Source organism: Microtetraspora sp. NBRC 13810 (genome assembly GCF_030268685.1).
Lineage (GTDB): Bacteria > Actinomycetota > Actinomycetes > Streptosporangiales > Streptosporangiaceae > BSRQ01.
In genome coordinates, this window is record NZ_BSRQ01000006.1 from 57672 (window position 1) to 288357 (window position 230686).

The following is a 230686-nucleotide window of genomic DNA, read 5'->3' on the forward strand; positions in this document are numbered from 1 at the left end:
ACCGAGGACGTGACCCAGGCCGTCGCCGACGTGGAGAGCAGGGTGAAGTCGGCGCAGTCCGCGCTGGACTCGCTGCGCGCGGTGCTGAAGAGGGCCAACACCATCGGCGAGGTGCTGGAGGTCGAGCGGGAGATCGGCAACAGGGAGAGCGAGCTCGAATCCCTGCAGGCGCGGCAGCGGGCGCTGGCCGAGCAGACCGCCATGGCCACGGTCACCCTGCGGCTGATCGGCCCGCTCGCGGCACCGGTGGAGCCCGAGCCCGAGGAGTCGCCCGGCTTCTTCGACGCGATGGCGGCCGGCTGGAACGCGCTGGTGGCCACGGTGCGGGTGGTCCTCGTGGTGGTCGGCGCCCTGCTCCCGTGGCTGGCGGTCATCGTGCCGCTCACGCTGCTCGTGACGGTGCTGGTGCGCCGCCGCCGCGCGAAGCGGCCCGCCGTACCGGCCGGGGCGGCGGGAACCCCGGCGTGGTCGCCGCGCGAGTGGGGGCCGGTCACGGCCGCACCGCCCGAGACGGAGAGGCCCGCGCCCTCCGAGGCGGAGAAGGCCACCCCGCCTCCGCCGCCTCCCGGTTGAGAGACCCAGGTGAAAGACCCGGGTGAGAGACCAGGTGAAGGACCCAGGTGAGGACCTAGCGGGACTCGGCGGCCACCACGCGGGACTCGTGCACGAGGTCGGTGAGGCGGGCGAGCTGGTCGGGGTCGGTGGAGGGCAGGACGCCGTGGCCGAGGTTGAACACGTGTCCCTCGGCCATCCGGCCACGGGCCAGCACGTCACGCGCCCGGGTCTCGACGACCTCCCACGGAGCGAGCAGCACGGCCGGGTCGAGGTTGCCCTGCAGCGCCTTGCCCGGCCCGACCCGCTGGGCCGCCCGGTCGAGGGGGACCCGCCAGTCCACCCCGACCACGTCGGCGCCGACTTCGCCGAGCTGCCCGAGCAGCTCGCCGGTGCCGACGCCGAAGTGGATGCGCGGCACGCCGAGGTCGGCGAGGCCCGCGAAGATCCGGGACGTGTACGGCTGGACGAAGGTGCGGTAGTCGTCCGGGGCCACCGCGCCCACCCAGGAGTCGAAGAGCTGGAGCGCGGACGCGCCCGCCTCGGCCTGGATGCGCAGATAGGCGATGGTGATGTCGGTGAGCCGCTCCATCAGGCCGTGCCACAGGTCGGGCCTGCCGTACATCATGGCCTTGGTGTGGTCGTGGTTCTTGGACGGGCCGCCCTCGATCAGGTAGGAGGCGAGGGTGAACGGCGCGCCGGCGAAGCCGATCAGCGGCACGTCGCCGAGCTCCTTGACGAGGCTCTCGATCGCCTCGGTGACGTAGGACACGTCGCCGGGCTCGATGGGGCGCAGCGCGCGGAGCGCCTCGGCGGACCTGATCGGGTCCTCCACGACGGGTCCCACGCCCGGCTTGATGTCCAGGTCGATGCCGATCGCCTTCAGCGGGACGACGATGTCGCTGAAGAAGATCGCCGCGTCCACGCCGTAACGGCGCACCGGCTGCATCGTGATCTCCACGATGAGGTCGGGCGTCGCGCACGCGGTGAGCATCGGCGTGCCCTCGCGCAGGGCGCGGTATTCCGGCAGCGAACGGCCCGCCATGCGCATGAACCAGACCGGGGTGTGCTCGACGGGCTGGCGCCGGCAGGCGCGGAGGAAGACGGAGTCGGCGGGAGTCACCCTTCCAGGGTCCCATGCCGGGGCACCGGTCCGTTCCTCGACGATGCCTTATCACCTGGCGTCGGAAATGTGGGTATGGGGTAGTCCAAGTGATGCGCAGGGAGTCGGGTCGAGGTTTAACCGGTTCATCCGCTTCGTCCGTCGTTGGCGATGGCCTCCGGGATCGTCCCTGTCGTCCAAACGGGACCCTCGCTCCTGGAAAGGGGTACAGTGCGGCTCACAGGTTCCTCGTGACCGTCACACGACTGGGCCAAATGTTCACCAAGTCACCGCGCGGCATCGATTCCGGCACCACTTTCGGGACACGCCGAGCGCGTTGCACGGAATTGTCGGCACGGCGTGCCAACGTTCGGAGCACGACCCGACGAAAGGCCCGTGAGATGACCGCGATGTGGAGTTCCCCCGAGCGCCGCAGTGAGCGTTGTGCTTCTTGTGCCGACGACCGGGTGTTCGAGCAGCCGCCCTGCCTAGAAGGGCACGAACCGGGCGAATGCCCTGACTGGATCTGTGTCAAGTGTGGTCACGCGTTGTTCATAGAGCCCCCTCCCGGCATGGCCATACCCGCCCCTCGCCTGGTGCTGGCCGCGGCTTGATCAACGCCTATGTCACCTACACCCACCCCCGTGGTCCCCATGCGCCCGCCCTCGACCTACTCTTCCGATATGACCATCGGTGACGCGACTCCTGTCCCGGCCGCCTTCAGGCGGGCGGCGGAGAGCCTGCGCCGGACGACGGTCAGGCCGGAGATCGAGCTGGAGGACATCCCGGCGCCGCAACGCCTCGCCCCCTTCTCCGCCGCGATCGGCGCCTCCGTCTACCGGGAGGACGACGAGCTCGCGGTCGGCCGGCTCATCCTGCTCTTCGACCCGGACGGCCAGCGCGGCTGGGAAGGCCCTTTCCGCCTGGTCGCCTACGTGCGGGCGGACATGGAGCCGGAGATCACCTCCGACCCCCTGCTCGGCCCGGTGGCCTGGAGCTGGCTCACCGACGCGCTGGACGCGCACGCCGCCGGATACTCCGCGGCGGGCGGCACGGTGACCCGCGCCGTGTCCGAGGGCTTCGGCAACAAGGCCGAGGACCCGGTGACCACCGAGCTGGAACTGCGTGCCTCATGGTCGCCGCGCGAAGAGGACATGTCCGGCCATGTCGCCGCGTGGTGCGATCTGATGTGCCTCGCTGCGGGTATCCCACCGCTACCACCTGACGTGGCGTCTCTGCCGCCACGGCGACGCGAAGATCCGGAGTCCTTCAGGCAGTGACCGACGAGACAACCATTCCGGCCGAGGAGGTCGTCCCTCTGCTGGAGCCGCGGGAGGGGATCCCGCCGGTCATCAACGACGCCGTCGACCTGGCCACGACCGTGCGCGCCTTCGCCAAGGGGAGGGGTCCGGTCGCCGTCGACGCCGAGCGCGCCTCCGGTTACCGCTACAGCGGCAGGGCCTACCTCGTGCAGCTCCGCCGGGCGGAGGCGGGCAGCGCGCTGATCGACCCCACCGCCTGCCCCGACCTGTCGGCGCTGGACACCGCCCTCGCCGACACCGAGATCGTGCTGCACGCGGCCTCCCAGGACCTGCCCTGCCTGGCCGAGCTGGGTTTCCGCCCGCGCAAGCTCTTCGACACCGAGCTGGCCGGGCGGCTGCTCGGGTACGAGCGGGTCGGGCTCGGCACCATGGTCGAGACCGTGCTCGGCCTGCGGCTGGAGAAGGGCCACTCGGCGGCCGACTGGTCCACCCGGCCGCTGCCGGTCGACTGGCTGCGCTACGCCGCGCTCGACGTCGAGGTCCTCGTCGAGCTGCGTGACGTGCTGCACGAGGAGCTGGCCGACAGCGGCAAGCTGGAGTGGGCGCAGGAGGAGTTCGCCGCGGTGCTGGCCACCCCGACGCCCGCGCCGCGCAGCGATCCCTGGCGGCGTACCTCGGGCATCCACAAGGTCCGCTCGCTGCGCGGCCTCGCGGTGGTGCGCGAGCTGTGGACCCTGCGCGACGAGCTGGCCAGGGACAACGACCTGGCGCCCGGCCGGGTGCTGCCCGACTCGGCGATCGTGACCGCCGCGCTGGAGATCCCGCGCACCACCAAGGCCCTCACCGACATCGCCCCCTTCACCGGCCGCAGTGCCCGCCGGCACCTGCGGGAGTGGCTCGCGGCGATCTCCCGGGCCCGGGTGCTGCCCGAGTCACAGCTGCCCCAGCCCAGCACCCCGGGCGACGGCCCGCCGCCCGCCAACCGCTGGGCCGACCGCGATCCCGCCGCCGCCAAGCGCCTCGGCGCGGCCCGCGCCGTGGTGGCCGCGCTGGCCGACGAGCACCGCATGCCGACGGAAAACCTCCTCCAGCCCGACGCGGTGCGCCGGCTGACCTGGGAGCCGCCCGAGGAGATCGACGACGACCACATCGGCGAGCGGCTGCGCGAGCTCGGCGCCCGCCGCTGGCAGATCGGCCTGACCGCCCACCCGTTGGCCAAGGCCCTCGCCCGCCTGGAGACCAAGGGCGAGCTCTGACCGCTCCCCGCGCCGCCGCACGTGCGGCGCGGGAGGGCGGTGCGGGGGAGGCGGCCGGAAGGCATCAGCGTGCGGGAGGGCGGTGCCGAGGGGCATCAGCGTGCGGGCGGTGCGGTTGGGCGATGTGCCGCAGGGGGCGGCGGTGGGTGTACAGGGGGCGTTCATCCGGTGGTCATCCGTGCCCAACCGGAGTGGGCCGGGTGAAACCGCTTCCGAATGGGGTCGGCTTTCGCCGGGGAATACGGTGTAACGCATTCCGGAGATCGGATGAGCGGCGACCTTGCGGGAAAGGACCTGTGGTCCCGGTCCGTGACGGCATGATTGCATCGTGTTCGTCCACGACCCCGTGAGTGGCGCGCTTCCCGGCGCGCTCCCGCTGACGAGACTGCGCACCCGGGCCAGGGCCGCCCGGCGCGCGGCCCTGATCGTGCTCATCGGCGCGGTCGCGCTCCTCGCGACCGCCCAGACGTTCGCCGAGCGGTCGCCCACCGGGCAGGAGGCCGGGTGCGTGGCCGCGCTGGCCGTCTTCTTCACCGCGCTGCCGGCCCTCGCGGCGACGCAGGTCCTGTGGTGGTCGCGGGCGCGGGCGGCGCGGGAGTGCGCGCGTGGCATGTTCGCCCCGGAGACGCCCGCCCCGGCCCCGCTGCGGCTCCTGGTGCGCCTCGGCGTCGCGGCCGGCTGGGCGGTGACCGTGCTGCTCGGGCTGGCCCTGCCCCGGCTGTTCGCCGAGTCCGGGCTGTACGGCACGGCCGGCCTGCTGGACCGGGCCGCCGGCCCGCTCGGCCTGGCCGGTTACGCGGCGGGGGTGTTCTTCGCCCTGTGGTGGGCACGGGACGTGGCGGGGATGCTGGCGTGTGCCGTCCACCGGCGGGGATCACCTGGAGATCCCTGGGATCCGGAGCGCGGCCCGCGCCCCCGGCGAGGCACGGCGCTCTGGGCGGGCGCGGTGGCAGGGACCGCCGCGCTGCTCGGAGCCCGTGCCCACCTGTGGGAGCCGGGCCTGCCCGCCCTGTCCGCCGTCTTCTTCGGAGTGGCGCTGGCCCTGGTGGCGCGGATGCTTGTTACCGATGAGTAGCATAGGCGGTGGGAACCATCCACCAACGAGGAGCGAACCGTGCCTTCCTCTCGTGACGTCGTATTCGTCGACGGTGTGCGCACGCCCTTCGGCCGGTCCGGCCCCAAGGGGATGTACGCCGAGACACGCGCGGACGACCTGGTGGTCCGCGTCATCCGTGAACTGCTGCGACGCAACCCCGGCCTGCCGCCGGAGCGCGTGGACGAGGTCGCCGTCGCGGCCACGACGCAGATCGGCGACCAGGGCCTGACCATCGGCCGATCGGCCGCCGTCCTCGCCGGGCTGCCCAAGAGCGTCCCCGGCTACGCGATCGACCGCATGTGCGCGGGCGCGATGACCGCGGTCACCACCGTGGCCGGCGGCATCGCCTTCGGCGCCTACGACGTGGCCATCGCGGGCGGCGTCGAGCACATGGGCCGCCACCCCATGGGCGAGGGCGTCGACCCCAATCCGAGATTCCTCGCCGAACGGCTCGTCGACGGCTCCGCGCTGGTGATGGGCATGACGGCCGAGAACCTGCACGACCGCTACCCCGGCGTCTCCAGGGAGCGCGCCGACGCCTACGCGGTCATCTCCCAGGAGCGGGCCGCCAAAGCCTACGCCGACGGGAAGATCCAGCCCGACCTGGTCGAGATGGCCACCCGCTCGGCCGACAGGGGCTGGGGCCTGGCCACCGCCGACGAGGCCCCGCGGCCGGGCACCACGCTCGCCGCGCTGGGCGCGCTGAAGACGCCGTTCCGGCCGCACGGCCGGGTCACGGCGGGCAACGCCTCCGGCATCAACGACGGCGCCACCGGCTGCCTCGTGGCCGCCGCCGACGTGGCCGCCGAGCTGGGCCTGAGCGCCCGGATGCGGCTGGTCTCCTACGCCTTCGCCGGGGTGGACCCCGAGGTGATGGGCGTGGGCCCGATCCCCTCGACCGAGCGGGCCCTGCGGCTGGCCGGGCTGGGCATCGGCGACATCGGGCTGTTCGAGATAAACGAGGCGTTCGCCGTACAGGTCCTGGTGTTCCTCGACCACTTCGGGATCGCCGACGACGATCCCCGGGTCAACCCCTACGGCGGCGCGATCGCCTACGGGCATCCGCTGGCCTCCTCGGGGGTGCGGCTGATGACCCAGCTCGCCCGCGAGTTCGGCGAGCATCCGGAGGTCCGGTACGGCCTGACCACCATGTGCGTCGGCATGGGCATGGGCGGGACCGTCGTGTGGGAGAACCTCGGTTGGGAGGGCAAGTGAGTCTGGACACCTGGCGTTCGGTGCTGCTGGGCCGGGCCGCGGACGAGGTCGTCACCAGGGCACTGGTGCGCGACGTGGAGCTGCCGGGCGGGGCGGGCACCCTGGCCCTGATCACCCTGGACAACGGCTTCGACCACACCCGGCCGAACACGTTCGGCCCGCACGGCCTGCTCGCGCTGAACGGCGCGCTGGACGGCATCGCCACCCGCACCGACGTGGCCGCCGTCGCGGTGACCGGCAAGCCGTTCATCTTCGGCGTCGGCGCCGACCTCGACGGCGCGGCGGCGCTGGCCACCCGCGAGGAGGCGGAGGCCGTCGCGGCGCTCGGCCACCACGTCCTGCGGCGTCTCGGCGAGCTGGGCGTCCCGTCGTTCGCGTTCGTGAACGGCGCGGCGATGGGCGGCGGCCTGGAGGTGGCGCTGCACTGCGACTACCGGACGATCTCCTCCGGGGTGACCGCGGTCGCGCTGCCCGAGTGCTTCCTCGGGCTGGTGCCCGGCTGGGGCGGCACGCAACTCCTCCCCCGGCTGATCGGCCCCGAGCGCGCGATCAAGCTGATCATCGAGAATCCGCTCTCCCAGAACCGCATGACCGACGGGGCGGGCGCCCACGCGCTGGGCGTCGCCGACGCGCTGTTCGAGCCGGCCGACTTCCTGGAGGAGTCGCTGCGCTGGGCGGCCCGGGTGCTGCGCGGCGAGGTCACCGTGACCCGCGAGGACCACACCGCCGCCGACTGGTCGCCGGTCCTGGAGCAGGCCCGCGCGCTGGTGGACCTCAAGCTGCGCGGCGCCTCGCCGGCGCCGTACCGGGCGCTCGACCTGATCGCCCTGGCCCGTACGGCGGGCCGCGACGAGGGCTTCGCCGCCGAGGACGCCGCGCTCGCCGACCTGCTCATGGGCGACGAGCTGCGCGCCGGGATCTACTCCTTCAACCTGGTGCAGCGCCGGGCCAAGCGGCCGGCCGGAGCGCCGGACGCCGCCCTGGCCAGGAAGGTCTCCAAGGTCGGCGTGGTGGGCGCGGGCCTGATGGCCTCGCAGCTCGCCCTGCTGTTCGCGCGGCGACTGGAGGTGCCCGTCGTGCTGACCGACCTGGACGAGGCGCGTCTCGCCAAGGGCGTCGGCTACGTGCATGACGAGGTGGACCGGCTGCTGGCCAAGGGCCGGATCTCCGGTGACCAGGCGAGCCGGCTCAAGGGCCTGGTGACGGGCTCGCTGAGCAAGGACGCCTTCGCCGACGCCGACTTCGTCATCGAGGCGGTGTTCGAGGACCTGGGCGTCAAGCAGAAGGTGTTCGCCGAGGTCGAGGCGGTCGTCTCGGCCGAGTGCGTGCTCGCCACGAACACGTCGTCGCTGCCGGTGACCGCGATGGCCGCCGGGCTGCGCCATCCGGGCCGGGTGGTGGGTTTCCACTTCTTCAACCCGGTCGCGGTGCTGCCGCTGCTGGAGATCGTCAAGGGTGCGGCGACCGACGACGCGACGCTCGCCACGGCCTTCGCCGTGGGCAAGGCGCTGAAGAAGTCGAGCGTGCTGGTGAAGGACGCGCCGGCGTTCGTGGTCAACCGGCTGCTGACGAGGTTCATGGGCGAGGTGATCGCGGCGGTGGACGAGGGCACCCCGCTGGCGGTCGCCGACCACGCGCTGGACGGGCTCGGCCTGCCGATGACCCCGTTCACACTGCTCCAGCTCGTCGGGCCGGCGGTCTCGCTGCACGTGGCCGAGACCCTGCACACGGCCTTCCCCGACCGTTACGGCGTCTCGGCCAACCTCGCCGCGCTGGTGGCGGCCGGTAAGCCGGGTGTCTACGGCGCCGACTTCGGCATCGACCCCGAGGCGGAGGCGATCTTCGGCGGCGGCGGGTCGCCGTCGAGCGCCGAGAAGGTCCGCGACCGCGCCCTGAGCGCCCTCGCCGCGGAGATCAAGATCATGCTGGACGAGGGCGTGGTCTCGGCGGCGCAGGACATCGACCTGTGCATGATCCTCGGCGCCGGCTGGCCGTTCCACCTGGGCGGCGTGACCCCCTACCTGGACCGCACCGGCGTCGCCGAGCGGGTCAACGGGGCGCGTTTCCTGCCCAGGGGGACGGCCTCCGTCCCCGCCTAGCCGACGGGCCGCCTGGCGTCCCCCTGAGCGGGCTCGGGGGGACGCGCCAGGTGGCTGTGCCTGCGGCCGTAGAGGAAGTAGACGACGACGCCGACGGCCATCCAGGCGAGGAACCGCAGCCAGGTCTCCACCGGCAGGTTGACCATGAGGTAGGCCGAGGCCAGCACGGACAGGATCGGCACCAGCGGCACCAGCGGGGTCCGGAAGGGGCGCGGCAGTTCCGGACGCGTCCTGCGCAGCAGCACCACGGCGATCGAGACGATCACGAACGCGAAGAGCGTGCCGATGTTGACCAGCTCGGCCAGCGCCGACAGCGGGATGAACCCGGCGAGCACGGCGGTGACCAGGCCGATGATGACGGTGATCCTGGCGGGCGTGCCGTACTTGGGATGCACGGCGGCCAGGCTGCGCGGCAGCAGGCTGTCCCGGCTCATCGCGAAGAAGACCCGGCTCTGCCCGAGCATCATGATGAGCACGACCGTGGTGAGCCCCGCGATCGCGCCGATGCTGATCACGGTGGCCAGCCACGGCTGCCCCACCGCGCGGAACGCGTCGGCGAGCGGCGCCGCGGAGCTGAGCCGCTGGTACGGCTGCATGCCGACCACGACCAGCGAGACCCCCACGTAGAGCGCGGTGCACACGGCCAGCGAGCCTAGGATGCCGATCGGCATGTCGCGCTGCGGGTTCTTGGTCTCCTCGGCGGCGGTGGCGACGATGTCGAACCCGATGAAGGCGAAGAACACCACGGCGGCGGCGGAGAAGACGCCCGCGATGCCGTACGCGGTGGGGGTGAGGCCGAAGAGCACCTGGATGAGCGGGGCGCCCAGGCCCTCGACGCTCTGGGTGGCCTCGGCCGGCGGGATGAACGGGGTGTAGTTCCGCGAGTCGATGAAGAACAGCCCTGCGAAGATCACCAGCAGCACCACGGCGACCTTGACCGTCACGAGCACGAGGTTGGTCCGCGAGGAGAGCTTGATGCCGGCGACCAGGACGACGGTCAGCAGCAGCACGATGAGCATCGCGGGCAGGTTGAACACCGCCCCCTCCCCCGCTAGCCCGGGTGGCAGGTGCACCCCCAGCGTGGCCATCAGCGAGGCGAAGTACCCCGACCAGCCGACGGACACCACCGCCGCGCCCAGGGCCAGCTCCAGGATGAGGTCCCAGCCGATGATCCAGGCGGGGAACTCGCCCAGCGTCGCGTAGGCGAAGGTGTAGGCGGAGCCGGCGACCGGCACGGTGGACGCGAACTCCGCGTAGCAGAGGGCGGCGAGCCCGCACGCGACCGCCGCGACCACGAAGGACAGCGCCACGGCCGGGCCCGCGGTGTCCCGGGCGACCCGGCCGGTCAGCACGAAGATGCCGGTGCCCACGATGACACCGACGCCGAACACGGTGAGATCGAGGGCGCTCAGCCGGCGCCGCAGCCGATGTTCCGGCGCCTCCGTGTCCTTGATGGTCTGTTCGATGCTTTTGGTGCGGAACATTCCCACCGTGTGCCCTCCGATCCCCCTGCTACTCCTCCTCTGCTTTCCCCTTCACAAGGACTCTTACTGCTGGATCGGCCGAACTGTCAGTGCGCGGTGGGATGTTCCAGGACGGGGCTGCGCCTGGCGACCGCCTCGGTGATCTCCCGGGCGAGGTCCTGGCCGGTGAGACCCGCCTCGGAGAGGATCTTGGGCCGCTTGGCGTGGTCCAGGAAGCGCTGCGGGATGCCGTAGGTGCGCACCGGGACGTCCACGTCGGCGTCGCGGAGCATCCGGGCCACCGCGTCGCCCACGCCGCCGACCCTGCCGTTGTCCTCGACCACCACGACCAGCTTGTGCGCCTGCGCGGCGAGCACCAGGGCCTCGTCCAGCGGCTTGACCCAGCGGGGGTCCACCACGGTGGCGGAGATGCCCTGCGCGTCGAGCAGGTCGGCGGCCTCCAGGCAGGTCTCGGCCATCGGCCCCACGGCCACCACGAGCACGTCGGGGTCGCCGGCCCGCAGCACGTCGGCCTCGCCCAGCTTGCCGACGGCCTCCAGCTCGGTCGCGACCGCGCCCTTGGGGAAGCGGACGACGGTGGGCGCGTCGTCGACCTCGACCGCCTCGGCCAGCAGCTCGCCGAGCCGCGTGGCGTCGCGCGGGACGGCGATGCGCAGGCCCGGCACGACCTGGAGGATCGACAGGTCCCACATGCCGTTGTGGCTGGCCCCGTCGTCGCCGGTGACGCCCGCGCGGTCGAGCACGACGGTGACGGGCAGGCGGTGCAGCGCGACGTCCATCAGGAGCTGGTCGAAGGCGCGGTTGAGGAAGGTGGCGTAGACCGCGACCACCGGGTGCAGGCCGCCGAGGGCCAGGCCGGCGGCGGAGGTCAGCGCGTGCTGCTCGGCGATGCCGACGTCGTAGATGCGGTCGGGGAAGGTCTCGGCGAAGGGCGCCAGGCCGGTCGGGTGCAGCATCGCGGCGGTGATCGCCACGATGTCCTGGCGGCGGTGGCCGAGCCGGACGAGCTCCTCGCCGAAGACGTTGGTCCAGCCGTGCGGCGTGGCCCGCTCCTCACCGGTCAGCGGGTCGAAGGCGCGCGGCGAGTGGAACCGGTCCTCGTCGTGGTTCTCGGCCGGGGAGTAGCCGTGCCCCTTGCGGGTGATCGCGTGCACGATGACCGGGCCGCGGTAGTCGCGCGCCTTGCGCAGCGCCGCCTCCAGGGCCGCCTCGTCGTGGCCGTCGATCGGGCCCACGTACTTCAGGCCGAGGTCCTCGAACATCACCTGCGGGGCGACGATGTCCTTCAGCCCCTTCTTGATGCCGTGCAGCGCCTCGTAGAACGGCGGCCCGACGACGGGGACCTTCGGCACGTTGCCCTTGACGAACTCCAGCGCCCCCTCGTACTTCTTGGTCACCCGCAGGGCCGACAGGTGGCTGGCCAGCCCGCCGATCGTCGGGGAGTAGGAGCGGCCGTTGTCGTTGACCACGATGACCAGCGGCAGGTCCTTGTTGGCGGCGATGTTGTTCAGCGCCTCCCAGGCCATGCCGCCGGTGAGCGCGCCGTCGCCGATCACCGCCACGACCGTGCGGCCGGTCTCGCCGCGCAGCTTGTAAGCCTTGGCCATGCCGTCCGCGTAGGACAGCGCGGTGGAGGCGTGCGAGTTCTCGACGAAATCGTGCTCGGACTCGGCCTGGCTGGGGTAGCCGGACAGGCCGCCCTCCTGCTTCAGGGCCTTGAAGCCCTCGACGCGGCCGGTGAGCATCTTGTGCACGTAAGCCTGGTGGCCGGTGTCCCAGATGATCGGGTCGCCCGGCGAGTCGAAGACGCGGTGCACGGCGATCGTCAGCTCCACGACCCCCAGGTTGGGACCGAGGTGGCCGCCGTTCCTGGCGCAGGAGGCGACGAGCAGGTCCCGGATCTCGGCCGCGAGCCTGGGCAGGTCACCCGCCTCCAGCAGCTTGAGATCGTGAGGCCCCCTGACCGACTCCAGAAGCCCAGGCCGTTCGCCCACGGGATCACCCTCTCTGTTCGACTTTGCACACCTCACCACCGCCCCGAGTGTAGTTGGCCGGAAGCCGCCCACCCTCGGCATCCCTGAAACGATGATGAAGCTGACCCGTTTTGTTGGCTCTTGTTCTACTCTTTACGCCACTATGATCAGCCGCCTCGTGAGAAGACTGTGGTCACTGCTCGCCGTGGTGACCGTCTTCTCACTGCTCTGCACGGGCACCGCCGAGGCGCCGGCGTCCACCGCGCCGCCCGCCCCTCCCGCCGCCCAGCGGGAGGCCGGTCAGGACGCCGGAACCGAGACGGGAACCGGCGTGGACACCGCGCCCGAGCAGGGCCGGCGTCCGGCGCGGGGCAAAGCCTCCGCGACCGCCAACGCCCTCTACAGGACCGGGCGGCTGCCGCGGCTCCGCTGCGCCCCCGGAGAGATCCTTCCCGGAAGCGCGGCGTCCTACCGGGGGTTCATGAGCCGGGTCACCGCCTGCCTCAACAGGTCGTGGGGCCGGCAGTTCGCGAAGGCGCGGCTGCCGTTCACCAAACCGCGGCTGCGGTTCGTCACCGGGCAGGTGAGCAGCCCGTGCGGCAAGTGGCCGACCGGCGCGGGCGGCTACTACTGCTCCGCCAACCGCACCATCTACATCGGGATCACCAAGCGGGTCCTGCGCGAGGGGTTCGAGCTGGGATCGGCGCAGTTCATGGCGCACGAGTACGCCCACCACGTGCAGACGCTCAGCGGGATCGGGCCCGACTACTACTTCCCCCGGCACGCCTGGGCCGGCCGCGCCGAGGCGCTCGCCCTGTCCCGGCGCTTCGAGGTGCAGGCCGACTGCATGGGCTCGGCGTTCCTGGGCAGCGTGGCCGGGACCCTGCCGGTGCGGGACACCGACTGGCGGGGGATGATCGAGTGGACCACGCGGTACGGCGACGAGGCGTGGCCGGCCAACGACCACGGCAAGGGTTCCACCCAGGCATATTGGATGGGACGCGGCTTCGAGGCGTGCGCCCCGGGCGCCTGCAACACCTGGACGGCCTCGAAGGCCCGGGTGGCCTGAAAGGGCGGAAGGGTCAGATGCTGACCCGGGCGAGGGCCTCCAGGGGGTCGGCCAGGACGTGTGAGAAGGCCAGCTCGGCGGCGCCCATGAGGGTGGCGTCGTCGCCGAGCAGGGACGTGCGCAGCCGCAGGTGCTCGCGGGAGGCGGGCAGGGCGTCGGTGGCGAGGCGGCTGCGCACCTGGGCCGCGGAGCCGAGGTAGACCTCGCGCAGCATCCCGCCGAAGACGACGATCTCCGGGTTGAAGATGTTCACCAGGTTGGCGACGCCGACGCCGAGCCAGTCGCCCACCCTCATGAGCGCCTCCTGGGCGGTGATGTCGCCCATGTCGGCGGCCTCGACCACGGCGCGCACGGCCTCCTTGCCGACCCGCGTGCCGTACCTCCCGGTCGGCTCCAGCAGGGCCCGCTCCCCCACCTCGGCCTCCAGGCACCCCCGGGCGCCGCAGCCGCAGGGCCGCCCGCCGGGGTTGACCACCATGTGGCCGACCTCGCCGCCGTAGCCCTGGTGGCCGCCCAGGAGCCTGCCTTCCGCGATCACCCCGCCGCCGACGCCCACGTCGCCGTGCAGGAAGATCAGGTCGTGGCAGCCGACGCCCAGGCCGCGCGACTGCTCGGCGAGCGCGGCGAGGTTGGCGTCGTTGCCCACGGCCACCGGCAGGCCGAGGGCGAGCCGGCGGCTCAGCTCCTCCCCGAAGGGGACGACCTCGTGCCCCAGGTTGGGATCGAGCCGGACCATGCCGTCGCCCTTGGACACCCTGCCCGAGATCGCCGCGCCGGCTCCGACGCACGTGGTGTCGGGGCGGGTCTTGCGGTGCATCTGCCGGGCGAAGCCGGCCAGCGCGCCGGTGATCTCGTCCAGCGAGAACTCGCCGCGCCGCCGTACGGCCTCGCGACGGTCGAGGATGACGCCGCCCAGGCCCACCCGGGCGGCCACCAGCCGGTCGACCCCCACGTCGAAGGCGAACACGTAGACCTTCGCCGACTCGGGCCGGACGACCAGCGAGGGCCGTCCCGCCCTCCTGGTCTGCCTGGGCAGCTCCTCGCGGACCAGGCCGGCGGCGGTGAGGTCCGCGGTGAGCGCCATGATCGTGCTGCGGTTGAGCCCCATCCGGCTGGTCAGCTCGGCCCGCGAGGTCGGCCCGCTCAGGTGGACGTGGCGCAGCAGGGCGCCGAGGTTATGCCGCCGGATCTCCTCTTGGGAGGGGCCTGCGCGCATGACCGAGATTTCCTGCCGTTCTGTCGGGGGGGACGAACCCTCGATCACCTTAGACCAGAGGCCGCGGCCCGTTTGCGCAGGAGGGCGTCCACCCCCGCCGCCAGCAGCAGAACCGATCCGGTGACGATGTACTTCACGCCGGCGCTGTATCCGAGCAGGCCCATGCCGTTCTCGATCACGGCGACCACGGCGCCGCCCAGCACCGCGTCCAGCACCCGGCCCTTGCCGCCGAAGAGGCTGGTGCCGCCGATGACCGCGGCGCCGACGGCGTAGAGCAGGACGGTGCTGCCGCCGGTGTTGGGGTCCACGGACGCGGCCCGCGACGCGGCGATGATGCCGCCCACCGCCGCCATGCCGGAGCAGATGACGAACGCGCTGATCCGGATCCGGTCCACCGCGATGCCCGCGCGCCGCGCGGCCTCGGCGTTCCCGCCGACCGCGTACAGGTGCCGGCCGAAGGCGGTACGGCGGAGCACGAACGTCCACACGAGCAGCAGCACGATCACGATCGGCACCACGACCGGCATGCCCTGGAGCGAGGTGAGCGCCGGGTTGCGGCTGCGCTCCAGGTTGAGCGCGTAGACGGCCAGCCCGCTGATGACGGCGAGGCCGCCGACGCGCAGGGCGATCAGTGAGAGCGGGTCGGCGAGCAGGCCGCGGGCGACGCGCTTGCGGGCCCGCAGCAGTTGCAGGATCGCGTAGCCGCCGACGCCGACGGCGAAGACCGCCCAGCCGATGACCGGCGGCAAATTGTTGTTGCTGATCGCGAGGATCACCTGGTCGCGCACCGGGACGTTGGTGCCCTGGTCGACCAGGAGCAGGAGGAGTCCCTGGAACCCGAGGAAGGCGGCCAGGGTGACCACGAAGGACGGTATGCCCACCTTGGCGACGAGCGTGCCGAGGGCGGTGCCGATCAGGACGCCGGTGACGATCGCGGCGACGACGGCGACGTACCAGGGCAGGCCGTGGTCGGCCAGGGTCACGGCCAGCACGGCCGCGCAGACGCCGCTGGCGAACCCGGCGGACAGGTCGATCTCGCCGATCAGCAGCACGAAGACCAGGCCCATCGCGATGACGATGATGCCGGCGCCCTGCGTGAACAGGTTGGCGAAGTTGATCGGGGTGAAGAAGGAGGGCCGCAGGGCGGTGAAGACCGTGCAGAGCACGACCAGCCCGATCACGGCGGGCAGCGCGCCCATGTCCCCGCCGCGTACCCGCTCGATGTAGCCGCGGGCGTTCTTGCCGATGGACGGCGCGGAGGTCGTCCGATCGGGGGTCATGGTTGCGCTCATGACGCGACTCCGCTGCCGTTGTGAAGGCCGAGTTCCCCGCTGCGGCCGCTGGTGATGAGTTCGACGACCTGGGCGTGCGTGACGTCGGCGGTCTTGACCTGTGCGGCCATCCTGCCCAGGTAGAGTGCCGCGATCCGGTCCGAGACCGCGAACACGTCGTTCATGTTGTGCGAGATCAGCACGACCGCCAGGCCGTTGTCGGCGAGCCGGCGGACCAGTTCGAGCACCTGGCTGGTCTGCGCCACGCCGAGCGCGGCGGTCGGCTCGTCCAGGATCACGACCTTGCTGTTCCACAGCACGGCCTTGGCGATGGCGACGGTCTGCCGCTGCCCGCCGGACAGGCTGGAGACGAGCTGGCGGATCGACTTGACGGTCCGCACGGACAGGGAGGCGAGGGTCTCCTCGGCCAGCTTCTCCATCGAGTCCTCGTCCAGGACGAGACCGCGCTTGCGCTCCCTGCCGAGGAACATGTTCTGCACGATGTCCAGGTTGTCGCAGAGCGCGAGGTCCTGGTAAACGATCTCGATTCCGAGTTCGGCGGCGTCGCGGGGTCCGTTCACCTGGACGGGCTTGCCGTCGAAGTAGAACTGGCCGGCGTCGATCGGGTAGATCCCGCCGGCGCACTTGACGAGCGTCGACTTGCCCGCGCCGTTGTCGCCCACCAGGGCGGTCACCTCGCCCGCCTGCGCGGAGAAGTTGACGTCGTGGAGGACCTGTACAGGGCCGAAACTCTTGTCGATCCCGCGTAGCTCAAGTACGGGGGCCATTGTGGGTGCTGCTCCTCTTCCGGGGGGCGCTTGGAAGGCGGGGGAACGGAAACGGGCCGGCATGCCGTGCAGGCATGCCGGCCGCGCGCGGGTCAGGAGATTCCGGCCTCGGTGCACTTGGCGGCGAAGTCACCGGTGCACAGCTCGTCCTTGGTGACGAAGCCGTCGGTGACGACGTCCTTGACGTTGTCGAAGTAGATCGCCTGGGGGTCGAGCAGGACGGCGGGGACGTCCCGGTTGCCCTCGGGGTCCTTCACCGTGGTGCTGGCGGTGGGCTTCTCACCCTTGGCGAGCGCGATCGCGAGCGCGGCGGCCGCGTCGGCCTCCTTCTTGATCGCCTTGTAGACGGTCATGCACTGGTCGCCGGCGAGGATGTTCTGCAGGCCCTGCACGGTGGCGTCCTGGCCGGTGACCGGTACCTTGCCGTTGAGCTTCTGCTTCTTCAGCACGGTGATGGCGGCGTTGCCGAGGCCGTCGTTGGCGGCCAGGACGCCGGCGATCTTCGGCTGCTCGGTGAGCATCTGCTCGAAGATCGTGCCCGCCTGGGCGTTGTCCCAGTCCGGCACCGACTGGTCCGGGCCCTTCACGTACTCGCCGGAGTCGTACTTCGGCTGGAGCACGCCGTCGTAGCCGTTCTTGAACAGGGTGGCGTTGTTGTCGGTCGGCGAGCCGTTGAGCTCGGCGACGATGGGCTTGTCCGCCTTCATGTCGGTCAGGCACTTCGCCAGGCCCTCGCCCTGGAGCTGGCCGACCTTGGTGTTGTCGAAGCTGACGTAGTAGGAGGCGCTGCCGCCGAGCGTCAGGCGGTCGTAGTCGATGGTGGCCACACCCTGCGCCTGGGCCTTGTCCAGGACGGCCTTGCCGGTGCCGCTGTCCAGGTTGACGATCATCAGCACGTTGGCGCCGCTGGTGATCATCTGGTCGGCGATGGTCTGGAAAGCGTTCTTGTCGTTCTGGGCGTTCTGGATGTCGTACTGGACGCCGGCGGCCTTGAAGGCCTCCTCCAGGTACTTGCGGTCGGCCGTCTCCCAGCGGTCGGAGGACTTGCTGTCGGGCAGGATGACCCCGACCTTGCCGGGCGCGGCGGCCTGGGTGGAGGAGCCGTCCCCCGGCGCGGCCGTGGTGTCGCCGCTCTCACCCCCGCAGGCGGCGAGACCGAGGGTCATGGCCGCAGCCGCGGCCGTCAAGCTGAGGATCCCCTTGCGCATCGCAGGGTCCTTTCTGGGCTGAGATGGGGTGATTTGAATGTTGTTTGAGGCAACGTAAACCCGCACCGCCTGCTTGGGAAGACCCTTGTTGAGGTGAGTTTGTTGTACCGGGTAACAATCCAGAAACGCCGCCTTAACGGACGAGGCTCTGCGCGATCAGCACGAATGCGGACCCCGCGGCCACCACGAGGATCGCCGTCCGGGTCAGCCCGGCGTCCAGCCGGCGCCGCAGCGGCCGGGACAGCGCGAACCCCGCGACCAGGAAGGGGATCATCAGCGCGCCGAAACGCAGTTGCCGGTCGGTCAGCTCGCCCACCCCGTGCAGGAGCAGCAGGGACTGCACCGCGCTGAGGAAGAAGAACACCGCGAGCGTGGCCCGGACCCGCGGTCCCTCGACCCCCTGGAAGACGAGCGCGATGGGCGGCCCGCCTATACCTGTCGCGGTGCCCGTGATGCCGGAGACGAAGCCGGCCCCGCCGATCGTCGCGCCGTTACGCGGCACCCGTACCGCCCGCCCGGTCAGCGCGACCGCCACGAGCACCATGACGCCGACGAAGAGGGCGAGCGACCGTGCGGACAGCTGGAGCACGATGTACGCCCCCACGACGCTTCCCGGCAGCCTGCCCAGCACCGCCCAGCCGAGGTCCCGCCAGTCCACCCGCCGCCACTCGGCCGCCAGCGTGAAGAGCGGCAGGATCGCGTTGACCACCATGATCGAGGCCGGCATGAGCTCCGGGTCGAGCAGCGTGATGACCGGCGCGGCGGCGACGCCCACCCCGAACCCCACGGCCCCCTGGACCAGCGAGCCCACAAAAACCGACAAACCAGCTATAAATAGAATGAAAATCTCAGGCGTCACAATCGGCGACGCTAGCCCCGTGAGCCGGGACGCCCGCAACCCCTTTGTGTCGCGGACATGCCGAAGAGCCGCACGGCGAAGGTGGCTCGCCGGACGGCTCTTCGTCGTCTCGGGTGGTTCCCCCGAAAGGGGGCGCGGACTCGTGGCGCCCCGCCGTGCCGCTCAGACGAGCGGCACGGCTCCCGCGGATCCGCCGCTCAGCTCTTGGCCAGCAGGGAACGCAGGACGTACTGCATGATGCCGCCGTGGCGGTAGTAGTCGGCCTCGCCCGGCGTGTCGATGCGCACGACCGCCTCGAACGTCTTGTCCCCGGCCCTGACCGTCACGGTACCCGGGATGGAACCCTGGTTGAGCTCCTCGACGCCGGTGATGTCGAACGTCTCCTCACCGGTGAGGCCGAGGGACGACGCCGAGGCGCCCTCCGGGAACTGCAGCGGCAGCACGCCCATGCCGATCAGGTTGGACCGGTGGATGCGCTCGTAGGACTCGGCGATGACGGCGCGGACGCCGAGCAGCGCGGTGCCCTTGGCCGCCCAGTCGCGCGAGGAGCCCGAACCGTACTCCTTACCGGCCAGCACCACCAGCGGCGTCCCCGCGGCCTGGTAGTTGACCGAGGCGTCGTAGATGGTGGAGACCGGCCCGCCCTCGGCGGTGAAGTCGCGGGTCAGGCCGCCCTCGGTGCCCGGCGCGAGCAGGTTGCGCAGGCGGATGTTGGCGAAGGTGCCGCGGATCATCACCTCGTGGTTGCCGCGGCGCGAGCCGTAGGAGTTGAAGTCCTTGACCGCGACGCCGTTGTCCCGCAGGTAGGCGCCGGCCGGGGAGTCGGCCTTGATCGAACCGGCGGGCGAGATGTGGTCGGTGGTGACCGAGTCGCCGAGCAGCGCCAGCACCCGCGCGCCGGCGATGTCGCTCACCGGGGTGGGCTTCTCCGGCATGCCCTCGAAGTACGGAGGCTTGCGCACGTAGGTCGAGGACGGGTCCCACTCGAAGGTGTCGCCGGTCGGGATGGGCAGCGAGCGCCACATGTCGTCGCCCTTGAACACGTCGGCGTAGTCGCGCCGGAACATGTCCTGGCCGATCGAGGACGCGACCACGTCGGCCACCTCCTCCGGCGTGGGCCAGATGTCGGCCAGGTGGACCGGCCGGCCGTCCGCGCCGATGCCGAGGGGCTCGGTGTTCAGGTCGAGGTCCATCGTGCCGGCCAGCGCGTAGGCGACCACCAGCGGCGGCGAGGCCAGGTAGTTCATCTTCACGTCCGGGTTGATCCGGCCCTCGAAGTTGCGGTTGCCCGACAGCACGGCGGTGACGGCCAGGTCGCTCGCCTGGACCGCGGCGGAGATCTCCTCCGGCAGCGGGCCGGAGTTGCCGATGCAGGTGGTGCAGCCGTAGCCGACCAGGTTGAAGCCCAGCTTGTCGAGGTAGGGCTGGAGGCCGGAACGCTCGAAGTAGCCGGTCACGACCTGGGATCCGGGCGCGAGGGAGGTCTTCACCCACGGCTTGCGGGACAGCCCGGCCTCCACGGCCTTCTTGGCCAGCAGGGCCGCGCCGAGCATGACGTAGGGGTTGGAGGTGTTGGTGCACGACGTGATCGCCGCGATCACCACCGCGCCGTGGTCCACCTCGAAGGAGGTGCCGTCGGCCAGCGTCACCGGGGTCGGGCTGTGCGGCCGGACGCCGTCGATCCCGGCGTTGGAGGCGGGCGAGTCGGAGGCGGGGAAGGACTCCTCGACCGCCTCGTCCACGCCGTCGTCGGTCACGAAGACGCGCACGTCACGACGCCAGGTCTCCTTGGCGGCCGACAGCGCGATGCGGTCCTGCGGGCGCTTCGGCCCGGCGATGGACGGCACGACGGTGCCGAGGTCCAGCTCGATGTACTCCGAGTAGACCGGCTCGTGGGACGGGTCGTGCCACAGCCCCTGCTCCTTGGCGTACGCCTCGACCAGCGCGATCTGCTCGTCGGTGCGGCCGGTGAGCGTCAGGTAGTCGACGGTCTGCCGGTCGATCGGGAAGATCGCGCAGGTGGAGCCGAACTCGGGGCTCATGTTGCCGATCGTGGCCCGGTTGGCCAGCGGCACGCTGGTCACGCCCTCGCCGTAGAACTCCACGAACTTGCCGACCACGCCGTGCTTGCGCAGCATCTCGGTGATCGTCAGCACCAGGTCGGTGGCGGTGGCCCCGGCGGGCAGCCGGCCGGTCAGCTTGAAGCCGACCACGCGCGGGATGAGCATGGAGATCGGCTGGCCGAGCATCGCGGCCTCCGCCTCGATGCCGCCGACGCCCCAGCCGAGGACGCCGATGCCGTTCTCCATCGTGGTGTGCGAGTCGGTGCCCACGCAGGTGTCGGGGTATGCCTTGCCGTCCCTGGTCATGACGACCCTGGCGAGGTGCTCGATGTTCACCTGGTGCACGATGCCGGTGCCGGGCGGCACCACCTTGAACTCGTCGAAGGCGGTCTGCCCCCAGCGCAGGAACTGGTAACGCTCGCGGTTACGCTCGTACTCCCGGTCCACGTTGCGCTGGAAGGAGTCGGCGCCGCCGAAGAAGTCGACGATGACCGAGTGGTCGATGACCAGTTCGGCGGGCGCCAGCGGGTTGATCCTCGACGCGTCGCCGCCGAGGTCCCGTACGGCTTCGCGCATCGTGGCCAGGTCGACCACGCACGGCACGCCGGTGAAGTCCTGCATGATCACCCGGCCGGGGGTGAACTGGATCTCCACGCTCGGCGCCGCGGCCGGATCCCAGCCACCCAGCGCGCGGATGTGGTCGGCCGTGATGTTCGCGCCGTCCTCGGTGCGCAGCAGGTTCTCCAGCAGGATCTTCAGGCTGTACGGGAGGCGTGCCGATCCCTCGACGGCGTCCAGCCGATAGATCTCGTATGCCGCGTCACCGACGCGGAGCGTGTCACGGCTGCCGAAGCTGTTCGCGGACACGTGGGTCGCCTCCTCCATTGCTGTCTGTCTCCACACGAATCCTGCCGCAACGGCGGAGCACTCTGAGCAGTTAGGTCCGCCTAACTGGCTCTTCCGGCTGAGGCAACGGTGGATGTCTCGATATCAAGATATCTCTCAGGATATCTCGACATCAAGTTACCCTCCGGTAGGGTCAGAGCGGCGCGAGCCTCAGATAGAGCAGGCCGACGATGGCGACGGACAGCACCGGCGCCAGGAACTTCTGCTCGAACGCCCGCCCGGTCTTGATACCGATCTTGTACGGCAGGACCCACCGCTGCCGGAGCGGCCACAGCACCGGGCACCCCTTCTCGGTGCAGCAGTCGCCGACCACGTGGATGAACGAGCCGATCCCGATCGCGAGCCCCAGCCACGCGTACCCCACCTCGTAGGATCGGAACACCGCGAACAGGCCCACCGTGAGCGCGATGTTCACCATCGCCGAGGCGAACTTCTTCCCCGGGATGCCGATGCCTATGGCCCGCAACGCCAGCCCGACCATCAGCACGACCAGGATGTCCCGGCCCAGCGGATAGCGGTTGGCGAGCAGATGGGCTCCGATGCCGACGGCCACGGCGAAGACCAGCGAATGGGTCGCCCCGCGGTGGCCGCCGGTGATCCAGGCCACCACCTTGCTGAGCGCCCAGGTGAGCGGCCCGAAGGTCTGCGCGATGGTGGCGCTCGGATGGTCCAGGTCGGGCAGCATCGCGGCGCCCGCGCAGATCAGCGCCCCGGCGATCAGCTCGGCCGGGGTGAGCGCGTCGGCCATGACGCCCATCTCGATCAGCCGCGTGGACTCGCTCAGGTAGGGCAGGGATGCCAGTGCGGGGGCCAGCGCCAGCCAGGCCACCGCGCCCGTGAGGGCATGCGTGTGCCCCATCATGTCAAGATCACGGTAAGTAAGCCTACGGTAATGGGCGGGCAATACCCAGCGTCCACGGCGGTGTCGCGTTCGTGTCGCGTTCGTATCGCGGATGCCGCGTCCGCGTCGCCGTCCGCGTCTGCGTCGCCGCCCGGCCCCCGAAAGCCGCGGGGCCGCCACCCGGAAGCCGCCACCCGGGGCCGCTCCGCCGCACGGGCACGCCGTACAGGGGCGGGACGGACCGTGGGACAGGGTCGTGGGACGGGGCCGCAGGACGGGGCCGTCACCTGGGCGGACTCACAGGGGGCGAATGTCAGACGGGACCGTTCCCGGCTTCGAGAGCACCCCCCAGCCCTCCCGAATCGAGAACGATCCCGTCTATGTCTCGGATAACGCCCGGGTCTCGGAGCTTGTTCCCGCCCCTTCTCCAGAAATCCAGTGATGTGGCTCACTCAACCCAGCAGACCCGAAATGCACCGAAAAATCGGGATTGCAGGCGGTATGTTCTCGATATATCGTAGAAGCATCGAGAGCGATCGTCGGACGATCGTGGAAGAGGAGAAGATCGATGACCTCCGCACAAGCCATGCCGGGCCCGTGGTCCGGTCGGGAGTGGTCCGGCCGGGAGTGGTCCCGGCGAGAAGGGGCCGGCCGCGAGTGGGCCGGCCGGGAGGCGGCCGAGCTGCGCAGGGAGATGCGCCGCGCCGCCAAGGGAGCCGCGAAGGGGGCCTTCCGGATGATGCACGCCGCCTGGCAGGGGATGCCGCCGCAGGGCGAGCACCCCGGGCACCGCGAGGGCGGGCCGCACGAGCACCGGCACCGGGGCCACCACGGCCAGCGTCCCTTCCCCTGGGACCTCGCCCGCGGCTTCTTCGGCCCGGGCTTCCCGCACGGCGGCCGGGGCGGCCCCGGCCGGGCGCGCAAGGCCAAGCGCGGCGACGTCCGCGCGGCGATCCTCGCCCTCGTGGCGGAGGAGCCGCGCAACGGCTACCAGGTCATCCAGGAGATCGCCGAGCGCAGCCAGGGCGGCTGGAAGCCGAGCCCCGGGGCGGTCTACCCCGCGCTCCAGCAGCTCACCGACGAGGGCCTGGTGCACGCCGACGAGAGCGAGGGGCGCAAGACCTTCCGGCTCACCGACGCGGGACGGGCCTACGTGGCCGCGCACCCGGAGGAGGTGCGCGCGCCCTGGGAGGACATGACCCCCGACGTGGACGACAGCACGTGGGAGTTGATGGACCTCGCCAGACAGACAGGGTTCGCTATGATCCAGATTCTGCAGACGGGCAACGATGCGCAAATCCGTCAGGCGAGGCAGACTCTAGTGGAGACGCGGCGCAAGCTGTACCAGATCCTTGCCGATGGCGATCCCGCCGAGGAGTGACCGCATGACCGCCCATGACGACCTCCGTGTTGGTGACGCGGAACGAGACGCGATGATGGAGGCGCTGCGCGAGCACTACGCGCAGGGCCGCCTCGACCGCCAAGAGCTCGACGAGCGGCTGGACCAGACGCTCGCCTCCCGCACGTTCCGCGATCTCGCGAAGGTCGCCGAGGACCTCCCCGCACTGCGCGACCCCGCCCTCCCGGACGACCCGCCGCGCTCCGAGCGGGGCTGGGGGCCTCCGGGCTGGGGACCGCCTCCGGGCTGGGGGCCGCACCACCGGGGCTGGGCCGGTCCGCGGCGCGGACCCGGCCGCGACCGGCGGCACGGGCTTCCCATGCGGGCCGACCACCGGATGCCGGCCGGGCGGCATCCGGTGGTGCCGGGGGTGCTCGTGATGATCGCCGTGGTCGCCCTGGTGGCCGGGGCCGGCGGCATCCATCTGCTGTTCCTCGTCTGGCTGGCGCTGGCGTTCATGGGCATGGCCCACCGCCACCACCACCATCGCCACCGCGGCCACGGCTGAGTCCCCGCTCAGCCCATCTCCTCCAGCCTGCGCCCCTTGGTCTCCGGCACCAGGCGCAGCACCAGCACGAACGACAGGGCCGCGAAGCACGCGTAGCCGACGTAGGCGCCGGCCAGGTTCCACTCCGCCAGCCCGGGGAACGTCACGGTGATCAGCCAGTTGGCGATCCACTGGGCCGCGGCGGCCACCGACAGCGCCACGGCACGGATGCGGTTGGGGAACATCTCCCCCAGCAGCACCCAGACCACCACCCCCCACGACAGGGCGAAGAACAGCACGAAGACGTGCGCGGCCAGCAGCGCCATCGTGGCCTGCGCCTGCGGGATGCTGACCGCGTCCCCCCGCGCCGCCCCCGCCCCGAACGCCCAGGCCGCCGTGGCGAGGGCCACGGTCATGCCCGCCGACCCGATCAGCAGCAGCGGCCTGCGGCCCACCCGGTCCACCAGGGCGATCGCGACGAACGTGCCGACGATGTTGACGATCGACGTGGAGAGGCTGATCAGCAGGGAGTCGCTCTGGGCGATCCCGACGGACTGCCACAGCGACGCCGAGTAGTAGAAGATCACGTTGATGCCGACGAACTGCTGGAAGACCGACAGCGCGATCCCCAGCCAGACGACGCCGAGCAGCCCGGCCACCGGGCCGCGCAGGTCGCGCAGCGAGGCGCGGCCCTCGGTCCGCAGCACCGCCCTGATCTCCGCGACCCGCTCGTCCGGGTCCGCCCCCTCGCCCTCGACCTCGCGCAGCACCTCGCGCGCCTCGCCGACTCTGCCCGCCGAGACGAGATGCCTCGGCGACTCGGGGATCTTCGCGGCGAGCACGAGGTAGAGGACGGCGGGCACCAGGCAGGCGCCGAGCATCCACTGCCACGCCTGGAGGCCGAGCAGCGTGTTGTTGACGTCCCCGCCCGCGATCCGCACGATCACGTAGTTGGCCAGCTGCGACACCGCGATGCCGAGCACGATCGCGAGCTGCTGGAAGGAGGCGAGCCGTCCCCGGTAGGCGGGCGGCGCGACCTCGGCGATGTACGCGGGGACGATCACCGACGCCATCCCGATGGCCACGCCCGCCAGCACCCGCCACATGGCGAGGTCCCAGATGGCGAACGGCAGCGCCTGGCCGATCGAGCTGACCGCGAACAGCGCGGCGGCCAGCCGCATGGCTCTGGGACGCCCGAGGCGGTCGGCGATCCCGCCGGCGATCCAGGCGCCCGCCGCCGACCCGAGCAGCGCCGCCGCGACCGTCGCCCCGGTCGCGACCGCGCCCACCTGGAAATGCTTCTGGATCCCGGTGACCGCACCGTTGATCACCGCGCTGTCATACCCGAACAGGAATCCTCCGACGGCCGCCGCTGCGGCGACGAAGACGACCCTGCCGAGGCGTACCCGACCTGGTTCCGTCACTGTGGCGCTCATGCGGTTCTTTACCCGGAAAGCCGCGGGCGCAACGGCCCACCGGGTTCAGGATCTACCTGACCGGGGAGACGGCCGGGTCACAGCCTCGGGTCGACCGGCTCGGACTCCAGCGCGAGCACCGCGAAGACCGCCTCGTGGACCCGCCACAGCGGCTCCGCCGCGGCCAGCCGGGTCAGCGCCTCCACGCCGAGGGCGTGCTCGCGCAGCGCCAGCGAGCGCTTCTTGCCGAGGAAGCGCCGCCGCAGCTCGCCGAGGCTCTCGGTGTAGTCCGGGCCGTAGACGATGCGCAGGTACTCCCGCCCGCGCACCTTGATCCCCGGCTGCACCCGTCCCGTCCCGTACGCGGCCGGCTTGACCACCATGCCCTCGCCGCCCGCCTCGGTCAGCGCGGTCCACCACTCCACGGCGGCGGCGCGCGAGGCGCCGGACTCCAGGTCCACGAGCACGCTCCGGGTCGGCGCGATGATCTCGTGGTCCAGCCGGGACAGCAGGGACAGGTGCCAGGGGTGCGGCTCGTCGGTGATCAGCGCCCGGCCCTCGCAGGCGAGGATCTGGAACGGCGCGAGCCGTACGCCGTCGAGGCCGGAGACCGGGGCGACGTAGCGGGCGTAGGCGTCGCGGAACAGCGCGGCGTTCTCCGCGCGGCGCCGGGTGCGGCCGAGCAGCCCGGCCACGTCCAGCCCGCGCCCGGCCGCCGCCTCCAGCGCCGCGACCGCCTCGGGCAGCGCGCCCCTCGCCGCGGCGCCCACCGACGCGTACTGCTCGCGGATCAGCCCGCCCGCCTTGGCCGACCAGGGCAGCAGCTCGCAGTCGAGCACCACCCAGTCCGAGCGCAGCTCCGGCCACAGCGGCTCCATCGCCTCCGTCAGCAGGGCGACCAGCCCGGCGGTCCGCGCCGGGTCGGCGAAGAACGGCCGCCCGGTCCGCGTGTAGACCGTCCCCGACGTGCCGTCCTGCACGCCGAAGCGGGCCGCCGCCGCCTCGGGGGTGCGCGCCAGCACGGCCACCGCCCGCGAGCCCATGTGCTTCTCCTCGCACACCACCTCCGGCACGCCCGCCGCGCGGAACTCGGCGAACGCCTCCAGCGGGTGCTCCAGGTGGCCGTCGAGGCCGGAGGTCTCCGCGGGGGCCATCGTGGGCGGCAGGTAGACGAGCCAGCGCGGGTCCACCGCGAACCTGCTCATGATCTCCAGCGCGGCGGCCGACTGCTCCTCCAGGATCTTGACCCGTCCGGCGAGCCGGGTCTCCACGTACCGGGTGCCCGCCACGTCGCCGTGCGCGAGCGCCGACGGGTCGCTGCGGCCGGGCGCGGCCAGCGGCTTGACCGGCTCGTACCAGACCCGCTCGGCCGGCACCGAGACGACCTCCTTGGCCGGGTAGCGCAGGGCGGTGAGACTGCCGCCGAAGACGCATCCGGTGTCCAGGCAGATCGTGTTGTTGATCCACTCGGCCCTGGGCACCGGCGTGTGACCGTAGACGACGGCCGCCCTGCCGCGGTAGTCGGTCGCCCACGGGTGGCGGACCGGCAGGCCGTACTCGTCGGTCTCGCCGGTGGTGTCGCCGTACAGCGCGAAGGCGCGGACCCGGCCGGAGGCGCGGCCGTGGTAGGACTCCTTGAGCCCGGCGTGCGCGACCACCAGCTTGCCGCCGTCGAGCCGGTAGTGGCTGATCAGGCCGTCCATGAACCGCCTGGCCTCCTCGACGAAGCCGGGCGGCTCCTGGGCGAGCTGTGCCAGCGAGGTCTCCAGGCCGTGCGCCACCTTGACCTTGCGGCCGTCCAGCGCGCGGACCAGCTTCTGCTCGTGGTTGCCCGCGACGCACAGCGCGGTGCCCGCGGCGACCATGCCCATCACGAGGCGCAGCACGCCCGGCGAGTCGGGGCCGCGGTCCACGAGGTCGCCGACGAAGACGGCGGTCCTGCCCTCGGGGTGGGCGGCGCCGACCGCCCTGCCGTCCACCCGCTCGATCCGCCAGCCGAGCGTCTCCAGCAGGGTCTCCAGCTCGGAGCGGCAGCCGTGCACGTCGCCGATCAGGTCGAACGGGCCGGTCAGGTGCCGCAGGTCGCTCCACGCCTTCTCGTAGGAGATCGCCGCCGCGTCGATCTCCCCGACGCCGCGCAGCACGTGCACCCGCCGGAAGCCCTCCTTGGCCATCCTGGGCAGCGACCTGCGCAGTTCCCTGCGCTGGCGGGCGACGACGTGCGACCCGAAGTCGCGGTCCGGGCGGGTCGCGTTGCGCTCGACCGCGAGCTGTTCGGGCACGTCGAGCACGATCGCGTCCACCAGCACGTCGTGCGCCCTGGCGACGTCCACGAGCGCCCGGCGGGCCGCCTGCTGGACGTTGGTGGCGTCGACGACGGTGAGCAGGCCGCGGCGCAGCCGGGTGCCGACGATGTAGTGCAGCACGTCGAAGGCGTCGGCGCTGGCGCTCTGGTCGTTCTCGTCGTCGGCCACCAGGCCGCGGCAGAAGTCGGAGGACACGACCTGGGTCGGCGCGAAGTGCCGCGCGGCGAACGACGACTTGCCGCTCCCCGACACCCCGACCAGCACCACCAGGCCGAGTTCCGGCACGCTCAGCCGGGTCTCCCGCCCGTCCGCGGGCCCCTCCTCGGACACGGTCGTCTCAGACACGGGTGAACACTCCCATCTGGGTCGGCGGTCCAAGCTCGGGGTCGTCGTCGCCGACCGGGCGGTGGCCGACGGTGTAGCCGTACCGGTCGCAGACCGCGTCCGCCCAGGCGGCGAACTCGGCGCGGGTCCACTCGAAGCGGTGGTCGGGGTGACGGAGGCCGGTGAGCGTCTCGTAGCGGACGTTGTACTCGACGTTCGGCGTGGTCACGATGACGTGCCCGGGGCGGGCGGCGCCGAAGACGACGCGTTCCAGCGCGGCCAGCCGGGACGCATCCACGTGCTCGATCACCTCCATGAGCACGGCGGCGTCGAATCCGGCGTACCGGTCGTCGGTGTAGGTGAGCGCGCCCTGGAAGAGCTCCAGCCTGGACCGCCGGGACTCCGCCATCCGGTCCAGGCCGAGCCGCCCGGCGGCCATCGTGAGCGCCCGGGTGGAGACGTCCGTCCCGGCGATCCTGGTGAGGGCCGGGCGCTTGAGGAGGTCGGCGAGCAGCCGCCCGGAGCCGCAGCCGAGGTCGATCACGCTGTGCGCGCCGATCTCGTCGAGCACGCCGAGCACCGCCTCCCTGCGCAGGGTGTTCAGCGGCACCCTGCTCTCCGCGGCGCCCTCCGGCTCCTCCTCCACCGGCGGTTCGAGTGCCTCTTCGACGTCGTCGCCCACCTCCGCCAGCCGGGCGAGGGCGGCGCGGGCCAGGGACCAGCGGCGGCCGAGGTACCGGCGGGTGATCAGGTCGCGTTCCGGGTGCTCGGCCAGCCAGCCCTCGCCGGCCCGGATCAGCTTGTCCACCTCGTCGTGCGCGATCCAGTAGTGCTTGGCGTCGTCGAGGACGGGGAGCAGGACGTAGAGGTGGTTGAGCGCGTCGGCCAGCCGTACCTCGCCGTGCAGCGTGAGCCGTACATATCGCGACTCGCCCCATTCCGGGAACGCCGGGTCCAGCGGCAGCGCCTCGGCCCGCGCCCGCCAGCCGAGCGGCTCGAACAGCGCCCGCGCCAGGCCGGGCCCGCCGCGGCAGGGCAGCGCGGGCAGGGTGATCGACAGCGGCAGCGGCACGGCGGGCAGGCCGGGACGGGCGGCGCAGCGGCCCGCCCGCGCGGTGCGGAAGACGTCGGCCAGCGCCACGGCGAGCAGCGACGACGCGGCGTAGGGCCGGTCGTTGACATATTGCCCGAGCGAGAAGTCCGGGGAGGACTTGCCCCGCGTGCGGACCAGCCGGATCGGGTCGATCTCCAGCATCAGCGCGGCCGTGCACCGATCCTCGCCCGCCTCCGGGTAGAAGACGTGCGCCGTGCCGAACGACTGGCCGAACTCCTGCACTCTGCCTGGATGCTTGTGCAGCAGATAGCCGAGGTCGGTGGCGGGGCGGGCGGTCGTGGAGATCGTCAGCAGCACGCACGCCAGTCTTCCCCACCTGTTCACCCGTGCGCGACCCCATAAGTCCCCTATGGCCGGTACGGCGGCCCGTACCGGCCACGGAGATCACACGTGCGGCAGCACCTCGGCGGCGAGCAGCTCCAGGTGGTCCAGGTCGGACAGGTCGAGCACCTGGAGGTAGAGACGCTCGGCACCGGCCTCGGCGTAGGCGCCGATCTTCTCCAGCACCTCGGCGGGCGTGCCGGTCAGGCCGTTGACACGCAGTTCGGCCTCCTCTCGGCCGATCGCGGCGGCCCGCCTGGCGATCTCCTTCTCGTCGGAGCCGCAGACGACCACGTGCGCGGCGGAGTAGGTCATGGACTCGCGTCCCACCGCCTCGCACGCCACGCGGACCCGCTCGTAGGCGGCCCTGGTGTCCTCCACGTGGTGGAAGGGCACGTTGAACTCGTCCGCGAAGGCGGCGGCCAGCCGCGGAGTGCGCTTGGCGCCGCCGCCGCCGATGATGATCGGCGGATGCGGGCGCTGCTCCGGCTTGGGCAGCGCGGGCGAGTCGGAGAGCCGGTAGTGCGCCCCCTCGAAGTGGAACTTCTCGCCGACGGGCGTCTTCCAGAGGCCGGTGATGATCTCCAGTTGCTCCTCGAACCGGGCGAACCGCTCGCCCAGCGGCGGGAACGGGATGCCGTAGGCGGTGTGCTCGGCGTCGAACCAGCCGGTGCCGAGGCCCAGCTCCACCCGGCCGCCGCTCATCTGGTCCACCTGGGCGGCGCTGATGGCGAGCACTCCGGGGAGCCGGAAGGTGGCGGCGCTGACCAGGGTGCCCAGCCGGATCGTGGACGTGTCCCTGGCGAGCCCGGCCAGCGTGACCCAGGCGTCGGTGGGACCGGGTGCCGGGTCGACGTCACCCATGTGCAAATAGTGGTCAGAACGGAAGAACGCGTCGAATCCAAGACGCTCGGCCGCCCGCGCTACGGTGAGCAGCTCCTCGTAGGTGGCGCCCTGCTGCGGCTCGGTGAAGATCCTCAACTTCATGCCACCAATTATCCGGGCACTTGGGACACCCTTCAGGTTTGCCCCCCGCCCGGCCCGGATTCCTTGGTACCGTTCTTGCTCTACGTATCCGTTCGACCACGTGCCGCGATCGACTCCCGTCCCGGTTCGCGGCGGGCCGCCGAGGGGTGCCACCTCCCGCGGCGCGGGGAAAGGGACACGAAGGGAGACCAGATGCCGGTGCCGCCCGAGTCGTCCGCAGCCCGCCCCGAGCGGCTTCCCGGCACACCTCCCGCTCCGGTCACCGCCCTGGCCGCGGTGACGCTCGCCGCCGTCACCGGCACCGCCGTGTGGGCGCTGCCCGCCGCCGCGCCGGAGGACGCCGCGCCGCGGGCGCGGGCGGCGCCGCACTCGGCCGCGGCCGAGCGGACCGGCCTGGACCACCGGCTCGTCATGATGTCACCGGGCCGGCGGCCCAGCGGCTACGTCACCTTCGTCGACACCGCCCGCCGCCCGATGACCGACCTCGGCGAGTCGGTGCGCCGCACCGGCGTCTGGTGGTACGCGCTGGGCCACATCGTCCCCGCCGCCGACGGCTGCTCGCCCGCCTGGAACGGGCCGCCGCTCACCCCGTCGATGGCGGGCCGCATCGCCCGGCTGCGGGCCGCGGGCGGCGACGCGTCGCTGACCCTGGGCGGCGCCGCCGGCGACCTCGCCGCCAGTTGCCTCTCCCGGGAGCGGCTGACCGCCGCCTACCGGCGGGCGGCCGCCGCCTACGACGTCTCCCACCTCGACTTCGAGGTCCCCCGCGACGAGACCACCGGCCCCGCGCAACGCAGGGCCGCCGCCATCACCGCACTCCAGCGCCACCCCGTACGGCACGGCGTCCCGCTCGACATCGGCTTCACCCTGCCCGCCGGCCCGTCCGGCCTGACCGCGGGTCACCGGCGGATGCTGCACGCCACCCGCGAGGCCGGCGCCACCATCGGCACCGTCAACCTGCTCGTGCCGCTGCGCCGCACCGCCGGCTCCTCACAGCTACGCCGGCTGGCCGCGTCCTTCCACGCGGCCCGCGCACAGGTCGCCTCGGCGCTGGAGCTGCCCCCGGCCGAGGCCGCCCGGCGGATCGGGCTCACCCCGGTGCTGGGCGCCGCCACCGACCTCAGCCCGATGGAGGCGCGCAAGCTCGCCGACTTCGCCGAGCGCAACCGGCTCGCCTGGCTCTCGCTGCGCGGCACGCCGCCCGGCGAGAGCGTGACCGAGATCCTCAGCGGCTCGGGCGTGTGAGCAGCGCGACGCACTCCACGTGCGCCGTCATCGGGAAGGCATCGAAGGCGCGCAGCTCCGACAGCTCGTACCCGTGCCCGGCGAACCAGGCGATGTCCCTGGCCAGGGTGGCGGGGTCGCAGGACACGTAGACGATCCGGGTGGCTTCGAGCCTGGCGACCCGGTCCACCACCTCGCGGCCCAGACCGCTGCGCGGCGGGTCCACCACCACCAGGTCGGCCCGCTCGATGCCGTGCCGGTCCAGCGCGTTCTCCACCCGGCCGCGCTCCACCTCGGCCCACGGCAGGTCGCGCAGGTTACGCCGGGCGTCCTCCACCGTGGCGGCCTCGGACTCCACGCCGAGGACCCCGCCCTCGGGGCCGACCGCCTGGGCCAGCTCCGCGGCGAACAGCCCGACGCCGCAGTAGAGGTCGAGCGCCCACTCCCCCGGCCTCGGCCGGGCGAAGTCCATGACGGCCTCGACCAGCGTCGCCGGGGCCCCGGGATGCACCTGCCAGAACCCGCTCCCGGTCACCTCGAAGGTGCGCTCGCCGACGCGCTCGCGCAGCACCTCCGAGCCGCGCACCGCCTCGGTGCGGCCCCGCCCGTGCGCCACCAGCACGGCGGCCGGCGCGTCCAGGGCGGGCATGACGACCTCCCTGCGGCCCTCCGGCGCGACCACCACGGCCCGGTCGCCGCCGGAGGAGGCGATCACCTCGACGCTCGCGGCCCCCCGCCAGTTCTGGCTCTCCGCGCCCACGGCCTCGACCTCGGGGTGGGCGATCAGGCACGCGTCGATCGGCTCGACCTCGTGCGAGCGGTGCCTGCGCAGCCCGATCACGCCGTTGCGCCGCGCCGCGAACTGCACCCGGGTGCGCCAGCCGAGCCCGTCGGGCGCGCCCGGCACCTCCTCGACCGTGACCTCCCTGTCGATTCCGGCGAGCCTGCTGAGCTGCTCGGCCACCACCTGGGCCTTGAGCCGCCGCTGCGCCTCCAGCGAGGCGTGCTGCCAGTCGCAGCCGCCGCACGCGCCCGGCCCCGCGTAGGGGCAGGGAGGGGCGACCCGGTCCGGGGACGGCTGGAGGATCTCGACCGCGTCGGCGCGCAGGAACTTCGCGGTCTCCTCGGTCACCTTGACCCGGACGCGCTCGCCGGGCAGCGCGTGCCGGACGAAGACCACCCGGCCCTCGTGCCGGCCGACGCACCAGCCGCCGTTGGCGACCCGCTCAACCGTGATCTCCACTTCTCCCCCATGCCGTCGACGTTGTGGGCGACGTGTCAGGGTACCGTCACCTCACGCCTTGGCGTGGTCGTCCTTGCGCGGAGCCGCGTCCCAGGGCCGGCGCACGGCCCCCGGCGCCCAGGGCTCGGGACGCCCTCTGAGCCGGTCGGAGGAGTGCAACTGCCAGGGCACACTGGTCACCATGACCCCCGGCACGAAGAGCAGCCTGCCCTTGAGACGCAGCGCGCTCTGGTTGTGCAGGATGTGCTCCCACCAGTGGCCGACGACGTATTCGGGGATGTAGACGGTCACCACGTCCCTGGGGGATCGGCGGCGCAGCGTCTTGACATACTCCAGGATCGGCCGGGTGATCTCCCGGTAGGGCGAGTCGAGGATCTTCAGCGGCACCGGGATGCCGTACTTCTCCCAGTCGTCCTGCAACGCCCGCGACTCGGGGCCCTCCACGCCCACGGTGACCGCCTCCAGCGTGGAGGGACGGGTGGCCCTGGCGTAGGCGAGCGCGCGCAGGGTGGGCTTGTGGATCTTCGAGACGAGCACGATCGCGTGGTTGCGCGCGGGCAGCATCGACTCGTCGTGCTCGGCCTCCTCCGGCACGGCCAGCTCGGCGGCGACGTTGTCGTAGTGGCGCCTGATGGCCTTCATCATGAGGAAGAGCACCGGCATCGCGATGCACACGATCCACGCGCCCGCCGCGAACTTCGTGAACAGCACCACGACGAGCACGACGGCGGTCATCAGGCCGCCGAAGCCGTTGATCACCCGCGACCGGATCATCTGCATGCGGACCCTGCGGTCCCGCTCCGTCCTCAGCAGCCGGGTCCAGTGCCGGACCATGCCCGTCTGGCTGAGCGTGAAGGACACGAACACGCCGACGATGTAGAGGTTGAGCAGCCGGCTCACGTCGGCGTTGAACCCCCACAGCAGCAGGCAGGCGCCCCCGGCCAGCAGGATGATGCCGTTGGAGAACGCCAGCCGGTCGCCGCGGGTGTGCAACTGCCTGGGCAGGTAGCGGTCCTGGGCGAGGATGGAGCCGAGCACCGGGAAGCCGTTGAACGCGGTGTTGGCGGCCAGGAAGAGGATGAGCGCCGTCACCGCCGAGATGGCGAAGAACAGGATCGAGCCGTTGCCGAAGACCGCGTCGGCGAGCTGGGCGATGATCGGCTGCTGGTAGTAGCCGGGGCCGGCGGGCTGCCCGTTGATCAGCACGTCGTGCGCGGCCACCGAAGGCTCGGCCACCTTGACCCCCGAGGCGAGGCCCAGGGCGATGATGCCGCCGAACATGCTCACCGCGACCAGGCCCATCATCAGCAGCGTGGTGGCCGCGTTGGTGCTCTTGGGCTTGCGGAACGCGGGCACGCCGTTGCTGATCGCCTCGACACCGGTCAGGGCGGCGCAGCCGGAGGAGAACGCGCGCAGCACCAGGAAGGCCAGCGCGTAGGAGGCGAGGTTCGTCTGCTCGGCCACGATCTGGTAGTCCGCCGTGGGGGCGCGCAGCTCGTCGCCGAGCACGAGCAGCCGGAATCCGCCCCACAGGATCATCCCGAGAACGGCGATCATGAACGCGTACGTCGGGATGGCGAAGGCCGCGCCGGACTCGCGGATGCCGCGCAGGTTGATCAGCGTGAGGAAGGCGACGATGACGATGGCGACCAGCGGCTTGTGCTGGGCCACGAAGGGGATCGTCGCGCCCACGTAGTCGACGCCGTTGGCCACCGAGACCGCGACGGTCAGCACGTAGTCGACCATCAGGGCGCTGGCCACCGTGAGGCCCGCGTTGCCGCCGAGGTTGACCGTGGCCACCTCGTAGTCGCCGCCGCCGCTCGGGTAGGCGTGCACGTTCTGCCGGTAGGAGGCGACCACGACGAGCATGACCACCACGACCGCGATCGCGATCCAGGGGCTGAAGTGGTAGAAGGAAACGCCTGCGAGTGAAAGGATGACGAGGATCTCCTGCGGCGCGTAGGCCACCGAGGAGAGCGCGTCACTCGCGAACACCGGTAGCGCGATCCGCTTGGGCAGCAACTGCTCGTGCAGTTGCGTGCTTCGCAGCGCCCGCCCTACCAGCAGGCGCTTGGTTAGATCCGTCACTTTCGACACGACTGCCGATGGTAGTCGGCGACTTCCGGGTCCGCTTCTTCGGCACTCCCCGATCGGGCCATACTGACTAGGTACAGACATCGGACCGCCTCAGGGCGAGCGGCGGGGGAGAATGCACATCGTGATCATGGGATGTGGCCGGGTCGGTTCGACCCTGGCGCACATCCTCGAGGACAACGGCCATTCCGTCGCGATCATCGATCGCGACCCGCAGGCCTTCCGCCGGCTGCGGGCGGGGTTCCGGGGGCGGCGGGTCACCGGGATGGGGTTCGACCGGGACGTCCTGGAGGAGGCGGGCATCGGGACCGCCGGAGCCTACGTCGCGGTGAGCAGCGGCGACAACTCCAACATCATCTCCGCCCGGGTGGCCCGCGAGACCTTCGGCGTCGACAACGTGGTGGCCCGCATCTACGACTCGCGCAGGGCCGAGGTCTACCAGCGGCTCGGCATCCCCACCGTGGCCACCGTGCGGTGGACGGCCGACCAGATCCTGCGGCGCATCCTCCCCGAGGGCGCGGAGCCGCTGTGGCGCGACCCCACCGGCACCATCGTGCTGGCCGAGGTCACCTGCAACCCCGGCTGGGTCGGCACCCGCACCGCCGACCTGGAAGCCGCGATCGGCGCCCGCCTGGCCTTCATCAACCGGATGGGCGAGGCGGTGCTGCCCAAGGAGGACACCATGGTGCAGGAGGCGGACATCCTGCACGTCCTCGCGGCCGAGAACGACATGGACCGGATCAACAAGGCGCTGTCCGGCGCTCCGGAGGGAGACGACTGATGCGGGTCGCAATCGCCGGAGCCGGGGCCGTCGGCCGTTCGATCGCCGCCGAGCTCCTGGAGAACGGGCACGAGGTCCTGCTGATCGACATCGATCCCAAGGCCATCAAGATCGACAGCGTCCCGCGCGCCGAGTGGCTGCTCGCCGACGCCTGCGAGATCTCCTCGCTGGACGAGGCGGGGCTGAACAACTGCCACGTCGTGGTCGCGGCGAGCGGCGACGACAAGGTGAACCTCGTCGTCTCCCTGCTGGCCAAGACCGAGTACGGCGTGCCGCGCGTGGTCGCCCGGACCAACCACCCGAAGAACGAGTGGCTGTTCAACGAGTCCTGGGGCGTCGACGTCGCGGTGTCCACGCCGCGCCTGCTGTCGGCGCTCGTCGAGGAGGCGGTCAGCGTCGGCGACCTGGTCCGGCTCATGACCTTCCGGCAGGGCCAGGCCAACCTGGTCGAGCTCACCCTGCCCGAGGACGCCCCGGTGGTCGGGCAGCGGTCCGGCTCGGTGGCGTGGCCGGTCGACTCGGCCCTGGTCGCGATCCTGCGCGAGGGGCGGGTCCTGGTGCCCAGCGCCGACGACCCGCTGGAGGCCGGCGACGAGCTCCTCTTCGTGGCCTCCCAGGAGGTCGAGGAAGAGCTCGCCCAGTTGCTCGCCCCCCACTAGGAGGGGCGGCGGGTCAGGCCGGTGAGGTGGGCTGGATCGGGGTTCGCCCGCGAGCCAGGATCCAGGCCATCGCACCGAGCGCGGCGACCTGGAGCGGCCAGCCCAGCACCACCTTGGAGATGCCCAGCGCCGCCACCTGGTCGGCCCAGTAGAGCGGCAGCTGCACCACGACCCGGAGCAGGCAGGGCAGCATGAGCAGCCAGGTGAGGCGGGAGCACAGCCGAACGATGCCCCGGTCCGCCCGCCAGCCCGTCGGGTCACCGGTGATCGAGCCGATGAGGAAGCCGACCAGCGGCCACCGGGTGACGATGGACAGCAGCATGGCCACCGCGTAGGCGCCGTTGTAGAGGATGCCGGGCAGGAACACGTCCTTGGCCTCGCCGGTGCGGGAGGCGAAGAACGCGCCGACGGCGATGCCCACCAGGCTGTTGATCACGAACTGCGGGCTGGACCGCTGCACCAGCCTGACCACCAGCAGGACGACCGCGGTCGCGATGCTGGTGATGAGCGAGAACCGCAGGTCCTGCGAGCTGATCCAGGAGAGCGTGAAGACGATCGTCGGCACCGCCGCCTCGACGATGCCGCGCTTGCCGCCGAGTGCCTTGGAGAGCTGGGCCCGGACGGCGGCCTCCACCGTGTCGTGCGCGGTCACGGCCGATCCCTTCGCCGGCTTCGAGTCCGGCTCCTGGACGCGGTCCGCGCCCGCGGGGTCCTGCCCGGTCGTGCCGGAGTCGCGCGACGCGCTTCCCCCTGAGGCCACATCGGCCGTGCTCATCGCGTCGCCCACACCTTCTCGATCACGCTCCGCCCGCCGGGCGCAGCTCGTATCTCGGGTTGAACATCACCTTGCGGCCGTCCTGCAGGCTGACCAGGCCCTCGGCCCGGACCACCCGGCCGGGCTCGATCCCGGCGATCTTCCTACGGCCCAGCCAGACCAGGTCGATCACGTCGGAACCGTCGTAGAGCTCGGCTTCGAGGGCGGGAGCACCGCCACGAGGCCGCAGAGTCACGGTACGTAGCGTACCGGCTACGCAGAATTTGCGCCGCGAGGCGCACGAGGCGATAGGGGTGGCCCCATGCCGGTCGAGGTCTTCCTGAAGCTCTTCGGCCTCCAACTCGGCCTGACTTGTGGTCAGCTTCCTGAAGAACCCGCGAAATCCCGCCCGTTTGTGGGGGTCTGACGCACTCACGACCCTCTGCCTTCCCACCATGTAGACGTGCCTGCCCGCGGCCGGAACCGGCGAACCCCACCGGCCCCGTCCCCGTCGAAAGAGTCAACGAAGGAAGGGGAAGAGAGGTTTCACAGCCCTCGCCCGGGTCGGAGGGCTGCCCGCGTCACCGCTCCCACGCGGAGCGGCCGGCGCGGCGTGGTCCGGTTCCACCGCCACCGACGCGACTCTACCCGCCCTCCGCCGCAATACAAGCAGGGGAGGACTCCGCCTCCCCTGTCCGCCCTTTTCTGCCGGTATCCGGCCAGGTCAGCGGGTCTCGGTGATCTCCGGGCCGCGCTTGAACGGGTTGAGGTCGGGCGTCTGGTCCTCGGCGTGCTGGTCCACCGCCTGTTTGGCCTCGCTGGGCAGTTGCAGCGCGATGGGCTCCTTGGGCGGCATCGGGGTGTCGCCGCGGACGACGACGATGTCGCGGATCACGGCCTCCAGCGGCTCGGCGGCCACGGCGTCCGCGGCGGCCTTGCCGCTCAGCACGCCGCGCAGGAACCAGCGCGGGCCGTCGACGCCGATGTAGCGCACCGGCTGGACGCCCTGGTCCTCCACGGGCACCTGGCCGATGAGCTCGACGCCGAGCGCTCCCTCGCGCTCCTCGACGGTGCCGCCCGCGCTCTCGACGCCGGCGGCCAGCTCGGCCCGCACCTCGTCCCAGATGCCCGAGCGCTTCGGCGCGGCGAACGCGTGCACCTGCAACGCGCTGTCGTCCACCAGGATGAGCGCGCCGACGATCTGGTCGCCCGCGACGTTGAGCTGCACCTCGAATCCCTCGCCGACCGGCAGCAGGAGCCCGCCGAGATCGACCCTCTCCCGCTCCGGATACGGCTCGTCGGAGTCCCAGGGGCCCTGTTCCCTCGCGGGCTGCTGCGGCGTCCGCTCAGATACGGCTTCCGCCGCGGCTTCCGGCTCCGCACGGCGGCGGCGTCCGAACACTTTCCTCACGCTCCTTGAAAAAACAGATCAGCGACCGGTTGACCCGAACCCACCGGCGCCGCGCGCCGATCCCGGCAACCGCTCGACTTCATAGAAGGCCGCCCGCTCGACACGCTGGATCACCAGCTGGGCTACCCGGTCGCCGCGCCTGAAACGGACGGCGCTTTTGCTGTCGGTGTTGAGCAACGTCACCCTGATCTCGCCGCGGTAGCCCGCGTCGACGGTGCCGGGCGCGTTGACCAGGGTGACGCCGTGCTCCGCGGCGAGCCCCGAACGGGGGTGCACGAAGGCGGCGAACCCGTCGGGCAGCGCGATCGCCACCCCGGTGCCCACCACGGCCCGCTCTCCCGGCAGCAGCTCGACGTCCTCCGCGCAGTACAGGTCCGCTCCCGCGTCGCCCGGGTGGGCGTACGACGGCAGGGGCAGGCCGGAGTCCAGCCGCCGGATCAGTACCTCGACAGCGCTCACCAGTGGCTCACCGCTCCTCGTCCGATGTCCCGTCGGGACCGCCGCGCGCGCCACGCGACGCCCTCTCCCTCAAAGTACGCCCTCACGGGCCCGCTCCTCACCGGTCGCCGGCACGGACCGGGCGCCCGTGAACGGGGAGGCCGGTGTGGCCGGGATCGTCGGTGTGGAACGGGTCACGGACCGGAACACTATCGCTACCGGGGCGCGGGTCCGCCCGTGTCCCCGCGCATGTCTCCAACCTCGCCGCCCGAGTCGTCCCGATCGCCCGGCTCATCCCTGCGTGCGTCCGGGGTGGGCGGCTCGCCCTTGGGCGCGTCCCGACTGGGCGGCTCGGCCTTGGGCGCGTCCGGGGTGGGCGGCTCGGCCGCCGCTCGTCCCTCGGGCGTCTCCCGCGCGGTGGTCCGGTCCTTGGCCGGAGCGGGCGCGGCGTCCCACGGGACCGCGCCGCCGGCGGCGGACCCGGGGGGTGGCGGGGGATGCGCGCCGGGGGCGGGGGGCGCCGGGCCCGGTGGGCCGGTGGCCGGTGAGTCCCGGCGCAGCTCGGGCAGCGCCCGGTAGAACACCGCGGCGACCGGCACGGCCACCACCGCCCCGGTGATCCCGGCGAGGACGCCGCCGACGGCGAGCACGAGGATCACGGCGAGCGGGTGGAAGTTGAGCGCCCTGCCCACGATCAGCGGCTGGAGCACGTGGTTCTCCAGTTGCTGCTCGACGAGCAGGATGCCGAGGAAGATCAGCGCGTAGATCGGACCGCGGGCGCCCAGGGTCACCAGGGTGGCCAGGCCGCCGGCGAAGAAGATCCCGATGATCGGGACGAAGCTGGCGAAGAAGATGAGCACCGCCAGCGGCGCCCAGAGCGGGACGCCCATCCCGGCCAGGACGATGCCCATGACCAGGCCGTGCACCCCGGCGACCGCCACGGTGCCCTGCACATAATGCGAAAGGGTCCGCCAGGCCACCCGCCCGGCCCGGTCCACCCTGGGCGTGACCCGGCCGAACGCGCGCAGGAACCACGACCAGATCCGGTCGCCGTCCTTGAGCATGAAGAACGTGACGAACAGCAGCAGCACGATCGAGGCGAGCACCTCGACGGCCACGGTGGCGCCGGTGAGCACCGTGTCGGTGATCGCGCTGCGCTGCTGGTTGAGCTGCCTGGTGAGCTCCTCCACCCAGGAGGCGAGCTGGGACTCCTGGAGGTGCAGCGGACCGGTGATCAGCCAGTTCTGCAGGTCGCGGGCGGTCTGCTGGATCTGCTCGACCAGCCGGGGGAACTCCTCGTTGGCACGGACCCCGATGATCCACCCGGTGCCGACCAGCACCGCGAGGCCGAAGAGCATGGTGAGCCAGGTGGCCCAGATGGGCCGCAGCCCGGCCTTCCGCAGCCGGCTGGTGATCGGATAGAGCAGCGCGGTCAGCAGCAGCGCCAGCGCGACGGGCAGCGCGACGAAGCGCAGGGTCGCCAGAACCTGGGCGAAGTAGTACACCACGATGCCGAGCACGATGAGGCATCCGCTCCACGCGGCCATCGTGGCCAGCGCGGGCGGGACCAGCCTCCTGCGTTCTTCCCGATCCGAGATCACCCATCCAGACTGGCACGCCCGCCCCGGAAACGCGCGCATGTTTCCGGGGCGGCCGTGACCGTCTTTCCTCAGGTGAGCGTCACATCCACGCTGAGCGGGCCGTCCTCGCGGCCGAGCACGAACTCCTCGACGTGGCCCGCGGCGCACAGGTCGTCCTGCGCGGCGCGGACTGCGGGGACCTGGGAGCCGGTGACGGTGAGGCGGGAGACCTCGGCCCGCATGGACGCCTTGGCCTCGGACTTCGCCCGGCGCACCCGGCCCAGCGCCTCGGCGACGGCGGCGAGCACCGCCGGGTCGCCGGCGGCGCCGAGCCCGGCGGCCTCGGGCCACGGGGCGCGGTGCACCGACCCCGCACGCCACCAGGACCACACCTCTTCGGTGACGAACGGCAGGAACGGCGCGAAGAGCCGCAGCTGCACGTCCAGGGCCTGCCGCAGCGCGGCGTGCGCGGAGCGGGCCTGCCGGTCCGAGCCGTACGCGCGCGCCTTGACGAGCTCCAGGTAGTCGTCGCAGAAGTGCCAGAAGAACCGCTCGACGGCCTCCAGGGCCCGGGTGTGCTCGTAGGAGGCGAGTGCCTCCGTGGCCTCCGCCACGACCTCGCGCAGCCGGGCCAGCATCGACAGGTCGAGCGGCTCGGTGACCTCGCCCTCCTCGCCGCCGAAGCCGAGCACGAACTTCGACGCGTTGAGGATCTTGATGGCGAGCCGCCGGCCGATCTTGAGCTGGCCCTGGTCGAAGGCGGTGTCCACGCCGAGCCGCCCGCCGGCGGCCCAGTAGCGGACCGCGTCGGAGCCGTGCTGCTCCAGCAGCCCCATCGGCGTCGTGACGTTGCCCTTGGACTTGGACATCTTCTTACGGTCGGGATCGAGCACCCAGCCCGAGATGGCCGCGTCGGACCACGGCAGGACGCCGTGCTCCAGGTGCGAGCGCACGACGGCGGCGAACAGCCAGGTACGGATGATCTCGTGCGACTGGGAGCGCAGGGTCATCGGGAAGACCCGCCGGAACAGGTCGTCGTCGGTGCCCCACCGGGCGGCGATGTGCGGGCTGAGCGAGGAGGTGGCCCAGGTGTCCATCACGTCCGGGTCGCCGGTGAAGCCGCCCGCCTTGCCGCGCTGGTCCTCGGTGTAGCCGGGGGGCACGTCGCTGGACGGGTCCACCGGGAGGGCGTCCTCGGCGGGCACGATGGGGCGGTCGTGGACCGGCTGCGCGTCGCCGTCCAGCGGGTACCACACCGGGATGGGCACGCCGAAGAACCGCTGCCGGGAGATCAGCCAGTCGCCGGCGAGTCCCTCGACCCAGTTCTCGTAGCGCACCCGCATGTGCGGCGGGTGCCAGGCGAGCTCCCCGCCCCGGCCCAGCAGCCGGTCCCGGAGCGCCCGGTCGCGCCCGCCGTTGCGGATGTACCACTGCCGGGTGGTGACGATCTCCAGCGGCTTCTCGCCGCGCTCGTAGAACTTCACCGGCCGGCGGACCGGCCGGGGCTCCCCTTCGAGGTCGCCCGCGTCGCGGAGCAGCTCCACGACGCGCTCCCTGGCCCCCTGCGTCGTACGGCCGGCCAGCTCGGCGTAGGCGGCGGCCGGGACGCCGTCGGGCGGCTCCGGCAGCAGCCGCCCGTCCCAGCCGATCACCGGGCGGGTGGGCAGGCCCAGCTCCCGCCACCAGGTCACGTCGGTGACGTCGCCGAAGGTGCAGATCATCGCGATGCCCGAGCCCTTGTCCGGCTCGGCGAGCCGGTGGGCGAGCACCGGGACCTCGACGCCGAAGACCGGCGTGCGCACGGTGGCGCCGAACAACGACCGGTAACGCTCGTCGTCGGGGTGGGCGACGAGGGCGACGCAGGCCGGGATCAGCTCCGGCCGGGTCGTCTCGATCCACACCCTGCCGTCGCCGGTCGCGGCCGGGTGCCCCTGCGGCAGGTGGAAGGCGATCCGGTGGAAGGAGCCGGGCCACTCCCGGTCCTCCAGCTCTGCCTGGGCGACCGCCGTGCGGTAGGTGACGTCCCACAGCGTCGGCGCCTCCGCGACGTACGCCTCGCCGCGCGCGAGGTTGCGCAGGAAGCCGCGCTGGGACACCGCGCGGGCGCGGTCGCTGATGGTCGTGTAGAGGAGCGACCAGTCCACCGACAGCCCGACCCGCCGCCACACGTCCTCGAAGGCCCGCTCGTCGATCGCGGTGAGCCGGTGGCACAGCTCCACGAAGTTGCGCCGCGAGACCGGCACCTGCGTCTTGCCGGGTTTGGCCGGCGGTTCGAAGTCCGGGTCGTAGGGCATGGCGGGGTCGCACCGGACGCCGAAGTGGTTCTGCACGCGGCGCTCGGTGGGCAGGCCGTTGTCATCCCATCCCATGGGGTAGAAGACGGATTTGCCGCGCATGCGCTGGAAACGGGCGACGATATCGGTGTGGGTGTAGGAGAAGACATGGCCGATGTGCAGGGAACCGGAGACGGTGGGCGGCGGCGTGTCGATCGAGAAGATCTGCTCGCGGCTCGCGGACCGGTCGAAGCGATAGGTCCCCTCGGCCTCCCAGCGGGCTACGCATACCGCTTCGAGCCCGTCGAGAGAAGGTTTCTCGGGCAAGGCGGCATGGCGCAATCGCTGTTCGGTCATGCCTCCTTATCTTAAGGGGGTCGCGATCGGCGGCGCTGTACGATTTAGGGTTCGCTCCGTGACAGGAAACAGGGAGACAAACATGGGCGATAAGGCGGAAAAGCCGGATATGACGTGGCGGGTGATCGGCGGGCTGATCGCGCTCGGCGTCGGTTTCGCCACCCGCAAGGCGGTCGCCTACGGCTGGCAGAAGACCACCGGGAAGAAGCCCCCGGCCGATCCCGACTCGCTGGAGGTCGGCATGGCCGAGGCGATCGGCTACGCCGTGGTGACGGCGGTGGGCATGGAAGTGGCCCGGATCGTCGCGACCCGGGCCGCCGCCAAGCGCTACAAGGCGTGGTCGGCCAGGACGGTGGCCAAAGCCGTGGCGGAGGCGGCGACCCCCAAGGCCTGACCGGCTCCCCCCTTGCCTGACCGACCCCCCGGGGCCGGTCCGGCTGCCGGGCCTGACCGCCGCCCCGCCGCTCACCCGGCGTCCGGCGCCTCCGGCTCGGGCCGTTCCAGGGCCCGCAGGAAGTCGCCGGCCCAGCGGTCCACGTTGTAGGTGGCCACCCTGCGGCGCAGCGTGCGCATGCGACGGGCCAGCTCGTGCGGGGTGGACCGCATCCCGGCGAGCATCGCGCGCTTGAGCCCGTCCACGTCGTAGGGGTTCACCAGGAAGGCGTGGCGCAGCTCGTCCGCCGCGCCGGCGAACTCGCTGAGCACCAGCGCGCCGCGCAGGTCGTGGCGGCAGGCGATGTACTCCTTGGCCACCAGGTTCATGCCGTCGCGCAGCGGGGTCACGACCATGACGTCCGCCGCCAGGTAGAGCGCCGCCAGCTCGTCGCGCTGGTAGGACTGGTGGAGATACTGCACCGGCTGGTGGCCGAGCAGGCCCTGCTCGCCGTTGATCCGCCCGACCCGGAGCTCGATGTCGTTGCGCAGCCTGCGGTACTCCTCCACCCGCTCCCTGCTGGGCGTGGCGATCTGCACGAACACCGCCTCACCCGGCTTGATCGCCCCGTCCGCGAGCAGCTCGCCGAACGCCTTGAGCCGCTGCCCGATCCCCTTCGTGTAGTCGAGCCGGTCCACGCCGAGCAGCACGAACTCCGGCTCGCCCAGCTCGGTGCGGATCTCCTTGGCCCGCGCGATGATGTGCGGCTCCCTGACCAGGGTGTCCAGCTCGCCGAAGTCCACCGAGATCGGGAACGCCTCGGCGCGGACCACCCGGTCGGGCAGGTAGATCTCGTGCCTCTGGTGCTGGAGGCCGAGCAGCCGGCGGCAGAGCCGGATGAAGTTGGACGCGCCGCCGGGCCGCTGGAATCCCACCAGGTCGGCCCCCAGCAGCCCTTCCAGGATCTCCCGCCGCCAGGGCAACTGGGAGAACAGCTCGGCCGGCGGGAACGGGATGTGCAGGAAGAACCCGATGCGCAGGTCGGGCCGCAGTTTGCGGAGCATCGCCGGGACGAGCTGGAGCTGGTAGTCCTGCACCCAGACCACGGCCCCCTCGGCCGCCGCCTCCGCAGCGGCGAGGGCGAAGCGCTCGTTGACCGCCCGGTAGACCTCCCAGCTGGCCCGCGAGTAGATGGGGGTCGCCACCACGTCGTGGTAGAGCGGCCACAGGGTGGCGTTGGAGAAGCCTTCGTAGTAGCTCTCGACCTCGGCCGAGGACAGCGGGACGGGGATGAGGCTCATGCCGTCGTCGGAGAACGGCTCCAGCCGCTCGTCGGGTGCGCCGTGCCAGCCGAGCCAGGCGCCGTCGCGCCGCTGCATGACAGGGGCGATCGCGGTCACCAGACCGCCCGGGCTGCGGCGCCAGCCGGCGTCCCCCACTCGATCCACCGGTAGCCGGTTGGCAACGATCAGAAACGAGCTACGGTTCTGCACGCGTCCCTCCCATAGGTCGGCTTCAAGACCACCTTACGGAAGGGACACAGATCGCTTTCGCCCGGCTACCGCTCGAAGGCGCGGCGGCGCAGGGGTTCGCGGGCTCATCCCGGGTTCCGCGGCCCGGGCAGCTCTCTCCGCTTGCGCCTCATCCCGGGTTCCGCGGCCCGGGCAGTTCTCTCCGCTTGCGCAGGTCGGCGCGGACGGCCGCGCCGAGTCTTCTGGTGGCCGCGCGGTTCAGGGCTCCGCCCGCGACGGCGCCGGTGAGGAAGGGGCCGAGGGTGGTGAGATGCCGGCCGAGCGTGCGCATCAGCCGGTTGCGCAGGGCGGTCTTGGCCGCCGCGCCGATGGCGAGGGAGACTGTGCCGGGCGCGAGGGGGTCGACGCCGCGCTGTTTGGACCAGGCGACGCTGAACGCGATCGCGCGCTGGGTGCCCGAACCGGGCACCACGTCGCCGTAGACCTCGTGCAGCTCGGCGATGAGCTTGACCTCGATGGCGGCCACGACGAGGGTCTCGGCGACGAGCTGCGCGGGAGCCGACAGCAGGAGGGGCGGCGCCGCGAACTCCGCCGCCGCGACCGCTCCGCCGATGGCGCCGACGGCCATCGTCGCCTTCGCCGCGGTGCGCACGAGGTCGTCGGCGAGAAGCTCGCCGGTGAGACCGTGGTGATGCTCGGAGAGGGTGGCGGCGTCCCTGATCGGGATGCGCGGCGCCACCGCCATGAACACGTCGGCGAGCCACCGGCCGCGGCCGGCCCCCGATTCGCCCGCCTTCTTGCCGCCCCGGACCAGGGCCTGGGTGAGGCGGCCGAGCAGCCTCCGCCGCTCGGCGCCGTCGATGTCACCGGGCTGGGCGAGCTTGCCGACCAGCTCGGCGACCTCTTCGTCCGCCGTGCGCGGCGCCTCCACGACCGCGCCCGGCCCGTCGGCGCCGGGACTCCCGGCCGTCACCGGCTCCTCCGGCGTCACACCTGTGTCTTCGCCCGGCGGCACACCGGGATCCTGCGATGATCGATCCGCTCGTTCGGTCACTCTGCGGAACCTCCTCAGGTCCGTGGGAGGGACGATCAGGCGGCGCACTCCCGGCAGATCTGCTGCCCGGCCTTCTCCGAGGCGAGCTGGCTGCGGTGATGCACCAGGAAGCACCGTGAACAGGTGAACTCGTCGGCCTGGCGCGGAATCACCCTCAGAGAGAGCTCCTCGTTGGACAGGTCCGCGCCGGGCAGTTCGAGCGACTCGGCGAGATCGGTCTCGTCGATGTCGATGCTGCCCGAGGACTTGTCGGTACGCCGAGCCTGGAGCTCCTGGAGGCTGTCCTCGCTCAGGTCGTCGTCGGTCTTACGTGGGCTGTCGTAGTCGGTTGCCATTGTCCTGCTCCATCCCCCTCATCTATGTGTCTGCTCCGTCGCGCGCGTATAACGTCTGGGGAGCCCATCTTGTGCCCGGACAGGTCCGTGAGATTTGTGCTTCGGTACCCCGCCGGAACGGCCGCTGAACCTCCCCACACGTGAGTGAGCCGCCGTCAATGGGAGTAGTTAGCCAAATATGGCGAAACCCACAGCATTGACGCCATGCAGCACCGCGTTCGACGGCACATCCAACCACATGTACGGCGCTGACGAGACGCCCCCCGCCGGATCAACGTCCCGACGGCGTTTTTCCGGGGATCGCGCCCGACCTCGGGAGCCTCACGGTGACCACCAGACCTCCGCCCTCCCTCGGCACGGCCGACACGTTGCCACCGTGCGCCTGCACCACCGCGCGCACGATCGACAGCCCCAGACCCGACCCCTTCGCCGAGTCCACCCGGTCGGCGTTGAGCCGCCTGAACGGCTCGAAAAGGCTGCCCACCTCGTACGCGGGCACGTGTGGCCCGGTGTTGGCGACCTGAACAACCAACGCCCCGTCCAACATTCCCGTACGAACCCAGACTTTTCCTGATTCGGGAACGTTGTACTTGAGCGCGTTCTCCACCAGGTTGGCCACGCAGCGCTCCAGCAGGACCGGGTCGCCGGTCGCCGGCGTGGACGTCATGTCCCGCTCGATCGTCACGCCCGCCTCGGCGGCCACCGGGGCGAGCTGTTCCAGCGCGGCCTCCGCGACGTCCTTCACGTCCACCGGCTGGCGCACGTTCAGCTCGCGCTCGCTGCGGGCGAGCAGCAGCAGGCCCTCGATGAGCCGCTCGTTGCGCGCGTTGACCTCCAGCAGCGTGCGGCCGAGCGCCTTGAGGTCCTCCGACGCCACCGGGTCCGACAGCGCGATCTCCAGCACGGTCCTGTTGATGGTCAGCGGGGTGCGCAGCTCGTGCGAGGCGTTCGCCACGAACCTGCGCTGGGTGTGGAAGGCGACGTTGAGCCGGGTGAGCATCGCGTCGAAGGTGTCGGCCAGCTCCTTCAGCTCGTCGTCCGGGCCCTGGAGGTCGATCCGCTGGTGGGCGAGGGTGCTCTCGGAGAGCTTGCGGGCGGTCGCGGTCATCTGCGTCACCGGCCGCAGCGCCCGGTCGGCGACGACATAGCCCAGCATCAGCGCGATCAGGCCCATGCCGAGCAGGGCGAGCAGCGAGTTTCTCAGCACGAGGCCGAGGATCGTGTCGTTGGCCACCTGGAGCCTGGCCCGCGCCGTCTCCTCCAGGATCGCGCGCAGGTCCGGGTCGAGGTTGAAGGGCACCTGGAGGGTGAGGGTGCGCAGGTTGACGTCCAGCGCCGACTGGATGATGACGTACATCACGGCTTCGAGCAGGGCGCCGGCCATGAAGAACAGCGCGCCGTAGGTGAGGGTGAGCCGCCACCGGATGCTCAGCCGGCCGGGGATCGCCTTCACCTGCGCCCACAGGTCGCCCTCCGCGACCGGCTTCGCCGTCGGCGGGGGCGGCCCGTCCCAGGCCGGCGGGCCCGAAGGCGGGGGGGCCGAGCCGTGGTAGGGCCGGGCCCCGGTCTGGGCGACCGGCCCCCTCCCCCGGTTCTCCGGCTGGGGGCTGATCATCGGATGGGTGGGACCTGTCGTCTTCTGCGCCGACACGGGAGCCACGAAGGAGGGGCCGGCGGCCTTCCCTCCGGATGGACGTCCCTGCGTCGTCGGCTCCCGTGCGTCACTCACAGCTTGTAACCCACTCCCGGCACCGTCTCGATCACCTGCGGGTCACCGAGCTTCTTCCGCAGGGTCATCATCGTGACCCGCACCACGTTGGTGAACGGGTCGATGTTCTCGTCCCACGCCTTGTCCAGCAGGTCCTCCTGGCTGACCACGGCGCCCTCGGCGCGCATCAGCTCCTCCAGGACGGCGAACTCCTTCTTGGTCAGGGCGACCTCCCGGCCGTCGCGGGTGACCAGGCGCTTGCCCGGGTCGAGCCGCACGCCCGCGCGCTCCAGGATGGGCGGCAGGGCGGGCGCCGAACGACGGCCCAGCGCCCGCACCCTGGCCACCAGCTCGACGAACACGAACGGCTTGGCGAGATAGTCGTCGGCCCCGAGGCCGAGCCCCTCCACCTTGTCGTCCACGTCGCCCGAGGCGGTGAGCATGAGGATGCGCGAGGCGCTCCGCTGGGCCACCAGCCTGCGGCACACCTCGTCGCCGTGCACCACCGGCAGATCCCGGTCCAGCACGATCACGTCGTAGTCGACGTAGGCGGTCCGCTCCAGCGCGCCGCCGCCGTCGTAGGCGACATCGACGGCCATCGCCTCGCGCCGCAGACCGGTCGCGATCGCGTCGGCCAGCACCCGCTCGTCCTCGACCACAAGTACCCGCATCCGCCTCTGGCACCTCCTGGACATGTCCCGTGTGGGACGGCTTCATTTTGACCACAGCGTGCGTAAGCGCACGGTAAGCGCCCTCCCCACGATAGGGAGGCGAGGTCGGTGAACCCTACGGAAAGTTTCCATGATTCATGGTTTGAGGCGGGATTCCGGGTGGGTACAGGGTGTGCCATACCCCCGTGGCGCGTTCGGCGTCACCGCCTCCACCCCTAGAAAGTAGGTGAGATGGGCGAGTTCACGACCACGATCGAAACCAGGCTCGACCAGGCCTATAGAGGCCTCCAGGAAGCCCGGTCCGCCGGCGACGACTTTCTCGCCGACACTCTCGCCGCCGAGATAGAGGACCTGCGCCGCATCGCGGTGGACAACGGGGTCTCTCTCCAGCGCTGAACCCCACGAAGACCGCGGGGCCCGCCCCCGAGGCAGGGGGCGGGCCCTCTTCTTCGCGTGCCTTCCGGCCGGTCAGGCGTCGCGCTCGGGATCCAGCGTGACCAGCAGATCGTGCAGCTCCTCGAACAGTCCGGGAGCCGCGGCCAGGGTCATGTCCGGGTTGTGCGGCCTGCCGTTCAGGCCACCGACCCGCGCGCCGGCCTCGGCCGCCACCAGGCCGCCGGCCGCGTGGTCCCAGTACTCCGTGCCGCGCTCGTAGTAGCCGTCCACCCGGCCCGCCGCGACCGAGCACAGGTCGGCCGCCGCCGAGCCGCTCCGCCGGATGTCGCGGACCACGGGCAGCACCCCGGCGAGCACCTCGGCCTGGACGACGCGCCGCGCGGCTGAGTAGCCGAACCCGGTGGCGATCAGCGCCCGGGACAGCGGCACTCCCGTGTTGCAGCGCAGCCGCTCGCCGCCCAGCCAGGCGCCGCCGCCGAGCCAGGCGGTGAAGAGCTCGCCGCGCGGCACGACGTTGACCGCGCCGGCGACGACGGTCCCCGCCACCTCGACGGCGACGCTGACCGCCCACTCCGGCAGGCCGTACAGGAAGTTGACCGTGCCGTCGATGGGGTCGACGATCCAGCGGACGTCGCCGCCGCCGGTCGCGCCGCCCTCCTCGCCGAGGACGGCGTCGCCGGGCCTGGCGGTCCTGATCCGGTCCCGGACCAGCTCCTCCGCCGCCCGGTCGAGCGCGGTGACCACGTCGGTGGGGCTGGACTTCGTCTGCACCACCTCCGGGCGCGCGGACCGCTTCTGGCGGAGCATGTCGCCCGCCTCGCGGGCGATGTCCGCGGCGAGGACGGCGAACTCCCGCGGCTCCGGCGTCGCGCCGCCGGTCACGCCAGGGACTCCGGCCGCTGCCACTCCCGCCCGAGCACATGCTGGGCGAGGAAGGCGAGGATGGTCCCCTTTCGGTAGTGGTACACTTGATTCATGATCAAAGCTGCCTCATATTCACGTCGGTCCGATGCACGGGGTAAGCGATTCGATGAACGTTCCGTAGAAGAACAAGACGAGCTTAACTCAAGAGCCGCAAGCACTAATGGTTGGGACCTAAGCCCTGACCGCATGTTCCGTGACAACAACATCAGCGCATCTCGGTACTCAACAAAAGAACGCCCCGACTGGAGACGGTTAGAGCAAACACTAGAGTCGCAGGTCATAGACGTACTCATCGTTTATGAGACGTCTCGTGCATGGCGAAAGATGCACGAGTGGACGGCACTAGTCGAACTCTGCGCCTTCAATAAAGCTCGCATCCACGTAACCGCAGACAATCGCACATACGATCCCAACGATGACCGCGCTTGGACCACGCTTATAGAGGATGGCCTAGACAGCGAGAAGGAAAGCCGGAAGATATCCAAGCGGGTAAGAAGGGCGATGGACGCTAACAAGCAGAATGGCAAGCCACACTCAAGCCCTGCATACGGCTACCGGATCGAACTCGACCCGAACGACCACACTAAAAAGATCCGCGTACCTGTACCCGAGCAAGTTCCCATAGTTGGGGAGGTGATTGAGCGTGTTGCATCCTCGGATCCGCTCATCGCCATAGCCAAAGACCTTAACTCACGAGGTATCCCTAGCCCCTCAGTAGCTCAAGGACTTAAGCCACACCCCAGATCCAAGGGACCGGCACTATGGTCGCCTGCCATGCTAAGGCGCATCTGCAAGAACCCTGTCTATATCGGCAAGCGAGAGGCAGACGGCATCCTAGTAAATGGCACGTGGCCAGCGATCGTGGATGAGGAGCTGTTTTGGAAGGCAAACAACGTCCTCGCAGACCCCAGCCGCAAAACCACTAAGCCTGGTCGCGTTAAGTACCTACTAGCGTTCCACGGAACGTGCGACGTATGCGGTTCCTACCTCGCTCGCATGGGGGGAAGGGAAGTCAACCGCTACCGGTGCAACGGGCCTAAGGGATGCGTCACTATCCGCATGGATTGGGTAGACCTCTTCATCGGTGAGCTAGCCTGCCACCGGCTCGCCAAGAAGGACATCTACGAAATTCTTGCAAAGAACGATGATAACCAGAAGAACCTAACGACAGAACTGGAGTCGCTTAGGGCAGAACACAAGGAAGCCCTACACCTTAGAGCAAAGAAGAAGATATCACTGATCGCTCTGAGTCAGGAAGAGGAAAGGATTCTCCCCCGCGTAGCAGAGCTTGAGGCGGCTCTACGGCCCGTTACCCTTCCCAAAGTGCTCGAAGACCTCATGAGAGACGCCAAGGGCGATCTAGCCACGATCAGAGCTAGATGGAAGGCACTAGCGATACCGGCGCAACGCGATGTCCTACGGAGTCTCTTTAAGAGCATCAGCATCAGACCTACAAAGACCATGGGCCAGCACAAGACAGAAGCTCAGATAGAGAGCATGCTCCGTGAACGTATCGCCCATGAGTGGCACAACGAATAGCCACTAGACACCATCCCATATACACAGGGACGCTGAGGGCCGCGTGGACGGGCTACGCTGGCCGGTATGGAGCACATAGGCGACCGTCTCGCCCGCTTGCGGCGGCTCGCTGACCTGACCCAGGAGGAGCTAGCGGAACGCTCCGGCGTATCGGTCGATGTGGCGCGGAAGCTGGAACAACGACGCAAACACAGCGCTAGATTGCCCACATTGCATGGGCTTGCGAAAGGGCTCGGGACAGAGGTCACCGCACTCATTGGCGATCCGCCCGCTGTCCCGTCGAACGGGGATGCGGAGTCGCCGCAACTGGTCGCCCTGAGACGCGCCATCATGCCACCCTTGTTCGCCCCGCCTCCCGAACGCAACGCGGCAGAGTCGCTGTCGTTGCCGTTGCTTCGGGCTGAGATCTCCGATGGCTGGACGCTCTATCACAACGCGGAGTTCGACCGGTTGGCCGATGTGCTTCCGGGGATGATCGCGGACGCTCGGCTTTTCGCTGCGATTGGTTCTGCGGAGCATCGCGCGCAGGGCGAAGGAAGTCTGAGCAAGGCGCTACAACTGGCCGGTCATCTCGCCATCCGGCTAGGGAAAACCGATCTCGCACTGTCGAGCCTTGAGCGCGCCGCGACGGCAGCTCAGAACTCGGGCGACCTCTTGCTTGCTCCGATGGTTTACGGGTCCGTGGCGTGGGCTTACCAACGTCAGAACCGACTCGGTGATGCTGAGCACCTTGCGGAGCGGGCGGCCGACACAGTGGAGCACGAGACCGGCATGAAGACCGCTGCCGGTCTGCGGGTATGGGGTGGCCTGGTTATGTCAGCGGCGACGAGCGCCGCGCGATCGGGAAGCTACGACCGAGCAACCGAGATGATGACCACGGCCGAACAGTGGGCTAAACGGTTGCCCAGCCTCCCGCCGGTCGAGGACAGCCGCGCGGTATCGGTGTTCAACCGTTCATCGGTTCGGATTGAGCGGGTCAGGCTCGCGGTACAGCACGAACGTCCTGATGAAGCTCTTGGCCTTGCCAAGGGCCTACGGCTAAGCGCCGACGTTCCGCCGTCATGGCGTACATGGTTCTTGCTGGACGTGGCGCGGGCGTATACCGATATCGGCGACGCTTTCGGTGCTGTCAGGACTTTAGAGGCTTTGAGGCGTGCCGCTCCGGGATGGATGCGGCATCACGTTCTTGCGGTCGCCATCATCCAAGACTTGTACTCGGGTCCGGTTCAGCCCCCAGGGCTGCGCAAGCTTGCTGAGTATGTGGGGGTACGTCCCTAGTCTTGTTCGTAGCGTGCCAAAAGTGGGACGTTCCGTCCCTGCTGCGAACGGCTCTCGCCCGCTTCGCTGGAACCATGCAGCACTCCCACGGCAGCCGGACTATGACCGATGATCGAAATTGGAGTGTCCGGCGCGCGGTCAGCTATGGCGAACTCCGGCTGGAGCTGATCACGGACGGCGAAAATTGGGCGATCCGCAAGAGCGGGAATCTGCTTTGCGAGGGTTATCACCAAGAGATCGCCTATGTCTGGGATGTGCTTACGACGGCGATCTTTGGGCCGGAAAGCCCGTCATGAACCAAGACGTGACGCAGCTCGAATGGTCGGCGTACTACCAGCGCAGCCCACGATGTCGCGTGCTTGATCAGGTCTCGTTCTCCGAGGGCGTAGAGCTTGTGCTGATCGCCGAGGGCGGACAGTGGGCCGCTCGCCGCACAACGTCAGTTGGCTTCCGGGTGGTCCGGCGTGAGGAGACGGCACGGGGCATCCCACGTAGGAAGAGGGAAGCATGGGACTGGCTGACCGGCCGCAACGTGGAGTAGAGGCATCCGACCAACGGTGTGAGGCGTGTCGTACGGGTCCGGCCGGATGATGTGAGCCCCCGGGAGATGAACCTCCTCCCGGGGCTCACTCATGATCGAAAGCCCTCAGGAGACCCCTGGGGGTCGCTGGCGTGCCTCGTGTCTAGTCAGTGTTCGATCTCTCTGGGTCAAGACTTCCCAGGTCAACGAGGCCAGAGAACTTGGGCGGCTCAAAGTTGGGCTTGAGGTACTGATACAAGAAGGCAAGGACGGTCTCATACCAGGCCACGACGTTCCCCGGCTTGAGCACCCAGTGGTTCTCGTCGGGGAAGTAGAGGAACTTCGACTCCACCGAGGAGCGCCGGAGGTCCCACCACAGCCGCAGCGCCTCGCCGATCGGCACCCGGTAGTCGCGGTCGCCGTGGATCACCAGCATCGGCGTGGTGATCGCGTCCACCGACCGGTGCGGGGACAGCGTGTCGTACAGCGCCGAGCCGGGCTCGCCGAACTCCCGCTGCCAGTAGGACTGCATGTCGGTGGTGCCCGCGAACTGGTCGAGGTGCCACAGCGAGGCGTGCGTGACGATCGCCTTGAACCTGTCGGTGTGCCCGGCGATCCAGTTGGCCATGTAGCCGCCGAAGGAGCCGCCCATCGCGCCGGTCCTGGTCTCGTCGATCTCCGGCCTGGCCACCGCCGCGTCGGTGATCGCCATCAGGTCGGCGTGCGTGCGCGGCCCCCAGTTCCGCCAGCCGCGCTCGATCATGGCGTTCCCGTACCCGGTGGACAGGCACGGATCGGGCAGCAGTACGGCGTAGCCGTGCTCGGCCATGATCCACGGGTTCCACCGCCACGACCAGTCGTTCCAGCTCGCGACGGGGCCGCCGTGCACCCACAGCAGGAACGGCGCCGGGTTGTCGGCGGAGGCGCCCTCGGGCAGCACCAGCCAGCCCCTGATCTCGGCGCCGTCGTCGGCGGTGGCGGTGACCTCGGTGAGCGTGCCGGGAATGTCCAGCCGGGGCGCGGGAGAGGGCAGGTCCTCGATCCGCCCGTCCACCGCGGAGATCCGCACCGGGGTGTGGGCCAGCGCGATGCCGCTGCGCAGGGCGTAGAGCGACCGGCCGTCGGGCGCCGGGCAGACCTCCAGGTAGGAGGCGTCGTCGGCGGTGAGGCGCACCGGGTCGCCGCCGGCGGCGGGCACCCGGAAGACCGGGCGGCGGCCGAGGTGGTCGGCGGTCACGAAAAGGGTGCCCGAGTCGGGGGCCCAGGCGACGGAGGAGGGCCGGATCTCGGCGACTTCCCTGCCCTGCCCGGTCTCCAGGTCGACGAGCCACAGCCACGCGCGCGGGATCCGGTCGGCGCCGCCGTGCAGCTCGCGGGCGCAGGCGACGTGACGGCCGTCGGGTGAGACGGCGACCGGGCCGCCGTAGTCGTAGCCGTCCTCGGAGGCGAGGACCCGCCTGGTCCCGGCCTCGGCGCCGGCCCCCGCGTCGATCGCGACGAGGTCCACCCGCAGCTCGCCGCCGGGGAGCGGCACCGCCCAGGTGGTGACGACGGTGGAGCCGTCGGGGGTGACGTCGAAGGACGCGTTGTCGAGCGCGCGGCCGGGCTCCGGCGTCAGGTCCCTGACGCCCTCCAGCCGCTCGCCGCCGATCGTCGCGGCGAACAGCCGGGTCTGCCCGGGGCCGAGGTCGTGGTCCCAGTACCGCACCGGGTGCGACTCGTGCAGGATCGCGCTGATCCCGGCGTCCTTGCGGGCCTTGCGGCGCTCCGCCTCGTCCGCCTCGTCGCCCGGCAGCACCTCGGCGGCGTAGACGGCGGTGCCGCCGCCGGTCCGCACGGCGGACACGCCGCCCGGCCTGTTCGCGACCTGCCGCGCCTCGCCGCCCCGCGCGGGCAGCAGCCACAGCGCGGGCACCTCGTCGTCGGCGTCCTTGGCCGAGGGGTCGGGCCTGCGCGAGACGAACAGCAGGTCGCCGCCCTCGGTGAACTCCGCCCCGCCCTCCCCCTTAGCCGAGCGGGTCAGGCGGGCGGCCTCGCGGCCCGCGTCGAGCGGCACGTCCCACACGGAGGTGCCGTAGCTCTTGCCGTCGGGATTCAGGGCCTGCACCACGCCGGCCAGGCGGGTCCCGTCCGCCGAGAGCCGCAGGGACATCAACCGGGGAACACCGACGAAATCACGAACGTCCTTGAACAGAGTCACCCACCGAACCTACTCCTTGCGCCAGGAGAGGGGCCCGCGCTTACCTGCCCGGCCGCCGGATCGGGTTGGATGAGCACATGGGGAACTATGACGCGCTGGTCGTCGTGTCCTTCGGGGGACCCGAGCGGCCCGAGGACGTGATGCCCTTCCTGGAGAACGTCGTGCGCGGGCGCGGCGTGCCGAGGGAGCGGCTGCTGGAGGTGGAGGCCCACTACCAGCGGTTCGGCGGGGTGAGCCCGATCAACGGGCAGTGCCGGGACCTGATCGAGGCGCTGCGGCCGGAGCTCGACCTGCCGATCTACTGGGGCAACCGCAACTGGGACCCGTTCCTCGCGGACACCGTGCGGCGGATGGCCGCCGACGGCGTGCGCCGCGCCGCGGCGTTCGTGACCTCCGCCTACGCGGGCTACTCCAGTTGCCGGCAGTACCGCGACGACATCGACCGGGCGCGCGACGCCGTCGAGGGCGCGCCGGAGATCGTCAAGCTCCGGCACTTCTTCGACCACCCGGGTTTCCTCGCCGCCAACGCCGACCACGCGCGGGAGGCGCTGGACCGGCTGCCCGCGGAGGACCGGCGGGACGCGCGGCTGGTGTTCACCGCGCACAGCATCCCGCTGTCCATGGCGGCCACGGCCGGCCCGTCCGGCGGGGCCTACGAGGCGCAGCTCCGCCAGGCGTCCTCGCGGGTGGCGGCGGCGCTCGGGCGCGACTCCTTCGACCTGGTCTGGCAGAGCCGCAGCGGCCCGCCCCAGGTGCCCTGGCTGGCCCCCGACGTGTGCGACCACCTGGACCACCTGAACAAGGAGGGCGTCGAGGCCGCCGTCCTGGTGCCGATCGGGTTCGTCTCCGACCACATGGAAGTGGTCTACGACCTGGACGTGGAGGCCGCCGAGCGGGCCGCCGAGCTGGGCATGCGGGTGACCAGGGCGGCCACGGCGGGCGTGCATCCCCGGTTCGTGTCGATGGTCCGCGAGCTCGTCGAGGAGCCCGAGCCGACGGCCTGCCCGGCGACGTGCTGCCCGGCCCCGGCCCGCCGTCCCGGCTGAGGTCTCACGAGTCGCCCGGGTACGCCGCCGCGAACGACCGGGCGACGCCGAGCACCTTGTTCACGTAGTCCCAGGAGTGGTTGTAGAACCAGATGGCCTTCTCCAGCTTCTTGCCGCCCTGGTTCGCGCCGTTGGCGCACAGGTAGTTCGCGGCCGAGGGGACGGCGTCGTACGGGCTCCAGATGTCGGCGGTGCCGTCCCCGTCGCCGTCCACGCCGTACGCCTTCCAGGTGGCGGGCATGAACTGCATGGGGCCCAGGGCGCCGGCGGAGGAGGGACCGTTGTTGCGGCCGTGTGAGCTCTCCACCTGGCCGATGGCGGCCAGCACCGTCCAGGACAGGCCGGGGCAGACGCCGGCGGAGAGCCGGTAGAGCTCCAGGTAGCTGCCGGGGCGGCCGACGAGCACCCGCTGCGGCGCCGCCGGGGGCCGCTTGCGGGTGACGTCGGAGGCGGCCTCGGTGGTGCCGGTGGATCCGGAGGCCGCCCGGTCCTTGGCCGCCTCCCCCACGGCCATCGCCTGGGCCCCCGCGCCCAGCGCCCTGCGCACGCCGCCGAGCGCGGTGGCCTTGCCGCCGGCGCCCTGCACGAGGACGGCGACGCCGGGCAGCAGGCCCATGCCGCGGCCCACCTCGGCGGAGACGACGCCGTCCACGCCGGGCAGGCCGAGCCGGGCCGAACCGGCGACCCGCAGCCGCGGCCCGCCGTCCACCTGGTACGACGCGCCCAGCACCAGGCCGAGCCTGCGCGCCCCGCCGGCCTCGGCGATCAGCTCGCCCCGCTCCAGCGCCTCCCACACGGCGGGCTGGTCGGCGACCGGCTTCGGCGTCCAGGACCGGAACTCCGCCGGTTCCACCGCGAGCAGGTTGACCACCTGGCCCGACACCTTCACCGCGCCGGCGTCGAAGGCCGCGACCTTCTGCACGCCCTTCAGCTTGGAGATCGCGTCCATGGTCTGCGGCGGCACCGAGGAACGCGCGATCGCGAAGACGCTCGGCGGGCTCGGGGTCACCCCCGGGCCGCCGGTCGGACGCGGCGCGGCCGGCGTGACGGGCGCGGGCGCGTGCGGCTCGGTGGTGGGAGTCAGGCGGTCCAGCGCCGTCACCGGGATCTGCTGGGCTACCGGTTTCTCCGCTTTCTCCGCCGCGGGCGGGGTCCGGTCGCGGCCGATCAGGTAGAGGCTTCCGAGGACGGCCGTGAGCGCGGTCGACAGGACCAGTCCGGCCACGAGGGCGCGCATGAGGGGGGACCTGGGAAGCGCGGACATCGGACTCACGTTAGCGTTAACCGCCCACATCCGTACTCGATGTCACAAAGATTCACCCGATTTCGAGTGAACCGTGAGCCAGGGTCACCGTGCACGGCCGACCGCCCCCATGCCGCCGGCGCGCGGAAGGTCCACGCCGTGGGCGCCTGGAAGGGGAGCGCGGCGGCCGGGCCGCGCCGAAGGCTGCCCGGGGTCAGGGGTTTCGTGGTCGCCGGCTCCGCCGGGCGCACGCCGATGTCGCCACTCGGAATCGGCATCGGCATCATCCTCCTCGTCGGGTCGTCCGGCGCCACGGGGGCGTCCCGGGCACCGCGTCGATCGGCTTCTCCGCTCCGGTGACCGGGCGCCTGGTGGACAGGGTCAGGTTCTCATCCCGCCGCCCCTCCCGCACGGGGCCGCGCTGATCGCCCTCATGGCGTGCGCCGGATCCGGCGCGCCCATCCGGGCGCTCTCCGGGGGGGTCCAGCTCGCTCGGCGGTTCGGACGGGCCGCACGCCGCGTTCTCCTTCGAGCCGGGGGCCGGCGAGGTGCTGCCCACGCGGAGGCATCCGTGCGTCACGCGCTCGTAAAGACCTCGCACGGAATGGTCGCGCGGGCGTGTCCCGCCGGTGCGCCACGCCGTGTGACGGGCACATTCGGGACCGCTCTTCGCCGCCGGACCCCTAGGGAGTATGTTCGGAGATGACCGTCCCCCACCGTCCCAGTCGCTCAACGCCCAGACCGCCCATCCCTCCCTCACCGCGTGCGGCTCACAGCAGGGCCCTCGGCGACTATTCGCCGAAGTCCGAGGCGTCGCGGGGCCCGATCGGAAAGAATTCGTCGAGGGCCGTGTGCCTCCCGCCCCACAACAGCGGGATGTAGGCCGATGAATGCGGCGAATGTGACCGGCGTCACATCCTCGGGGGCACTGTCCAGGAAGGCGATGTTCGGACATGCCGGGTACGGTGCTGGCAGGCAACCGGCACACGCGAGAGACTCATGGGTCCGGGGGAAGATTGAGCACGACGACGAAGGGACTCGCATGCAGGAGCTCCGTCTCGTCGCGGTGAGCGAAGACGGCACGTATCTCGTGCTGGCCACGGCCGGCCGGGGTACGCGGTTCACGCTCCCCGTCGACGACCGGCTCCGTGCTGCGGTTCGCGGCAACTTCTCCCGTCTCGGCCAGTACGAGATCGAAGTGGAGAGTCCGTTGCGTCCCAAGGAGATCCAGGCTCGGATCCGAGCCGGTGAGTCCGCCGAGGAGATCGCCGCGACCGCGGGCATCCCGGTGGAGCGGGTCCGCTGGTTCGAAGGGCCGGTGCTCCAGGAGCGGGAGTACGTCGCCCAGCAGGCGCAGCGGGTGGCCGTACGGCTCCCCGGCGAGTCCGTACCCGGCCCGACCCTGGGCGACCTGGTCGCCGAGCGGCTGACCCGGCGCGGCGTGCCCGCCGACGAGATCGACTGGGACTCGTGCAAGCGCGACGACGGCATGTGGCGGATCAAGCTGGGATTCGTTTGGAACGGTCACACGCGGCACGCCGAGTGGCTCTTCGACCCGCGCCGCCGGCACATCTCCCCGCATGACGACGAGGCCCTGCGCCTGTCCGCCTCCGACTACGTCGAGCCGGCCGCCGACACCACGGTGACGCCGTTCGTGCCGCGGGTGGCCAAGCTCCAGCCGGTCCCGCCGCTGGCGCCCGAGCCGCTGATGCAGCCCCCCGTCCACTTCCCCACGGTCGTACGGCACGAGCCGCCCGGCCCGCCCGAGCCCGCCCCGCGCCCGTACACCCCCGCCGCCCTGTCCCGCTCCGAGCCGCCCGCCCTGCCACGCGCCGAGCCCGGTTTCGGCACGCCACGCGACACCGGCCACGGAACCCCGCGCGACACCGGCCACGGGACACCGCGGGACGCCGGCCACGGCACGGCACGCGACACCGGTTACGGGACATCGCGCGACACCGGTTATGGGACATCGCGCGACACCGGTCACGGGAGCCCGCGCGACGCCGGTTACGACAGCCGCGAGCCCGCCTTCGGCTCCCACCGCGACGCCGACCCGGCCGCGTCCCGCCGCCCAGCCCATCCTTCCCAGGGCGTCCCGCAGCTTCCCCAGGGCTCGTCGCACCCGTCCCAGGCATACGCCCAGGGCGCGGCGCACAGCTCCCACGGTCAGGGCCAGCCGCCGCGTCCGCAGGCCCCCGCCGCCCACACCACCGCCACCCAGCTCCCGCTCATGCAGCCGCACGAGCCGTCCGCAGCGGACCCCGCCAACGGGCAGGCCCCGGCCGGACCGCCCCCGAACGGGCAGTTCCCGAACGGCCAGCCGCCGCTCGCCGAACTCCCGGTCGGCCGGCTCCCGCTCGCCCACCTCCCGATCGGCCACCCCCTCGCCGGGCAGCCCCAGCAGGGCCAGACCCCGAACGCCCCGACGGCGAACACACCGGCACCCGGCGTCCCGGCACCGGGCGTCCCCGCACCGGGCCAGGCGCCGAACGGACAGGCCGCCATCCAGCCCACGGCCGCACAGCCCACGACCGGGCAGTTCCCGGCCGGGCACGCTCCGGCCGAGCAGGCGGTGCAGCACGGCCATCCAGCCCAGCCTCAGGCAGGCTCGTCCCCTACGGCTTCCGCCCCGGCCCCGGCCCCGGCCGCACAGCCCGCGGCCCCGGCCACACCCACAGAGGCGACAGCCGCCACGGGCACACCCGTGACAAATACGACAGATGCGGGCACGTCCACTGCGGACGCGCCCGCCTCGGGCGTATCCGGCCCTGCGCCGGCCACCTCGGGGACAGCCGCCCCGGCCTCTCCTCCACCCGCCACGGCTCCGCACCCCACCGCAACGCCTCCGGCTCCCGCCGTACAGACCACGCAGCCGCAGACCGCGGAGACCGCGCAGACGCAGCAGACCGCGGAGGCCGCACAGGCACGACCGGCGCACCAGCAGACCGCACAGCCGCCGGCCGCACAGGCACAGTCCGCCGCACCATCCGCCTCCGAGGCTTCGGCCGCCGGGAACGCCCCGGCCACCGCGACCGCTTCTGCTTCCGTGGACGCTCCCGTTGCCACGGGTGCTGCGGGCGCGTCCGCCGCTGGGGCTTCGGAAACGGCCCAAGCGAGCGTTCCCGAGGCGGCTCCCGCGGGTGCTTCCGCGGCTACGGATCCCGCCGCTCAGCAAGCCGTTTCGCAGCCCGCCACGTCGCCCTCCGAGGCCCCGGCCGCCACCCAGGCGTCCCAGTCTCCGTCGGCGACGGCGTCACAGCCCGCCGCCGCCCGAGCGGCTTCCAGCACGCAGACTCCCGCCGGGGCGGCCACCGGGGACACGGCGACCGCGTCCTCTGAGGCGGCCTCGCCGTCGTCCGGGAAGGCGGAGACGGCCACGCCGCTTTCCGAGGGCCAGGCGGAAGCCGTACCCGCGTCCCAGGCCGGTGGAGAGGTCGCGACCGCGTCCACCACCCCGGCCGATGCCGCACAGGCCGAGGCTCCCGCGACGAGCCAGGAAGCCGCCGCACCGAAGGCACCGGCGCCCACTCCCGCGCCTCCGGCCACGCCCGGCGTCGTCCCCTCCGCCGCGCCTGCCACGCCTGCGGGTACGCCGGTCGCCACGCCTGCCACGACTCCGGGCGCGCCGGTCGCCACGCCTGCCGCAACGCCGGGTACGCCGGTCACCACGCCTGCCGTGGCTCCGGATGCGCCCGCCGTACCGGATGCACCGGCTCAGCCCGTGAACGTTCCGGCGCCCTCGGGGCCGGAGTCGCCGGTCGCCCCGGCGGCTCCCGCCGTACCGAAGACCGGCACGGCCGCACCGGCTCCCGCCGCTACCCCCGCGACCCCCGCCGCGCCCGCCGCGGCGACGGCTGAGGGAGCGGGTGGCGAGGGCGCGGAGAGCGAGGCCCCGGCTCCGGCCGCGCCTGCCGCCAAGCAGCGGGAGGCGGGCAAGCCCACGCCCGCGGTACCGGCGGCGAGGGTCGGCGGAGACGGCAAGGGCAAGAAGGACGAGGCCAAGCGCCAGGAGGCCGAGGCGCCCGCCGAGCCGCCCGCGGAGGAGGCGGCCGAGGCTCCGCCGCAGCCCACTCCCCCGCCCGCACCCGCTCCCAAGCCTCCGCCCGCGAGGCCGGCGAAGAAGTCCCGCAGCCGCCGCGCCTCCGTGCCCACCTGGGACGAGATCATGTTCGGCGCCCGCCGCCAGGACTGACCACGCCCGTGACCCGAAGAGGGCGCCGTCCACCAGGACGGCGCCCTCTTCCGTTCCGGCGGAGAACCACCAGTACCCCCACATCCCACGCCGCACACGGAACGGGCCAGAGGACACCGATATCCCGCTCCAGATAGGAGGCGAACCCACAACGCCCACTCCGGAAGCGGACGGCAGAAGATCCACATCCAAAGCGACCCACTTCGGAGGCGAACCCTGAACCACCCACATCACACGCGGGCCCGGACCACCCACATCAGAGGCGAGCCACGGACCACACACATCGGAGGCGAGTGCTGGACCGCCCGCTTCCCCTTCCGGTCCGGAGGGGATGCGAGGTCAGGTGGTGGGGGGATCCGTGGGGGAATGGGCGGCGGGGTGGGGGATGGTGAAGGGGGAGAGCCAGTCGGGGGTCACCTCGGCGGCGAAGGCGGGGCCGTCGGCTTCTGAGACGTCGATGGCCTCGTAGCCGCCGACTCCGGCTCCGACGCCGGCGATCACGGTCATCAGCGCGACCCGCCGCTGGAACCACGTCTGGCGGAAGGTCCAGCCGACGACGGCGCGGCGTTCGACCACGGCCTGGGAGCGGCGCAGGGAGCCGGAGCGGACGGACAGCCGGGTGCCGTCGTAGGTGTGGCCGAGCGAGCGGTAGCGGTCGAGGCCGAGGGGGACGCCGGCCAGGGCGAGCAGCAGCGCGAGCACCGGCAGGACCCACCAGACGCCGACGCCGGTGGTCAGGGCGGGCACGGCGCCGAGCGCGGCCAGCGCCAGCCAGGGCGCGATGGCCCGGAACAGGCGCCGCTTCCTGGCGGAGGGTGGGTGCGTGCGCAGCGGCGCGGTCAGTTCGCCGACGGCTTCGCGGGTCACGTCCAGTGCCGCGGCGCGCGGTACCACCGGGAGCAGTTGCCCACGGTTCTGGGAGTCGCCGAGCCCGGACACGATCGCCCACACCCGTGCCACCCCGGCCCAGCGTTCGGCCAGCGCCTCGACGATCTCGTAGCCCCTGACCCTGCGCCGCTCCAGCGACACGCTGCGCCGGTTGACCAGACCGCGCTCGGCGACGAGGTAGCCGTCGCGGGCGCGGAGGGTGAAGTCCCAGTTCAGCACCGAGTACATCAGCACGCCGAGGAACGGCATCGCGGCGATGAGCAGCAGCGCGGCGGCCACCAGCAGGTAGGGCCGGTGCCACAGCCACTCCCCGATGCTGAGGGCGGTGCGCCCGCTGACCCCGAACTGCTCCGCCCACTGGAAGAGCACGCCCACGGCGCCCGCCACCAGCGCGAACGGCGTGAACAGGTAGGCGCCGGAGAGCGGGCCGAAGGTCAGCCACTTGCGCGGTACCCGGAGGTAGACGGTCTCCGGGGCGACCTGCCGTACCGCGGGCTCGCCTGCCCCGGTGAGGGCCGCTGCGTCGCCGGGCGGCAGGGTGGGCGGCGTGGTCCCGGCGGTCGCCGGCGTCGCGTCTGGGGCGTCCAAGGGCCCGTGCGGCGGCATCTGGCGGGCCGTACCGGGAGCGGCGTCCGGGGTCTGCGCCGCGCGTACCCGAGACGGGCGCAGGAGGAGGGTCCTGAGCCGCTCGGCCTCGGCCAGGGTGACGCCGTCTAGCTCGCCTTCCTGCTTGTCGGCCGAGCCGTGCGCGGCCGTGTCGATCCGCAGTACGGCGAGGCCGAGCAGGCGGTGCAGCGGCGGTGTGGTGACGTCGACGCCGCGGACACGTTCCAGCGGGATGGTCCGCACCGAACGGCTGACCAGCGACCGGGTGAGCTCCAGGCGGTCGCCCACGATCTGGTACGTGAAGGTGGCCCAGCGCAGCACCGAGTAGGCCACCGAGCCGACGACCGCGACCGCGGCCCAGCCGAACGACGACGGCGAGAACCCGCCCACGAAGAGCACGCCCGCCAGCGGGAGCAGCAGCGAGGGCAGCATCCGCACCGGATCGATCAGCAGCACCAGCGGGCTCAGCCGCGACGGCACGGCCTCCGCGGGCATGCCGTACGGCGGCGGACCGGGAGGCCCCTGCGGCGGGACCCCGTACGGCGGGCCGGCATGCCCCTGCCCATGCCCCTGCCCATGGCCCTGCCCCGGGCTCTGCGCCGGGCTCTGCGGCGACGGCCACGGAGGCACGGGCCCCTGAGACGGCGGGCCCTGGGGGTGTTGCGGGGGCGCGGGGACGGGCGGGGTGGGACCGGGGGCCGGGCGGTCCGGTGGCCGGGAGGCGGGATCGGGGTCCGGAGGGTGGGTCATGTGGCGTCGTCCCTCAGCTCCTCGGCGCGATGGGCGAGGCTCTCGGACAGCCGGGCCGCGACCGTGTAGTCGAGACCCTTGATCGTCGAGGATCCGGCGTAGGAGGCGGTGCGGATCTCCACGGTGGCCAGGCCGAGCAGGCGCTCGAACCACCCCTGCGCCTTGTCCACCGTCTGGATCCGGCTGACCGGCACGAACACCCACTCCCTGCTGATCCAGCCGGACCGGGCGTAGACCACGTCGCTCGACAGCTCCCAGCGGTGCACCGCGTACCGCCAGAAGGGCTCGATCACCACGAAGGGCGCCATCAGCACTCCGACGGCGACGGGCAGCCACCAGACGTTGTCCGACAGCCAGCCGGGCACCCACGACCAGCCGCTGCCGTCGATCCACACGGCGGCCAGCATCGAACCGCCGACCAGAAGCGCGAACCCGAACAGCGCTTCCAGCAGCCATAGCGTGATGGCCCGCCGGGAGACCCGGTTGACCGGATCGCGTAGTGGGACGCTCACCGCACCCCCTCGCCCATGCCGCGGGCATCCGCCACCGCGCTGTCGTACGGCCTCGCTCGCTCGCTCACGTTGCCCAGCCTAGAAGGTCCGATGCGTCGAGATCGAGAAGAAGGGTCAGCGGACTGTCAGCGGGCGGAGCGGCGTCTCAGGGAAATGTCAGTGGTCTGGTCCACTCTGGAGTCCTACGACCAGAAGGAGATGAACATGGGTTATGCCATCGAGGCAGAAGGGCTGGTGAAGCACTATGGCTCTACCAAGGCTCTCGACGGCGTCGACCTCGTCGTGCCTCAGGGGCGCCTGCTCGGGGTGCTCGGGCCCAACGGGGCGGGCAAGACCACCGCGGTGCGCGTCCTCGCGACCCTGCTCCGCCCCGACGCGGGCAGGGCCACGGTGGGCGGGTTCGACGTCGTCCGCGAGGCGCACCAGGTGCGCTCGCTGATCGGCCTCACCGGTCAGTACGCCGCGGTCGACGAGATGCTCACCGGGGTGGAGAACCTCGTGATGATCGGCCGCTTACTCGGACTCTCCCGCGCGGAGGCGAAGAGCCGGGCGGGCGAGCTGCTGGAGCGGTTCGCGCTGACCGAGGCGGGCGGGCGCGCCGCCAAGACGTTCTCCGGCGGCATGCGCCGGCGGCTCGACCTGGCGGCCAGCCTGGTGGGCAGGCCGCAGGTGCTCTTCCTCGACGAGCCCACCACCGGCCTCGACCCGCGCAGCCGCACCGACCTGTGGGACGTCGTGCGCGGCCTGATGGCCGACGGCGTCACCGTGCTGCTCACCACGCAATACCTGGAGGAGGCCGACCAGCTCGCCGACGACATCGTGGTCTTCGACCACGGCAAGGTGATCGCCTCGGGCACCTCCGACCAGCTCAAGGCGACCACCGGCGCGCAGGTCCTGGAGGTCAGGCCGCTGGACGGGGACCGTCTCGACCTGGTCGCCCAGGTGGTCGGCGAGATCATCGGCGCCGCTCCGGAGACCGCGGGCGGCCGGGTGACGGCCGCCGTGCACGACCCGGCCGTGGTCCCCGTGATCGTGCGCCGGCTCGACGAGCTCGGCGTCATCGCGTCCGAGCTGTCGCTCCGCAAGTCCAGCCTCGACGAGGTGTTCCTGGCCCTGACCGGGCACCGCGCCGAGGACCAGCCCGCACAGGAGAAGGAAGAGGTCCCGGCGTGACCGCCCTGACGACCCAAGCGGCGCCCGAAGCGGCGCCCGGGAGGCCGACGTCCCGGCGCGTCGGCCCCGCCGCCACGCTGCAGCAGACCATGACGCTGGCCTGGCGGAGCCTGGTGCAGATCAAGCACAACCCGTGGGAGCTGCTCGACCTGAGCATCCAGCCCATCATGTTCGTGCTGCTGTTCACCTACGTGTTCGGCGGCGCGATCTCCGGCTCGACGGGCGACTACCTCCAGTTCGCCCTGCCCGGCCTGCTCGTGCAGAACGCGCTGTTCTACACGCTCACCACGGCGATCGGTCTCAACACCGACATCACCAAGGGCGTCTTCGACCGGCTGCGCAGCCTGCCCATCGCGCGCACCGCGCCGCTGTCCGGGCGGATCATCGCCGACACGTTCAAGCAGGTGTGGGCGTTCGCGCTGCTGATCGGGTTCGGCATGCTGCTGGGCTTCCGGATCACGACCGGGGTGGCCGGTCTGCTGGGCGCGCTGGCGCTGCTGGTGATCGTGGCGCTGGCGATGTCGTGGATGTCGGTCCTGATCGGCCTCAAGGCGACCAGTCCCGAGAAGGTGCAGATGATCGCCTTCTCGGTGATGATGCCGCTGACCTTCACCAGCAGCGCGCTGGTCAGCCCGGACACCTTCCCGGGCTGGCTGGAGTTCTGGGCCGACCTCAACCCGGTCAGCCACCTGTCCGACGCCATCCGCGGCCTGCTGATCGGCGGCGAGGTGGGCGGCCCCGCGATGATCTCGCTGCTCTGGGCGGCCGGCTTCGTGGTGGTCTTCGCCCCGCTGGCCATCCGCGTCTTCCGCAACACCGCCTGACGGGCGCCCGTCGCACCGGCGCCGGACGACGTGCCCTCCGGGGGCGCCCTCCGGATGCCTTCCCGGTGACCGGGGGCGTCCGCGAGGGCGTCCCCGGGTGGTCCGGGGCCGGGAGCGGCGGCTGGGTCACTCCCCAGGGTGGTAGCGGGGGCGCTCCCTGGGAGGGTGGCCGGGTCCCAGGTCAGGGGTGGCGGTCGGGAGCGGGCGCCGGTTGGGAGTTCAGGTGGGTGCGGACGAGGGCGACGACGTCGTCGCGGGTCAACGCACGGCCGACGGCGAGGTGGACGGCGAAAGCGTCGTCGCCGAGCTCCGCCCGGACCGCCGTGTGCACCCGCACATGGTCGTACTCGACGACGGCCGAGACGCCCATGATCACTTCTACGCCGCCGAGCAGCCTGGCGGCCGCCCCGGGCTCACCTGTGGCCAGCGCGAACGACGCGGCGCCGACCACGACCAGCCCGATCAGCTGCGCGTCCCAGGTGTCCAGCACCTCTTCGAGGGCGAGGGAGTGCAGCCGCCGCGCCTCGGCGAGGTCCCCCTCCTGCTCGGCCAGCAGCCCGAGCGCGCACTTGAGCGACGAGACCAGGTGCGGCGGCGTCCCCACCACCGTCTGCGCCAGCCTCAGCGCCTCCATGTAGTTCGCCCTCGCCCTGCCGAGGTCGCCGGCCTGCCGGGCGAAGTCCCCCAGCACTCCCAGCACGCCGGCCTGGCCGACCCGGTCGCCCGCCTGGATCACCATCTCGGCCGCCTCGGTCAGCGTCGACTCCGCCGCCTCCCGCTCGCCGAGCGCCTGCAGCCCGAGGGCCAGCCGGGCGCACATGTAGGGCGTGTCCTCCACCGCCCCGAGCTCGTCCATCGCGGCCAGCGCCTCGCGCATCAGGGCGACGGACCGTCTGACCTCGCCGCGCAGATAGTGCAGGTCGGACAGCGAGCTGAGCGCCGTGCCGATCCCCCACCGGTCCCCCAGCTCCCGGTACCTGGCCACCGCCGACTCGAGATCGTCGCGGCCCTGCTCCACCCGGCCGTTGTTGAGATGCAGCAGACCACGGAACATCAGCCCCGAGGCGACCGCCCACGGATCGGGGTGCACCAGCAGGTCGGCAAGGAACCGCTCGTCCTGCGGCCGGTCGTCCCCGAAGAGCACCAGGGACGGCACCGCGAGCGCGGTCAGCGGGTGCGGCACCGTCTCGCGCAGCCGTACCGCCTCCTCGTGCATGGCCAGCAGCATCGCGCGGGTGCCGTGCCAGGAGAGGGCGGAGGCCATCGCGTTGATCGCGTAGACCGCCGTGGCCTGCGCGCGCAGCTCGGGCGCGGCGTGCACACCGATCTCCAGGGCCTCCCGTGCCCGCAGCGCCCCGTCGAGCCGGTTCCCGCGCAGCCACCAGTACCAGCCGAGCGCGCCGACCAGCCGCAACGCCGGTTCCGCCAAGCCGCTGTCGATGGTACGGCGGAGCGCGGCGGACAGGTTGCCCTGCTCCTCCGCCAGCCGGGCCAGCCAGTCGAGCTGCTCGGCGCGGCGCAGCCACGGGTCCGCCTCCTCGGCCAACTCGGCGAAGTACCGGGCGTGCGCCTCCCGCAACAGCTCCTGCTCCCCGGCCTCGGCGAGCTGTCCCGCCGCGTAGACGCGGATGGTGTCCAGCATCCGGTATCTGCCGGTGTCGAAGACGACGAGCGACTTGTCCACCAGCCTGGCCAGTACCTGGAGCACGTCGGCCGAGTCGAGCCCGGGACCGGCGCAGACCCGTTCGGCGGCGTCGAGGGTGGCGCCCTCGGCGAAGACGGCGAGCCTGCGCACGAGGACGAGTTCCTGGGCGTCGAGCAGGTCCCAGCTCCACTCCACGACGGCACGGAGCGTCTGGTGCCTCGGCAGCGCGGTCCTGCTGCCCGCCGTGAGCAGCCGGAACCTGTCGTCGAGCCGGTCGGCGATCTGCCCGGTGGACAGCGCGCGCAGCCGGGCCGCGGCCAGCTCGATCGCCAGCGGCATGCCGTCCAGCTCCCGGCAGATCCGGGTGACCGCCTCCGCCTCGTCCTCGACCCGGTAACCGGGGCGCACCGCCGCGGCCCGGTCGGCGAACAGGCGCACGGCCGGATACGCGGCGGCCTCGGCGGGGTCCGCCCCCGACGGCGGCAGGCCGAGCGGCGGCAGCGTCAGGGTGATCTCGCCGGTGATGCCGAGCGGCTCCCTGCTGGTGGCGAGGATGCGGATGCCGGGACACTCGGCCAGCAGGCGGTCGATGAGCCGCGCCGCCGCCTCGATCACGTGCTCGCAGTTGTCCAGCACGATGAGCAGCCGCCGCCCGGAGAGCGCCTCGGCCAGGTGGTCGTCCGCCTCCCGCGGCTCGGTCGGCTGGACGACGCGCGGCGTGGCGATCTTGTCCCGTACGTCGAGCGCGGCCATGATCGCCAAGGTCACCTCGGCGGGCTGCCGGGCCGTCGCCAGCTCGACCAGCCACACCCCGTCGGGCATCGTGTCCGCGACCGCCTCGGCCGACTCCACACCGAGCCGCGTCTTGCCCGCCCCGCCCGGCCCCAGCAAGGTCACCAGCCGATAATCCCGCAGGTGCGCCCGTACCCGCTCCACGTCCCGCTCCCGCCCGACGAAGCTGGTCAGCCGAGCCCGCAGATTCCCACGCCGCCCCGGCCCCGCGGATGCCCCGGCCACCGCGATGTCCCCGCCCGGTACGACGGTGTCCACGAGCGGGGCGGCGGCGAGCGGGGCGACCTGCGGGGCGGGAGAGGTGCCCGGCTGCGCGGCGACGGAGTCGGCCGAGGCGCCGACGGGGGCGACGGGGGCGGCGGGGTCTGCCGAGGCAGTGTGGGGCAGGGCTCCGGGCTCGGCCGAGGCAGTGGGGAGCGGGGTGGTGAGCTCCGCCGAGGCGGCGGCGACGGGGGTGGCGGGCTCTCTTGGGACGAGGATTGTGGGAGCGGTGCCGAAGGGGGAGGCGGGGGGTTCTGTCCACTGGCCTCGGAGCATGGACAGGTGGAGGTCGGCCAGGGTGGGTGAGGGGTCGGCGCCTAGCCGGTCGGCAAACGCGGAGCGGGCCTCCTCGTAGGCGGCCAGCGCCTCGACCTGGCGGCCGGCGCCGTACAGGGCGCGCATGTGCTGGCCGCGCAGGCGCTCGCGCAGCGGGTGCGCGGCGATGAGGGCGGGCAGTTCGGCGGAGACCTCCGCGTGCCGGCCGAGCCGGAGGTCCGCCTCCATCAGGTCCTCCGTGGCGGTCAGGCGCAGCCCTTCCAGCCGGGCGATCTCCACCATGGCGACCTCGACGGCGGCGAGGTCGGCGAAGGCGGGACCGCGCCACAGCGCGAGAGCCTGCCGCAGCACGGTCGCCGCGGCGCCGGCCTCCTGCGCCGCGAGGGCACTCCCCCCTTGGGCGGCGAGCGACACGAACCGGTACGCGTCCACCTGACCGGGCTCGACCATCAACCGGTACCCCAAGGCGTCGGCCACGATGAGCCGCGCCCCCGCCCCCCGGACATCGCGCCCGTCCCCCGCCCGCCTAGAGCGCCTCCCCCCGGCCGCATCGGACAACGCCTCCCCCACACGACCGGAGCCCACCTGATCCACCGGACGGGACAACCCCTCCCCCGCACGACCCGAGCCCACCCCATGAACCAGACCGGTCAACGCCTCCCCCGCACCACCGGAGCCCGCGTGATCCACCGGACCGGACAACGCCTCCCCCGCACGACCCGAGCCCGCCCCATGAACCAGAGGGGACAAAGCCTCCCCCGCATGACCGGAGCGCGTCCCTTCGGCCGAATCGGAGAACCCCTCCCCCGCGCGACCCGAGCCCGCCCCAAGAACCGGACCGGGGAACGCCTCCCCCATGGAGCGCGCCCCCTCCACCTGACCGGGACCGGGCGACGCCTCCCTCATGTGGCCGGGGCCCGCCTGCCGCGTGGGATGAGGGGACACCCCGCTCTGGCGTGTCTCGTCCGGCTGGCCGGTCGGCGGCTCCCCAGCGCCGACGGGGCGTGGCCTCGGGCGGGGGTCGGCGAGGGTGGTGCGGAGGCGGGAGACCAGGGCCTGGAGGGCGTTGCCGACGCGGGCGGGCGGGCGGTCCCGCCAGACGCCCTCGATCAGGGTGTCGGTGGGGACCGTGCGGCCGGGGGTGAGCAGAAGAAGGGCGAGAAGCGCGCGCAGGCGGGGGCCGCCCACTTCGACCGGCTCGCCGTCAACGCGAACTTCGAGGTGGCCGAGGACCCCGAAGCCGGTTCGTGTGTCCAAGCTCACCCCCCTCATCCCTCGATTGTGGCGGATTACCGGTCATTCCGACGCCATAGAACCTCGCGATCCGGTCAGCACATCTTCCAGATCCGCGTAGCATCATCGGGCATGGGACAGCCGAAGTCGTCAACGCGCACGAGGCGCGCCGCCGCTCACGCGGTGGCGGCCGGTGTGATCGCGGTCACCTCCGGCTGTGGGTTCCTGGGCGGCTGGTCGTCGTCGGCGCAGGTGCTGGATTCGATCAGTGTGTCGAGTCCCCGCCTCAGCGAGGGCGCACCGCTCCCAGCGGCCTACTCGTGCAAGGGATCGCAGGGCAACCCGCCGCTGCGCTGGTCCGGGGTGCCTTCCCCCGGGACCAAGTCGGTGGCGATCGTCGTCGACGATGACAACGCCATCGAGGGCGCGCAGGTACATTGGGTGCTGTTCAACATCGACCCGCGCACCACCGAGGTGGGCGAGGACATCGCGGAGAGCCTCCCCGAGGGGGCCCTGCAAGGACGCACGACCAGCGGCAAAGTGGGCTACTCGCCTCCCTGTCGCCCCGCGGACAACTATCGTTTCACTGTCTACGCACTCAAAGACAAGCTGGCCCGTCAAGATGGAGCGGCCCTCTACGACACCTTGAGGGGCATCGCGGATCTGACCATCGCCCGAGGTCGGCTGACTGCGGTCCACATCGAGTGACCTGCTCGACACCGGAGGTAGTAATGGTTACCAATTCTTCACTTAGGGTGTGACAACGGTCATAGTGGTCCGACACAATCAGATCCAATCGCTGAGCGTTGGTGATCAAGGGGGGCAGGTCGCGTCGATGGCCGCGCGATCTCACCGGCGCCGCTGGCAGGCCATGGCCTTGAGGGTGGTGCAATGATCGCGGTCGTAGCAAGCCTGGTCGCCGTCGTGCTCCTCGTGCTCGTCGTCGTGGCACTGGGCATGCGGTCCATGAACCGCCGGGAGAGCGCCCTACCCGCCGACCGTCTGAAGAAGATGGCCGAGCAGGCGGAGAAGGCTACCGAGCTTTCCTCCGACGACTTCGCCAGCAGGGAACCACGGGTCGACTACTTCAGTCCGGACTTCAGCCCCATCGACGACGAGCCGAAGCCCAAGTCGGCCAACCGGCAGCGTGGCGCCGCCCGCCCGGGCGGCGGGCGTCCCGCGGGCCGTCCCTCGCCCCGCCGGGCGCAGCAGAACGCCGCGCGGGGGAGGCGCGGCGTCGACGAGTGGGGCGAGTCCGACGACTACGACGACGACTACTGGAGCAGGGTCCGGTCCGACGAGGGCGGTTTCGGCGGCGGCACCATCGCCGCCAGGTACGGCGCGGAGCGTCCCCTTGAGGACGAGGAGGAGCCGGGCGAGCCGAAGGCCGCGCCCGATCCCAACGCGGCGACCGTGCAGGCTCCGCTGCCGACCCGGTCACCGGCCTCCTCCGGCGCGCCCCGCGCCACCGGTTCGAGCGACCTCGCCGACCTCGTCGAGCCGGTCCGCCCGGCTCCGCCCAGCCCCGCTGCCGCCGCCGCCGAGCAGAAGACGGTGACCTTCTCCGCCCCGACCCCTGAGGCGCCGGCGACGCCGCCCTCCGGGCGCGGCCCGGCCGCTCCGGCCTCCCCGCCGCCCGCCCAGGGCGGCACCCCGCGCCGTACCCCGGCCGGCCCGGCCAGGCGCGGTTCCGGGGGGAACTCCGCGCGCCGCACCGGTGGCCGTCCCGAGCCCCGCACCGGCGGCAGGCCCGACCCGCGTACGGCGGCGCGGCCCGACCAGCCGAGCGCGCCGCGTCCCGGTTCGCGGCCCGACCCGCTCAACTCCCCGCGCGGCAACGCCCGGCCCGACCCGCTGACCGCGCCCCGTGCCGAGCAGCGGCCCGACCCGCTCGGCACGCCCCGCCCGGCCTCCCGCCCCGACCCGCTCGCCGCCGCCGCGCCCGACCCGCTGACCGCGCCCCGCCCGGCCTCCCGGCCGGACCCGCTGGCGTCGCGGCCCGCCGCGGCCCGCCGCGACCCGCTGAGCGACCCCTTGAGCGACCCGCTGGCCACCGGCCCCTACACCGCACGGCCGTCGCGCGCGGCCGACCCGCTCGACCCGGCCGGGTCCGGCCTCGGTTCCTTCCCCGCCAACCCGCTGGCGGGCGGCCCCATGCCCGCCACCACGTCGAGCGGCGCGATGCCCGCCGTGCCGTCGTCCACCGGGGTGCCGTCGGCGCCCCTGCCCACCGGCGGCCCCGTCTCGACGGGTCCCCGTGGCGCGGAGCCGGTCGCGCCGGTGACGTCGCTGTCCAGCGGCCAGTTCGCCGCCCCGCAGGCGCCCGGCACGGGCCCGTTCACGCCTCCGGCGTACAGCGCGGCCGACCCGTTGAACACCTCCGAGCCGCAGGGTTACGCCTGGCAGGGCACCGCCGACATCCTCGACGACCCCGGCGCTCCGGCGTCCGCCGCGTCGTCGGGCGCGTGGCCTGCGCAGCCGAGCCCCTACCAGCCGCCCGCGCCCGCCGCCCCGGTGACGCCGGCCGCCACCTACGACGCCTCCTACACCGCGCAGTCGTCCTACGAGGTCAGGTCCGGCTGGGCCACCATCGACGACTCCGACACGGTCACCGGTCCCACGCCGGCCGCCTCCACCCCCACGGCCCCGGGCAAGGTCGTGTCCGCCTACGACTACCCGCCCCCGGCCGGGAACGACGTGCTCTCCGGCGAGGCCCCGGGTTACTCCTACGACCCGGCCCGCCAGCCGGCGCCCGCGCCCGCGGCGCCGGGCGCCTGGCCCGAGCAGCAGCCCGCGGCCGGCAACGGCAGCTGGCCCACCTACGGCGAGCTCTACGGCACCACCGCCGAGGCCCCCCGGCCGGTGCCCGACGGTTCCCCGTCCGGCGGCCGTGGCGGCCACCACCGGGCACCGGACCCCGACTATCCGGACTATTACCGCTGACCTCGATTTCGTTCTGATGTGTTGACTTCTCCCACCCCCACCCGCACAGACGTCTCGTAAGCCCTTAAGACTTGTCAGGCCCTCGTCATAGGGTCTGTGACATGACGAACACTCTGAGTGAGGGGACGACTGCGAAGCGTCGCCTCACCTCCGTGCTCAAACATGACCTGCCGGCCTCTCTGGTCGTTTTCCTTGTGGCCATGCCGCTGGCGCTCGGCATCGCCGTCGCCGCCGGAGCGCCCCTCGCGGCCGGGGTGGTCGCCGCCTGTGCCGGCGGCATCCTGGCCAGCGCGCTCGGCGGCTCCGCCGTCCAGGTGAGCGGCCCCGCCGCCGGCATGGCCGTGGTCGTCGCCGACCTGATCCAGACGTACGGCTGGCGCGCCACCTGCATGATCACGCTGCTGGCCGGCGTCGTGCAGTTCCTCCTCGGCGTCTGCCGGGTGGCCAGGGCCGCACTGGCCGTCTCCCCCGCCGTCCTGCACGGCATGCTCGCCGGCGTGGGCGTGGTGATCGCCCTGTCCCAGCTGCACATGCTGCTCGGCGGCGCGGGCCACGGCTCGCCCCTGGACAACCTGGCCGCGCTCCCCGCCCTGGTCATCGGCGGGCATCCGCACGCCGTCGCCGTCGGCCTGCTCACCATCGGGGTCCTGCTCGGCTGGAACCGGCTTCCGCGCCGCGTGCGGGCGCTGCCCGCGCCGCTGGCCGCGCTGCTGGTCGCCGCCTCCGTCGCCGCCGTGCTCGACTGGGACGTGACCCATCTCGACCTGTCGCAGAATCTCGGCGAGTGGGCGCCGCCCGTCTGGCCCGCGGCCGAGTGGCCCGCCATCGCGGCGTCGGTGCTGCTGGTCGCGCTGCTCGCCGGGGTGGAGTCGCTGCTCAGCTCGGTCGGGATCGACAAGATTCACGACGGCCCGCGGGCCGACCTCGACCGGGAGCTCACCGGCCAGGGCGTCGCCAACATCGTGAGCGGTGCGCTGGGCGGGCTGCCGGTGGCGGGCGGCATCCTGCGCAGCACGGCCAACGTCCGCGCCGGCGGCCGGACCCGCTGGTCGGCGATCCTGAACGGCGTGTGGGTGCTGGTGTTCGCGTGCTGGCTCGGCTGGACGGTTCAGATGATCCCGATGGAGGCGCTGGCCGCGCTGCTGGTCTTCATCGGCGTGCGCATGGTGAAACCCGGGCACATCCCGCAGTTGCGCGGCCATGGCGAGGTGCCGGTCTACGTGGTGACGTTCCTGGGCGTCGTGCTGGTCGGGCTGGCGGAGGGGGTGCTGATGGGTCTCGGGCTGGCGGCGGTCCTCGCCCTGCACCGTCTCACCTGGGTCACCATCCGGCTGCGCCCGGAGCCGGGCGGGCGCTGGCACGTGCTGATCGCGGGGTCGCTGACCTTCCTGGGCGTGCCCAGGATCACCGCCGGGCTGCGCGAGATCCCGCCCGCCGCCACGGTGAACCTCGACCTCAACATCGACTTCATGGACAACGCCGCCTTCGAGGCGCTGCACGCCTGGCGGCTGGAGCACGAGCGCTCCGGCGGCACGGTGGACATCGACGAGATCCACGACGAGTGGTATGCGATGGCAGCCAGCGGCGCGCGGATGTTCCCCGCCAAAACGCCGCTGCGCGGGCCGGACCACTGGTGGCTCCCGTGGGCCTACCGCCGTCCCCGGGCCGCCGGTTACACCAGGCCGCATCCGCACCGCCCGCCGGGGCTGGGCCACCGGCCCGGTTCCGGCCGGCCGGAGCCGGTGCGGGAGACACCGACAGCCCTGGACCAGCCGCCACCGGGGCCGCCGGGCGGCGGGCCGGTCGCGCCGGAGCTGCTCGCCGGGGCGCGCGAGTTCCATCGCCGTACGGCTCCGCTGATCCGGCCGATCCTCACCCGGATGGCCCGCAAGCAGGAGCCGTCCCACCTGTTCATCACCTGCGCGGACTCCCGCGTCGTGCCGAGCCTGATCACCGCGAGCGGCCCGGGAGACCTGTTCACGGTGCGCAACATCGGCAATCTGGTGCCGCGCAAGGGGGCGGCGCCGTCCGACGACTCGGTGGTGGCCGCGATCGAGTTCGCCACCCAGTACCTCAACGTCCGCACGATCACGGTGTGCGGCCATTCGGGGTGCGGGGCGATGGCGGTCCTGCTGAGCGGCGGCGTGACCGCGGGTGAGATGCCCGGTCTCCAGCGCTGGCTGCGGCACGGCGGGCACACCCTGTCCAGGTTCATCGAGGGTGAGCCGCGGCCGGATGACGGCCTGGAGCCGCTGGACCGGCTGTGCCGGGTCAACGTGATGCAGCAACTGGCCAACCTGCACACCTATCCCCAGGTGAACGAGCTGGTCGCGGCCGGGCGGATGGAGCTCGTCGGCCTCTACTTCGACATACCCTCGGCCCGGGTGCACGTCCTGGACCGCGAGCGCTTCTCCCCGGTGGGTGTCCCCGGGCAACGCATCGGCTGATCCCGGATTCCTCCGCTCCCGGCGCGTCGCTTGCGCTGGCAGTGAAAGGACGATGTCCGCGCCGGGAGTGATGCGAAGAATGACGGTCATGCGAATACTCATCTTCGGTGGTTCGGTCTTTCTGAGCCGCGCGATCACCCTGACGGCGTTGGACCGCGGCCATGAGGTGACCACGTTCAACCGGGGCCAGAGCGGTTCCGACCTGCCCGGCGCCGAGGTGGTGCGGGGTGACCGCGCGGTGTCCGACGATCTTGAGCGGCTCGTGGCGGGTCGCGAGTGGGACGCGGTGATCGACGTCAGCGGCCGGGTGCCGCGCGTGGTGGGAGAGTCGGTGCGGCTGCTCTCCGGCCGCGCCGGCACCTACGCGTTCATCTCCAGCATCTCGGCCATCGCCGAGTTCGGGGCCAAGCCGGTGGACGAGGGCTCGCCGCTGTTCGCGTGTCCCTCCGACGCCGCGGAGGGCGAGTACGGCGCGCTGAAGGCGGGGTGTGAGCGCGCGGTGGAGGAGGGTTTCCCGGGCAACAGGCTGATCGTCCAGCCGGGTCTCATCCTCGGCCCGGATGAGAACGTCGGGCGTCTCCCCTGGTGGCTGACCCGGATCTCGCACGGCGGGCAGGTGCTCGCGCCGGGCGACCCGGCCAGGGCGATGCAGGTCATCGACGTCCGCGATCTCGCGGCGTTCGTGGTGGACCAGGTCGAGGCGGGCACCTCGGACCGGTTCCTGGCGAGCGGCGTGCCCGCCAACGTCACCTACGGGGAGTGGCTGGCCGCCTGCGCCGAGGTGACCGGCGCCGACGCCGAGTTCGTCTGGGCCTCCGACGAGTTCCTGCTCGGCAAGGACGTCCAGCCGTGGACCGAGTTGCCGCTGTGGGCGCCTCTCATGCCCGGCTTCGAGCACGTGTGGGAGCCGTCGTCCGCCAAGGCGCTGGCCGCCGGGCTGCGCTGCCGTCCGGTGGCCGAGACGGTCCGCGACACCTGGGAGTGGCTGCGCGAGATCCCCGAGGCGGAGCGCAGTTTCGGCACCGCCATGCTGAACCACGGGATCGCCCCGGAGAAGGAGGCCGCCATCCTCGCGGAGTGGCTGGCCCGCCCTGCCTGATCGGTCTTGTGGGTAGTTTTCCGCAGAACCGGTGGCCCCGGACTGCTTAGTGTCGGCATGCCCGCCCGGGCCATTCCCCCGGACACCGCGGCGGGCCGGTCCATTCACTCGGACCCCGGGGCGAGGCCGCCCTACCCGGCGCCTCGCCCCGGTCGCGGTCCCGACCCCGGACACGCCCCCCCGGTCTCGGCCCGCAAACCCCGCCCCGCCCCTCGGACCCGGCCCTCAGACCCGGTCGCGGTCCGCGATGCCGGGCGCGGTCCGCGGTCCGCGGTTCAGTCGCAGTACACGGTCCGCGGTGCGCGGAGCTGGGCGTGGCTTCCGTCTTTCGGGGGTGGGCGCGTGCTGACGGGATCGGGGGTGTGGCCGTCAGCGGGCTGTGCGCGCGCCGTCAGCGGGGGCGGCGATTCTCCTGGCATGGAACACACCGCCGTCGGCGACCGCCGCAAGTGGGCGACCCTCGCCATCTCCTGCCTGGCCGTACTCCTGCTGGCCATCGACCTCACCGTGCTGCACCTGGCGCTGCCCCAGCTCGCCGCCGACCTGTCTCCCTCCGCCACGCAGATCCTGTGGATCGGCGACGTGTACGGCTTCGCGCTGGCCGGACTGCTGATCACGATGGGCAACGTGGGAGACCGGATCGGGCGCAAAAGGCTGCTGCTCATCGGCGCGGCGGCCTTCGGGGCGGCGTCGGCGCTGACCGCCTACGCCACCACCCCCGAACTGCTCATCGCCGCGCGCGCCCTGCTCGGCGTAGCGGGCGCCACCATCATGCCGTCCACGTTGTCCATCATCCGCAACGCGTTCACCGAACCGGCCGAGCGCACCACGGCGATCGGCATCTGGAGCGGGATGAGCGCCTCGGGGTTCGCGCTGGGGCCGGTGGTCGGCGGCCTGCTGCTGGACCACTTCTGGTGGGGTTCGGTGTTCCTGATCAACCTGCCGGTCATGGCACTGATCCTGGTCGCCGGCGCGGTCGTGCTGCCCGAGTCGCGCAATCCGCGGCCGGGGCGGCTCGACGCGGTGAGCGTGGTGCTGTCGGTGATCGGGGTGATCGGCGTCATCTACGCGATCAAGGAGGCGGCGGCCGGCGGCCCGGGGCAGGCGGCGGTGTGGATCGCCGGGGGCGCCGGCCTGGCCGCGCTGGCCTGGTTCGCACTGCGGCAGACCCGGCTGGCCGAGCCGCTGATCGACGTCCGGCTGTTCGGCCGCAGGGCCTTCTCCGCCGCGGTGACCGCCAACCTCGTCGCGATCTTCGGAATGTCCGCGCTGTCGCTGGTCTTCGCCTGGTACTTCCAGCTCGTGATCGGCTGGTCGCCGCTGGTGGCCGGGCTCGCCGGGCTGCCGGGCGGACTGGCCGGGGCCGTCGGGGGCGTCCTGGCGGTCAAGCTGATCACGGTGATGGGGCGGGCCCGGGTGGTTGCGCTGGGACTGGCGATGAGCGCCACGTCCTTCGCCCTGTACAGCCAGATGGACGCGGGCACCTCCTACCTGTACCTGCTCGCCGGGATGGTCGTCGGCGGCGTGGGGATCGGCCTGACCTTCGCCGTCACCAACGACACCGTGCTCGCCTCGGTGCCCAAGGAGCGCGCGGGCGCCGCCTCGGCGATCTCGGAGACCGCGTTCGAGCTGGGCGGCGCGCTCGGCATCGCCGTACTCGGCAGCCTGCTCACCGGGGTCTACCGGAGTGGCCTGCAGTTACCCGCCGGGGTGCCCGCCGAGGCCGCCGCCCCGATCAGGGACTCGCTGCCGACCGCGCTGGATGCGGCGGCGGCGCTGCCCGCCGAGCTGGGGGCCGCCGTGGCGGACACGGCTAGGCAGGCGTTCGTCGAGGCCATCGGCACGACGAGCCTGGCCGCGGCCGTTCTCATCGCCGTCCTCGCGGTGGCGTCGCTGGCCGGGCTGCGCGGCGTGCCGGACGTGATCCCCGAGGAGGTCCTCACCGATGCGGGCTCCTGAGCGCGGGCGGGGCCGCAGGGCCGGAGCACGGCCGTGCTCCGGCCCCGCGGGAGCGCGTCCCGGGCTAGGCCGGGACGCGGCTTCGCGTCCCGGGCCGGTCCGGCCGCCAGTCGGCGGCGAACGCCCTGGCCGGGTTGCCGGCGAGGAGCTTACCGACCACCGTCTCGCCCAGCTCCCGCTCCAGCCGTGTCCGCAGCCCGCCCAGCAGGTACGGCATGCCGGGACCGCAGCCGCCGGCGGCCCTGGCCGAGGCGCTGGTGGTGTCGGCGCCGAGCAGCAGCCGGTCCTCGTGCCCCTGGGCGACGAGCCCGGCGAGGAGGTCGAAGAGCCGCCAGTCCGTGGCGTGCCCGGCCGGGGTGGGGCCGTCGAAGGCCAGGTAGGCGCCGCGCTCGGCGATCTCCTGGTGGGTGCGCGGGTCGGGCGAGCGGTTCACGTGCCCGAGGACGACGCTCGGCGCGGGCACCTTGAGCCGGTCGCAGAGCAGGTCGAGCACGGCCGGCCCGGCGGTGCCGAGCTCCAGGTGCACGCCGATGGGGGCGCCGGTGGCGTGGTGGGCCTCGGCGGCGGCGGTCATGACCCGGCGGGCGTGCTCGTCGAGGACGTGGAACCGCCCGGCGACCTTGATCATCCCGGCCCGGGGTTCCTCGCCCTCGCCGTGCAGCGACAGGCCGAGGGTCAGCTCCTCGACGAAGATCTCGGTGAGCCGTCCCATCACGTCGTCCAGCAGCGCGGGCGGATAGTGGGCGGCCTGGTGCAGTCCGGTGGCGGCGACCACGTGCACGCCGCACCGCCGGGAGAGCCGCACGAGGTCGCCCGCCCGCCGGCCGAGCCCGAACGGCGTCCACTGCACGACGGCCCGGCCGCCGAGCGCGCGGAACGCGATGAGCTCCGCCTCGGCGGCCCGGGGATCGTCGAGCTCCTCGCCGGGCAGCAGCGGCGAGCGCAGGAAGAGATGGTCGTGGGAGTCGCAGACCCCGAGCTCCCCGGCCGGGATGTCGCCGAGGACGGTGCGGACCGCTGCGGCCATGGGGCTTCCTGCCGTGTAGAGCGCGACGTCACCGGCCGTGACGTGCTGTTTCGCTCAGCTTAACGCCGGAGGCCCGGGCCCACCCGGCGACGCACCGGGGGCCGTCACAGCGCCAGGCCCCCTTCCAGGTAGGCGGTCGCGCCGCCGTCGCGGGCGGCCACGGCGGCCCTGAGCCGGCGGGCCAGCCGGTCGATCACCAGCCCGTCCACCTCGTGCACCGGGTGGAAGGCGTAGCCGGTCAGCTCGTCGTCGGCGAAGACGATGGCCGCCCGGGTCTCGTCGTCGAGGACGCCGCCGTCGAAGACGAAGAGGATCTTGTCGCCGTCCCCGTCCGGCGCCCAGTCGGCGACGAGCAGCCGCCCGATCGGCGGCCGGATCCCCAGCTCCTCCGCCACCTCCCGCACGCACGCCGCGTACGGGGTCTCGCCCGGCTCGACGAATCCGCCGGGGATGTCGCGCTCCTCCTTGTAGGACGGCTGGACCAGCATGATCCGGCCGTCCCCGTCGGAGAAGAGCGCGCCCGAGGCGGCGTGGGCCCGGGTGGCGGGCGGCATCTCGTACATGATCCCGAGCCTACGCGGTCAGCTACAGGTGATCTTGGCGTCGGCGAAGTCCGCGTGGTCCCAGTAGGCGTTGTCGACGCCGTTGGTGGCGACCAGGCGGACGAACGTGGCGCCCCGCACCGAGGCGGTGACCTTCTTCGCCGGCTGGTCGCCGGTGACCACGCCGGAGCGGGCGGCCAGTTCGCCGTCCGCCCAGACCTGGAACTCCACCGAGCCGTGCTTGACGGCCGGCTCGTCGACCTCGTCGTCCACGCCCAGCGGGTCCTGGTCGACGGCGATCACCTCGGGGTCGCCCGCGACGGCGGCGTACACCTTGCCCGGGTCGGCCCGCAGGATCAGCGGGGCCGCCATCACGGCCCAGAGGCTGAGCTGCGTCCGGTACTGTCCGTCATGCCGCCCTGGCCGATCTGCAGCAGGTCCGGGTCGTTCCAGCTACCCGGCCCGGCGTACTCCTGGCGCAGCATGTTGTTCTCCCAGGCGGTCACCATGCCGGGATAGGAGTCGGCCAGCGGGCTGGTCACCAGGTTGGTGCGCCATGTGGTGGCCAGTTCCCTGCCCCACAGCCACGGGACGGTGCTGCCGTCCTCGTTGTTCATCGCGAACGCGACCGAGTCGCCGAGCGCCGCCCGCATCGGCGGGTAGAGCGTCTGGGCGATCTGCTGCACGTTCTGGCCGGGGACGTCCGCGGTGGGGATCGAGCACCAGTCGTACTTGAGGTAGTCGACGCCCAGCCCGCGATCTGCGCGCCGTCGGCCGCCTCGTGCCGGTAGCCGCCCGGCCCGCCTCCCGCGCAGGCGGCGGTCCCGGCCGAGTGGCTGAGGCCGAGCTTGAGCCCCGCGCACGCCCTCCCGGGCCGTGGAACCCGGCCGTAGACGATTTCAGAAACGCCCCTTGTCTACCGGCGCCCCCGAACGCCCGGTGATCACCTCGATAACCGCACCCAACCCGAAGACCTACATTCGGACATCGTGACAGTACTTATATAAGCGCTGTTACATTAGCCCGGTGACGAGTGAACACCTTCCCGACCCCACGGAGCAGAGTGCGTGGCGGCCGTTGCGGCTGCTCCAGTCGGCCATGGACGACGACATCGCGCGGATCTACCGCGAGGCGCGGATCGAGGGGCTCAAGCCGAGTTACGTGATGGAGTTGATCCGGCTGCACGTGCGCGGGCCGATGACGATCACCGAGCTGGCCGAGTCGGTGGAGCGGACCCACTCGGCGATGAGTCAGAAGGTGGCCGCCATGCGTGCCGCCGGTCTGGTCGTCACCGCCGCCGGGGACGACGCGCGCAGCAAGAAGGTGCTGCTCACGGACAGGGCGGTCGCGGTCATGGACCGGCTGATGGCCGAGTGGCGGGCCACCGAGGCGGCCGTCGCGGAGATCGAGGCGGAGATCCCCTACCCGCTCGGCCAGGTGGTCTCCGACATCGAGGCGGCGCTGCGGCGCAAGAGCTTCCACGACCGGATCGCGGAGAAGCTGGCCGAGGATCCCGCATGGTCGTGAGGCGTGCGCTGGTGGATGTGACCCCGCTGCGGTCGTCCCCGGCGTTCCGGCGGCTGTGGATCGGGGGGGTGTTCTCCGGGTTCGGCAGTCAGATGGCGCTCGTCGCCGTGATGTTCCAGGTCTGGGAGATGACCGGCAGCACCGTGTGGACCGGGGCCGTCGGGCTCGCCCAGGCGATCCCGCTCGTCGTCTTCGGGCTCTTCGCCGGGTCGATCATCGACCGCACCGATCGCCGGACCTTCTACCTGATCGCCACCACCGGCCAGGCCGTCTGCGCGGCGCTGCTGGCCGTCCAGGGATTCTTCGGGCCTCTTCCGGTGGGCGGGGTGCTGGCGCTGGTGGCGGCGCAGTCCTGCTTCGTCGCCGGCGGCGGGCCGGCGGCGCGCACGTTCATCCCGCGGCTGCTGCCCAGGAGCCAGGTGGCGGCCGGGCTGGCGCTGAACCGCATCTCCTTCCAGGCGGCCATGCTGGCCGGGCCGGCGCTGGGCGGGCTGATCCTCGGATGGCTCGGCGTCGCCGCGTGCTACCTGATCGACGCGATCTCGTTCGGGCTGGCGTTCTACGGCGCGTTCGGGCTGCCGCCGATGCGGCCGGAGGGCGAGCCGGCCCGCCCCGGACTGCAGGGGGTGCTCGACGGCCTCGGCTTCCTGGCCCGCAGCCGCCCGGTGCGCGGCGCGCTGCTCACCGACCTCGCCGCGACCGTGCTGTCCATGCCGGTCAGCCTGTTCCCGCTGATCAACGCCGAACGGTTCGGCGGCGATCCGCGCACCCTCGGGCTGTTCCTGTCCGCGATCGCCGTCGGCGGCGTCATCTCCTCGGTCTTCTCCGGCGCGTTCACCCGGCTGCCCCGGCCCGGCCTGGTCATGCTCGCCGGCTCGGCCTCCTGGGGCGTGACGCTCGCGCTGTTCGGCCTGTCGGCGAACCCGTGGCTGGGGCTCGCCTGCCTGGCGCTGGCGGGCGCGGCCGACACCCTCGCCGTGGTGTCCCGGAGCACGATCGTGCAGCTGCACACCCCGGACGCCCTGCTCGGCCGGGTGTCCGCCGCCGAGCAGATCGTCGGCCAGGCGGGCCCGGACGTGGGCAACATGCGCGGCGGCCTGGTCGCCGGCGCGACCTCCGGCACGGCCGCCCTGGTGAGCGGCGGCCTGCTGTGCGTGGCCGCGGTGGTCGCGATCTCCGTCACCGCCCCCGAGCTACGCCGGTCCGGTACGGCCGGGCACGAAGAACCCCGAGCCGGTACGGCCCGCCGACCCCGGGCGGGGAGCGATCTCCCGCCCGCCGGAGGTCAGCCGTAGGCCGCCGGGGCCCGTCCACGCCGCCGGCACCGGCAGGTCAGTCCGCCGGTGCCCGGCGGAGCCGGAGGCAGAAGCAGGCGCCGCCGTCCTCACCGGCCTCGTACCAGGCGTCGCCGCCGTTGCCCTGGGCGAGGCGGCGGACGATCCAGAGTCCCAGGCCGGTGCCCTCCGTCTCCCGCTCGACGTGCGGTTCACGGCTGAAGCGGTCGAACAACCGGGGCACGAAAGCCTGCGGCACACCCGCCCCGTGGTCACGTACCCGCACGTCGATCCAGTCCTCCCGGCCGCGCACGGACACCTCGATCGGCGGCCTCCCGTACGCGAGGGCGTTCTCCAGGTAGTTGCCGAGCATCGCCGCGAACTCCCCGCGGTCGACCAGGGCCACCAGCTCGGCGCCGCAGGACAGGCGCACCTCGTCCGGTCGCCGGTCGAGCTCGCCCAGCCGTTCGAGGATCACTTCGAGCACGGTGACGCGTTCCAGGTGGGCGGACGCTCCCTTCGCGTCGATCGTCGAAGCGGTGAGCAGTTTCCGGACCAGCCCCTGCAGGCGTGCCGTACGGTCGGCGATCCGGTCCACGATGTCGGCCTTCTGCTCCTCCGCGAGGGCCACCAGATGATCGCGCAACAGGTCCACCAGCACGCTGATCGCGGCCAGCGGGTTGTGCAGCTCGTGGGCCGCGATGGCGACCGCGACATTCTGCCGGTCGAGGGCCGCCGCGAGTTCGCCTTCGGTGTGACTGCGGCGGGTGATGTCCCTGAGCGCCGCGACGTACAGGGGGTCGTCGTCCAGGGTCGTGACGGTGACGCGCATCTCGACGACTCGCCTGCCGCCGCCGGGCAGCATCAGGTCGATCTCCGTCGCGGTGCCGGCGACGATGGGGAAGCCGAACGGGGCGCCGACGAGATCCTGCGCCCGGCGGGCGAAGAGTTCCGCGGCGGCCGGATTGCACAGTCGCACAATGCCCTGCGCGTCGACGGCGACGATCCCGTCCGCCGAGCCCGACACGATCACCTGGTCGATGTTGCCCCGGGGTCCGGCCTCGCCCGCCCTCGCGGAACCGGAGCCCGCCGCGCCCTCTCCGCCGGACCTCACCCTAGCGCCCTTCGGTTTCCCCGGGCCGGGGCGGCGCCCATCGATCGTCCGTGCGCATGTTCCCCGTCAGGACCTGGGAGATGTCGCGCAGCGGCTCACCGATGTGCATGCCGGTCTCGTCGATGGTGATCTCACGGATGCTCTGGTCGTGGGAGGAGCCCCGTGACTGGAGCACGACGATCGCACGGTGGATCTCGCCCACGCGTTCCACGTACTGGAGCAGGATCGACACGTCGGCGAGGCCGGCGATCTCCATGTCGAGGGTGGACATACCCGCCGGCATGAGCCGCCCGCTGGGTGTCGCCGTGAGAAGTGTGGTGATCTCGTTCTGCCGCAGGAGCGCCACCAGGGCGATGACGAAGTCGAACAGCGCGCGGGGGGCGACGGCCCGTTCCAGGGCGGACAGCGAGTCGATCACCAGCCGGCTGGGCGCGAACTCCTCGATGGTCCGCCTGAGCTGCAGGAAGTGCTCCTCCGGTGACGCCTCCTCCGGGTAGCCGGACACGACGTGCAGCAGGCCGGACTCCCGCATCGCCTGGAGGTCCAGGCCCAAGCCGGCGGCGTTGCGGAAGAGCTGCCCCTCGGTCTCGTCGAAGGTGCGGAACAGGCATTTCTTCCCCTCCCCGAACGCGGCCGCGGCGAAGCACAGGCTCGCCAGCGTCTTGCCGGTGCCGCTGGGCCCGGACAGTATGACGAGCGCATCCCGGTAGAAGCCGCCGCCGCACATCTCGTCCAGTTCACGGTTGCCGGATGTGACCCGCTCCAGCGACGTCCGCCCGGACGGCGCCAGGAAGGCGAGCGGGACGACGACGATCCCGTCCCGCGGATCGATGGTGAACAGCCATTCTCCCGTGCGGTGCGAAGCGCCGCGGAACTTCACGATCTCCACGGTCCGGCTGCGCCTGCCGTGCTGGAGGACGTTCCGCAGGATGATGACGTTGTCGAGCACGAACTGCTCCACCCCGTAGCGGGTCACGCCGTTGTACTCCTCGGGCCGCTCCGCGGTGAGCACGGCGGTGACCCCTAGCTCTTTCAGCGCGGAGGCGATCTGATGCAGCTCATGACGCACGGTGCTGAAGTCGGCGAAGCGTGTGAAGATCGCACCGAGTGAGTCCACCGCGACCCTGCGGGCCCCGGTCTGCTGGACGGCGTGCCGGATGCGGGCCAGCAGACCGCCGAAGTCGAAGGCCCCGATGACCGGTGCGTCCTCCCCGATGTCCGCCGACACGTCGACGAACGCCCATCTGCGATCTCTCTCCCACTCTTCGAGCGGAAAGCCCAGCGACGCCGAGTTGCGCCGGATGTCGGCGGCCGTCTCCTCGAAGGTGACGAAGACTCCGGCCTCGTCGTGGTGCGTTATCCCGCGGGCCAGGAACTCGACGGCGAACAGCGTCTTACCGCTGCCGGTCGTACCGCTCACGAGCGTGGACCGCCTGGCGGGCAGCCCGCCCAGCGCGATGTGGTCGAAGCCGTTGATCCCGGTGGGAACCCGCTCGATCGTGTTGCCCGCCATCGTCACACCCCTTCCGAAGGAGATTCGTCCTGAGACGGAAGGCCGAGGGCGATCGCCGCGCGACCGTGGTCGGAGAGATCCCCGATCACCCGCCGCTGCGGTGACGGGGCGAGCCGGATCACCGTCGGCGTGGCCAGGATCCACGCCTGCTCCGCGAGGTCGGGGCGTTGCGAGGTGTCGATGACCTCGACCTCGTAGGTGCCGGGGAAGAGAGAGTCGCACAGGAAGCGCAGATTGGCCTCCGCGGACTTCGAGCGGGCCGTGTCCCCCGCCACGTACAGCTGGAACGAGTATCTGATCACCTGGAGCTCCGGCTCGGGCGCGCGGGCCGCCTCAACCGCCTCGCGTTCGTACGGGCCACCGTCACACCTCACCCTCGTGAAGACCTGCCGAAGAGGACTTGCCCATCACCGTGCGCACACGTAACGTCACCACTAAGGCCACCGGACCGGTCGTGGGCCGTGCCGTGCGCTCCGCCGGGGCGGGCACGCCGTTCGGGTCGCGTCCCCACTCTCCGTACCCCCTGACGCACGTATCGCACACGGAGCGGGACCGGCCGCGGTGGGCACGAGCCGGGGAACGTCCCGGACCGCAGGGAGCGGGGATGTCCGATGACGCGAGTTCTCGTGGTCGAGGATCAGCGGGCACTCGCCGGCGCCCTTGAGATCGCGATCGACGCCCAGCCGGACCTGGAGTGCGTGGGCGCCGCGGGAACCATCGCGGACGCCGTACCGCTGGCTGCCGCTCACAGCCCGGATGTCGTCCTGATGGACATCCACCTGCCCGACGTCGACGGGATCGAGGGGACGAGAAGGATCAAGGCGTCTCATCCGGAGGCTCGCGTGCTCATCCTGACCGGGGACGCCACTCCCGACCTGCTCGTGGCCGCCGCCACCGCGGGCGCTGCCGGATTTCTCGCCAAGGACAGCACTTTCCCTGACATTCTCAAGGTCATCCGGGCCTCGGTCGATCAGAAGATCATCATGCTGGAGGGCAGCACCCTCCAGGCGCTCCTCCGGGACCCGGGGCCGGGCACGCCGTCACCGGCCGGTCGCGAGAACTGGCCCGGGCTGACCGCCCGCGAATTCGACGTCCTGGAGCTGATGGGCGAGGGGCTCGACCCCCGTTCGATCGCGGAAAGACTCGTCGTGAGCGTGCACACCGCCCGGGGCCACGTCAAGAACGTGCTGACGAAGCTGCACGCGCACAGCCAGCTGGAGGCCGTTATCGTGGCCACCCGGACGAAACTCCTGCCCGGCTCGCCGGGCCGCCCTCCGTTCGGCCCATCTGGGGGTGGCCGTCGGCCCACCTGAGGGTGGCGGACGTGCCGCGTCACCTCTAGCGTTCTAAGGACAACGCCTCCGGTCCGGAACTCGACCCAGGTCACCCGGACATCCCCGAGAGGACGACTTCGCTTCGCGTGGATCCATCCGGGACGTTCCCGCCGGATGAGCCGGTGACGCCATGTGCCCGATGTCGCCCTACGACCAACCGGCCGTGCCCACATCCTCGGAGATCGAAGGGCTGATATGGACAAGCGACAACTGACCGGTCTGTGCGACTACATCGACGGGCTCCCGGTGCCCTCGGATCTGCGGCACGTGTGCTGTGAGGTCCCCGCCCAGGTGGGAGAGGACGAGGTCACCCGTACCGTCAGGACGGTCACCTGCAGGCTGGGACGGTTGAACCAGGCGCTGGTGCAGCAGCAGCAGTTCGCCTCCGACGCCTCGCACGAGCTGCGCAGCCCCGTCGCGGGACTGCGCGCGGAGCTTGAGGAAGCCCAGCTGCATCCCGGCGTGGACGACGTTCACGACGTGCTCGATCGCGCGCTGGACGACGTCGGCCGCCTCGAAGCCATCATCGGCGACCTGCTCCTGCTCTCCAAGGCCAGCAACCCGGCGCCGGCCGAGAAGGAGCGGGTGGACCTGGCCGAGCTGGTCCGGAACGAGGTCGCCCGGCGGGAGGACCGGCTCAGGGTGGAACTGCGGAGCTGCTCCGAGGCGTACGTGAACACGGTCCGCGTCCAGATCATCCGGCTGCTCACCAACCTGTTGGACAACGCGCAACGGCATGCCAAGGGGAGGGTGCGGGTCGAGGTCACCTGCGACGCGCAGGTGGCGGAACTGTCCGTCTCCGACGACGGCGAGGGGATCGCCGAGGCAGACCGGGAACGGATCTTCGATCGTTTCAGCCGGCTCGACGCGGCCCGCAGCCGCGACTGCAGCGGCACCGGCCTCGGCCTCGCCATCGCCCGCGAGATCGCCCAGGCCCATCACGGGACCCTCGACGCCGGAGACTCCGCCATCGGCGGCGCGCGTTTCGCTCTCCGGCTTCCCCTGGTCCCCCGCCCGGCGGCCCCGTCCTCCGGCAGCGACATGGACAGACCCGGCCGCTGCGCCGCCGAGCCGGCGCCTGAGTATGCCGGGATCCCGGCCACGCCATGCGACCTGTGCGCCTTCGTGGATCACATCACCGAGTCGATCATGGCGAAGGGCTTCGACACCGGTTAGACCGCCCCGCTCGGTTGGTGACAGGCGTGGTGTCGGACATGGAGAGGGCCATCGCGTGATCGGGCGCACCGCCTCCGGCTCCACCGATCGGTGGAGTCGCTCCACCGCATGGGCGAGCGGCGGATTCCACCGCCTGCCCCGGCGATCGGCTGATCCGCATGGGGTGCCCGCGTTGCGACGCTGATTTCCGTCGGAGAACGACAGATACGACGGAGGCGAATCGGCATGCGCAATGTGATCTGGCTGATCGGCGGGTACGCCGCGGTCAGCGTGCTGACACTGGTGGCGGTGATCGTGTTCCGGCACGACGCGGCGATGGTCACCACCGCGGTCTGGATCCGCGGCACCATCGTCGCCGCCGCCTCGCTGCTCACCCTGTTCATCGCGGTCCGGGCGGCCCGCGGCGACCGCCGGATGCTGCTGCGGCTGCGCGTCGTCACCGCGGCCATGCTGGTCGCGATCGTGGTGATCATCGCGGTGCCCGGCGCGTTCCCGCTCTGGCTCAAGCTCGAACAGGGCATCTGCGGCCTGCTCCTGCTGGCCGTGGTCGTACAGATCAACCGGCGCCCGGCGGTCCGGCCGTGAGCGACGGTGGAGTGCGCCGTGGGCCTGCGGACGCCGACCGGGGCCGGATTCGCGTACTGGGCCGCGACCCGCCGGCACATCTGCCACGTCACCCCGATGGCGCCACGGTCACCGCCATACAGGACGCCACGAACGGGCACCGGTTCGCCCTGGTCACGTTGCTCACGTGGGCGACCGGGGCGGCGGCTAAATTGTTCCGCTGGGAGTAGGTGCGCGATGCAGAGTTGGCAGATGGCCGGGCCGGCGGGCTGGGAACAACGGTTCAGCCCCATGGTCACCGTGGTTCCTTACGTGCTGCTGGCCGTCCTGGCCGCCCAGACCATCGCCTTCAGGCACGACCAGCCGCGCTCCCTCGCCATCGACCTCACGCTCTGCGCGGCGGCCGCGGTGTGGAACCTGGTGTTCTTCACGCTGCACCCGTCGTGGCGCGGCCGGGTCGGCGTGATGGGCGTCTTCCTGACCGGCCTGATCCTGTTCGGGCTGGTCATGGTCCTGCGCGACCCATGGTTCGGCTTCTACACGCCCGCGCTGTACTTCTACGCGTACCGGATCATCGGCTGGCCGCGCGAGCTGTACTTCGTCGCCGCCGTCGCGGTGGTGGCCGGCACGGCCCAGGCGTCCGGCGTGGACCCCGGCACCTGGGTCGGCCGCCTCGAGTACCTGGCCATCCTGGTCGTCAACATCGCGCCGATGTGCCTGGTGGCCTGGATCGGCGAGATCAGCGCCCGGTACTACGACGCCCGGGAGGCGGCGCTGCGCGAGGCCCGGGAGGCCAACGCGCGGCTGGCCGCGGCCGTGACCGAGAACGCGGCGCTGCAGGAACGGCTGGTCGAGCAGGCCCGCGCGGCCGGCGTCCTGGACGAGCGGGCCCGGATGGCTCGGGAGATCCACGACACGCTGGCCCGGGGCCTGACCGGCATCGTCACCCAGTTGCAGGCGGCCGAGCACGCGGCCGACGACCCGGCCGCGTGGCGCCGGCACCACGCGGCGGCGACCGCGCTGGCCCGGGAGAGCCTGACCGAGGCGCGGCGCTCGGTGAACGAGTTGCGCCCGGAGCCACTGGAGACCGGCCGCCTGGCCGACGCCATCACCGAGGTGGCGGCCAGATGGTCGGCCCGTCACGGCGTCCCCGCCCAGGTCGCCATCACCGGCGGCACCCGCACGATGCGCCCGGAGGCCGAGGTCGCCCTGCTGCGGATCGCCCAGGAGGGCCTGGCCAACGTCGCCAAGCACGCCCCCACCGCCACCCGAGTCGGCCTCACTCTCACCTACATGGACCACCAGACCGCCCTCGACATCCGCGACGACGGCCAGGGCTTCAACCTGGCCACCCTCGTCTCCGCGCCGTCCGCCTCCCCGTCCTCCGGCTCAGGCGGCGGATCGGATCCGTCCGGCGGCAGTCGGAGCGGGGGCTTCGGGTTGGTGGCGATGCGGCAGCGGATCGAGGCGTTGTCGGGCACGTTGCAGATCGAATCGGAGGTGGGGGGCGGGACCGGGATCTCGGCCTGCCTGCCCGCCGAGGCACCGGAGGTACGTTCGTGAGTGACCCCATCAAGCTGCTCGTCGCCGACGACCACCCGGTGGTGCGGGACGGGCTGAGCAGCATGTTCGCCCGCGACCCGGAGTTCACCGTGGTCGGCGAGGCGGCGGACGGGGCTGAGGCGGTCCGGCTGGCCGAGGCGCTCGGGCCGGACGTGATCCTGATGGACCTGCGGATGGCCGGCATGGACGGCGTCACCGCGATCGGAGAGCTGACCCGGCGCGGCGTACCGGCCCGGGTGCTGGTGCTGACCACCTACGACACCGACAGCCACGTGCTGCCCGCGATCGAGGCCGGCGCCACCGGCTACCTGCTCAAGGACGCGCCGCGGGACGAGTTGCTGCGCGCCGTACGCTCGGCCGCCCGCGGCGAGGTCGCGCTCTCGCCGTCGGTGGCCGCCCGCCTGATGAGCCGGCTGCGCACCCCGGCACCCCCGACCGGCCCACTGAGCCGGCGCGAGCTGGAGGTGCTGCGCCTGGTCGCGTCCGGCCACACCAACCGGGAGGCGGCCGCCCAGCTTTTCATCACCGAGGCCACGGTCAAGACACACCTGCTCAACATCTATACGAAGCTCGACGTCAACGACCGCGCGGCCGCGGTCGCGGAGGGCTACAACCGCGGCCTGCTCGCCGCTCCCGAGCGCCCGTGAATCATTCGCTTCACACCGGGTGCCGGCCGCGATCATCTAGAGAAGGGCGTCGAGATCGTCCATGCAGACTTCGAGCCTCCTGCTGACAGCGTCACCATTTGGGTCTGAGCTGTCCAGGTACGCCCCTATGGCTAAGTACTGATTTTCGCGACTCCAACGGATGAAAGCTCCGCCGTCCGAGCTTTGCCCCACAAGTTGCGCACCCACTCCAAGGTCGTACTGCTTGCCCCCGATGGAGATTTTCCAGGTCGGCGGAGGCTTGATTATCTTGTCTTTCTCCCAGTCGACAAGCGAGTCGAGAACCTGCCACTCGTCGGCGGAGAGGGCGAAACTTCCGGCGACGGCGTAGACCAAGGGGCCCCTGGGCGTCCCGGCCGCGAGATGAGCGCCAACTGATCCTGGTGGCCCACGGTTCTCGCGTCAGACCGTAATTCCTCAACGCCTTTCGCGTTCGCGACCACCCCCGACAGGTCCGAAGGCTGCAAGGGCTCAGGCTGGTCCGCCACGTTCGATCCCCTTCCTGCGGGTCCGTCCCTCGTCATCGTGGGACAGCACACGGGGCGGGATCAAGGGGTGACCTCAATCGGATGCCCGTCCACATGATCGGCCGGGAACTGTTTCCACCGGTGGACACCAGGCAGGGCGGACGAGTCGGCCTGTAGGCCGGGTTCTGTGCCCGCGTTGGCGGGCGGCGGCCATCCATCTAGGGCCGTCGTTGCCGACGGCCTCAAGCGATCTACCCGCGCGGCTCGGGCGGGCAGCCCTCGAACGTCGCGCGCGGGACGGTCCTTACGGGCCGCCCCTTCTTGACCTTGCTCCGGGTGGGGTTTACCTAGCCGCCCACGTCACCGTGGGCGCTGGTGGTCTCTTACACCACCCTTTCACCCTTACCTCCCGTTTCGGGGAGGCGGTCTGCTCTCTGTGGCACTGTCCCGCGGGTCACCCCGGGTCGGCGTTACCGACCACCCTGCCCTGTGGAGCCCGGACCTTCCTCGGCGAGCCCCGTAGGGCCCGACGCGGCCGCCCGGCCGGCTCGTCCGCCGTACCTCTAGCCTAACGCGTCCCAAGTGATCCACAACCGGGAGGCAGGTGCGGCACGGTCGGATGGGGATGTCGCCGCCGGGGAGGGCGGGGGGACGCGGGGCCGTGCCGGTTCGCCTGGATGCCGGCACGGCCCTGGGGCGCCGTCCGGGGCGGAGCCGGTCAGCGCAGGTGGGACGTGTCGTTGAGGGCCTTCACCACGGCGGGGCCGTCGGCGTAGTACTCGATGACCGACAGGCAGGCCAGGTCGAGGTGCATGCGGTAGAGCGCCTCCGCGGGGGCCGTCAGCGCCAGCCGCAGCAGCGTCTTGATGGGCGTGACGTGCGAGACGGCCAGGATCGTCTTGCCCGGGTGTTCGCCGAGGAGGCGTTCCCTGGCCTCCTCGACCCGGCCGGTCGCCGTGGCGAAGCTCTCTCCCCCGGGCGGGGCGACGCCGGGGTCGGCCAGCCAGGCGGCGAGCTCCGCCGGCCAGCGACGCTGGATCTCGGTGAAGGTGTGCCCCTCCCAGTCGCCGAAGTCGACCTCCCGCAGCCCGTCCTCGACGACGACGGGGACGCCCACCCGCGCGGCGACGATCTCCGCGGTGGCCCTGGCCCGCCTGAGCGGGGAGCTCACGATCACGTCGATCCCGTACGGCTCGCGCGCCAGCCGTACGGCGGCGGCCTCGGCCTGGGCCGTGCCCTGGCCGGTCAGTTCGGGGTCGCCGAGGCCGGAGAACCTGCGCTCGACCGACAGCGGCGTCTCCCCGTGCCGGAGCAGCAGGAGCACGGTGGCGGTGCTCGTCGGCGGACGCCACCCGGTGCCACGCCCGCCGGCGGCGCCCACCGCCGGTGCGGGAGCCGACACGGGAGCCGACACAGGGGCCGACACGGCGGCTTCCGAGACGGCGGCGTCGGTCAGCGGGTCGGTGTCCGGGGCGGTGTCCGGGGCGGCGAAGAGGGAGTCCTGGACACCCGTACCGGGCCCGAGGTCACCGCCGGACGCGGAGGCCGAGGCGGGGGGCGCGCCGGAGGAGGGGGGCGGGCCGGGGGTGGGCGGCGGGGCGGAGGTGGGGTGCCAGGTGCGGCCCTTGGCTGCGGCGTCCATGGCCTCGTTGGCGAGGCGGTCGGCGTGGCGGTTGCGCTCGCGCGGGATCCAGGTCCAGGTGACCTTGAGGCGGCGGGCCATGGCCGCGGCCTCCAGCGCGAGCGGGCGCAGGCCCTCGTTCTTGATCTTCCAGCGGCCGGCCATCTGCTCGATGACCAGCTTGGAGTCCATCCGGACCTCGACCCGTGCGCCGTCCCCGCCCACCGCGAGGACGGAGGCGAGGCCGGCGATCAGGCCGCGGTACTCGGCGACGTTGTTGGTGGTGGTGCCGAGGGCTTCGGCGGCCTCGGCGAGAACCTGCCCGTCGGCGGCGTCCTTGACCACGGCGCCGTAGCCCGCGGGGCCCGGGTTGCCGCGCGACCCGCCGTCGGCCTCGACGACGAAAGCCGTCACAGGCCCGACTCTGCGGTCCGGACGAGGATGCGGCGGCACTCCTCGCAGCGGATGACCTCGTCGTGCGCGGCGGACCTGATCCGGTTGAGGTCGGCGATGGACAGCGACACCTTGCATCCCTGGCACCGGCCGCCGTGCAGCATCGCGGCGCCCACGCCGTACTGGCCGCGCAGCTTCTCATAGAGCGCCAGCAGGTCGGCGGGGATGTCCGCGGTGAGCCCGGAACGGCCGCCGGCGGCCTGGGCGTGCTCCTTGTCGATCTCGGCGAGGCCGGCGTCGCGGCGGTCCTCGGCGTCGGCGCGGCCGCCACTGATCTCGTCGCGCTCGGCGACCAGCTTGGCGAGCTTCTCCTCGGCCGACTCGCGGCGCTCCATGATCTCCAGGACGACCTCTTCCAGGTCGCCCTGCCGGCGCTGCAACGAGGCGATCTCGGACTGGAGGCCGGCGAGGTCCTTGGCGGAGCCGACCTGGCCGGAGTCGAGCCGCTTCTGGTCGCGGTCGGCGCGGGCGCGCACCGCTTCGACATCGGACTCGGCCTTGGTCTGGTCCCGCCCGAGGTCGCTGACCTCGGTCTCCAGGGCGATCACCTGGGGGACCAGGCGGGCCAGCCGGCCCGAGAGCTCGTCGATCTCCGCGAGCTCGGGCAGCGTCCGGCGGCGATGCGCCAGGCGGTCGAGGACGGAGTCGAGCTTCGCGAGCTCGAGCAGACGCTTCTGTGCTTCTGGGGCTGCTTTCACTTCGTATCCTCGCACTGTGCTGTTGTCGTCCAGGCGTCCGTGACCGTCTCGGAGACGCGCGTCTCAACAGTAATCCCCCGCGCGCCCAGCACGGACGTCAAGAGCGCGGCGGCCTGGCCCAGCCAGGGCCATTCGGTGGCCCAGTGGGCCGCGTCGAGCAGCGCCGGGCCGCCCGCCTCGACGAACTCACTGGCCGGATGGTGGCGCAGGTCGGCGGTGAGGAAGGCGTCCACGCCGGCCGCGCGTGCCGTACCGAGGAGGGAGTCGCCGGCGCCGCCGCTGACCGCGATCCTGCGCACCCTGCGGTCGGGGTCGCCCGCGACGCGCAGGCCCCAGGCGGTGCGCGGCAGCCCCGCGGCGGCGCGGGCGGCGAACTCGGCGAGCGTGACCGGCTCGGCCAGCGAGCCGATCCGGCCCAGGCCGCGGCGCGGGTCGTCGGCGGCGGGGCGGAGGGGGACGAGGTCGCCGGTGAGGCCGACCGCGCGGGCGAGCGCGTCGGAGACGCCGGGGTCGGCCACGTCGGCGTTGGTGTGCGCGGTGTAGAGGGCGACGTCGTTCTTGATCAGCGTGTGCACCACGCGGCCCTTGAACGTGGTCGCCGCCACGCTGGTGGTGCCGCGCAGGTAGAGCGGGTGGTGGGTGACGACCAGGTCGGCGCCCCAGGCCAGCGCCTCGTCCACGACCGTGCGGACCGGGTCGACCGCGAAGAGCACCCGGCGCACGGCGGCGGCCGGGTCGCCGCAGACCAGGCCCACCGCGTCCCAGGACTCGGCCCACGCGGGGTCGTACAACGTTTCGAGCTCTTCGACGACTGCGGCTAGCGTTGCTTCGGGCACGATGCGCACATTACCGCCGCCGCCCCCTGCCGCCGGAACCGAGCCTGTTCACTACGACGGGCGGATTTCGTAATGTGAGGGGATCGCGATCCGGAGGCGGGCATGCTCACTGTAGCGATCATCGGGGCCGGCGTGGGCGGGCTGTGCATGGCGATCCGGCTGCGGATGGCCGGGGTGACGTCGTTCACCGTGTTCGAGAAGGCCGGCGACATCGGCGGCACCTGGCGGGACAACACCTATCCGGGCGCCGGCTGCGACGTGCCCTCCCACCTCTACTCGTATTCGTTCGAGAAGTACGCGAGCTGGACCCGCCGCTTTCCCGAACAACCCGAAATACTCGCCTATCTACACCGATGCGCCGATAAATACCGCATTTGGCCACATATCCGGCTAAATGCTGAGGTTACTTCCGCCCGTTACGTCGACGGCCGGTGGCGGATCACGACGGCGGACGGCGGGGAGGCCGACTTCGACGTGCTCGTCACCGGGGTGGGCCAGCTCAGCCGGCCCCGGCTGCCCGACATCCCCGGCAGGGCGGACTTCGCGGGCACCGCCTTCCACTCCGCGCGCTGGGACCACGGCCACGACCTCACCGGCCGCGAGGTCGCCGTGATCGGCAACGGCTCCTCCGCCGCGCAGTTCATCCCGCGCATCGCCCCCCTCGTGGCCCGGCTCGACGTCTACCAGCGCACCCCCAACTGGGTGATCCCCAAGCCCGACGAGGGCTTCGGCCCGGCGGCCAGGCTCGCCTTCCACCACCTGCCGTTCCTCCAGCGGGCCTACCGGGGGCTGATCCACCGCCGCCTGGAGACGCTCTTCCTCCCGGCGCTGCGCCGCGACGGGTGGACCGCCGACCGATTGCGCGCGATGGCGCTCGGCCACCTGGCCCGGCAGGTGCCCGACCCCGTCCTGCGGGCCAAGCTGACCCCCGGTTACCGCATCGGCTGCAAACGGATCGTCGTCGACAACGCCTTCTATCCCGCGCTGACCCGTCCCAACGTGGCGGTGGTGACCGATCCCATCAGGCGGATCACCGCCAAGGGCGTCGAGACGGCGGACGGCACCCTCCGCCAGGCCGACACGATCATCTACGCCACCGGCTTCCACGCCACGAGCTTCCTCGCCCCCATCGAGATCACCGGCAGGGACGGCCGGTCGCTCGCCGAGCGCTGGCGGGACGGCGCGGAGGCGTACCTCGGCCTGGCCGTGCCCGGCTTCCCCAACCTCTTCCTGCTGTACGGCCCGAACACCAACCTCGGCCACAACTCGATCATCCTCATGATCGAGGCCCAGGTACGCTACATCCTGCAATGCCTGAGACTGATCTCCCTGCGCGGCCCGATCGAGGTACGACAGGCCGCCCTGGCGGCCTGGCGGCGGCGACTCGAGCAGGCGATGGGGGACATGATCTGGCAGGACGGCTGCCAGAGCTGGTACCAGACCGAGTCAGGGCGGATCACCACCAACTGGCCGGGCTCGACGACGCTCTACCGCCGCCTCACCCGCGCCCCGCGCCCGAGCGCCTACACCTCGCTCCCGCGACCGCGCCGCTGACGAGCGGCCCGTCCACCCCGCACGACCCTTGGAGCACCACCATGTCCGCAGACCTCTCCGTAGACCTCTCCGTAGACGCCGAGTCGGCCGCCCTGCACCGCCGGGCGGTCGTCGCCGACACCCACAACGACCTGCTCATGGCGGTCAGCGCGCGCCGCCCGGACCGGTGGGCGTCCTTCTTCCGCGCGCAGTGGCTGCCGCAGTTGCGCGACGGCGGCGTGAACGTGCAGGTGCTGCCCGTCTTCATCGACGACCAGTACCGCCCGGAGGGCGCGCTCCGGCAGACGCTGCGCATGATCGAGTGCGCGCACACCCTGGCCGAGGGCAACGCCGACGCCGTACGGCTGTGCCTCGACGCGGAGCAGATCGACCAGACGCTCGCCGAGGGCAGGATCGCCCTGGTCCTGGCGCTGGAGAGCGCGCCCGGCATCGACGCCAGCGTGGAACTCTTCGCCACGATGCACCGGCTCGGCGTCCGCGTCGCGTCGATCGCGCACTGGCGGCGGACACCGCTGGCCGACGGCAGCGGCGAGGACGCCACGGGCGGCCGGCTCACCGAGGCGGGGGTCCAGGCGGTCAGGGAGATGGAGCGCCTCGGCATCGTCTTCGACGTCTCCCACCTGGGCGCCGCCGGCGTCGGGCACGTGCTGGAGCTGGCCACCCGGCCGGTCATCGCGACCCACTCCTCGGCCCGCGCGCTGCGCGACCACCACCGCAACCTCACCGACGACCAGCTCAGGGGCGTCGCGGCGACCGGCGGCGTGGTCTGCGTGAACTTCCTGCCGGGCTTTCTGGCCGAGGACCCGGTGGACTTCACCGTCGAGCGGCTGCTGGACCACATCGAGCACGTCGCGGAGGTGGCGGGCGTCGACCACACCGGCCTGGGGCCGGACTTCGTCCGCGAGGTGATGATCGACCTCACCCCGCCGTGCTGCGAGGACACCGGGGTCGACGGGCTCGACGTTCTCGCCACGCTGCCCGGCATCGAAGGGCCGCGCGGGCTGCCGCTGGTCACCCAGGGCCTGGTCAAGCGGGGGGTGCCGGAGGAGGACATCCTCAAGATCGTCGGTGGCAACGTGCTGCGGCTGCTCCGCTCCGAGCTGACGCCCCGGGCGTGAACGCGCCCCGCGCCGCCGGGACGGGCCCGGCGGCGCGGGGGCGTACAGACCGGCCGGGACCGGCCCTGCGGGGGGGCGTGCGGACCGGCCGGGACCAGCACTGCGGGGGCGTGCGGACCGGCGCTGCGGCGCGGGAGTGTACGGACCGGCCGGGACCGGCCCTGCGCGGAGGGGGCGGGTCAGCCGGAGGCGCGGACGCCCAGTTCGTCGAGGTGGGCGAGCATGTCGGCGGGGTCGGCGTAGACGCGGAAGGCGCCCGCGCGTTCCAGTTCGTCGGTGCCGTAGCCGCCGGACTGGAGCCCGATGCCGAGCGCGCCGGCCCGGCGGGCGGCCAGCAGGTCCCACACGCTGTCGCCCACCACCATCGCGTGCCGGGCGTCGATGCCGAGCACGGCGGCCCCGGCGAGGAACAGGTCGGGATCCGGCTTGGCCCGGCGCACGAGGTCCCTGGTGATCAACGGGGTGGAGTCGGGCAGGCCGAGCAGGCCGAGGGCGTGCCGGGCGGTGCGGGCGTGCCCGCTGGTGGCGATGGCCCACGGCACGCCGCGCGCGGTGAGTTCGGCCAGCAGCTCGGCGGCGCCGGGCAGCGGGCGCACCGAGTCCAACTGCTTCAGGTAACCGTCGGCGTGCGCGCGTTGCAGGTCCTCGATCTGCTCCGCGGTGAGGGACAGGCCGGTCTCCCTGAGCAGGGCCGTGACGAAAAGGCCGCCGCTCATCCCGATCCGCCGGTGGATCCGCCAGACCGACAGGTCGATGCCCAGGCCGGCGAGGGCACTGTGCCAGGCGATGACATGCTGGTAGACGCTGTCGATCAGCGTCCCGTCGAGGTCGAACAGAAACGCCGGGGCCGGCGCCTCCACATGGGCGAAGTCAGCGTTCACCGCCCCAGTCTTCCGCGCCCGCACCCGGCGGCGGTCCCCGGCCCCCGGCGGACGATCACGGCCGTGGGGATCCGCACGCCGGCTCCGGCACCGGGCGTTATTCCACCACTACGTCCATCGTTGTAATGCCATGTGAGTTTTACACCTCGTTGGAGGTGAATCTCCCTGACTTCGAGCAGCATACGCAGTGTGTGATCATTCGATTACCGGGGGGGTCGGGTGAACATCGGGTGAGCCTTACGCACGGCTGGTCCCTGAAGAGGCGGCTCACGGTCATCGCCGGAATCGTGATGGCCCTCCTGTGCGCGGTGGTCACCTCACTGGTCCTGGTCAGCGTGCACGGCCTGGCCACCAACTACAAGACCGACCAGATCGTCGGCGCGTCGCTGAAGGTCGTCAACATGACCAGGCGGAACGTCCTGCCGTCGGCGTTGCCGCCGCAGGACGGGGCGATCATCCAGGTCCTGAACGCGGATCGGCAGGTGGTCTCGGCCACGCCACGGGCGGTGGGCGAGCCGCCGATGGCGCGGTTCGAGCCGCCGGGCGACAGCGTGCGAGAGAAGAGGGTGATCTGCGGCCTGCCGATGTTCGGCGGCGATTGCGCGATCGTGGTGGCCTTCCGGGTGTACATGCCGCAGGGTGACTGGATCATCTACGCGGCCGACCACGACGTGCCGTGGTACGTCGGCGACGAGTTGTTCGCGCTGCTCATCTCCGGGTCGATCCTGCTGATCGCGCTGGCCACGTTCGGCACGTACCGCGTCGTCGGCAAGACGCTCCGGCCGGTGGACTCCATCAGCGCCGAGCTGGCCGAGATCAACGCCACCGACCTCGGCCGCCGGGTGCCGCTCCCGGAGTCCCAGGACGAGATCCACCGGCTCGGCTGCACGGTCAACAAGACGCTCGACCGGCTGGAGGCGGTCGTCGAGATGCAGCGCCGCTTCGCCTCCGACGCCTCCCACGACCTGCGCAGCCCGATCACCGCGATGCGCGCGCAGGTCGAGGCCGCCCTGCTCGCGCCCGAGGACGCCGACTGGCAGGCGATGTCCCATGCCCAGCTGGACAGCCTGGACCGGCTCGAAGCCCTGGTCAGCGACCTGCTGATCCTGGCCAGGCTGGACGCGGGCGCCCCCATGGTGAAGGAACGGCTGGACCTGTCCCACCTGGCGGCCACCGAGCTGGACCAGCGGCCCCGGCGGGTCCAGGTGATCCGGCACCTCCAGCCGGGGGTGAAGGTGAACGGCGACCGGCTCCGCCTGATCCGGCTGCTGACGAATCTGATGGACAACGCCGAACGGCACGCGTCGTCGCGGATCACGGTCTCGGTGCGGGAGAGCGGCAGGTGCGCCGTGCTTGAGGTGCTGGACGACGGCATGGGCATCCCTCCGGACAAGCGCGAGGCGGTCTTCCAGCGCTTCACCCGGCTGGACGCGGCCCGCAACAAGGACGCCGGCGGCACCGGGCTCGGCCTGCCGATCGCCCGCGAGATCGCCACCGGGCACGGCGGCACGCTGACCGTCGAGGACAGCCCGCGTGGCGCCCGTTTCGTCGCCCGCATCCCGCTCTCGGACCACTGACCAGACCACCGACCGAGCCGCCGGCAGGGCCGCTGTTCGGATCGTCAGCCTCTCGGCGGTCCCGTCGCCCTCATCTCTCCTCCCCGTCGTCCCCCTGCTCCGCCCGTCCGCCCGCGCACGCCCCGGGCGGACCGGATCTCGCCCCCTCCAGCTCGGCCGCGCACGGTTCGCCGGGGCAGGAGGGGCCGGAGGGGCCGGAGCCCGGGTCGGCCCGTGCGGGCGCGCGGAGCTTGGGCAGGTCGGGGTCGAGGGCGATGATGAGCGGGACCACGGTTTCGGACAGCACGTGGTCGGAACGCTCGTGCACGACCGCCATCGCCCGCTCCAGCATCTGGTCCAGCGGCTCGCCCCCGGACGGCGGCCGGGAGACCTCCGCGGGTCGCCCCTGCCTGGGGATGTCGCCGACGGCCGGCGCCGGCCGCCCCGTGACCTGCTGCTCGGTGCGCAGGGCCAGCAGGATCTTCGACGCCTCCCTGCTGACCTTGATCAGCAGGGCCCGGTGCGCGGGCGGCAGGTAGGCGGCGGCGTAGTCGCTCCGGCCGGACGGTTCCGTGACCTCCTCCGGCGGCCCCGGTTCGGGCGGTACGGCATCCAGGGATGGATCGTCCGACCTGCCGGCCGGCTCCCGTGAGGTGGCGTCGGGCGGGTCCGGCGTGTCGTGCCGCGACCGTTCGGGCACCACGGCGAGGAGCATCGCGGCCGCGACCAGGGCGCCGCCGACGACCACGCTCACGGTGATCGCCTCGCCGTACACCACGGCGGCGAGCACGGCCACCCACAGCGGCTGCGAGGACAGGATGATCGCGGACGGCACCGGCGCGATGTGCACCTGGCCGTAGGTTCTGGCGAGGAAGCCGAGGGCGCAGGAGACGACGGCGAGATGGGCGAGCACCAGCCAGTCGGCCGTGCCGCTCGGCAGGGTGAGCCCGCCGGGCATGGCGAGGACGCCGCTCAGCACCCCGATGGTGCCGAGCTGGATCACGGTGAGGGCGTAGCCGTCCTGCCGCTCGCCGGACATCCGGCCCAGCATGAGGGTGTGCACGGCGTAGAGCGCGGCGGCCATCAGCGTGGCCGCCAGCGCGAGCAGCGAGACGTCCCCGCCCTCCATGCCGTGCAGCAGCGTGAAGACCGCCATCGCCACGGCGGCCAGCGCGACCGCCGCCCAGATCCGCATGGACACCCGGGTCCGCAGCAGCACCAGGCCGAGCAGCGGCGTCATGACGACGTTGCAGCCCACGGCGAAGCCGGACACCGGCGAGGGCAGGCTGTGCAGCGCCATCGCCTGGGCGATCTGGCCGACTCCGAAGACGAGGCCGAGCTGGACCCCCCGGGTCCAGGTTCCCTCGGACAGGCCGCGCAGGGCCGCCGGCCTGATGGCGAGCAGTACCAGCGCGGCCACCCCGTAGCGCAGGCTGAGCAGGTCCGCCACCGGCATCCTGACGATCAGATCCTTCATCAGTGGGAACGCCGACCCCCAGGCGGCACTGACGAACAACAGAAGCACGGCTCCCAGGAGGGGGCGGGGAGCGGTTACTGCCATGGCACGCAGCATCGCACCACCGCTCACGGCCACCCGGCCGTCGCGCGTGGCCGGGGTTTGGTCCTGTTCCACTCGGGGTTAGTCACATCACCCCAAGGGTTGTATGGGGTACCTCACTCCCGGGACAGGCGTGACCGGAGTCACCCACCCTTCCCAAGTTATTGGATAATTCGTACAATTAGGGTTCTATCCCCGGAAGGGAGTGGATACATGACACCCACCCCCAGCGCTTCTCTCGCGACCGAAATCGGCAGACGCAAGTCCGAAATCCGGCGCGGCGGCGGGGCATGAGAGGCCCGCGGACCGCGGTGGTGACCGGGGGCGCGTCCGGCATCGGCAGGGCCGTCGCCCTGGAACTCGCCCGCCGCGGCTTCCACGTGACCATCGCCGACATCGACGGCGAGGGCGCCGCCCGGATCGCCAAGGACCTCGACGGCCGCGCGGTCACCCTCGACGTGACCGACGCCGCCGCCGTGGCGGCCATGATTCGTGGCGTCAAGGACGAGCACGGCCGGCTGAACATCGTCGTCAACAACGCCGGGATCGGTGTCGGCGGCGCCACCGACGAGCTCACCCTCGACCACTGGAACCGCGCGATCGACGTCAACCTGCGCGGCGTGGTGCACGGCGTGCACGCGGCCTACCCGATCATGCGGGCCCAGGGATACGGCCACATCGTCAACACGGCCTCGCTCGCCGGTCTCACCCCCGCGCCGCTGATGCTGCCCTACACCGCGGCCAAGCACGCCGTGGTCGGCCTGTCGCTCGCGCTGCGCGCCGAGGCCGCCGCGCACGGCGTGAAGGTGACCGTCGTCTGCCCCGGGTTCACCGACACCCCGATCCTCGCCAACATCAACCCGGGACTGCCGGCCACCGGGGTGAGCAGGAACGCCCGGCAGCCGGGGATGCGGCTCTACCCGGTGGAGGCGATGGCCGCCGACGTCATCCGGGGCGTCGCCAGGAACAAGGCGCTGGTGGTGGCGCCCGCCTCGGCCCGTGTCGCCTGGCTCGCCGCCCGGCTCTCGCCCTCGCTCGCCGTACGGATGTCGGAGCTGGTGATCCGCCGGCTGCGTGCGGAGGGCGTGGTCAGCGGACACTCCTGATCCGCCGGACCAGCACGGCGCCGAGCACCGCCAGGGCGGCGGCGGTGGCATAAAGCACCGGGTAGCCGCCCAGGCCGGTCACGATCGGGCCGGCGACGGCCGGGGCCAGCACCTGCGGGCCGGTGGACGCGACGTTGATCACGCCGAGGTCCTTCGCCCGGCCGGCCGCCTCCGGCAGGACCTCCGTGACCAGCGCGTTGTCCACCGAGAGGTAGACGCCGAAGCCCACTCCCATGATCGCGGCGGCCGCCATGGCGACCGGCCACAGCGGCCACAGCGCCAGCATCAGCAGCGCCACCGCCGAGATCAGCCCCGACACCGTGACCAGGGCCCTGCGCCGGCCCAGCCGGTCGGACACGATCCCGGCCACCACGGTGGTGGCCACGACGGCGACCGTGTAGATCAGGATGAGGACGAGCAGCCCCTGCCCGGCGTCCTGGCCGGGGAAGAGCCGCTCGTAGCCCACAGCGTCGGTGAGGAAGTAGAGCAGGTAGAGCAGCGCGAGCGCGTTGCCGAGCTGCATGAGGAACCGCGTCACCCACGCCCAGGCGAAGTCGTGCCCGAACCGCGGCAGGCGGACCAGGCCGCGCGGGTCGAACCGCCTGCGGTGCTCGGCGGGCAGCGGATGGTCCGGCGTGGTGAGCACGAACGGCAGCGCGCACAGCGGGATCAGCGCCGCGATCACGAGGTACCCCGGCCGGACGCCGGTCACCACGACCGTCACCAGCAGCACCGCGGCCACCACGCCGAGCGTCTGCGGGACGCCGATCCAGCCGGACACCTCGCCCCGCTGGCGCACCGGCACGTGGTCGGGCACGCCCGCGGTCAGCGCCGCCTGCATGGCGTTGAGCGACGCCTGCACCAGGCACCAGCCCACCAGCACGCCCGCGAACGTGCCCTGGAACGCCAGGAACACCATCGCCAGCGCGCCCGCCACGGCGCCGCCGAGCGTCCACGGATGCCGCCTGCCGAGGCGGCCCGCCGTACGGTCGGACAGGGCGCCCGCGACCGGGGTGGCCAGCATCGCGACCGCCGCCCCCGCCCCGGTGACCCAGGCGAGCGCGCTCTCCTTGCCCTCCGGCGCGACCGCGGCGAGCTGTTCGGGCAGCAGCACCTGGAGCGGCCCGAAGTAGCCCATCCACAACGCCAGGTTGCCCAGCGAGATGAACGCGATCCAGCGGGGGCCGACGCGACGGGTCGGCTCGGCCAGCGCCGCCGGGATGCCGTCGACGGGGGGAACGGCGGTCATACGCACTCCGTGTCCCCCGTCAGCAGGACAGGGGGCGCTCGGGGATCGTGAGATGTGCTGGGATGGTACGCGGCGGAATGCCCTTCGGGAAGGCCCATCCGCGCGCGCCCGATGAGACCATGTCCGGACGGACAACACATGCTGGACGAATCGGTGCCGGCGGAGATGACAATGAGAGAGGTTGATCGGTGAGGCGGCTACTCACGGTCCTGGTGCTCGCGTTCGCGGCGGTGGCGGGCGTGGTGACCCCGGCACAGGCGCACAACGTGCTGATCGGCAGCGATCCCAAGGACAAGGCCACGCTGTCCGCCGCCCCCGAGCGGGTCACGCTGGAGTTCGACCAGCCGGTGCGCCAGGGCTTCACGCAGGTGACGGTGACCGGTCCGGGCGGGGCGCGGTTCGACGAGGGCGGGCCGTCGGTCGACCGGACCAAGGTGAGCGTCGCGCTCGGCGCCCCCGGCCCGGCGGGCGAGTACGTCATCGGCTACCGCATCCTGTCCTCCGACGGGCATCCGGTCTCCGGCAGCCTGACCTTCACCACGACCACCGGGGGGACCGGCACCGGGCAGCCCGCGGCGGCGGCCCCGGCCGCCTCCCCGGTCGGCGGCTCCGGCCAGAACGACCTCAGCGCCCAGGCCACCGAGGCTTCGCAGAACGCGGGCGCGGGGATGGCCGTGCTGTGGATCGTCCTCGCCCTCGTCCTGCTCGGCGCAGCCACCGCGGTGGCCCTGCGCCGCGGCGGCCGGCCCGCCCCCACCGGCCCGTCCCCGGCGGCCCCTGGGACCACCGAGACCCCCGGGACCCCCGGGACCGCCGAGGCGTCCTCGCCCGCCGGCTCCTCCTCCCAGCCCGCCGACCAGTAGAGGCCAGCGTTCATGTCCGTCGCGCAGACCCCGGAGTCCTCCGTACCCGCCCCCGCCGTCGTCCCGCCCGGCAGCGCCGAGACCGGCTCCGGCACCGACGTCTTCGCCCGCAGAACGCTGATCGGCGGCCTGGTGGGCGGGGCGCTGGTGGCCGCCCTCGCCGGCGCCGCCCTGATCGCCGAACGGCCGGTGCCCGGCATCCCGACCCCCGGCCCGGTGGTGGAGTACGGCCTGCCGGTCGTGCGCGTGCTGCTCGACCTGGCGGCGGTGGCGGTCATCGGGCTCAGCCTGCTGCCCAAGCTGCTCGGCTTCGACGATCCGGAGCGCACCGAGCCGGTCCTGCGCCGGGTGCGGCCCGCCGCCGTGTCCGCCGCCTGGGCGTGGGCCGTGTTCGCCTTCGTCACGGTGGTCTTCCACACCGCGGAGCTGAACCCGGGCGCCTTCCCCACCCCGGCCGCCGTCGCGAGCTACGTGAGCAACGTCGGCGCCGGTCAGGGGCTCGTGATCAGCGGCGCGACCGCGCTCGCCTGCGCCGCCGTGGGACTGCTCGCCGTGCGCTTCGGGGAGAGCGTGCCCGCCGAGCTGCGCACCGGCATCGCCCTGTTCGGCCTGCTGCCCATCCCGGTGACCGGCCACGCGGTCAACTCCGTCTGGCACGACCCGATCATGATCTCGATGGAGCTGCACGTGATGGGCGCGACGGCGTGGACCGGCGGGCTGCTCGCCACCGCGCTGTTCGTCGCGGCGCGGCGCGACCTGCTCGCGGTGGCGCTGCCGAAATTCTCCAAGCTCGCCACGGTGTGCCTGATCCTGGTGAGCGTGTCCGGGCTGATCTCCGGCCTGTCCACGATGGCGCTCACCCCCGGCGTGGAGCTGCCGGGGGCGCTGCTCGGCTCGGAGTACGGCCTGCTGCTCGTGGCCAAGGTGGTGCTCGCCTGCGCCCTGGTGCCGCTGGCCGCGCACATCCGCTTCCGGCTGCTGCCCGCCATCGCCCGGCGGCAGGCCACGTCGATGGTCGCCTGGGCGGCGGCGGAGGTGACCGTGATGGGCCTCGCCTACGGCGTGGCGATCACGCTCACCCGCGCCTCGCTGACCTGAGGCTCACCCCCGAGCCGTCGCATGAGCACCTCGGCGCCCAGCCACAGCACCGCGAGCAGCGCGGCGGCCACGGGCGCCGAGCCGAACCCGAACGGCGGCGCCGCCAGCACCTCCCCCTGCACGTAGAGCGCGCCGTAGGCCCCCGCCGTGACCACGACGGCCCCCGCCAGCGCCCGCGCGGCGTACGGCAGCCTGGCCAGGAACACCAGGTCCACGCACAGGCCGCCGACCACCAGGAAGAACGGCACGGCCGAGGGCGGGAAGTCGGTGTAGGTGAGCAGCGGCCAGATCACGCAGCGGTAGGCGACGAAGACGGCCGCGATCGCCGTGGCGGTCCACGTCCTGCCGACCATCCGCCGGGCGATGACCAGCACGATCAGGCAGGCGGCCACCGCGTAGACCGGGTAGAGCCATTCGGGCATCGGCAGCGAGAACTGCACGGCCATCCCCCGGTCCACCGGGCGGCCGAGCTGGTCGGCCGCGAACTGGAGCAGGATCGGCTCCGCGTACGGGGTGCCCCGGTCCCAGGCGGCGACGCTCAGCACGCCGTACTCCTGGTGCTGGTTGGGGAACAGCATGTCCTCGAAGGAGAACAGGAAGAGCGCGCCCAGCATGAGGTCGCGCCCGCGTCCCGGCGGGGCTCCGACGTACCAGCCCCGCACCACGCCGGCGATCATGACGCCGGTGCCGAAGTAGAGCATCATGTGCGAGGGGCTCCACGACGTGATGTCCAGGCCGTTGATCCGGTGGTTGATCAGGTCGAGCGGCACGGCGACGAGGAAGATGCCGGTGCCCCACTGGATGAGCCGCAGGGCGATCTTGTCGACGCCGTAGCCGGTGTAGCCGTGGATGATCGTGAGCGCGACGGCGATGGCGGTGCCGACGGAGTTGATCAGGTGCGGCGGGGCGAGGTCGTCGCGCAGCCACTTGAAGTGCCAGGAGACGTCCCACGACGACCCCAGGACCTTGAGGACGAAGGCGGCGATCCACCCGGAGTAGAGCACCCAGAAGAGCTCGGCGGGCGTCTCCCGGCCAGGCTTCCCCCGGGTCCAGTAGGGGAGGGCCCAGGCGAGGATCCGGGAGGGCGCGTGCTTGAGGGATGCTCCTGCGTTCACGCGTCGAAATGATGCCGCTCCCCTGCCATCCTCGCAATCGGGGATGTCCCGGATGTGCTGCCCTTTCCGGGCTCCGTACCGCCCGGCGAAACCGGCCCGGGGGCGCGGCGGCAGCGGGGCAGGGCGGCACCGGCCCGGGGCGCGGCGGTACGAGGGTGGAGAGGCGCCGCGCGTGGGGCGCCTGCCGCCGTAGAATGGCCTCCGTGACATACGGGCCAGACGACCTGCGTCCGGTGGACCTCTTCGACGAGGACTCCCCCGTGCTCCCCGAGCAGACGAGCGACGACACCGACCTCGGCTGGGGCGGCTGGCCCGACCCGGGCCGCGACGACGACACCGCCCGCCTGCTGGAAGACCGCCCCCCGCACTGGGGCTGACCCCCGCGCCGGACGGGGCCGCTCAGGACACGAGGACCCCGGCGCAGGGCGGGACCGCTCGGACACGATGACCCCTGGCCCTGCGCGGGCCGTTCGGGACACGATGCCCCCGGCCCTGCGCGGACCGCTCAGGACACGAGGACCCCGGCCCTGCGCGGGCCGTTCAGGAGACGATGTCCTTGGCGCGGAAGCGGCGGAAGGCCAGGGCGATGAGGATGGCCGAATAGGTCACCGAGACGGCCGCCCCCTTGATCATCCCGCTCCACTCGATCTCGGGGGCGAACGCGTCCAGCCAGGCCGAGGTCCAGAAGGTCGGCAGGAACTCGCGCACGACGCCGAGCGCCTCCACCGCCTGGAGGATGCTGCTCACGATGACCAGGCCGACCGCGCCGCCCACGGCGCCGAGCGGCGAGTCCGTCGCGGTCGAGAGCAGGAAGGCCAACGAGGCCACGACGAGCTGGCTGACCAGCGCGTAACCGATCACGATGGCGAACCTCGGCAGCGCCGCGGCGGCCGGGATGACCTCCCCGGTGCCGGGCACCTGGATGTCGTCCCAGCCGAAGCCCAGGGTGCCGGCGAGCAGCGACATCAGCGGCAGTGAGATCACCGCGGCGGCGGCGTAGCCCAGGGCGACGATCAGCTTCTGGCGCAGCAGCCGGTCGCGCGGCACCGGCGCGGCGAGCAGATAGCGCAGCGAGGACCAGCTCGCCTCCCCCGCCACGGTGTCGCCGCAGAACAGCGCGACCGCGACGACCAGCAGGAAGCTCGCCGACACCGACAGCGTGAAGGCGGAGAAGTTGAGCGCGCTCTCGGTGGCGAGGTCCGACAGCCGCAGGGTGTTCTGCTGCCCGCCCTGGCCGGCGCCCAGTTTGAAGGCGACCACCAGCACCCAGGGCAGCGCGAGCAGCAGCCCGAACATCACCAGCGTGCGCCGCCGGCGGAACTGCCGGACGATCTCCACCCGGAGCGGCAGCGTGCGCCGCGCCGAATAGCCGTTCGCCACCGGGACCTCTGCGTTCATGACCGCTCTCCCACGTTGTCGTCGATCAGCGTGAGGAACACGTCCTCCAGGCGGCGCACCGAGCCGTTGCCCCGCGCCGCGCCCTCCAGCAGGTCGCGCACCGGCCCGGTGGTCACCAGCCGGCCCCGGTGCATCACCACGACGTGGTCGCAGGTCTGCTCCACCTCGGCGAGGAGGTGGCTGGAGACGATCACGGTCCGGCCGCGCTCGGCGTACCTGATGAGGACCTGCCGCATCTCCCTGATCTGCGGCGGGTCCAGGCCGTTGGCGGGCTCGTCGAGGACGAGCAGGTCGGGCAGCCCGAGCATGGCCTGGGCGATGGCGAGGCGCTGGCGCATGCCCTGGGAGTAGGTGCGCACCGCGCGTTCCAGCGCGCCGCCGAGCCCGGCGATCTCCAGCGCCTCCGCCATGTGCGCGTCGGCGGCGGGCCTGCCGGTGGCGCGCCAGTAGAGCTCCAGGTTCTCCCGCCCGTTCAGGTGCGGCAGGAAACCGGGCCCCTCGACGAAGGATCCCAGCCGGGACAGGATGGGGGCGCCGGGCGTGACCTTCTGGCCGAAGATCCTGATCTCGCCCGCGTCCGGATGGATGAGGCCCATCATCATCCGCATCGTGGTCGTCTTCCCCGCGCCGTTCGGGCCGAGCAGGCCGAGCACCTGCCCGCGCTCCACCTGGAACGACAGGTCCGACACGACGGTGTCGCCGTTGCGGTATGCCTTGGTGAGCCCGGTGATGCGCAGCGGCACGCCGGCCAGCGCGGGGTCCACGTCCGCGCCGGGACGGCGGCGCCCGGCGAGCACCATGACGACCGCGACCACGATCGCCGCGGCCGGCAGCGCCCACGTCCACCACTCGGGCCCGTTCACCGGTGTGCGCAGGGCCGCGTCGGTGGGCACCGTGAGCGCGGGGGCGGCCAGCCCGACGCCGGCCACCGACGGCGCGGCCGGGGTGGCGTAGCCGAGGTCGGTGCTGGACACGGTGAGGCGGAGCCGGTGGCCGGTGTCGAAGCGGTGGTCGATCGCGGGCAGGCGCACCGTGACCTCGGCGCCTGCCTCGCCCGCGTCCGGCGGGACGGTGACCTTCAGCGGCGCGACCAGGCCCTCGGGCAGGATCGGCGGCTGCGCCCCGCCGCTCACGTCCTGGAGCTTGGCGAAGAGGGTCACCTCGCCCTCGCCGCGCACCCGCAGCCGCACCGTGGAGCTGCCGGTCACCTGGAGGGGCGCGGTGAGCGGCGCCGACTCGAAGATCGCGCTCTGCCCGGGGACGTCCACCGACAGGCCGGGGCCGCCGGCGCCGAGCAGCCCGCCGAAGCCCGGCACCGCCGAGATCGCCGCCGGGGAGCCGCCGGGCGGGTTGGCCACCTGCTGGTCGGGGCCGGCGAGCCGGACGACGGTGCGCCCGGTGCCGCCGAGGCCCGGGTACCGGTCGCCGGTGGCGTGCAGCAGCACCGGTCGCCGGGTGCCGGGGTCGCGCCCGCCGTCCCTGGTCACCTCGAAGCCGCTGCCGGGGACGGCCGTCCCGCCCTCGCGCTTCAGCCAGTGGCCGAACCAGCTCGCCGTCCGGTCGTGCACCCAGTCGATCTCGCCGTCGCCGCCGTCGTGGCCGCCGTCGAACCAGGCCACCTGGACCGGGGCGCCGGTGGCGGCGACGGCCCTGGCGTTGGCGTCGGCCTGGTCCAGCGGGAAGAGCGAGTCGCGCTGGCCCTGGAGCAGCAGGGTCGGGATCCTGATCCGGCCCTGCACCGAGACCGGGCTGGACCGGCGCAGCAGCGCCACCGCCTCGGGTGTCGCCTTCCCCGTCTCGGCCACCGACTGGTACATCCGGCAGATCTCCGGCAGGAACCTGCCGCAGGCGGCCTCCTCCGCGGTGAGCGGCCGAGCCGGGACCGGCGGCCCGCCCAGCCCGGCGAGCCCGCCGTCCGCGTCGTCGCCGGGGACGGGTCCGCCCCTGCTGAAGAACAGCCCGGCCCACATCCGCTTGAAGACGCCGTTCTCCGGGCCCCCGCCGCCCGCGTCGGGGAAGAGCGCGTCCGCGAGGTCGTACCAGGTGATCTGCGGGACGATCGCGTCGACGCGGCGGTCGTGGGCGGCCGCCATGAGCGCGATGGCGCCGCCGTAGGAGCCGCCGGCGATGCCCACCCGGGGGTCGCCGGCGGCGTCGAGGGTGACCTCGGGCCGGCGGGCGAGCCAGCCGACGAGCTGCTCGACGTCCTTGACCTCGTAGTCGGGCGAGTTCAGCGCGATCTGGCCGCCGGAACGGCCGAAGCCGCGGGCGGACCAGGTGAGCACGGCGTAGCCGTCGGCGGCGAGGCGCTGGGCGGCCTCGCGCACGCTCCGCTTGCTGCCGCCGAAGCCGTGCGCGAGGAGCACGGCGGGCGCCTTCCCGCCGTCCGGCGGCGGGAAGAACGTGGCGTCGAGGTTCACCCGCTGATCGCCGGCCGGGCCGTCGGTCACCGCGATGGTCAGGTCGATCCCCCGGGCCTGTGGTGCGGCGGGCCACAGGGCCCACCCGAGCACACCGGCCAGCAGCACTACGACAAGCAGGGCCGCGAGCCGGCGCCCGCGCGCGAATCTCATGCGCCGAGCCTACTGAGCAGTGCTGAGAGAGAGCTGAGATCTTCCGCCGGGGGGTGACAAACCTCCATCCGGATCAGGCGCTCGACGGACAGCCAGATACCGGGCCTATACGATGCGGAAGCACGTGTCAGCTATCCCCCCGTGAGGCGCCCATGGCAACGCCGACAGGTTGGCGGCGAGAGGGCAATCTGCCCGCCGAACTCACGAGCTTCGTCGGGCGCACCCGCCTGCTCAGTCATCTGAAACGCCACCTGCAGGACAACCGCCTGGTGACGGTGACCGGCATCGGCGGCGTGGGCAAGTCGAGGACCGCGCTGCGCCTGGCCCACCAGGTGCGGGGGCACTACGGCGACGGCGTGTGGTTCGCCGACCTCGGCCGGTTGCAGGACGCCGGGATGGTGGAGCACACGATCTCCTCCGCGCTGGGCATCGCCGACCAGTCGCCGAGGTCGCAGACCGACACGCTGACGGAGTGGGTCGGCGACCGGCACATCCTGCTGATCATCGACACCTGCGAGCACCTGGTCGAGGCGTGCGCGGGCCTGGTGACCCGGCTGCTCGCCAAGTCGCCGAACCTGTCGGTGCTGGCCACGAGCCGCCAGTCGATGGGCGCGCCGGGCGAGCAGGTGGTGCCCATCCCGCCGCTGGCGGTGCCGGGCGACGACCCCAACGAGAGCCTGTTCACCAACGAGTCGGTCCAGTTGTTCAACGCCAGAGCCGGCGCCGTGGTGCCGGACTTCACGCTCGACGAGACCAACGTCGACGCGGTGGCCGAGCTGTGCCGCCGCCTCGACGGCATCCCGCTGGCGATCGAGCTGGCCGCCGTGCGGCTGCGCGCGCTGTCGGTGCAGCAGATCCTCACGCTGCTCACCGACCGCTTCAGCCTGCTCGCCGGCGCGAGCCGTACGGCGTTGCCGCGGCATCAGACGCTGCGCGCGGCCATCGGGTGGAGCCACGAGATCTGCGAGCCGGCCGAGCGGCTGCTGTGGGCGCGGCTGTCGGTCTTCTCCGGGGACTTCGAGCTGGACGCGGCGCGGTTCATCTGCTCCGACGAGGACCATCTCCCCGCCGAGCGGATCATGGAGCTGATCTCCGGCCTGGTGGAGAAGTCGGTGCTGCTCATGCAGAACCACAACGCGGGTGTGCGGTACCGGCTGATCGACACGCTGCGCGAGTACGGGATCGAGTGGCTGCGCAAGCTCGGCCAGGAGGAGATGGTGCAGGCCAAGCACCTTGAGTACTACCTCCAGCTCGCGCTGACCGGTGAGCACGCGTGGTCCGGGCCGCGCCAGGTCTACTGGTTCATCAGGATGCGCCAGGAGCACGACAACGTGCGCTCCGCGCTGGACCACTGCCTGAACGAGCCGTCCCATCGCAAGACCGCGCTGCAGCTGCTGTCGTCGCTGTGGTTCATGTGGGTGGCGTGCGGATTCGCCCGGGAGGGCCGGCTCTACCTGCACCGGGCGCTGGAGGCCAATCCCGAGCCCAGCAAGGAGCGTTGCAAGGCGCTGTGGGTGCTGTCCTACCTGTGCAGCGCGCAGGGCGACATCGAGGCGGCCCAGAAGGCGGCCGAGGAGTGCAGCGACCAGGCGGTGCAGGTCGGCGACTCCAGCGCGGTGATCCTCGCCACCAAGATGCAGGGCACGGCGGCGGCGTTGCAGAACGAGCTGAAGAAGGCCACGGCGCTGCTGGGCGTGGCCATCGAGTTCAACCGCGCGGGTCCGGAGCTGAACCCCGGCCTGCTGCCCGCCATCCTGGAGCTGGCGTTCGTGCTCATCGCGCAGAGCGAGCCGAACGAGGCGGAGGTCCTGCTCAGCGACCTGCGGCAGACCTGCGAGCAGCGCGGAGAGCTGTGGCTGCGGTCCTACGCGCACTGGGCGACCTCGCTGGCGCAGCGGGCGACCGGCCGGATGCCGGAGGCGCTCGCCAACGCCCGCGAGGCGCTGCGCATCAAGGGCCACTTCCATGACGTGCTCGGCGCGATGATGTGCCTGGAGGCGATGGCCCGCATCGCGACCGACCAGGGTGAGTGGGCGCGCGCGGCCCAGTTGCTGGGCGCCGCCCAGACGAACTGGCCTCTCTTCGGCCTGCCGTTCCTGGGCTCCCCGTTCTTCAGCGGGGAGCACGAGCAGAGCGTCAAGGAGTGCAGGGACCGCATCGGCGAGAAGGCGTACGACGAGTACTTCTCCCACGGCAGCAGGATGAATCTGGAGGAAGCGATCGCGTTCGCGCTCGACGACGAGGACACCGCGGCGGCGCCCGGCCTCGTCTAGGCGCTGAGCAGGTCGTCGAGCCGGTAGCCCGCGCCCGTGGCCTCGTTCACGTCACCGGCCCTGCGGTAGCGGTAGGTCTCCCGCTGCCAGCGCTCGTATCCGCTGATCCAGGCGGCGAGCGCGTCGAGGTACCGGTTGAGCACGTCGACGTCCTCGGCGGGCAGGGCGAGGCTGGCCAGCACCTCGGGGATCTCGGCGCGGAGCTGGACGAACCTGGTGACCCGGCCTTCCACGAAGCGGTAGGCGTGCCCGATCGCCTCCTCCATCGTGCAGCCGCGCTCGTTGCGGATGACCATGACGAGGTTGTCCGTCTCCCCCGCGGCGAGCTCCTTCTCCAGCGAGGCCAGGTCGTTGGCGAGGTTGACGAAGTCGGCGGTGAGGGTGCGCATGATCCGCACGTGCGGCACGTTGAACAGCAGCGAGGGGACCTCGAACTCGCCGGCCACCTCGCAGGCGTCGGTGAACTGCTGCATGGCGCCGGTCACGAGCCGCTGTTCCAGGTAGGTGTCCAGGGACAGGAACGCGCCGCGGCGGCGGTTGGCCGACTCGTGCACGAGGGAGCCGAAGTAGCGCCGCCAACTCTCGGCCGCGCGGGCCCGCCAGGCGGGCGACTTCCCGGCGCAGGAGTCGCGCCACATCTCGGCGAACGCCGTGTGCAGCGGGCTGGGTCCCTTGTCCTCCGGGCCGCCCGGCAGGAGGAGGGCCGCGAAGCTCTCGCTGATCTCGCGCGCGCTGATCGGGTCCTTGCCCGCCGGGCCGTCGAACTGGTCGTCGAGAAGCGTGCAGACGGAGACGATCCGGTTGGCGAGATCGAGTCCGCGCTCGGTGGCGTGCGGGAAGGTGTACCCGACCAGCCGCTCGGACTTGAACAGCGTGTACAGGTCCTCGCTGCCCTCGTTGATGAGACGGTGTCGGGTCAGCCAGGCGAGATTGCGGTCGGCGGCGTCACGCCATCCTTCGTGCAGCTTGAGAGGGAGGGGAATCTCGAATGTTACGTCGGCCGGCATTGAGCTCTCCAGATTGCACCGTGGGCCAGATCCGGGTATTAGGCCATAAAAAAGAAGCCTTTGTGGAAAGCACCCAATCGCTCGCGTACCCGCCCACATGATCGGGTAATCGTGTCGGGCCGGATCTGTTTCCAGGTTATATTTCCGTCACCTGCTGAGACGGAGGTGATTCCGGCTGATGGGGGCAAGCAGGCCGCCGCCCCGCTGAAGCGGTTAATTTCCGGAAACCTAACCATGAACCATGCCGTGTACCATCACGACGACGGCGGCGTGCGAACGCCCACCGCCACGGGCCTCCTAACCACCCTTTGTGGGGTTCGTCAAGTCATTCCTTTGCCGCGCCCGAACGCGCGCGAGCACGGTGTGAGCACTTCCCCGCACTGTGCGAAGTGTGACTTTCTGGCCATCGCGAGGACAAGGCCGAGCGTGGTTCTATAGATCATCGCCAATCAGGTCCGATAGTTCCACGATTAAGGTGTGGCCGTATCCGACACTACCCCCTCTGCCCCAAAACTGCCTTTACACCCGATTGCAGCCCCAGTGGAGGTTTGGCGTGGAAGATGTCAAAATACCCGATCTGTCGATCCCTTTTCCCGCGAGACTGAACCCCTTCGAAGCCGAGGCGGCCGAGCACACCACGGCCTGGGCGACCCGTATCGGACTCATCGCCGAGGAGACCGACGCCGCCCGCTTCGCCGGCGAGTCCTACGCCCGCCTGGTGGCGCGCCTCTACCCCGAGGCGTCGCTGCCCGACCTCAAGCTCGCCGCGGACCTCAACAGCTGGTTCCACGTCTTCGACGACCAGTTCGAGCTCGCCGACGTCGGCCGGGACCAGGAGCTGGCCCGCAGGCTCGCCGCCCGCGCCGAGTCGCTGCTGCGCGGCGAGCCGCTCAACCCCACGGCCGGGCCCGTCCTGCGCGGCCTCGCCGACCTGCGGCACCGGATGCGGATCAGGGGCGGCGACCGGTGGTGGGCGCGGTTCTCCCGGAACATGCGCCTGTGCCTCGACGCCGCCCTGTGGGAGGTGGACAACCGGGCCTCGGAGAAGATCCCCGACCCGGACACCTACATCGACCGCAAGCTCGACATCGCGTACGTGGCGCCGTCGTTCGACCTGATCGAGCTGATCGAGCACTTCGAGGTGCCGTCCGCCATCCGCAACTCCCCCGAGTACGTCACGCTGCTGCACGAGGCCGGCCACGTCGTCGTGTGCACCAACGACGTCATCGGGCTGCGCAGGGAACTGCTCCAGGGCGAGTTCCACAACCTCGTGATCGTCCTGGCGCACGCGTCGGGGAGCAGCCTCCAGGAGGCCGTCGACGAGGTCGAGGAGACCGTCTGCGCCCGCGTCGGCCGCTACCTCGCCGCCAGGGAGGCGCTGGAGGCGAGATTCGCCCGGCTCGGCGTCGAAGAGCACATAAGGCAGGCCGTCCGCCGCTGCGTGACCGGTCTGGAGGACTGGATGCGCGGCTACCGCGACTGGGCGCTGGAGACCAGGCGGTTCACCGACCTCGTGCTGCGGGGCGAGGTGGGCAGCTTCCACCGGGAGCTGGCCGACTGAGCCGGACGCGCCCCCTGACGCGCTCAGGGGTCAGGCCGGGGGCCCCTCCAGGAACCAGCGGAGGAACTCCTCGTGCCCGAACATCCGGGCCGTGTCCAGTGCGGAGGGCACGCCCGCGGCGGGGTCGGCGCCCGCCTCCAGAAGCGCCCTGACCACCTCGGGCTCCTTCTTGAAGACGGCACCCGCGAGCGGCGTCTGCCCACGGTCGTTGGCCCTTCCCGCGTCGGCCCCCCTCCCCGCCAGAGCGCGCACGGTCTCCGCGTGCCCGTGGTAGGCGGCCAGCATCAGCAGGGTGTCGCCCCTCCCGTTGGTCAGGTTGACCGGCACCCCCGCGTCCACGTAGGCCGCCAGCCGCTCGGTGTCGCCCGCCCGAGCGAGGTCGAAGACACGGGTGGCGAACTCCTCCACCTCCGGATCCGGGTCCATGCCTCCCATTGTGCACCGATAGGGTGCGCTGGACGGAATTCCACCCGGCACGCCGTAGGTTGAGAGTGGGACAGGAATTCACGAAAGGCTGGGAGAACGTGTTCGACCCGACGGATCTCTACCGGCTCGGCGGAGACCTCCCCGAGCTGACCGATCCGGTGCTGCTCTACCACTTCGAAGGGTTCGTGGACGCGGGCGGGGCTGGCCGGCTCGCGCTCGGTCACCTGCTCGACGAGCTGGAGCACCGGGTCGTGGCCACCTTCGACCTGGACCGGCTGCTCGACTACCGGTCCCGGCGCCCGATCATGACCTTCGACACCGACCGCTGGGTCGACGTCGAGACCCCCGAGCTGGCCGTCCGGCTGGCGCACGACGTCACCGGCACGCCGTTCCTGGTGATGAGCGGCCCCGAGCCCGACCGGGAGTGGGAGCTGTTCACCGAGGGCGTCGGCCGGCTGGCCGAGCGGCTGGGCGTCTCCAAGCTGGTCACCGTGCACGGCATCCCGATGGCCATGCCGCACACCAGGCCGCTCGGCATCACCGCGCACGCCTCCCGCCGGGAGCTGATCAGCGGGCAGAACAGCTCGTTCGGCAAGGTGCAGGTCCCGGGCAGCGTGGCCGGTCTGATCGAGTTCCGGCTCGGGGCCAAGGGGCACGACGCGCTGGGCTACGCGGTGCACGTGCCGCACTACCTCGCCCAGGCCGAGTACCCGCAGGCCGCGCTGGCGGCGCTGGAGGCCATCACCAAGTCCACCGGGCTCGTCTTCCCGACCGACTCCCTGCGTGAGGCGGCGGACAAGACCACGGCCGAGATCGAGGAGCAGATCCAGGCCTCGGCCGAGCTGTCCAGCGCCATCAAGGGCCTGGAGCAGCAGTACGACGCCTTCGCCACCGGGTCCGAGCGGGAGAACCTCATCGCCGAGGCCACCCCGATGCCCACCGGCGACGAGCTGGCCGCGCAGTTCGAGCGCTTCCTGGCCGAGCGCGACGAGCGCGACACCTGACGATGAGGCACACCGGCGATCGTCCGCGGCGGCCCCGGCCGCCGCGGACGACGGATCACACACGGTCACCGCGCCCCGGCGGCGCGCCAGCGAGGCGGGATGGCACATGCGCGTCGGCCTGATCGGGTACGGCCCGGCCGGGGAGTTCTTCCACGCACCGCTGATCGACTCGACACCGGGCCTCACGCTGGCCGCGGTCGTCACCCGTGACCCGGAGCGGGCGGCCAGGATAGGACGGGACCACCCCGGCGCCGAGGTCGTGCCCGCCGCCGAAGAGCTGTGGGACCGCTGCGACCTCGTGGTCGTCGCCTCGCCCAACCGCACGCACGTGCCGCTCGCCGAGGCGGCCCTGCGGGCCGGCCTCCCGGTGGTGGTGGACAAGCCCCTGGCGGGCACCGCCGAGGCGGCGGGCTCGCTCGTCAAGCTCGCCCGCGAGCGCGACCTGATGCTGACCGTCTTCCACAACCGCCGCTGGGACGGCGACTTCCGCACCCTGCGGCGGCTGGTCCGGGCGGGCGAGCTGGGCAGGGTGCACCGGCTGGAGTCGCGGTTCGAGCGCTGGCGGCCCGAGCCCAAGGGCGGCTGGCGGGAGTCCGGCGGCCCCGAGGACGTCGGCGGCCTGCTCTACGACCTCGGCAGCCACCTGGTGGACCAGGCGCTGCGGCTGCTCGGCCCGGCCGTCGAGGTCTACGCGGAGACCGACGTGCGGCGGGCGGGGGTCGAGGCCGACGACGACGCGTTCGTCGCGCTGACGCACGCGAGCGGCGCGCGGTCGCACCTGTGGATGAGCGCGCTGGCCGCACGGCTCGGCCCGCGGTTCCGGGTGCTCGGCAGCCGCGCCGGCTACGAGAAGTGGGGCCTCGACGTCCAGGAGGAACGGCTGCGCGCCGGGATGCGGCCGGACGACCCGTCCTTCGGGCTGGAGCCCAGGGAGCGGTGGGGCAGCCTGGGCTCGGGCGGCGACAGCCGTACGGTGCGCACCGAGCCGGGGGCCTACTCGCACTTCTACGCGCGGGTGGAGTCGTGCCTGCGGGAGGGTGACCCCGCGCCGGTGAACCCGGAGGACGCGCTGGAGACGCTCACCGTGCTGGAGGCGGCCCGCCGCTCGGCGGCCGAGCGCACCGTGGTGCGCCTGCCCTGAGGCGGCGGGAGCCGTGCCGGACGGCGGCCCCCCTCGGGGCTGCCGTCCGGGTCGCCGTCAGCGGGTGAGGCGGTCGCGCAGGGCCTTGTGGTCGTCCTCGGTCCAGCCGTTGCGGATGAGCCACTCGACCGGGCCGCCGAAGCGGTCGTCGAGGGTGGTGAGGAACAGCTCCATGAACTCCGCGCGCGGCAGGTGCCGGTCGGCGGGGCCGGAGTCGAGGTCGTCACGGTAGGTCGCGCTGGACCGCAGCCGGGCGAGGACGCCCTCCAGCCGGTCGCCGGTGGCGACGTAGTCCGCGACGATGGCCTCCCTGGTCGCGCCGGCCACCTCCAGGGCCAGGGCGCACAGCACGCCGGTGCGGTCCTTGCCCGCGGCGCAGTGCACCACGGCCGCCCCGTCGTCGCGGGCGAGCACGCGCAGCGCCGCGACGACCGAGTCGGGGCGGTCGCGCAGGTAGGCGTAGTAGTAACCGGTGACCCGGAGCTCGGCCCAGTCCTCCTCGGACCGCCCGCCCATCCACGGCAGCACCCGGTCGCCGTCGATCCGGTCGGCGTCGACGTCGGTGTGCACGCCGCCCTCGGGATAGAGGGTGTGGTGGTGCACGGTGACCTCCGGCCTGCGGGTCAGCGGCCCGGGGCCCTCCAGCCTCACCTCGGCCCCCGAGCGCAGGTCCACGACGTTGCGCAGGCCGAGCTGGCCGACCAGCCGGACGACGTCGCCTTCGGTCAGTCCCTGGAGGTTGTCCGAGCGGAACACCCGGCCGGAACGTGTGGTCCCGCCGTCCACTGTGGCCAGGCCGCCCAGGTCGCGTACGTTGGCGGCACCTTCGAGATCTATCCATCGGCTGTGATCGTTCATCAGGCTCAAGCCTATATGCCCGTTCTGACCCGGCGGTTAAGGCTATGTGGGGGCTTCCATAAATCCCGATGTTCGCCGCATGGCATCCGAAAATCCCCGTGTCGCGTGACATGCGTCAGGACGGGAAGGGTCGGATCAGTCGCTCAGGAGGTGACGTGGATCCTCGGGAACAGCCCAGCGGGACCGCCCCCGGCGGGCCGTCGCGGCCGTCGCGCCCGGCACGGCCCGGGGGCCATCGTCCGTGGCGGCGCCGGCCGGCGCGCGAGTCCGGGACGGCGTTCGACCCCTCGCTCCCCGACGACGTGGCGCGGCTGCTGCGGGACAGCCCGGACGCGCTGCGCGCCGCCAGAGCGCAGGCGGCGGCCGACGGGACCGGCGCGGACCCCTGGGGGGCGGACGCGGCGCGCAGGGCGGCGGCGTGGCTGCGCACGGGCGCGGGGCCACGCCTGTTCACGATCTTCGTGCTGATCGGCTGCCTCGTGCTGGTGGCCGGGCTGACCAACGTCGGCGGCCTGCTGCTGGCGATGACGACGCTCGGCGCGATCGGCACCGTCCGGTGGGTCACCACGGACGCCGAGGGCAGGAGGGAGCGCCGCCTGCTGCGGGCCGCGGCCGAGCACGCCGACCGGTACGTGCTGCCGGAGGATCTCGACCGGGTCTGCCTCGGCCTGCTCCGGCGCGCCCAGGACGCGGCGGACGCCGTACTCGCCGCCCAGGTCACCAGGGCCGGCCTGATCGACACGATCGACAACCGGGTGACCCTACCCGAGGAGACGTGGCGGATCGCCCGGCAACTGGCCCGCCTGTCGGCGATGAGCGCCGAGCACCGGTCGATCGTCCCGCCGGACGTCCCCCCGGAGGTGGCCTCCGCGTTCACCCCCTACAACGCGGCGCTGGAGGCGGCGGCCGCGTCGCTGACCGCGCGGGTGCGCACCCTGGAGGAGTACGCCTGGCAGGTTCACCGGGCCGACCAGGTCTACCGGGCCTTCCGGCAGTTGGAGGTGCTGGCCGAGCGCACCCCGGACTACGAGCGGCTGGTCGCCGATCTCGTCAGGGACGAGCTGGCCCGGCCGCACATCGAGCGGCTGGCGGACCAGGCCGAGCAGGTGCGGGAGCTGTTCCAGCAGAGCGTGGACGGCGCGCGCGAGGCGGCGGCCCACCTGCTGACCGGGCGCAGGGACCCCGCCGGCGACCTGCGCTGAGACCCTGAGGCCCCGGACGGGCACAGGGGCGGTAGGGCGGGGGTGGACGCGGAGACGCCCCGCCTCGCGGGTCGCGGGGCGGGGCGCTCGGCGTGTGGTGGTGTCAGCCCGCGGCGAGGCAGGTCGCGGTGGACTTCTTGGAGGGGTCGCCCTCGGAGGTCACGGTGAGCTTGACCTTGCCGAGGTGGCTGCCGCCATCCCGCTTGATCTGCACCGGAACCTTGATCATCTCACCGAACTGCGCCGTGGCGAGCTGGTTGGGCACCCAGACGGTCCATCCCTTGGACTCGGCCGTGGCCGACAGGCGGTAGACGTCGGAGCCCAGGTAGGCGCTGACGTCCTCGGGGTGCGCCGCGTTCGCCTCGGCCGCCTTGCCGGTGTTGCGCAGCAGGAAGTCGCAGGTCGCCCAGCCGTCGCCGGAGGGCACGCCCGCCGCCGGGTGCAGGCTCACGCCGCGCTTCTGCGGGCCCTTGCCGTCCAGGGAGCGGATGGCGACGGTGTAGGAGAGGATGCCCTTCTTGTCGCGCTGCACGTCCAGCACGTAGAAGTGCAGCCGGTTGGCCTCGTCGACGTGCTCGAACTCGCTGCCCGAGTCGGTGCCCGCGTGGAAGAGCGCGTCCGAGAGCTGCCGGTAGTCGCCGACGGTGATCGGGACCTGCGTGCCGTCGGGCAGGACGTAGTCGGTCATGCCGATGTCCTGCGGGTTGGCGTCGATCACCCACTCGAAGGGCGCCCGGTCCTGGTCCTTGGTCTTGGCCAGCAGCACGCCGGAGTCGGGGGTGAAGGAGTCCGCGCCCATCCGGTCGACGACCTCGACGGTGTAGTTGTTGTAGCCGCCGCCGTCGCAGAAGGGGTCGGTCTGCGTGTTACAGGCCGGGCTCTTGTCCCCGTCGCCGAAGGCGATGTTCACCCCGGACAGGCCCCGGGGACCGGGCTGCGCGACGCGGGCGGTGACCTTGGCGACGACCAGGCCGGAGTCGGCGAGCGCGGCGCGGTCGAGCCGCAGCACGTTCGCCTCGTCGACCATCTGCAGGTCTATCTTGTTGCGCAGCATGTGCTGGGCGCCCATCGAGGCGCCGGCGGTCGGCGGGATCAGCCAGCGGGAGTGCGGGCCGCCCGGTCCGTTGAAGCTGCCGCGGCTGAGCATCTCCCAGATGCCGGTGTAGGCCCGGCGTACCGGCACGCCGTACGGGTTGTTGTAGTTGTCGCCGATGCCCAGGATGTGGCTGAGCTCGTGGGCGTAGGTGCCCATGCCGGAGCTTTCCGCCTGGGTGGAGGAGCCGCCGCCGGCGTTCGGCCAGATGGTCGAGGCCGCGGCCCAGGACGTCCAGTCCACGTAGCGGGTGTCGGCCCAGTTGGGCATGTCCGGGTCCGGCGGGCCGAACTCGTCGGTGACGTCCTCCTTGGTGGGGAACTTCATCGACCCGAACTCCTGCCAGGTGGCCGACTCGTCCTGCCCGGCGCTCAGGTAGAACACGAAGTCGAAGCCCGCGGGCACCTCCTGGCCGACGTCGGAGACCCACGCGGCGCGCCCGTCGGTGCGGATGTTGCGGTTGCAGTTGTCGCCGGAGGGGCAGTCCTCGGGCTTCTGCATCTCCATGGCGTACTCGTGCGACTTGCCGGGCATCTGGTACGGCCCGAACGCCGTCAGGTCGACGCCGTACCGGCCGCCCGAGTCCTCCATCCAGTACTCGTGGATGGTGTGGCCGCGGTTCAGCTTGCCCGGGGTGTTCAGGAAGTCCTTGTAGAACTGGGCGACCTCGGTGCGCGGGATGTCGTGCGCCTCGGCGCTCGGGTTCTTGAAGACCGTCGAACCCTGCGGCTGGGTCACCACGAAGGGCTGGTTGGGGTAGTCCAGCAGGACCAGCGCGCCGCGGAAGGTCTGCACGGAGCCCTTGACGGACGGGTCCGCCCAGTTGGTGCCGGGCACCTTCTTGTAGTCGGCCCACGTCATGTGGTCCGGGTTCTTCCAGTTCTGCGGGTCGATCGGAGTGGGCCCGCCGGGCTTGGCCCGCAGTGCCGAGACCGCCGGCTCGTCCTGCTGCCAAGGCTGCTGCTGCGGCCAGTGGTCATATCGCCACGGGGTCTCCGGCGCGGGCTGCGCGGGAGCCGGCTCTGCCGAGGCGGGTAACGCGGTCATCCCCGCGGGAAGCAGTACGGCCGCGGCGACGAGGACTTTCGCCAGCTTACGGATGGACATGGCATCACCTCTCAGCTGATCCGGGACACGACGGCGAGCATGAGGGTGCATACGTGTCCGGCATCTAGCGCAAAGGACGCTAGTGGGGCTATTGACGGAGATCATCGATCAGTTGTAGGGAAGATGCTCAACTCCATTTCCGGCAAATGCTGAAATGGGCTGGTCGGAGGTGGTCATGGCGGGGAACCTGCAGCACCTGGTGGACGATCTGGCGTCCCGGGTGAACCGCCCCCTCGTGCTGGAGGACCGGCTCCAGCGGGTCATCGCCTACAGCGAGCAGACCGGCCTGCTCGACGACATCCGCCGGGACTCGATCCTGCGCCGGCACACTTCCCCCGAGGTCCGCGACTGGCTGCGCCGCGCCGGGATCCACACCGCGCCCGGCCCGCTGCGCACCCCCGGCTCCCCCGGGCTCGGGCTGCTCCCCCGGGTCTGCGTGCCCGCCAGGCACGGCGGGCGGCTGCTCGGCTTCCTGTGGTTCATCGACGCCGGTCCGCTCATGTCGCCGGCCGAGGTCGACGCCGCCGCCGAGGCCGCGCCGGGCATGGCGCTCGCGCTGTTCCACGAGAGCCTGGCCACCGGGCTCGCCTCGCAACGGGAGCTGGAGGCGGTCACCGAGCTGCTGAGCGGCACCCCGGGGTCGGCCGCCGGGGCCGCCAGGACGCTGATCGAGGCGGGCGGCTTCCCCCAGGCGGAGCCGGTCACCGTGCTGGTGGCCCGGCCGGTGCTGGCGCCGGGGGCCGAGGTGGACGAGGCGACCCGGCTGACCATGGAACGCGGGCTGCTCGCCGTACGCAGGGACCGGCGCACCCGGACGGCGCTGCACCTGGCCCGGTACGACCACGCCGTGCTGCTCACCGCCGGCACGGCGGTCCGCCCGGAGGAGGTGCACAACGCGATCGCCTGCCCGGTGGTCGTCGGGATCGGCCGGCCGCGCCCGCAACTGGCCGAGGCGGCCGGGTCCTACGCCGAGGCGCTCCAGGCGGCCGAGGTGGCGGCCAGGGTGCCCGCGGTGGGCGGCACCGCCGAGTGGGCCAGGCTCGGCGTCTACCGGCTGCTCACGCAGTTCCCGCCGGGCTCCCTCGGCCTGCACCCCGGCCTGGAGCGCATGCTGGCTGAGGAGCAGCACCTGCCGCTGCTGGAGACGCTGGAGACCTACCTGGACCTCGCCGGCAGCGCCGTGGCGACCTCGCGCACGCTGCGGCTGCACCGGACCTCCCTGTACTACCGGCTTCAGCGCGTCGAGGAACTGGCGGGCACCGACCTGAAGGACGGCGGCGAGCGGCTGACCCTGCACCTGAGCCTCAAGCTGGCCCGCCTGTCCGGCCGTTACCGGCCACGCACGGAGATCTCGCTCAAGTAAGGGCCCCGGCGAGCCGGGGTGATCGGCACCTTTCCCCCCTTCGGGGCAGACTCGACAGGAGGCTCGATGGCGACCCGTGACGAGCACGCGCCACCCGGTACGACGCTGCATTCCGCGCCGCTGGTGGTGCCCATCGGCGGGCCGCCCGTGCGCTTCGGCGCGGTCGCGGTCCGCGGCGGCAGGGTGCTCGCCGTCGGCACCCGCAAGGATCTCGCGGCCCGCCACCCCCGCGGCCGGGAGCGGCGCTGGCCCGGCATGCTCGTCGCCGGCCTGGTCGACGCGCACACCCGCCTCGGCCGGGCGCCCCGCCCGGCGGACGCGGCCGGCGATCTGCTCCGGCACGGCGTCGTGGCGGTGGGCGACGTCGCGCACGACGCGGAGCACCCGGCCGACCCCGGGGTGGTGGGCCTCGGCGGCGCGACCTACCTGGAGGTGCGCTGCCCCGACGAGCGGACCTGGGAGGAGACCGGCAGGGACCGGCTGATCACCGCGATCCGCGAGGTGGCGCTGCCGCGCGCGATCGGCGTCGCCGCGCACACCCGCGACCCCGGCGTGCTGGAGGATCTGGCGATCATGGCCCGCACCTTCGGGCTCCGGCTGCACGCCGAGCTGGCCGGCCACCAGCTCACGGTGCTGGACGAGACGGGGGTGCTCGGCCCGCACACGCACCTCACGCACGGCGGCCGTCTCGACACCGGCGAGCGCAAGCTGCTGCGGCTGCGCGGCGCGCCGGTCGCGCTCTCCCCGCTGACCCATCCCGAGGACGTCGCGGTGCTGGTCGAGGAGGGCAACGCGGTCGCGCTGCACACGACGCCCGGCGAGCCCGACCTGCTCGCCGCCGCCCGCGTCTTCATGGCGGCGAACGGGCGGGACGAACGGCTGGCGCGGGCCATGGTGGAGGCCGCCACGGTGGGCGGGGCGCGGGCGCTGGGCCTCGACGAGGGACCAGGCCGGATCGGCACGCTCGGACCGGGCGGCCGGGCCGACTTCGCGGTGTTCGAGGTCGCGAGGGCCCGGCGCGGCGCCTACACGGCACTGGTCGAGGACGGCCCGGGGCGGTGCGTGGCGACGGTGGTGGGCGGCCGGGTGCGCTGGGACGCCTCCCGGCCGGCGGCCCGGCGCTCCTGACCGCGGGGCGGCGCTCCTGACCGCGGGGCGGCGTCGTCAGTAACGGGTCGGGCTCTCCACGAGGGGCGGGTAGGCGGACGTCCGCTGCCCGTCGACGGTGGCGCCCGCGTACTTGAGCATGGGGCCGACCCGGCGGTTGAGCTCGGCGGGGAAGTTCAGCGCGGGGGCCGACACCTCGTCCAGGACGGCGGTCTGCTCCTCGGTCAGCCTCACCTCCAGCCCGGCGAGGTTCGCCTCAAGGTGTTCGAACCGGCGGGGTCCGATGATCGTGGAGGTGACGCCGGGACGGCCCCGCACCCAGGAGAGGGCGACCGCGGCCGGGCTCGCGCCGGCCTCCGCCGCGACGGCGGTGAGCGCGTCGATCACCTTGTACTGCTCCTCGCTCGGCGTGCCGAGCACCGCCGCGCGCCTGGTGTCCGCGGGGATCCCGGCGCCGCGGGTGTACTTCCCGGACAGATAGCCGCTCTTGAGCGGGCTCCAGGGCAGCACCGCCATGCCCGCGTCCCGCGCCAGCGGGATCAGCTCACCCTCGATGGTGCGCTCCAGCAGCGAGTACTCCATCTGCAGCGCGATGACCGGCGTCCAGCCGCGCAGCAGCGCGATGGTGTGCGCCTTGGCGGTGAACCAGGCCGGAGTGTCGGAGAAGCCCACGTAGCGGATCCTGCCCGCGGTGACGAGGTCGTCCAGCGTCCGCAGGGTCTCCTCCACCGGCGTGGACCAGTCGTGGTTGTGCAGCCAGTACAGGTCGATGTAGTCGGTTCGCAGCCGCCGCAGCGAGTCCTCCACCTGCGAGAGGATGGCCTTGCGGCCGGCGCCGCCGCCGTTGGGGTCGCCCACGTGCAGATTGCCGAAGAACTTCGTCGCGAGGACGACGCGGTCGCGCAGCCCCGGGTGCCGGGCGAAGAAGTCGCCGAGGATCTTCTCCGAGTGGCCGTTGGCGTAGAGGTTGGCGGTGTCGACGAAGTTCCCGCCGTGGTCGAGGTAGGCCCGCAGGATCCGCTGCGACTCCTCCACCCCGCAGCCGGTCCCGCCGTCCTCGCCGAAGTTCATCGCCCCCAGGCAGAAAGGGCTCACCTTGAGCCCGGAGCTGCCGAGGCCGACGTAGGAATCGAGTGGCATGTTCGTGCTCCCGTACATCAGGGATGGACAGCGACCTGTCGAGTAAACCGCGATGACCTGCGCGAACGTTAGATCGATCCTGCCGCTCTCTTGCACGATCCTGGCGACTTCGGCGGGACGTGGTTGAATCGAGCGTGCCCCTGGAGGAGTTGCGCGCCCTGATCGCCCGCTACGCCGGGCGGCCGGGCCCGGTCGTCGACGGCCTGCTGCTGACGATGGCGGACCGGCCGGCCCCGCCGTCGTCCGGTGTCGCCGAGCCCGTGCTGGCCGTGGTCGCCCAGGGCGCGAAGCGGCTCATGCTGGGCGACCGGACCTACGACTACGGCGCGGGCCAGTACCTGGTGGTCTCGGTCGGCCTGCCGGTCACCGGCCACTACACGCAGGCCGCCCCGGACCGTCCCTTCCTCGGTTTCGGCCTCACCCTGCGGCCCGCGGCCATCGCGTCGCTGCTGCTGGAGTCGGGGTCCGCCGGGGCCGGGGCCGCGGGTGACGGGCGGCGCAGGCCGCGGACGCCGCCGGGGATGGCGGTGAGCGACGCGCCGGAGGACCTGGTGGACGCGGTGGTGCGGATGGTCCGGCTGCTCGGCCGGCCGGCCGACGCGCCGGTGCTCGCGCCGCTGATCGAGAAGGAGATCCTCTGGCGGCTGGTCACCGGGGAGCAGGGTGCGATGGTCCGGCAGATCGGCCTCGCGGACAGCCGGCTCTCGCACATCGGCCGGGCGCTCCGGTGGATCCGGGAGCACCACGCGGACCTGATCCGGGTCGAGGACCTGGCCCGGATGTCGGGGATGAGCACGTCGGCGTTCCACCGGCACTTCCGCGCGGTCACCGCGATGACGCCCATCCAGTTCCAGAAGCGCATCCGCCTCCAGGAGGCGCGCCTGCTGCTCATGAGCGGGTCGAAGGACGTGGCCGCCGCCGGGTTCGCGGTCGGCTACGACAGCGCGTCGCAGTTCAGCCGCGAGTACCGCCGCCGGTTCGGCGTCCCGCCCGGCCAGGACGCCGCGCGGCTCCGCCTGCACGCCGGAGCCCCCGGCCGCACCACGCACCCGCTCTGACACCGGGACACGGCCCACCCTCCCGGCCCTCACTCCTGCGGGCGGTACGCCTCCACGAGTAACGCCTCCGCGTCGTCGAAGTAGCCGGCGAGCTGCCGCTCCGCCTTGTCCAGCTCGCCCGCGGCCATCAGCGTGAGCAGTTCCCTGTTCCTGGTCACGAACGGCTCGTGGAACGAGCGCGGGTTGCGCATCACGTGGAAGACGAGACGCAGCTCCGCCAGGAGCTGCCGCATCATGTCGTCGAGCCGCTTGCTGCCGTTGAGCGCGGCGAGCGCCTGGTGGAACCGGATGTTCGCGGTGCCGACCTCGCGCCACCGGCCCTCCCGCGCGGCCAGCTCGCCGTCCTCCACCGCCTCCCGCATGGCCCCGAGCGCCTCGGGGCGGGCATGCCGTACGGCGGAGCCCTCGATCACCCTGCGCACCCGGTAGAGGTCGCCCACGTCCTCCACCGACAGCATGCGGACGAAGACGCCGCGGTTGAGCCGGTGGGTGAGCAGCCGTTCGTGGGACAGCAGCCGGAACGCCTCGCGCAGCGTGTTCCGCGAGACGCCGAGGGCCGTCCCGATCGACTCCTCGGACAGGCGTTGCCCGGGGGCGAAGAACCCTTCCGCGATGCGCTCGCGCAGGATGTCGGCGACCCGCTCGGCGGTGCTGCTGCGGCCGAGACGGTCACGTTCACGTTCGAGATCCGCGACGTCGTCCATACGAGAATCAAACCATCCCACAAAGCACTTGTGGAATTGTTGAACGATCCTTATGTTGAAGGAAATCCCCCCTTCGGCAGGAGCGAACATGGCAGGCTCCGAGCGCCAGGCACGGCGGGTGATCACCGCCAGCCTCATCGGCACGTCCCTCGAGTGGTATGACTTCTTCCTCTACGGCACCGCCGCGACCCTCGTCTTCGGCAAGCTGTTCTTCCCCACCTTCGAACCGCTGACCGCGACCTTCCTCTCCTTCACCACCTACGCGGTCGGGTTCGTCGCCCGGCCGGTGGGCGGCATCGTCTTCGGCCACTTCGGCGACCGCGTCGGCCGGAAGAACATCCTGGTCATCACGTTGCTGATCATGGGCGTCTCGACGTTCCTGATCGGCCTGCTGCCCGGCTACGCCACCCTCGGCATCGCCGCGCCGCTGCTGCTGGTCATACTCCGCTTCCTGCAGGGCCTCGGCCTCGGCGGCGAGTGGGGCGGCGCCGTCCTGATGTCCATCGAGCACGGCGACCCGGCGAAACGCGGCCTGAACGCGAGCTGGCCGCAGGTCGGGGTGCCCGCGGGCAACCTCCTCGCCGCCGCGATGCTCGGTGTGATGTCCGTCACGCTCTCGGACGACGCGTTCCTGTCGTGGGGCTGGCGGGTGCCGTTCCTGCTGTCCGGCGTGCTGGTCGTGGTCGGGCTGTGGATCCGGCTGCGCATCGCCGAGTCGCCGCTCTTCGTCGAGGTCGAGCAGTCCAGCAAGAAGGCCAAGATGCCGGTGCTCGACGTCATCCGGTCGCACCCGCGCGCCCTGCTGTCCGCGATCGCCTCGCGGATCGGCGTGGACGTCGCGTTCTACATCTTCGCCCTCTACATCGTGCAGTACGTCTCGGGCACCCTCGGCCTGGACCGCACCGTCGGCCTCAACGCCGTGCTCATCGGCTCCGCGTGCCAGCTCGTGCTGATCCCGGTGTTCGGCGCGCTGTCCGACCGGTACGGCAGGCGGCCGATCTACCTGGCCGGGGCGGTGTCCGCGGGCGTCTGGGTCTTCGTCTTCTTCCCGCTGATCGACACCGGCTCCACGCTCCTGATCACGCTCGCCGCCGTCGTCGCCCTGCTCACCCACGCGCTGATGTACGGCCCGCAGGCGGCGTTCATCGCCGAGCTCTTCAGCACCAGGCTGCGCTACAGCGGGGCCTCGATGGGCTACCAGATCGCCGGCGTGCTCGGCGGCGCGCTCGCCCCCATCATCGCCGTCGCCCTGCTGGAGGCCACCGGCTCCACGACGTCGATCTCGCTGTACGTGCTGGGCTGCCTCGCGCTCACCGTGGTCGGCCTGGCCATCGCCCCGGAGACCCGCGACCTCGACCTCTCCACCGGCGAGAAGCCCGCCGCCGGCGCGGCCGTGAACCAGACCGCGAGCTGACCGGCCCCGCCACGACCTCCGGGAAGGGCACGGGTCCCGCGCGGCCACGCGGAACCCGCCCGCGCGGGACATGCCGCACCCGCGCGGGCCCGCCCGTCCCCGGACTCCGGGGAGAACCGGTCAGCCGCCCGCGGCCAGGGCCCGCAGGGCGGGGAGCAGGTCGGCGAGCCCGTCGATGACGAGGTCTGCCTCGGCGGCCTGCGGGCGCTCGGCGTGCAGGTAGCCCCACGGGCCACGGCGGAGCAACGCCGTCCGCATGCCGGCGCGGCCGGCGGGCAGCACGTCGTTGTCGAGCCGGTCACCCACGTAGAGGATCTCGGCGGGCTCCCGCCCGGCCACCGCGGCGACCTTGGCGAAGAAGGCCGGCTCCGGCTTCTCCACCTCCCACTCGGCCGAGGTGTGGATCGCGTCCACCGGCAGCGCCATCGCCTTGAGCGCGCCCGCGGCCTGCGGCGGCTGGTTGCCCGCCACGATGAGCTGGTATCCCGCCTCGCGCAGGGCGGCCAGCGAGTCCCGGACGTCGGGGTAGAGGTCGTCGGCGTCGAAGTTCTCCCGCAGGCCGCTCGGCTCGTCGTTCCGCCACGCCTCGAACTCCGCCTCCAGGTCGAAGTCCGGGCGGACCAGGCGCAGCGCGTGGCCGTGCGGCCGGTCCAGGGCCGCCATGGCGCCGATCAGCCCGAGCATGGTGCCCCTCGGCACGCCGAGCCGATCGGCCCACCGGGACCAGATCCTGGTCTCGTCTATCAGCGTCTCGCCCACGTCGAACACCAGCGCCTTGATCACAGAACCTCCCGAGGTCGAGCCCGCACCGGGACCACCCTATGATCGGCCCCTCCGCACCGGGAAACCGCGCCCGCTCAGCCGAGCTTCTCGATCGCCCGGCGGATGCGCTTGTCGGAGACGGGATAGGGCGTGCCGAGGGTCTGCGCGAAGTAGCTGACCCTGAGCTCCTCCAGCATCCAGCGGATCTCGGTGACGTCGTCGTCGGCCCGCCTGGCCGGGGGGAGCCGGTCGAGCAGCTCGTGGTACTCGTCCTCGGTCCGGTGGAACTCGAGCATCCGGTCCTCGTCCCGGTAGGGGTCCTCGGGCAGCTTGGCCAGGCGGCGCTCGGCGGCCCGCAGGTACCGGGAGAGGTCGGGGAGGCGGCGCAGCCCGGTGCCGGTGACGAACCCGGGGTAGACGAGCCTGCCCACCTGGTCCCGGACATCCTCGACCGCGGGGCCCGGCCGCATCTCGGCCAGGGTGGCGCCGATGCCGTGCCAGACGGTCAGGATGCCCTCGACCCGGGTGACCACGTCCAGCGTGGTGTCGAAGAGCTCCGCGCGCACGTGGTCCTGGATCCGCCGGAAACCCTCCTCGTCCCAGGCGGGGCCGCCGGCGTCGGCGATCAGCTTGTCGGCCGCGCACGCGATGCAGTCGTCGAACAGCGCGCTCGCGCCCTGGTGCGGGCTGCGGCTGAGCGCCAGCTTCGCCTGGTTGCCGAGCTTGCCCAGCACCCACTTGGCCGGCGACGGGCTGCCCAGCAGCGCGAGCCTGCGGGTGCCCGCCCACATGGCCCTGCGCTGCTCCGACTCCGTCTCGTACATCCGCACGGCCACGCTGTCGCCCTCGTCGGCGAGCGCGGGATACGCCTTCATCCTGCGCTGCTCGAACGTCCTGGGCAGTGTGCCCACCTCCCAGCCGCGCAGCCCGGTGCGCTCCAGGCCGCCGCCGGCCTTCGCCAGGGTGGCCCGCAGCCGGGGCGCCAGCCGCCGTTTCAGCTCGGCGAGATCCTCACCCTCGGCCAGCGTCTTCTTGCCCTCCACCACCCGGAAGGTGATCCGCAGATGCTCGGGCACCAGGCCGGGCTGCCAGTCGTCGCGCCCCGGCCGGGTGCCGGTGAGTTCGAGCAGCTCCCGCTCCAGCGCCTCGAACAGCGGCTCGCGGCGCGGCTGCACCCGCTCCAGCACCCGCCGGGCGTAGTCGGGGGCGGGCACGAAGTTACGGCGCAGGTTCTTCGGCAGCGACCGGATCAGCGCGGTGACCAGCTCCTGCCGCAGGCCGGGGATCTGCCACTCGAAGCCGTCCTCGGAGACCTGGTTGAGCAGCGAGATCGGGATGTGCACGGTGACGCCGTCGGCGTCGGTACCCGGCTCGAACTGGTAGGTCAGCGGGAAGCGCAGCCCGCCCTGCCGCCAGCTGTCGGGGTAGTCGCTCTCGCTGATCTCCCCCACGTGCTCGCTGATCAGCATCGACTTCTCGAAGTTGAGCAGGTCGGGCTGGGTCAGCCTGGCCTTCTTCCACCAGGCGTCGAAATGCCGGCCGGACACCACCTCCTCGTCCACGCGCCGGTCGTAGAAGTCGAAGAGGGTCTCGTCGTCCACCAGGATGTCGCGGCGTCGGGCCCGCTCCTCCAGCTCCCCGACCTCGTCGATCAGCTTGCGGTTCTCCCGGTAGAAGGCGTGGTGGGTGTCCCAGTCGCCCTCCACCAGGGCGTGCCGGATGAACAGCTCGCGGCTGAGCTCGGGGTCGATCCGGCCGTAGTTGACCTTGCGCTGCACCACGATCGGCACGCCGTACAGGGTGACCTTCTCGTAGGCCACCACGGCGCCCTGCGACTTCTCCCAGTGCGGCTCGGAGTAGGTGCGCTTGACCAGGTGCTGGGCGAGCGGCTCGATCCACTCCGGCTCGATCTTGGCGTTGACCCTGGCCCACAGCCTGGACGTCTCCACGAGTTCGGCGGACATCACCCACTGCGGCTGCTTCCTGGCCAGCGCCGAACCCGGGAAGATCGCGAAGTGCGCGTTGCGCGCGCCGATGTACTCCTGCAAAGGCCGCCGCTGGCCGTCCTGCGGGCCCTTCCTGTCCACCACGTCCTTGACGCCGATCTGGGACAGCAGGCCGCACAGCAGCGACACGTGCACCTTCTGCGGGTCGGCGGGGACGCTGTTGAGCGTGACGCCGAGCGACTTGGACATCTGCCGCAGCTGTCCGTAGACGTCCTGCCACTCGCGGACCCGCAGGTAGTTGAGGAAGTCGGTACGGCACAGCCGGCGGAACTGGCTGGAGGACAGCTCGCGCTGCTGCTCCTGGAGGTGGTTCCACAGGTTGAGATAGGTGACGAAGTCGGATTCCTTGTCCGCGAAGCGCCGGTGCTTCTCGTCCGCGGCCTGCTGCTTGTCGGCCGGGCGCTCGCGCGGGTCCTGGATGGACAGCGCCGCGGCGATCACCATGACCTCGCGCACGCAGCCGTTCCTGTCGGCCTCCAGCACCATGCGGGCCAGCCGCGGGTCCACCGGCAGCGTGGCCAGCTTGCGACCCAACGGGGTGAGCTTCCGCTCGGCGTCGAACGCGCCGAGCTCCTGCAGCAGGTTGACGCCGTCCTTGACCTGCCGCTGGTCCGGCGGCTCGACGAAGGGGAAGGCGGAGATGTCGCCGAGGCCGATCGAGGTCATCTGCAGGATGACCGAGGCGAGGTTGGTGCGCAGGATCTCCGGGTCGGTGAACTCCGGCCTGCCGAGGAAGTCCTCCTCGGAGTAGAGGCGGATGCAGATGCCGTCGGAGACTCGGCCGCACCGGCCCTTGCGCTGGTTGGCGGACGCCTGGGAGATCGCCTCGATGGGCAGCCGCTGCACCTTGGTCCGGTGGCTGTAGCGGGAGACGCGGGCGAACCCGGGGTCCACGACGTACTTGATGCCGGGCACCGTGAGCGAGGTCTCCGCGACGTTCGTGGAGAGCACGACGCGCCGGCCGGAGTGCCGCTGGAAGACCCTGTGCTGCTCGGCGGCGGACAGCCGGGCGTAGAGCGGGAGGATCTCGGTGCCGCGCAGCTGCCGCTTGGTCAGCGCGTCGGCGGTGTCGCGGATCTCCCGCTCGCCGCTGAGGAAGACCAGGATGTCCCCGGGACCTTCGGCGCACAGCTCGTCGATCGCGTCGGAGATCGCCTGGATCTGGTCCTCCTGCTCCTCCTCGATCGGCCGGTAACGCACCTCGACCGGGTAGGTCCGGCCGGACACCTCGATGATCGGCGCGTCGCCGAAGTGCCGGGAGAACCGCTCGGGGTCGATGGTCGCGGAGGTGATGACCACCTTGAGGTCCGGCCGTCTGGGCAGTAACTGTTTCAGGTAGCCGAGGATGAAGTCGATGTTGAGGCTGCGCTCGTGCGCCTCGTCGATGATCAGCGTGTCGTACTGGTCGAGCATCCGGTCCTGTTGCAGCTCGGCCAGCAGGATGCCGTCCGTCATGACCTTGACCAGGGTGGTGTCGCTCACGTGGTCGGTGAAGCGCACCTTGTAGCCGACGGCGTGGCCGACCTCGGTGCCGAGCTCCTCGGCCACCCGCTCGGCCACCGTGCGGGCGGCGATGCGGCGCGGCTGGGTGTGCCCGATCAGGCCCTTGACGCCCCGGCCCAGCTCCAGGCAGATCTTGGGCAGCTGGGTGGTCTTGCCCGAGCCGGTCTCCCCCGCGACGATCACCACCTGGTGGTCGCGGATCGCGGCCATGATGTCGTCCTTGCGCCGGCTGACCGGCAGCGCCTCGGGGTAGCTGACCCGCGGCACGGCGGAGCGGCGGGCCTCGACCCGCCGCTCCGCCGCCTCGGTGTCGGCCGCGATCTCCGCGGCGATCTTCTGCTGCGCGGCACGGCTGCGCACCTTGCGCGCCCCTTCGAGGCGGCGGCGCAGCCGCCGCTGGTCGCGCAGGGTGAGCTCGGACAGGCGTGCTCGCAGGTCATCGAGCGGAGAGTTCAACGGAGACGTTCCCATGGTCGCTTTCTGGCCGCCGCACGACACGCGACCGCCCTCCGCAAGGATAGGCAAGCCGCCGGGGGTCTTCGCCAGCCAATATCCGCCGCGCCGCGCCGCGCCGGGTCAGCCGCCGAGCTGTCCCAGGTAGAACGGGGTCCCCTGGTCGTCCAGGCACCGGGCCTCGATCCCGTACGGCCGGCCCTGCGGGTCGGTGCCGGTGCCGCCGAGTTCCCTGACCCTGGCGACCGCGGCCCCGATGTCGGCCACCGAGTACATGGGCACGGCCACCGACCGCTCCCTGCCGCCCCACAGCCCGGTCATCGGCCGCACCTCCGCGCCGCCCGTCCGCACCGCCCAGCCGTCAGGCACGCTTCCCGGGACGAACTCCCAGCCGAGCACCGCCCCGTAGAACTCCCTGGCCTCGGCGGCGTCCACCAGGTCGATGGTGAGGTAGCACACCTCCCCCGGTCGCGGCTCCGCCGCCGCGCGCGCCTCCGCCGCGGGCTCGTACACCGCGAACGGCAGCCCCTGCCGGTCCTCGCACCGCACGGCCAGCCCGTACGGCTCGCGCGCCGGCTCCCCGGCCCGGCCGCCCGCGCGGCGGACCCGCTCGGCCGCCCGCGTCACGTCGTCCACGACGTAGCCGAGGAAGAGCCCTCGGTGCTCCTCGCCGCCCCGGATGGCGAGCCCGGGGGTCACCTCCTCGATCCGCAGGTCCTGGCCGTCCGGCGCGTACCGCCAGCCGAGGACCTCCCGGTAGAAGGCCGCGGCGCGGTCCGCGTCCGGGACCCACAGCGACGCGAAGCCGATGTCGCCCTGCCTGAGCCGGGTGGCGGTGGTCATGTTCTCACTCCTCCAGTCGCGGGTGGGGTCGAGCACGGCGCGTTCCAGCCGCTCGCGCAGCCGCGCCGCGAACCCCGGGTCGGGTTCGACCGGGACGACGTCCTCGCGGAGGGCCTCGAAGGGGTCACGCATCGGGGTCCTCCTTCCTCTCGTCGTAGGCCGAGCGGAACGACCTGCGGGCGCGGACCAGCAGGGCCTCCGTGGCGTGCACGGTCCTGCCGAGGCATTCGGCGATCTCCGGCACGGGCAGCCCGTCGAGGTAGCGCAGGGTCAGGACCGCCTGGTGGTGCGGGCCGAGTGCGGCGAGCACCTCGCGGGCGAGCAGCGCGTCGAGCCGCTCGTCCCAGGGGTCCTCGAAGCCGTCGTGCCACGAGCTCCCGACGAGCCGCAACCCGCGCTCCTCTCGCTCGGCCCGCCGCCAGTGGTCCACCAGCTTGTTCCTCGCCACGCCGACCAGCCACGCCACGGTGAGCCGGGGCGGCGGCGCGCGCCGGACCGCCTCGACGGCGGCCAGGAAGGTCTCCGCCGTGAGGTCCTCGGCCAGCGCGCGCCGCCGGCAGCGTGCGAGCAGGTAACCGTAGACCTGGGGCAGCGCCTCCTCGTAGAGGTCGAGCAGCGCGTGCCCGGGGTCCGGTTCCACGCCCACGGGTCGTTCCACACCCCTCCATCGCCCGGGAGGCCCCTTCTCCGACGGGTCCGCGCGAAAATTCTCCCGGATCACCCGGCGCGGCCGGCCGCGCCCGCCAGGACGCGGTAGATCACCGCGAAGTCCTCGCGCTCGAAGCCCCTGACCGGCGCCCCACCACGTCGGCGTCCCGCGCGGCCTGCCGGGGCGTGTCCGCCACGCGCAGCCCGGCCTTCTCCTCGGCGAGCGTCCGCCCACTGTGAGATCGGACACTGTCCGTGAGGAATATGGCCGGGGCGCGCCGGTTCACACCCGGGCAACCGGCCCCGGCCCGGTCACCGCCCTCCCGCCGGCCGCAGAAGCCCCATGAGCCACATCCACCCCGAACACCGGCGAAAGCCCGCATAACGGACGAAGTAGAATCGACAGTTGGTTGTAGTCGTACAACTAATTGACGGGAGCACCCATGAACGAGCTCAGCCGCGGCCGGCGTCTGCTCGTCCTCGCGATCTGCTGCATGAGCCTGTTCATCGTGGGTCTCGACAACACGATCGTCAACGTCGCGCTGCCGACCCTCGCCCGGGACCTGAACGCGCCGCTGTCCGGCCTGCAGTGGACCATCGACGCCTACACGCTGGTGCTGGCCGCCCTGCTGATGCTGGCCGGCTCGACCGGGGACAGGATCGGCCGGCGGCGCACCTTCCAGACCGGGCTCGTGGTGTTCTCCCTCGGCTCACTGCTGTGCAGCATGGCCCCCAGCCTCGGCTGGCTGGTGGTGTTCCGGATGATCCAGGCCGTCGGCGGCTCGATGCTCAACCCGGTGGCCATGTCGATCATCACGAACACGTTCACCGCGCCCAAGGAGCGGGCCAGGGCGATCGGGGTCTGGGGGGCGGTCGCCGGGCTCAGCATGGCGGCGGGGCCGCTGATCGGCGGGCTCCTGGTGGAACCGGTGGGCTGGCGGTCGATCTTCTGGATCAACGTGCCGATCGGGATCGCGGCGATCGTGCTCACCGCGCTGTTCGTGCCCGAGTCCAAGGCCGCCCGGCCGCGCCGGATCGACCCGGTCGGGCAACTGCTCATCGCGCTGCTGCTGGGCACCGTGACGTTCGGCATCATCGAGGGCCCGAACGCGGGATGGGCCTCGCCGCCGATCCTGGGCTGCTTCGCCGCCGCCGTCGCCGTGCTGGCCGCCCTGCTCTACTACGAGCCACGCCGCGAGGAACCGCTGATCGACCTGCGCTTCTTCCGCAGCGCGCCGTTCACCGGCGCCGCCGTGATCGCGATCAGCGCCTTCGCCGCGACCGGCGGGTTCCTCTTCCTCAACACGCTCTACCTGCAGAACGAGCGCGGCCTCACGCCGCTGGCCGCCGGGCTGTGCACGCTGCCGACCGCGCTGACGTCGCTGGTGGTCTCGCCGCTGTCCGGCCGGCTCGTCGCGGCGCGCGGCCCGCGGCCCTCGCTGGTGGTCGCCGGGGTGGCCTTCACCGTGGCGGGCGTGCTCCTCACGCTGGTGACGCGGCAGACCCCGCTGACCGGGCTCCTCGCGATCTACGCCGTCTTCGGGATCGGCCTCGGCGCGGTGAACGCGCCGATCACCAACACCGCCGTGTCCGGCATGCCGCGCGCGCAGGCGGGCGTCGCCGCCGCGATCGCCTCCACCAGCCGTCAGACCGGCCAGGCCCTCGGCGTGGCGATCTCCGGCTCGGTGGTGGCCTCCGGCCTGGCCGGCGGGCTGGGCGCCGGCTTCATGCAGGCCGGGCATGCGGGGTGGCGGGTCATCGCGGGGTACGGTCTCATTGTGCTGATCGTCGGCCTGGCCACCACCGGCCGATGGGCCCGCCGTACGGCCGACCGGGTCACGGCGGGCTTCGCCCCCGAGGAGGCGAAGGCGGGAGTGAGATGAGAACCGAGCCGACCGTGGCGACGAGCCCCGAGGAGACCGCGGGCAGGGTGTGGCGCGGGCTGCGCGCCCTGGTGCTGGAACGGCACGAGCGCCGCAAGGAGGTCTGCGACGCGCTCGGCATGAGCTTCATCCGGGTGAAGGCGCTGCGCAGGCTGGCGGCGGGGCCCCGGACGATGCGCGACCTGGCCGCCGACCTGATCATCGACGCGCCCTACACCACCGTGGTCGTGGACGACCTGGAACGGCGGGGCCTGGTGGCACGGGAGGTGCACCCGGCCGACCGCCGTTCCAAGATCGTCAAGGTGACGCCGGAGGGCGAGCGGGCCGCCCGGCGGGCCGACGAGATCCTCAGCGTGCCACCGCCGGTGATCCTCGCCCTGCCCGCCGGAGACCTCGCCGCCCTCGACCGGATCGTCACCGGCCTGCTCGGTACGGAAGGCCCCTGAGCACCCGCGCCGAGCAGGGGGCTGCGGCCCCCGGCCTCAGGCCTTGGCCATCTCCTCCGCCGGGCTGTCCTTCGCGGGCGGCCCGCTCTGGCCGTGTTCGTCCACCAGCGTGGCCTCGTCGAACGGGATCCGCCCGGCCAGGACCTCGCCGGCGCGCTCGGCGTCGAACTCCTTCGTCCAGGTGCCGATGAGCACCGTGGCCACGGCGTTGCCCGCGAAGTTGGTGAGCGCACGGGCCTCGGACATGAAGCGGTCGATGCCGACGATGAGGCCGACGCCGTCCACCAGTTCCGGCCGGTGCGACTGGAGGCCGCCGGCGAGGGTGGCGAGACCGGCGCCGGTGACCCCGGCGGCGCCCTTCGAGGCGATGATCATGAACACCAGCAGCGAGACCTGCTCACCGAGCGACAGCGGCTCGCCGGTGGCGGTGGCGACGAAGAGCGTGGCCATCGTCAGGTAGATCGCGGTGCCGTCCAGGTTGAAGGAGTAGCCGGTCGGGACCGTGATGCCGACCACCGGGCGGCTCACCCCGAGGTGCTCCATCTTCGCGATCAGCCTGGGCAGCGCCGACTCCGAGGAGGAGGTGGACAGGATCAGCAGGAACTCCCTGCCCAGATAGCGCAGCAGGGCGAACAGGCTGATCCTGGCCACCGACCAGAGCAGCGGCCCGAGGATCAGGAAGACGAACACCAGGCAGGTGGCGTAGAAGCCCACCATGAGCACGCCGAGGCTGATCAGCGCGCCCACGCCGGTGGCGCCCACCACGGCGGCCATCGCGCCGAACGCGCCCACCGGAGCCGCCCACATGATCATGGACAGGATGCGGAAGACGAGGCGCTGGATGTGCCCGATGCCGGCCAGGATCGGCGCGCCCTTGTCGCCCATGGCCTGCAGGGCGAAGCCCGCGAGCAGGGCGACCAGCAGGGTCTCCAGCACCTGCCCTTCGGTGAAGGCGGAGACCAGCGTGGTCGGGATGATGCCGAGGAGGAACGTGACGGTGTCGCTCTCCCCGCCCTTGGCCGCCTGCTCCTCGGCCGCCTTGCGGAGCTCGTCGGTGAGCTGCAGCCCCTCCCCCGGGTGCAGCACGTTCCCGACGACCAGCCCGATGGCGAGGGCTATGGTGGACATGAGCAGGAAGTATCCGATCGCCAGACCCCCCACCTTGCCCACCTTCGCCGCCTGGGCGACCGAGCCGATGCCCAGGACGATGGTGCAGAAGATGATCGGGCTGATCATCATCTTGATGAGGTTGACGAAGGCGTCGCCGAGCGGCTTGAGGGCGACGCCGAGGTCCGGGGCGAGCAGGCCCACCGTGATTCCGGCCAGCACCGCGACGATGACCGCAAGGTACAGGTAGTGCGTCCTGTCCCTGCGCCGGGGCTGTTCGGGTGTGGACGTGGGTGTGGGTGTCGTCACTCGACTCCCCTGTTCTGGTCAAGAAGAAAGTTCAGTCGAGTGACTATGCGCCGCCAGTGTGGGCCAGGTCACCATTGCGTACATTTCGTTCATCGCAAAAATGTCAGTGGGAGAAGTGAGATGGCGAGGACATTCCGGCTCAGCGGCTGGAGCCTGGCACGGCAGATGCTGGCGCTGCAGATCGTCGTCGTCGGGGTCACCGTGGCCGGCAGCTCCTTCTTCACCCTCCTGCACACCCGCGACCTGCTCACCGAGGAGGCGTCGCGGGTGGCGATGGGCGTGGCGATCAGCGTGGCCGACTCCCCCTCGGTGCTCACCGCGCTCGCCACGCCCGACCCGACGAAGACGCTGCAGCCGTACGCCGAGCGCATCCGCCGGCAGGCCGGCGTCGACTTCGTCACCATCATGAGCCCGCGGGGCCGCAGGTACACCCACCCCAACCCGGCCGAGATCGGCAAGCCCTTCCTCGGCAACACCGCGCCGGCCCTGGCGGGGCACACCTTCACCGAGACCTACTCGGGCACCCTCGGCCTGTCCGTCCGCGCCGTCACCCCGGTCCTCGCCCCGGACGGGGGCGTGCGCGGCCTGGTGAGCGCCGGGATCACCGTGGACACGATCAGCGCACGGCTGCGCGCGCAGCTCGGCATGGCGGCGGTGGCCGCGCTGATCGGCCTGGCCGTGGGCGGCGCCGGGGCGGTACTCGTCGGCACCCGGCTGCGCCGCCAGACGCACGGGCTGGCCGCCGCCGAACTCGGCCGGATCTACGAGCACCACGACGCGATCCTGCACGCCGTGCGCGAGGGACTGCTGCTCATCGACGCCGAGCGCCGGCTCACGCTGTGCAACGACGGCGCGCGGGACCTGCTCGGCCTGCCGCCGGACGCCGAGGGCAGGCACGTCGCCGGCCTGCCGCTGCCGCGCTCCCTCACCGACCTGCTCACGGCGGGCGAGGACCGCACGGACGAGATCCATCTCACCCAGGAACGGGTGCTGGTGGTGAACATGGCCGTGGTGCGTTCCGGCGCCCGCCGGCTGGGCTTCGTGGTGACGCTGCGCGATCACACCGAGCTCCAGGCGCTCAGCGGCCAGCTCGACGCCGTACGCGGCTTCGCCGAGTCCCTCCGTTCCGCCGCGCACGAGTCCGCCAACCGGCTGCACACCGTCGTCACCCTGGTCGAGCTGGGCCGTACCGAGCAGGCCGTGGCCTTCGCCACCTCCGAGCTGCACGCCGCCCAGCAGCTCACCGACCGGGTCGTCGGCGCGGTCCGCGAACCCGTCCTCGCCGCCCTGCTGCTCGGCAAGACGGCCGAGGCCAGCGAACGCGGCGTGGAGCTGTCCATCACGCCGGACAGCGAGCTGGACGACATCGGCCTGGACCAGCGCGACCTGGTCACCGTCGTCGGCAACCTGATCGACAACGCCATCGACGCCGCCGTGGGCGCGGGACCGCCCGCCCGGGTCCGCGTCCATCTGCGCGGCGGCGGGCAGCCCGCCGGGCCGCGTCCCGCAGGCGGCGACGGCGTGCCCGGCGAGATCCTGAGCGGCGACGGCGTGAGCGGCGAGATCCTGATCAGGGTCGAGGACAGCGGCCCCGGCCTCGGCGAGCAGGCCGCCAAGGACGCCTTCCGCCGCGGGTGGACCACCAAGGGCGACGGCCGCGGCCTCGGCCTTGCCATGGTCGGCCAGACCGTCCGCCGCCTCGGCGGCACCATCGAGGTCGGCACCACCGCCCCCGTCGGTGACCCGGATCGTCCGGGCGCGGGTGCGCCGGGTGGGGAGGGCGCCGGGCGCGGCGCGGTGTTCACCGTACGGCTGCCGCTGCCCCGCGCCACGGCGCGGCCCGCCGCCCAGCCGGCCGCCGGACAGGGCGCCGGACAGGGCGCCGGGCAGGACGACGGGCGGGTCAGCGGGCAGGGGGCCGGGGGGAGGGCGGTCACATGATCTCGGTACTGATCGTCGAGGACGAGGAGATCACCGCCGAGGGGAACCGGCTCTTCGTGGAACGGGTGCCCGGGTTCCGGGTCGTCGGCGTGACCCGTTCCGGCGGGGAGGCGCTGCGCGTCCTCCGCAAGCAGCCCGCCGACCTGGTGCTGCTCGACTTCTACCTGCCCGACATGCACGGGCTCGACGTGTGCCGGGCGATGCGCGCGGCCGGGGTGCTCAGCGACGTCATCGCGGTCACCTCGGCCAGGGACCTGTCGGTGGTGCGCTCGGCGGTCTCCGTGGGGGTCGTGCAGTACCTGCTCAAGCCCTTCACCTTCGCCGCGCTGCAGGAGAAGCTGCGCCTCTACGCGAGCTTCCGCTCCTCGGTGGACGGCGCGGGCGAGGTCAGCGGCCAGGGCGAGGTGGACCGGGCGCTCGCCCTGCTCCGCGACACCGCCAAGTCGCCGCTGCCCAAGGGGATGACGCAGGCCACGATGGAGGCGGTGGTCAGGGAGCTGCGCGGGTCGCCCGAGGGTATGCCCGCGCAGGCGGTCGGCTCGGCCATCGGCGTGTCCAGGGTGACCGCGCGGCGCTACCTGGAGCACCTCGTCGAGACCGGCACCGCCGCCCGGGTCCCGCAGTACGGCGGCGTGGGCCGCCCGGAACTGCTCTACCGCCTCGCCTCCGCCACCCCGGACCACGGCCTCCCCGACTGACCGTCGCGCAACCGCCACCCCGGACCACGGCCTGCCCGCGCGACCACCGCGCAACCGGTACTCAGGACCACGCCCTCCCCGAGTGACCACCGCGCAACCGGCGCCCCCGGCGACGACCTCCCCGGGGGGGCCGCCGCTCAGCCGCGCAGGCGGCGCCGGATCTCCCTGATGACCTCGAAGGTCACCTCCACCGGGATGCCCAGCATCTTGAGCACGGCGTTCTTGATCAGGCGTTCCAGCTCCAGCTCGTCCCGGCGGCGAAGGGCGTGCGCGAGCTCGCGCCGGTAGTCGGCGTCCTCCCGGGATCGCTGCTCCACCGCCCGGATGATCTCGTCGCTGGTCAACACGTGCTGGGTCCACCCTGTGCGCATCGGTCACCGATTGGAACCAAGTTCCACTTCGCGCCCTAATGTGGAGGGATATCCTTGCAATGACCTTGCGGGGGCCAGGGTTTCGACAGGTCAGACCATTCGAGCTGCATGGCGGTGCACGTGGCTGATTTCGAGATCCGAGTGCTCGGCGGAGTCGACATCGTGGTGGACGGCGAGGCGCAACGGCTTCCTCCCCAGGAGGCGAGGGTCCTGGCCATCCTGATCGCCTCCGGCAGGCATCCGGTGCGCAGGGAGACGCTGCTCGGCTGGGTGCTCGACGACGCCAGGGGGGACAGCGACCGCCTGTCGCCGGTCATCTCCCGATTACGCAAGAAACTCGGCCAGGCCGGGCTGGCGCTCAGCTCCGCCAAGGAGTCCGGGGAGTATCTGCTGCGCGACATCACCTCGGGTGAGCCGCCGGAGCAGGTGGACGCCTACCGGTTCGAGGCGCGGGTCCGCGAGGGCAGGGAGGCGGTCGCGGCGGGGGTGTACTGCCGCGCGCTGGAGTGCTTCCGGCTGGCCGCGGCCGACTGGCGCGGGACGCCCTTCGCCTCGGCGGGCAGGCCGCTCGCCCTGCCGTGGGTCTGCGACAGGTACGCCGAGCAGTTGCAGCGGCAGCGCGCCGAGTTGGTGCGCGGGGCCGCGCAGATCGCGTTGCGCTCCGGCGACTACGAGGCGGCCGGTTTCCTGGACGCCGGGCCGGTCGGCGACGACCAGGACCCCGGCGACGCCCTGTGGCTCATGCGCTTCCTGACGACCCTGCGGGACGAGGGGCCCGTCGCCGCGGAGGCCGCCATCGCCTGGCGCCGCGAGCGGACCGGCTACGACGACCTGGTCAAGCGGGCCGACGACCTGCTGATCCTGCACGACCACCACTTCGACGTGCACCATCCGCTGAGCCCGGCGCCGGGCCGTCCCCCCGCGGGCAGCCCCGCCACGACGATCGGCCGCCGCGGCGAGATCACCGCGATCGGCGGGCTGCTGGACCGGGTGGCGGGCGGCGCGCCCGCGGCGCTGGCGCTCACCGGCGTGGCCGGCGTCGGCAAGACCCGGCTGGTCGGCGAGATCTCCCGGATGGCCGCGGACCGGCGGCTGAGCACGGCGGTCGTCACCTGCCGGCCGGTCGGCGACCTGCAGCCGTGGCGGGTGCTGGCCGGGACGCTGTGGGCGCACGCGCGCCGCGACGTCGCGGGCGGGCCCAGCCCGCTCAGCCACGCCGAGGAGCGCACGCTGGTCGACTTCGTCTCCGCCGCCGACGACGGGTCGCTGGCCAGGCCCGGTCGCGAGCGCGACCCCCGGCAGCTCGGCTCGCTGTTCCGCGCGCTGCTGAGCCAGGCCGCCAGGGGCGGCGGGCTCGTCGTCGTGATCGACGACGCCCACCTGCTCAGCCCGGTCGCCCTGGACCTGCTGCGCAGGGTCCGCGCCGACCTGGCGGGCGTCCCGCTCGGCTTCGTCCTCGCCGGGCGGCCGGAGATGGAGTCCGCCACCGGCCTGGGCAGGGAGGGCGCCGCGCCGCTCGCGCTCAGCCCGCTGGACGAGGACGAGGTCGGCCAGTGGCTGCGCGCGGTGTGGCAGCGCGACCCGACGTTGGAGGAGCTGGCCGAGATCTACCGTGACTCCGGCGGGATGCCGCTGGCGCTGTGCGAGGTGGCCGAGTCGGACGGCTCGCTCGCCGTGCTGCCGGGGCCCTCGACGGAGGCGGGCGCGGGCGGGCCGCTGGAGTGGCTGGCCGCCGCCGCGATCACCTGCGTGGGCCAGGAGATCGACACCGCGCTGGTGGCCCGGGTGCTCGGCCTGGACGAGGCCGAGGCCGACGCCATGGAGGTCGCCGCGGTGGCCTCGCGGGCGGTCGAGCTGCGCGACGGGGTGCGGTTCCGGCACGACGCGTGGCGGGAGAAGGTGCTCGCCGACCTGGCCCGGCAGCCGGCGCTGTCCCGACGGCTGCACCGGGGGGCGTTCGAGTTGCTGGAGGAGCAGGCGCACGCGGCCGACTGGGTCGATCCGGCGCTGCCGGTGCGGGTCGCCAGGCACGCGCGCGCCGCGGGCGCGGAGGTCCCGCAGGAGCGCGCCGCCAGGGCGTGCCTGGAGGCGGCCCGCGCCGAGCAGCGCGGCTTCGGGCCCGCGGCCGCCGCCGCCTGGGCGGAGGAGGGCCTGCGGCTGCGCTCGGACCCGGCGACCCGGGTCGGCCTGCTGATCACCCTCGGCGACGCCACCAACGACGCCGGCGACATGAACGCGGCCGGCCGGCACTACCTCAGCGCCTACGAGGCCGCCGGCGAGCTGCCGCGGTTCCGCGCCGCCGCGGCGATCCAGCTCGCCCGCCGCTGGTCCGACCCCGGCCAGGTGGACCGCCAGCTCGCGCACGTGCTCAGGACCAGCATCGAAGGGCTGGCCGGCGACGACGGCGACCAGGCCGCGGCCCTGCGCCTCCAGCTCAGCGCCCATCTGGCGCAGAAGGCCACCATGTCGGTCAGCAGGGACACCGTGCCACCCGGCGACGACCGCGGCTCCGGCGCCGACCTGGCCCGCCGTACGCTGGCGGAGCTGACCTCGGCCTTCGCGCCCTCGGTGCGGTGCGAGGTGCTCAACCACTGCCGGTGGGCGCTGTACGACGACGCCCCGCCGCACGAGCTGCTGGTGATCTCCGAGCGGCTGCACGACGACGCCATCCGCGCCGGGTCGGCCTACTTCCGCAGCGAGTCGCTGGTCGCGCTGGCCATCGACCAGTTGCGGGTGGGCCGGGTGAACACCGCGGTGGCCACGATCGAGAAGCACCGGGGGCACATCGCCCAGCATCCCCGCCCGCTGGGCCTGTGGCTGCAGACCACCCTGGACTCGCTGCTCGATCTGTGGCTCGGCAGGTTCGCCGCCGCGGAGCAGCGGATCCTGGGCGAGGCGCTGCCGGTGGTGGAGAAGCTGGAGGCCGACCTGGCGGTGCCGTCGGACACCCTGCGGCAGACCTGGATGGGCCAGTTCTACTGGCTGCGGCGCGAGCAGGGGCGGTTGGAGGAGCTGTTCGACACCGGGGTGTCCGACCTGGTGGAACGGCACGCCTTCTTCCCGGTCTGGCGGGCCGCGCTGGTGCTCGCCTGCTGCGAGACCGGGCGGACGGACGAGGCGGTGGACCGGCTCACCGCGCTGGTGGCCGACACCGACGACCTGGCCGCCCTGCCGCCCTACGGCTGGACCACGGCGACCGTGGCGGTGCTCGCGGAGTCCTGCGCCCTGCTGGTGCGCGCCGGGGTCACCGGGGCCGGCCTGGCCGCGACGACCGCGCGGCTGCGCGAGCTGCTCGCCCCGCACGAGGACGGCATCGTCATGGCCGGCTGGCCGACCGTCCTGGTGGGGCCGGGGGCCAGGGCGGGCGGGCTGCTGGCGCTGGCCGCGGGGGAACCCGAGGAGGCGTCGCGGCTGTTCGGCAGGGCGATCCGGATCGCCGGCGCGGCTCCGGCCCAACTCGCCCGCCTCCGCGTCGACCAGGCCATGGCGTTACGCGCCCGCGGCGCGGACGGCGACCTCGTGGAGGCCGCCGGCCTGCTCCGCAGGGCGCAGGCCAGCGCCGAGGAGCTCGGCATGGCCCGGCTGGCCCAGCAGGCCAGGACCCTTCTCACCCACGACCGCTGACCGCGGCGGGAAGGGTGGAACCCCGCCGCCACCCTCCTTCGCGGAAGGTGGCGGCAGGGGCGTGGGACCCCGCAGGCCCGTACGGGAAGAGGACGTACGGGCAGCGGGGGTCAGCGGAGCCAGACCGCCGTGTCGGAAGGCAGGGTGCCGTCCTCGGCGAGCGGGTTGCTGGCGAGGAGGACCGACTCGTGCGGCGGCAGCCGTACCGGGTCGGCGCCGAGGTTGACGACGCAGATCAGGCCGGACTCGCGGGTGAAGGCGAGCACGTCCTGGCCGAGCTCCAGCCAGGTGAGGTCGCCGTCGCCGAGCAGTTCGGCACGGAGGCGCAGGGCGTCGCGGTAGAGGGTGAGCATGGAGGCCGGGTCGCCGTCCTGCGCCTGCGCGGTCAGCCCCGCCCAGCGGGCCGGCTGGGGCAGCCACGGGGTGCCGGTGCTGTAGCCGTACGGCGGCTCGTCGCCGGACCAGGGCAGCGGCACGCGGCAGCCGTCCCGGCCCGGGTCGGTGTGGCCCGACCGGGTCCAGATCGGGTCCTGGCGCAGCTCGTCGGGCAGGTCCTCGACCTCGTCCAGGCCGAGTTCCTCGCCCTGGTAGACGTAGAGGCTGCCGGGCAGCGCGGCCGCGAGCAGCGCGGCGGCGCGGGCCCGGCGCACGCCGAGCGCGTGGTCGGACGGCATGCCGAACTTGCGGTCGCCGTGGTCGAAGGACGTGTCCGGCCTGCCGTACCTGGTGACCGGGCGGGTCACGTCGTGGTTGGACAGGACCCAGGTGGGCGGCGCGCCCACCGGGGCGTGGGTGAGCATGGTGTCCTCGATGACCTTGCGCAGCGCCACCGGCTCCCACGGGCAGCCGAGGAAGGCGAAGTTGAACGCCGTGTGCATCTCGTCGGGACGCATGTACCGGGCGAGGCGCTCCTGGTCGGGCAGCCACACCTCGCCGATCAGGATGCGCTCGCCGTACTCGTCGGCCACCTGCCGCCAGGCCCGGTAGACGTCGTGCACGCCGTCGCGGTCGGTGTAGGGGTCCAGGCCGTCGGGCTCCGCGTCCGGGTCCTTGATCAGCAGGGCGGCGGAGTCGATCCGGATGCCGTCCACCCCCCGGTCGAACCAGAACCGCAGCACGTCGTGGAACTCCTCGACGACCTCGGGATTGTTCCAGTTGAAGTCGGGCTGCTCGGGGGCGAAGAGGTGCAGGTACCACTCACCGTCGGGCACCTGGGTCCAGGCCGGTCCGCCGAAGATCGACTGCCAGTCGTTCGGCGGCCCGTCCCCGTCGCCGGGGCGGAACCAGAAGCGCCCGCGCTCCGGCGAGCCGGGGCCGGCGGCCAGCGCCTGCCTGAACCACTCCTGCTGGTCCGACCCGTGGTTGGGGACGACGTCGATGATGATGCGGATGTTCGCGTCGTGCGCCTCCGCGATGAACTTCTCCGCCTCCGCCAGCGTGCCGAAGACCGGCTCGATGTCGCGGTAGTCGGCCACGTCGTAGCCGCCGTCGGCCATCGGCGAGGGATACCAGGGGTTGAGCCAGATCGCGTTGATCCCGAGCTCCGCGAGGTACGGCAGGCGTGCGCGCAGCCCGGCGAGATCGCCGATCCCGTCTCCGTTGCCGTCGGCGAAGCTCCGCAGGTACACCTGGTAGATCGCGGCTCCCCGCCACCACGTCTCGGGCATGCTGAACTCTCTCCTTCACTAGGACTGTGGTCGGCTGGCCGGCGGGATCAGCCTTTGAGGCTGCCCGCCGTCAGACCGGCCATGATGCTGCGCTGGAAGATGAAGAACACGATGATCGCCGGCAGGCTGGCGATCACCAGGGCGGCGATGAGGACGTTCTGCGGCATCTGCGCGGACAGCGAGGCGATGCCCACGCTGATCGACATCTTGTCGCTGTCCGGCAGCACGAGCAGCGGCCAGACGAAGTCCTTCCACACGGTCACCACCGAGAGGATGGAGACCACGCCGATGATCGGCCGGGAGACCGGCAGCACGATCGACCACAGGATCCGCAACGGGGAGGCGCCGTCGATCTGGGCGGCCTCCAGCAGCTCGCGCGGGATGGAGTCGAAAAACCGCTTGAGCAGGAAGATGAAGAACCCGTTGGCCGCCGCGGGCAGCCAGATCGCCCACGGCGTGTTCAGCAGGTCCCAGCCGAAGATCGGCACGTCCTTGACGGTGAGGTAGGCGGGCAACAGGATGACCATCGGCGGGATCATCAGGGTGGACAGCATCCCGGCCAGGACGAGCTTGCCGAGCACCGGGCGCAGCTTGGACAGCGCGTAGGCGGCGGACACGTCGATGACCAGGGTGATCAGCCATGCGCCGCCCGCGTAGATGAGCGTGTTGTAGAGGAACGTCCCCAGGTCGAGCTGGTCCCAAGCCTCCGCGTACACGCCGAAGTCGATCGAGGTGGGGAAGAAGCTGGGCGGGATCTGGGCCAGCTCCTCCGGCGTCTTGAGCGCGCCGGTCACCATCCAGTAGAGCGGGAAGACGAAGACGGCGGTGAAGCTCACCACCACGCCGATCAGGACGATCCAGTAGATCACCCGGCCGCGCGGGGTGGCCAGCGTGTGCGGCGAGACCACGGTGCGCACGCCGCGTGACGCGTCCTGCTTCTTCGGCCGGCTCCTGCGCCCGGCCGGGCGCTTCGCGTCCGGGTCCGGCGGGACGGTGTCCTGACGGCTCGGCTCCACGATGATGTTCGACATCGACACCCCTCCCTGGCTAGTTGTCGGTGTCCCGCGACACGCGCAGGTAGACGGCGGAGAAGACCATCAGCACGATCATGAGCATCAGGCCGAGCGCGCCGCCGCCCCCGAAGTCGCCGAAGTTGAAGGCGTACTGGTACATCAGGTAGGCGACCGTGACGGTGGCGTTCTCCGGTCCGCCGCCGGTCAGCAGGTAGGGCTCGATGAACACCTGCATGGTGGCCACGATCTGCAGCAGCAGCATCACCAGCAGGATCAGCCGGGTCTGCGGGATGGTGACGTGCCAGATGCGTTTGAACAGCCCGGCGCCGTCGAGCTCGGCCGCCTCGTAGAGCTCCCCGGGGATGCTCTGCAGCGCGGCCAGGTAGATCAGGGTGCCGGTGCCGAGGTTCATCCAGGTGGAGACGAGCACGAGGGAGAGCAGGGCGGTGCTGGTGGAGTCGAGCCAGGCCAGGGTGGGCAGGTGCACCGCGTCCAGCACCTGGTTGAACAGGCCCGCCCCCGGGTCGTAGAACCACTTGAACAGCAGCACGGCCACGGCCGGCGGGAGCATCACCGGCAGGTAGACCACGAAGCGCAGGTAGGCCCGCGCGTGCCGCAGCTCGTTGAGCACGATCGCGGCGAAGAACGGGATCACGTAGCCGACCAGCAGGGCCAGCCCGGTGAAGACCGCGGTGTTCACCCATGCCGTGACGAAGGTGGGGTCCGTGATCACGGTCCGGAAGTTGTCGAAGCCGACCCAGACGGGGGCGTCGACGAAGTTGTTCTGCTGGAACGACAGCAGAACCTCCCGGATCATGGGATACCAGGAGAAGAACGCGAAACAGATCAACGCCCCGCACAGGAATCCGTAGGCAGTCAGATTCCGGCGCACGCCCCGCCGTACCGTTCCCGGCTTCCGCCGCGTCCCCCGCACGCTTATCGCGCTCATCGAACGTTTCCCTTCGGACAGGACCGGCCCGGGGCGGCGGCCGGTCGGCCGCGCGCCCCGGGCCCGTGGATCACGGCCTCGCCAGCACCTGGTCGGCCTTGGTGGCCGCGTCGGCGAGGAGCTGGTCGATGTTCGCGTCCTGGCGGGTGAGGACGGCGGACATCGGGGTGTCCAGGATCGCGTAGAGCTCCTGCGCCTTCGGGGGCTCCAGCTTGTTGGTGGTCGACGGCAGGGCGTCGGTGTAGCCGGAGAAGTGCGTGAGCGGGACGCTGGACGACTCCGCGCGCAGCTTCAGGACCTCCTGGCCGGCCGGGGTGTCACCGTAGAGGTCGGGGAAGGGCAGCCCGACCGGACGGCCGCCGGCCTTGGCGCGGGCGTAGTTGAACTGGCCCTGGCCGGGAGTGAGGTTCTTGTACTCCAGCCACAGCAGACCGGCCTTGATCTGCTCGGGGGTGGCCTTGGGGTTGAACATGTAGCCGTCGCCGCCGCTGAGCGACACGGAGCTCTCGGGCAGCGCGGTGACGCTGTAGTCCTCGAACTTGCCGCTGAAGTCGTTGTTGACCTGCTGGATGACGTCGGGGGCGCCGATCATCATGCCGAGCTTGCCGCCGCCCATCATGCGCATCAGGTCTTCCCACTGGAGAAGCTGCTTGGTGCCCATGCTGTTGTCGGTCCAGCGCATGGTCTTCAGGTTCTCCAGGACCGCCTTGCCCTGCGGGCTGTTGAAGGCGGACTTCTTGCCGTCGGGCGTCACCATCTCGCCGCCGCGGCCGTAGAGGGAGGCGGCGAAGTGCCAGCCGCCGGTGTTGCCGGCGCTGTACTCGCCGAAGCCGACGTAACCCGCGCCCAGCCCGGCGATCTTCTTGGCGGCCTCGCGCACCTCGGCCCAGGTCTTGGGCGGCGCGTCCGGGTCGAGACCGGCCTGGGTGAACAGCGCGCGGTTGTAGACCAGGCCCGTGGAGTAGTTGTTCCTGGGCAGGCCGTAGACCTTGTCCCCGCTCTTGAAGACGTTGATGACGTCCGGGCGGATGTTCGCGTAGTTCTTGACGGTGCTCACGTAGGGCGTGATGTCAGCCGCCTGACCGGCGGCGATGATCTTCGCAGCGTCGGTGAAGTAGACGTAGTAGACGTCCTCCATCGTGCCGCCCGCCAGCTTCGCCTGGAAGGTGTCGGGGTTGATGCACGGGAAGGCGTCTTTGCTCTCGATCGTGATGTTCGGGTGCAGCTTCGTGAACGCCGCGACGTCCTCGTCCCACTCCTTGCGCTCGATCGGATTACTCTTGGGGGGCTGGCAGCCCACCGTGATCGTCACCTTCGCAGCCGCCTGCGAGCCCGACGGCGCCGCTTCGGGCGTCCCCTCGGAGTTCCCGCACGCTGCCGCCGACAACCCCATGCCGGTCACCAGGAGCAGGCCCAGGTTCCTGCGATAGAGCGATCTCCTCATCGATCCGACCCTTTCCTCTGCGGTACACCCCGTTCCTGTGGCCACACCCTAAGCATCCCGAACAAGTTTCTGCAATGTTTCGACAGATGATTGCAAGATAACGACTCAGTCACGTCGATCACACAGGGTGAGGACCGGACCGCGAAGAAGGGGCGGGACCCCTGGTCCCGCCCCTTCTTCCACGCCGTCCCGCCGGGTCTCAGCGCCCGACGGGCTGCCGCTCCCTGGCCGGCGCGGTGGACGCGCGCACCACCAGCTCGGGCTCGAAGAGCAGCTCGTCGCCCGGCACCACGGCCTTGTCGATCTGCGCGACCAGCAGGTCAACCGCCGCCCGGCCCATCGCGTCGATCGGCTGGCGCACGGTGGTCAGCGGCGGGTCGGTGCAGTTCATCAGCGCGGAGTCGTCGTAACCGATCACCGACACGTCCTCGGGCACGCTCAGGCCCGCCCGCCGCGCCGCCCGGATCGCGCCCAGCGCCAGCACGTCGCTCGCGCACACGATGCCGGTCACGCCGCGCCGGACCAGCCGGGCCGTCGCCGCGTGGCCGCCCTCGATGGAGAACATCGTCCGCTCGACGAACTCCGCCTCCACCCGCACGCCGTTGCTCGCCGCCCGCTGGCTGAACGCCTCCAGCTTGCGCGCCGAGGGCACGTGGTCCGGCGGGCCGAGCACCATGGCGATCCGCTCGTGGCCGAGCGAGAGCAGGTGCCCCAGCGCCATCTCGGCGGCCACCACGTCGTCGCAGGAGACCTGCGGGAAGCGCAGGTGCTCGACCGCGGCGTTCACCAGCACGGTGGGCAGCCGCCGCTCCAGCAGCCGCTCGTAGTGGCCGTGCGAGGCGTCCGCCTGGGCGTAGAGACCGCCGGCGAAGACCACCCCGGAGACCTGCTGCTGCAGGAGCAGGTCGACGTACTCGGCCTCGGAGACGCCGCCGACGGTGCGGGTGCACAGCACGGAGGTGAAACCCTGCTGGGCGAGGGCGCCGCCGACCACCTCCGCGAAGGCGGGGAAGATCGGGTTGGCGAGCTCGGGCAGCACCAGTCCCACCAGCCGGGCACGGTCGCCGCGCAACTGTGTGGGCCGCTCGTAACCCAGCACGTCCAGCGCGGTCAGCACCGCCTCGCGGGTCGCCTCGGACACGCCCGGCTTGCCGTTCAACACCCGGCTCACCGTCGCCTCGCTGACCCCGACCTTCCTGGCCACCTCTGCAAGCCGTCGCGTCATGGCGCAAATTATACGCAGCAGCCGTAAGTTGTTGCACCCCACTTGCGTCGCCGCCTACAGGCGCCTTTCGCTGATCCGGGGTCGCAGGGCCGCTCGGGACGGTTCTGTGGAACGTTCCGGGACCGATCTGAGCAGGATCGCGAGGATTCCCCAATGGCGCTGCGCATATTTGCGCAACGCGGTCGAAACATTGCGGCTAACTCAACGTCATCTGCCTTGTGTCCGCCGTCCCACGGATCTGGTCCCGACGGTCCTGACAGTCTTCCTCGCGAGCGGTGAATCCGCGCGTTTCGGCTCGCGGTCCGCCGCCGGACAGCACGACGCGCCCGGAGGGAGCTTCCTCCGGGCGCGCGTGACCATTCGTGACTAGTACAGCCTGGACTGCGGAACCGGCAGGTCGACCTTCGCCGGGCCGCGCCAGCCGCCGCGCTTCTTCAGGTCGAACGGCAGGCCGGCGACCAGCGGCACGTCCACCTTGCTCCGGGCCAGGTCGACGGTGACCACGGCCCCGGTGGCGGGCTCGGCGCTCCGGCTGGAGTTCGTGCCGGCCAGCACCAGGCCGAGCCGGTGCCCCTTCTTGAAGGTGTAGTCCTGCGGCAGGGTCTGCCAGCGGACCTGGGCGAACTGCCCGGCGGGCAGCGGCTTGGACTCGGTCAGCGAGTCGCGGTTCTGCACGTCGACGAAGCCGCGGGCGACGATCTCCAGCGGCCGTTCGGCCACCCGGGTCGCCGTCGTGCGGTAGCAGCCGTCGTCGGTGGCGACGGCGTCACCGTGGCAGCTCTCCTCGGTCAGCGTGGAGATGCCGCCGCCGACCCGCCAGTCCACCCGGGACGAGGTGCCGAAGTCCACCAGCAGGGCGGTCAGGTTGGCGGTCGGCTTGTCCAGCGCCACCCGCAGGTCCACCGTCGGCGTCCCGGACAGCCGCAGGTCCAGGGGCAGCTCGCCGGTCACGTAGGCCAGCCGGCCCGGCTTGACCACGTCGGCGTCGGCGACCATCGCGTCCTCCGACTGCCGCACGTCGGTGAAGGTGGCGGTGGTGCCCCTCCGTTCCGGCAGCAGGCCGAGCGTGCCGTCCGAGTCCGGGCGGAACGGCACGGTGACCGCCTGCGGGGCCGGCCAGTCCCGCTGGGTGATCCAGGTGGTCGCGTCGATCTGCACGTCGGCCCGCGGCTCCTGCATGATGCCGTTCCGCACGCCGTACAGCCAGTAGTCGAACCAGCGGTGCAGCGTGTCCACCCACTCGTCCCTGCGGAAGTCGAACGGGTCCACGTGCTCGTACTGGCCGATCCACACCTTGCGCGGGACGTTGCGGTCGCCCAGCGCCTTCCACCAGGTGGAGAAGTGGTCCGGCTTGACGTTCATGTCGTTGACCGTGTGCACCGCGAAGACGCTGGCGCGCACCTTCGACGCCTGGGCGACGGTGCCGTGGATGTAGTCGCGCTCGGCCCAGAAGGCGTTGTAGTTGCCGGTGTCGTCGCCGTCCTCGGCGTCCATCCTGGCCCGTACGGCGGCGCACTTCTCCACCGGGTCGGTGTCCACGACGTTGGACAGGTAGGAGGCGTAGTTGAAGTTGTAGACGACGCCGTTGCTGCGCTGGTAGCGGTACCACGTGCTGATCGCGGAGATCGGGACGATGGTCTCCAGGCCGCGCACGCCGGTGGCGGCGACGGCGTTGGCCAGCGTGCCGTCGTAGGACTTGCCGATCATGCCGGCCTTGCCGCTGCTCCAGGTCGCGGAGACCGGGGAGCCGTCGGGGCCGAAGGCGCGGGCCCGGCCGTTCAGCCAGTCGATGACGGCCTTGCCGCCGAGGACGTCGGCCGGTCCGCCGGTGTCGGGGCAGCCGTCCGACTTGGTGGTGCCGATCATGTCCACGTTCAGGACGGCGTAGCCGCGCGGGACGAAGTAGTTGTCGTAGAACAGCGGGAACTTCACCGGGTTGCCCGCTTCGTCGTAGACCTTGCGCTCGGCCTCGTTGCCGCGTCCGGAGTTGTCGTAGTAGGGGCTCTCGTCGATGATCGCCGGCACCTTGAGCCCGGGGCCGGACTCCCTGGGCCGGATGACGTCCACCCTGACCCGGTCGTTCGCGCCGTCGCCGTCGCTGTCGACGCTCGACTCGACGTACACGTATTCCCTGATGGCGTCGGCATAGGAGAACACCGGCTGGGTGCGTCCCTGCTCGATCCTGATGGCCGGTTCGGCCGTCGCCCGCGCCGGCTGGGTCACGGTCGCGACCAGGACCAGGGCGGCCGACAGGGTCCCTAAGACCCGTCGTCGTCGCGAATTGAGCACGCAAATCCTCCTGAACTGGCCATGAATGGGCGGTAGACGTGACAGATGAGGAAAAGCGTCCGCAATGTCTCATGTGAAGCGCCCTGGGGGGCAAGATCCTTTATGGCTTCTTCACCCGGTTGACGCTCCGGCGTGACGCGCCGGGCGCCACGGGACAGTGGCATAGGAGTCGCATAGGAGTCGCGGGAGAGTCGTCGGAGAACGGCGGGAAAGGATCGCGCATCGGTGAATTCACCGGCCGCCCGGACCGCCGCCGCGGGCGCGGGAGGGCACCGCCGCAGTCCACCCGCCGGTATATGGGCCTTCCGCGGGCGGACATGACGGCGTAACACTTGAAGCGTGTCGCCCCAGCCCGAAGGCTCCCGTGCCGCACCGGCGATGCCGCCGCGCGGGCGGGACGCCGAACGGGAGACCGTGCGCGAGATGATCGGCGGCGCGCGGGCGGGTCACGGCTCGGCGCTGCTGCTGACCGGGGCGACCGGCATGGGCAAGACCACGATGCTCGGCGTCGCCGCCGAGGACGCGACCGGCTGCACCGTGCTGCGCGCGGTGGGCGCGGAGGCGGAGACCGGCATCCCGTTCGCCGGGCTGCACGCGCTGCTCCGCCCGGTCGCGGGCCACCTCGGCGAACTGCCGCCCGCCCAGGCCGCCGCGCTCGGCGAGGTGCTGGACGCGGGCGGCGGACGCAACGGCCTGCCTCTGCGCGCCGCGGTGCTCGGCGTCCTCGCCGCCGCCGCCCGCCGCCGGCCGGTGCTCGCCTGCGTGGACGACGTCCACCTCTTCGACCGGGAGAGCCGCGAGGCCCTCTTCTTCGCCGCCAGGCGGCTCGGCGGCGACCGGGTCGCGCTCCTCTTCGCCGGGCGGGAAGGCGGCGGCCCGCGCCTCCCCCGCTCCGCCGGGCTGCCCGAACTGCCGCTCGGCGCCCTCGGCGACGACGCCTGCCACGCCCTCCTCCAGGACGCCGCGCCCGGCGGCCTGCCCGCCGACGTGCGCGCCCCGCTGGTCCGGCTCGCCGCGGGCAACCCGCTGGCCCTGATCGAGCTCGCCGGGGCGCTCACCCCCGAGCAGCGGTCCGGGGACGCGCCGCCGCCGGAGTCGCCGCCCCGGCACGGGCGGCTGTGGCGCGCCCACGCGCACACCCTCGCCCGGCTTCCCGGCCCCACCAGGCGGATCCTGCTGCTCGTCGCGGCCGACCCGGAACTGGAGACCGACACCCTCCTGCGCGCGGCCGACCCGCAGGACGCGCTGGCCGCCCTCGAACCGGCCGAGGCCGAGGGGATCACCGAGATCTCCGGACGGCGGATCGGCTTCCACGACGCGCTGATCCGCCCGGTGGTCTACCAGGAGGCGTCCCTCGCCCAGCGGCGCGCCGCCCACCGCGTGCTGGCCCGGGTCCTCGACCACGACCAGCACCGGCTGCGCAGGGCCTGGCACCGGGCCGCCGCGCTGGACGGGCCGCACGAGGAGCTGGCCGACGAGCTGGACGCCGCCGCGGCGCGGGCCCGCGACCACGGCGGCTACCTCGACTCCTCACGCGCCTTCGAACGCGCGGCCGAGCTCACCGCCGGGCACACGGCCAAGGCGTCCCGGCTGGCCGCCGCGGCGTACGACGCCTGGCTCGCCGGCCGGCCGCAGCGCACCAGGGTCCTCCTCGCCCGGCTGCACCCCTTCACCACCTCCGAGCCGCTGCGGGTGCGCGCCGAGCTCATCCACGGCAACCTGGAGCTGCGCGGCGGCGAGACCAGCCACGCCCGCGACGAGCTGCTGAACGCCGCCGAGTGGCTGCTCGACCGGGACCGGGCGCTCGCCGTACGGGCGCTGCTGCGGGCCGGCGAGGCCAGCTACCTCGCCGGGGACCACCAGCGCTACCTCGCCATCGCGCGGTACGCCGCCGCGCTCCGCCGCCCGGACGACCCGGCCGCCACCCAGCTCGTGTTCGAGCACCTGGACGGCCTCGCGGCGACCTTCCGCGGCGAGCACGACAAGGCGGCGGGGCCGCTGCGCCGGGTGCTGGAGCTGGCCGCCCGCGTGCGCCAGCCGGCCGAGCTGATGCGGGCCGGCATCGCGGCCCTGATGCTCGGCGAGGACGCCCAGGCGCTGGCGCTGTCCACCAGGGCGGTGGAGACGGCGCGGGCGCGCGGCGCGGCGGCGACGGTGCCGCACGCGCTGGAGTCCCTGATCAACGCCGAGCTGTGGATGGGCCGCTACGCCGCGGTCACCGCGCACGCGCTGGAGGGGTTCCGGCTGGCGAACGAGACCGGCCAGCGCAACAGCGCCGCGCAGCATCTCGGCTGGCTCGCGCTGATGGCGGCGATCCAGGGCGAGGAGGAGGAGTGCCGGGTCCGCGCGGCGTCCGCGATCGAGCTGGCCGGGGCGCACGGCCTGGGGATCGCCGGGGCGCTCGGCAACTGGGCGCTCGCCTGTCTGGAGCTCTCCCGGGGCAACACCGCGGACGCCGCCAACCGGCTGCGCAACGCGACCTGGTCCGCCTCCGGCAACGGCCACCTGGTGGTCCAGGTGATGGCGACCCCGCACTTCGTGGAGGCGGCCGTGCGCACCGGCGACCGGGACCGGGCCGAGGCGGAGCTGCGGGTGCTCGACCGCTGGGTGAGCAGCACGCGCAGCCCGGACCGGCACGCCCTCGCGGCCCGCTGCCGGGCCCTGCTGGCCCCCGCCCGCGAGGCCGAGTCACACTTCAGGGACGCGATCGAGCTGCATCGCAAGGGGTCGTGCGAGTTCGAACTGGCCAGGACGCAACTGCTCTTCGGCGGCGCCCTGCGCAGGAGCCGCCGTCCCGGCGCCGCCCGCGAGCACCTGCACGGCGCGCTGACCACCTTCGAGCGGCTCGACGCCCGGCTGTGGGCCGAGCAGGCGCGCGGCGAACTGCGCGCCTCCGGCGAGGCCGTACGGCCGCGCGCCCGGCGACCGGTCAGGGAGCTGACCGCCCAGCAGCTCCAGATCGCCCGGATGGTCGCCGGCGGCGCCACCAACCGCGAGGTCGCCGCCCAGCTCTTCCTCAGCCCGCGCACCGTCGAGCACCACCTGCGCAACGTCTTCGCCCGGCTGGACATCCGCTCCCGGGTGGAACTAGCCCGCCTCTTCTCCTGACCCGCCGCCCCCTCCCCCTCCCCGGACAGGAGAGCGGACACCGTCGTCCTCTCCTCCTCCCACGCCCCGGACGGGAGAGCGGAGACCGCCGCCCCCTCCCTCTCCCCGGACCGGGAGGGCGGAGAAGAAGGCCGGTGGGGAGCCGGGGTGGAGGATGCCGAGGCGGCGGGTCGGGCGGGTGAGGGCCACGTAGAGGTCGTTGAGGCCGCGGGGGGATCCGGCCACGATCCCGGCGGGGTCCACGACGATCACCACGTCGAACTCCAGGCCCTTGGCACGGCGGACGTCGAGCACCACGACCGGGCGTTCCAGGTCGGCGTGGTCGCCGGCCGAGGCGTCCGGCAGCGTGGCGACGATCTCCGCCGCCAGCCCGGCCAGCCGTCCCGCGGGCACGATCACCGCCAGCCGACCCTCCCCGAGCCCGGCCGCCTCACAAGCGACCACCTCAGCCACCGAACCCGCCGAACCCTCCGAACCCGGGGCACCCTGCGCACCCGAAGCACCCGAAGCACCCGAAGCACCCGAAGCACCCGAAGCACCCGAAGCACCCGAAGCACCCGGATCATCCAGCGAACCCGGTGCCCCTGCTGACCACCCCGGTGAACCCGGGGAGACGCGGGTGCGCCAGGGGACGGTGCCGGTGGCGCGGACCGGGCGGGGCGGGGTGAGGGCCGGGTCGAGGGCGGCGAGGACGCCGGCGGCGACGGCGGCGATCTCGGCCGGGACGCGGTAGTTGACGTTCAGCCGGGCGAGCCGCCACCGGTCGCCCAGGTGCGGGCCGAGGACCTCGTGCCAGGACGACGCGCCCGCCGGGTCGCCGGTCTGGGCCACGTCGCCGACCAGCGTCATCCACCGGCCGGGGCATCGCCGCATCAGCACCCGCCAGGCCATCGGGGACAGCTCCTGCGCCTCGTCCACGATCACGTGGCCGAAGCTCCAGGTGCGGTCGGCCGCCGCCCGTTCGGCCGCGGTCCTGGTGTCCGCCTCCTCGTGCCGCTCGGCCAGCCGCTCCGCGTCCACCAGGTCGGCGGCGGTGAGGACCTCGGCGGGCTGCCCGTCCTCCAGGTCGGTGGACCGGGAGCCGCGGGAGATGTCCAGCACCCCCCTGGCGTACGCGATCCGCCGCAGCCGCCGGAGCCGGTCCGTCTCCTCGGCGGCCGTGGTGTCCTCGCCGAGCAGTTCGGCGGCCTCGTCCAGCAGCGGCACGTCCGCGGGGCTCCACCCTCCGCCGGGCTCGCGGCGCAGCAGGCCGCGCTCGGCCGGGGTGAGGCCGGGCGCGGCCGAGGCGAGCCGCTCCGGCGCGGCGAAGAGGTCCCCGAGCAGCCGCTCCGGCGTGAGCACCGGCCACAGCTCCTCGAACGCCCGCCGCACCCCCGCGTCCGCGCGCAGGTCGTCACGGATGAGGTCGAGGTCTGCCTCGGTGAGCAGGCCGGCGCCGAGCCGGTCGGCGACCTGGCGGGCGAGGACGGCCACGATCTCGCCGGCCGCGATCGGCGCGGCCTGGTTGTGGGTGCGGCCCTCGTCGCCGGGCAGCATGGACCGCCTGGCCGTATCCCTCGCCCGCAGGCAGTCGGCCCGGTCCAGCCGCAGGGTCATGTCGCCCGCGACCACCTCCAGCCCGTCGGCGGGCACGTGCTGCCGGTCCCGTACGGCGGCGGCCAGCACCTCCGCCATGACCGCCCTGCCCTTGATCTCGACGACCTCGGGCGCCTCCTCGCGGCGGGCGGTGACACCGGGATACAGCTCGCCCACGGTGGCGAGCAGCACGCCGGTCTCGCCCAGCGAGGGCAGCACCTGCCCGATGTAACGCAGGAAGGCGGCGTTCGGCCCGACGATCAGCACGCCGCGCCGGGCGAGGACGTCCCGGTACGTATAGAGCAGGAAGGCGGCCCGGTGCAGGGCCACGACGGTCTTGCCGGTGCCGGGACCGCCCTCCACCACGAGCACGCCGCGGTGCTCGCTGCGGATGATCCGGTCCTGTTCGGCCTGGATGGTCTCGACGATGTCCCCCATCCGCCCGGTACGGCCGGCGTCCAACGCGGCCAGCAGCGCGGCCTCCCCGCCGAGCCCCTCCCCCTGCCCGGCGGCCCCGTCGAGGATCTCGTCGCCGATCGCGACCACGGTCCTGTTCCGCGTCCTGATGTGCCTGCGCCGCCGCACGCCGTCCGGGGCGGCGGCGGTGGCCAGGTAGAAGGGACGGGCGGCGGGGGCCCGCCAGTCGACGAGCAGCGGCTCGTACTCCTCGTCGTGCAGGCCGACCCTGCCGATGTGCCGGTGTTCGCCGTCGCGCAGGTCGAGGCGGCCGAAGCAGAGCCCGTTCTCGGCGGCCCGCAGCGCGGCGAGCCGCCCGGTGTGACGGGCCGCGGCGGCCTCCCGCTCGGCCCGCGCCTGGTCCGTGCCCTCCGGGTCGGCGAGGACCGCGGCCAGCCGGCCCGCCACCTCCTCCGTCAGCTCGTCCAGCCTGGCGTACAGGGCGCTGACGTACTCGCGTTCCTCGGCGATCCCCTCGGGGTTTGACACTTGGGTTCCCCCATGAGACAATAGAGTTAGGAGAGGTCTTAGATGTTTTTGTGATAAGAAGGCATCCTAACGCCCTCCCTTCTCCGCTGCCAGTCCGCGGTGTCACCGCGTGAGGGCGATGCGCATCCGCCAGACCCGCCGTGGAAATCCCCTGCGCGCCGCGCCGCAGGTCGCCCGCTCCGGCCGCCCACTCGACGACGCTCCCGCCCGCCGGTCCCCCCGCCGCCACCCCAGACCGCGGCCGAAGCGGCGGTCAACCGCTCGGGCGACGGCCCGACGTACCGGGAACGGGCCCCGCGGTGGTTCGGCGGGGCCCGTTCCGGGTCGGTGGATCAGGTTGAGGGGCGGTGGTGGATCAGTCGAGGGGCGGGTAGGCGTTCTGCAGCAGCTCACGGAACTGCGCGGAGAACCACTGGCCGGAGATCGGGGCGTTCGGCAGCGCGCCGGAGGGGTTGTTGCCGTTGCGCTCGTTACCGGTGTAGGTCGGGTCGCACATCCGGTCGAAGCCCTTGCCCTCGTCGTTCTCGATGAACTGGCTGGAACCGTCGGACTCGCCCGGCGGCTTGACCCAGACGTAGGCGTCGATGCCGGTGGCCGGGTTGGCCCTGGGCCGCTCGCCGAGACCCGCGCCGCTCTGGTTGCACCAGTTGCCGGCGTGGATCCGGCGGTCGATCCTGGACTGGTTGACGAAGGTGTTCACGTCGGTCGAGGTGCTGGGACCGGACGGCCGCGCCGAGCCGCCCCACCCGTTGCGGGAGGTGTCGATCAGCATGCCGATGCTGTCGGGGAAGCCCGCCTGGATGAGCCGGGTGCGCATCGCCTGGGCGTAGCTCAGCTCGTCGACGTAGAAGTTCCAGTCGATCCAGCGCGCCTGGCGCACCGAGGTGCCGTTGACGTTGGTGTTGACGGTGAAGTGCGGCTCGGTGAGCGCCGAGTAGTTGGCCGTGTTCGTGATGAAGCCGTCCACGCTGGCCTTGCCCGCCGTGGTGCCGTCGGCCGTGCTGGCGAACAGGTTGGCCGCCGGGCCGAAGTTGGTGTCCCAGCCCAGCCAGCCGTGGTGCGCGGCGTCGACGTAGGTGTAGACGTTCGGGATCGCGTGCAGCTTGTTCAGCGCGTGCTGGACGCCCTGGACGTAGGCGCCGGTCTGCTGCGCCTCCTGGCACTTCGGCACGTTGAGGTTGGTGACGAGGTTGGGCAGCGAGTCGATCTCGATGATGGTCACGATGCGCAGGTTCGCGTACTGCGGGTCGTCCAGGATCGCGGCGATCACGTCGACGTACTCGGTCTTGTAGCGGTTGAGACCGTTCTGCGCGATGAGCAGCTCGCCGTTGGAGGCCAGGGCCGAGCAGTCGCGGTTGGGCAGGTTGTAGATGACGACCTGGATGGTCAGCGGGGTGGCGCCGTTGGCCGCGTCCTGCTCGACCGCCTCGTCCAGGTGGTCGCGCAGGCCCATCGCCGAGCCGGGGCCCTCGATGGCGGCGATCCGGTCCATCCAGACGGCGGTGGACAGGTCCGCGACCGCGTCGCCGCCGGGCTCGGCGGCGGCCTTGGCCGACCAGTCCGGGTTCACGTAGCCCGCGGCCCCGGCGTAGGGGTTGTTCACGTGCCCGGAGCCGTTGCCGCCGTCGTCGTCGGCCTCGGTGGCGGCCACCGCGACCGAGGTCAGACCCGACGAGGACACGTTGATCGTCCGCGTCCCGTTCGCGCTGTCCGCGTCCTGCGCCGCCGACACCGTCACATTCTGCGCCGTGTTCCAGTTCGCCGAGGTGAACGTCAGACTCGCACCACCGGTCACCGTCAGATTCGCGTCACCACCACTCGCCGCGGCCGACGACACCGTCACGTTCCCGGCCGGCTGGATGGCCAGCCGCACGCCGAAGGTGGCCGTCGAGCCCTCGGGCACGCTCAGGCTGGTCGGGGAGACGACGAGGGCCTGCGTGCCGGTCGAGCCGTCGTCGTCGGCCTCGGTGGCGGCCACCGCGACCGAGGTCAGACCCGACGAGGACACGTTGATCGTCCGCGTCCCGTTCGCGCTGTCCGCGTCCTGCGCCGCCGACACCGTCACATTCTGCGCCGTGTTCCAGTTCGCCGGCGTGAACGTCAGACTCGCACCACCGGTCACCGTCAGATTCGCGTCACCACCACTCGCCGCGGCCGACGACACCGTCACGTTCCCGGCCGGCTGGGCGGCCAGCCGTACGGCGTAGGTGGCGGAGCCGCCCTCGGGGACGCTGATCGAGGTGGGCGTGACGACCAGGGACTGCGTGGGGCCGGGGGGCTGCCCGGTGCAGGCGGTGCCGTTGATCGAGAAGCTGGTCGGGTTGGCGTTGGTGCCGGTGAAGGTGCCGTTGAAGCCGATGCTCCACTGGGCGCCGGTGGCCTGGGCGCCGTTCCACGGGAGGTTGGCCGCGGTGACGTTCGCGCCCGACTGGGACCACGTGGCGTTCCAGCCCTGGGAGACCTGCTGGCCGCCGGGGAAGGCGTAAGTGAGCGACCAGGTGGTGAGCGGGTCGCCGAGGTTGCGGATCGTGATGTTCCCGCCGAACCCGTTGCCGCCCTCCCACGCCTTGGCGTAGGTGACCTCGCAAGCGACAGCGGCGCTGGCCGGGGTCGGGCCGGCCACGAGGCCGACCACGGCGAGCAGTGCGGCCACTGCTCCCGTCAGCCCCCTGCGCCAGAAGCTCTTGTGGGGTTTCATCCCTGTTCTTCTCCCTATAGAAACCGAGGGTTGTGCCGCCCTGTGCGGGAGGCGCGATCCGGGGTCGCGCCGCCCGTGGGGAGGGTGGCCTTGAAGCGCCCGCCCCGGCCCTCAGCCGGTGGGAGCGCTCCCAGAGTCGGTTTGTTTCAGGAGGATGTACAGCGTGTTGCCCGTCGCGGGCGGCCACGCCGTACCGGGATGTCGCCGGCACCTCGTGAAACGCCCGGACGGGAAGGGTGGACGGGCCTGAAAGTTTCAGCCGTCCGCTTCGTCGCGCGCCGCCGCGGAACGCCGATCCGCGCCGTTCCGGTCGGCGGACCACACCACGGCCGCGTGCGCGCGCTCCTCCGGGTGCCGGTGGGTGCGCACCAGGCTGGCGACCGTGGTCACGGTCAGCACGACCAGGATGACGCCCAGGGACAGCACGGTCGGCACGTGCGGGATCGCCGCCGAGACGTCCTCGTGCAGGAAGGTGAGGATGAGCTTGACCCCGATGAAGGCGAGGATCAGCGCCAGCCCGAGCGAGAGGTAGACCAGCCTGAGCAGCAGGCCGTGGATGAGGAAGTAGAGCGCCCGCAGGCCGAGCAGCGCGAAGGCGTTGGCGGCGAACACGATGAACGGCTCCCGGGTGATGCCGAACACCGCCGGGATCGAGTCCAGCGCGAAGAGCATGTCGGTGCTGCCGATGGCGACGAAGACGAAGGCCAGCGGCGTGACCACCCGCCTGCCCTCCTCCTTGGCCGTGAGCCGCCCGCCGTGGAAGTCGCCGGTCGCGGGCAGCACCCGGCGGGCCAGGTTGAGCAGGGCGTTGTCCTCGATGTCGGGGTCCTCGTCGCGGTGCCGTACGAGCTGGACGGCGGTGTAGATGAGCAGCAGGCCGAAGAGCAGGAAGGTCCAGGAGAAGGCGCTGACGGCCGCCGCGCCGAGCACGATGAAGACGGTCCGCAGGCCGAGGGCGGCGACGATGCCGAAGAGCAGGATCTTCTGCTGGTACTCCGCGGGCACCGAGAACCGCGCCATGATGATGACGAAGACGAAGAGGTTGTCGACGGACAGGCTCTTCTCCACGACCCAGCCGGCGTAGTACTCCGTGCCGGCGGCCGGGCCGGCGATCCGCCACAGCGCCACGCCGAAGAGCAGCGCCACCGCGATGTAGAACACCGACCAGGCGGTGGCCTCCGGCATGCCCACGGCGTGCGGGCGCCGCGCCGCGACCAGGAAGTCCACGGTCAGCAGTACGGCGACCAGGCCGATGGTCGCGGGCCACGCCCAGCCGGGAAGATCGATCACGAACCGTCCCGTCTTCCGTTCCGTCCCCCTGGACACCCGCTGCCCCGCGGGGACCGCCCTTCACCTGCGGCGGAACGCACGGGCCGCAGGCATGGACAGGACGCGGACAGGACGCGGACAGGACGCGGACAGGGGTGCGGGCCGCGCCCTCCCCTTGCGGCGCGGCCCGCGTGACCGGTCTCGGGCGGCGTCAGACCCCCGCCCTCGACGGCATCCGCTGTGCTCCCTGATCGGCGTACATGTCGGGCTCCTGCTCTGCTTCCCGGTGGGTCTCCTCCATGCGCAACGCCACCCCCATGGCGAAGAACGTCGGCGCCCATTCGCCGATGAAGATCCCCCACCGGTCGGCCCTGTCGACCCCGGCGTTCTCCGCCTTGGCCGACATCAGCCAGGACGCGACCGACAGGCCGATGGAGGCGATCCCGGCGGTGTACATGACTCCGGAGCGTACGCCCATCTTGTGGAGCATTCGGATCATTTCATCCCCCTGAGTGATTTATCCCTCTCAATACCCATTCACCCGAATTCGTAGCCGGGAACACTCGGAACACTGTGAGATACGTCACTCGGCGGCCAGCCACGCCACGACCCGCTCCCTGGTGACGCCCAGCCCGGCGAGGATCCGGGCGCCCGTCCCCTCCTCCTCGCCGAGGACGCCCAGCAGGATGTGCTCGGTCCCGATGTGCTCGTCGCCCATCCGCAGCGACTCCCGGATGGTGAGCTCCAGCACCTTCCGGGCGCCGGAGGTGAAGGCGATGTGGTCGCCGACCTCCTCGGCGGGCGGGCCGAGGACGGCGGCGACCGCGCCGCGCAGCATGTCGGGGGTGACGCCCAGCGCCCGGATCGCCCTGACCGCCGGCGCGTCCGGCTCGCACAGCAGCCCGAGCAGCACGTGCTCGGTGCCGATGTGGTCGTGCCGGGCTCCGCGCGCCTCGCCCTGGGCCTGCACCACCACGTGCCGGGCCTGGTCGGTGAAACGGGCCCACACGCCGCCGTGGAAGAGCTCCCGCTCGTCCGGCCGGTTGGTCACGAACCGCTTCTGGGCCGCCTGCTTGCTCACCCCCATGCTCTGGCCGATCTCGGTCCACGAGGCGCCCGCCCTGCGCGCCTGGTCCACGAAGTGGCCGATGAGATGGTCGGCCAGCTCGCCGAGCTGCTCGCCGGCGAGGACGGCGTCCGACAGGTGCTCCAGCGCGCCGCCGCCGGGATGCCGGGTCTTGACGTAGTCGATCAGGTCGTCGAGCCGTGCGGGAAGGATGTCCATGCGTCAACCATAGGTTGACGATAGGACCTGCGTCAACTCACGGTTGACGATGCTCCCCGGGTCGCCACACCGCAGGAAGGGGCAGTCCCGGCCGTCTCCGACAAGCCGGGATACAGTGGACCCGGCACCGGCCGCAGCCGGTGACCTGCGGCGCGAGGCCCCTACGGCCCGCGTGCCGGGGTGGGGGTCCGCGCGTGCGGGGGTGCCCGACCGGGGGACACGGCCACGGTGGCCGTCGTCGGCAAACGACCTCTCGTTCATGCGGGGCTGCAGTGATCATGGCGGTGGCTCTGGCGTTGCTCGCGGCAACCTCCAACGCCGGCGCGTCGGTGCTCCAGCGGCACGCCGCGCGCGCGGTGCCCGACGAGCTGGAGTTCCACCTCTCCCTGGTCTGGGCCCTGATCAGGAACCCCGTCTGGCTCTACGGCATCGGGGCGCTGATCCTCGGCTTCGTCTTCCAGGCGGGCGCGCTCGGCGTCGGCGGCCTCGCCCTGGTCCAGCCGATCATGACGGTCGAGCTGCCCATCACGATGGTCCTGCTGTCCTGGGCGTTCGGCATCGTCCTGGACAGACGGTCCTGGCTGGCGGTCGGCGCGCTGACCGTCGGCCTGGCGATGTTCCTCGTCGCCGCCTCTCCGCAGGCGGGACACCGGCTGCCCGGCGCCGGATCGTGGCTGCTCGCGCTCACCGTCACCTCCGGGACCATCCTCGCCCTGGAGGTGGTGGCCCGGCTGTTCGTCGGCCCGGGCCCGGCCCGCGCCGCCATCCTCGGGACGGCGGGCGGGCTCGGATTCGCCTTCACCGCCACGCTGATCAAGGAGACCGTGGGCATCCTGCGCGGCGATCCCGGCATGCTCCCCTTCTCCTGGCAGCCCTACGCGATGGTGGCCGCCGGGCTGTACAGCGTCTTCCTGCTGCAGAACGCGCTGCACAGCGGCACCCTGGTGGCCGCGCAGCCCGCGCTGACGATCAGCGACCCGGTGGCCGGGATCCTGTACGGGACTCTGATGTTCGGCGAACCCGTGCGCAGCGGGCCGTGGATCGTGATGGAGGTGGCCGGGGCCGCGATCGTCGGCTGGGGCATCATCGTGCTCGCCCAGTCGCCGCCGATTCGGGCTCAGGAGGCCGCGGCGGCGCGGAAACGAGACCTGCCTGGGCCGGCGACCCGGTGAACAGCGCCGCCGCCACGGCCGCCGTGCCGTCCCGCCGCCCGTCCGCGCCCCCCGATCCGAGCGTGTCGAGCACCCGGAGCAGCGCGGCGTCGTCGCGGGTGTGCGCGGCCACGCCGAGCCGGGCCATCGCCCCGGCGCCGTCGCGGCCGTGCCCGGCGATCGGCCGGTGCACGACGACCGGCAGCCCCGCGGCGAACGCCTCCTCGCAGGCCAGCCCGGCCCCGTTGTCCACCAGCGCGTACGCCGCCGCCATCAGCTCGGGCACGTCGTCCCGCCAGCCGAGCGCGATCCCGTACCCGGCCCCGCGCAGCCGGCGGCGCAGGCGCTCGTTGCCCCCGCACAGCACGACCGGCGTGTAGCGACCCGACCGCGCCAGCGCGCGCGCCGTCCCCACCACCCGCCCGACGCCCCACGCCCCGCCCGTCACCAGCACCAGCCGCTCCCCGCCCGCCGCCCCGATCCGGCGCCGGACCTCGGCGGCGTCGGCGTCGGCCGCCCGCCGCGCGAACTCCGGGCGGACCACCGGGGCGCAGTGGAGGGCGGGACGGCCGGTCGCCGCGGCGATGTCGCCGATGACGGCCGGGTTCGGGCACAGGTAGCGGTCGTTGCCCGGGTGCAGCCACAGCCGGTGCACGGCGAAGTCGGTCACCAGCACCGTGCTGGGACACGGCAGCCCGCCGCGCGCCCGCAGTTCACCGGCGACCTGCGCGGCCACGTGGAAGGTCGAGACCACCTCGTCCGGCGGGCGGGAGGCGGCCAGTTCGCGCAGCCCGGCCATGGCCAGGGCGGTGAACGGCGACGTGCCGGGCGCCCGTTTGGCGATGAAGAATACCTGGTAGATGAGCTCGTAGAGCCAGGGGGCGCACCGGATCATCCCGTGGTACCCGCTGCGCAGCACCGATCCGAGCCGCAGCGGGAACAACCGGAGGACATCGATGATCTCGACGTCGGCCCCCTCCGCGGCCAGCCGCCGCGCCAGCTCCGCGGCCACCCCGTCGTGCCCGGCCCCCATGGCCGCGCTGATCACCAGCACGCGCCGCCGGCCGCTCTCCCCCGCCGTCACGGCCGTGCCGTCCGGGCGGTGACGGGATGAGGCGCCTCGCACTCCCGCTCGGCCTGGCCCTCGGGTACGCGGGCCCGGCGGCGACCTGGCTGCCTTCGGTACGCCGGTGGCTGCCCGCACTGGCCGGGACCGGGCGGCCGGGCCACGTGGCGATCACCTTCGACGACGGCCCCGACCCGGCGTCCACGCCGCGCTTCCTCGACGAGCTGGACCGGCTCGGCTGCCGGGCCACCTTCTTCGTCCTCGGCGAGATGCTGGACCGCCACCGGGCGCTCGGCGCGCGCATCGTCGCCGAGGGGCACGAGATGGCGGTGCACGGCTGGGGGCACGGCAACGCCCTGCTGGCCCGCCCCGGGCAGGTGGCGGGCGAGGTCCGCCGGGCGGCCCGCCTGGTCACCGAGGTCACCGGCGTGCGCCCGCGGTGGTACCGGCCGCCCTACGGCGTGCTGAGCTGGGAGGCGCTGCTCGCCGCCCGCGCGCACCGGCTGCGGCCGGTGCTGTGGACGGTGTGGGGCCGGGACTGGGCGGCCACGGCGACCCCGGGCTCCGTGCTGGCCGCCGTGACGCCCGGTCTGCGCGGCGGCGCGACCATCCTGCTCCATGACTCCGACCACACCTCCGCTCCGGGTTCCTGGCGCTCGGCGCTCGGCGCGTTGCCCGTCCTGGTGGACCGCTGCCGGCGGGCCGGTCTGGACGTGGGACCGCTGCGCGAGCACGACGTGGCACGGGCGGCCCGCGGGACCGGCCGGAAAGACGCCCCGCAAGCGCCACACCTCCGGCGTTTCCGCCCGCCCCGCGTTTGAAACGGCGATTTGTTTTTACCCACCCCACAAGGGCGTTCCAGTGAAAGGTTAAACCCGGCGCCAACAAGGTGGAAATGGAGACCAAGAAAAGCAACGTCCCTGTTTACGGGCGTACCCAGCGGAAATTCACCAGCCGTGTCGTCGCAGCAGGACTGCCTGCGGAATACAATGTCGAAGGCCGGCCGGGAGAATTTCCCGGTCGCCTCGCGGCTGCTGCCACGGCGTTATCGCAGAGACCTTCTCGCCATCTACGGTTTCGCGCGCTCGGTTGACGACATAGGCGACGACACCCCGCCGCGCGAGCGCCTGGCGCTGCTGGAGGCGGTCGACACCGACCTGGTCCGCCTGTACGCCGGGCGCAGTCCCCGCTCGTGGGCGGTCGAGGGGCTGACCCGCACCATCCGGGAGCACGCGATCCCGGCCGAGCCCTTCCATCTCCTCGTCGAGGCCAACCGGCGCGACCAGACGGTGACGCGTTACGAGACGTTCGACGACCTGCTCGGCTACTGCGCGCTGTCGGCGAACCCGGTGGGCCGTCTTGTGCTGCACGTGTTCGGCGCGGTCACCGAGTCCCGGCTCGCGTCGTCGGACCGGGTGTGCTCCGCGTTGCAGATCATCGAGCACTGCCAGGACGTCGGCGAGGACCTCGGGCGCGGCCGGATCTACCTGCCCGGCGAGGATCTGCGGCGGTTCGGCTGCCCGGAGGACCACCTCGCGGCCCCCGTGACGTCGCCGCAACTGCGCGACGTGCTGGCGTTCCAGGTCTCGCGGGCCGAGCGGATGCTCGCCGAGGGGTCCGGGCTGATCGCTTCACTGGCCGGTTTCGCCCGTCTCGCGGTGGCCGGTTACGTCGCCGGCGGGCACGCCACCGTGACCGCGCTGAAGCACGCGCGGCACGACGTCCTGGGCCAGGCGGTGCGACCGCGCCGCGCCAGGCTGCTCACCGCCTGGGCGCGCATTCTCATGACGAAGGAGTGACCAGGTGACGGTGTCCGACGCGTACCGGGTGTGCGAGCGGGTCGTCCGCTCCCGCGCGCGGAACTTCTCCTACGGCATCCGGCTCCTGCCACCGCCCAAACGCCGTGCCCTCAGCGCCGTCTACGCCTTCGCCCGCCGGGTCGACGACATCGGCGACGGCCACGGACCGGCCGCCGAGCGGCTGATCGACCTGGGCAGGATGCGCGCCGCGTTGCAGGCGCCGCACGAGGAGCCCGGCGACCCCGTCCTGATCGCGCTGGCGGACGCGGCCGGCCGTTACCCGATCCCGCTGGCCGCCTTCAACGAGCTGATCGAGGGCTGCACGGCGGACGTTCGCGGCGCCGACTACGAACGCTACGACCAGTTGCTGACCTACTGCCGCTGTGTCGCCGGGTCCATCGGCCGGCTGTCCCTCGGCGTCTTCGGCAGCGAGGATCCCAAGACGGCCGAACCGCTGGCCGACTCCCTCGGCGTGGCCCTGCAACTGACGAACATCCTGCGTGACGTGCGGGAGGACCGCACGTCCGGGCGGGTCTACCTGCCGGCCGAGGACCTGGACAGGTTCGGCTGCACGCTGCGGATCGACGGCGACGGCAGGTTCACCGACCCGCCGGACCGGCTCGGCCGCCTCATCCGCTTCCAGGCCGAACGCGCCGACGCCTGGTACGCCGACGGCATCCGGCTGCTGCCGCACCTCGACCGGCGCAGCGCCGCCTGCACCGCGGCCATGGCCGGCATCTACCGGCGCCTGCTGCACCGCATCGCCGCCAGGCCCGCCGAGGCCCTGGCCGCCCGGTCGTCGCTGCCGGGCTGGGAGAAGGCGCTGGTGGCCGCCGGCGCGCTCGCCGGGGTGAGCCGGTGACCGGCGGGCCGGTCGCCGTCGTGGGCGGCGGGCTGGCCGGGATCGCCGCCGCGCTCGCCCTGGCCGAGGCCGGCTGCCGGGTCACGCTGTACGAGGCCCGCCCCCGGCTCGGCGGGGCGGCGTGCTCCTACCGGCGCAACGGGATGACGGTGGACAACGGGCAGCACGTGTTCCTCCGCTGCTGCACCGCCTACCAGGGACTGCTGGCGCGGATCGGCGGCACCGGGCTGGTGGACCTGCAACGCCGGTTCGACGTGCGGGTGCTCACCGCGGTGGGCCGGTCGGGACGGCTGCGCCGTACCACGCTGCCCGGTCCGCTGCACCTGCTGCCGGCGCTGGCCGGCTACTCCCTGCTGCGGCCGGCCGAACGGGTGCGGGCGGTGCACGGCTCGATCGCGCTGAGCCTGCTCGACCCGGCCGATCCGGTGCTGGACACGGTGACCTTCGGCAGCTGGCTGGCCGACCACGGGCAGCGCGGGCCCGCGCGGCACGCCCTGTGGGAGCTGTTCGCGATGGCGGCGCTGAACACCGGGATCGAGGATGCGGCTCTCGGCCTCGCGGTGAAGGTGTTCAAGACCGCCCTGCTCGGCCGAGCCGACGCCGCGGACATCGGCGTCCCGGCGGTGCCGCTGGGCGAGCTGCACCACGCCGCCGCGCAGGCCGCGATCACCCGGGCCGGTGGGACCGTGCGCCTGTCGGCCAAGGTCTCGGCGATCGAGGCGGGGCCCACGCTGATCGTGGACGGCGCCCGGGTGGAGGCGTCCGCGGTCGTGGTGGCGACCCGGCACGAGCAGGCCGCCAGGCTGGTCCCCGAGGAGGCGGCGCCGGGCCGGGACCGGTGGGCCGCCCTGGACGCGAGCCCGATCGTCAACGTGCACGCGATCTACGACCGGCCGGTCACCGGGCTGCCGTTCGCCGCCGTGGTCGGCTCGCCGGTGCAGTGGATCTTCGACAAGACGCGGGTCGCCGGGCTGTCCAGGGGGCAGTACCTGGCGGTGTCGGTGTCCGGCGCGGACACCTGGATCGACCTGCCGACCACGGACATCCGCGCCACGTTCGTGCCCGCGCTCCAGGCGGTGTTCCCCGCCGCGCGCCAGGCCAGGCTGACCGACTTCTTCGTCACCAGGGAACGGCGTGCCACGTTCCGGCAGGGGCCGGGCAGCGGCGTGCTGCGTCCCCGCCCCGCCACCCGGTGGCCGGGCCTGTATCTCGCCGGCGCGTGGACCGACACGGGCTGGCCCGACACCATGGAGGGCGCGGTGCGCAGCGGACTTCACGCGGCCCGGCTGGTCAGGCAGTACATGCGACGCCAGGAGGCCGGACTATGACGTCGGACGCCCTGGCCGACCGTGCGACGGACGCCGCGCCCGCGTCCGATGAGCGTTCCCGCGCGGCGGAGGCGCTGCGCGCGGCCTGCGACCACCTGATCGGCCTGCGTTCGCCGCAGGGCTGGTGGAAGGGCGAGTTGCAGACCAACGTGACGATGGACGCCGAGGACCTGCTGCTGCGGCACTTCCTCGGCATCCTGACCGAGCGGGACGCGGCGGACGCCGCCCGGTGGATCCGGTCCGAGCAGCGCCATGACGGGACGTGGGCCAACTTCCACGGCGGTCCCGCCGACCTGTCCACCACCGTGGAGGCGTACACGGCGCTGCGGCTCGCCGGCGACCCGGCGGACGCGCCGCACATGCTGGCCGCGGCGCGGTTCGTCCGCGAGTCCGGCGGCATCGAGGCGACCCGGGTGTTCACCCGGATCTGGCTGGCGCTGTTCGGCCAGTGGCCGTGGGAGGACCTGCCGGTGCTGCCGCCGGAGATGGTGTTCCTGCCGTCGTGGTTCCCGTTCAACCTGTACGACTGGGCGTGCTGGGCCAGGCAGACGATCGCGCCGCTGACCATCGTCACCGCGTACCGGCCGGTCCGCCCGCTGCCCTTCGACCTGCCCGAGCTGCGCACCGGCCGCCCGCCGCGGCCCGGCCCGCGCGGCGGCTGGGACGGCGTGTTCCAGGCGCTGGACCGGGTGCTGCACCGCTACGAGCGGCGCCCGGTGCAGGCGCTGCGGCGGTCGGCGGTGCGGCGGGTCGCCGACTGGATCGTCGCCCGGCAGGAGGCCGACGGGTCGTGGGGCGGCATCCAGCCGCCGTGGGTGTACTCCGTGATCGCGCTGCACCTGTCCGGCTACCACCTCGGCCATCCCGTGATGCGCAAGGCGATCGACGGGCTCGACCGGTTCACCATCCGCGACGGCAGGGGGCGCCGGCTGGAGGCGTGCCAGTCGCCGGTGTGGGACACCGCGCTGGCGATGAACGCCCTCCTCGACGCGGGCCTGCCCGCCGGCGACCCGGTGCTCGCCGAGGCGGCCGGCTGGCTCCTCGCCGAGGAGGTCAGGGGTCCCGGCGACTGGGCGGTGCGCCGTCCGGGGCTGCCGCCGGGCGGGTGGGCGTTCGAGTTCGACAACGACGTCTATCCGGACGTCGACGACACCGCCGAGGTGATCCTCGCCCTGCGCCGGGTGCGCCATCCGGACGCCCGCCCGGCGATCGACCGGGGGCTGCGCTGGATGTCCGGCATGGCGTCCCGCGACGGCGGGTTCGCCGCGTTCGACGCCGACAACACCAGGACGCTGTGCACGAAGCTGCCCTTCTGCGACTTCGGCGCGGTGATCGACCCGCCGTCCGCCGACGTCACCGCGCACGTCGTGGAGGCGCTGGCCGCGGAGGTGCCGGACTCGGCGGTCCTGCGGCGGGCCGTCGTCTGGCTGCTGCGCGCGCAGGAGGCGGACGGCTCGTGGTTCGGCCGCTGGGGCGCCAACCACGTCTACGGCACCGGCGCCGTGGTGCCCGCCCTCGTCGCCGCCGGAGTCCGCACCGGCCACTCCTCCGTACGGCGGGCCGTGGCCTGGCTGGAACGGCACCAGAACGACGACGGCGGCTGGGGCGAGGACCTGCGCTCCTACCGGGACCCGGCGTGGATCGGCCGCGGCGCGTCCACCGCCTCGCAGACCGCCTGGGCGCTGCTGGCCCTGCTCGCCGCAGGCGAGGACTCCCCTGCGGTGACGGACGGCGTGCGCTGGCTGGTCGAGCGGCAGCGGCCCGACGGCACCTGGGACGAGCCGCAGTTCACCGGGACCGGCTTCCCCGGCGACTTCTACATCAACTACCACCTCTACCGGCTGGTCTTCCCGATCAGCGCCCTGGGACGCTACCTGGACGGGGACTCCCCGTGACCGGCCTGCTGATCTGCGCCGCGCTCGGCGTCGAGGCCCGCGCCGTGCGCCGCGGGCTGCCGCCGGCCGGCGGCGCCAAGGTGGTCTCGACCGGGATCGGCCCCCGGCGCGCGGGCCGGGCCGCGGGCCTGCTCGGCGGGCGCGGGGCGGTGGCCGTGGTCGGCTTCGGCGGCGCCGCCGACCGGAGCCTGCTGCCCGGGGACGTGTTCGTGGCCAGCGAGGTCAGGTTCGGCGGCCGGGTCTACCCGTGCCCGTCGGCGCCGCTGCTGGCCGGGGAGCTGGCCAGGGCCGGGCTGCCGGTGCGGGTGGGACCGCTGGCCACCTGCGGCCACCTGGTCACCGGGGCCGAACGCCGGCGGCTGGCGGCCGAGGGCGTGCTCGCCGTCGACATGGAGACCGGGCCGCTGGCCCGCGCCGCCGGGGGACGGCCGCTCGCCGCCGTGCGGGTCATCGTCGACACGCCCCGCAGCCCGCTGCTCAGCGCGTCGACCGTGGTCAACGGGCACGCGGCCCGCCGTACGCTCGGCCGGCTCGGGCCGGTGCTGGCGCGGTGGGCGCGGGCCTGCGGACCGCGCACGGTCCTGCTCGCCGCGCCGCGGTCGTTCTGCGCCGGGGTGGAGCGCGCCATCGAGATCGTCGAGCTGGCGCTGGACCGGTACGGGCCGCCCGTCTACGTGCGCAAGCAGATCGTGCACAACCGGCACGTGGTGGAGGACCTGCGGCGGCGGGGCGCGGTGTTCGTCGACGAGCTGTCCGAGGTGCCCACCGGAGCCATGGTGATCTTCTCCGCGCACGGGGTGTCGCCGGAGGTGCGCGCTGAGGCCGCCGGGCGCGGTCTCAACGTGATCGACGCGACCTGCCCGCTGGTCGCCAAGGTGCACGCGGAGGCGCGCAGGTTCGCCGCCGCCGGGCGCATGATCGCCCTCATCGGGCACGCCGGCCACGAGGAGGTGGACGGCACGCTCGGCGAGGTCCCCGGATCGGCGGTGCTCGTGCAGAGCGTGCGCGACGTGGCCACGCTGCCCGCCGGCCGCCCGGTGTCCTACCTGATGCAGACGACGCTCGCGCAGGACGAGGCACGGGAGATCGCCGCCGCCATCCGGCGCCGCTTCCCCGACGCGACCGGCCCGCGACAGGACGACATCTGCTACGCCACCACCAACCGCCAGGTGGCCGTGCGGGCGATCGCCGAAGAGGCCGACGTGGTCATCGTCTTCGGCTCCGCCAACTCCTCCAACTCCCAGCGGCTGATGGAGGTCGCCGCCCGCGATGCCCGGGCCCACCTGGTGGACGAGCCCGGCGACATCGCGCTCGACTGGCTGGCCGGCGCCCGCACGATCGGGTTGAGCGCCGGCGCCTCGGCCCCGCCCGCCCTCGTCGGCGACGTCGTCACGGCCCTGCGCGGCCTCGGCGAGGTGCGCGTCGAGGAGCGGCGGGTCGCCGAGGAGACCGTGCGGTTCTCGCTTCCGAAGGAGCTCCCTTCATGACGATTCCGATCCGGCAGAGCATGCGCATCGGCGCATACATCCTCGGCCAGAAACTGCGCGGGCGCGCCAAGTTCCCGCTCCTCGTGGAGCTGGAGCCGCTGTTCGCGTGCAACCTCGCCTGCGCGGGATGCGGCAAGATCCAGCACCCGGCCGACGTGCTGCGCCGGCGGATGCCGGTGGAGCAGGCGGTGGCCGCCATCGAGGAGTGCGGCGCCCCCATGGTGTCCATCGCCGGCGGCGAGCCGCTGATGCACCCGCAGATCGGCGAACTGGTCCGCAGACTCGTCGAGATGCGCAAGTACGTGTTCCTGTGCACGAACGCGCTGCTCATCCCGAAGAAGATCGACCAGTTCGAGCCCTCCCGGTACTTCGCCTGGACGGTGCACATCGACGGCCTGCGGGAGCGTCACGACGCCTCGGTGTGCAAGGAGGGCGTCTTCGACGAGGCGGTCGCCGCGGTCCGCGAGTGCCGCCGGCGCGGCTTCCGGGTCACCACGAACACGACGTTCTTCTCCGACGACAGCCCGCGTACCGTGGTCGAGGTGCTCGACTACCTCAACGACGAGCTGGCCGTGGACCAGATGATGATCTCCCCCGGTTACGCCTACGACAAGGCGCCGGACCAGGACAACTTCCTCGGCGTGCGGGAGACCCGCGCGCTGTTCAGGGAGGCGTTCGCCGGGGGGAACCGGCGCCGGTGGCGGTTCAACCACTCGCCGCTCTTCCTGGACTTCCTGGAGGGGAGGGTCGAGCTGCCGTGCACCGCCTGGGCCATCCCGTCGTACTCGCTGCACGGCTGGCAGCGGCCCTGCTACCTGATGTCGGACGGGTACGTGCAGACCTACCGGGAGCTGGTCGAGGACACCGACTGGTCCGCCTACGGCCGTGGCCGCGACCCGCGCTGCGCCAACTGCATGGCCCACTGTGGCTACGAGCCGACGGCGGTGCTGGCCACGATGGGCTCCCTCAAGGAGTCCATCCGCGCCCTGCGCAGCGCCTGACCCGACCCCGCCCGCCGCCGCACCACGGGCCCCACGCCCCGGGCGCCGTGCCCCGGGCGCCGTGCCTCACATGCCGTGCCTCACATGCCGTGCCTCACATGCGGCCGAAGCGTCCCGCGAGCGCGCGGAACGGGCCGGGCGCGGCGCCGCGCAGCCGGGCGGGCAGCCGCAGCCACCCCGGCACGTACGACTCCGCGCGGCGGTGCCGGATCGCCGCGACCACCGCCCGCGCGACCCGCTCCGGCGGGATCGGCGCCGGCCGCCGCCGGGTGTACGGCACGCCGCGCCGCTCGAAGAACGGCGTGGCCACCACCCCGGGCAGCAGCACGGACACCCCCATGCCGGGCATCCGGCGCACCTCGTAGCGCAGCCCCTCGGCGAACCCGATCAGGCCGGCCTTGGTCGCGGAGTACACCGTCTCCTGCCCGACGCCGACCGCGCCCGCGATGGACGCCACCAGCACGATGTGCCCCCGGCCCGCGTCGATCATGGCGGGCAGCAGCAGCCGGGTGAGCACCATCGGCGCGGCGAGGTTCACCTCCACCAGGTGCCGGACGGTCGCGGGCGGCATCCACGCGAAGGGCCCGGCCCAGCCGACTCCCGCGTTGTTCACCAGCACGTCGACCGCGCCCGCCTGCTCGGCCAGCGCCTTGGCCTGGGTGGCGATGTCGAAGACCAGCACCCGCCCGCCGGTCCGCGCGGCGACGGCCTCCAGGCGCTCCCGGTCCCGCCCGGCGAGCAGCAGCCGGGCGCCGGCCGCCGCCAGCGCGTCCGCGGTCGCCGCGCCGATGCCCGAGGAGGCGCCGGTGACCAGCACGCGGGCGCCGTCGATCCTCATGAGCCGCCCACCGGCCGCGGCCCGCGGCGGAGCCTCCTGCGTCGCACACTCAGGTGCTATCCAGCCGTGTCCCAACCCAACCCTGCGCCCGGGCCAAGTCCGCCCACCGGTCATGGGCCGGGGGTCACCGCCGGATGAAGCCCGGCGGGACGTGGCCGGTCAGCCACACGCCGTTGGCGCTGACGTGGAACTCGTGCCCGGCCGCGTGCATGCCGGCCGCGTCCACCACGAGGACCACCGCTCTGCCCCGGCGCGCCCCGACCCTGGTGGCGGTCTCCCGGTCCGGTGACAGGTGCACGTGGTGGCGGTTCATCGGCCGCAGCCCTTCGGCCAGGATCGCGGCCACCGATCCACCGGCGGTGCCGTGGTAGAGGATCGGCGGCGGCGTCACCGCCGGCAGGCCGAGGTCCACCGGCACCGAGTGTCCCTGGCTGGCCCGGATCCGCCCGCCGTCGAGCGCGAACCGCTGCTTGTCGTTGCCCGCCACGACGAGCTCCAGTTCCTCCCGGGTGATCGGGAAGCGGTTCGCGGCCAGGGCGGCGAGCAGCGTGTCCACGTCCACCCAGCCGTGCGCGTCCAGCTCGATCCCGATCCGCTCCGGCTGGTGCCGCAGGTGCTTGGCCAGGTACTTGGAGACCTTCACCATCCGCCGCTCGTCCATCCCCCGGTCACCCGCCCCAGCCCGCGGGCAGCTCGAAGGTCCACCCTTCCCGCCAGGCGAACGGCGCGTCCACGAGGTCCTCCAGCGCCCGTCCTTCCAGGAGGTGCTGCAACGCCCACCGGTTGGCCGAGTGTGAGATCACCAGCACCCGCGCGCCGGGCATCGCGGCCGCGAGATGGGCGAGGAAGTCCCGGGTCTGCTCGACGACCTGCGTGTAGCTCTGCCCGCGGGGCCACGGCTCGTGGATGTGCCGCGATCGGCCGGCCGCCACGCGTGCCACGGGGGCGCCGTTCAGGTCCCCGTAGTCGCACTCGCGCAGCCGTACGTCCCGGCGGATCGGCATGCCGGTGCCGGCGAAGGCGATCTCCGCCGTCTGCACGGCCCGGCGCAGGTCGGAGGTGTAGACGGCGGCCAGGCCGTCGTCCCTGCGGCGCTCGCCCAGCTCGGCGGCGAGCTCCCGGCCGCGTGGCGACAGCTCGCCGGGGAGGTGGCCGGTGGCGACGCCGTTCTCGTTGTCGGTGCTGAGCGAGTGCGTCTCGTAGACGATCGTCGTGGTCACGGTCCGCTCCCTCGGGTCACACGGGGAACCTAACCGCGAGGGTGGCCGCACGCCAGCGGTTATCGCCCTGAGCGGACCCGGACGGCGAAGAGCGCCCGTGCCCCCCGGGGAGACGGGCGCTCTCGGAGCCTCCGGCTCAGAAACCCCGCTGCTGCTGCTGCAAGGCGTTGTGCCAGATGGCGTAGAAGACGCCCTCGGGAAGCATGCCCTCGCCCTCGAGCACGTTGGGAGGGGGGTCCTGCGGCGCCGCGACGGCGGGGGCGGTGGCGGCGAACAGGCCGGCGCCGGTCAGCGCGGCCATGGTGAAGATGCGGGCACGGTTGGTCATGACTGGTCTCCTTCTGTCCTCTACCCATGGCTTTATGCGCACAGGTGATAACAAACGGTAGTCACGACCACTCATCCGGGCGGGGTACGCCGCGCCGACACGAAGCCGCGCCGACCGACGTTGACCAGCCCACGGGTGTTCCCAGACCCGTCCACGGCCTGGCCACTCCGCCACCCCGCCCGCCGCGCCGCCCCGCAACCTTCGCCACCCATAAAAAGGGATAAGACAGCCTATTTCTGTGCGGCTTTCCGCCACGGCTCGGCCATGAATGCGTCCAGACGCCCGCCGCGCCGATTCGCCCCCGCGACCGGGGGCACCCCAGCCCTCGACCGGGGAACCCAACGGCGGAGGACATCGGGATGACCAAGAGGATCGTCATTATGCTCGCCGTCGCCCTCGCGGCGATGTGCCCCGCGGTCGCCGGCGCGGCCGCCCCACCCGGCCTCAACGAGCAGGATCGGACCTTCCTGGCCCAGGCGCACCAGGCCAACCTCGCCGAGATCGAGGCGGGGCGGTCCGCGGAGAGCAGGGGTGCCACAGCGCGGGTCCGCGAACTCGGCTCGACACTCGTCCGGGACCACACCAAGCTGGACGGCGACGTCAGGCGGAGCGCGGACAAGGCCGGCGTGCAGCTGCCCGGCTCCCCCGACACCCGGCAGCGCGAGCAGCTCGCCCAGGTCGACGCCAAGAGCGGCAAGGAGTACGACAGGGCGTGGGTGGCCATGGAGATCGCCGGCCACCGCCAGACCCTCAGCGCCATCGCCGAGGAGGAGAAGAACGGCTCCTCGGCAGAGGTGAAGGACCTCGCCGCCGCGGCCAAGCCGGTCGTGCAGAAGCACCTGGACCTGCTCCAGGCCGCCCAGAAGAACGGCGACTGAGAACACTCCTTGTCTCGCCACGGCTCGTCCTTGTTTCGCCACGGCTGCGGCCACACCGGCCCGTCACCCACCGAGGAGTGACCGCGAACCGCACGCGCGCGACGCTACGGTGGAGGCGATCATCCGATGCCCGATGATCTCCCGCGAAGCGGACGCACCCCTCGGAGAGCTGATGGCCACGGATCCCGGACGTTCGGCGCGCACCGGCCGCCGGGACCCGTGGCGGGTGTGCGCCGCGATCGGGACCGGCGCGCTGCTCCCCACCACCGCGCTGGCCTGGCTCCTCGTGCTGGGTTCGCCCGAGTTCACCAGGTGTCTCACCTACGGCGAGGAATGCGATCCGAACGCGCGGGTGCTGGGCGAGGTCGCCTGGTGGGCCTTCTGGGGAAGCCTCGGCTCCGGCGTGCTCGCCCTGGCGCTCCCAACAAGATGGCAGCGGCTGCGACCGGCGCCCGCGCTCATCCAACTCGCCCTACAGGCCGTCGTCTTCACCGCCGTACTCGGCCACGCATGACGCCCCGGAACCGACACCGCCCGCCACCATACGCAAGCGAGCCCCGTCTCCCTCGCGGAACACGGGGCTCTCGTCGAGGGGATCGCCCCTCACACGTCAGTCAGGTCCGGTGCCGTCTTCGAATCCCCCGTCTCGACGCCATAGCCCCGGCTACCGGCGACCACTACGCCGGCATGTCACCCACCGAGGAGTGACCGCGAGCGGTACGTGACCACTGGCCCCGTTTCCTTCTATCGGAAACGGGGTCATTTGGTTGTCCTCAAATTCCGAGACAACGGGTTCCCATTGATTACGTTTCTCATGGATGGCATATTCCCATCAAGGCTCTACTGAAAGGAACATGCATGACGAGAGACGCAGTGTCGATTTCATTCGCATTTGGCACATTTCTCCAAACCTTGACGGAACCAAGCCGAGGCAGATTACTGGCCCTCGGCTCAATCGCCCGGTTCCAGTCAGGCCATGCCCTGATTCGCCAAGGAGACACTGACGACCTGGTCTTCGTCCTTCTTAAATCGGTGGCGAAAGTTACGGCTCGCGCGGAAAATGGCGCCGAGGCGCTGCTGGCCGTACGCGTCAGCGGCGACATCGTCGGTGACATGGCACCTCTGACCGGAGTGCCGCGATCAACCAGCGTCACCACGTGCAGCGAATCGGTCGTCTGCGTCATCAAAGGCCCGGTTTTCGTCGACTTCATGAACCAGCACGCGGCCGTCGGCGTGGCATTGAGCCGGCTGATAGGCGAACGGCTCCGCTGGGCCAACGAGAGACGGCTGGATTTCGCGGGCTACGACGCGGACATCTGCCTTGCCAGGCTGCTCTTGGCATTCGCCGAACGGCATGGCAGACAAACGGATGCCGGTACGGATATCGGGGTTCCCCTCACCCAAGCGGAACTGGGCGGTCTTATCGGCGCCAAGGAAGGAACGATCCAGAAGGCCATGCGGGGCCTACGTAACCGCGGCCTCGTCCGTAACAGCCAGCGGCGGATCACCATCACCGATCCACGAGGGCTCGCTGCGTACGCCGATCTGGCGCCGACCGTCCTGCACCCGGATTAATCCGGGTGCGGGCACCACAGGCCGCACCAAAGTGGAATCCCGCCGACGTGAGAAGGAGGCCACATGGAACAGCACAGGACGATACTCGTCGCGGACGTCGAGAAGTACAGCCGCAGGAACGGCGACGATCAGGCGAAGCTCCAGTCCGCCCTGGTCGAATCACTGGACCAAGGCGCCGAAGCCGCAAAGCTCGCAACCTTCGAGTGGGACCGGCAGAAGCAGGGCGACGGCCAGTTCGTGGTTCTTCCCGCGCGAACCGACCCCATGACCGTACTGGGTCCCTTCGTGACGGCCCTTTCGAAGTCTCTGCTCGTCAGGCAAACGGCGACGTTCCGCATCCGTGTGAGGCTGTCCATCCACGAAGGGCCGATCCGGCTCGACGGCGTCAACGGATTTCCCGGCGATCACGCGGTCGAGCCCGCTCGGCTCGTCGGCGCTCAGCCTTTGAGAAGGGCGCTGGCCGCCCGCCCCGAGGCATGCCTGGGAGTGATCATCTCCGAGCGATTCTTCAAGGACTACGTGGGGCAGAGACCGGGCGGCCCTCCACGCGATCAGTTCCGGCGCGTCGACCTGGTGGAGAAGGACAAGCCGTACGTCGCCTATATCCACCTTCCCGGCCACAACGTGCACGCGCTGGACCTATCCCCCACTTCTCCCGCCGCCCCGACCTCACCAGACAGGTCGGATGGCGATCGCGACGGCCCTGTCTACTACGTCAGTGGCGCGGGCTCCAACGTGGCTACGTACGGCGCCCAGACCAACCACCAGAACTTCGGCCGATGAGCGACGAGGACCTTCCCGAGCACCGGGGATCACCGCCACAGGAACCTTTCGAGGACACCGCCGCTCCGGACAGGCTCGCCGCCGAGGATTTCGAAGAGCACACGCCCGCCGAGATCGAACGCCAAAGCCTCTTCCGGCTGGAGGGACTGGCCTCGCTGGAGACGTCCTATGACGTGTCAGGTCAAGGCTCCAATATCGCCACATATGGCAATCAGTACAACGTCCAGCAGTTCAGCATCACCGGCAGGACAGCCCGGCTCGTCACCACACTGCCCCCGGAGCAGGTGCGCGACATCGCTGCGCGGACCGTGCCGACCCAGTCGCAGCGGCGGCTCGCCGAGCGCCTGCACGACACCTCCGTAGTTCTGCTACGGGGACGTCCCGAGTCGGGATGGAGAACGACGGCCTACGCCGCGCTCCTCGAGCGAATCGGAAAATGTACCGGCACGCCGCTGGCGATACTCCACACCGACACGAACCCGGCCGAGTTGAGGGCCCAGGATCTAGACCGGGCCGACGGCTTCCTTCTCGACGCGCGTAACGCCCCATGGCTCGCCGAACCGGACGAGGCGATCACACAGCTGCGGATGGCCGCCCACGCCGCCGGCCGCCTGATCGTTGTGCTGGTCACCGAGGTAGGCGCCGGTTGCGAACATTCGGTCGTCCATGTCCCTCCCGCACCGATGGACGTGTTCCAGAACTGGCTTGACCATTGGCTGCACACAACAGAAGCGTGGAAGGAGCACGGTCTCGACGAATACGAAGCCCAGTTGATGGAGATCCTGGACAGGTGCTCCCCCGGCCGGGCCAGAGAACTTGCCCTCGATCTCGCCACCGGCATCCAGGCGGGCAAGTCCGTGGGCCAGATGCTGGAGACCCAGCGACAGCCTCTGCGCGAAAAACTGCAGCACGCACTCGGCGACACCGCTTCACCGTTCAGCCGATGTTTCCTGGTCAGCAGCGGCGTTCTCCATCGTCTCCGCGAGTCGACCGTCTCCGGAGCCGCCCTCCAACTCGAAGCGCTCGTCCGCGAAAAGGAGAACGAGCGGAACAGACCTGGACCTCCCGTCTGGGAATCCCTGCGGGAGTTGCTCGTCTACAACGGGTTACAGACCGAACCGCCCTCTGCCGCGGGAGACGGGCACAGCGTCTGGCTACGGCCGGAGGCCCGTGCGCAGGTGCTACACGTCGTTTGGGAAGAGGTACCCGCTCTTCGGAGCATCCTGATCGACTGGCTACGCGAACTCACCGGTCGCAAAGAGTGGGAGGTGGCCATCCGCGCCGCCCAGGCGGTGGGGCAGTTGGCCGCCTGCGATTTCAATGCCATCCGGCGAGAGTTTCTGGAGCCATGGTCAGAAAGCGGTTACAGCGGCAACAGGCTCGTGATGGCCGCGTTGGAAGCCGCGTCACTCGACGCCGACCTCCGCCGTCGGGTTCATCATCTGCTGGAAGTCTGGTCGAACGGGAACTACAAGCGCCGGACGACAGCGGCGATGACCTACGGTTCCCAGATCGGCGTGCGGGCCATCGACAAGGCGTTGCCCGCCTTCAACCGGGTGGTTGCGCACTCCCGAAGCAAGCACCTGCACGCTCTCGTCGCGAGGGCCGTGACCGAGACGCACGTGGCCACGACCGCGGATCGGATCACACGAGAGCTCCGGCGGTGGGCCACGTCCGACTCCTACGGGCTGCGACGTACGGCAGCCGTCGCCTTCACCTCGCTGGCTCATCTACCGAACGGGTTTCCAGGGCGCCCGGCGCTGGTCGAAAGTACCTTGCACAGCGAAATGGCGGCTCTCTGGTGCCATGCGCTCGACTGGTCGAAGCCCGCCCTTCCGGACCCGGAGGGCCGACTTCCCACGCCTCCCGTCTTGCCTCTTCTCGCAGGCTGGGCCGGAAGGACTTCATGCCAGCCGGTCGTGGAGGAGATCTTCCGGGCTGTCGGCACCCGCCATCGTCAGCTTCGGCTGCCGTTCCACGTCCATCTGCGTGCCTGGCAGGCGCGCGGGATCATCACGACCGCGCAGCGAGCGGTCCTCGGCGATCTACTGAAGTGAGGTGGTTCATATGACATGGCTGATCAGGCGGGTGTATGGCGACGATTGGGCGGAGGAGAAGGACACGAGCGTCCTCGACTTCGAGACCCCCGCGTTGGGTGACGGATTCGCATTTCACATCGTGGTCAGGTGCGTTCACGAGGCGGGCAGCAGAAGGCAGGGGCGAGGCATCCGGGAAGCGGTCGAGGAGGAGCGAGCCAAGGCACACGACGTAGCGCGAAAGGTCGTCCGCCAAGTATGCCGCTGTCACTCGCCGTTCGAGCCTGGCCCGGCGGAGATGGAACTCAATGAGCGCATTGATGCCGCCTTCGCGGAGCATTCGACGCTTCGGGGCCGATGGACCGTTCACGCCGAGGTCGGGCTGACCGACGCCGTGCGTCAGCACCAGCGTGAGACCCTGCTCGAACAGCAGAAGTTGGCTTCGCACGGGGAGACGGTCAAACTCCGGCTCAAAGAAATGCAAGCGCTCACCGCGGCCGGCGAACAGTTCCTCTCTTCCGCGGGAGAGCAGTGGATCACTCGCTACGCGGTACGACTCGCACAACAGCCCGAGGCCGCCGCCGACATCGTGGTCCAGATGCTCGACGAGCGGCACAAGCTCGCCGAACAATTCGTCAAGCTCGTCAACGACGTGTCCGCCGCGCACAAGCAGGCCGACCTCTACGACCTTGCGATCGCCAGCGAAGGGGCACTCCGCCATGCGCTGAAACAGCTCGGCGTGGACGTGCCCCCACTGGAATCCGATTCCCTGTTCCCACCCCGCGAACTGCGGTTCTGATCACCGAGCCACGGCGTTCAGAACCGTCCACAGAATGACGGAGGCAAACGTCAGCGCCATCCATGGAAGGGCGCTCCGAACACGTCTGTGCTTGCGGAGCGCCACCTCCGCGAGGACCTCGACCAGCAGTCGGATCTCCTCCATCTGCGTCTTCACGCGTGAGGGCGACGGGGCGGCGTTCTCGGCTGTGCGCACCAGCCCGAAACGGTTGGCCCCGAGGGGGGCGCGCAGGTCCGGGCGGAGCGCGATCGCCAGGTGATAACCGGCGGACAGGAATCCCAGCGCGAAGGTGAGCAGGAGAACGACGGCCGCCGCGGCAGTCGGTAGCCCGGCGGCCCAAAGCGGCGCCAGCCCTCCAGACTGCGTTGCGGCAAGCGCCGCCGCGCCCAGGTGAACGGTCACGACCGCGGTCACCTTTGTCTCGGCCTGCTGAACGTAGCCGTTGAAGGTGGCCAAGGCGGTGAGGGCGACGGTCAGAGACTCGGCGTGCGTCAGGCGTCCGGTCCTGGGCATGAGACTCCTTTCCGAGGTTCTCTGACAAGCAGACCTCGGCCCCGGCCAAGACGACCCGCATTTCTGCGGCTCTTGCGTAGTCGGGCAACTCCTCAGGTACCGCTACCGCCGCCCTCCCCTACTGTCTGTGGCACGTCGTTCGAAGACGCCAGCCGCATGGCACGGATCCATGTGCGCGGCATGGGCGGCCACGCCGGACCTCTCAGTGTGACCCCCTGACACATGACCGCCCCTGGCCGGGCGCCCCGTCACATGCGCCGGTCCCCGGGGAACCTCGCCGCCGCCCGCATCACATGAACCGGCAAGACGAGAGGCCGCCCACCCCCCTTCCGGGGAGCGGGCGGCCATCGCCGCGACGCTCGGAGTCAGTGCGGACCTTGTCGCGCCCTGGCCACGACGCCATCCGGACAGACCGCCCAAGCCTGACGCCGAGGTAGAGGAAAGGCGGCGGTCATATCGCACCGCTGCGGCTACCTAGCCGCGGCACACAATGGCGTATGGCGAACGCCCTTCCCCTGGGCGGACCGGCCGCCCTCGAATCCCCCCGTCCCGAATCAGAACGAGTGGCGGTAGTAGGTGTTCCAGTCGAAGTCGCGGGTGGTTCCTTCGCCGATCCGCACCCGGAAGCCGTCGAAACCGCCCTTACGGCTGTAGCTGAACTTCCACTCCTTGTGCCCCTGGGTGGAGAAGCGGTGACCCAGGTGCCAGCCGCGGTCGTCGTGGTACCAGAACTCGACGTAGGTGTTCTCCCGGTCCCGGTCGCGGTCCCAGGTGTTGAGGTCGAAGTGGTAGCGGCCGTCGGAGAAGTACCAGTAACCCTTGTAGTAGGAGCGCTCGTTGCGGTGCTCGCCACGGCCGAAGTTGGAGTACCCCTCGAACCAGTGCTTGGTGTACTGCGCCTGGGCGGCCGTGCTCGCAGTAGCGGCGGTGTTCGCGGTGGTGGTGGCCGCCTGAGCCGGGGCCGCGACGATTCCGGTCGCCAGTGCGCCGGCGAGGGCCGCACCGACAAGAAGCTTGCGCATGTTGCTTTTCCTTCTGCCTGAGAATGCTTTGTCCGTTCCGTCCGGAGGAGCTTTCTCGGTGCCGCCCGCTCCGGACGACGATCACATTAGGCAGGAGGAAAGTCCTGTTCTGCGTACAATCACACACTCAGTCCCGAATGTGGATTACTACGCACACCCTGTCCCGGCCAGCGCCTCGACCGCCGCCTCCACGGGAGGCGCGCCCCGCCGGTTGTCGATCTCGACGTGCGGTACGACGGGTGGTTCGTCCACCCGGATCGCCCTGAGGTAGTCGTCGAACGCGGCGAGCTTGCCCGCGTCTCGCGGCAGCCCCCGCGCGGCCAGCCGTTCCCTGAGGGTGGCCGCGTCGGAGCGGACCCACACCAGGCGCACGGGCGGCCCGCCGAGCGCCTCGACCCATTCGGTCCACCGGGCCGCCGAGTGCACCTGCGACGTGAACGGCCCGTCGAGCATCACCGGGCAGCCGTGCGACCGGATCTCCCTGGCCAGCCTCGTCATCCCCGCGTACTCATGGCGTTTGACGTGCTCGTCGTACCAGGGCCCTTCGCGCTCGCCGTGCGGCCTGCCGTACGCGCGCAGGATCTCGCCGGCGAAGCCGCCGTAGAGCGTGTCCTTGTCGAGCAGGGCGGGGACCGGGTCCAGCCGCCTGAGCAGCGCCGCGGCCACCGTGGACTTGCCCGCGCCGGGCGGCCCGCTGATCACCCACAGCTCCACCGGCCCACCCTACCCGCGAGACGCGGCGGCCGAGGTAGATGATCGCGAGGCCACGGTGGACACGAGCGCCGCGATGACCTCGACGCCCGCTTCCCCGGCCTGCTCGATCTCGCCATCCCGTAAGGACGCGAAGTGCTCGGCGGTTGGTGACCGTTCGCGAATTCAGCTGCACGTTCGATCACCCGGGGTCTCACCCGCCGCGGCACTATGTAGATCTACGCATTGATGCCGCATCAGGCGAAACTCCATATTTAGTGGGCTCAATCGCAGACAACGGAGATGAAATGCGATTTCCCGCCCTTTATCGGAAGCTGCTCAGCGGCCTCGTCGTCCTGGTGACGGCGGTGGCCGGGCTGGGCCTGATCACGCCGGCCGCTCACGCGGCCACGCTCGTCGCCCAGAACAGCAAGCACTCCTGGCACGCCAAGAACCAGAACAAGACCATCGACGCCACGGTGCAGGTCTATGACGACGGCTCGGTCAAGGGTGTCTCGACCGTGACGTCGGGTGTGTGGCTCACCGGCGTCCGCCTGTGCGCCAAGGCCATCCTCATGGACAGCAACGGCGCCGCCCTCGCCACGGTCGGCGGCGACTGCTGGGGTGTCGACGGCAGCGCCTTCGGAGAGTCCAGCCGCACCGAGAACTGGAGCGGGACGGTGTCCGCGGATCTCGCGAAGCGCACCTACGCCGTGCAGATCGTGCACTGGAACAACGGCATCGACTGGCGCCAGGTCTTCCAGTTCGCCAAGGCCGTGTACGAGATCTACAAGGTCATCGCCGGCACGAACGACGACGCCGCCGCCACCGACATCGTCATGCCCGACGGCAGGGTGATGCGGTACGACGACATCGTCAGGTCCACCCCGGGCGGCGGCGCCGGCTGCGGCGGCCGGGTCTGCATGGAACCGAAGTAACACCCCGCCGACCCAAGCGCAGGAAGCGGAACCCGGAGGGCCGGAACAGTGCGCACTGTTCCGGCCCTTTCGCATGCCGCCGCACCCGACGCCGAACATTCACCAAGGCGAAGCCGGCCAGCATCCCGTTCGACCCCTACGCCTGAGCCTTCTGATCGATGTCCGGCGGCCGTCCCACCCCCATCCCAGCAGGCCGGAGAAAAGCTCAGCTCATCCCGCCCGGGATCGTCCCACCGTCCCAACCCGGCCGTTTCCCTTGCCCAATCGGCCACGCCACTGCGAATGTCGATCCCGTACGGGGTTGAAACAAGGGGGAGTGGCGCGGCCGACGGGGGAAAACGCGTCCGCGCCCCTCCCCTTCTAGTTCGCGTCGTCGCTTTCGTACTCGTCGCCTATCACCTGCACAGCCGGGTCCCCGAGCTTCACGCTCGAGTCCTCTTCGCTCAGCTCGTCCTTGAGGCGTTGTTCGTCGGTCTGCAGGGATTCCACCACCGTCTGCGGCGGCCTCACCAACTGCCCGGGGATCCCGAAAGCCGCCAAAGGCTCCTCGGCGCTGCGGATCGTGCGGAACGTCCTGGCTATCGCGAGCCGCTCGTGGACGCGCACGACCTTCACCATCGTCTTCTCCAGGTCCACCGAGCCGAGAATCTCCCCGGTCTCCGGATCCCGGATGTCCGCCCCGTTGCGATTGAGAATGACGAAGCGCATTCCGACCTCGACGCCGTCGGCGGAGCCTTTGTTGAGCACGAGTTCGCGATCGGCCAGGATCTTCGCCACTTTGGCCTCAATTCGACCCGGCATCTTCTCGGCCTCCTGTCAGCTTGCGCAGAGCGTCCTTGTGAAACTCGTTCCAATCGTCGACCGCTTCGGTCAATCCCTCTTCAACATAACTCAGTTCTACGCTCACCCTGCCCATGGCCTTACGTATTTCAGCGGCGTCGGAATTCTCGTAGGCGGCCTCGGCGATCAACCGGGCCTCGTTGGCCCGCCTTATCATGCGGATGAGCCGTCTCACAGCGGCGCGAGCCAGGCCGGGATCCGCCTTGCCGATCTTGTTGAATTTCGCCGCTCCGGCAAATTGGAAGATGCCCGCCAAAACCACGAGGAGAGCGCTCGTGGCCTGTGAGGGCTGCTGATCGGCTCCACTGAGCACACCTAAATAAACTGTCACCCCCAGACCCGCAAGCACTAATCCACCCGCCATGAGGTGTTCGCTCGTGATCCTCACAGAATCGCAGCGTAGTCTGTCGGGCATGGAGCGGCCATACCTGGGAAGCTTAAACTAACCGTCCACATATGCGCGCGGCATGCTGCGCAGCGGCAAAACGGGACGGGTTCCGGGCCGCACGCCCCAGGGACCGCGAGACGACCCGCCGCACCGATTTCCATTAGGCCGACTTCGGTAAGCGCTCCGTAGTGGTGGCGCCGCCGAGTCCGCGGACGACGGCGCCCGGTCTCGCTCCCGCGCTTCGGGCAAGGCGACACCCCACGCCGTCCGGCGAACCCGAGCATAGAGGCATAAATCCCACTTTTTGGGGACAAACCAGATATTTCATAATAAATGAGCAATCTACAGGACAAGCGGCTCAGCAGCTGCCAGCCGGTTTCGCATCTCGGACGTAGCCTCGTAAAACGTCTGGTAAGCCATTAACCATGAAATTTCGTACGGCTTTCGCGGTACTCCTCCTGACCCCCGTGGCACTGAGCGGGCAGCCTGCCGCGGCTGCCGCGTCGCCCACGATCGCGTACGCGCAGCACACAAAGGTCTGGGAGCTGGTGCTGACCAACGGAAACGTGGTGAAGGTGCCGGGGGCGCTCGCCGAGGCGCCCGATGATGTGGTCAACGCCGGTGCGCGGGCGCCGTTCCTGGTCAGCGGGGATGGGCGGCATTTCTTCTACTTCCGGAAATCTGATGGGTTGTTCGTCGAGCGGACTGTGCGCGGCAAGGAAAGGGTGGTGTCACGAAAGATCACGACGGCCACGATCGACGAGGAGTGGCCGTGGGTGTCGAACGACGGCAGCTACGTGGTCACGACGACCTCGGCACCAGGGGTGGGAGTCTTCGCGGACCTGCGGACCGGCAAGGTGCTGCCGCCTCCCGGCAGGACGGATGCCTGGAACTTCCTGGGATTCAGCCCGAACGGCAAGCGGCTGCTGCTGGCAGGGGAAAACCTGACGGTCTTCGATCGGGGCCTGCGTGCCCAGCTGCGGCCGAAGACACGGCTGTCGCCCATGGCGCTGGCGAATGACTACGTCACGGCGGCGGCGCCCGTCGGCACCTGGCGCAAATACCGGGGGCTACGCCTGCTCAACCTGCGTACCGGCCAGGCGGGCGCCGCGGTGACCGTGCAACTGCCCCGCGGCCAGTACGTCGACGACCTCGACTTCGACCAGGCGGGACGCCTGATCGTCCGATCGAGGACCGGGAAGGGGGTCGCGATCTACCAGGTCTCGAAGACGACCGGCAAGACGACGCTGCTACGGACGATCGCCAGGCCGGATGCGACGGCCTGGGTACTCCCTGGGGACAGCTCCTCCGAGGTCTGGACGGACAAGAAGAAGTAGGGCGCCTCACCTCCCGGCCACCATCGCCAGGAGCTTCGCGAAACGCCGTGGCGAGCGGGCCGCTTGCCACGGGACGCGCCGTAGGCCCGTGCTGTCACGCGTCCCGGCTCCGCCCCCGTGTCCGTGCTCCACTTGTACGAGGGTGTCCCGTCGTGTCAGCTCACCGGTCAGGAACTTCCCGCCCCCGGAGCTCCACGCGGCCCGCATGGTGCGCGCCCACCACAGGAGGAGGGCTGAGGCGACGCAGGCGGTGGTGAACCACTGCGGCGAGACCGCCGGGTTGCGCAGGAAGAAGTTCAGGCGGCCGGGTGACACGTTCGGCCAGCCTCCGGCGGCGCCCTCGTCGGCCTCGTAGAGCAGCGTCAGCTGCGGACGCGTCTGAGGTCGGGGACGTGCGGGATCTCGGCTGTCTAGCGTTGCTTGAGGCGGAGTGCTTCTTTGCGGGCCTCGGCCTGGATGGACCGCTCGCGCTCCAGCCACTCCGGGTTCTCCGCTTTCAGCGCATCGATCTCGGCGGTGGTGAGCGGTCCGGTGATCCCGCTCCTGATCAGGCCGGAGATGGAGACCCTGAGCTTCGCGGCGATGACCTGCTTGGGGTGCGGGCCGTTGCGGCGCAGGTCGGTGAGCCAGGCGGGTGGCGTCGACTGCAACTCGTTCAGCTCGTCCCTGGAGACAACACCCTCCTGGAACTCGGCGGGAGTGGCCGAGAGGAGGACACCCAGCTTCTTGGCCGCGGTCGCGGGCTTCATCGTCTGGGTGGTCTTCGGTTTGGGCGAGGTCATGGCGTCAAGAGTAGCCAGTCGGAACGGGTTCCCCGGACATCGGTACCCTGAGGCAGTGACTGATGGAGAGACCGGCAGGGTGTTTCGGCTGGCGTACGTGCCCGGGGTGACACCCGCGAAATGGGTCAACGTCTGGACCGAGAGGATGCCCGGCGTGCCGGTTGACCTGGTCGCGGTCCCCGCCGCCGAGGTGGTGGGACTCCTGCGGAACGGCGGCGCCGACGCCGGATTCGCCAGGCTGCCGATCGACCGGGACGGGCTCAGCGTGATCCCTCTCTACGTGGAGACCACGGTGGTCGTGGTGCCCAAGGACCACGCGGTGACCGCCGCCGACGAGGTGACCGTCGCCGACCTTGCCGACGACGAGGTGTTCCATCCCCTGGACGACACCATCGAGTGGACGACCCGGCCCGGGCTGCCCGCGTTCACCCGCCCGGCCACAACGGCGGACGCGGTCGAGATGGTAGCGGCCGGCACCGGGATCCTCCTGGTTCCGCAGTCGCTGGCACGCCTCCACCATCGCAGGGATCTCACCTACCGGCCGGTGCCGGACGCGCCGCAGTCTCAGGTCGCGCTGAGCTGGCCCACGGACGCGACCACCGACCTGGTGGAAGATTTCATCGGCATCGTCCGCGGCCGGACGGTGAACAGCTCGCGGGGCCGTACCCCCGCCACCCCCGCCGAGAAACCGGCACAGCGGAAGGCACAGAAGCCCGCACAGAACGGCTCCGGTCGCCGGGCCGTGCCGGCCGGCCGCAAAAGGAAGGGCCACCGGCCTCGGTGACCTGCGGCCCCGGGCGCAGTGACCCGTGGATCGGCAGTTCGCCGTCGGACGGGTGAGCGGGTGCGTACGGCATCGGTGGCAGCCGCCGTCCACAAGCGCGCGGAAGCTTGAGCCGATCATGAGCGGGCTTCGGCCGGCGTGCGCCGCCTGGACGCGGTGAACCGGCTGGACAGGACGGCCTAGTCAGGTCCCTTCGGTTCCCCCGCGCAGGCGGTCGGCGTGACGGGCTTGGTTGTGCAGCGCGCGGTGCAGGAACGTCTCGATGAGGTCGAGTTCCGTGGCGCTGAACTGGAGAAGCTCGGCCTGGGCGTCGGCGGCGATCGGCCCCCAGATCTCCTGGACGGCTCTCCGGCCGTGCTCGGTCAGATGCACCAGCACGCGGCGCCGGTCCGCGGTGTCCCGGACCCTTTCGGCCAGACCGGTCCGCTCCAGCCGGTCGATGGCGGTGGTGGCGGCGCCTCCGGTGAGACCGGCGGCGGCGGCCAGCTCGGTCGCGGTGAGCGGGCCGCCCGCGGTCAGCCGACTCAAGCATCTCAGGTCGGTGCGGTTGACGCCGAGGCGGCGAGCCGCCAGTTCGTCGATGAGATCGGTGGCGTCCTGCAGCTCCTGAACGGCCCTGGTCACAGCCTCGATCTTGAATTGCTTTGACAATCTAACCCTTAGAAAGTTGAATGAACCGGGTCGTACGAAGTCTAACTCTCCCGGAGCCCGCAATGCCACGTTCTTCCCTCGAACTACGACCGGCGACGGTCGCCGACGTCGCAGCCCTGCTGACCCTGATGGACTCCGTCCACGCCTGGCTCATCACCCGGAACCGGCCGGAGCAGTGGGGAACGGTACCGTTCTCCCGCATCCCCGGCTTCCCCGACCGGGTAACGGAGTGGACCCGCCAGGACGTCATCACCCTGGCCGAACGAGACGGCCGCTGCGTCGGGTTGCTGGCCACGGCACCCGTGATCCCGCCGCGGATCCCCGCCGGCACCGTGCCCGACGGATCGATGTTCATCCACACCGTGATGACCGACCGCGGCCCTGACGGCCACGGCGTCGGTACGGCCCTGCTGAAAGAGGCCGAACGACTCGCCCAAGCCCACGGCGCTCCCGCGCTCGCCCTGGACCACTGGGCAGGCAGCCCCGAGCTGGACCACCTCTACGCCAAACACGGCTACGTCAAAGTCACCGAGTACACCGACGAACAAGCCGGCCAGCCCACCCGCAACGCCGTACGCGTCCACTCCCTGCACTCCCCCGCCGCCGGCGCAAGCCTTCGGGATCTGCTGGAGCGAATCGGCCACGATCCGGACGCGGCGCCTTGATCTACCAGCGCAGTACGGCGAAGGCCGACCGTCAACATCGCGGAGACGTCGCCGCCACAGGCGAACACCAACGGGAAAGCTCGGCCGAGCCCCGAACCCGGGGCTGTCTTCACAGGTGGGCGGTACGGCGAGCGCATCGCTCCTCATGGCCGTCTCACGCCGCTACGACGGAGGCCCGGCGGCGAGGCTGCCGGCCGAGTTGCGCCTGTCCCTGCAGAACATCACCGACATGGGCTTCGACTCCGGAGACACACGGGGCATCGCCTTCGATCCTGAGGCAGAGGAGATAGTCATCAGGCTCGGCGTGGGCGGAGTCCTGCGCGCCACCACCGGCACCGCTTACCTCGACGACCCGGCCTGGCACCTTTCCACGGCGGGCCGCGCCGCCGACAGGCGAACCCCGCCTTATGAGGAAGGGGTCCCTCCCACCGTAAGAAGGCGGTCGCGGCAGCCGGAGGGCGCGGTCGCGGTCGCCGCCGGCTTCCTGCACAGCGCGATGCTGGAGATGCGCATGGTCCGCTATGCCCACCTTTCCGAGCGGACCCCTGTCTGGCCACTCGCCCGTGCACTCACGGGTGCGGGCACGGACATCCTGGCCGCGGGCGCTCGTAGAGGCGGCCGACGCGAGAAGGCGTTCCGAGACCTGGGCGAAGCCTGGATCGACAGGGGCGGCGATGCCCTCACCCCCGGGGTCGCGGACCGTCTGCGTCGCCTCGCCGACCTGACACAGCTCCCCGACAGAACCCGAGCATGGCTCGAAGGGATCACCCCGCCGTCGGTGCCGGCCCCACACGCTACCGGGGAGCCTGATCCCGCCTTGGCCCCGGAGACCGAACTCCGCCTGGTCAAGTACTCGGCCGCGCACATCCGTCATGAGCGGGAGCACGATGCCTTCGCCGTCGTGACCTTGGCCGTTCCACACAGTGATCAGGACTCCTCAGGCCGAACCTGGCGGCTACGGACCCGCAAGATCGACAACGTCAGCCACTTCCGATTGCGCTCCGATGCCTTCGCCGGTGCGCAGGCGTTCCGAACGATGGGCGAGTCCATGATCCTCGGCAATGACACACTCAGGGTCCGCGGGAAAGCCGTCGCCCCTCCTGCGAGCTGACGCCGGCGATGTCGCCCAGCGAGACGTGGCGACGAGAGGCGCGGCTCGGCTTCCGGCTGACACACTGCGAATACGTCATGGATCGTCTCGACGGTGAGCAAGCGAAGATCCTTCCGCGGATGTTCCGGATCTTCCCTGGCCGCCGAGTCCGGCTGACGTCCTGACCGTGCTGTTCCCCGCTGGTCACGTTCCGTCTCAAGGCGCCCAGGGGAGTCGTATCGCCTCGATCTCGGTGTCGTTCACCAGCGCTTCGATGAGAGCCGGGGGTCCGGCGACCTTGGTGGCCCACAGGTCATAGTCGGTGCACAGGACCCATGAGCGGTCCTCGGCCCAGAGGTTGGACGGGCTGAAGTCGATCTCGGGATCGTCGTACAACATCTCGGCAGCGCCGAGGCGGTCCGCACGCACATGGAGGTTGTCGAAGTCGGTGGCCCCGAGCAGCAGCGGGTTGTAGTAGGCCAGGCATGGAGTGTCCGGACCTGCGGGACTGTGTTCGGTGAGGATGCCGACCAACCGGTTCCAGGTCGCACGGTCCAGGCTCCCCTCGGTGGGCGGAGCGATGCTGATCGGCCAGCTGCCCTCCTTCTTGGCCGAGGGAAAGCAACGGTAGGAGGGCAGCAGTCCGTCGGGCACGATCGGGTCGCCGGTCCGCCGGGCGAGTTCCGCCCAGCGCAGCCGCCGCCAACCGAGGCCGGGGGGCTCGGCGCGGCCCAGGCCGCCTCCCGTGGCGATGCTCACAGCATCGAGGTCGACGCCCGCGACGATGTGCGGCTGGACGCTCCCCTCTCTCAGACGCGCCTGGTGATACTCGTGGTACGACACCTCGGCCGGCCCCTGTTCGTGCTCATACATGGCGTTGAGCACCCAGGCCGCATCAGGCATCGGAGGCGGCATGAACCCGGTCAGACCATCGCCGCACAGCTCCCGCAACCAGTCGGTCGCACCAGACGGGGCGAGGGACCACAGAGGGCAGCGGGCCGGCCACGAAGGTGCAAGCCCGGTCTGACATTCCCCTTCGCCTGTGCACGGGCTTGTCCCGGTAGGCACCGGGACTCCTGAGGGGGACGGTTCGAGCATGCACGCGGTGCATACGGATCAGGGTCCTCGTTGGCGTTCTCTCGCCAGCAGATCAGACCGACCATCCCAGCGGGGCACCAGCCACGCTGACCTGCCGGCGAGTCGGTGATCTTATGAGGCGAGGCTAGGTCGATCCGCGCATGTTCCGGATCTTGAGAAGTGCTCGGTCTCAGTCTCCGTCGCCGGTACCCAGGCGAGGGTCACGCCTTTCTGCTGCTCTCCTCGACGGTAGATCTCGCGGGCGTCACGTCCCCGCGCCCATCGCCGGGCGTACGGGGCGGACTCGACCACGATGCCGTCACGCACGACCAGTCCGACGGTGGCGCGGTGCGTGGACCACCAGATGAGGCCGTTCTTGAGATCGTCATCCACGACCGGACTGTAGCGGCGGCGTACGACAACTCGCGGGGACGGCTCCAGCGCGTGATCATGCAGCCGACGGTTTTACAGGGCGTCGAGGACTGCCACCGAATCCACGTGGTGACCTCGTCGCCCTGGCCTGCGAGCCGTAGATCATCCCGTCTGCCGTCGCCCCGCCCGCAGGGGAAGCCGGCCAAGGTCCTGAGCGCCCCAGTCGCCCAGGCACCTCCGGCACAGCCGCGCGACGAGGCCCGGCCCTCACCCCTCCCGGCTCCGGTAGGTGGCCCGCAGGTCGATCAGTTTCTCCCTGGCCACCTCGTCCAAGGCCCGGCGCTGATCCTGGTCCTCCTCCCAGGTGGCCTCCGCGCACAAGACCCTGGCCGCCTCGTGCGGCTCGGCATCGCGCACCACGTACCAGACTGTGTCGTCATAGCCGTGCCTGTCGTGATCGCGGCGCAGGACCGTCACGATGCCGGAAACGAGGATCTGCCTGGTCCACGGGTTCCTGGCCAGAACCTGCCGATCCACTGTCAGCCCGTCGTCCATGAGCTCGCCGCCGAGTATGTCGTCCTCCCACCGCCACACGCGGCGGCTGACACCCAGTGGTACATAAAGGGCGCCACGGCCTTCGACGGGCACAGAGAACGTCCGGCTGCCGCTGCGGCACAACTCCTTGGCGATGCGCTCGCCGTCGGCGTACTCGCGCAGCCGATCCTCGCCCAGGCCTTGCATGGACAGCGAGCCCCGCCGCGCCTGCTCGGCGTAGTAGCGGTCGATCAGCGGATCCTTGAACCGCCCCGCACGCGCCCGTGGCGGGGTGCAGGAGGCTGGAGTGAGGTCCGCGCCGTCCTCGATCTCGACCCCGGCCTCGCGCAGCAACTGGTGAACGGTGACGCCCCTGCCCTCTGCCTTGCGGTGCAGCCTACGCAGCCAGCCGTCGAAGGTGTCCAGGTCCGGGTCCGCGCGCAGCGACGCCCAGTCCGCCACCGCCGAGACCGGCACCGGCACCTCCCGCCGCGCCGGCGGTTGCACGAGCTGCTCGGGCTCGAGGTCGATCGAGTAGTACAGCACTCCGCGCGCAATATAGGAGAACGGCGCCGCGTGCGTGATCGGGTCGAAGACGTCCCGGATCGGCCAGAACCTCAGCAGCCATGTCTCATCGCACTCACCCGTGGCATGCCCGTCGCCCGGCTCGGGCTCACGCAGGTACATGTGCACGCCGTACTCGAAACGCGGCGGCCCGATCAGGAAGTCATGCCCCCTGCCGTCCATCATCGCGACGATCGCGACCACGCCACTCTCCGCGACGAACGTCGTCGAACTGACCGGCGTCCACGAAGCATCCGCGGGCCCCGGCTCGGCGTCCCAGGACTCCAGCCGCACGGCCGCGACGAAGTGGTAGATCTCGTCGGTGGGAGAGCTCCACTCCGGCAGGTCGGTGCCGTCCAGCCCAAACATGTTGTACTGGATATAGACCTCGTCGTCGAGCCTCCGCAGCAACTGTGCCATGTCAACGCCTTCGCCTTGTTGGTGATCATCCTGACTTGGCGGAGTATGGCCCACCGCACTGACAATCCGAACCGCGCCGCACACATCTTGATCTCGAACGCTCCAGGCCGCGGAAAATGATCGCCCATAAGCCCGATACGAGGAAGCCCCGGAACGGCCCTCACCGGCTCCGACACATCCCACTCCCGCCTCGACCCCGACCTCTGGCATGACCGATCCCCTTCAACCGGCTCAAGCAGTCCCCAGGCTGGCCACTCGCCGCACGGCTGCTACATCGTCGGCGAGGTCGAGCAGGTCAAGGACTTCGACGCCTCCAACAAGGGCCGCACCGTCTACGCCAAGGACAAGGTCACCGGCGAACTGGTGTGGCAGGTCGCGGTCATGGACGCCGATCCCACCATCAAGGTCACGTAGAAGACGGTGGCGGTGAAGATCCTCACCCCGGTCCAGCCGGCCCCGGTGCCGGGTCTGCCCATCACGCCGGTCGAGTTCGACGGCATGACCATCACGCCCTACGCCGCCCAGGCCACCGGCCGCCTGGCCTACTCCATCCGCGCCACCGGCATGCGGTCTCCCCGTACCGCCTCCGCCGCACCCACCAAGAACAACTCCGCCTCCGAAAACGACGCCGCCTGATGGCACGCCGCCGAACCCACCACACGAGCATCATCAGGCTGAACACCGGCTGTGGGGCCCGTGCCACCAACCACCCCTACCCCGTCCGTACGCCCATCCTGGCTCTCGACTTCGGCGCGCTGTCGCTGCTGATTCACCACCTCGGCCAGCGACCTGGTGACGGACGCCGACGTCGAGTTCGCCCGCCAGCTCGCCCGTGAGGCGTGGCTCTTCGCCCGATCGGTCGAGCGCTCCTTCCACGGCCTGGCGAACGGCAAAGGCGTAGCGGCGTGAACGACCACCGGCCCTACACACTCGCCACAGCATCGATCGACAAGAAGGGGACCCGGCTCTCCATTCCCTTCAACACCCCGGACCTGTCGGTCACGGTGCTGAACGCCGACTATGAGCGGCCGTTCCTGAACCTGGCCAACCACCAGGCGCGCGTGTCGACCACCACCGGCGGGCCGAACGGTCACCGAACAAAACCTCGCCCTAGCTGTTCAGCACGAGCCTCGGTTTCACAGGGCATCGATGTTTCCGTCGGCATGCGCGGTGTGAACTAGGTCGTAGCCGCCACGTGAGCGCACGAAACACTGACGCATTCCGCGTATGTTCCAGATCTTGCCCACCGCCCATTTGGGGCCGGACCCGCGCCTGGTCGTGCCGGGGGACGGCTCGGTGGTGCATCATTCGCTCGACGGGCGCGAGGGTGGTCCGTCTTCCGACCCCTCAGTAGCCCTGGCCGACGAGATAGTCGGCGAGATTCTCGACCGTGCTGTTGGCGTTCCCTGCTACCGCCGTCTCGGGGTGGTGCGCCACGATGACAGTCCTGTGAGTCGCCGCGACGGCGATGCCGGTCCTTCCCGATCTGGCGTAGATGCTTCGGTCTTCGGCTCTCGTGAGGATATACCTGGTTCCGGCGACGTGAAGGCCCTCGCCGAACGCGCGGTCCCTCAGTTCGCCGTCGCCCTTGACGAGGCCGACGATCACCTTCATCTCCTCGGGTGTGGGGTTGAATCCGGGGCTGACGGCCCAGAACAACTCGTCGGCAACGTTGTAGATCCCCGCTTGGTCGATGTGACCAGTGCTTATCAGGCTGACATCCACGTACCCCTGCCAATCGGCATCCATGCTGCCGTTCCTTCCTGCGTGCATGCCTCTCCCGGATGAGGGGCCGTCGCATTAGCGGTCTCGCGCTTGCTGCCCGCGAAGGGCGCCTTCGTCATCGTCGTGCAGTGCGAACGCGTGATCAAGGGGGCCGGGCGGCCGAGCTGAGCTGAGGCGGTGTGCTGCAGTGGCGCGACGCATGAGCGGCCCGGTTGCAGTGGACGGTGCGGCAGGCGTGCGGCCCGCGCTGCCGCCGGCCGGGACCGGCCCGCAAGCCACATGCCCGGACGGCGGACACCAGCGAGGCCGTAGGGCCGCCGGATCTCCATGGGTGCCCTACGTGATCTTGTCTAGCCGGACCATGCACGCCGGGGACGTGGGGCTATCGCTTCGCGGTGGTGGGACCAAATATGAGCGGTCGCGGTGCATCGTCCGCGGGAACGGCTGATCTATGACCACCAGTGACTACGACTTGGCCTGGGCAGACGTCGAGATCCCCGATGGGGAGTGGTTCGAGCATCACGCGGAGCATCTGAGATCAGGTGGCCATGACGGTCCTAGCCGACGACTTGGCAGGTCCCCCCAAGGGGGAAACGGCCATGGATCGCATCTTCCCGCCGACCGCGCAGCTACATGGGGGGTGTTGACCAGCTCCGCAACGTTCGCAAGCGTCCGTCGACGTCCTTGATCGTCCAGGGCGATCGTCACGCAGTTTGTCACGCAGCCGACCTTCAACGTAGGTGCTTCGCGCGTCCTTCCGGGCCGTGCTTCGCACGGAGAAGCGCTGCAACACGTTACAGCCGCCTTTCCGTGCGCAACGCGGCCGGAAGGACGCGCGAAGCGACATCATCGCCTGTCAGCCTGGCGGAGCATCGCGTCTGTTTCGGGGTCGGGCATGAGCTCCCGGACCTCCTGCGCGCAGCGGCAGGCGTCGGCGGTCTTGGCAGCCCACGCCAGCGCCTCTTCGCGTGAGGCCACGTCGACGACCAAGAACCCGCCGATGACCTCTTTGGTCTCCGGGTATGGGCCGTCAGTGACCTTCCCGTCCGTGGCCACGATGCTCGCCCTCTGCCTTTCCAGTCCGGCGCCGAACACCCACACGCCGGCGTTCACGGCCTCCTGAACCACCGCGTGCGAGGCCTTGCCCACGTCGTCCCAGTCCTCGTCAGGGATGTGGTCCATCGCGCCGTCATTGAACGAGATCAAGTACTGGGTCATCCCATGACTCCCTTGTTCCGGCGGCCTCCCGCGGCCCGCCTCTCGCTTCTACGAACAACTCGCCCCGGATCCGACGCTATGCCACCAGATTTCTTCGAGGCGGCGGCCGCCGCAGCAGGTGTGGCTGGACGACTTCTGGCGATCCGGCAAGAGCAGCGTGGGGGCTCATCCGCGCCAGGGCCGGCGACTTCCGAGAAGTGACCCTAAGGCGCATCTACCGGCAGGCTCCGTAGCTACAACGGATGTCACGCAGAGGCCCCGGTCATGCTCATGATCGCGAGCGAGGCATTCTCGCAGGTGGGCGGTACTGGGTTCGAACCAGTGACCCCTCGCTCGTAAGGAGCCATGATCACCTCAGCATGCCTTCCCACCTGCGGCGCTCCATGCAGCGCTCGGCCAGGAGCAGCTACTTCGACGCAGCCTAATGGAACGCTGATCATGACCCTGACCTGGCCCTCGATACTCCTGAATGGCACGGAGTGGCACGCGCTCAGGCACGCCGATGGCACGGCCCAGCGCAAGATGCAGAACCGCAGCCGGGATGGTCACCCGAGCCGGACGATCAACCACTCCAGGCGCCTGATCCGCCCCCTTCCTTCTCGTAGCTGCCGATCCCCAGGAAAGGACTGCCGCGTCAAGGGTCAGCGACGCTGATCGCGAGCGACGCCGTAGGCGCCCTTGACTCGGTGACCATGGCCGGGACGCTTGAGCAGCGAGGAGGACGGAGGACCGTCGCATCGAAAGTGCGTGGCAAGATCATCGCCATGACGGACGTTGACGACCTCCTGCGGCGAGTGTTCGCCAAGGCGAACGCGACAGTGGAACGGCTACCTGCCACGGCGACAGCGGAAGAGGTCGAGAACGCGGAGAGCATCCTGGGCTTCACGCTTCCCCCGATGCTGACACGGCTCCATCGCGAGGTGGCCAACGGCGGATTCGGCCCCGACTACCAACTATTGCCGCTCACAGGCGAAGGGCGCACCGCCGTGAGCGACTATTGCGAGGAACCCGCGACGCGAACGTCCGGTGAAACACGGTGGCCGGCGGAAGTGCTGCCGATCCTGGATTGGGGATGCGGCATGTACGCCGCGGTGGACTGCCGCAGCCCTCGCGCTTTGCGTGTGCGGCAGTATCGAATACTGACGGCGCGTGGCGGGGCGTACGAGCACGCAGCGAGCACGGCGGCGGCGCCCCGCGCCGCACCCGGCCAACCGTAGGCACATTCCCGGATTCGATCACATCGCTTGAACTGCATGGACGCAGTAGACAGACACAGCGATCGCCGCCTCGGCCTCGGCTACGGAGCACACCGTTCCCAACATTGAAAACGATAGTTTCGCCTTATGTGATGATCAGCCTGTTTTGCCACCCGGACGCGCGGCCGCGCTGCCCTCTTAAGCGCAAGGCGAGATCCGTGGCGGGAGCGTGCGGGGCGACTATCGACTGCCGAGGTCCTCGTCCGGAGGTGCGGGCCTCGGCCAGGTGACAGCGGCGAACACCACCGAGCACATCAGGAAGCCGGCGCACATGGCGGCGAACCCCGTCCAGAACGAGCTGAGCGACGAGCCGAGGTCGATCCCCAGGAGCAGTGCCGTGACCAGGCCCGCCGCCAGCCCCGCTACCAGGCCGGGGACGTATCGGGGCGGGCGGTGCGCCAACGCGCCGGTGAGCGGCAGCACCAGCGGGAACAGCGCCACCGCCCATCCCACCGTGGGCTCGCCGAACAGGGCGAGCCGCACGGCCGAAACCACGACCGAAACGCCTATCGCTGCTATTGTCCAGATTACTAGCTTTAGGGGATGGTATCGGTAATTATGCTCGGATGCATCGACATTGGGGCCAAATACCCAAAACGAGATTAATTCTCCAAATATGCCATCCAGATGTGGGTTGTCATCCTCACGCCTTTTGTCGGAAGTCATGAAGTTCATCCTCCTGGTGGATGGCGGCTTGCCGCCCCTGGCTGGCGTCCCCTCCAACCTTGACACAATGGCGCGTCATCACCGAATGGAGTTCGTACATGCCTGACGATGTTCAGCTCCGGTGGATAGCGACGCTGGGCGGGGTGAGGGGAGGTGGATCGACCTGACATGGACTCCATCCTTTCCAACCGGTGGAGTCTCCATCAATCCCGGCACGGTTCAATCGGCATGGTGCTCTTAAGCAGGTCTCCTGGGCCCGGCGTTTGGCCGACCACGATCCAATCTGACGGGATTTTCACTTCCTGGCCGTCGGTGGCAAGGAGGCTGGGAGTGAACCCGAGGGCGGTGATGGCTGCTCGTGCGGTCTCCGCGTCTAGATTCCAAACTTCCGGTATTCGGGGCGGAGTTGGCGCCTCCGCCGACTCCGCCTCCGCCGACTCCGTCGCTGTCGGCAAAGGCGGTATTCTCCGGGACCTCATGGAGCGCATGGGCCACGACTCCGTACGCGCCGCCTTGATCTACCAGCACAGTACGGCGGAGGCCGACCGGAAGATCGCGAACGCCATGGACAGCAAGATTGCCGAGATGCTGCCGCCGTAGGCGAGTGGTCAACGGGAAAGGTCGCTGACCGAAGCTAATGGCACGAGCCCCGTTTTCCCTGGTGGGAGACGGGGCTGTTTTCGCAGGTGGGCGGTACTGGGTTCGAACCAGTGACCCCTCGCTTGTAAGGAGCCATGATCGCCTCAGCATGCCTTCCCACCTGCGGCACTCCATGCAGCGCTCGGCCAGGAGCAGCTACTTCGACGTGGCCTAATGGCACGCTAATGGCACAGTGATCATGACTCTGACCTGGGCGTCGAGACCCCTGAATGGCACGTAGTAGCACACGCTCAGGCACGCCGATGGCACGGCCGACTACGAGGCAGAACTGGTTCCCCGGAACAGTCACCAGAGCTGGATGAGCAGCCCACCCCGGCCGCCTGACCCACCTCCGTCATTCTCGTAGCTTCCGATCTCCAGGACAGGACTGCCGAGTCAAGGGGCAGCGAAACTGATCGCGAGCGACGCCCGTAGGTGCCCTTGACTCGGCGGGCATGGCTGGGACACTTGAGCACGAGGAGGACGAAGTAGCCATCGCTGTACGGTCAGCAAGACAGATCATCCCGCCTCTATCCCTCATGTCTGATCAGCTACCTTGGCGGCGTGTTGAGTAGCGAGCGTCATCTGTCGAACGATGAACAAACCGTCATCCTGGCACTCCTTGCGCAAGACTTCCCCGGCGTGGATGAACTGAGGGCCCAGGTCCCTTCGGCAGTTGTCACCGGGCGCTGCGGGTGCGGATGCGCGACTGTGGACCTGCGCCCAGGGGCAGGACCTCGAGCACTCGCCTCACCAGTGCAACACGGTGTGCTGATCTCCGCCAATGTGCAGGGACGGAGCGATGGCGTCCTACTCTTCGTTGAAGACGGTCATCTTTCGTGTCTTGAGGTCTACTCCATCGAGGATGTGCCAGCCCAGCTCCCGCGATCTGAAGATCTCATCGTGGACACACCCGGCTCCAAGCTGGAGTGACGCCCCACAGGTAAGTACGACACCACTTCCCGAGGCCGGGAGGCGGGGGTTACGAGGCCGAGTGCAGGGATTCGAACGCCTGACTTCTTGCTTGCAAAACGGCCCCGATCATCAGCCGTCCAGCTCGGTGCAAGGTCGTTCGGCCTGTTGGCTCCCAACTTGGCTCCCGCACCGCTGTGCCGACGGTTTTACAGGGGGTCGAGGATGCAACAACTTCATGCCCTCTGACCTGGCGTTTCTTCCTTGCTCGGGGGCCTTCCACTGTTGATCGTTCCGGGCATGATCCGGATCATGAAGCTGCTCACGGCCCTGACGGTGACGACGTGTTGCGATATCAACGCCGACGGACTCCTGGCCTTCTCCATCCTCCTCGTAGCTGCCGCCCCCTAGGACGAGAGCACCGAGTCAAGGGGCAGCGAAGCTGATCGCGCAGCGACGCCGTAGGCGCCCTTTACTCGGTGCTCTCGTCCGGGACAATCGAGCAGCGAGGAGGGTGGATCATGACTTTCGGGCCAGAACCCAATCCGCATTAGCAGCTCGGGGGGCAGTCGTTCAGGCCGTCCCACCTGGACCAGCACCACCGAGCGGTCCTCCGCGAGCCGGTAGGGCAGGGAACTGCAACCCAAAATGCAACCCATCCAGCCTTACTCGTCCATGCGGATCATGAGATGCCGCCGAATGCCGTTCCCTATCAGCTCCCGTACAACCGCGCGAAGGCTAAAACGACTCAGAACGCCTTATTTTCTCCGCGATCGGGCGTGCTTCTAAGCTCCTGCTATGGAAGCAACATTCCGGCTAGCCCGCCAGACCGCAGCTAAAGGGTGGTATGCGATGGTCAGCGTCGATGTAACACCGGCGCCTCACCACGAGGTGATGCCGGTAGCTCGCCAGGCATTCGTCTGGAGAGCCGATGTTGGTATTGCGCCGGACGCCCCTCAAGAGGCCTTCGATGGAGCGTGGTACGCGCTGGAGCGCCTCCCCGATGGCACTCCAACAGTGCGCGTCGTAATCACCCGGATCCAGGAACACCCTGCGCACACGGGTCCTGGTGACATCAAGTACGCCACCGCTCATGCTGTCTGGCGCGCGCTTAACGTCCAACCGGAACAGGATCCGTGGGTCGGCGAAACGCTTGAGTGGATCTTCCCCTGAAGCATCAGTCGCGAGAACCCAGGCATCCCGGTCAACCTTTGGAAGTCAAAAGCCGCCTCCCACAGGCGGCCATCTCCCCCTTCTACGCCGATCCCTCACTGGGTGCTACGGCGATCAACCCTGTACCCGGTGAGCCAGGGTGAGGAACGAACCCTGGATCTTCGATCGCCCCCGACCACCACGGGCATCGGCCACCCCGTGGCGATCGTCGTGCCGCATAGGGCGGCGGCGCGACCAGAAGCCGGCCGATCGCGTGGGTACGGCGCGGCGGGCGTGCGGTGACGGCCCGGAGTCCTGCGCGCGTGCCGGGACCGGCCTCCAGGCCGCAGCCCGGCGCGCGCTGGCAGGCGCAGGGCCGGGCGACGGCGCGCAGCGCTGCCGCCCCTTGATCCATACAAGAACAATTCGGCAATGACCGGAGATGGCCTCGCGGACCCCCGGCCAGAATGCTTGGGCCGGTGATACAACGCAGGGTGTGGAGGATCGTCGAGATCGGTTGCGGACGCTGGGTGAGTTGCTGCGGCGGTTGCGTAAGGACGCAGGGCTGACCGGTAAGGAACTGGCAGTGCGGGCCGGGGTGGCTCAGCCAACGATCTCCCGGATTGAGACTGGGCGCCTGCTCCCAGTGCCCGAGACAGTGGATCGGCTCGTCGACGCGCTCGGCCTGGAGGCGGCAAACCGCGGGGAGTTGGATGCCCTACTCGTGCGGCTGCGCGATGAGGTCTCCCGACTGAAAGGCGGACTGGCCGGCCGTGAGGCCGCGAACGCTGCAAGGGTGCGCGCGGCCCGTCGGGTCACGTCGTTTCAATCGGCAATGATCCCGGCGTTGTTGCAGACAGCGGAGTATGCCCGCCTGGCGTTGGCGTTCGGCCGTGATGTGGATCAGGACGACGTGGCCAAGGCTGCCGCGGTCCGGGTTGAGGTTCAGGCGGTGTTGTTCGAGTCGGGGCGGAAGTTCTCGTTCGTGCTGACCGAGGGTGCGGTGCGCACCTGGCCTGGTTCTCCTCTGCTGATGCGGGCACAGCTGGATCGGCTGGTCCAGGTGTCCACGTTGCCTCACGTGTCGGTTGGCGTGGTCCCGTGGTCGGTGGAGGCTCCGGGATTCCCTCTGCACGGCTTCACGATCTATGACGGGTCGATGAGCGTAGTGGAAAGCCTGACTGGTGATCTCACGCTCAGCGAGTCGGGCGAGATCGTGGCCCACGAGGAGTGCTTCGAAGCTTTCGGCAACGTGGCCGTGTATGGCGATGACCTGAGGAATCTTCTGGGGCGGATCGGGGCGGAGTACCAGGAGTTGGCGACCCACCTCGCCTGAGCGACGTATTTATGCGTTGAATACCTTGAGTGATACGTAGAGTCGCTCATACGCTGCCAGTGTGGATGTATAGCCCCCTAGACGCTGGAGCAGCGCCATGTCGGTCCCACGCATCTCCCGCACCTTCCTCGGAACACCTCGATCCATCGCCGAAGCTCGCCACTTCGTCAACGCCATGCTCAACGGCTGGCCAGAAGCCCCGGACGCCGCACTGATCGTCAGCGAACTGGCCACCAACGCCGTCCGCCACTCCCAGAGCGCCCGCACTGGCGGTCGGTTCACCGTGTCGATCCAGATCACCACTGACCGCCTCTGGCTCGGCGTCCAGGACGAGGGCGGCCCGTCACTCCCCCAAGCCTCCCCACCTCACCCGGACGAAGAGAACGGGCGCGGCCTACTCCTGGTCACCGAACTCGCGGCCAAGTGGGGCGTAACCGGAGACCACCACGGCCGCACCGTGTGGGCACTCCTGGAACTGCTCCCGAAGTCGGCAATCCAGCCATGACGTGCGTGGCACCTCACGTGCCCGTCCCGCAGACTGATCACGTACGGCTCACCTGGCTCGCCCCGCATTCCGGCGTCCGTTGCCGGGTGCTCGCTTGGACCTGCCACTGCCGTTCGGTCATCTACGAACTGTGCGCCTCCGGCGGCCAGGTCTACCTACGCCGGACCATCCAGGGCGACTCCCCCACCGTCCAGGAGACCTCTCGAATGTGCACGACCGAGGGGCACGACCTGTGGACGGCCGTTCTGACAGGTCGTGCGAGATGACCAGGGGCGTCCCGAATCGGCGTTCCGCGATCCGGGCAGTCAGTATGAAAACAGGTGAAACGCTTAGATCCGTACTGTCAAGGGGGATAGACGGCATATCGTCTAGGGGGCTAGACTCGGCGGAGCACCACGGAAAGGGAACCACCGTGCCACCGAGCGAGCTTGAGCGGATCGCCGCCATAGACGACCCGTACCTGTTGATCCGCGCCGCGACCGAACGGCTCAGCGCTGCCCAGCAGGAGGTAACCGAGCTGGCACGGCTCCGGCGCCGGGTGATTCAGGAACTGCACGCCCAAGGTATCTCCTACGCGCAGATCGCTGAACAGGCCGGCCTGTCACGCGGGCGTATCCACCAGATCAAGCACACCGGCCCCGCCCCCGAGGGCGCGTTCCTCGGCATGGGCACGGTGACCGTGGTGACTCCCCTGCGTCTGGACCCCGAAAAGCAGCGCCCCGTCCTCGCCCTGGACGACATGCGCTCGGGGCAACGGCTGGAAGAACTCGCCAAGTCCTTCGGGCTCGCCGTCTCCTCCGACAACGTCACCATCGACGGCCGGATCGACCTCAACCGCCCCAACCTCGTCGTCGTCTGCGGCCCCCGCATGTCCGAAGCTATGCACACCGCCTACGACACCGACCCCGTCATCCGCTGGGAACGTGACGACCTCGGCTGGCTGCTCCGCGACACCCGAACCAGCGTCGCCTACCGCACCGGCACCCACCTCGACCCGCCGCAGCCAACCGACTCGGCCTACCTCGGCCGTCTCCCCCGCCCGGACGGCAAGGGCACCTTCCTGGCCATCGCTGGCATCCGCACTAACGGCTCCCTCGGCGTGGTGGACCTCCTCACCTCCGAGATCGCCACCATCTGGGGCCAGGTCGGCAACGAGCGCTTCTCCACCGTGGTCAGCGTCGAGTACGACCCCGACACCGACGAACCAGTCCGCACCGAGCTGGCCAGTCCGCTATACCGACACGAGGACGACTGACATGCGGCTCAGTCTCGCCACCGAACCGGCCTACGCCGACCGCCCCAACGAGGACTTCATCGGCGCCACCCCCAGCTCGGTAGTCCTCCTCGACGGCGCCGGCACCCCGGCCGACCTCGAATCAGGCTGCTCCCACGGCGTCGCCTGGTTCTCCCACACCCTCGGCTCCACTCTCCTGGGCGCGATGACACGAGGCGACTCGCTGACCGAGATCCTCGCCGACGGCATCAAAAGCGTCGCCTCGATGCACGATCACACCTGCGACCTGTCCCACCCCGGCTCCCCTTCGGCAACCGTGGTCCTGGTCCGCCGTACCGGCGACATTCTCGACTGGCTGGTCCTGGCCGACTCCGTCCTCATCCTGGACACCCCCGGTACCGACCCGATGGTCGTCTGCGACGACCGCGAAGCCCAGGTCGGCAACCAATACCGCGGCCCCATGAACGCAGCCACCGGCGGCACCCCCGAACACCGCCAAGCCCTCAGCCGCTATATGGACGCCATGCGCGCCCACCGCAACACCGACGGCGGCTTCTGGGTCGCCGCCGTCGACCCCCTCGCCGCCGAACAAGCCCTCACCGGCACCATTCCCACCGACCACGTACGCGCCGCCGCCATCCTCAGTGACGGCGCCTCCCGCCTCGCCGACCGCTTCCACCTGGCCACCTGGCGCCAGGCCCTCGACCTGCTCGACGCTTCCGGCCCCGAAGAACTCATCGCCCAGGTCCGCAAGGCCGAGCACAGCGACCCGAACGGCACCCGCTGGCGACGCGGCAAAATCCATGACGACGCTACTGCGGCTTTGTGGCATTTCGCCTGATGCCAAGCACCGACTGCAGGATCAAGGCAGGCAGGGTCACATAATCGGTGGCGTACTTGGTGCCTGCACAGCTGGCGGAAGGGCCGCCTGGGCTGCTGACGCTTGGGCTCGACGTAGCTCCTTCAGATCATTGGAGGTTGTGCGCCGGAGAACGAAAATTTTCACGAGCGCAAATACGCTTGGACCAGACAGAAGCAGCGCAAGCCATGGCTGTGCATGGATGCCAAGCATCACGGCGCCAGCCAGCGTGCCGATCGCAATAAGGAGGCCAGCAACAAGACCCGTCATGTGCTGCACATGGGCCCGACGATCTTTCTTTTCCTCCATCTCAGCATTCAGCTGAGCCAAACGAAATGCTTCCTCGCGGGCAAGTTGAGGCTCCAGCGCTTTCAGAGCAACCCGTAGGTGTTCAGGTGAAAGCTGGCCCCACATCTTGCTGATCTCGTAGCCGGTTAGCGACCGTTGTGACTGATCAGGAGTCACTCGGATTCCCCTCCGCCTCCGCGTAGTACGGGAGCCCGCTCTGCACGGAGATGATCCGGCGGCGGTCCGAGACGTCGGAACAGTCGGTCTAAATCATCATCGAGAGAGGCGGCCCGTGGTCGCTCAGTCCACAGATCAAATCTAGGGTCTCTGTACACGCGCTTAGTACCGACGGCGCCGATCTGCCAACCCATACACGTCGCAAACGCATCTTGGGAAGTCCACACTTTTTCACAGCGTGCAATTATTCTGGCGCGCAGAGAAATCAATTTTTTGAGGAACCAGTTCGTTGACATGTTGCTCCTTGCGGGGGCACATGACCTTTCCGGCAGCTTCAGGGCATCACAAGATCTTTCGTACCCTATAATCCGTTACCTCACCCCTCCACGCGACTACCCGCGAGGCCCTACGCGCGTAACCGCGAGTTAGCAGCCACGCTTGTCGTCGGCTGGACGCGACCTACGGGCAGGCTTTGACCTTGCATCACAGCCACGGTCCACGGCGCCCGGTGAGGCTATGCAGTTTGCGTGCTCAGCAGTTCGACAGACTTCCCCGCTTGAGCGAACCAGTGAGATCATTTGTACGCTTAGTGCATATATGTGCGCTTCGTGACGCGCCCCAGTCTCACAACGCGCCGTCCATCCCCCTAGACAGTTCGACGATCGCACTCTATCTTTGCTGTATACCCCCCTAGACAGCTCCATGGAGGCCGGTGGCCACCACTGTCTAGAGGGGTAGACGAAAGGAAGAACACCATGGCCATCCAAGGCCCCATCCCGATCAACTTCGAGCAGGTCTTCCCGCACGGCTGCTACATCGTCGGCGAGGTCGAACAGGTCAAGGACTTCGACGCCTCCAACAAGGGCCGCACCGTCTTCGCCAAGGACAAGACCACTGGCGAACTGGTGTGGCAGGTCGCGGTCATGGACGCCGACCCCACCGTCAAGGTCACGCAGAAGACGGTGGCGGTGAAGATCCTCGCCCCGGTCCAGCCGGTTCCGCCGGCCCCGGTGCCGGGTCTGCCCATCACGCCGGTCGAGTTCGACGGCATGACCATCACGCCCTACGTCGCCCAGGCCACCGGCCGACTGGCCTACTCCATCCGCGCCACCGGCATGCGGGCTCCCCGTACCGCCGCCTCCGCAGCACCCACCAAGAACAACTCTGCCTCCGGAAAGGATGCCGCCTGATGGCACGCCGCCGAACTCAACACACGAGCATCATCAGCCTGAACACCGGCTGTGGTGCCCGTGCCACCAACCACCCCTACCCCGTCCGCACGCCCGTCCTGGCGCTCGATTTCGGCGCGCTGTCGGTCCTGATCACCACCTCGGCCAGCGACGTGGTGACGGACGCCGACGTCGAGTTCGCCCGCCAGCTCGCCCGTGAGGCGTGGCTCTTCGCCCGGTCGGTCGAGCGTTCCTTCCACGGCCCGGCGAACGGCAAGGGCGTGGCGGCGTGAACGAGCACCAGCCCTACACGCTCGCCACAGCATCGATCGACGAGGAGGGGACCCGGCTCTCCATCTCCTTCAACACCCCGGACCTGTCGGTCACGGTGCTAAACGCCGACCACGAGCGGCCGTTCCTGAACCTGGCCAACCGCCAGGCATGCGTGTCGATCACCACCACCGGGGCCGGACCGGTCACCGCACAGGACCTCACCCTCGCCCGCGAGCTGTTCAACGCCGCCGCTCGCTACCTGTCCGAGTGCGAGCGCCTGCACACCGGTCGGTCGCCCGACTGCCACGAGATTCCGGCCTGACACGTAAGCGGGGCCGCTGGAACTGGTCCTTCCCGCGGCCCCTCGTCTCCCCAGAAGCGATTCAAGAGAGGTCTCCAGCCTAGTGTTCAAAAAGCTGCCCGGCGATCAGGTCTCTGGCCTGGTCTCCACCACGCCCGACACCGCCGTCGTCTTCCGCCCGGCCGTCGTCCAGACACCGGCCATCCTCACTTTCCTGATCTTCCTCGGTCGTCTCATCACCGGAACCGTCAGACTAATCTGGCGTCACCCCGTCGCCCTGGCCGTGCCCACCGTCCCGGTCCTCCTGGGCTGGCTGTACGGCTGGCAAGCCGCCCTCATCACGGTCACTGTCCCGCTGTCCATCGTCATCGCGTGGGCGTTGCACGACCGGGACTCGTTCAACCACTGGATCGGCCGACGGCTGCTGGCCTGGTGGCGGCTGATCTGGGTCTACCGGAGGCACTGGCAATCGGTGATGATCGTCTCCGGTCTGGGCCGTCATCTCCGTGGCCGTGACTACCTGCCCCGGCTCATGCGCGTCCGCTGCACCTCATGGGCCGACGAGGTCACGGTCAAAATGATCGCCGGACAGTCAGCCACGGACTGGTCCGACCGGATCGAACACCTCGCGCACGGCTTCGGCGCCCGCTCCTGCCGAGTCTCCATCGCTCGCGCCGGACGTCTGCTGCTGACCTTCCCACGCCAAGACCCTCTCGCCGTCCCGCTACCGGCCGTCCCCATCCCCGAAGAGGCTGCGGTCGGCCCGGTCGAGATCGGCACACGCGAAGACGGCACGCCGTACCGGCTCAAGGTCCACGGCACGCACGTTCTGATCGCTGGTGCGACCGGGGCCGGCAAGGGCTCGTTCCTGTGGTCCACGGTCCGCGGTCTGCTCCCCGCAGTGTGGGCCGGGCTGGTGGAGGTCTGGGCGCTGGACCCCAAGCTCATGGAACTGTCCTACGGGCGGGAGCTGTTCACCCGCTACGCCGCCGATCCTGCCGAGTGTGCCGACCTGCTCGACGAGGCCGTATCGGTGATGCAGAAGCGCGCGGGCCGTTTCGCCGGAGTGCAGCGTTCCCACACGGCCACCGTGGAAGATCCGTTCGTCCTGGTGCTCGTCGACGAGGTCGCCTTCCTCACCGCCTATCAATCCGACAAGCAGCTCCGCCACCGCATCTCGGCTGCCCTGGCCACTCTCACCACGCAAGGCCGCGCGGTCGGTGTCGGTGTCATGGCGGCGTTGCAGGACCCTCGCAAGGAGGTCATGAACATCCGCAACCTGTTCCCCGACAAGATCGCCCTCAGGCTGGACGAATCCGAACAGGTGGACATGGTCCTCGGCGACGGCGCCCGCGACCGTGGCGCACTGGCCGACCACATCTCGCCCGTCCCGGAGATCGGGGCAGGGGTCGCCTACGTGCGCCTGGAAGCCTCACCCGACCCGGTACGGGTGCGGGCGGCTTACGTCTCCGATGCGGATATCCGCGCGATGGTGGCCGCCTACGCAGGCTGGGGTGAGGCCGCGTGACCGACCCGAACCACCGTGCTCTCCCCCGTTCCGTCCGCCTGTCCATGCCCCTGGCCCGTGACGTCGTCGTAGAGGTCGCCAAGCAGTACGGCGTGTGTATAAGGCCCGTCCCGCTCAAGCGCCTGGACACCCGCACCGGCAAGACCGAGATCATCGACGTCCCCTGCGGGGCCACGCTCGAAGCCAAGTGCCCACCGTGTGCCCGGCGCAACCGGCAGCTCCGCAAGGCCCAATGCCGGGAGGGCTGGCACCTGGAAGCCGAACCGGTCACCACGCCCGAAGACCCGAATGCCGAACAGCAGTGGCTGGTGGAGTTCCGCGCCGACATCCAAGCCCAGCGCGACCAAGCCCACGAGGCCGGCCAGGACACCACCGACCTGGACGCCGTCATCACCGGCCTGGACGAAGAGATCAACGCCGCCGGGATGCGCGGCAATGTCCTGGGCCGGACCGCTCCCAAGCGTTCCCGCTCGACCCGCAGACGGCAGGACGCGCCAGACCTGCCCAAGCGCAAGATGACCGCAACGACCCTCGGCCGGACCTTCACCAGCTCCGACGGCAAGACCTACCGGCCCTCACTGTTCCTTACCCTCACCCTCCCGTCCTACGGCAAGATCCGCGACGGCGTCCCGGTCGATCCAGAGAGCTACGACTACGCTCGCGCGGCTCGTGATGCGCTGCACTTCTCCAAGCTCGTGGACCGGTTCGTGCAGAACCTGCGCCGCGTGGCCGGGTACGACGTGCAGTACTTCGCCGCCGTCGAACCGCAAAAGCGCCTCGCACCGCATCTACACATGGCCATCCGCGGCACCCTGCCCCGTGCGGAGATCAAGCAGATCGCCGCCGCCACCTATCACCAGGTGTGGTGGCCATCCGTAGATCGAGTTGTCTTCGATGGTGACCACCTGCCCGTGTGGGAGGAAGGCACCGGCTACCTCGACCCGGCCACCGGCGAAGTCCTGCCCACCTGGGAACAGGCGCTTGACGCCCTCGACCAGGACGACGAAGCCGAACCCTTGCACGTGATCCGGTTCGGCCAGCAGATCGACGTACAGGGCGTCCTGGCCGGAACCCCGGACGCCGACCAGTGCATCCGCTACCTGTCCAAGTACCTCACCAAGTCCCTCACCGACACCCTCGACCCCGACGACACCGCCCAGCGCGAGCACGCCGCCCGCCTGGCGGACGCTCTGCGGTACGAACCGTGCTCGCCCACCTGCCCGAACTGGCTGCGCTACGGCATCCAGCCCAAGAACGCCAAGCCCGGCATGGCTCCAGGCCGGTGCCGTGGCAAGGCCCACAAGCCCGAACACCTCGGCTACGCCGGACGCCGCGTCCTGGTCTCCCGCAAGTGGTCGAACAAGACCCTGACCGAGCACAAACAGGACCGCCGTACCTGGGTCCTGGAAGCTCTCGGCCAGGCAGGCGAACCCACCGACCCGCACCGGTACGTCTGGCGGCACGTCCCGGCCGGAGACGCCAACGTGCCTTCACTCGCCGCCCGCCTCCTCAGATCGGTCCACGAACGCCAGCGATGGCGAGCCCACCTCCAAAAGCTCCAAGCCCAAGCAACCGGACAAGACCTTTCGGCAATCGATACGGAAAGGGCGGCGTGATGACGAACAGGCAAGGCCGGCGGCGCTTCGGTAGCATCCGCAAGCTGCCCTCCGGACGTTTCCAGATCCGGTATCCCGGCCCTGACGGGAGTCTGCGTAACGGCGAATCGACCTACGCCACAGAACGTGACGCGGACAAGGCGTTGTCCCTCATAGAGGCGAAGCTGACCACAGGCGATTGGACAGATCCTCAGCGCTCCAAGACAAAGCTCGGCGACTATGCCACGAAGTGGATCGAAGAACGGACCAACCTGCGTCCTCGCACGGTCGAGATCTACAGGGGCCTCCTACGTCGCTACGTCGTTCCGCATCTCGGGAATGCCCCTATCGGCAAAATCGATACGGCCATGGTCCGCGAGTGGCGGGCGGCTCTCGTAAGCAAGGGAGTCGGTGCTTCGGAAGTCGCCAAGTCCTACCGGTTCCTGCGGGCCGTACTCATGACCGCCAGCGATGACCGGATCATCCCCCGGAACCCCTGTCGCATCCGTGGTGCCGGCGAGGAGAAGCCGGAGGAGCGGCCGGTTCTCACGGTGGCGAAGGTGTTCGAGCTGGCGGACCTGATGCCGGAACGGCTTCGCGCGCTGATCCTGCTCGCGACCTTCGCGAGTCTGCGATGGGGCGAGGTGGCGGCGCTCCGGCGGATGGACCTCGACCTCAACGCCAAGACGGTCAGTGTTCGGCAACAGCACGTCGAACTCGACACGGGAGAACTGCTCGTCGGCCCACCCAAGTCACGCGCGGGCATCCGTACTGTCGCCATCCCGGAAGCCATCCTGCCCGCCCTGCGACACCACCTGGACACCTTCACCGCCCCAGAAGAGGACGCCCTGATCTTCACGGGCGCAAGGGGCGGCATCCTCCGGCGCAGCAACTTCCGCCGGGCCGCGAACTGGGACGAGAACACCAAGAGGATCGGCCACACCGGCCTGCACTTCCACGACCTCCGGCACACGGGCAACACCATCGCGGCAAGCGCCGGGGCAAGCCTCCGGGACCTCATGGAGCGCATGGGCCACGACTCCGTACGCGCCGCCCTGATCTACCAGCACAGCACGGCGGAGGCGGATCGCAAGATCGCGAACGCCATGGACAGCAAGATCGCGGAGATGCTGCCGCCGTAGGCGAGTGGTCAACGGGAAAGGCAGCCGACCGAAGCTAATGGCACGTTAATGGCACGAGCCCCGTTTTCCCTGATGGGAGACGGGGCTCTTTTCGCAGGTGGGCGGTACTGGGTTCGAACCAGTGACCCCTCGCTTGTAAGGCGAGTGCTCTACCGCTGAGCTAACCGCCCGTGTCGTACCGCGGCACTACACCTTACGACAATGCCGGGCGTGGCGCACATCGAGTGGGGGCTCAGTGGTGGCCGAGGACGCGGTTGAGGGCGGCTTCGACCTCGGCGGAGAGGCCGGGGGGTGGTGGGGAGGCGGGTAGGTGGGTGGAGCAGTGGGCCTGGCGGACGGTGCCGCAGGTGCGGCACTCGACCTCGCCCAGGCGGCAGATGAGGGCGATGGAGCCGCAGGAGGCGCAGGTGTCGAGTTCCAGGTCGTGGGCGCGCTGGCAGTCCGGGCAGATGAGGACCTGGGTCTCGTGGCGCACGCCGCGTTTCCACGGGCTGGCGCCACGGACCGGGTCGGTCTGCCGGGCCCCGCATCGGTAGCAGGGCATCGTGCTCCTCCTCGAACGAAAAACTGATCAGGAGATGTCGGCGAGCGCCTTGGTGTAGTCGGAGATGTCGCGGGCCGTCGGCACCGGGACGACGATCTTCCAGCGGACCACGCCCTCCGCGTCGATGATGAAGGTGCCGCGGTTGGCGAACCCCCTCTCCTCGTCGAAGACACCGTACGTCCGGGCGACCTGTCCGTGCGGCCAGAAGTCGGAGAGCAGCGGGAAGTCGAAGCCCTCCTTGTCGGCCCAGGCCCGGTGGGTGTAGACGGAGTCCACCGAGACCGTGACGACCTGCACGTCCTCCGGCGCGGCGGCGACGAACTCGTCCCGCAGGGCGCAGAGTTCCCCACCGCAGACGCCGCTGAACGCGAACGGGTAGAAGATCAGCACGACTTTCTTGCCGCGGAGGCCGGACAGGCCGACCTTGGCGCCGTGCTGGTCCCGAAGTTCGAAATCCGGCGCAATGGAACCGACTTCGACCGACATGTCACACGCCCTTTCAGATGAATGACGCCGTTGAACACGCGCCTTCATCCTGCCGTACGGCCCTGGCAGGCCGTACGGCAGGGCGGCCCCCGATGACGGCTTTCAGCGACGGGTCTTCGGAGCCACCAACCGGGTTCCCGACCAGTCGCGGGCGGCGCTGATACTGCTGGTCTGCGAAAGACCGGCCGTAGTGGCGTCTTCCCCGATGTCACTCGGCTCCACGTGGCCGTTCCTGCCGGCTTTCGGCGTCAGCAGCCAGATCTGGCCGCCGCCGGCCAGCGCGGTCTGAGCGTCGCTCAGCACGTCGAACAGGTCGCCGTCGCCGTCACGCCACCAGAGGAGCACCACGTCGACGACGTCCTCGTAATCCTCGTCGACCAGTTCGTTACCGGTGAGCTCCTCGATGGACTCGCGCAGTTCCTCGTCGGAGTCTTCCTCCCAGCCGATTTCCTGCACCACCTGACCCGGCTTGAGGCCGAGTCGTTCGGCCAGGCCGCGCTCGCCCTGCGCCTGACCCGCGGTCGCGCTCACGTCTATCCCTCCTGCTTGAATGGCCCCGCCTCATGCGGACTTCCGGCCCGATGAGGGCCTTCGCTTCGGCACAGTCCACACGCTGCAACCCACCGTCGTCAACGGTCGCCACGGCAACGAGCCGCAGGCTGGCGCGGACTACCCGAATTAGTCGGACAAAAAAGACAAGCGGACCTGTCGATCCGGGTTGTCGACATTGAGATCGACGATGGCGATCGACTGCCACGTGCCCAGCGCGAGCCGGCCGTGCAGTACGGGCACCGACGCGTACGGCGGGATGAGCGCCGGCATCACGTGCGAGCGGCCATGCCCGCGGGAGCCGTGCGCGTGCCGCCATCGGTCGTCGGCGGGCAGCAGCCCGCCCAGCGCCGAGAGCAGGTCGTCGTCGCTGCCGGAACCGAGCTCGATCAGCGCCACCCCGGCGGTCGCGTGCGGGACGAACACGTGTAGCAGTCCGTCGCCTCCGCACTCCCTGGCGAAGCTCGCACACTCGGGAGTGATGTCGTGCACCCGCTCCCGTCCCCCGGTGGCCACCGCGATCTCCTTGGATCTCACGCCCCCGATCTTACGGTCCCCGCTGAGCTGGGACGACGACAGCGTCGGGACCCGGGAAAACCAGCCCCGTATGCCCGTCGTCGAAGCGCACGACATACGGGGGGCCGCCCCCGGCGCCGCGGACCTCGATGATCTCCCCCCTGCGGTCCGGTTCTCCGACGATGCTGCCGTGAACCAGGAGGCGATCGCCTACCGTCGCGTTCATCCACATCCCTCCTTTCGCGGTCCTTCCAGATTGGTACGGCTTGCCCGCTTCGGGAAGCGAAAAGTCCTCGCCAGGACGGACCCGGAAGGAACCACGACCGAATCGTTACGCTCCGCGTGAACACGCCTCCCCGACAGGTGTGCTGACCGGCAAAAATCCCCCCTGCGCGGTGCCAAGAAAGGGCCTCGGCCACCCGCCCGGAGCCGCCCCCCGGCGGCGCCCGACTCGCCCTGTGTCATCAGGGGCTACGTTCTTGCCGAAGGACCTGCGACAATCGTCCTACCATCGGTGGACTAGGCCACAATTACCCCCGCTGCCAGCCGGGACATCTTGGTTACCCGAAAGTAGAGATGCGCTTTCGGGGGTAAGCAGCCAGGATGGAAGCGACCTAGCACACAACACGAAGAGGCTTCACAAGTCCATCCTCGGAAGGCGAGACCCAGTGGCTTCCGGACGCCAGCGTTTCTCGATCATCAGTGACGGCCTACCCAGCCAACTGCCTGATGTCGACCCCAGCGAGACCCAGGAGTGGCTCGAGTCGCTCGACACCGTCGTGAAGACGGAGGGACGAAGCCGAGCCCGATACTTGATGTTGCGCCTGCTGGAGCGGGCCCGAGAACACCAGGTCGGCGTGCCCGGTCTGCGCAGCACCGACTACATCAACACGATCCCGCCGGAGCGGGAGCCCTGGTTCCCCGGCGACGAGCACGTCGAGCGGCGCATCCGGGCCTACATCCGGTGGAACGCCGCGGTCATGGTCTCCAGGGCCAACGCGCGCACCAACGTGGGCGGCCACATCGCCACCTACGCGTCGGCGGCCTCGCTGTACGAGGTGGGTTTCAACCACTTCTTCCGCGGCAAGGACCACGGCGAGTCCGGCGACCAGGTCTTCATCCAGGGACATGCCGCGCCGGGCATCTACGCGCGGGCGTTCCTGGAGGGCCGGCTCAACGAGGCCCAGCTCGACGCCTTCCGCCAGGAGCTGTCCCACGGCTTCAAGGGACTGCCGTCCTACCCGCACCCGCGGCTGATGCCGGACTTCTGGGAGTTCCCGACCGTCTCCATGGGGCTCGGCCCGATCAGCGCGATCTACCAGGCGCGGTTCAACCGCTACCTGCTCAACCGCAAGATCAAGGACACCAGCCGCAGCCACGTGTGGTGCTTCCTCGGCGACGGCGAGATGGACGAGCCGGAGTCGCTGGGCGCGATCGGCCTGGCCGCCCGCGAGGAGCTGGACAACCTCACCTTCATCATCAACTGCAACCTCCAGCGCCTCGACGGCCCGGTGCGCGGCAACGGCAAGATCATCCAGGAGATGGAGTCGTTCTTCCGCGGCGCCGGGTGGAACGTCATCAAGGTCGTCTGGGGCCGTGACTGGGACCCGCTGCTGGCCGCCGACGTGGACGGCGTGCTCGTCAACAAGATGAACACCACTCCCGACGGGCAGTTCCAGACCTACTCCGTCGAGTCCGGCGAGTACATCCGCGAGCACTTCTTCGGCGACGACCCCCGGCTGCGCAAGATGGTCGAGCACATGTCCGACGACGACATCCGCAAGCTGTCGCGCGGCGGCCACGACTACCGCAAGGTCTACGCGGCCTTCAAGTCGGCCAGGGAGCACGTCGGGCAGCCCACGGTCATCCTCGCCCAGACGATCAAGGGCTGGACCCTGGGCAAGGACTTCGAGGCGCGCAACGCCACGCACCAGATGAAGAAGATGTCCAAGGCCGAGCTGAAGGAGTTCCGCGACCGGCTCTACCTGCCGATCCCGGACTCCGCGCTGGAAGGCGACCTGCCGCCCTACTTCCACCCGGGCGAGGACGACGAGGAGATCGCCTACATGCAGGAGCGCCGGGCGGCGCTCGGCGGTTACCTGCCCAAGCGGACCGTGCGGGCCAAGGCGCTCAAGCTCCCCGGCGACGCGGCCTACGCCGACCTGAAGAAGGGGTCCGGCAAGCAGTCGGTGGCCACCACGATGGCCTTCGTCCGCCTGCTCAAGGACCTCATGCGGGACAAGGAGATCGGGGCGAGGTTCGTCCCCATCATCCCGGACGAGGCGCGCACGTTCGGCATGGACGCGATGTTCCCGACGGCCAAGATCTACTCGCCGCACGGGCAGACCTACGAGGCGGTCGACCGCAACCTGCTGCTGTCCTACAAGGAGTCGACCGAGGGCCAGATCCTGCACGAGGGCATCAGCGAGGCCGGGTCGATGGCCTCCACCCTCGCCGCCGGCACGGCCTACGCGACGCACGGCGAGCACATGGTGCCGGTCTACGTCTTCTACTCCATGTTCGGCTGGCAGCGCACCGCCGACCAGATGTGGCAGCTCGCCGACCAGATGGGCCGGGGCTTCCTGCTCGGCGCCACCGCCGGCCGTACCACGCTGAACGGCGAGGGCCTCCAGCACGAGGACGGTCACACGCCGCTCATCGCCTCGACCAACCCGGCCGCGGTGGCCTACGACCCGTCGTGGGCCTTCGAGATCGCGCACATCGTGCAGGACGGCCTGCGCCGCATGTACGGCGAGCAGCCGGAGAACGTCTTCTACTACCTCACCGTCTACAACGAGCCCTACCAGCAGATGGCCCAGCCGGAGGGCCTCGACGTGCAGGGCCTGCTCCAGGGCCTGTACAAGCTGGCCGGCGCGCCGGCGAGCGACGAGCAGCGGCCGAAGGCGAACATCCTGGTGTCCGGCGTCGCCGGCCCGTGGGCGCTGGAGGCGCAGCGCATGCTGGCGCAGGAGTGGGGCGTGGCGGCCGACGTGTGGTCGGCCACCTCCTGGACGGAGCTGCGCCGCGAGGCGCTGGCCTGCGAGGAGCACAACCTGCTCAACCCGGATGCCGAGCAGCGGGTGCCTTACCTGACCCGGCTGCTCACCGGGGTGCAGGGGCCCTTCGTCGGGGTCAGCGACTACATGCGGGCCGTGCCCGACCAGATCTCGCAGTGGGTGCCGGGCGACTGGACCTCGCTGGGCACCGACGGCTTCGGCCTGTCCGACACCCGTTCGGCGCTGCGCCGCCACTTCCACGTGGACGCGGCGTCGATCACCCTGGCCGTGCTGACCCAGCTCGCCAGGCGCGGCGAGATCAAGCCCGAGCTGGTGCGCGAGGCGATCGCCCGCTACCACCTGAAGAACGGCGTGACCGAGGCCGGTGGCGCCGAGAGCAACGACACCCAGTCGATGGGCCTGTGACACCACCGGCCCGGTGACACCACGCGGAACGGAGCGCCCCTCCCACTGCCGGGAGGGGCGCTCCGCCGCATCTGCGGAGCATCCGGGGAAGGCCGCTCAGGTGGTCGTGAGGGCCTCGGTCGGGGAGAGCCTGGCGGCGCGCATGGCCGGGTAGAGCCCGGCGAGCGTGCCGATGACCAGGGTCGCGCCGACCGCCCCGCCGACCGCCCACGGCGGCACGACGGCCGGCCAGCCGTTGGACATCGCGTAGCCCGCGGTGGCGACCGCGCCGAGCGCGGCTCCGACGACGCCGCCCAGCGCGGACAGCAGCAGCGACTCGGCGAGGAACTGCACCCGCACCTGCCCCCGGGTGGCGCCGAGCGAGCGCCGCAGGCCGATCTCCTTGCGCCGCTCCAGCACCGAGATCACCATCGTGTTCGCCACGCCGACGCCGCCGACGAGCAGCGCCACCGCGCCCAGCCCGAGCATGAGCTCGGTGAACGCCCCGGTCGCCGCGGCCTTGGCCGTGAGCGCGTCCGAGGGCCTGCTGACGTCGACCTCCTCCGGGTTCTCCGGGTTGACCGTGCCCGGCAGCACCGCGCGCACGTCCTCGACCGCCTCGTCCGCCGACCGCTCGTAGATCGTCGTGGGGTGGCCGTCGAAGCCGAGGTACTGCTCGGCCGCGGCGAACCCCATCAGCGCCGACCGCTCGATCTCGGGGGCGAGCGGCAGCGGGGCGAGCACGCCGAGCACGGTGAACCAGCGCCCGCCGATCCACACCTGCCCGCCAGGCCGGGAGACGCCCAGCCGCTCGGCGGCGACCGAGCCGAGCACCACGGCGGGATACCGTTCCGTCGCGGCGTTGAGCCAGGCGCCCGCGGCCATCGTGCCGCGCAGGGTGTCGAGCAGTTCGTCGTCGGCGGCCTGCACGACGATGCCGCCGGTGACGTCCTCCGAGATGCGGTCGGTACGACGCACCGTGGCGTCCATGAGGCCGGTGGCCGCCGCCGCGGTGACCGGCGTGATCCGCCGCACCATCTCGGGCGCCGTCACGGGCAGCTTGGCCTCCTCGCCGAAGAGGGTACGGCCGGCCTGCACGGTGAGCATGTTGGTGCCGAGCCGGTCGAGCTGGCGCAGCAGGTCCTCCCTGGAGGAGGAGGACACCCCGACCACGCCCACCATCGTCGCGATGCCGATCGCGATGCCGAGCGCGGACAGGACGACCCTGGCCGGCCTGGCCCGCAGCCCTCCGGCGCTCACCCGGACCACGTCGCGGGGCCGCAGCCGCGCGGGCGTGAGCCGCGTCCGCCTGCCGCCACGACCGCTCCGGGACTCGTCCGGCGTCTCCTTCGTCATCGGGCCGCCTCCACCGTCTCGGCCCCCGGCCCCGCCACGGGTTTCGCCGCGGGTTTCGCCGCGGTTGTGGCCGGGGTTGCCGCCGCGGTCTCGGTGCGCTCGTCGGTGACGATCCTGCCGTCCCTGACCCCGACCCGGCGCGGCGCCCAGGCGGCGATCTCCGCGTCGTGGGTGATCAGCGCGATCGTGGTGCCGGACGCGTTGAGGTCGCGCAGCACGGCCAGGACCTCCGCGCCGGCCGCGGAGTCCAGGTTGCCGGTGGGCTCGTCGGCGAGCAGCAGCGGCGGCTCGCCGGCCACCGCCCTGGCCACCGCGACCCGCTGCTGCTCGCCGCCGGACATCTGGTGCGGCCGGTGGCCGAGACGGTGGCCGAGGCCGACCCGTTCCAGGGCCGCCGCCGCCCGCTCGCGCCGCGCCTTCGGCGGGGTGCCGCTGTAGAGCAGCCCGTCGGCGACGTTGTCCAGTGCGCTCGTGCCGGGCGCGAGGTGGAACTGCTGGAACACGAAGCCGAGGTGCCTGGCCCGCAGCGCGGACAGCTCGCGGTCGGTCAGGTCGCCGACCTCGTACCCGGCGATCCGCACGGTTCCCGAGGTGGGCCGGTCCAGGGTGCCGATCATGTGCAGCAGGGTCGACTTGCCCGACCCGGACGGGCCGACGATGGCCACCAGGTCGCCGGCCCCGATCACCAGGTCCACGCCGCGCAGCGCGGCCACGTCGCCCGGGTAGACCTTGGTCACGCCGACGAGCTCGACCACCTTCTTCGTACCGTTCACGCGGCGGGCACCCCGACCTTCGTGCCCTCGGCCAGCCCGTCGCCCCTGACCTCGACCCGGCCGCCGCCGTACGCGCCGAGCTCGACCGCCACCAGCCGGGTGCCCGCGCCGGTCACGGTCTCGACGCCGAAGCCGCCCTCGCGCAGTGCGACCAGCGCCTCGACGGGGACGCTGAGCACGTCCTCGACCCGCTCGCTCTCCATCTGCACGGTGACGGGCGCCTGGTCCAGCCGGCCGGTGCGGCCGCCGTCGATGGTGATCTCCACGTCGATCGTGGACCCGCCTTCTTGGTCCTCGGCCGTGTGTGCCACGCCGCCGACGTACGTGATCCTGCCCTTGGCCTCCTTGCCGGCGGGCAGTTCGACGGTCACGGCCGCGCCCTTGCGGGCCAGCGACTGGTCGTCGGTGTCCAGGTTCACCTGGACGATCCTGCGGGTGCCGGTGAGGGTGAGCATCCTGGTGCCGGGCGCGACCCGGGCGCCCTTGTCCACCTCCAGCCCGCCGACCCGCACCGGGCCGTCCAGGAACACCACCTGGGCCGCGTCCACCACGCCGGTCTCCGGCAGGCCGCGGTCGTCCTGCCAGTCCAGGACGGCCCGGTGGGTGGCGTAGGTGAAGTCGTCGTCCACCGTCATGTCGTCGCCGTAGCCGAGCGCCTTGAGGTTGCGCTCCAACTGCTCGACGTCGGGGCCGTCGGTGACGCCGAGGCCGAGGTCCCGGTAGAGGGGGGTGGTGCCGTACATCAGCACGAGCGGGCGGCGGTCCACCTTGACCAGTGCCTGCCCCCTCCTGAGCACCGCTCCCTCCGCGGGCACCGCGGTGACCGTGCCGGCGGCGGACGCGGCGACCCGGTGCTCCCCCGCGTAGGTCAGGCGCCCGGCCACCGCCTTGGTGTCCACCAGGTCTCCCCTGGTGACCGCCGCGGTGGCCTGCGGCTTGACCGCCGGCGCGGGCGCGGCGCCCGCGCCGGGCAGGCCGGTCGCCGCCACCGCCGCGCCGCCCGCGACCACGGCCGCGGCGGCCACGGCGAGCGCGACGCGACCGCGCCTCACCACGTCCCCCCGCCGGTCGCCGGGGACGGTTTCGCTGTCATGTCCTCACCTCCGTGCCGGAGGTCGCACGCCTCGGGCACCGTCCGAGTTGTACGGCGCGCGTGGTTAGCGACTTGTAAGCGTCCTGTCGCTTATCGCGGCCTAACAGGACATGCCTCAGGCTGGTCTCGGAGGTGCGGGATCTATGCGCGTGCTGGTGGTCGAGGACGAGGACGAGATGGCCGACGCGATCGCGCACGGCCTGCGCCGGCGGTCCATCGCCGTCGACGTCGCCTACGACGGAGCCGAGGCGATGGAGCGTCTCGGCTACGTCGACTACGACGTGGTGGTGCTGGACCGTGACCTGCCCGAGTTGCACGGGGACGAGGTGTGCCGGCGGCTCGTCGCGAAGGGCGGCGGCAGCCGGATCCTCATGCTCACCGCGGCGGGCGACGTGGCCGAGCGGGTCGAGGGGCTCGGCCTCGGGGCCGACGACTATCTGCCCAAGCCGTTCGTGTTCGCCGAGCTGGTGGCGCGGGTGCGGACGCTGGCCCGGCGTACGGCGCCGGTGCGCGCGGCGGCGCTGGAGCGGGCCGGGGTGCGGCTCGACCCGGCCCGCCGCACGGTGAGCAGGGAGGGCCGCGCGGTGACGCTGACCCGCAAGGAGTTCGCGCTGCTGGAGGTGCTCCTGCGGGCGGACGGCCTGCCGGTGCGCACCAGGGATCTGCTGGCCGGCGCGTGGGACGAGTTCTACGAGTCGGGCACCGGGCCGCTGCGGGTGGCGGTGGCGACGCTGCGCAGGAAGCTCGGCGACCCTCCGGTCATCGAGACCGTGCCCGGCGTGGGATACCGGCTGTGACGGGCCGCCGGACGGGCCGGCTGCGCGCCGGGTCGGCGGGGCGGACCGGCCCGCGGGCACCGCTGGGCCGGATGGGGCTGCGCGCCCGGCTCACGCTGCTTTACAGCGGGCTGTTCTTCGCCGCCGGCAGCGTGCTGCTGTGGGTGACCTACCTGCTGACCGCCCGGGCGATGGAGCAGCAGTTCGTCGCCCGCTTCCCCGCCCCGGAGAGCCTGCTGCCGCCGCCGGGGGCGTCGGGCAAGCCGACGATCCTGATCAGCAGGATGAGCAGGCAGTTCGTCGAGCAGCTCGAGTCCGCCAAGGCGGACGTGCTCGCCGACCTGCTGAGGAACTCCGCCCTGGTGATGGTGGCGATCGGCGTCTTCGCGATCCTGTTCGGCTGGGTGATGACCGACCGGGCGCTGCGTCCGCTGCACCGGGTGACCCAGACCGCCGAGCGGCTGTCGGAGAGCACCCTGCACGAGCGGATCGCGCTCAGCGGCCCGTCCGACGACGTCAAGCGGCTGGCCGACACCTTCGACGCCATGCTGGACCGGCTCCAGCGCGCCTTCGACGCCCAGCGGCGGTTCGTCTCCAACGCCTCGCACGAGCTGCGCACGCCGATCGCGATCAACCGCACGCTGATCGAGGTCGCCCTGGAGGAGCCGGACGCCTCCGACGACCTGAGATCGCTGGGCAAGGCGCTGCTCGGCACCAACGCCAGGCACGAGCGGCTGATCGAGGGCCTGCTGCTGCTCGCCCGCTCGGAGAACGAGATCCCGGACCGCCGGCCGGTCGACCTGGAGCGGGTCGCTCGCGCCGCGCTGGAGCAGCTCCAGCCGCAGGCCAGGCGGCGGCGGGTCGCGCTGCGGCCGGCCCTCGCTCCCGCGGTCGCCCGGGGTGACGCGCTGCTGCTGGAGCGCTGCATGGTCAACCTGGTGGAGAACGCGGTGAAGTACAACGTCAAGGACGGTCACGTCGACGTGCGGCTCTCCGCCGGCGACGACGAGCTGACGCTGACCGTCTCCAACACCGGCCCGCCGATCTCGGCCTTCGAGATCCCGGACCTCTTCGAGCCTTTCCGGCGGTTGCAGGACCGGATCGGCTCGGCGCGCGGCGCGGGTCTCGGCCTGTCGATCGTGCGGGCGATCGTCAAGGCGCACGAGGGATCGGTCGAGGCGGCCGCGCGCCCCGGCGGCGGGCTGACGATCACGGTGCGGCTGCCCGCCGCCCGGACCGCCCTGCCGGAGAGCGGCGTGCCGGCGCTGGAGACCGTCTGACGCCACCCCCGCTCAGGAGGGCGGGCGGCCGGGCAGGAGCTCCTGGCAGGTTTTCATGGCGGTCTCGAACGCTTCGGAATCACCGCCCTTCGGGCGGGTGATCTTGATCCCGCCGCCGTCGGCGAAGTCCGGGTCCTCCATGTCGACGCCGTTCTTCCGCATGCACTCGGCGAACTTGACCAGCCGGTCCCTGGCCTCCGGGTCCTGGCGGGCGTCGAGCTTCCCGCCCTGCAAATACTTGCCGCACGCCTTCTGCGCCGCCTCCATCAGGCCCTGGTCCGCGCCCTTCGCCCTGATCTGGATCCTGCCGTCGACCGGATCCTTCATGTCCACGCCGTTCTCCCGCATGCACTGGGCGAACTTCAGCGGGTCGCTGGACGCGGTGGGCGAGGGCGCGGCGGCGCCCGGTGTGCTCGCCGCCGTGGCGAGCGAGGCGACGCCCGCCCCCGCCCCCGTCGTGCCGCAACCCACTACGGCGAGGACGGGCAGCATCCCGACGAGCAGGATCGCGCGCCGGACAGTCATATGAATGCACCTCCGCCGCCGCGAGGACGGACGCCTCGCGGTGTGCGTCCATGTCTACGGAGGCGGAGGTTAGCGACATGTAAGCGCCGTCTTCCCCGGGCGCGCCGCCATTCGGCGGCCGGCGGCGTGCCCGGGAGCCTCAGAACGCCCCGGCGCCGTGCAAATCGATCATGATCTGTCCTTCCCGTTCTTCCGAACAGATCTACGATTACAGACGTTGACGACAACCCTATGTCGGTGTTTTCGAATCAGTCGAGGACTGGATTTCGCACGAGGACGTCGGGCACGTCGGTGACGAAGGTCTCCGGTGGGCGGGCCGGGCAGCGCTCCTCGGTCGCGGTGGCGTGGGTGATCCGGTCGAGCCGGAAGACCCGGACGTCGTCGCGCAGGCGGCACCAGCCCACGAGGTACCACAGCCCGCCGAGGCCGCCCAGGAAGACGCCCGGCTCGATGTCCCGCGCGGTGACCTCGCCCTTGGCGTCGCGGTAGCCGATGCGCAGCACCCGGCGGTGCAGCAGCGCGTCCTCTATGGCACGGGCGGCCTGGGCGGAGGCGGCCGCCGCGCCGGCGTCCTCGGCCGCCTCCACGAACCTGACCCGGGTGGCCAGCTCGCGCGCCTCGTCGCCGTCGCGGCCCGGCATGGCGGCGACGACCTTGCGCAGCGCGCTGCGGGCGTGCCGGGCGAACGGCGGCTGCCCGGCGCGGCCGAGGGCCACCGCGATCGCCACCGCCTCGGCGGGGGTGAAGTTGAGCGGCGGCAGCGACATGTCCTTGTCCAGCGCGTAGCCGCCGCGCCGGCCCGGCTGGGGGTAGATGGGCACGCCGGACTCCTGGAGTGCGGCGATGTCCCGCTCGATCGTGCGCACGCTCACCTCGAACCTCGCCGCGAGGTCACGGGCGGACCGGCACCGGGGGGAGATCGCACGCAACTCCTCGACGAGCGCGTACAGGCGATCGGTACGGTTCACAACCGCGACGCTACGCGGGATGACCGACAATCACCGGATCATCCCGGGTGACCGAGACGTAACGAACACCTTGCTATAACACGTCACATCGCCCCGCCCTGTGAGCACACGGTACGCTTTGCGAATCTCAGAGCAGCTGATCACGAGCATGGGGAGCTTCATGGCTGCGCACGACTCATCCCATTCCTCGTCCGGCACGCCGAAGAGGAAGGGCCCGAAAGCCTCGACGGTGGTGACGCTGACCGCGCTGGGGGCGGTCTCCCTGGTCGTGCTCGCGACCTGCGCGGCCCAGGACGATGACGACGACGTGACCGCGGACTGCGTCGAGTACTACCAGCCCGCGGCGACGCCCACGCCGACTCCCTCCTTCGACGACGACGGCGACGACGGCGAGCCCACGCCGACGCCCAGCGCGGCCGACTTCGGCGGGGCGTCCATCGACGCGGCCGCCGCGGACGGCACCTACCGCGTGGTGGACGACGAGTACTGCGACGACGACGACGGCCGGAGCTACTACGGTTCGCACGGCGCCTACCGGTGGTACTACGGCGGCGTGCACAGCGGCGGCGGAGCGCGGGTGGGCGGGGGCACCACGCTGCGCCCGAGCGACGTGAACATCACCAGCCGCACCGGCAAGGTGGTCCAGCGCGGCGGGTTCGGCGGCCACGGGTCCTCCGGCGGCTGACCGTGCGCAGAGAGTTGTCCGACCGGCGTGCCGGGTGGGAGCGGATCATCGAGTCCCAGGGGCTCGCGTTCCACTCCTCCGCGCACCCGGGCCACCTCGGCCGGCCGTACTGGGACGAGGGGGTGCACTACGTGTTCTCGATGGACGAGGTGCTCGCCCTGGAAGAGCAGGTCGAGGAGCTGCACCGGATGTGCCTCGCGGCGGTGGAGCACGTCGTGCGCACCGGCCGCTACGCCGACTTCGCCATCCCCGCCTGGGTCGGCCCGGAGATCGCGCTGTCCTGGGAGCGGCGCGACCCGCATCTGTTCGGCCGTTTCGACCTGCGTTACGACGGCGCCGGCCCGGCCAAGCTGCTGGAGTACAACGCCGACACCCCGACCAGCCTGGTCGAGAGCTCGGTCGTGCAGTGGTTCTGGCTGCGCGACGTCTACCCGGACGACGACCAGTGGAACTCCGTGCACGAGCGGCTGATCGACCGGTGGAAGGAGCTGGCCCCGTCGCTGCCGACCGGCCCCGTGCACTTCGCCTGGACCAACATGGACGCCAGCGGCGAGGAGGCGATGACGCTCGCCTACCTCCAGGAGACCGCCGCCCAGGCCGGGCTGAGGACCGCCGCGCTGGCCATGGAGGACATCGGCTGGGACGCGCTCAACCTGCGCTTCGTCGACGTCGAGCACCGGGTGATCCGCTCGCTGTGCAAGCTCTACCCGTGGGAGTGGGCGGTCTCCGACCCCTTCGGGGAGCGTGCCGTACGGCTCCAGCACTCGACGACGTGGATCGAGCCGCTGTGGAAGATGCTGCTCTCCAACAAGGCGCTGCTCGCGATCCTGTGGGAGCTGTACCCCGGCCATCCGAACCTGCTGCCCGCCTACCTCGACGGGCCGAGGGGCATGTCGTCCTACATCACCAAGCCGCTGCTCGGCCGGGAGGGGGCGTCCATGCGCATCGTGACGCCCGAGGGCGAGACGGCCACCGCCGGCGGCTACGGCGTGGAAGGCTTCGTGACGCAGGAATTCGACCCGCTGCCCGACTTCGACGGGCAGCGGCCGGTCCTCGGCGCCTGGATGGTGCACGATGAGTCGGCCGGGCTCGGCATCCGCGAGACCACCGGGCTGATCACGGACGACACGTCGTCGTTCGTTCCCCACCGCATCAACCTTGAGAAGCTCTAGGAGATACCGATATGACCCCCCTGGTTGACACCCTGGGCCGAGGCGCGCTCGCGATCCTCGCCTACGCCACGCTCGGCGTCCTCCTGCTGATCATCGGCTTCTACGTGCTGGACATGGCCATCC

The 230686-nt window shown here is 71.3% G+C and carries 198 protein-coding genes, 1 tRNA gene, 1 other RNA gene and 1 pseudogene (2 of these 201 only partly in view); 96 read left to right on the plus strand and 105 right to left on the minus strand.

Annotation, left to right across the window (positions count from 1 at the left end; translation table 11 throughout):
- Positions 1 to 573, plus strand: the 3' portion of a protein-coding gene (locus tag QSK26_RS14025; RefSeq protein ID WP_285775540.1) for a DUF4349 domain-containing protein. The gene continues 516 nt to the left of window position 1, outside the view; the window shows 573 of its 1089 coding nt (coding positions 517-1089); its start codon lies off the left edge, out of view; the stop codon is at positions 571 to 573.
- 55 nt (positions 574 to 628) lie between these two features.
- Here the strand turns inward: QSK26_RS14025 and hemE are convergent, their stop codons facing one another.
- Entirely contained in the window at positions 629 to 1675 is a 1047-nt protein-coding gene (gene hemE / locus QSK26_RS14030) for a uroporphyrinogen decarboxylase (protein WP_285775541.1), read from the minus strand.
- Positions 1676 to 2337: 662 nt separating this feature from the next.
- Here hemE and QSK26_RS14035 point away from each other — a divergent pair.
- The 5 genes from QSK26_RS14035 (at position 2338) to QSK26_RS14055 (ending at position 8582) form a co-directional block, all read left to right on the plus strand.
- Positions 2338 to 2934, plus strand: coding sequence for a DUF3000 domain-containing protein (locus QSK26_RS14035; RefSeq protein WP_285775542.1), 597 nt, complete (start codon positions 2338 to 2340; stop codon positions 2932 to 2934).
- Entirely contained in the window at positions 2931 to 4172 is a 1242-nt protein-coding gene (locus QSK26_RS14040) for a ribonuclease D (protein WP_285775543.1), read from the plus strand. The genes QSK26_RS14035 and QSK26_RS14040 overlap by 4 nt, the downstream gene beginning before the upstream one ends.
- 328 nt (positions 4173 to 4500) lie before the next feature.
- Positions 4501 to 5247 (plus strand): hypothetical protein, encoded by a 747-nt coding sequence (locus QSK26_RS14045; protein ID WP_285775544.1) that lies wholly within the window; start codon positions 4501 to 4503, stop codon positions 5245 to 5247.
- Between the two features lie 39 nt (positions 5248 to 5286).
- Complete coding sequence (locus QSK26_RS14050; RefSeq protein WP_285775545.1) at positions 5287 to 6483, plus strand: thiolase family protein; 1197 nt, start codon at positions 5287 to 5289, stop codon at positions 6481 to 6483.
- On the plus strand, positions 6480 to 8582 hold the full coding sequence (locus QSK26_RS14055; RefSeq protein WP_285775546.1) for a 3-hydroxyacyl-CoA dehydrogenase NAD-binding domain-containing protein: 2103 nt from the start codon (positions 6480 to 6482) through the stop codon (positions 8580 to 8582). Before QSK26_RS14050 ends, QSK26_RS14055 begins: the two co-directional genes overlap by 4 nt.
- Here the strand turns inward: QSK26_RS14055 and QSK26_RS14060 are convergent.
- Together QSK26_RS14060 and dxs are read right to left on the minus strand one after the other, a co-directional pair.
- A complete protein-coding gene (locus tag QSK26_RS14060) occupies positions 8579 to 10066 on the minus strand; it encodes an amino acid permease (protein ID WP_502888700.1) in 1488 nt (495 codons plus the stop codon). The genes QSK26_RS14055 and QSK26_RS14060 overlap by 4 nt on opposite strands.
- 86 nt (positions 10067 to 10152) lie before the next feature.
- On the minus strand, positions 10153 to 12060 hold the full coding sequence (gene dxs / locus QSK26_RS14065) for a 1-deoxy-D-xylulose-5-phosphate synthase (RefSeq protein ID WP_285775548.1): 1908 nt from the start codon (positions 12058 to 12060) through the stop codon (positions 10153 to 10155).
- Positions 12061 to 12217: 157 nt separating this feature from the next.
- Between dxs and QSK26_RS14070 the strand changes: the two genes are divergently transcribed.
- Positions 12218 to 13108, plus strand: coding sequence for a neutral zinc metallopeptidase (locus QSK26_RS14070; protein WP_285775549.1), 891 nt, complete (start codon positions 12218 to 12220; stop codon positions 13106 to 13108).
- Between the two features lie 13 nt (positions 13109 to 13121).
- On the opposite strand, the gene QSK26_RS14075 is transcribed toward QSK26_RS14070, so the two are convergent.
- From QSK26_RS14075 to QSK26_RS14105, 7 genes are all read right to left on the minus strand, one after another.
- On the minus strand, positions 13122 to 14324 hold the full coding sequence (locus tag QSK26_RS14075; protein ID WP_285775550.1) for an ROK family transcriptional regulator: 1203 nt from the start codon (positions 14322 to 14324) through the stop codon (positions 13122 to 13124).
- Positions 14325 to 14368: 44 nt separating this feature from the next.
- Positions 14369 to 15616: a sugar ABC transporter permease gene (locus tag QSK26_RS14080; RefSeq protein ID WP_285775551.1), complete on the minus strand. Its 1248-nt coding sequence runs from the start codon at positions 15614 to 15616 to the stop codon at positions 14369 to 14371.
- Entirely contained in the window at positions 15613 to 16383 is a 771-nt protein-coding gene (locus tag QSK26_RS14085) for an ATP-binding cassette domain-containing protein (RefSeq protein ID WP_285775552.1), read from the minus strand. Before QSK26_RS14085 ends, QSK26_RS14080 begins: the two co-directional genes overlap by 4 nt.
- Before the next feature lie 92 nt (positions 16384 to 16475).
- Entirely contained in the window at positions 16476 to 17591 is a 1116-nt protein-coding gene (locus QSK26_RS14090) for a sugar ABC transporter substrate-binding protein (protein ID WP_285775553.1), read from the minus strand.
- A 133-nt stretch (positions 17592 to 17724) separates the two neighbouring features.
- Complete coding sequence (locus tag QSK26_RS14095) at positions 17725 to 18414, minus strand: sulfite exporter TauE/SafE family protein (RefSeq protein WP_285775554.1); 690 nt, start codon at positions 18412 to 18414, stop codon at positions 17725 to 17727.
- Between the two features lie 233 nt (positions 18415 to 18647).
- A complete protein-coding gene (acnA, locus tag QSK26_RS14100; RefSeq protein WP_285775821.1) occupies positions 18648 to 21380 on the minus strand; it encodes an aconitate hydratase AcnA in 2733 nt (910 codons plus the stop codon).
- A 172-nt stretch (positions 21381 to 21552) separates the two neighbouring features.
- On the minus strand, positions 21553 to 22278 hold the full coding sequence (locus QSK26_RS14105) for a metal-dependent hydrolase (protein ID WP_285775555.1): 726 nt from the start codon (positions 22276 to 22278) through the stop codon (positions 21553 to 21555).
- Positions 22279 to 22828: 550 nt separating this feature from the next.
- Here QSK26_RS14105 and QSK26_RS14110 point away from each other — a divergent pair.
- Positions 22829 to 23641, plus strand: coding sequence for a PadR family transcriptional regulator (locus tag QSK26_RS14110; RefSeq protein ID WP_285775556.1), 813 nt, complete (start codon positions 22829 to 22831; stop codon positions 23639 to 23641).
- Between the two features lie 4 nt (positions 23642 to 23645).
- Entirely contained in the window at positions 23646 to 24167 is a 522-nt protein-coding gene (locus QSK26_RS14115; protein ID WP_285775557.1) for a DUF1707 SHOCT-like domain-containing protein, read from the plus strand.
- A gap of 8 nt (positions 24168 to 24175) precedes the next feature.
- Here the strand turns inward: QSK26_RS14115 and QSK26_RS14120 are convergent, their stop codons facing one another.
- From QSK26_RS14120 to QSK26_RS14135, 4 genes are all read right to left on the minus strand, one after another.
- Positions 24176 to 25582 carry a sugar porter family MFS transporter gene (locus tag QSK26_RS14120; protein WP_285775558.1) on the minus strand — a complete coding sequence of 469 codons (1407 nt, stop codon included), beginning with the start codon at positions 25580 to 25582 and terminating at the stop codon, positions 24176 to 24178.
- A 77-nt stretch (positions 25583 to 25659) separates the two neighbouring features.
- Entirely contained in the window at positions 25660 to 28212 is a 2553-nt protein-coding gene (locus tag QSK26_RS14125) for a polynucleotide kinase-phosphatase (RefSeq protein WP_285775559.1), read from the minus strand.
- The gene (locus QSK26_RS14130; protein WP_285775560.1) at positions 28205 to 29602 is read right to left on the minus strand and encodes a 3' terminal RNA ribose 2'-O-methyltransferase Hen1; all 1398 of its coding nucleotides are present in this window, start codon (positions 29600 to 29602) and stop codon (positions 28205 to 28207) included. The genes QSK26_RS14125 and QSK26_RS14130 overlap by 8 nt, the downstream gene beginning before the upstream one ends.
- A gap of 87 nt (positions 29603 to 29689) precedes the next feature.
- Positions 29690 to 30613 carry an LLM class F420-dependent oxidoreductase gene (locus QSK26_RS14135; protein WP_285775561.1) on the minus strand — a complete coding sequence of 308 codons (924 nt, stop codon included), beginning with the start codon at positions 30611 to 30613 and terminating at the stop codon, positions 29690 to 29692.
- A gap of 192 nt (positions 30614 to 30805) precedes the next feature.
- Here QSK26_RS14135 and QSK26_RS14140 point away from each other — a divergent pair, with 192 nt between their 5' ends.
- Positions 30806 to 31858, plus strand: coding sequence for a glycoside hydrolase family 18 protein (locus QSK26_RS14140; RefSeq protein ID WP_285775562.1), 1053 nt, complete (start codon positions 30806 to 30808; stop codon positions 31856 to 31858).
- Here QSK26_RS14140 and QSK26_RS14145 read toward each other — a convergent pair.
- The gene (locus tag QSK26_RS14145) at positions 31839 to 33119 is read right to left on the minus strand and encodes a class I SAM-dependent RNA methyltransferase (RefSeq protein ID WP_502888706.1); all 1281 of its coding nucleotides are present in this window, start codon (positions 33117 to 33119) and stop codon (positions 31839 to 31841) included. The two genes, QSK26_RS14140 and QSK26_RS14145, sit on opposite strands and share 20 nt — an antisense overlap.
- Before the next feature lie 12 nt (positions 33120 to 33131).
- Complete coding sequence (locus QSK26_RS14150) at positions 33132 to 35177, minus strand: APC family permease (protein ID WP_285775563.1); 2046 nt, start codon at positions 35175 to 35177, stop codon at positions 33132 to 33134.
- Positions 35178 to 35289: 112 nt separating this feature from the next.
- On the opposite strand from QSK26_RS14150, the gene QSK26_RS14155 reads away from it, so the two are divergent.
- Positions 35290 to 35955 (plus strand): potassium channel family protein, encoded by a 666-nt coding sequence (locus QSK26_RS14155; RefSeq protein WP_285775564.1) that lies wholly within the window; start codon positions 35290 to 35292, stop codon positions 35953 to 35955.
- Positions 35955 to 36614, plus strand: a complete 660-nt coding sequence (locus tag QSK26_RS14160) for a potassium channel family protein (RefSeq protein WP_285775565.1) — start codon at positions 35955 to 35957, stop codon at positions 36612 to 36614. Before QSK26_RS14155 ends, QSK26_RS14160 begins: the two co-directional genes overlap by 1 nt.
- Before the next feature lie 13 nt (positions 36615 to 36627).
- Here the strand turns inward: QSK26_RS14160 and QSK26_RS14165 are convergent, their stop codons facing one another.
- The 6 genes from QSK26_RS14165 to valS form a co-directional block, all read right to left on the minus strand.
- Positions 36628 to 37389: a DUF3159 domain-containing protein gene (locus QSK26_RS14165; RefSeq protein WP_285775566.1), complete on the minus strand. Its 762-nt coding sequence runs from the start codon at positions 37387 to 37389 to the stop codon at positions 36628 to 36630.
- Positions 37390 to 37411: 22 nt separating this feature from the next.
- Positions 37412 to 37624, minus strand: coding sequence for an OB-fold nucleic acid binding domain-containing protein (locus QSK26_RS42110; RefSeq protein ID WP_285775567.1), 213 nt, complete (start codon positions 37622 to 37624; stop codon positions 37412 to 37414).
- A gap of 468 nt (positions 37625 to 38092) precedes the next feature.
- Positions 38093 to 38779 (minus strand): DUF3710 domain-containing protein, encoded by a 687-nt coding sequence (locus QSK26_RS14175; RefSeq protein WP_285775568.1) that lies wholly within the window; start codon positions 38777 to 38779, stop codon positions 38093 to 38095.
- Positions 38780 to 38797: 18 nt separating this feature from the next.
- Complete coding sequence (gene dut, locus QSK26_RS14180) at positions 38798 to 39238, minus strand: dUTP diphosphatase (RefSeq protein WP_502888701.1); 441 nt, start codon at positions 39236 to 39238, stop codon at positions 38798 to 38800.
- A 194-nt stretch (positions 39239 to 39432) separates the two neighbouring features.
- Complete coding sequence (locus tag QSK26_RS14185; RefSeq protein WP_285775569.1) at positions 39433 to 40818, minus strand: AI-2E family transporter; 1386 nt, start codon at positions 40816 to 40818, stop codon at positions 39433 to 39435.
- A 68-nt stretch (positions 40819 to 40886) separates the two neighbouring features.
- A complete protein-coding gene (gene valS / locus QSK26_RS14190; protein WP_285775570.1) occupies positions 40887 to 43427 on the minus strand; it encodes a valine--tRNA ligase in 2541 nt (846 codons plus the stop codon).
- 82 nt (positions 43428 to 43509) lie between these two features.
- Here valS and QSK26_RS14195 point away from each other — a divergent pair, with 82 nt between their 5' ends.
- On the plus strand, positions 43510 to 43821 hold the full coding sequence (locus QSK26_RS14195; protein WP_285775571.1) for a DUF4235 domain-containing protein: 312 nt from the start codon (positions 43510 to 43512) through the stop codon (positions 43819 to 43821).
- A gap of 71 nt (positions 43822 to 43892) precedes the next feature.
- On the opposite strand, the gene QSK26_RS14200 is transcribed toward QSK26_RS14195, so the two are convergent.
- The 5 genes from QSK26_RS14200 to QSK26_RS14220 all read right to left on the minus strand — a co-directional run bounded on the left by QSK26_RS14200 (position 43893) and on the right by QSK26_RS14220 (position 49040).
- Positions 43893 to 45293: an alpha,alpha-trehalose-phosphate synthase (UDP-forming) gene (locus QSK26_RS14200; protein ID WP_285775572.1), complete on the minus strand. Its 1401-nt coding sequence runs from the start codon at positions 45291 to 45293 to the stop codon at positions 43893 to 43895.
- Positions 45294 to 45441: 148 nt separating this feature from the next.
- Positions 45442 to 46287: a hypothetical protein gene (locus QSK26_RS14205; protein WP_502888702.1), complete on the minus strand. Its 846-nt coding sequence runs from the start codon at positions 46285 to 46287 to the stop codon at positions 45442 to 45444.
- 74 nt (positions 46288 to 46361) lie between these two features.
- On the minus strand, positions 46362 to 46661 hold the full coding sequence (locus tag QSK26_RS14210; protein ID WP_285775573.1) for a DUF4193 domain-containing protein: 300 nt from the start codon (positions 46659 to 46661) through the stop codon (positions 46362 to 46364).
- A gap of 271 nt (positions 46662 to 46932) precedes the next feature.
- The gene (locus QSK26_RS14215; protein ID WP_285775574.1) at positions 46933 to 48276 is read right to left on the minus strand and encodes a sensor histidine kinase; all 1344 of its coding nucleotides are present in this window, start codon (positions 48274 to 48276) and stop codon (positions 46933 to 46935) included.
- 110 nt (positions 48277 to 48386) lie between these two features.
- Positions 48387 to 49040 carry a response regulator transcription factor gene (locus QSK26_RS14220; protein ID WP_285775575.1) on the minus strand — a complete coding sequence of 218 codons (654 nt, stop codon included), beginning with the start codon at positions 49038 to 49040 and terminating at the stop codon, positions 48387 to 48389.
- Positions 49041 to 49271: 231 nt separating this feature from the next.
- Between QSK26_RS14220 and QSK26_RS14225 the strand changes: the two genes are divergently transcribed.
- Positions 49272 to 49436 carry a hypothetical protein gene (locus tag QSK26_RS14225; RefSeq protein ID WP_285775576.1) on the plus strand — a complete coding sequence of 55 codons (165 nt, stop codon included), beginning with the start codon at positions 49272 to 49274 and terminating at the stop codon, positions 49434 to 49436.
- 72 nt (positions 49437 to 49508) lie between these two features.
- On the opposite strand, the gene QSK26_RS14230 is transcribed toward QSK26_RS14225, so the two are convergent.
- Positions 49509 to 50318 carry an inositol monophosphatase family protein gene (locus QSK26_RS14230; protein ID WP_285775577.1) on the minus strand — a complete coding sequence of 270 codons (810 nt, stop codon included), beginning with the start codon at positions 50316 to 50318 and terminating at the stop codon, positions 49509 to 49511.
- Between the two features lie 93 nt (positions 50319 to 50411).
- Here QSK26_RS14230 and QSK26_RS14235 point away from each other — a divergent pair, with 93 nt between their 5' ends.
- From QSK26_RS14235 to QSK26_RS14245, 3 genes are all read left to right on the plus strand, one after another.
- Positions 50412 to 51899: a recombinase family protein gene (locus QSK26_RS14235; protein WP_285775578.1), complete on the plus strand. Its 1488-nt coding sequence runs from the start codon at positions 50412 to 50414 to the stop codon at positions 51897 to 51899.
- Positions 51900 to 51965: 66 nt separating this feature from the next.
- Entirely contained in the window at positions 51966 to 53177 is a 1212-nt protein-coding gene (locus tag QSK26_RS14240) for a helix-turn-helix domain-containing protein (protein ID WP_285775579.1), read from the plus strand.
- A 74-nt stretch (positions 53178 to 53251) separates the two neighbouring features.
- Positions 53252 to 53473: a hypothetical protein gene (locus tag QSK26_RS14245; protein ID WP_285775580.1), complete on the plus strand. Its 222-nt coding sequence runs from the start codon at positions 53252 to 53254 to the stop codon at positions 53471 to 53473.
- Positions 53474 to 53860: 387 nt separating this feature from the next.
- On the opposite strand, the gene QSK26_RS14250 is transcribed toward QSK26_RS14245, so the two are convergent.
- A complete protein-coding gene (locus QSK26_RS14250) occupies positions 53861 to 55849 on the minus strand; it encodes a S9 family peptidase (RefSeq protein ID WP_285775825.1) in 1989 nt (662 codons plus the stop codon).
- A gap of 125 nt (positions 55850 to 55974) precedes the next feature.
- On the opposite strand from QSK26_RS14250, the gene QSK26_RS14255 reads away from it, so the two are divergent.
- Positions 55975 to 56943, plus strand: coding sequence for a ferrochelatase (locus tag QSK26_RS14255; RefSeq protein WP_285775581.1), 969 nt, complete (start codon positions 55975 to 55977; stop codon positions 56941 to 56943).
- A 4-nt stretch (positions 56944 to 56947) separates the two neighbouring features.
- On the opposite strand, the gene QSK26_RS14260 is transcribed toward QSK26_RS14255, so the two are convergent.
- Complete coding sequence (locus QSK26_RS14260; RefSeq protein WP_285775582.1) at positions 56948 to 58207, minus strand: lytic transglycosylase domain-containing protein; 1260 nt, start codon at positions 58205 to 58207, stop codon at positions 56948 to 56950.
- A 1021-nt stretch (positions 58208 to 59228) separates the two neighbouring features.
- Between QSK26_RS14260 and sepH the strand changes: the two genes are divergently transcribed.
- A complete protein-coding gene (gene sepH, locus QSK26_RS14265; protein WP_285775583.1) occupies positions 59229 to 62381 on the plus strand; it encodes a septation protein SepH in 3153 nt (1050 codons plus the stop codon).
- Between the two features lie 339 nt (positions 62382 to 62720).
- On the opposite strand, the gene QSK26_RS14270 is transcribed toward sepH, so the two are convergent.
- Positions 62721 to 64505, minus strand: coding sequence for a PH domain-containing protein (locus tag QSK26_RS14270; RefSeq protein WP_285775584.1), 1785 nt, complete (start codon positions 64503 to 64505; stop codon positions 62721 to 62723).
- A 116-nt stretch (positions 64506 to 64621) separates the two neighbouring features.
- Positions 64622 to 65137, minus strand: coding sequence for a PH domain-containing protein (locus QSK26_RS14275; protein ID WP_285775585.1), 516 nt, complete (start codon positions 65135 to 65137; stop codon positions 64622 to 64624).
- Between the two features lie 204 nt (positions 65138 to 65341).
- Between QSK26_RS14275 and QSK26_RS14280 the strand changes: the two genes are divergently transcribed.
- Both QSK26_RS14280 and QSK26_RS14285 read left to right on the plus strand, forming a co-directional pair.
- On the plus strand, positions 65342 to 66310 hold the full coding sequence (locus QSK26_RS14280) for an ATP-binding cassette domain-containing protein (RefSeq protein WP_285775826.1): 969 nt from the start codon (positions 65342 to 65344) through the stop codon (positions 66308 to 66310).
- On the plus strand, positions 66307 to 67134 hold the full coding sequence (locus QSK26_RS14285; protein WP_285775586.1) for an ABC transporter permease: 828 nt from the start codon (positions 66307 to 66309) through the stop codon (positions 67132 to 67134). Before QSK26_RS14280 ends, QSK26_RS14285 begins: the two co-directional genes overlap by 4 nt.
- 181 nt (positions 67135 to 67315) lie before the next feature.
- On the opposite strand, the gene QSK26_RS14290 is transcribed toward QSK26_RS14285, so the two are convergent.
- Entirely contained in the window at positions 67316 to 70585 is a 3270-nt protein-coding gene (locus QSK26_RS14290) for an AfsR/SARP family transcriptional regulator (RefSeq protein ID WP_285775827.1), read from the minus strand.
- Between the two features lie 549 nt (positions 70586 to 71134).
- Positions 71135 to 71380 (minus strand): annotated as a pseudogene (locus tag QSK26_RS14295) (AfsR/SARP family transcriptional regulator); the annotation flags it as partial.
- 93 nt (positions 71381 to 71473) lie between these two features.
- Between QSK26_RS14295 and QSK26_RS14300 the strand changes: the two are divergent.
- The 5 genes from QSK26_RS14300 (at position 71474) to QSK26_RS14320 (ending at position 79789) form a co-directional block, all read left to right on the plus strand.
- Entirely contained in the window at positions 71474 to 72049 is a 576-nt protein-coding gene (locus tag QSK26_RS14300) for a YbhB/YbcL family Raf kinase inhibitor-like protein (protein ID WP_285775587.1), read from the plus strand.
- A 183-nt stretch (positions 72050 to 72232) separates the two neighbouring features.
- The gene (locus QSK26_RS14305) at positions 72233 to 74284 is read left to right on the plus strand and encodes a hypothetical protein (RefSeq protein WP_285775588.1); all 2052 of its coding nucleotides are present in this window, start codon (positions 72233 to 72235) and stop codon (positions 74282 to 74284) included.
- Between the two features lie 101 nt (positions 74285 to 74385).
- The gene (locus QSK26_RS14310) at positions 74386 to 76731 is read left to right on the plus strand and encodes a SulP family inorganic anion transporter (protein WP_285775589.1); all 2346 of its coding nucleotides are present in this window, start codon (positions 74386 to 74388) and stop codon (positions 76729 to 76731) included.
- 88 nt (positions 76732 to 76819) lie between these two features.
- A complete protein-coding gene (locus tag QSK26_RS14315; RefSeq protein WP_285775590.1) occupies positions 76820 to 77830 on the plus strand; it encodes an NAD-dependent epimerase/dehydratase family protein in 1011 nt (336 codons plus the stop codon).
- A 417-nt stretch (positions 77831 to 78247) separates the two neighbouring features.
- The gene (locus tag QSK26_RS14320) at positions 78248 to 79789 is read left to right on the plus strand and encodes an MFS transporter (protein WP_285775591.1); all 1542 of its coding nucleotides are present in this window, start codon (positions 78248 to 78250) and stop codon (positions 79787 to 79789) included.
- Positions 79790 to 79853: 64 nt separating this feature from the next.
- On the opposite strand, the gene QSK26_RS14325 is transcribed toward QSK26_RS14320, so the two are convergent.
- The 4 genes from QSK26_RS14325 to QSK26_RS14340 form a co-directional block, all read right to left on the minus strand.
- Complete coding sequence (locus QSK26_RS14325) at positions 79854 to 80816, minus strand: phosphotriesterase family protein (RefSeq protein WP_285775592.1); 963 nt, start codon at positions 80814 to 80816, stop codon at positions 79854 to 79856.
- Positions 80817 to 80920: 104 nt separating this feature from the next.
- A complete protein-coding gene (locus QSK26_RS14330; protein WP_285775593.1) occupies positions 80921 to 81379 on the minus strand; it encodes an NUDIX domain-containing protein in 459 nt (152 codons plus the stop codon).
- Between the two features lie 18 nt (positions 81380 to 81397).
- Positions 81398 to 81730 carry an NPCBM/NEW2 domain-containing protein gene (locus QSK26_RS14335; RefSeq protein WP_285775594.1) on the minus strand — a complete coding sequence of 111 codons (333 nt, stop codon included), beginning with the start codon at positions 81728 to 81730 and terminating at the stop codon, positions 81398 to 81400.
- Positions 81730 to 82221 (minus strand): hypothetical protein, encoded by a 492-nt coding sequence (locus tag QSK26_RS14340; RefSeq protein WP_285775595.1) that lies wholly within the window; start codon positions 82219 to 82221, stop codon positions 81730 to 81732. Before QSK26_RS14340 ends, QSK26_RS14335 begins: the two co-directional genes overlap by 1 nt.
- Before the next feature lie 163 nt (positions 82222 to 82384).
- On the opposite strand from QSK26_RS14340, the gene QSK26_RS14345 reads away from it, so the two are divergent.
- Both QSK26_RS14345 and QSK26_RS14350 read left to right on the plus strand, forming a co-directional pair.
- The gene (locus QSK26_RS14345) at positions 82385 to 82885 is read left to right on the plus strand and encodes a MarR family winged helix-turn-helix transcriptional regulator (protein ID WP_285775596.1); all 501 of its coding nucleotides are present in this window, start codon (positions 82385 to 82387) and stop codon (positions 82883 to 82885) included.
- Complete coding sequence (locus QSK26_RS14350) at positions 82876 to 84180, plus strand: MFS transporter (RefSeq protein ID WP_285775597.1); 1305 nt, start codon at positions 82876 to 82878, stop codon at positions 84178 to 84180. The genes QSK26_RS14345 and QSK26_RS14350 overlap by 10 nt, the downstream gene beginning before the upstream one ends.
- A 37-nt stretch (positions 84181 to 84217) precedes the next feature.
- Here QSK26_RS14350 and QSK26_RS14355 read toward each other — a convergent pair whose 3' ends face one another.
- The 3 genes from QSK26_RS14355 to QSK26_RS14365 are packed head-to-tail and all read right to left on the minus strand — an operon-like array spanning position 84218 to position 87088.
- The gene (locus tag QSK26_RS14355) at positions 84218 to 85273 is read right to left on the minus strand and encodes a sensor histidine kinase (protein ID WP_285775598.1); all 1056 of its coding nucleotides are present in this window, start codon (positions 85271 to 85273) and stop codon (positions 84218 to 84220) included.
- A gap of 1 nt (position 85274) precedes the next feature.
- Complete coding sequence (gene kaiC, locus QSK26_RS14360; protein WP_285775599.1) at positions 85275 to 86786, minus strand: circadian clock protein KaiC; 1512 nt, start codon at positions 86784 to 86786, stop codon at positions 85275 to 85277.
- Between the two features lie 2 nt (positions 86787 to 86788).
- Entirely contained in the window at positions 86789 to 87088 is a 300-nt protein-coding gene (locus QSK26_RS14365; protein ID WP_285775600.1) for a circadian clock KaiB family protein, read from the minus strand.
- Positions 87089 to 87397: 309 nt separating this feature from the next.
- Here QSK26_RS14365 and QSK26_RS14370 point away from each other — a divergent pair, with 309 nt between their 5' ends.
- The 5 genes from QSK26_RS14370 (at position 87398) to QSK26_RS14390 (ending at position 92070) form a co-directional block, all read left to right on the plus strand.
- Positions 87398 to 88099, plus strand: a complete 702-nt coding sequence (locus QSK26_RS14370; RefSeq protein ID WP_285775601.1) for a response regulator transcription factor — start codon at positions 87398 to 87400, stop codon at positions 88097 to 88099.
- Positions 88100 to 88315: 216 nt separating this feature from the next.
- Positions 88316 to 89296, plus strand: a complete 981-nt coding sequence (locus tag QSK26_RS14375; protein WP_285775602.1) for a sensor histidine kinase — start codon at positions 88316 to 88318, stop codon at positions 89294 to 89296.
- Positions 89297 to 89521: 225 nt separating this feature from the next.
- The gene (locus tag QSK26_RS14380) at positions 89522 to 89881 is read left to right on the plus strand and encodes a hypothetical protein (RefSeq protein ID WP_285775603.1); all 360 of its coding nucleotides are present in this window, start codon (positions 89522 to 89524) and stop codon (positions 89879 to 89881) included.
- Between the two features lie 216 nt (positions 89882 to 90097).
- Entirely contained in the window at positions 90098 to 91423 is a 1326-nt protein-coding gene (locus QSK26_RS14385; RefSeq protein WP_285775604.1) for a sensor histidine kinase, read from the plus strand.
- Positions 91420 to 92070, plus strand: coding sequence for a response regulator (locus QSK26_RS14390; protein WP_285775605.1), 651 nt, complete (start codon positions 91420 to 91422; stop codon positions 92068 to 92070). Before QSK26_RS14385 ends, QSK26_RS14390 begins: the two co-directional genes overlap by 4 nt.
- Positions 92071 to 92106: 36 nt before the next feature.
- Here the strand turns inward: QSK26_RS14390 and QSK26_RS14395 are convergent, their stop codons facing one another.
- The 5 genes from QSK26_RS14395 to QSK26_RS14415 all read right to left on the minus strand — a co-directional run bounded on the left by QSK26_RS14395 (position 92107) and on the right by QSK26_RS14415 (position 96163).
- Positions 92107 to 92424, minus strand: coding sequence for a hypothetical protein (locus tag QSK26_RS14395; protein WP_285775606.1), 318 nt, complete (start codon positions 92422 to 92424; stop codon positions 92107 to 92109).
- Between the two features lie 289 nt (positions 92425 to 92713).
- Positions 92714 to 93106, minus strand: an RNA gene (rnpB, locus tag QSK26_RS14400) — RNase P RNA component class A.
- A 167-nt stretch (positions 93107 to 93273) separates the two neighbouring features.
- Positions 93274 to 94590: a bifunctional RNase H/acid phosphatase gene (locus QSK26_RS14405; protein ID WP_285775607.1), complete on the minus strand. Its 1317-nt coding sequence runs from the start codon at positions 94588 to 94590 to the stop codon at positions 93274 to 93276.
- Positions 94587 to 95327 carry a zinc ribbon domain-containing protein gene (locus QSK26_RS14410; protein WP_285775608.1) on the minus strand — a complete coding sequence of 247 codons (741 nt, stop codon included), beginning with the start codon at positions 95325 to 95327 and terminating at the stop codon, positions 94587 to 94589. Before QSK26_RS14410 ends, QSK26_RS14405 begins: the two co-directional genes overlap by 4 nt.
- Positions 95324 to 96163 carry a Nif3-like dinuclear metal center hexameric protein gene (locus QSK26_RS14415; protein ID WP_285775609.1) on the minus strand — a complete coding sequence of 280 codons (840 nt, stop codon included), beginning with the start codon at positions 96161 to 96163 and terminating at the stop codon, positions 95324 to 95326. Before QSK26_RS14415 ends, QSK26_RS14410 begins: the two co-directional genes overlap by 4 nt.
- 102 nt (positions 96164 to 96265) lie before the next feature.
- Here QSK26_RS14415 and QSK26_RS14420 point away from each other — a divergent pair, with 102 nt between their 5' ends.
- On the plus strand, positions 96266 to 97717 hold the full coding sequence (locus QSK26_RS14420; protein ID WP_285775610.1) for a flavin-containing monooxygenase: 1452 nt from the start codon (positions 96266 to 96268) through the stop codon (positions 97715 to 97717).
- Positions 97718 to 97758: 41 nt separating this feature from the next.
- Positions 97759 to 98835: a dipeptidase gene (locus QSK26_RS14425; protein WP_285775611.1), complete on the plus strand. Its 1077-nt coding sequence runs from the start codon at positions 97759 to 97761 to the stop codon at positions 98833 to 98835.
- A 179-nt stretch (positions 98836 to 99014) separates the two neighbouring features.
- On the opposite strand, the gene QSK26_RS14430 is transcribed toward QSK26_RS14425, so the two are convergent.
- Positions 99015 to 99716: an HAD family hydrolase gene (locus QSK26_RS14430; protein WP_285775612.1), complete on the minus strand. Its 702-nt coding sequence runs from the start codon at positions 99714 to 99716 to the stop codon at positions 99015 to 99017.
- A gap of 230 nt (positions 99717 to 99946) precedes the next feature.
- Here QSK26_RS14430 and QSK26_RS14435 point away from each other — a divergent pair, with 230 nt between their 5' ends.
- On the plus strand, positions 99947 to 101293 hold the full coding sequence (locus QSK26_RS14435; protein WP_285775613.1) for a sensor histidine kinase: 1347 nt from the start codon (positions 99947 to 99949) through the stop codon (positions 101291 to 101293).
- Between the two features lie 70 nt (positions 101294 to 101363).
- Here QSK26_RS14435 and QSK26_RS14440 read toward each other — a convergent pair whose 3' ends face one another.
- Entirely contained in the window at positions 101364 to 102845 is a 1482-nt protein-coding gene (locus QSK26_RS14440; RefSeq protein ID WP_352244329.1) for a DMT family transporter, read from the minus strand.
- 275 nt (positions 102846 to 103120) lie between these two features.
- On the opposite strand from QSK26_RS14440, the gene QSK26_RS14445 reads away from it, so the two are divergent.
- Positions 103121 to 103936: an SDR family NAD(P)-dependent oxidoreductase gene (locus QSK26_RS14445; protein WP_285775615.1), complete on the plus strand. Its 816-nt coding sequence runs from the start codon at positions 103121 to 103123 to the stop codon at positions 103934 to 103936.
- On the opposite strand, the gene QSK26_RS14450 is transcribed toward QSK26_RS14445, so the two are convergent.
- Positions 103920 to 105185: an MFS transporter gene (locus QSK26_RS14450; RefSeq protein WP_285775616.1), complete on the minus strand. Its 1266-nt coding sequence runs from the start codon at positions 105183 to 105185 to the stop codon at positions 103920 to 103922. The genes QSK26_RS14445 and QSK26_RS14450 overlap by 17 nt on opposite strands.
- A gap of 188 nt (positions 105186 to 105373) precedes the next feature.
- Between QSK26_RS14450 and QSK26_RS14455 the strand changes: the two genes are divergently transcribed.
- The gene (locus QSK26_RS14455) at positions 105374 to 106048 is read left to right on the plus strand and encodes a copper resistance CopC family protein (RefSeq protein WP_285775617.1); all 675 of its coding nucleotides are present in this window, start codon (positions 105374 to 105376) and stop codon (positions 106046 to 106048) included.
- A 12-nt stretch (positions 106049 to 106060) separates the two neighbouring features.
- A complete protein-coding gene (locus QSK26_RS14460; RefSeq protein WP_285775618.1) occupies positions 106061 to 107146 on the plus strand; it encodes a CopD family protein in 1086 nt (361 codons plus the stop codon).
- Here the strand turns inward: QSK26_RS14460 and QSK26_RS14465 are convergent.
- Positions 107104 to 108261 carry a hypothetical protein gene (locus QSK26_RS14465; protein WP_285775619.1) on the minus strand — a complete coding sequence of 386 codons (1158 nt, stop codon included), beginning with the start codon at positions 108259 to 108261 and terminating at the stop codon, positions 107104 to 107106. The two genes, QSK26_RS14460 and QSK26_RS14465, sit on opposite strands and share 43 nt — an antisense overlap.
- 203 nt (positions 108262 to 108464) lie before the next feature.
- Here QSK26_RS14465 and QSK26_RS14470 point away from each other — a divergent pair, with 203 nt between their 5' ends.
- On the plus strand, positions 108465 to 108638 hold the full coding sequence (locus tag QSK26_RS14470; protein ID WP_285775620.1) for a hypothetical protein: 174 nt from the start codon (positions 108465 to 108467) through the stop codon (positions 108636 to 108638).
- A 163-nt stretch (positions 108639 to 108801) separates the two neighbouring features.
- On the opposite strand, the gene QSK26_RS14475 is transcribed toward QSK26_RS14470, so the two are convergent.
- Both QSK26_RS14475 and QSK26_RS14480 read right to left on the minus strand, forming a co-directional pair.
- A complete protein-coding gene (locus QSK26_RS14475) occupies positions 108802 to 109659 on the minus strand; it encodes an ABC transporter permease (protein ID WP_285775621.1) in 858 nt (285 codons plus the stop codon).
- Positions 109656 to 112232, minus strand: coding sequence for an alpha/beta fold hydrolase (locus tag QSK26_RS14480; protein ID WP_285775622.1), 2577 nt, complete (start codon positions 112230 to 112232; stop codon positions 109656 to 109658). Before QSK26_RS14480 ends, QSK26_RS14475 begins: the two co-directional genes overlap by 4 nt.
- Before the next feature lie 152 nt (positions 112233 to 112384).
- Here QSK26_RS14480 and QSK26_RS14485 point away from each other — a divergent pair, with 152 nt between their 5' ends.
- Positions 112385 to 114505: an ATP-binding protein gene (locus QSK26_RS14485; protein ID WP_285775623.1), complete on the plus strand. Its 2121-nt coding sequence runs from the start codon at positions 112385 to 112387 to the stop codon at positions 114503 to 114505.
- On the opposite strand, the gene QSK26_RS14490 is transcribed toward QSK26_RS14485, so the two are convergent.
- On the minus strand, positions 114502 to 115512 hold the full coding sequence (locus QSK26_RS14490) for a terpene synthase family protein (protein ID WP_285775624.1): 1011 nt from the start codon (positions 115510 to 115512) through the stop codon (positions 114502 to 114504). The two genes, QSK26_RS14485 and QSK26_RS14490, sit on opposite strands and share 4 nt — an antisense overlap.
- A gap of 553 nt (positions 115513 to 116065) precedes the next feature.
- On the opposite strand from QSK26_RS14490, the gene QSK26_RS14495 reads away from it, so the two are divergent.
- The gene (locus QSK26_RS14495) at positions 116066 to 117073 is read left to right on the plus strand and encodes a terpene synthase family protein (protein ID WP_285775625.1); all 1008 of its coding nucleotides are present in this window, start codon (positions 116066 to 116068) and stop codon (positions 117071 to 117073) included.
- Positions 117074 to 117103: 30 nt separating this feature from the next.
- Here QSK26_RS14495 and QSK26_RS14500 read toward each other — a convergent pair whose 3' ends face one another.
- Positions 117104 to 117508: an ankyrin repeat domain-containing protein gene (locus QSK26_RS14500; protein ID WP_285775626.1), complete on the minus strand. Its 405-nt coding sequence runs from the start codon at positions 117506 to 117508 to the stop codon at positions 117104 to 117106.
- An 89-nt stretch (positions 117509 to 117597) separates the two neighbouring features.
- Between QSK26_RS14500 and QSK26_RS14505 the strand changes: the two genes are divergently transcribed.
- Positions 117598 to 118503, plus strand: a complete 906-nt coding sequence (locus QSK26_RS14505; protein WP_285775828.1) for a proteasome assembly chaperone family protein — start codon at positions 117598 to 117600, stop codon at positions 118501 to 118503.
- 106 nt (positions 118504 to 118609) lie between these two features.
- The gene (locus QSK26_RS14510) at positions 118610 to 119644 is read left to right on the plus strand and encodes a Gfo/Idh/MocA family oxidoreductase (protein WP_285775627.1); all 1035 of its coding nucleotides are present in this window, start codon (positions 118610 to 118612) and stop codon (positions 119642 to 119644) included.
- Positions 119645 to 119701: 57 nt separating this feature from the next.
- On the opposite strand, the gene QSK26_RS14515 is transcribed toward QSK26_RS14510, so the two are convergent.
- Entirely contained in the window at positions 119702 to 120502 is an 801-nt protein-coding gene (locus QSK26_RS14515; RefSeq protein WP_285775628.1) for a tyrosine-protein phosphatase, read from the minus strand.
- A gap of 155 nt (positions 120503 to 120657) precedes the next feature.
- Here QSK26_RS14515 and QSK26_RS14520 point away from each other — a divergent pair, with 155 nt between their 5' ends.
- Complete coding sequence (locus tag QSK26_RS14520; RefSeq protein WP_285775629.1) at positions 120658 to 121704, plus strand: hypothetical protein; 1047 nt, start codon at positions 120658 to 120660, stop codon at positions 121702 to 121704.
- 103 nt (positions 121705 to 121807) lie between these two features.
- On the opposite strand, the gene QSK26_RS14525 is transcribed toward QSK26_RS14520, so the two are convergent.
- Positions 121808 to 123904, minus strand: coding sequence for a M6 family metalloprotease domain-containing protein (locus tag QSK26_RS14525; protein ID WP_285775630.1), 2097 nt, complete (start codon positions 123902 to 123904; stop codon positions 121808 to 121810).
- A 175-nt stretch (positions 123905 to 124079) separates the two neighbouring features.
- Between QSK26_RS14525 and QSK26_RS14530 the strand changes: the two genes are divergently transcribed.
- Positions 124080 to 125267: a PucR family transcriptional regulator gene (locus tag QSK26_RS14530; protein ID WP_285775631.1), complete on the plus strand. Its 1188-nt coding sequence runs from the start codon at positions 124080 to 124082 to the stop codon at positions 125265 to 125267.
- Positions 125268 to 125333: 66 nt separating this feature from the next.
- Positions 125334 to 126395, plus strand: coding sequence for an amidohydrolase family protein (locus QSK26_RS14535; protein ID WP_285775632.1), 1062 nt, complete (start codon positions 125334 to 125336; stop codon positions 126393 to 126395).
- Between the two features lie 36 nt (positions 126396 to 126431).
- Here QSK26_RS14535 and QSK26_RS14540 read toward each other — a convergent pair whose 3' ends face one another.
- A complete protein-coding gene (locus tag QSK26_RS14540) occupies positions 126432 to 127514 on the minus strand; it encodes an aldo/keto reductase (protein WP_285775633.1) in 1083 nt (360 codons plus the stop codon).
- 119 nt (positions 127515 to 127633) lie between these two features.
- Here QSK26_RS14540 and QSK26_RS14545 point away from each other — a divergent pair, with 119 nt between their 5' ends.
- Entirely contained in the window at positions 127634 to 128572 is a 939-nt protein-coding gene (locus tag QSK26_RS14545; protein ID WP_285775634.1) for an AraC family transcriptional regulator, read from the plus strand.
- 29 nt (positions 128573 to 128601) lie between these two features.
- Here the strand turns inward: QSK26_RS14545 and QSK26_RS14550 are convergent, their stop codons facing one another.
- A complete protein-coding gene (locus QSK26_RS14550; RefSeq protein ID WP_285775635.1) occupies positions 128602 to 129276 on the minus strand; it encodes a GntR family transcriptional regulator in 675 nt (224 codons plus the stop codon).
- An 88-nt stretch (positions 129277 to 129364) separates the two neighbouring features.
- Here QSK26_RS14550 and QSK26_RS14555 point away from each other — a divergent pair, with 88 nt between their 5' ends.
- Entirely contained in the window at positions 129365 to 130690 is a 1326-nt protein-coding gene (locus tag QSK26_RS14555; protein ID WP_285775636.1) for an MFS transporter, read from the plus strand.
- Between the two features lie 120 nt (positions 130691 to 130810).
- On the opposite strand, the gene QSK26_RS14560 is transcribed toward QSK26_RS14555, so the two are convergent.
- From QSK26_RS14560 to QSK26_RS14575, 4 genes are all read right to left on the minus strand, one after another.
- The gene (locus QSK26_RS14560) at positions 130811 to 131473 is read right to left on the minus strand and encodes an HAD family hydrolase (RefSeq protein WP_285775637.1); all 663 of its coding nucleotides are present in this window, start codon (positions 131471 to 131473) and stop codon (positions 130811 to 130813) included.
- A 74-nt stretch (positions 131474 to 131547) separates the two neighbouring features.
- Complete coding sequence (gene hrpA / locus QSK26_RS14565) at positions 131548 to 135432, minus strand: ATP-dependent RNA helicase HrpA (protein ID WP_285775638.1); 3885 nt, start codon at positions 135430 to 135432, stop codon at positions 131548 to 131550.
- Positions 135433 to 135537: 105 nt separating this feature from the next.
- Positions 135538 to 136389 carry a VOC family protein gene (locus QSK26_RS14570; protein ID WP_285775639.1) on the minus strand — a complete coding sequence of 284 codons (852 nt, stop codon included), beginning with the start codon at positions 136387 to 136389 and terminating at the stop codon, positions 135538 to 135540.
- The gene (locus QSK26_RS14575) at positions 136382 to 136915 is read right to left on the minus strand and encodes an RNA polymerase sigma factor (RefSeq protein WP_285775640.1); all 534 of its coding nucleotides are present in this window, start codon (positions 136913 to 136915) and stop codon (positions 136382 to 136384) included. The genes QSK26_RS14570 and QSK26_RS14575 overlap by 8 nt, the downstream gene beginning before the upstream one ends.
- Positions 136916 to 137348: 433 nt before the next feature.
- Here QSK26_RS14575 and QSK26_RS14580 point away from each other — a divergent pair, with 433 nt between their 5' ends.
- Positions 137349 to 138788, plus strand: a complete 1440-nt coding sequence (locus tag QSK26_RS14580) for a DHA2 family efflux MFS transporter permease subunit (protein WP_285775641.1) — start codon at positions 137349 to 137351, stop codon at positions 138786 to 138788.
- The gene (locus QSK26_RS14585; protein ID WP_285775642.1) at positions 138785 to 139234 is read left to right on the plus strand and encodes a MarR family winged helix-turn-helix transcriptional regulator; all 450 of its coding nucleotides are present in this window, start codon (positions 138785 to 138787) and stop codon (positions 139232 to 139234) included. The genes QSK26_RS14580 and QSK26_RS14585 overlap by 4 nt, the downstream gene beginning before the upstream one ends.
- 36 nt (positions 139235 to 139270) lie before the next feature.
- Here the strand turns inward: QSK26_RS14585 and QSK26_RS14590 are convergent, their stop codons facing one another.
- Complete coding sequence (locus QSK26_RS14590; RefSeq protein ID WP_285775643.1) at positions 139271 to 140650, minus strand: cation:dicarboxylate symporter family transporter; 1380 nt, start codon at positions 140648 to 140650, stop codon at positions 139271 to 139273.
- A 120-nt stretch (positions 140651 to 140770) separates the two neighbouring features.
- On the opposite strand from QSK26_RS14590, the gene QSK26_RS14595 reads away from it, so the two are divergent.
- Complete coding sequence (locus QSK26_RS14595) at positions 140771 to 142591, plus strand: sensor histidine kinase (RefSeq protein WP_285775644.1); 1821 nt, start codon at positions 140771 to 140773, stop codon at positions 142589 to 142591.
- Positions 142588 to 143289 (plus strand): response regulator, encoded by a 702-nt coding sequence (locus QSK26_RS14600; RefSeq protein WP_285775645.1) that lies wholly within the window; start codon positions 142588 to 142590, stop codon positions 143287 to 143289. The genes QSK26_RS14595 and QSK26_RS14600 overlap by 4 nt, the downstream gene beginning before the upstream one ends.
- 137 nt (positions 143290 to 143426) lie before the next feature.
- Here the strand turns inward: QSK26_RS14600 and QSK26_RS14605 are convergent, their stop codons facing one another.
- Positions 143427 to 143660: a hypothetical protein gene (locus QSK26_RS14605; RefSeq protein ID WP_285775646.1), complete on the minus strand. Its 234-nt coding sequence runs from the start codon at positions 143658 to 143660 to the stop codon at positions 143427 to 143429.
- Between the two features lie 120 nt (positions 143661 to 143780).
- Between QSK26_RS14605 and QSK26_RS14610 the strand changes: the two genes are divergently transcribed.
- Positions 143781 to 147284, plus strand: coding sequence for an AAA family ATPase (locus tag QSK26_RS14610; protein WP_285775647.1), 3504 nt, complete (start codon positions 143781 to 143783; stop codon positions 147282 to 147284).
- Between the two features lie 110 nt (positions 147285 to 147394).
- Here the strand turns inward: QSK26_RS14610 and QSK26_RS14615 are convergent, their stop codons facing one another.
- The 6 genes from QSK26_RS14615 to QSK26_RS14640 all read right to left on the minus strand — a co-directional run bounded on the left by QSK26_RS14615 (position 147395) and on the right by QSK26_RS14640 (position 155871).
- Complete coding sequence (locus tag QSK26_RS14615; protein WP_285775648.1) at positions 147395 to 148951, minus strand: glycoside hydrolase family 13 protein; 1557 nt, start codon at positions 148949 to 148951, stop codon at positions 147395 to 147397.
- Between the two features lie 47 nt (positions 148952 to 148998).
- On the minus strand, positions 148999 to 149982 hold the full coding sequence (locus tag QSK26_RS14620) for a carbohydrate ABC transporter permease (protein WP_285775649.1): 984 nt from the start codon (positions 149980 to 149982) through the stop codon (positions 148999 to 149001).
- A gap of 16 nt (positions 149983 to 149998) precedes the next feature.
- On the minus strand, positions 149999 to 150781 hold the full coding sequence (locus QSK26_RS14625) for a carbohydrate ABC transporter permease (protein WP_285775650.1): 783 nt from the start codon (positions 150779 to 150781) through the stop codon (positions 149999 to 150001).
- Between the two features lie 202 nt (positions 150782 to 150983).
- Entirely contained in the window at positions 150984 to 152357 is a 1374-nt protein-coding gene (locus tag QSK26_RS14630; protein WP_285775651.1) for an ABC transporter substrate-binding protein, read from the minus strand.
- A 199-nt stretch (positions 152358 to 152556) separates the two neighbouring features.
- Positions 152557 to 153582: a LacI family DNA-binding transcriptional regulator gene (locus QSK26_RS14635; protein WP_352244325.1), complete on the minus strand. Its 1026-nt coding sequence runs from the start codon at positions 153580 to 153582 to the stop codon at positions 152557 to 152559.
- 366 nt (positions 153583 to 153948) lie between these two features.
- On the minus strand, positions 153949 to 155871 hold the full coding sequence (locus QSK26_RS14640; RefSeq protein ID WP_285775652.1) for a Xaa-Pro dipeptidyl-peptidase: 1923 nt from the start codon (positions 155869 to 155871) through the stop codon (positions 153949 to 153951).
- A 339-nt stretch (positions 155872 to 156210) separates the two neighbouring features.
- Here QSK26_RS14640 and QSK26_RS14645 point away from each other — a divergent pair, with 339 nt between their 5' ends.
- Entirely contained in the window at positions 156211 to 158979 is a 2769-nt protein-coding gene (locus tag QSK26_RS14645; protein ID WP_285775653.1) for an AAA family ATPase, read from the plus strand.
- Here QSK26_RS14645 and QSK26_RS14650 read toward each other — a convergent pair.
- The 5 genes from QSK26_RS14650 to QSK26_RS14675 form a co-directional block, all read right to left on the minus strand.
- Positions 158959 to 161499, minus strand: a complete 2541-nt coding sequence (locus QSK26_RS14650; protein ID WP_285775654.1) for a HelD family protein — start codon at positions 161497 to 161499, stop codon at positions 158959 to 158961. The two genes, QSK26_RS14645 and QSK26_RS14650, sit on opposite strands and share 21 nt — an antisense overlap.
- Before the next feature lie 355 nt (positions 161500 to 161854).
- Positions 161855 to 164197, minus strand: coding sequence for a glycoside hydrolase family 6 protein (locus tag QSK26_RS14655; protein ID WP_502888703.1), 2343 nt, complete (start codon positions 164195 to 164197; stop codon positions 161855 to 161857).
- A gap of 255 nt (positions 164198 to 164452) precedes the next feature.
- Positions 164453 to 165487, minus strand: a complete 1035-nt coding sequence (locus QSK26_RS14665; protein ID WP_285775655.1) for a TerC family protein — start codon at positions 165485 to 165487, stop codon at positions 164453 to 164455.
- 190 nt (positions 165488 to 165677) lie between these two features.
- Positions 165678 to 165965: a hypothetical protein gene (locus QSK26_RS14670; protein WP_285775656.1), complete on the minus strand. Its 288-nt coding sequence runs from the start codon at positions 165963 to 165965 to the stop codon at positions 165678 to 165680.
- Between the two features lie 84 nt (positions 165966 to 166049).
- Positions 166050 to 166751 (minus strand): Clp protease N-terminal domain-containing protein, encoded by a 702-nt coding sequence (locus QSK26_RS14675; protein ID WP_285775657.1) that lies wholly within the window; start codon positions 166749 to 166751, stop codon positions 166050 to 166052.
- A 278-nt stretch (positions 166752 to 167029) separates the two neighbouring features.
- Here QSK26_RS14675 and QSK26_RS14680 point away from each other — a divergent pair, with 278 nt between their 5' ends.
- Positions 167030 to 167923 carry a DMT family transporter gene (locus tag QSK26_RS14680; protein ID WP_285775658.1) on the plus strand — a complete coding sequence of 298 codons (894 nt, stop codon included), beginning with the start codon at positions 167030 to 167032 and terminating at the stop codon, positions 167921 to 167923.
- Here QSK26_RS14680 and QSK26_RS14685 read toward each other — a convergent pair.
- Entirely contained in the window at positions 167835 to 168986 is a 1152-nt protein-coding gene (locus QSK26_RS14685; protein WP_285775659.1) for an MGDG synthase family glycosyltransferase, read from the minus strand. The genes QSK26_RS14680 and QSK26_RS14685 overlap by 89 nt on opposite strands.
- 26 nt (positions 168987 to 169012) lie before the next feature.
- Here QSK26_RS14685 and QSK26_RS14690 point away from each other — a divergent pair, with 26 nt between their 5' ends.
- The 7 genes from QSK26_RS14690 to hpnH all read left to right on the plus strand — a co-directional run bounded on the left by QSK26_RS14690 (position 169013) and on the right by hpnH (position 177340).
- Complete coding sequence (locus QSK26_RS14690) at positions 169013 to 169789, plus strand: polysaccharide deacetylase family protein (RefSeq protein WP_285775660.1); 777 nt, start codon at positions 169013 to 169015, stop codon at positions 169787 to 169789.
- A gap of 135 nt (positions 169790 to 169924) precedes the next feature.
- Positions 169925 to 170767, plus strand: a complete 843-nt coding sequence (gene hpnC / locus QSK26_RS14695) for a squalene synthase HpnC (RefSeq protein ID WP_285775661.1) — start codon at positions 169925 to 169927, stop codon at positions 170765 to 170767.
- 4 nt (positions 170768 to 170771) lie between these two features.
- Entirely contained in the window at positions 170772 to 171629 is an 858-nt protein-coding gene (hpnD, locus tag QSK26_RS14700) for a presqualene diphosphate synthase HpnD (RefSeq protein WP_285775662.1), read from the plus strand.
- A complete protein-coding gene (gene hpnE / locus QSK26_RS14705) occupies positions 171626 to 172957 on the plus strand; it encodes a hydroxysqualene dehydroxylase HpnE (RefSeq protein WP_285775663.1) in 1332 nt (443 codons plus the stop codon). Before hpnD ends, hpnE begins: the two co-directional genes overlap by 4 nt.
- On the plus strand, positions 172954 to 174852 hold the full coding sequence (gene shc, locus QSK26_RS14710) for a squalene--hopene cyclase (protein ID WP_285775664.1): 1899 nt from the start codon (positions 172954 to 172956) through the stop codon (positions 174850 to 174852). The genes hpnE and shc overlap by 4 nt, the downstream gene beginning before the upstream one ends.
- Positions 174849 to 176339 carry a 4-hydroxy-3-methylbut-2-enyl diphosphate reductase gene (gene ispH / locus QSK26_RS14715; protein WP_285775665.1) on the plus strand — a complete coding sequence of 497 codons (1491 nt, stop codon included), beginning with the start codon at positions 174849 to 174851 and terminating at the stop codon, positions 176337 to 176339. Before shc ends, ispH begins: the two co-directional genes overlap by 4 nt.
- On the plus strand, positions 176336 to 177340 hold the full coding sequence (gene hpnH, locus QSK26_RS14720) for an adenosyl-hopene transferase HpnH (RefSeq protein ID WP_285775666.1): 1005 nt from the start codon (positions 176336 to 176338) through the stop codon (positions 177338 to 177340). The genes ispH and hpnH overlap by 4 nt, the downstream gene beginning before the upstream one ends.
- Before the next feature lie 94 nt (positions 177341 to 177434).
- Here the strand turns inward: hpnH and QSK26_RS14725 are convergent, their stop codons facing one another.
- From QSK26_RS14725 to QSK26_RS14740, 4 genes are all read right to left on the minus strand, one after another.
- The gene (locus QSK26_RS14725; protein WP_285775667.1) at positions 177435 to 178178 is read right to left on the minus strand and encodes an SDR family NAD(P)-dependent oxidoreductase; all 744 of its coding nucleotides are present in this window, start codon (positions 178176 to 178178) and stop codon (positions 177435 to 177437) included.
- Positions 178179 to 178302: 124 nt separating this feature from the next.
- A complete protein-coding gene (locus QSK26_RS14730; RefSeq protein ID WP_285775668.1) occupies positions 178303 to 178839 on the minus strand; it encodes an RNA 2'-phosphotransferase in 537 nt (178 codons plus the stop codon).
- Between the two features lie 7 nt (positions 178840 to 178846).
- Positions 178847 to 179398 carry a histidine phosphatase family protein gene (locus QSK26_RS14735; RefSeq protein WP_285775669.1) on the minus strand — a complete coding sequence of 184 codons (552 nt, stop codon included), beginning with the start codon at positions 179396 to 179398 and terminating at the stop codon, positions 178847 to 178849.
- 136 nt (positions 179399 to 179534) lie between these two features.
- A complete protein-coding gene (locus QSK26_RS14740; RefSeq protein ID WP_285775670.1) occupies positions 179535 to 179726 on the minus strand; it encodes a hypothetical protein in 192 nt (63 codons plus the stop codon).
- A 359-nt stretch (positions 179727 to 180085) separates the two neighbouring features.
- On the opposite strand from QSK26_RS14740, the gene QSK26_RS14745 reads away from it, so the two are divergent.
- From QSK26_RS14745 to QSK26_RS14770, 6 genes are all read left to right on the plus strand, one after another.
- Positions 180086 to 180604, plus strand: coding sequence for a DUF4142 domain-containing protein (locus QSK26_RS14745; RefSeq protein WP_285775671.1), 519 nt, complete (start codon positions 180086 to 180088; stop codon positions 180602 to 180604).
- A gap of 133 nt (positions 180605 to 180737) precedes the next feature.
- Positions 180738 to 181118 (plus strand): hypothetical protein, encoded by a 381-nt coding sequence (locus QSK26_RS14750; RefSeq protein WP_285775672.1) that lies wholly within the window; start codon positions 180738 to 180740, stop codon positions 181116 to 181118.
- Positions 181119 to 181462: 344 nt separating this feature from the next.
- Positions 181463 to 182179 carry a Crp/Fnr family transcriptional regulator gene (locus QSK26_RS14755; protein ID WP_285775673.1) on the plus strand — a complete coding sequence of 239 codons (717 nt, stop codon included), beginning with the start codon at positions 181463 to 181465 and terminating at the stop codon, positions 182177 to 182179.
- Positions 182180 to 182242: 63 nt separating this feature from the next.
- Positions 182243 to 182962 (plus strand): hypothetical protein, encoded by a 720-nt coding sequence (locus tag QSK26_RS14760; protein WP_285775674.1) that lies wholly within the window; start codon positions 182243 to 182245, stop codon positions 182960 to 182962.
- Positions 182959 to 185019: a hypothetical protein gene (locus tag QSK26_RS14765; RefSeq protein ID WP_285775675.1), complete on the plus strand. Its 2061-nt coding sequence runs from the start codon at positions 182959 to 182961 to the stop codon at positions 185017 to 185019. Before QSK26_RS14760 ends, QSK26_RS14765 begins: the two co-directional genes overlap by 4 nt.
- 10 nt (positions 185020 to 185029) lie before the next feature.
- Entirely contained in the window at positions 185030 to 185797 is a 768-nt protein-coding gene (locus QSK26_RS14770) for a hypothetical protein (protein WP_285775676.1), read from the plus strand.
- On the opposite strand, the gene QSK26_RS14775 is transcribed toward QSK26_RS14770, so the two are convergent.
- From QSK26_RS14775 to QSK26_RS14785, 3 genes are all read right to left on the minus strand, one after another.
- The gene (locus QSK26_RS14775) at positions 185798 to 186310 is read right to left on the minus strand and encodes a Pycsar system effector family protein (protein WP_285775677.1); all 513 of its coding nucleotides are present in this window, start codon (positions 186308 to 186310) and stop codon (positions 185798 to 185800) included.
- A gap of 554 nt (positions 186311 to 186864) precedes the next feature.
- A complete protein-coding gene (locus QSK26_RS14780; protein WP_285775678.1) occupies positions 186865 to 187332 on the minus strand; it encodes a hypothetical protein in 468 nt (155 codons plus the stop codon).
- Between the two features lie 147 nt (positions 187333 to 187479).
- Entirely contained in the window at positions 187480 to 188046 is a 567-nt protein-coding gene (locus tag QSK26_RS14785) for a P-loop nucleotide/nucleoside kinase family protein (RefSeq protein WP_285775679.1), read from the minus strand.
- A 284-nt stretch (positions 188047 to 188330) separates the two neighbouring features.
- Between QSK26_RS14785 and QSK26_RS14790 the strand changes: the two genes are divergently transcribed.
- Positions 188331 to 188960: a hypothetical protein gene (locus QSK26_RS14790; protein WP_285775680.1), complete on the plus strand. Its 630-nt coding sequence runs from the start codon at positions 188331 to 188333 to the stop codon at positions 188958 to 188960.
- A 360-nt stretch (positions 188961 to 189320) separates the two neighbouring features.
- On the opposite strand, the gene QSK26_RS14795 is transcribed toward QSK26_RS14790, so the two are convergent.
- The gene (locus QSK26_RS14795) at positions 189321 to 189737 is read right to left on the minus strand and encodes a hypothetical protein (RefSeq protein WP_285775681.1); all 417 of its coding nucleotides are present in this window, start codon (positions 189735 to 189737) and stop codon (positions 189321 to 189323) included.
- Positions 189738 to 189744: 7 nt separating this feature from the next.
- Entirely contained in the window at positions 189745 to 190188 is a 444-nt protein-coding gene (locus QSK26_RS14800; RefSeq protein ID WP_285775682.1) for a hypothetical protein, read from the minus strand.
- Between the two features lie 425 nt (positions 190189 to 190613).
- Between QSK26_RS14800 and QSK26_RS14805 the strand changes: the two genes are divergently transcribed.
- Positions 190614 to 191525: a WD40 repeat domain-containing protein gene (locus QSK26_RS14805; protein WP_285775683.1), complete on the plus strand. Its 912-nt coding sequence runs from the start codon at positions 190614 to 190616 to the stop codon at positions 191523 to 191525.
- Positions 191526 to 191531: 6 nt separating this feature from the next.
- Here the strand turns inward: QSK26_RS14805 and QSK26_RS14810 are convergent, their stop codons facing one another.
- Together QSK26_RS14810 and QSK26_RS14815 are read right to left on the minus strand one after the other, a co-directional pair.
- Entirely contained in the window at positions 191532 to 191840 is a 309-nt protein-coding gene (locus QSK26_RS14810; RefSeq protein WP_285775684.1) for a hypothetical protein, read from the minus strand.
- Between the two features lie 95 nt (positions 191841 to 191935).
- Positions 191936 to 192307 (minus strand): DUF5997 family protein, encoded by a 372-nt coding sequence (locus tag QSK26_RS14815; protein ID WP_285775685.1) that lies wholly within the window; start codon positions 192305 to 192307, stop codon positions 191936 to 191938.
- Positions 192308 to 192362: 55 nt separating this feature from the next.
- Between QSK26_RS14815 and QSK26_RS14820 the strand changes: the two genes are divergently transcribed.
- Entirely contained in the window at positions 192363 to 193091 is a 729-nt protein-coding gene (locus tag QSK26_RS14820; RefSeq protein ID WP_285775686.1) for a LysR family substrate-binding domain-containing protein, read from the plus strand.
- Positions 193092 to 193274: 183 nt separating this feature from the next.
- Here QSK26_RS14820 and QSK26_RS14825 read toward each other — a convergent pair whose 3' ends face one another.
- Positions 193275 to 193715: a MarR family winged helix-turn-helix transcriptional regulator gene (locus QSK26_RS14825; protein ID WP_285775687.1), complete on the minus strand. Its 441-nt coding sequence runs from the start codon at positions 193713 to 193715 to the stop codon at positions 193275 to 193277.
- Positions 193716 to 193804: 89 nt separating this feature from the next.
- On the opposite strand from QSK26_RS14825, the gene QSK26_RS14830 reads away from it, so the two are divergent.
- Both QSK26_RS14830 and QSK26_RS14835 read left to right on the plus strand, forming a co-directional pair.
- Complete coding sequence (locus QSK26_RS14830) at positions 193805 to 194407, plus strand: GNAT family N-acetyltransferase (RefSeq protein WP_285775688.1); 603 nt, start codon at positions 193805 to 193807, stop codon at positions 194405 to 194407.
- A 145-nt stretch (positions 194408 to 194552) separates the two neighbouring features.
- Positions 194553 to 195518 (plus strand): hypothetical protein, encoded by a 966-nt coding sequence (locus QSK26_RS14835; RefSeq protein WP_285775689.1) that lies wholly within the window; start codon positions 194553 to 194555, stop codon positions 195516 to 195518.
- A 195-nt stretch (positions 195519 to 195713) separates the two neighbouring features.
- Here QSK26_RS14835 and QSK26_RS14840 read toward each other — a convergent pair whose 3' ends face one another.
- A complete protein-coding gene (locus QSK26_RS14840; protein WP_285775690.1) occupies positions 195714 to 196400 on the minus strand; it encodes a hypothetical protein in 687 nt (228 codons plus the stop codon).
- An 813-nt stretch (positions 196401 to 197213) separates the two neighbouring features.
- Positions 197214 to 198464, minus strand: coding sequence for a hypothetical protein (locus QSK26_RS14845; protein WP_285775691.1), 1251 nt, complete (start codon positions 198462 to 198464; stop codon positions 197214 to 197216).
- Positions 198465 to 198884: 420 nt separating this feature from the next.
- Here QSK26_RS14845 and QSK26_RS14850 point away from each other — a divergent pair, with 420 nt between their 5' ends.
- Both QSK26_RS14850 and QSK26_RS14855 read left to right on the plus strand, forming a co-directional pair.
- Positions 198885 to 199100, plus strand: a complete 216-nt coding sequence (locus QSK26_RS14850) for a hypothetical protein (protein ID WP_285775692.1) — start codon at positions 198885 to 198887, stop codon at positions 199098 to 199100.
- 269 nt (positions 199101 to 199369) lie between these two features.
- Entirely contained in the window at positions 199370 to 199645 is a 276-nt protein-coding gene (locus tag QSK26_RS14855) for a hypothetical protein (RefSeq protein ID WP_285775693.1), read from the plus strand.
- A 166-nt stretch (positions 199646 to 199811) separates the two neighbouring features.
- Here the strand turns inward: QSK26_RS14855 and QSK26_RS14860 are convergent, their stop codons facing one another.
- Complete coding sequence (locus tag QSK26_RS14860) at positions 199812 to 200213, minus strand: profilin (protein WP_285775694.1); 402 nt, start codon at positions 200211 to 200213, stop codon at positions 199812 to 199814.
- An 822-nt stretch (positions 200214 to 201035) separates the two neighbouring features.
- Complete coding sequence (locus QSK26_RS14865) at positions 201036 to 201407, minus strand: YciI family protein (protein ID WP_285775695.1); 372 nt, start codon at positions 201405 to 201407, stop codon at positions 201036 to 201038.
- A 743-nt stretch (positions 201408 to 202150) separates the two neighbouring features.
- Here QSK26_RS14865 and QSK26_RS14870 point away from each other — a divergent pair.
- Positions 202151 to 202624, plus strand: coding sequence for an SMI1/KNR4 family protein (locus tag QSK26_RS14870; RefSeq protein WP_285775696.1), 474 nt, complete (start codon positions 202151 to 202153; stop codon positions 202622 to 202624).
- A gap of 219 nt (positions 202625 to 202843) precedes the next feature.
- Here the strand turns inward: QSK26_RS14870 and QSK26_RS14875 are convergent, their stop codons facing one another.
- Positions 202844 to 203158, minus strand: a complete 315-nt coding sequence (locus QSK26_RS14875; protein ID WP_285775697.1) for a hypothetical protein — start codon at positions 203156 to 203158, stop codon at positions 202844 to 202846.
- A 648-nt stretch (positions 203159 to 203806) separates the two neighbouring features.
- Between QSK26_RS14875 and QSK26_RS14880 the strand changes: the two genes are divergently transcribed.
- From QSK26_RS14880 to QSK26_RS14910, 7 genes are all read left to right on the plus strand, one after another.
- Positions 203807 to 203929, plus strand: coding sequence for a hypothetical protein (locus QSK26_RS14880; protein ID WP_285775698.1), 123 nt, complete (start codon positions 203807 to 203809; stop codon positions 203927 to 203929).
- Positions 203930 to 205678: 1749 nt separating this feature from the next.
- Positions 205679 to 206053, plus strand: coding sequence for a hypothetical protein (locus tag QSK26_RS14885; protein ID WP_285775699.1), 375 nt, complete (start codon positions 205679 to 205681; stop codon positions 206051 to 206053).
- Positions 206054 to 206528: 475 nt separating this feature from the next.
- Positions 206529 to 207368, plus strand: coding sequence for a helix-turn-helix domain-containing protein (locus QSK26_RS14890; protein ID WP_285775700.1), 840 nt, complete (start codon positions 206529 to 206531; stop codon positions 207366 to 207368).
- A 97-nt stretch (positions 207369 to 207465) separates the two neighbouring features.
- Positions 207466 to 207873 carry an ATP-binding protein gene (locus QSK26_RS14895; protein ID WP_285775701.1) on the plus strand — a complete coding sequence of 136 codons (408 nt, stop codon included), beginning with the start codon at positions 207466 to 207468 and terminating at the stop codon, positions 207871 to 207873.
- A gap of 5 nt (positions 207874 to 207878) precedes the next feature.
- The gene (locus QSK26_RS14900; protein ID WP_285775702.1) at positions 207879 to 208139 is read left to right on the plus strand and encodes a hypothetical protein; all 261 of its coding nucleotides are present in this window, start codon (positions 207879 to 207881) and stop codon (positions 208137 to 208139) included.
- Positions 208140 to 208285: 146 nt separating this feature from the next.
- Positions 208286 to 209128 carry a sigma factor-like helix-turn-helix DNA-binding protein gene (locus QSK26_RS14905; RefSeq protein WP_285775703.1) on the plus strand — a complete coding sequence of 281 codons (843 nt, stop codon included), beginning with the start codon at positions 208286 to 208288 and terminating at the stop codon, positions 209126 to 209128.
- Between the two features lies 1 nt (position 209129).
- Positions 209130 to 209948 carry a protein phosphatase 2C domain-containing protein gene (locus QSK26_RS14910; RefSeq protein WP_285775704.1) on the plus strand — a complete coding sequence of 273 codons (819 nt, stop codon included), beginning with the start codon at positions 209130 to 209132 and terminating at the stop codon, positions 209946 to 209948.
- A gap of 36 nt (positions 209949 to 209984) precedes the next feature.
- Here the strand turns inward: QSK26_RS14910 and QSK26_RS14915 are convergent, their stop codons facing one another.
- Positions 209985 to 210431, minus strand: a complete 447-nt coding sequence (locus tag QSK26_RS14915) for a hypothetical protein (RefSeq protein WP_285775705.1) — start codon at positions 210429 to 210431, stop codon at positions 209985 to 209987.
- Between the two features lie 755 nt (positions 210432 to 211186).
- On the opposite strand from QSK26_RS14915, the gene QSK26_RS14920 reads away from it, so the two are divergent.
- From QSK26_RS14920 to QSK26_RS14945, 6 genes are all read left to right on the plus strand, one after another.
- Complete coding sequence (locus tag QSK26_RS14920; RefSeq protein ID WP_285775706.1) at positions 211187 to 211621, plus strand: plasmid replication, integration and excision activator; 435 nt, start codon at positions 211187 to 211189, stop codon at positions 211619 to 211621.
- Positions 211621 to 211893 (plus strand): hypothetical protein, encoded by a 273-nt coding sequence (locus QSK26_RS14925; protein ID WP_285775707.1) that lies wholly within the window; start codon positions 211621 to 211623, stop codon positions 211891 to 211893. Before QSK26_RS14920 ends, QSK26_RS14925 begins: the two co-directional genes overlap by 1 nt.
- The gene (locus tag QSK26_RS14930; protein WP_285775708.1) at positions 211890 to 212195 is read left to right on the plus strand and encodes a hypothetical protein; all 306 of its coding nucleotides are present in this window, start codon (positions 211890 to 211892) and stop codon (positions 212193 to 212195) included. The genes QSK26_RS14925 and QSK26_RS14930 overlap by 4 nt, the downstream gene beginning before the upstream one ends.
- Before the next feature lie 82 nt (positions 212196 to 212277).
- Positions 212278 to 213702 carry an FtsK/SpoIIIE domain-containing protein gene (locus QSK26_RS14935; RefSeq protein ID WP_285775709.1) on the plus strand — a complete coding sequence of 475 codons (1425 nt, stop codon included), beginning with the start codon at positions 212278 to 212280 and terminating at the stop codon, positions 213700 to 213702.
- Entirely contained in the window at positions 213699 to 215318 is a 1620-nt protein-coding gene (locus tag QSK26_RS14940) for a replication initiator (protein WP_352244326.1), read from the plus strand. The genes QSK26_RS14935 and QSK26_RS14940 overlap by 4 nt, the downstream gene beginning before the upstream one ends.
- A complete protein-coding gene (locus QSK26_RS14945; protein WP_285775710.1) occupies positions 215318 to 216439 on the plus strand; it encodes a tyrosine-type recombinase/integrase in 1122 nt (373 codons plus the stop codon). The genes QSK26_RS14940 and QSK26_RS14945 overlap by 1 nt, the downstream gene beginning before the upstream one ends.
- Positions 216440 to 216537: 98 nt before the next feature.
- On the opposite strand, the gene QSK26_RS14950 is transcribed toward QSK26_RS14945, so the two are convergent.
- The 6 genes from QSK26_RS14950 to QSK26_RS14975 all read right to left on the minus strand — a co-directional run bounded on the left by QSK26_RS14950 (position 216538) and on the right by QSK26_RS14975 (position 218760).
- Positions 216538 to 216609, minus strand: a tRNA-Val gene (locus QSK26_RS14950).
- Positions 216610 to 216671: 62 nt separating this feature from the next.
- Positions 216672 to 216983, minus strand: a complete 312-nt coding sequence (locus tag QSK26_RS14955; protein WP_285775711.1) for a hypothetical protein — start codon at positions 216981 to 216983, stop codon at positions 216672 to 216674.
- Between the two features lie 27 nt (positions 216984 to 217010).
- Positions 217011 to 217469 (minus strand): peroxiredoxin, encoded by a 459-nt coding sequence (locus QSK26_RS14960; protein ID WP_285775712.1) that lies wholly within the window; start codon positions 217467 to 217469, stop codon positions 217011 to 217013.
- Positions 217470 to 217571: 102 nt separating this feature from the next.
- A complete protein-coding gene (locus QSK26_RS14965; protein ID WP_285775713.1) occupies positions 217572 to 218000 on the minus strand; it encodes a DUF3052 domain-containing protein in 429 nt (142 codons plus the stop codon).
- A 147-nt stretch (positions 218001 to 218147) separates the two neighbouring features.
- The gene (locus tag QSK26_RS14970; protein ID WP_285775714.1) at positions 218148 to 218555 is read right to left on the minus strand and encodes a YjbQ family protein; all 408 of its coding nucleotides are present in this window, start codon (positions 218553 to 218555) and stop codon (positions 218148 to 218150) included.
- Between the two features lie 10 nt (positions 218556 to 218565).
- Positions 218566 to 218760 (minus strand): DUF1918 domain-containing protein, encoded by a 195-nt coding sequence (locus tag QSK26_RS14975; RefSeq protein ID WP_285775715.1) that lies wholly within the window; start codon positions 218758 to 218760, stop codon positions 218566 to 218568.
- A 442-nt stretch (positions 218761 to 219202) separates the two neighbouring features.
- Between QSK26_RS14975 and aceE the strand changes: the two genes are divergently transcribed.
- Positions 219203 to 221956, plus strand: coding sequence for a pyruvate dehydrogenase (acetyl-transferring), homodimeric type (gene aceE, locus QSK26_RS14980; protein WP_352244328.1), 2754 nt, complete (start codon positions 219203 to 219205; stop codon positions 221954 to 221956).
- Positions 221957 to 222052: 96 nt separating this feature from the next.
- Here the strand turns inward: aceE and QSK26_RS14985 are convergent, their stop codons facing one another.
- Genes QSK26_RS14985 through QSK26_RS14995 form a run of 3 tightly spaced genes read right to left on the minus strand, consistent with a single transcriptional unit; the run spans position 222053 to position 225116 of the window.
- Complete coding sequence (locus QSK26_RS14985) at positions 222053 to 223291, minus strand: ABC transporter permease (RefSeq protein WP_285775716.1); 1239 nt, start codon at positions 223289 to 223291, stop codon at positions 222053 to 222055.
- Entirely contained in the window at positions 223288 to 224064 is a 777-nt protein-coding gene (locus QSK26_RS14990; RefSeq protein ID WP_285775717.1) for an ABC transporter ATP-binding protein, read from the minus strand. The genes QSK26_RS14985 and QSK26_RS14990 overlap by 4 nt, the downstream gene beginning before the upstream one ends.
- Positions 224061 to 225116: an efflux RND transporter periplasmic adaptor subunit gene (locus QSK26_RS14995; protein ID WP_285775718.1), complete on the minus strand. Its 1056-nt coding sequence runs from the start codon at positions 225114 to 225116 to the stop codon at positions 224061 to 224063. Before QSK26_RS14995 ends, QSK26_RS14990 begins: the two co-directional genes overlap by 4 nt.
- Positions 225117 to 225300: 184 nt before the next feature.
- Here QSK26_RS14995 and QSK26_RS15000 point away from each other — a divergent pair, with 184 nt between their 5' ends.
- Both QSK26_RS15000 and QSK26_RS15005 read left to right on the plus strand, forming a co-directional pair.
- Entirely contained in the window at positions 225301 to 225954 is a 654-nt protein-coding gene (locus tag QSK26_RS15000; RefSeq protein ID WP_285775719.1) for a response regulator transcription factor, read from the plus strand.
- Entirely contained in the window at positions 225951 to 227213 is a 1263-nt protein-coding gene (locus QSK26_RS15005; RefSeq protein WP_285775720.1) for a sensor histidine kinase, read from the plus strand. The genes QSK26_RS15000 and QSK26_RS15005 overlap by 4 nt, the downstream gene beginning before the upstream one ends.
- A gap of 12 nt (positions 227214 to 227225) precedes the next feature.
- Here the strand turns inward: QSK26_RS15005 and QSK26_RS15010 are convergent, their stop codons facing one another.
- Together QSK26_RS15010 and QSK26_RS15015 are read right to left on the minus strand one after the other, a co-directional pair.
- Positions 227226 to 227738, minus strand: a complete 513-nt coding sequence (locus QSK26_RS15010) for a hypothetical protein (protein WP_285775721.1) — start codon at positions 227736 to 227738, stop codon at positions 227226 to 227228.
- Positions 227739 to 227986: 248 nt separating this feature from the next.
- On the minus strand, positions 227987 to 228706 hold the full coding sequence (locus QSK26_RS15015; RefSeq protein WP_285775722.1) for a helix-turn-helix transcriptional regulator: 720 nt from the start codon (positions 228704 to 228706) through the stop codon (positions 227987 to 227989).
- Between the two features lie 232 nt (positions 228707 to 228938).
- On the opposite strand from QSK26_RS15015, the gene QSK26_RS15020 reads away from it, so the two are divergent.
- The 3 genes in view from QSK26_RS15020 to QSK26_RS15030 are tightly spaced (at most 11 nt apart) and all read left to right on the plus strand, a layout consistent with a single transcriptional unit that may run on beyond the window.
- Positions 228939 to 229391 carry a hypothetical protein gene (locus QSK26_RS15020; protein WP_285775723.1) on the plus strand — a complete coding sequence of 151 codons (453 nt, stop codon included), beginning with the start codon at positions 228939 to 228941 and terminating at the stop codon, positions 229389 to 229391.
- Between the two features lie 2 nt (positions 229392 to 229393).
- On the plus strand, positions 229394 to 230563 hold the full coding sequence (locus tag QSK26_RS15025) for a glutathionylspermidine synthase family protein (RefSeq protein WP_285775724.1): 1170 nt from the start codon (positions 229394 to 229396) through the stop codon (positions 230561 to 230563).
- 11 nt (positions 230564 to 230574) lie between these two features.
- Positions 230575 to 230686, plus strand: partial view of a DUF350 domain-containing protein gene (locus QSK26_RS15030; RefSeq protein WP_285775725.1) — the 5' end (the start) only. Its footprint extends 323 nt past the window's final position; only the first 112 of its 435 coding nucleotides appear in the window; its start codon is at positions 230575 to 230577; the stop codon falls past the right edge of the window.

Excerpts from the sequence above, each read along its gene's own strand:
- QSK26_RS14035 (WP_285775542.1), top strand. The coding sequence starts at position 2,338 with ATGACCATCGGTGACGCGACTCCTGTCCCGGCCGCCTTCAGGCGGGCG.
- QSK26_RS14060 (WP_502888700.1), bottom strand. The coding sequence starts at position 10,066 with ATGTTCCGCACCAAAAGCATCGAACAGACCATCAAGGACACGGAGGCG.
- QSK26_RS14075 (WP_285775550.1), bottom strand. The coding sequence starts at position 14,324 with ATGCGCGCAGGCCCCTCCCAAGAGGAGATCCGGCGGCATAACCTCGGC.
- QSK26_RS14080 (WP_285775551.1), bottom strand. The coding sequence starts at position 15,616 with ATGAGCGCAACCATGACCCCCGATCGGACGACCTCCGCGCCGTCCATC.
- QSK26_RS14085 (WP_285775552.1), bottom strand. The coding sequence starts at position 16,383 with ATGGCCCCCGTACTTGAGCTACGCGGGATCGACAAGAGTTTCGGCCCT.
- QSK26_RS14090 (WP_285775553.1), bottom strand. The coding sequence starts at position 17,591 with ATGCGCAAGGGGATCCTCAGCTTGACGGCCGCGGCTGCGGCCATGACC.
- QSK26_RS14105 (WP_285775555.1), bottom strand. The coding sequence starts at position 22,278 with ATGGGGCACACGCATGCCCTCACGGGCGCGGTGGCCTGGCTGGCGCTG.
- QSK26_RS14110 (WP_285775556.1), top strand. The coding sequence starts at position 22,829 with ATGACCTCCGCACAAGCCATGCCGGGCCCGTGGTCCGGTCGGGAGTGG.
- QSK26_RS14115 (WP_285775557.1), top strand. The coding sequence starts at position 23,646 with ATGACCGCCCATGACGACCTCCGTGTTGGTGACGCGGAACGAGACGCG.
- QSK26_RS14120 (WP_285775558.1), bottom strand. The coding sequence starts at position 25,582 with ATGAGCGCCACAGTGACGGAACCAGGTCGGGTACGCCTCGGCAGGGTC.
- QSK26_RS14135 (WP_285775561.1), bottom strand. The coding sequence starts at position 30,613 with ATGAAGTTGAGGATCTTCACCGAGCCGCAGCAGGGCGCCACCTACGAG.
- QSK26_RS14140 (WP_285775562.1), top strand. The coding sequence starts at position 30,806 with ATGCCGGTGCCGCCCGAGTCGTCCGCAGCCCGCCCCGAGCGGCTTCCC.
- QSK26_RS14155 (WP_285775564.1), top strand. The coding sequence starts at position 35,290 with ATGCACATCGTGATCATGGGATGTGGCCGGGTCGGTTCGACCCTGGCG.
- QSK26_RS14160 (WP_285775565.1), top strand. The coding sequence starts at position 35,955 with ATGCGGGTCGCAATCGCCGGAGCCGGGGCCGTCGGCCGTTCGATCGCC.
- QSK26_RS14165 (WP_285775566.1), bottom strand. The coding sequence starts at position 37,389 with ATGAGCACGGCCGATGTGGCCTCAGGGGGAAGCGCGTCGCGCGACTCC.
- valS (WP_285775570.1), bottom strand. The coding sequence starts at position 43,427 with ATGACCGAACAGCGATTGCGCCATGCCGCCTTGCCCGAGAAACCTTCT.
- QSK26_RS14195 (WP_285775571.1), top strand. The coding sequence starts at position 43,510 with ATGGGCGATAAGGCGGAAAAGCCGGATATGACGTGGCGGGTGATCGGC.
- QSK26_RS14210 (WP_285775573.1), bottom strand. The coding sequence starts at position 46,661 with ATGGCAACCGACTACGACAGCCCACGTAAGACCGACGACGACCTGAGC.
- QSK26_RS14215 (WP_285775574.1), bottom strand. The coding sequence starts at position 48,276 with ATGATCAGCCCCCAGCCGGAGAACCGGGGGAGGGGGCCGGTCGCCCAG.
- QSK26_RS14220 (WP_285775575.1), bottom strand. The coding sequence starts at position 49,040 with ATGCGGGTACTTGTGGTCGAGGACGAGCGGGTGCTGGCCGACGCGATC.
- QSK26_RS14225 (WP_285775576.1), top strand. The coding sequence starts at position 49,272 with ATGGGCGAGTTCACGACCACGATCGAAACCAGGCTCGACCAGGCCTAT.
- QSK26_RS14235 (WP_285775578.1), top strand. The coding sequence starts at position 50,412 with ATGATCAAAGCTGCCTCATATTCACGTCGGTCCGATGCACGGGGTAAG.
- QSK26_RS14240 (WP_285775579.1), top strand. The coding sequence starts at position 51,966 with ATGGAGCACATAGGCGACCGTCTCGCCCGCTTGCGGCGGCTCGCTGAC.
- QSK26_RS14245 (WP_285775580.1), top strand. The coding sequence starts at position 53,252 with ATGCAGCACTCCCACGGCAGCCGGACTATGACCGATGATCGAAATTGG.
- QSK26_RS14250 (WP_285775825.1), bottom strand. The coding sequence starts at position 55,849 with ATGTCCCTGCGGCTCTCGGCGGACGGGACCCGCCTGGCCGGCGTGGTG.
- QSK26_RS14255 (WP_285775581.1), top strand. The coding sequence starts at position 55,975 with ATGGGGAACTATGACGCGCTGGTCGTCGTGTCCTTCGGGGGACCCGAG.
- QSK26_RS14260 (WP_285775582.1), bottom strand. The coding sequence starts at position 58,207 with ATGTCCGCGCTTCCCAGGTCCCCCCTCATGCGCGCCCTCGTGGCCGGA.
- sepH (WP_285775583.1), top strand. The coding sequence starts at position 59,229 with ATGCAGGAGCTCCGTCTCGTCGCGGTGAGCGAAGACGGCACGTATCTC.
- QSK26_RS14280 (WP_285775826.1), top strand. The coding sequence starts at position 65,342 with ATGGGTTATGCCATCGAGGCAGAAGGGCTGGTGAAGCACTATGGCTCT.
- QSK26_RS14300 (WP_285775587.1), top strand. The coding sequence starts at position 71,474 with ATGGGACAGCCGAAGTCGTCAACGCGCACGAGGCGCGCCGCCGCTCAC.
- QSK26_RS14305 (WP_285775588.1), top strand. The coding sequence starts at position 72,233 with ATGATCGCGGTCGTAGCAAGCCTGGTCGCCGTCGTGCTCCTCGTGCTC.
- QSK26_RS14310 (WP_285775589.1), top strand. The coding sequence starts at position 74,386 with ATGACGAACACTCTGAGTGAGGGGACGACTGCGAAGCGTCGCCTCACC.
- QSK26_RS14315 (WP_285775590.1), top strand. The coding sequence starts at position 76,820 with ATGCGAATACTCATCTTCGGTGGTTCGGTCTTTCTGAGCCGCGCGATC.
- QSK26_RS14320 (WP_285775591.1), top strand. The coding sequence starts at position 78,248 with ATGGAACACACCGCCGTCGGCGACCGCCGCAAGTGGGCGACCCTCGCC.
- QSK26_RS14325 (WP_285775592.1), bottom strand. The coding sequence starts at position 80,816 with ATGGCCGCAGCGGTCCGCACCGTCCTCGGCGACATCCCGGCCGGGGAG.
- QSK26_RS14330 (WP_285775593.1), bottom strand. The coding sequence starts at position 81,379 with ATGTACGAGATGCCGCCCGCCACCCGGGCCCACGCCGCCTCGGGCGCG.
- QSK26_RS14335 (WP_285775594.1), bottom strand. The coding sequence starts at position 81,730 with ATGGCGGCCCCGCTGATCCTGCGGGCCGACCCGGGCAAGGTGTACGCC.
- QSK26_RS14350 (WP_285775597.1), top strand. The coding sequence starts at position 82,876 with ATGGTCGTGAGGCGTGCGCTGGTGGATGTGACCCCGCTGCGGTCGTCC.
- kaiC (WP_285775599.1), bottom strand. The coding sequence starts at position 86,786 with ATGGCGGGCAACACGATCGAGCGGGTTCCCACCGGGATCAACGGCTTC.
- QSK26_RS14370 (WP_285775601.1), top strand. The coding sequence starts at position 87,398 with ATGACGCGAGTTCTCGTGGTCGAGGATCAGCGGGCACTCGCCGGCGCC.
- QSK26_RS14375 (WP_285775602.1), top strand. The coding sequence starts at position 88,316 with ATGGACAAGCGACAACTGACCGGTCTGTGCGACTACATCGACGGGCTC.
- QSK26_RS14380 (WP_285775603.1), top strand. The coding sequence starts at position 89,522 with ATGCGCAATGTGATCTGGCTGATCGGCGGGTACGCCGCGGTCAGCGTG.
- QSK26_RS14385 (WP_285775604.1), top strand. The coding sequence starts at position 90,098 with ATGCAGAGTTGGCAGATGGCCGGGCCGGCGGGCTGGGAACAACGGTTC.
- QSK26_RS14420 (WP_285775610.1), top strand. The coding sequence starts at position 96,266 with ATGCTCACTGTAGCGATCATCGGGGCCGGCGTGGGCGGGCTGTGCATG.
- QSK26_RS14425 (WP_285775611.1), top strand. The coding sequence starts at position 97,759 with ATGTCCGCAGACCTCTCCGTAGACCTCTCCGTAGACGCCGAGTCGGCC.
- QSK26_RS14440 (WP_352244329.1), bottom strand. The coding sequence starts at position 102,845 with ATGCTGCGTGCCATGGCAGTAACCGCTCCCCGCCCCCTCCTGGGAGCC.
- QSK26_RS14445 (WP_285775615.1), top strand. The coding sequence starts at position 103,121 with ATGAGAGGCCCGCGGACCGCGGTGGTGACCGGGGGCGCGTCCGGCATC.
- QSK26_RS14450 (WP_285775616.1), bottom strand. The coding sequence starts at position 105,185 with ATGACCGCCGTTCCCCCCGTCGACGGCATCCCGGCGGCGCTGGCCGAG.
- QSK26_RS14460 (WP_285775618.1), top strand. The coding sequence starts at position 106,061 with ATGTCCGTCGCGCAGACCCCGGAGTCCTCCGTACCCGCCCCCGCCGTC.
- QSK26_RS14475 (WP_285775621.1), bottom strand. The coding sequence starts at position 109,659 with ATGAACGCAGAGGTCCCGGTGGCGAACGGCTATTCGGCGCGGCGCACG.
- QSK26_RS14480 (WP_285775622.1), bottom strand. The coding sequence starts at position 112,232 with ATGAGATTCGCGCGCGGGCGCCGGCTCGCGGCCCTGCTTGTCGTAGTG.
- QSK26_RS14485 (WP_285775623.1), top strand. The coding sequence starts at position 112,385 with ATGGCAACGCCGACAGGTTGGCGGCGAGAGGGCAATCTGCCCGCCGAA.
- QSK26_RS14490 (WP_285775624.1), bottom strand. The coding sequence starts at position 115,512 with ATGCCGGCCGACGTAACATTCGAGATTCCCCTCCCTCTCAAGCTGCAC.
- QSK26_RS14500 (WP_285775626.1), bottom strand. The coding sequence starts at position 117,508 with ATGGGAGGCATGGACCCGGATCCGGAGGTGGAGGAGTTCGCCACCCGT.
- QSK26_RS14510 (WP_285775627.1), top strand. The coding sequence starts at position 118,610 with ATGCGCGTCGGCCTGATCGGGTACGGCCCGGCCGGGGAGTTCTTCCAC.
- QSK26_RS14515 (WP_285775628.1), bottom strand. The coding sequence starts at position 120,502 with ATGAACGATCACAGCCGATGGATAGATCTCGAAGGTGCCGCCAACGTA.
- QSK26_RS14525 (WP_285775630.1), bottom strand. The coding sequence starts at position 123,904 with ATGTCCATCCGTAAGCTGGCGAAAGTCCTCGTCGCCGCGGCCGTACTG.
- QSK26_RS14530 (WP_285775631.1), top strand. The coding sequence starts at position 124,080 with ATGGCGGGGAACCTGCAGCACCTGGTGGACGATCTGGCGTCCCGGGTG.
- QSK26_RS14535 (WP_285775632.1), top strand. The coding sequence starts at position 125,334 with ATGGCGACCCGTGACGAGCACGCGCCACCCGGTACGACGCTGCATTCC.
- QSK26_RS14540 (WP_285775633.1), bottom strand. The coding sequence starts at position 127,514 with ATGCCACTCGATTCCTACGTCGGCCTCGGCAGCTCCGGGCTCAAGGTG.
- QSK26_RS14550 (WP_285775635.1), bottom strand. The coding sequence starts at position 129,276 with ATGGACGACGTCGCGGATCTCGAACGTGAACGTGACCGTCTCGGCCGC.
- QSK26_RS14555 (WP_285775636.1), top strand. The coding sequence starts at position 129,365 with ATGGCAGGCTCCGAGCGCCAGGCACGGCGGGTGATCACCGCCAGCCTC.
- hrpA (WP_285775638.1), bottom strand. The coding sequence starts at position 135,432 with ATGGGAACGTCTCCGTTGAACTCTCCGCTCGATGACCTGCGAGCACGC.
- QSK26_RS14570 (WP_285775639.1), bottom strand. The coding sequence starts at position 136,389 with ATGCGTGACCCCTTCGAGGCCCTCCGCGAGGACGTCGTCCCGGTCGAA.
- QSK26_RS14580 (WP_285775641.1), top strand. The coding sequence starts at position 137,349 with ATGAACGAGCTCAGCCGCGGCCGGCGTCTGCTCGTCCTCGCGATCTGC.
- QSK26_RS14585 (WP_285775642.1), top strand. The coding sequence starts at position 138,785 with ATGAGAACCGAGCCGACCGTGGCGACGAGCCCCGAGGAGACCGCGGGC.
- QSK26_RS14595 (WP_285775644.1), top strand. The coding sequence starts at position 140,771 with ATGGCGAGGACATTCCGGCTCAGCGGCTGGAGCCTGGCACGGCAGATG.
- QSK26_RS14600 (WP_285775645.1), top strand. The coding sequence starts at position 142,588 with ATGATCTCGGTACTGATCGTCGAGGACGAGGAGATCACCGCCGAGGGG.
- QSK26_RS14605 (WP_285775646.1), bottom strand. The coding sequence starts at position 143,660 with ATGCGCACAGGGTGGACCCAGCACGTGTTGACCAGCGACGAGATCATC.
- QSK26_RS14615 (WP_285775648.1), bottom strand. The coding sequence starts at position 148,951 with ATGCCCGAGACGTGGTGGCGGGGAGCCGCGATCTACCAGGTGTACCTG.
- QSK26_RS14620 (WP_285775649.1), bottom strand. The coding sequence starts at position 149,982 with ATGTCGAACATCATCGTGGAGCCGAGCCGTCAGGACACCGTCCCGCCG.
- QSK26_RS14625 (WP_285775650.1), bottom strand. The coding sequence starts at position 150,781 with ATGATCCGGGAGGTTCTGCTGTCGTTCCAGCAGAACAACTTCGTCGAC.
- QSK26_RS14630 (WP_285775651.1), bottom strand. The coding sequence starts at position 152,357 with ATGAGGAGATCGCTCTATCGCAGGAACCTGGGCCTGCTCCTGGTGACC.
- QSK26_RS14635 (WP_352244325.1), bottom strand. The coding sequence starts at position 153,582 with ATGACGCGACGGCTTGCAGAGGTGGCCAGGAAGGTCGGGGTCAGCGAG.
- QSK26_RS14655 (WP_502888703.1), bottom strand. The coding sequence starts at position 164,197 with ATGAAACCCCACAAGAGCTTCTGGCGCAGGGGGCTGACGGGAGCAGTG.
- QSK26_RS14670 (WP_285775656.1), bottom strand. The coding sequence starts at position 165,965 with ATGATCCGAATGCTCCACAAGATGGGCGTACGCTCCGGAGTCATGTAC.
- QSK26_RS14675 (WP_285775657.1), bottom strand. The coding sequence starts at position 166,751 with ATGGACATCCTTCCCGCACGGCTCGACGACCTGATCGACTACGTCAAG.
- QSK26_RS14680 (WP_285775658.1), top strand. The coding sequence starts at position 167,030 with ATGGCGGTGGCTCTGGCGTTGCTCGCGGCAACCTCCAACGCCGGCGCG.
- QSK26_RS14690 (WP_285775660.1), top strand. The coding sequence starts at position 169,013 with ATGAGGCGCCTCGCACTCCCGCTCGGCCTGGCCCTCGGGTACGCGGGC.
- shc (WP_285775664.1), top strand. The coding sequence starts at position 172,954 with ATGACGTCGGACGCCCTGGCCGACCGTGCGACGGACGCCGCGCCCGCG.
- hpnH (WP_285775666.1), top strand. The coding sequence starts at position 176,336 with ATGACGATTCCGATCCGGCAGAGCATGCGCATCGGCGCATACATCCTC.
- QSK26_RS14725 (WP_285775667.1), bottom strand. The coding sequence starts at position 178,178 with ATGAGGATCGACGGCGCCCGCGTGCTGGTCACCGGCGCCTCCTCGGGC.
- QSK26_RS14730 (WP_285775668.1), bottom strand. The coding sequence starts at position 178,839 with ATGGACGAGCGGCGGATGGTGAAGGTCTCCAAGTACCTGGCCAAGCAC.
- QSK26_RS14740 (WP_285775670.1), bottom strand. The coding sequence starts at position 179,726 with ATGACCAACCGTGCCCGCATCTTCACCATGGCCGCGCTGACCGGCGCC.
- QSK26_RS14745 (WP_285775671.1), top strand. The coding sequence starts at position 180,086 with ATGACCAAGAGGATCGTCATTATGCTCGCCGTCGCCCTCGCGGCGATG.
- QSK26_RS14750 (WP_285775672.1), top strand. The coding sequence starts at position 180,738 with ATGATCTCCCGCGAAGCGGACGCACCCCTCGGAGAGCTGATGGCCACG.
- QSK26_RS14755 (WP_285775673.1), top strand. The coding sequence starts at position 181,463 with ATGACGAGAGACGCAGTGTCGATTTCATTCGCATTTGGCACATTTCTC.
- QSK26_RS14760 (WP_285775674.1), top strand. The coding sequence starts at position 182,243 with ATGGAACAGCACAGGACGATACTCGTCGCGGACGTCGAGAAGTACAGC.
- QSK26_RS14765 (WP_285775675.1), top strand. The coding sequence starts at position 182,959 with ATGAGCGACGAGGACCTTCCCGAGCACCGGGGATCACCGCCACAGGAA.
- QSK26_RS14770 (WP_285775676.1), top strand. The coding sequence starts at position 185,030 with ATGACATGGCTGATCAGGCGGGTGTATGGCGACGATTGGGCGGAGGAG.
- QSK26_RS14775 (WP_285775677.1), bottom strand. The coding sequence starts at position 186,310 with ATGCCCAGGACCGGACGCCTGACGCACGCCGAGTCTCTGACCGTCGCC.
- QSK26_RS14780 (WP_285775678.1), bottom strand. The coding sequence starts at position 187,332 with ATGCGCAAGCTTCTTGTCGGTGCGGCCCTCGCCGGCGCACTGGCGACC.
- QSK26_RS14790 (WP_285775680.1), top strand. The coding sequence starts at position 188,331 with ATGCGATTTCCCGCCCTTTATCGGAAGCTGCTCAGCGGCCTCGTCGTC.
- QSK26_RS14805 (WP_285775683.1), top strand. The coding sequence starts at position 190,614 with ATGAAATTTCGTACGGCTTTCGCGGTACTCCTCCTGACCCCCGTGGCA.
- QSK26_RS14815 (WP_285775685.1), bottom strand. The coding sequence starts at position 192,307 with ATGACCTCGCCCAAACCGAAGACCACCCAGACGATGAAGCCCGCGACC.
- QSK26_RS14830 (WP_285775688.1), top strand. The coding sequence starts at position 193,805 with ATGCCACGTTCTTCCCTCGAACTACGACCGGCGACGGTCGCCGACGTC.
- QSK26_RS14835 (WP_285775689.1), top strand. The coding sequence starts at position 194,553 with ATGGCCGTCTCACGCCGCTACGACGGAGGCCCGGCGGCGAGGCTGCCG.
- QSK26_RS14840 (WP_285775690.1), bottom strand. The coding sequence starts at position 196,400 with ATGCCTGATGCGGCCTGGGTGCTCAACGCCATGTATGAGCACGAACAG.
- QSK26_RS14845 (WP_285775691.1), bottom strand. The coding sequence starts at position 198,464 with ATGGCACAGTTGCTGCGGAGGCTCGACGACGAGGTCTATATCCAGTAC.
- QSK26_RS14860 (WP_285775694.1), bottom strand. The coding sequence starts at position 200,213 with ATGGATGCCGATTGGCAGGGGTACGTGGATGTCAGCCTGATAAGCACT.
- QSK26_RS14865 (WP_285775695.1), bottom strand. The coding sequence starts at position 201,407 with ATGACCCAGTACTTGATCTCGTTCAATGACGGCGCGATGGACCACATC.
- QSK26_RS14880 (WP_285775698.1), top strand. The coding sequence starts at position 203,807 with ATGGAGCGCATGGGCCACGACTCCGTACGCGCCGCCTTGATCTACCAG.
- QSK26_RS14885 (WP_285775699.1), top strand. The coding sequence starts at position 205,679 with ATGGAAGCAACATTCCGGCTAGCCCGCCAGACCGCAGCTAAAGGGTGG.
- QSK26_RS14895 (WP_285775701.1), top strand. The coding sequence starts at position 207,466 with ATGTCGGTCCCACGCATCTCCCGCACCTTCCTCGGAACACCTCGATCC.
- QSK26_RS14910 (WP_285775704.1), top strand. The coding sequence starts at position 209,130 with ATGCGGCTCAGTCTCGCCACCGAACCGGCCTACGCCGACCGCCCCAAC.
- QSK26_RS14920 (WP_285775706.1), top strand. The coding sequence starts at position 211,187 with ATGGCCATCCAAGGCCCCATCCCGATCAACTTCGAGCAGGTCTTCCCG.
- QSK26_RS14925 (WP_285775707.1), top strand. The coding sequence starts at position 211,621 with ATGGCACGCCGCCGAACTCAACACACGAGCATCATCAGCCTGAACACC.
- QSK26_RS14945 (WP_285775710.1), top strand. The coding sequence starts at position 215,318 with ATGACGAACAGGCAAGGCCGGCGGCGCTTCGGTAGCATCCGCAAGCTG.
- QSK26_RS14955 (WP_285775711.1), bottom strand. The coding sequence starts at position 216,983 with ATGCCCTGCTACCGATGCGGGGCCCGGCAGACCGACCCGGTCCGTGGC.
- QSK26_RS14960 (WP_285775712.1), bottom strand. The coding sequence starts at position 217,469 with ATGTCGGTCGAAGTCGGTTCCATTGCGCCGGATTTCGAACTTCGGGAC.
- QSK26_RS14975 (WP_285775715.1), bottom strand. The coding sequence starts at position 218,760 with ATGAACGCGACGGTAGGCGATCGCCTCCTGGTTCACGGCAGCATCGTC.
- QSK26_RS14985 (WP_285775716.1), bottom strand. The coding sequence starts at position 223,291 with ATGACGAAGGAGACGCCGGACGAGTCCCGGAGCGGTCGTGGCGGCAGG.
- QSK26_RS15000 (WP_285775719.1), top strand. The coding sequence starts at position 225,301 with ATGCGCGTGCTGGTGGTCGAGGACGAGGACGAGATGGCCGACGCGATC.
- QSK26_RS15010 (WP_285775721.1), bottom strand. The coding sequence starts at position 227,738 with ATGACTGTCCGGCGCGCGATCCTGCTCGTCGGGATGCTGCCCGTCCTC.